This is a genomic window from Trichocoleus sp. FACHB-591 (assembly GCF_014695845.1).
Classification (GTDB): domain Bacteria; phylum Cyanobacteriota; class Cyanobacteriia; order FACHB-46; family FACHB-46; genus Trichocoleus.
Genome location: NZ_JACJPA010000096.1, coordinates 56,924 through 248,761, shown reverse-complemented (window position 1 = coordinate 248,761; position 191,838 = coordinate 56,924). Strand labels below are relative to the sequence as shown.

The window sequence follows — 191,838 nt, the reverse complement described above, 5'->3', positions numbered from 1 at the left end:
GTCAGCCAAGTTCGTCATCGTGTAGTTAATCGGACTGCTTAGTAAGTACTGGCAGTAATCCAGTTTGGTGAAGCTCATGCCTCTAGTTTATGTCTGTCTCTGCGTAAGTCCTGATAGTGTTTCTAAAGTTTTCAAAGCCGTTAAACAACGTAACAGCTCGTGCGTCAAGAACCGAAAAGCGCTTGGGCAAGTTAAGAACACAAGCCCAAGCTTCAATCTGGGTCAGCCCCGTAGATCGACGTTGCCCACCCCCTAAGCTAGCCGCAACTAGAGGCATCAAGACATGGACGTTAGTTACTTGCTCAAATGCTACGAAATGGGAAGCCGAGACTTCGCTGGCGTTGACCTCAGAGGAGCTGACCTAAGTGGAGCAACCTTGATTGACATCAACCTAGAAGGTGCCAATCTAACCGGGGCCAACTTAAGTCGCGCCTTTTTAACCAAAGCAAATCTCAATGGTGTCTTTCTTAATTGGGCCAATTTAAGCTTTGCCAAACTGAGTGAAAGTTGTTTAGTCGATTCCGACTTAACAAAGGCAAATTTGAACGGAGCTTTCCTCGTCAAAGCCGATTTAGCAAAAGCCAAACTCAGCGCAGCTAATCTGAGCAATGCCAATCTGCGGAACGCCAACTTACAACGAGCTAATCTCTGCGGCACCACCCTACAAAGTGTGAATCTACGGAATGCTCATCTTAAAGGAGCCAACCTCAACTGGGCCAATCTCAAAGGAGCGAGATTGAGTGGGGCTGTGCTGCAAGGGGCTTTCCTCAACGGGGTGAACTTGGCAGGAGCTTTCCTCAACGGCGTTGATCTCAGAGGCGTAGACCTCAGTGGGGTGAACTTGAGTGAGGCCAAGTTGAGTGGAGCTGATTTGCAGGAGGCCAATTTGTCCACCGCAAATTTTACTGAAGCCAAGCTTCGGGGCGTTAATTTAATCGGAGCCGACTTGAGTGGAGCAAATCTAAATCGAGCCTACCTCGGTCGGGCCGAACTAGATTGGAGCAATCTGAGCCGAGCAGATCTAAGCCAAGCTGATTTGAGCGATGCTAGCGTTCTAGGCGTCAAGATTGAAGGGGCAGAATTTAGTGGTGTCACCCTGCCCGAAATGACGCGCCGTTACCTCTGCTTGGTGGCAAGTGGGCATACCGCTTGGAGTCAAAAACAAACTCAAGAAACTTTGAACTGTGAGGAAAGTTAGAAGCGAGTTTCATACTCCAGCACAGCTCGGCTGTCTCCCGAAAGGTCTGTCGAACCGCGCAACAGAAATTCTTCATTCAGGCGATAGCGCAAGCCAAACTGAGTTGGCTGATCTGCCGTTAGCACCCGCAGGACAGAGGCAGAAACGTTTTGCGTGATGTCAACACTCGCCTCTGCTGCCAAGCCCAGAGTTGAGGAACGCGATTCTTCAGAAGTGACAATTGTGGGGAATAGACGAAATTCGCTCAGGCCTAAAGCATTACCGATCGCCCCTTGAATGTTGGTCAGTAAGGCTGAACCTGCCAAGTTAGCTAGTCCCAGAGTGCTATCGCCGCGTCCGAGTGTATTGATGAAGCCACCCCCCAATAGCCCAACGATTTCATTGCGGCTCCGGGAGGGACTACTCTTCAGTTCTAAGTTGTCGAACAGTTGACTTGCAGGCCCCGTCGCTGTAGCTTCGATGCGCACTGTTTGCAGTGCCCCCAAACTCGTAGCGGGGACATCTTCTACTTCCGAGGGAGACAAGGTAGAAACTGTGCGGCTGCGGGTGACTTCGGGCACAGAGGTAATTAACTGGATATCTAAAATTGGGTCTAAGCCCCGTTCGGGAGTAAATACTGCGGTTTGAGGATAACCCCGCGCTAAGGTGAAGCGAGTGGTGAATAGATTGACTTGGCCTGTACGGAGGCGAATGGTGCCACTAGGCCGCAGGTTGTCTAAGGTGCCATTGAGGGTAATATCGCCGGCAGCAAGGAAGTTTAAGATCGGCTGACGGACGATTTGCAGGCCATCCCCTAGCGTGAGTCGCAAATCGTTGAATCGAGGCGTAGTAGCCGTAGCACCGGATTGGCTATCGCTGGTGCTGGCATTCGTCGCCGTTGCAGGAGCGCTACTAGTGTCAGGCAGTTGAACTTGGCCATTCGCAAGTTTGATTTCACCGCCAATCCTTGGTTCTAGAGCGGTGCCAGTCACCATTACCTGTCCTTCTACGCCGCCCCGGTATAGCCCTTTGAGGTTAAGCGAAATTTTGTCGAGGTTAACCGTCAGGGGAGTGGCAGCATCTGGGTTGCCTGGGCGGAAGCTGGTAAAGATCGGCAGAATGCCTTGAGCGTTGACTTGCCCCTGGCTAAATTGGCCTTGGATACCTTCTACAAGGATGCGATCGCGATCAAAGCGAATGGTGCCATTGACGTTGGTCAAGCGTTCGGGCAGGGCTTGAGCCTCAAAGGTGGCATCTTGGAAAGTAGCGATACCATTGGCGATCGGCTGCTCTAAAGTCCCTCGGACTTGAAGGTTGACTTGGCCTTGACCATCCACCCAAGCGGCCTGAGGCGTGAGCACATTTAAGAGCGCCAAACCCTCATTTTTAACATCCACATCTAAACTAATCTCGTTGCTGGCGGGGGGCGCACTGAAAGGAAGTGCCGCCGGAAAACTGCCAGCCACGGTTAACGGTTCTGGGCCATTGACAATTACAGTACTGCCAAAGTTCAGGCGAGCATTGTTGTAGTTAAAACTGCCTCTAGCGGTTTGCACTGCCGTATCATTCAGCGTGCCATCGACCAAGCTGAGTTCTCCCACGGCTTGCGGATTGACCAAACTGCCTGCCAATGTGGCTGTAGCATTCAACTTACCGCTGATATCAACGGGTAAAGTGACAAAGCGATCGAGCGTTTCTAAAGATAAGTTCTCGATTTGCAATTGGCCTGACTGAGTTTTGCCACCGATTTGCCCGGAGAACGCAACTAAGGTATCTGCGGATTGGAAGCGCAATGGTAACAAAGTCAGAACGCCGTTCTCAAAGCTGCCGTTTAGCACGACTTGGTCAGCGGTGTACTCGTCCCACTGCCAGTCTTGCCCTTGAATATCAAAATTGAGCGATATTCCAGTTTCTGGAGAGCCTGCGAAGCGAATGCCACCCGTGAAGTTGCCTTCAAGATCTGCTAAATCAGGCAGAGGAGATGCAGCCTCACGGCGAGCTATTTGCTGACTCAATAATGTCTCGATTTCGGAGAAACGGCGGAGTTGGGTTTGTAGAGGTGTTTCTGGTACGCCCACGGCCACGGTTTGCACATCGGCTGCCCTGGCATAGGTTGGTGCTCCTAAACCACGGGTGATGTCTTGCAGCTCAAACCATTGCAGCGTCGCCAATATATCTTGCAGCGACCCCTGCGCAACATCTACCTGTCCCTTAAATTGCGGCCCTGCTACCGTTTGCAGGAAGTTGCCTGCTAAGAGGTACTGGCTTTGTCCGATGCGGAGTTCGCCGCCTGTCAAAGCAGCAATACCATTGGCGTAGCGGAAGCGGCCCCGAAACTCATCACCCACAATGGTGCCGATCGCGGGTCGGGCGATCGCGACTTCACCTACCACGGAGGATTGCTTCAAGTTCACATCGAAGTTGCCGCTGAGCAGTCCAGCTACATTCCCTAAACCGAACTGGGCACCGGGAGCTAGATTCAACGCGGCCAGTGGGAAGCTCTGGACATTCACCAACAATTGATCGCCTTGGGCCTTACCCTGAGCGATCGCCTCATCTCGCTGGATCAAGAACGCTCTGGGTTGGTTGTTGGGGTCGAGGGCCAAGTCAATGCGATCGCGATCGCCTGCCACCGCCAGATTTAACCCCTGTCCAGTCGCTACCTTGAGGTTGCCAGTTAGGACTGGTTCAAAGGGCACGCCATTCAGGGCAAATTGATTCAGCCGCAAGTTGCCTGCGACATTGGGAGCCGTGGGCGTGCCAGTTAAGCGGCCCGTAAAATCGGCTCGGCCTGCCAGTTGAAAAGTGCTAGGCACCGCAAAGGGGAGAGCGTTGAGGGCGTAGTCACGGGCTTGCACATTTAAGTTGAGGTTGGTGACTTCTGGCGCATTCTTGCCTTCGGTACGCACGGCGACGATGCCATTGGCACTCAAGTTAGGAGCGGTCGCTTCTTGCACCAGTAAGTTTTGTCCTGTCCAACGCACCGAGGCAGTCAGGGGTTGCTGCACGATCGCCAACCCTTCCGAGAGCCGCACCCGACCCGCTGCTTGAATTGCACTCAGGTCAAAGGCTTCAGTCGTACCTGCCAACTGTAAAGCGCCACTCAGCTGTCCACGTAAGTCCGGTGAAAGGCGTTTCAATTGAATTTGGGATAAATCTGCCAACGCTTGCCAGCGGCCTTGGTTCAAACTGATGTTGCTCAGGGCAACAGTGCCCCCCACGACATTCAGGAAAGCTTTGCCTGCCGCTTGAACCGCATTCGTCTGTGGATTATCAGTGGTGCCTGCCAAGGCAATTTCGCCACTGAGTTGACCACGAAACTGGGCTGGGACTTGCTCAAACCGGCTGAGCTGAATTTGCTGCGCCTTGACCAGGGCTTGCCAGCGACCTTCGGCTAACCGGGCTCTGGCGCTGACGATACCGCCTGCGGCATTGGGGGCTTGCGCCTGTACCACTGTTTGCAGATTGCCACCCAAAGGCCCATAAATTTGGGCTCTACCACTGACTAAGCCAATGCTGGTGGGCAATTCAGTGCCGTAGGTTTGAGCGATCGCGTCTCCTGGCAAGTTTTGGCCCGCGAAATCTAAAACGAGACCGCCTGCCTCGCCAAATTTGATACCACCGCTACCTGTGACCGTACCACCCACCTCTGGGGTCGCCTTAATGTGATCGAAAATAACTTTAGATTCTGCTGTGACGAGGGCAAAGTTGGTGCTGATGCGGCTGAAATCAACTTTATCGACCCGAGCGGTTTTGGTGGTGACGACGGTGCCTGCCAGGACAGGCTTGGCGATCGGACCCCGCAGTAAAAAGGCTCCCCGCACTTCGCCTGCGGTGGCAAAGGGTAACTCTTCAACCTTGAGGGTGTCGAGCAAATTAGCCACACTGACTGGGGCCAAGCGTCCCCGCAGATCGTAGTTGGACTGGGTGTTGAGGACTCCTGCCACTTGGATCGGCAATTTGCCGTAAAACGTGCTGATGTTTTCCAGCCCAATAAGCTGCCCCTGGAAACGCACAAAGCCTTTGGCCTGTCGGAAAGGTTGTGGGACTTGCCTCACTTGCGCCGTAACAGTTTTTAGTTCCGCGCGCCCCTCTAGCTTCACAGGTTCATCCGGGTGAGATCGCACAGCCAGCGTGCCATCCACGCGCCCCCCCTGGAAATCAAGCGGCAGGTCAATAATCCGACTTACATCCGACGCTAAGAGATCTTGGGCTCGAATTTGTAAGTTTGTCTGCTGGCTTTTCAGTTGGGATTCGCCCTTTAACCGTAGATTGCCTCCCCGCAAAGGTTTACCACCGACCTCAAAGGCAATTCGTTGATTTTGGTCAAAAAAGTTGGCCGCACCATTGACTTGATTAAACGCGATCGCCACTCGTTTGCTCCGAGGATCGGGATAGGGAATCAGCACAATGCCCGCATCGCGAAAGCGAATCACATCCAGGTCCGTTTTGATCAGCCCTGCCTGTTCTTGAGCTTTAACTCGCGTGGAAATCCATTCACCGCTTTTGGCTTGCTCTACATAAATGGTGGACTTGACTAAAGTAATGCTGGGCTTCAGCGTCCGGGTAAACAATAGCTGCAACGGATTAAACTCGACCTCAACCGCAGCCACAGCTAGTCGGTCGGGATCAGTGGGTGTCGCAGGCACCGCAGAAGCCCCAAAGCGAATGCTATTGAGATCAAATCGCTCCACCTCTCCCAGCTCTACGGGGCGGCTTAAAGTTTGACTGAGGTTCTTCTCAATCAGTGGGGCGAGGTCGTTACGCACAAAATTCCAGGCCCACCAAGCACCGCCAGTGATGCCAGCAAGCAAAACAACTCCAACCACAGCACTGGTACGGCTCAACAGGAGCAGCCACAGGCGTCGGCTAGGAGGGGTGGGTTCGTTACCCGGAGGAGAAGACTGGGTCATCGCATTTGCAACAATAGCAAGCTGGGGAACGCCAATAAGAATCTATCCCACGATGCTCAAATTCCCAAGCTGAAACCATCGTTGGGTTACAAAAACCAATACATTCTTCTGGAAGTATTTTTGGATGGTGGTTCAGTCGGTTTCAGTAGCCTTGGGTGAATCAATAGCATTCCACCCAGAGCTTGACTCCGATTTGGAGTTGCAAGTTTCAGGCGGCGCTGGATCGGAGTTGAGAATGAGCTTAGCGCATGCACTCGTCGCGATCGCCTCTAAGATAGGAAAGAACTGTGGTCACAAGATGCCTAAAACCCATGCGTGTGTTCGTTCTACTTTTTAATGCCCGAACTGAAAACGAAGGAATTCACACGATTCAGATTCAAGACCCGGAGCGGGGAGAACGCAATGTGGTACTGATGTTTGAGTCGGAAGATGATGCCACTCGGTTTGGTTTGTTGTTGGAAGCTCAGGACTTCCCAACCCCATCGGTGGAAGTATTTGAACTAGAAGAAATTGAAGAATTTTGCCAAGGTGCTGACTACGACTGCAACTTGGTTCCAGAAGACACCTTGGCAATGCCTCCAGAATCCAATGTAGAAGAAACCGATTGGCGTGAAGAAGGGGCGGAACCCGAAGCAGAAGCTCCAGACTCGGAGATCGACCGCATTCGTCGTCGTTTGGAAGGACTTCTATAAGTAACATGCCTCAAGACCCTCACTCCCCTAGCGCTGTCAATGCCGAACAGCTCCCCCAGCATTTTCCTGATGAGCGCGGCTACTTGCTGACGGAGCAAGTGAACCCTAACAGTCAGAATCTCGATCAACTCAGTGCTCTAGAGTTGGTTGAGTTATTTAACCGGGAAGACGCCCAAACCATTGCCGCGATCGCAGCAGCTCGGCAAGAACTAGCTCAGGCGATCGAACGGACGGCTGTGTCACTGCGACAAGGGGGACGGCTGTTTTACATCGGCGCAGGCACCAGTGGTCGCTTGGGAGTCTTGGATGCCGCCGAATGTCCTCCCACTTTTTGTACGCCACCTGAGTTAGTCCAAGGCATTATTGCTGGGGGCGCGGGCGCATTGGTGCGGAGTTCCGAGGACTTGGAAGACCGCGTTGAAGATGGGGCAGAGGCGCTCGCCCATCGTCACATCACAGAACTAGATGTGGTTGTAGGCATTACGGCCGGGGGCACCACCCCCTACGTTCACGGAGCGTTGCAAGCCGCACGGCAACGGGGAGCTACGACGATTTTTATCGCCTGCGTGCCAGCGGAGCAGGTTCCCGTCAAAGCAGACATTGATATTCGATTGATTGTGGGGCCAGAAGTACTCGCAGGCTCTACCCGCCTCAAGTCTGGTACTGTCACCAAGCTAGCCCTCAATATCCTGTCTACTGGAGCGATGGTGCAACTGGGCAAGGTGTACGGCAACCGCATGATCGATGTCTCCGTCACCAACAAAAAGCTGCACGATCGCGCCCTGCGGATTTTGCAAGATTTAACCGACCTCAACCGCGAAGAAGCAGGTTGGTTGCTGGAGCGCAGCGGTCGCTCGGTGAAGCTAGCGCTGTTGATGCATTGGACGGGTTTATCGCGAGAAGAAGGCGATCGCCTTTTAACTCAACACCAAGGAAACTTGCGCCAAGCCGTGCTGAGCTATCCGCAATCTCCCAACCGATGATTGGGCCTTGGGTGATTGGGGGTACAGCCTCAGCTACAGTAGTATTTATACGTACCTGCTCCGTTGGCGAAACATTCTTAACTCAACCGAGGATGACTCTTATTCGTTGCAGCAGGAGCAGCAAATCAGCTACTGCCTGACTTTGTCGGGTTCTGTTTCAGGAGCACACCATAACCATGATTACGGCTGCGTCAGAAGCCTCTGCCATCACTTTAATGGTCCTAGTTACCCTAGGAATTTTGGGCTGGGGATTTTACCGAGCTAAATCTTTTGGCAAGCTAGGGATTCTGGCTTGGCTACAGTCCGTGGTATTGATGCTGCCTTGGCTGCTGTTTTTCGGGCTATTCGCCGCTGGTATTTATCTCAACTTAGTCGGCATTCTGTTCCTAGTAGTTGGGTCCACTGCTCTCTATGTCTTCTTAGGCAATCAATTGCGATCGGCTAGTCAAGACACAGTGTTGCAAGAACGAGCGACTGCCATGCTGAAGGCACGGCAAGCAGTGAATGCTGAACCCTCCAATCAGGAAGCTGAAGGCGAACTTGGGTCATCCGGAACTGAATCAACTGCTTCTGTTGGAGAAGGCGAAGGCATACCCATTCCTGCCGCAGATTTGCAGGCCATTCAAGGCATTTTTGGGATTGATACCTTCTTCGCTACTGAAACCATTCCTTACCAAGATGGAGCCATTTTTAAGGGCAACCTGCGAGGAGATGTAGAGGTTGCCTATAGTCGTCTGGCGGGTAGCTTGGAAGAGCGATTGGGCGATCGCTATCGCTTGTTTTTGGTAGAAAACCAGGATGGCAGGCCAGTCGTGATTGTGCTACCGAGTCGCAACGACCCCAAGCCCACCACGCTGCCACAGAAGCTCTTAGCTTTGTCACTGGCGATCGCGACGGTGGCAACTTGCTTAGAAACAGGCGGCATTCTCTTAGGTTTCGATTTCTTCAGTGCTCCAGAACGGTTCCGAGAAGTTTTACCGATTGGGGGCGGAATTTTGGCCGTGTTGGCAGCTCACGAAATCGGTCATCGAGTTCTGGCCCGCCGTCATCAAGTGCGCCTCAGTCCACCTTTCTTCTTCCCAACCTCTCAACTGGGTTCGTTCGGAGCTTTGACTCGCTTCGAGTCGATTGTGCCCAACCGCACCGTGCTCTTTGATGTGGCGTTTGCGGGACCAGCCGCAGGAGGCTTAATTTCCTTACTGATGCTGGTAATGGGGCTAGTCTTGTCTCATCCCGGCAGTTTGTTCCAGGTGCCAGCGGACTTCTTCAAAGGTTCGATTCTGGTCGGCACCTTGGCGAAAGTGGTGTTGGGGTCTGCTTTGCAAAACTCGCTGGTCGATGTGCATCCCCTGACTGTGATTGGTTGGTTGGGCTTAGTGGTGAGCGCGTTGAACCTCATGCCTGCTGGCCAATTGGATGGTGGGCGGATCGTGCAAGCCATTTATGGCCGCAAAACGGCTGGCAGAACCACGGTAGCGACTTTAATTCTTTTGGCGATCGCGGCTTTTGCTAATGCCTTGGCCTTGTATTGGGCGATCATCATTCTGTTTTTACAGCGAGATTTAGAGCGGCCTAGTCTTAATGAACTCTCCGAACCCAACGATGCCCGCGCTGGCTTAGGATTGCTGGCTCTGTTCTTAATGATTGCCACCCTCCTGCCCCTTACCCCTAGCTTGGCAGGACGCTTAGGAATTGGTGGCTAACTTCACCAGAAAGTCTGCTATTTTAGCGGCCATCATCCATAATTTGAATAGGGTGCTCCTCAATTCATTCTTTCATCTACATTACTCAGCATTACAAGGTGTGACACCGAATCGCTATGGCTGCACCAGCTCCGATTTTAGTGGTTTTGGATTTAAGCGCTCTGGAAGTAGGAAAAACTAGAGAGTGGCAGGAATTCTCTCGTGTAGGCGAGTGCTTTATTCCCCAGGTTGTTTTTGACGAAATCCGTTATCTCCATGACCGAGCGCCAGAGGCGAGCTTGGAGCAGACGGCTAGAGAGTTCATGCGCTTCTACCCTGATAGTGGCTGGCATATGACGGCCATCAGTGCGCCCCATGCTTCTCTCAAACCTGCGAGCGGAGAATCTTTTAGCAAAAAAGCTAGGCTATCCTTAGCTGTAGCCCAAGCCGCTTACGGGTTAGCACGCAACCATCCCGGTTCGTTGGTGGTTTTAGTGACGACCGATCAGTCTCTGTTGCAGCGGGTCCAAGGAGTAGAAGCACCTAATCTCTGTGGCATTACTGCGGCTGCTCTGCGTCAGTGGTGTCGCACCGAACGGCAACCCTTAGCTGTAACCCAGCAGTTGCGCCAAATGGAAACTGCCCCTGTGGTGGGTGCAGGCAAAGTCGGTACTGTATCTAGCAAAACTGCTGCGACTGCTAACGCTTCCAGACCTCGCTCCACAGTAGTCAGGACAACGCCGACGCCATCTCTATCGCATCGACGTTCTTCTAATGCTCCAGGCGCGATCGCCCAAGTGTTTTCTACCCTGTTGATGTTAGGAGCGTTGGTTCTCGCAGGTTCAACTGCTTGGTATCTCATCCAACCTGCAGGCTTTAATCAGTTTTTGCAGAAAGCAGGGTTGCCCACTCTGCCCAATCAAATCACTCCTCCTAAGCAATAGGAACCCTAACGGAACTCATCTGTAAGCGATCGCCGTCTGAAGTTTTGTCAGGCTGGCATAAATTGTTGTAGCAGCGTCTTAAAATTGCCGAGTCAATCATGCTCATTGGCGCTGCATCATCAGCTTGAGTTTAGTGAGTTCTTGTGAGGTTTTCTATGCGACCCCCGACCCAATATCGTTCTGCGACCATTGCTGCCTCATCAATATCGCCTCGCTTCGTAGTTGTGTTGTTGACAGGAATTTTGTCGGTTGGTTCTAGTTTGGGTTGGCTGAGTGCCGCGATCGCTGCCACCACAACTCATGCTTCTCCCTTGGCTCCGCAGGCAGTGCTTGATCAGCCAGAACAGGCGACTTTACTGGCCCAGCAAGGTCGTCGGGGGCGAGGTAGAAGTACTGGCTCTTCAACCAGCAATTCATTTCCAGCTTCTGTAGAGAACTTGGTTCGACAAGATTTAGCTCGCCGCATCAATGTTCCACCTGGTAGGTTGCGAGTCACTTTAGCCGAGTCAAAAGTCTGGAATAACGGCTGCTTAGAGTTAGCTGCTACCAATGAAATTTGTACTCAAGCCCAAGTTCCAGGATGGCGAGTGGTACTCTCCGCTGGACAGCAGTCTTGGGTTTACCACACTGACCAAACTGGCCAAAGCTTACGTCTAGCAGTCGATGCTTCCAAGGCCGATTTACCCCAAGCGATCGCGGCTAGCGTGACTCAAGCAGCGGCTCAGCAATTGGGAATTGCAGCGACTCAAGTCCAGATTGCCAAGTTTGCCAAGCAAACCTGGAGTAATGGTTGCTTAGGTTTGGCGACCTCTGGTGAGTTTTGCACTCAAGCCGAAACTCCGGGTTGGCAAGTTACAGTCGCAGGGCGATCGCAGCAGTTGGTTTATCGCACCAATGAATCTGGCTCAGTGATCAAGTTAGACACGGCAGCCAGCGGTCTTTACCCAGCGGGCTTACCCAAAAACGTTTCTAGAACTGTCTTGCAGGCTGCAGCTCAGCAATTTCGGGTACCTACTACCCAGTTGCAAATTGTGCAATCAGAAAAAACCACCTGGCCTGATGCTTGCTTAGGCTTAGCTGAACCGGGGGTGTTTTGTGCCGCTGTTATCGTTCCCGGTTGGCTCGTCACTGTAGAAAGTGGGGGGCAGCGCTTAGCCTATCGCACCAATGATTCTGGTTCCTTGGTGAAGTTCGATCGCCAAGCCAGTAATGTGAGTGGCGCGACAGGCTTGAAGCCAAACTTGATTGGTGGCAGTGAATTGATTCCGCCCCTAACCACAGGAGTTATCTTTCGAGTAGTCACCAGTGGCGGCATTGCAGGACAAACTTCCGCGATCGCTTTGCAAGCAAATGGTCAGCTGATTCAAGGTCAATTACAACCCAATGGTGTTGTTACTCCTGTGAAAGTGGTGCAAGTATCTCCGGCTGAGGTGCAACGCTTTCGGCAATTACTCGAACAGCAAAACTTTGCTCAATTCAATCGCCATAGCTACCCTGCTCCTCAGGGAGCCGCCGACTATTTCACCGTGACGCTGTCTGGGCCTACTGTAACGGCTCGTTATGCGGATATGGTGCAAAGTCAATTGCCAGCAGAGTTACAAAACGTGGTACAAGCTTGGAGCCGTATTGCGGCCAACTTGTAACAACTCCACGATTTTGGGTGTAATGCCTGTAATGTCTTGCACAGATTGAAACGCGATCGCTTGAGGGCCAATCACAATCAGCGGCACCAGATTGGCGGTGTGATGCGGATGAGATAAGTCCTCAATATTGCCGTGGTCACTGCTAATCACCAGGTTAACTCCAGGTTGGAGATGCGCCACGACACTCTCAACAAACGCATCTACTAACCGCAAAACCTGAACGATTTGGGCTTTGTCCTGACTATGACCCGCGTAATCAGGGAGATAACACTCAAATAGCGTGAGATGGTGCTGGCTCCCAATTGTGGCCAGTCTTTGCCCTGCGGCAGCAGGTGTCAGGGGTGGAACATTGCCGCCCCGCTGATTCACATACTCGCCCGTAATGTCCCAGGAAATCGCAGCTTGGCGATCGCCTCCTCCCCCCATGCGAAAAGGCACTCCAGCGGTCAGGGCCAAAAGCGTGCCCACCGAATAACGCCGTCGCCGTTGCGCGATCGCCTCAAAGTAAGCGGGTGAATAGAGATTGGCATGGGTCACAGAGCCGCCCAAGCTCAGCACCTGCTTGAACATGCCGTGGGCTTCAATCAAAGTTCGTAGAGAGCCATTGGCAAACGCACTGAGATGGCGTCCCATAAAAGCGGGCGCATTGCAGCCTGTAAATAATGAGGTTTGGCCCGTGGCGCTCTGGGGTAGCCCTGGCACTCCGAGGATGGCATCAATCGGTTGCAATAATAGCCCTGCTCGGCAAGCCTTTCGTCCAGCTATCAGTGGCCCGTCCAGAAGCTGCGTTAAAAATGGCATGGCCGCGATCGCCGCTAAGGGGTTAGTTGCTTGCGCTCCTCCCAATCCAACCCCATCTAAAAATAGAAAAATAAATCGCGCTGCTGAGTCATCCATGCTGCTCAACTAGATGCACTCGTATAGAATCGCAGAGCAAACTGCCAAAACATCCGCGAGACTAAGAATAAAGCTAAGGCTAACAAGCCTGCTCCCAGCAACCAAACGAGTTCTACTCGTCCTAGCAGCGCTTCGGAAGGAATGGTGGTCAGAAACGCCACAGGCACGATAAAGGTGAAGAAAAATCGGTAAGCGACGGGATAAGCCACCATTGGATAACGGCCCGCTTCTAGTAAACCGCGCAAAACTTCGGTGACGTTATAGATTTTGACAAACCAGATACTCGTGGCTCCCAACATAAACCACAAGCTGTAGAGGCTAATAAACCCGAAGCACAATGGCACGGCACCGAGTAGATAAGCAGGAGCCTCAATTCCCAACTGCCGCCCCGCATAGCCAATGACTAAGCAACCAAAAAAGATATCCGGTAAGCCCCAAGGAGAAATAGTACGGGTCGAGAGCCAAAACTGACTATTAATCGGTTTCAACAGGACGAAATCCAACGTGCCTTGCTGCACATGCTGCACAATGTGGTTTAAGTTGGGGCCGAGAAAGGTACTGGAAAAGCCCTGAAGCACGGTGAAGACTCCCAACACCACCAAGGCTTCCGCCCAAGACCAGCCTTCAAAGGTGTAGCCCGTACGGTAAAACAAAAACAGCCCAAACAAACTGCCAATCAAGTTGCCCAAACTCGTAAAAGCCGACAGCACAAAGTTGAGCCGATACTCCATCTCCGCCGCGATCGCCGTTCCCCAAAACAACCGCAACACCCGCCCATACCGCTGTATCCCTTTTTCCTTGCGCCTCTCTTCTTTTTTCATCCTTCCTCCCTCATCCCTCATCCTTCCTTCTAACTCCTCACTCCTCTCTCCTCACCCTCCTTAAGCTCCCATCCCCGAATACTGCTTCAGTCCTTGTCTCCAGAGCCAACGATTCAGCCCTAAAAACAGCAAACCCCAGCCTGCCATGACTAAAAATCCTTGACCGAAATTCACTGGAAGTCCCACGAGTAAGCTGGCAGGAAAGTGAACCATGTAAGGAAACGGCGTCCACAGAACCACGTTGCGAACTGCGGGCGGAAACATCTCTAGCGGTGCTACCAAACCGGATAAAAAGAGATAAAGCAAAAACCAGAACTGCTCGATCGCACTGGCTCGTTCGATCCAAAAGGCAAATAAAGCAAAGGTATGCTGAATCAGAAAACGCAGAGCAAAGGCGATCGCAGTCGCTAAGCTAAACAACAAAATATTGCTTACGGGTGGAATCCAGGCCGCTTGCGGATAGAGCAGGAAAAATAAAATAATTAGCCCACCGACAAAGGGCAAACGCGCCAATCTTTCGGATACGTGAGCAGTGACATGATGCCAAACCGGATCAAGCGGCTGCAAGAGTCGGGGTGACAGCTTGCCTTCCACCACTTCTTTCTCAAACTCCCAAATCACCCAAACGACCGTGATCTGCCGCACGATAAACACGGCCAAAAAATAGCGCACAAAATCGATAGGAGACAAGCTCAACTGTCCGCCTTGAGCTGCTTGAATCCAAACTCCCATCAATATCAGGGGCAAGGAACCCGACAAAGCCCACAACAGCAGCTCCGCTCGGTACTCCAACATATAAGCGTAGTAAACCGAGAGCAAAGCTTGAGTAATTTTCCAGGCTCTCCTCATACCGCCACTCCTGCCCGGAACAACTGACCGATCACTTCTTCGATCGGAGGGTCTGTCACCGCTAGATCTACCACCTCTAGTTCCGCGAGAATCCGAGCCACTGTACGGGTTAAAGACTCTTGAGGTACGACGAATCGCACCATGCGGCCATCCACCGCTTCGATGTCCCCGTAACTCAACAACTCCGCTTTGGACTTGGGTTGAGCCAATTCCACTTTGACTTCACGGCAAGGGGCAAAGCGTTCCGACAGCCCTTCTAAGCTACCGTCGTAAATCAACTGTCCCTGATGAATCACCAACACCCGCTTACACAGCGCTGTGATGTCTGCCATGTAGTGACTGGTCAGCAGCACAGTGGCTCCATAGCGCTGATTATATTCCCGCAAAAAGTCCCGTACACTCACCTGAGCGTTGACATCCAAGCCTAAAGTGGGTTCGTCTAAAAACAAAACTTGAGGATGGTGGAGCAAAGCTGCCAGAAGTTCGGCTTTCATCCGTTCACCAAGAGACAGCTTCCGGACAGGTTGGGTTAGCTTGGCTTGCAGAGACAACATCTCGGCTAATTCGCCAATCCGATACTGGAGTTCTTTGTCCGAAATGCCATAAACCGCAGCATTGATCCGCAGAGAATCCAGCGCTGGCAAGTCCCAGATCAGTTGTTGCTTTTGACCCATGACTAGCGTGATGTTTTGCAGAAAGCTGGCCTCACGCCGAAACGGTACCTGCCCCGCCACCCGAACTTGCCCCGATGAAGGGTGAATTAGCCCGGTGAGCATTTTGAGTGTGGTAGTTTTGCCAGCACCGTTAGCTCCCAAAAAACCAACCACTTCACCCGCTTCTATCTGAAACGAAACTTGCTGTACTGCTTGCACCAAGCGGTAGTTACGCCGCACGAAGTGAAGCAATGTCCCCTTCAGACCTGGCTCTTTGACCGCTACAGGATAGACCTTGCTCAGGTCTTCAGCCACGATGATAGACATACCCGATTCAATACCCGAAGGAACGCCTTTCCCCATTGTGCCTTGGACACGGAAGTGCGATCGCCCTACCTCTGGCTTAACCTCTAGCAGCTACCTTCTGATTTTTCTTTCTGGCTAGGGAACTCTATAAGCATCCTCATTCGCCATTTCTCAATCTACCTAGCACCATGTTGCAACTCATTCGCCCAACGGCAGTCTCACTGATTTTGGCTTTAGGGTTTGCTGCTCCTAGCTTTGCGAATCCATCGCCAACCAAGCAATTTGGGTATCCGCTGGCAAAACCTAGCAGGGAACCGAGCTTAGCTTGCTACATGAAGACTGATTCGGGGCGGTTGATCAACTTAGACGTGTTTTGTGTGACGGGAGGCCAAGAACCAGAACTGGGTACTGGCGATATTCAAGCCACATTGCGCTGGGAAACGGTGGATGACTTAGACTTGGCCGTTACCGACCCTAGCGGTCAGACCGTGTTCTACAAAAATCCTCGTATTCGTTCCGGGGGACAGCAGGATGTGGATGCCAATGCTGACTGCATCAAGCCTGTCGCCAAACCCGTTGAAAATATTTTTTGGCCCACAGGTGGGTCGCCAGCAGGTAAGTACACAGTTGAGGCACGGTTATATCGGCGCTGTGCGGCTTCGGGGCCAGTTCCCTTTACCTTAACCGTGCTAGTCCAGGGAGAGACCAAAGAGCTGACTGGCTCTGTCGATGACACTAAGGCCGCTGTGCGGTTCCCGTTTACGGTGGTGCGATAAGGAAACACGATCGCCAAATATCTCAACTAGATTTGCGGGTGAAGCGGTAGCAATGAGCTTGAATAAAGGCCGTTGCTGCCTCACCACTCATAGGCTTGGCAAACAAATAACCTTGTCCCGCTTCACACTTTAAGGCTTTGAGTTGAGCTAACTGCTTCGCTGTTTCCACACCTTCGGCAATTACATCCATCCCTAGGTTCCAGGCTAGGATAACAATGGTGCGAATGATAGCTAACTTCTCGGCATCTGTATCCACACTCGTTACAAACGAGCGATCGATTTTTAAGGTGTCAATGGGAAAGTGATGCAGATAGGCTAACGAGGAATAACCTGTCCCGAAATCGTCAATTGATAACCGAATTCCTAGGGCTTGCAGCTGTAAAAAGAGGGCTGTGGTCGCTTCAGGATTCTGCATGAGCACGCTCTCGGTAATTTCTAATTTCAAGTTGCGAGGGCTCAAACCCGTTGCTGTCAGAATTTGACGAATCCGTTCTACTAGATCAGGTTGGGCAATTTGCTTCCCAGAGAGATTCACGCTCATTGTCCAAGTCGCTGTCGTGGGAAATTGCAGTTGCCAAGACCGCATCTGCTGGCAAGCGGCTTCCAGTACCCACCATCCGATGGGCACAATTAAGTTCGTTTCTTCAGCGACCGGAATAAATTCCGCTGGAGAGATGAGGCCTCTGGTAGCATGCTGCCAACGGACTAAAGCTTCAAATCCAATCACTTTGCTGTTTCGCAGCGAAACAATTGGTTGGTAATGCACTAGAAATTCTTGCCGCTGAATCGCTCGTCGCAGGTCGTTTTCGAGTTGCAGCAGTGTGACAGCGTGATCATGCATGGCTAAAGTAAAGACTTCGTACCGAGCTTTGCCCAAAGCTTTGGCACGATACATGGCTGTGTCTGCATCTCGCAGCAGGTTATCTGGCTTTTCGTAATCAATGGTGCTGAGAGCGATGCCAATACTAATGGTGGTAAACACCTCATGGCCGTTGAGCATAAAGGGCATCTTGATGGCTTCTTGAATCTGCCTTGCTACGCAGGTCGCATCATTGATGTCTTGAATGTGCTCTAGTAGAATCGCAAACTCATCTCCAGCCAGGTGAGCTAGCGTGTCGCCTATACGTAAGCAAGCTTGCAATCGTTGGGCGACTTCAACCAGCAACTGGTCGCCGAATAAATGTCCCAGACTGTCATTCACCACTTTAAAGCGGTCTAGGTCGAGAAAAAGAACGGCAAAGCAACCATCAGATTGGCGGCTGACTTTGGCGGCTGCTTGGTGCAGGCGATCGCTAAAGAAAGCGCGATTCGGTAAGCCAGTCAAGCCATCAAAAAAAGCACTTTGCAGCAGTTGCTTCTCAACCTGCGTGCGTTCTGTAATATCCTGCACGAAAGAAATGGCCCCAAGCACCTGCCCTTGGGAGTCTAGTAGCGGCGCATTGAACCACTCACAAATAATCGTTCTGCCATCTTGCGCCACATTCTCGTTGATGCTGCGAGTGCCCCCGCGTTGGTTGATTAAGTCATGCCAAACTTGATTGGCATAAGCCTTGATGTGGCTAGGGACGATTAAAGCTGCTTGCCGACCGATCGCTTCCTGAGGGCGGTAACCAAAGACTTGAGTCGCACTGTGATTCCAGTGAGTGATCTCACCATGTATATTCCAGGCGATCGCGGCGAGAGGAGCTTGCTGAAACGGTTGCCACTCGTCTGGATGCCACTCGTCTAAAATGGTTGGGGTTTGAGGTGATGGGTTAGTTGGAACACGGGCGATCGCCGTAGCTACCCTAGCGCTCAGCCAACGTGCGCTAGCAGCCAAGAAAGTCAACCCAGTCGCAAGAGCAACTAAGCGCCCACCAGACGAACTGAGCAGGGTCTCAGGGAAATAAAGCATGAATCCAGACGCTAAGCAACTTTAGGAGGTCAGCTCCGCAGCTTTAGTACCATCGTTTCACCGCTGCTAGGCTGACAACAACAGCGTTTGCTGCGAAATATGGCCGTATTCTGGCTGAAATCAGAGGCTTAGCTGGATGAGGGGTTTAACTAGCTGTGGCGCGATCGATCGCCGTGATGTCTGCTGCTGACAGTTGCACCTCAATTGCTTGTACAGAGTTTTCGATGCTAGAAGGTTTGCTCGCGCCAGGAATGGGAACGACACAGGGAGACTTAGCGCGTAGCCAAGCCAACACGATGCAGTAAACAGAAGAGTTGTGGGACTGAGAGAGTTGGGCGATCGCCGGAATATCTTGCAATTTCCCAAATCGCCGACTACCGCCTAAAGGACTCCAGGGGATAAAGGTGAGATGCTCTTGCTCGCAGTACTCCAAAACCCCATCCGTCTCTGGTTGGCGATACCAGGGGTTGTACTGGTTCTGCACCGAGACTACATCTACTACCTGGCGGGCTTGTTTGATTTGCTCCACCGAGAAGTTGGAAACTCCCACAAAACGGATCAAACCTTGCTCTACCGCTTCCTTGACAGGCGTGAGTGACGCTTCAATGGTGTAGTTCGGGTCAGGAGCGTGGTACTGCCAGAGGTCGATCGGTTGCTCACTCCCTAACGCCTCAAAACTGACTCGAATCGTCTCTCGCAGGTGCTCTGGGTTGCCATTACGAGTCCAAGACCCATTGGGGCGCATCAAGCCACCCTTTGTCGCAACTTTGACGTGACTTTTCTCGCCGTCATACTGCTGGAGCGCTTTGTGAATCAGCCGTTCATTATGATGCTTATCAGATTCATCTTTGCAGTAAGAGTCTGCCGTATCGATGAGGGTCACGCCCAGATCTAAGGCTCGATGAATGGTAGCAATGGCTTGCGTTTCAGCGGGGCGATCGCTCAAGGACATCGGCATGCCACCTAAGCCGATCGCACTAATCGTAATACCTGTATTGCCCAGCCGTTTGGTTTCCACGCTTTGCTCCTACTATCTACTCCAGCTTTGGCTATCCTGATGGGCTACCCTGAAACACTCTGATTCACAGCAGCGCCTTCCCAACAAAGCCACCTCTCAGCCTAAATAAAATTCCGTGAAGCTGGCTCTGTCTAACGAAGGGAAGACAGGCGGTGATCCGCCCAAAACTAAGTTGGGTAAATTACCGTCTCTAGGGGCTCGGTTTCAGTTGCTTCAAAGCTTTGTTCTTGTAGAGACTGCCAGCCCGCCTGCCACATCGCACGATTTTTGAGTTGTTTAGCATTGAGCCAAAAGCGAACATTGGGGTCACAGGCCGCTACCATTTCCGCAAAGACCCATTGACCTTCATTTTTACGATTCACGACTTGAAAATGCCGCCATCCCATTTGGGTTTGTCGGGCTGTCCACTTGGAGCCAACTAGATAAGGAAACTTTTGCTTTTTGGACATAACCGACTTCAAAGCGCTGATATTGCAACTCATCCTCTAAATTCAGTGTGACACCTTGTGAACCTAGAAGCAGAAGGTGCCGTATAGCAATCAAGCGCTAAACCTGACAACTCAGACCTTTCGAGCAATATGGAATGCGGAAAGATAGGAAGTTAGCAGACTACCATCGCAGGTTTCTTCTAGCACTGCCTGTAGATCTGTAAATAAAGCATCCCGCTGCTGTGGTTCCAAAGCAATGTACGGGGATAAGGTACTCAAAAGCATCAGGTAGTTGTCAATGCTGTAGGTGACTTCGGAAATTAGCTGTTCAGACACTAAGTGCTGAAATTGCCCTGAGTCAATCACCAATTGAGCAATTTGGTTCAAGTTCTGCGCATGGAAGGCATGGTCTTCATAAACTGCTAGAGACGGAGCATGAATTCGATAAACCGCCTCTAATACTTGAGAAATTTCGTGGCTGGGCTGGGGAGGTGTGTTCCACAACAAAATTAGAGCCCCGCGATCGCGCAGCGCAGCAGCAGACTTGACATGTCTAATTTCAGGATCAATCCAGTGGAAAGAAGTCGCGGCCAGAACCGCATGGAACTCCTGAGCCTCTAATGGCCATTCTTCAAAGGAGGTATTGTGAACCTCAATGTTTGGATAGGCTGCACAGTGTTGCTGAGTTAACTGACAAGCAGCTTGGCTTGGCTCCAGACAAACCATTGAGTAGCCTAGCTGAGCGAATGGCCTAGTTGCGATGCCAGGACCACACCCCAATTCCAAAATATTGGCATCAGCGGGAAGTTGCGCCAACTCTACGACTCGCCGAATTAGAGCTTGGGGATACCGTGGCCTGGCTTGGTCGTAAGCCTGGGCGACTCCGCCATACCAACTTTTTCTTTGGGTAAGATCGTTGCGATACCAATCTTGGTGAGGCCAAGGTTGCGAGTTTTCTAGATCTTGCATGGTTTTTGAACTGGGCGGCATAAGTACCTAGCTACAGGATAAAATGAACAAGCAGGTGAGAGATTTAAGCAGTTTCTCTACCAAAGTAAGGGCGCGATCGCAGCCACACATGTGGTGGAGTGAGTCACAATAGGACTTTGAGCGGGGTAAAGCATAAAACTTATGGCACTTATCGCAAATGGCGGCAAACTAATTCGCGATTTAGAAAAGTCAGGCTCTTTGGGGTTCTATGTACCCTTGGAAGGTGGTTTTGAAGGCCGCTATCAGCGACGTTTACGGGCTGCTGGCTATGTGACGGTGCATATGAGTGCGAAAGGGTTAGGCGACCTGGGAAGTTACCTGACTGGAGTTCATGGTATTCGTCCCCCTCACCTAGGCAAAAAAGATATTCGAGTTTACTTTGCGCCGCCAGTTATCAACTATCACCTAGAAAACCTGCCCACTCATGCCAAAGGTTTGGTGCTGTGGTTGATTGAAGGTCATATTCTGTCACGCCAAGAAGTAGAATTTCTGACCCTGCTGCCAACCCTGGAACCGCGAGTCAAGATAGTCGTAGAGCGCGGCGGCGATCGCGTTTGTCGCTGGCAGCCTTTACAAGAAACATTGATTCCGGCTTAAGCTGGCTCGGTGTTTAACTCCAGCACCAGTTCATCTACTTGTTTTTAGCAACCAATTTTTAGCAATTAGTTTTTAGCCAACTGACTAATTGCTAATTTTCGCGTCTTTACCCGTGACGCTGCGAGGTTTCATCCTCTAGACTGGACGAAAAACACGGATGCATTGAGGTTTACGTCGTGAAAGATCGGGACTATACGCTCATCGTGGATAAAAGTGGCAGTATGTCCACTCCAGATCAGAGAGGTGGCCGCAGTCGTTGGATGGAAGTACAAGAGTCTACTTTGGCGCTGGCCCGCAAGTGTGAGCAGTTTGACCCGGATGGCATCACGGTTTACCTGTTCTCAGGCCGCTTCAAGCGCTATGACGATGTGACTTCAGCCAAAGTAGAACAGCTCTTTCAAGAGAACGACCCCGCCGGAACCACCAACTTGGCGGCAGTGCTACAAGATGCCACCAATTATTACTTTCAGCGCAAAGCCGCTGGAAAAACAAAGCCCGCTGGCGAAACTATTTTGGTGATCACAGATGGGGAACCGGACGATCGCCGTGCGGTTATGGAGGTGATTGTTGATGCCTCCCGCAAAATGGAGCGAGATGAAGAATTAGCCATTTCGTTCATTCAAATTGGTGCTGATCCCCAAGCCACCAAATTTCTTCAAGCTTTAGACGAGCAACTCGCAGGGGTGGGCGCGAAGTTTGATATTTGTGATGCGATTACCTTTGCCGATATTGAGGAGATGAGTTTGAGCGAAGTTTTGCTCAATGCCATTAATGACTAGAAGTGCAGAACGATATGGACTCGATCGAACGGTTACTCGCACAAGTCAAAGCTCAATACAGCGAAGCACCTGCACCGCCAGCCTCACCATCCCCGTTACCACCTAGCTCTCCTCCAGCAAAGCCAACTTCTGGGCGGCAGCTAGACCCGCTTGATAGCTTGTTGGCAGAAGTCAAAGGCCAGTACGAGGTGCAGGACGCGATCGCACAGGAAGCTCGACAACAGCAATTAGTGGCGGAACAACAGCGTCAAGCTCAAGCGCAACAAGCCCGTCGAACTGCTTTGGCTCGCACTGCCCAAGATTGGTTAAAGAATTTAGATCCGTTGTCCACGGAAGGGCTTTGGTTTAACCAATTTGCTGAGCAATACCCTTCTAAGCTGGAAGCCGCGATCGATTATTTAGCCGCTTTAGAAGCAGATTAGTAGTTTGTTAACAAACGGTAATCACACTGCATCTGCCTTTGAGGATGCTGGATGGCGATCGTCAGGCAAACCGCTACCAGATTTGGCGTGAGTTGGCGGCGAAGTATCTCTTAAGGCAGCAGATGTGGTGAACGAGCAAGAGCCAGGCAATCCCTCACCCGATTGCAAACAGCCCCCAACCTAGCGGCAGGGGATCAAATTTTGTCTAGAGCCTCGTCATTTTTCAGCGAGAGCATTAGCATGAAGGTGTGACTAATTTTGACCATCCCTTACGTTCTCTAAGGGAGGGACGCTGGTTTAAATTAATTTGCGGAGCCAGTTTCCAACATCTCCCTGCCGTCCGAAACTTAACTTTAGCCTACGCGTTGGCTGGTGCTGATTGTATTGATGTCGCCGCAGACCCAGCGGTAATCGCGATCGCCCAAGCAGCTTTAGACACAGCGGACGACATTGCGATCGCCTCTCAGCATCCTTCTTTAGCTTGGCAGGGCCGCCCGTGGTTAATGGTGAGCCTAAATGACGGTGAAGATCCCCATTTCCGCAAAGCAGAATTTAACCCAGCTTTATGTCCTTCCGACTGTCCTCGGCCTTGCGAAACGATTTGCCCCGCGCAAGCAATTGTCTTTGAGCAACCACAGCAAAACCAACCGGAGCAATTTTCTGGAGTTATAGATGCCCGTTGCTATGGTTGCGGACGGTGTTTACCCATTTGTCCGATTCAGCAAATTACGACTCGCTCCCATGTGTTTACTCCGGAAGCGATCGCCCCTCTAGTACTGCAAGCGGGCGTAGATGCTCTGGAGATTCACACCCAAGTAGGGCGGCTAGCTGATTTCCAGCGACTTTGGCAGGCGATCGCTCCTTGGGCGGGACAACTCAAATTACTAGCGATTAGTTGTCCGGATGGCGATGGCCTAATTGACTACCTCTGGTCAATTTATCAAACGGTTTCGCCGCTAGCCTGTGCTTTAGTTTGGCAAACAGATGGTCGGCCCATGAGTGGTGATATTGGAGACGGTGCGACCCGTGCCGCCGTCAAGTTAGGCCAAAAAGTGTTGGCAGCCAACTTGCCAGGATTTGTGCAGTTAGCAGGAGGAACTAACCGTCATACCGTCGAGAAGCTAAACAGCTTAGGGCTTCTAGCTTCCCCAAGCCTACAGAAATACATTGCTGGAGTGGCCTATGGTAGTTACGCACGAGTGTTGTTGTCTCCAATTTTGGAGCAGCTAGAAAGTTTGTCCCTGCCTATCTCTGGACCATCTTCTGAAGCGATCGCTTTAGCCGAAGCACCATTGCGCCCAATTCAATCAGTGCAATCCCTGCCCCTGGAAAGCCAACCGCACCTACTTTGGCCCGCAGTTGATTTAGCGCACTCCTTGGTGAGCCAAATCAAGACACCGTCCGCTCTCAATCAACCTTTGCTTTCCTAAGCGCCTGCTGTTAATTCAACTTTTTTAATCACTATGGTGAGTCTGAACGAGACAAATTCTTTTGACAATCAGGAAAGTGTGCCGGGTCCAGGAGACCCGCTCTTAGCTGCATCGAGCCAACAGAAACAGCAGCCCGCATCAGATCTAGATATGACAGCAGACATGGCAGCGATCGAGCCTGAAAACGTCACGATGAACAACATGCAAATTACAGACGATCTCAGTAAATTGCTAGATATATTGCCAAGTGAGATCCGCCAGCGCTTAGAGCAGCATCCCGACCAAGAGAGCTTGGTTGAGGTGGTGATGGATATAGGCCGCCGTCCAGAAGCACGTTTTCCAGGCAAAGCAGAGTACTTGTCAGAAACACCCGTCTCGCAAACTGACCTCCAGTACTCGATTGAGCGGGTAGGAAACTTTGGGGGAGACAATCGCGCGGGGATTGAACGAACTCTGCACCGAATTAGCGCCATTCGCAATCGGCGAGGCGAAGTCATTGGTCTGACCTGCCGAGTCGGGCGAGCCATCTTCGGCACCATTGGCATGATTCGAGATTTGGTAGAAAGTGGCCGTTCCATATTGATGCTGGGACGACCCGGAGTTGGCAAAACCACTGCACTCCGCGAAATTGCAAGGGTTTTGGCAGATGAACTAGAAAAACGAGTGGTCATCATTGACACCTCAAATGAAATTGCAGGTGATGGAGATGTACCTCACCCCGCGATCGGACGAGCACGGCGGATGCAAGTAGCTCGACCCGAATTGCAACACCAAGTGATGATTGAGGCAGTGGAAAACCACATGCCAGAAGTCATTGTGATTGATGAAATTGGTACAGAACTAGAAGCTCTGGCTGCCCGCACGATCGCAGAACGGGGTGTGCAACTGGTGGGCACCGCTCACGGCAACCGGATTGAAAACTTGATTAAAAACCCCACATTGTCTGATCTGGTAGGTGGTATCCAGTCAGTCACATTGGGCGACGAGGAAGCCAGACGGCGAGGCAGCCAGAAAAGTGTTCTAGAGCGCAAAGCGCCACCGACCTTCGACATTGCAGTAGAGATGTTGGAGCGGCAAAAGTGGGTGGTGCATGAGCATGTTGCCGAGACTGTGGACAGTTTGCTGCGGGGTCGCCAGCCCAACCCTCAGACCAGAACGGTGAACGAAGCGGGCGCAGTAGTGATTACCCACGAATTGCCTAATGCGATCGCAGAAACTCCATTGCCCCCCAATCGCTTTGCTGCGGCTGCGAAAGGGGCCGTGGGCTGGCGGGCTTCAGGACAAATGACGCCGCTGCCAAGTCCTAGTTTTGGCGAAAAGAGTTTCTCGGCTAGACGCTCAGCTTTGACCAACCGATTAGACAATTCTCCGGCGGCTCAGGAGTTTGAGCAATTACTAGATGCCTCTTGGCCCCAAGGCAGCCTTGGTATTAGTAGCAGCAGTTCAGATTTTGTCAGTGAGATCTCCACTCGTACCACAGGCCCTAATGGTGAAGATCTGCCCTTGCATGTCTATCCTTATGGCATCAGTCGGCATCAACTCGACCAAGTGATTCAAACTCTGAATCTACCTGTCGTGCTGACAAAAGATATTGACAGCGCCGATGCCGTTTTAGCGTTGCGATCGCATGTCAAAAACCATGCCAAGCTGAGAAGTATGGCCAAGAGCCGCCATGTGCCGATCCATACAATCAAAGCCAACACGGTGCCGCAGATTGTTCGCTCTCTCCGTCGCCTATTGGATATGGATGATCCGGCGGTGCCTGAAGCCTCTGATCTAAGTCTGTTTTACCGTGATGGTGATGAAGACGAAATTGAGGCGCTAGAGGAAGCCAGACTTGCAGTTGAGCAAATCGTGATTCCTAAAGGCCAGCCAGTCGAGTTGTTGCCGCGATCGTCCAAAGTGCGGAAGATGCAACATGAGTTGGCAGAGCACTATCATCTCAAGTCTTCTAGCTTTGGAGAGGAACCGAATCGGCGCTTGCGGATCTATCCCGCATAAAACTGATGCAGTTAGTAGACAACAACAGGTAACAGCCGTTCTACATTGATGTAAAACACCACGCTGCTATCGGGGACTGGGATCAGCTTTTCGATCGCTGGGGATAAACGGCCCTGACGGTACCCCATTGGCAGCGTTGCTAGTTTGCTCAGGTCAGCCTCCAAAATGGTGGGCATTTCGGAAGTGGGAATGCCTAAAAGTTCACCATTATCTAGCAGACAGATAACTAAGAATTGTGAGGGTGCGATCGCCTGCTGGCTCAGGAACAGGGTAGCGCTATCAATTAAGGTGATAATGCCCTGATTGTGCATGACCAAACTTTGGCCTGTTTCTAGCGCTCCGTAAGCCGTAAAGTTGTTCAAGACAGACTGAACCTGGCGCATGGGAATGGCATATTGCTCACTGCCAAATCGCAACGCAATCAGTTTTTCGGTTAAGTTAGGAGCCTGGCTGGGAACCTGCTTCTGGAACCTGCGGTGATAAGGAGTAGGTGGCATAGCAATATCAGGACTTCAAAGGGCTATCCGGCTAGCGGCTAAAAGTTGGGCGAGCACTTCTAGAACTTGGGCTTCGTTGTAGGGTTTAGTGAAGTAGTGAGCCGCGCCTAACTCCTGCGCCAACTTTCTATGTTTGGCTCCGCTGCGAGAAGTCAACATCGCGACAGGAATGTGAGCAAATTGAGAATTGGATTTGAGCGATCGCAATAACTCAAAGCCATCCATCCGAGGCATCTCAATATCAGCAATAATGCAATCGCATTGCAGCCCTTGTTGGAGTTGTTCGATCGCATCTTGGCCATCTTTGGCTTGCGCTACTCGATACCGCGCCCGCGTTAGGGCCAAAGCCAGGAGTTGTCGGATCGTGTAGGAGTCGTCTACCACCAAAATTTGAGGTTGGGTCGCGGGCACCGGGGCTAGAATCTGTGGGCCTTTGTCGCTCATGGCGATCGCTTGGCTGGTTTGGTAGCTGAACTGTTCAACCAGGTCATCGATGTCTAAGATGACAGCTACTTGTCCATTTCCTAAGATGGTGCTGCCCACCACGCCTTTAGGTTTTGAAAGCGGCGCGGGAATTGGTTTAACTACAATTTCTTGCTGCCCCATCAGTCTTTCTACCGCGATCGCTACTACGCCCTCTCCAGCATTCAGGACCAAGATAGGAATCAAGTCCTGGGTCAGTGGATCTGGAGATGGTAAATCTGAGTCAGCCGGATGGTAGTGCAATAGATCTTGCAACCGCACCAACCGGATAAATTCACCACGCCAACGAATCATGGGCTGATTCCCAGCCATTTGTACCTGATCGCCCTGAATGTGCAGAATCTCCTCAATCGCGTCTAAGGGCACCGCCACTGTATTGTGATCAATCCGCACCATTAAGGCTTCGGCGATCGAAAGCATGAGTGGCAACTTCAAGATAAAGCTAGTTCCTTGCCCTGGGCGAGAATCAACTTTCACAGTGCCTCGGGCTTGCCGCAGGTTAGAGCGCACAATATCCAGTCCCACCCCTCGCCCAGAAAGATTTGTGACATCCTTGGTAGTGCTAAACCCTGGCCAAAATAGAAAATCGTACAACTCGGCGAGGGACAAATCTTGAACTTGTTCGGCAGGCACAAGACCTCTGGCAACAATTTGTTGACGAATGGCTTCCGGATCAATGCCTTTGCCATCATCCGTAACGGTAACAATAGTTTGACCGCCTTGTTGAAAAGCAGAAATTTCAATTTGACCACTAGGTGGCTTCCCAGCATTCACGCGAGCTTCAGGCAGTTCAATGCCGTGGTCAAGGGCGTTCCGTAATAACTGAACTAATGGCTCTCGCAACGCATCTAATAAGCTTTCATCAATTTTGGTGTCTCGGCCCACTAGCAGTAAGTTCACTTCTTTGTGATGGGTCAAGCACAGCTCTCGCAGGGCACGGGGTAAGTGATCGACCGCTCGGCTGAAGGGGACTACCCGTAATTGCATCACGCGCGATCGCAGTTGTTCGGTAATGCGGCGGAGTTGATCGGTACTTTGCTCAAAGGTAAAAACCAGAGCATCCAGTTTGTCAGCCGTTTGAGCCACCGTATGGGTAGTCTCAAGCACAGACTGAGCTTTGGAATTGAAACTCAGTGTATTGGTCTAGCTCTAAAGCGTCGAATGTCGATGGAGCAGAGCGGCGTGAGTTAGCGGGGCTAGGTGCCAAACCAGATGGCGCGATCGCAGTTTGCCAGTCAGCCACACTCAAACGATCATATTCTTCTCTAAGTTGGCCACCAAACTGGTGTAGCTCTGCCATACCTCGCCGAATGTGCTTGATTTCTGAGCGTAACTGTCCTCCTTGGACCTCCAAATTGGTGCGGTTAATTACCAGTTCTCCCACCAAATTCACCAGTTCCGTCAAGCGGTCCACTTCGATGCGAATCGTCGGACGTTGCCAGCTATTGAATGAAGTAGAGCCTGCACTAGGACTGGGTATGGGGGTAGCTGCCTCAGCAAAAACTGGAGTCTCTGCCTCAGTGTGGCCCAGGATAGGCACGGTTGGCTGAGCTAAGCGACTTTCCGCCAAGAGACTTGGCAGTTGCTCTGAGGACTGTGGTCGCTGGGACTGGCTGGGTTCAGCTCCGAACCGCTCGTGTAACAAATCATCGGGTTCAGCACGATGAGAGGGAACGGCGATCGCGGTTGCCTTCGGTAAAACCGTAATCGGCTGTCCATTTAAGATTTGCTGGCGAGCAGTCTGGAGATTTTGCGCGATCGCCCAGCCTTGCTGCTGGAATTGCTCAAAGGATAACTCTGGTGAACTGAGCAGCGCCTCCAACGTGTCGGCAACACGACCAAACTCAGGCAGTTGTAGCATACCTGCCACACCGGAGAGTTGGTAATAAATCTTAGACAGCACCTCCACCGCTGATGGGATCGTTTCAGGTCTAGCTTGAGATAACTCAGCTTCCAACTGATTCAGCACCGTCAAAATTTCGTGTTCAAAGATCGCCTTTATCACTTCATAGTTAGCAGGGGCATGCAGCGGCAAAAGAGCTGTATCTGGCACCTTGGGATAACGTGCTTCAAGCTGAGCTTTGATTTGAGCGATCGCCTGTAATTCAGCTAGAAATTCTGATTTACCCTGAAAGTTGCTGTTGGTGATGGTTTTGAGACAATCTACCCCCTGTAGCAAAGCTGTAATCGTCGGAGAGTCTAGTTGGGCCAGGTCAACGCGATCGCGCAGAATAGCAAAACAATCTTCTAGGCCATGCGCTGCTGTGGAGAGACCCTCAAAACCAAACATTAAGGCTGAACCCTTAATAGAATGGGCGGCTCGGAATAGCTCCTTAACAGCTTCTGAACGACAATAGGCTTGAGGATTGCACTCGATCGCTAACAAATTTGTTTCTAGAATCTGGAGAAATTCTTGGGCTTCGGCTATGAAACAACCGATCAACCTGTCTAAATCCTTTGCATTCATCGCCTAATCCCAATGGCTTACATACGAGGCACAACTAGGGCAAACGTGGGTACCCCCTGAGCCATTACTGCGATCGGAAATTAGCGACCGAGCTCTGCAGTTTGTTGACGACAACGGCTAATCCATCCAAGGCCACCGTGACGTTCTCTGCTTTTTCGGCAGTATTAGTAGAGATCTCACTCACCTCCTGAATAGTGCCAGAGATATCTTCAGCCGAAGTTATCTGCCGCTGAGCCGCCTTGGTAATGTTCTGCACCAAGCCATTAATTTCTCGACTAACGTCAATAATGGCGTTCAGATTAGTTTTGGCTTCGGAGGCTAATAGGGTTCCGTCTACTACCTGCTGCGTTCCTGCTTCCATCGCTGCCATAACTCGGCTGATTTCGTCTTGGATGGTGCTGACAATGTCAGAAATTTCCTCAGTGGCCGAAGCGGAACGTTCTGCGAGCTTGCGAACTTCTTCGGCTACGACCGCAAAGCCTTTGCCTTGCTCTCCTGCTCGCGCTGCCTCAATCGTGGCATTGAGGGCTAGGAGGTTGGTCTGGGAAGCAATCTGAGAAATAGAGGTAACAATCTTGCCGATTTGCTGCGAACCTTCTCCTAAGCGTTTCATCATTTTGGAGGTCTCAGAAATCGTGAGGCGGAGGTCATTAATGCCATCGACTGTGCGATCGACTGCTTCACCACCGATTTCTGCGGTTTGAGCAGCTTGTTTAGCCACATGCTCGGCTCGATTTGCCGCTTCAGCAACATCTTGGATGGAGTTCAGCAGTCGCTCAATTTGCCGCAGGGTACTTTCAATTTGAGAAGCTTGGGTCCGGGCTTGCTGGGCCAACTCATTCGTGTTGTTAATCGAGTCTGTAGTCGATTGATTCACCTGAATAGCCGCAGATTGAATATTCAGGACAACCTTGCGCAGCGAGCTGATCAGGTAGTTAAAGGAATCGGCCAGTGCTCCTAAAGAGTCATTGGTGACTTGAGCCTTGACGGTTAAATCCCCCTTCGCAGCGCCTTTAATCTCATTCAGCAGATTGACGACTTGTTGGGTGATCGCATCTGCTTCGAATTTACGCTCTTCAGCCTGTTTTTCCAGACGTTCCTCAGCCTGCTTGCGCTCAGTCACATCAAAGCGAATGCCGATATATTTGACGATTTTGCCGTCAGTATCAAAGATCGGCGCAATCGTGGAGTCAACCCAGTAGAACGCTCCATCTTTGCGCTTATTTTTAATTTCACCTTTCCAGACTCGACCACTGGAAATCAGGCTCCACATTTCAGTAAAAAAGGGTTTGGCATGATGGCTAGAATTGACAATCCGGTGATTCTGACCGAGTAGTTCTTCGCGACTATAGCCGGAGATCTCACAGAACTTGTCATTGATAAAGGTAATGTTTCCTTTGCGATCGGTTTCGCTCACAATAGCGGCTTCGTCTAAAACATTTTGCCGATTTTTAATTTCTTGAACTAGACTTACCTGTGCTAATGCCAAGGTTTGCAGGCGTTCTTCTGCTTGTTTGCGTTCTGTGACGTCAAAGCGTACTCCAATGTAGCCAGAGATATTACCTTTGCTATCAAACAGGGGCATAAGAGTGGAATCCACCCAATAGAAGGAGCCATCCTTGCGCTTATTTTTAATTTCGCCGCGCCATGTTTTGCCATTGGCAATAGTTGCCCAAAGCGCTGTAAAGAATTCTTTGGAATGCGTTCCAGAATTGACAATCCGATGATTTTGGCCTGACAGTTCTTCCCGACTGTAGCCGGAGATCTCAGAAAATTTTTGATTGGTGTAGGTAATGAGTCCTTGGCGATCGGTCACTGACACGATCGCGGAGGCATCTAAGGCTTTCTGTTGATTGCGTAATTCTGTAATTAACGTTTCTAGCCGACCGCCCATTGAGTTGACTTGATCGCCTAGCTCTTGCAGAAAGCTGGGGGCTTGAACATTAGAGATGCGAGCATCTAGCTTGCCTGCCGCCAAGTTCTGTACGGTCTGAGCGATCGCATGGACCTGTCGTTGCCATTGAGTTTGTTCTTTTTGCTGCCGCTGTGCTTGCTCTTGATTCTGCTGCACCAAGCCTTGGATTCGCTCTGCTAAGTGATTGACCCCAGCTCCTAGCGTGACAATTTCCTGGTTGCCTGCTGCGGGTACACGAGCGCTCAAATCTCCTTGGCTGATTTTTGTGGCGACAGCAGCGGCTGTCAATAAAGGATGAATCGTTTGCTGAGATAGGCTTGTGGCGATCGCGCCCGCGACTACTGTGATCAGTCCTGTTGCCACCGCTAATGTAATTAAACAGGATGGCTGCCCTGCGGTTGCATCAGGTTGGGTGGTGAAATAAGTAGTTGCTCCGATGGCTAACATTCCCAGCAACAATGTAGGCACAATGCTGAGACTTAGAACGGTAATCATGACTTTTCGGCCAAACGGCGGTGAGCCTAAAGGCTGCTCTGGCGAGTGATCGAACACCACAGGTTGAGAGGCAGTTGGCGCTGCAACGTAGTTGAGGTTGAGTAATCCTAGCTCGCGCGCCAAAATCAAGCGTTGTTCATCTGCTAGCAGTTCATCTCGGAGTCGGCTGGAGTTGATGCCTGAATCTGGAGCAGCGTGAGGTTCTGTCACTTCATCGGCAGGCTCGAAAACAGTCCGAGGCGGAGCCATAGGAATAGCACTGTAGGATGTAGCATGCTCAGAGGCATATATTGCCCTCTGGTAAGCACGGGCGAGCCAGTAGTGAAGATTGGCATCTTGCGGATTGTCTGCTTGTACTTGCTCCAGCAATGCGATCGCTTCTTGATAATGACCCGACTGAAGAGCACGAACACCAGCTTCTAAACTTGGATGAACAGACATGAGGGCAGCCTCTAGAAGAAATAAATAACCAGTAGACAGTAAACAGGCAGTCAACAAACAGGCAGTCAATAAGCAAAGGCTTACCAGTGCTGGGATTGAGCGATCGCTTCTGCATCTAAGATCATTAAGAAGCGGCCCTCGTAGTCATATAGCCCTTTGAGTACTGGAGCTAGCTCTGGGCTCACGTCCATAGCAGAAACAATTTGATCTAGATGGAGCGAGACAACTCCCTCAACCTGAGACACCGCTACGCCTACATGTAACGGCAGCAACTGCATATTTTGCGGATCAGGAATTTCTAGAACCAGAATTCGGCCCTGAGCTCGCTGCAATTCCACTACTCCGATGTTGCTCAAACCACCAAAATCTGCAACCACTAAAATTTCCCCTCGCAGGTTAGTTAAACCCAAAACAAAAGAGGCAGTATTAGGAACTGAAGCTAGTAATTGATCTTTTAAGAAGAGAACTTCACAGACTTTAGTCAGCTCGATCGCGAAATAGCTGTCTTTTTGACGAAACAAAAGAAACTGCTGAACGGTAGCAGGCGCAGCAATAGCAGGCACAGGAAGAACAGTCATTGCAAATAGCTACTCTGAATGATATTGAAACAATTAACCAAGCTTCAAAAATACAGAAGTTTCTATAGTGTCCGAGCAAAGATTTACCAAAGCTCGGAATTCACAAAAAGCGTTGCACAATGTTAAGCAATTGCCCTGAATCAAAAGGCTTAGTCACATAAGCATCTGCACCAATCTCCATACCCCAGATCTTGTCAATGTCAGTATTTTTTTGAGTACATATAATGATCGGGAGCTTCTTGGTTTTGTCATCTTCGCGCAATTCACGAATTACTTCAAAACCATTAATTCGCGGCATAATCACATCTAAGATTACGAGGTCAGGTAGCTCTTGCTCTTGTAGTTTTTTAATGGCTTCTTCACCATCGTGAGCCTGTACTACGTCAATGCCAGCACTCCGCAAAACACTAGAAATTCTCTCTAGTTCGCTATGTAGGTCATCAACCACTAATACTTTGCTCATTCTTCCACCTGTAATATTTCTGCACTGACTCAATCAGATTCAATCATTTCAAAGCTAGTAAAATCTATCATTTATTGATAATTTCCAAACAAAAGTAGCTCTGTTCCTAGAGTGCTGCTACTAAAATCTAATTTTTAAGCGAGTCAACCTCAATCAGCCTTTCAATAGTTTGGAGTAACTGACAGGCATTAAAAGGTTTAGTTAAGTATTCAGTTGCACCTGCTAGCCTACCTTGAACTTTGTCAAAGAGGCTATCCTTGGCCGTTATCATAATGATAGGTAGCTGATGGAATTGAGGTAAATTCCGAATCGTGCGACAGAGTTCTAAACCATCGATTTCTGGCATCAAAACATCTAGTAGCAAAATGGAAATTTGCTCATGATAAATTGCTGCCAGCGCATCAACTGCATTACTCAGCGCCAAAACTCGATATTTAGGTGATAAAGCTGTCTGGATTAAGTCTCGAATTACAGCACTATCATCTACTACTAGAACAGTATGTATCGAATCTGAAGAAGAGGATGGCATAAGTTCTGCATAACCATCACAATTGATGGGGCGATCGCTGTCAGTGGAATAGTATTTGTATATTAGAAAAGCTGGGTTTTCAGCTACAGCAAAATCAAAAAAAGACAGAACAGAAACTTAATCTTTGCTTAATCTTTGAGTTGTTCAAGCTGATGCCTGATTAGAAAGCTGCAAAATAAGTCAAATCTTAGTTTCTATCCTGTCTTGAGCTTCACTTCAACTAAAGTTATAAATTCCCTATTCAAACTTTAATTATCTCCTGCTTAACATATCTTAAAAATACGGCAACTTGGCTTGCAACTTAGCTTTACCCTAAGTTGAACTACTGACTAATACTGTAATAGCTGGTCTCTAAGTAGTAAAAACAGCAGTTGACTAAGCAGAAAAACAGAACTTAATTTGCTTAGAGTTAGCGATTGCACAAACTCTAAAAATGAATAGCAATCAGAGCTTCAGCTTTCAGTCATATTGCAGCTTATTCAATCAGAGCTTGATTGATAGATCACAAGTGCAAATATAAAGACAAATGTAAAGTGGCTGTGCTTTTGATTCTTGTTAGTAACTTTTAGGGCATCATAAATCAGAATGAAAGTGCCCTGGGTCTGGTTGCTAGCAAAGGTTAAATGTCTAATCTTTAATAACTGTCTCAGTGCGGATACGGAGGTTAAATCATTGGCTCCAGTTAGTTGCGATCGCAGATGTGTGGCGATGCTAAATCCTTATCCCTAAACACAAACCAACGACCACTGTTAGTTAGCCCGAAATTTGAATATCAATGTTCTGTGACATCTGTGATGACAGTCAAGCTGCACCGCAGATTAGGCGCTCAGCTAGCACAGGACTCAGCCAGTAGGTAGCAACTAGTTTATGCAAGCACCCATCCCTAGCAACGAATTAATTAGACTAGCGGCTTTGAAGCAGTATCAAATCTTGGATACTGCTCCTGAGACTAGTTTTGATGACATCACCCGTTTGGCTGCTCATATTTGTCAAACTCCGATTGCTTTGGTGAGCTTGGTCGATGAAAATCGGCAATGGTTCAAATCTAAAGTTGGGTTGACAGCCTGTGAGACCTCACGAGAAGTTGCCTTCTGTGCCCATGCGATTTTGCAACCGCAGTTGTTCCTGGTTGAAGACGCTTTACTAGACGAGCGCTTCGCGACTAATCCTTTAGTTGTTGATGCTCCCCACATTCGTTTTTACGCGGGCGCACCTTTAGTCACCCAGGCAGGATTTCCTTTGGGGACGCTCTGCGTGATTGATTATGAACCCCGCACCTTAAGTCCGGAGCAACAAGACGCACTGCTAGCCCTGAGCCGTCAAGTGGTGACGCAATTAGAGTTACGGCTCAATCTCCGAGCTCTGACTCAAGCTGTTAGCGATCGCCAGAAAGCGGAGAAAGCCCTTGAGGAAGAGCGCACTCTCCTCGCCACCGTATTGGATTCCACGGATGACCTAGTTCGCAACTTTGTTTCTACCGTGCTAGAAACAGCTAATGCTCTGGTGGTGGTGCTCAATCCTCAAGGTCAAGTTCTCCGGATCAACGAAGTTTGTACAGCTACAACTGACTACACCTTTGAAGAAGTCAAAGGAGAGTATTTCTGGGACTGGTTTATTGCTCCTGATGAAGGAAAGCAGGTCGAAGCTATTCTACAGAAATTGCATTGGGGAGATGCAGCCAGTCAGTACGAAAGCCAATGTCTAACCAAGTCAGGACAGCACCGCACGATTGCTTGGTCACACACGGTTTTGTTAAATACAGATGAATCTATTAAGCACATTATCTGTACAGGCATCGATATTACAGAGCGGAGAAATGCTGAAGCGGAGCGCGATCGCTTCTTTACCCTCTCGCTCGACATGCTCTCTATTACTGATTTTGACCACTATTTTAGATATCTCAGCCCAGCTTGGGAAAAGAACCTAGGTTTTACCAATCAGGAGTTATCGGCTCATCCCTGGAGTGAATGGATACATCCAGACGATCAAGAAGCTACCGCAGCAGAACTAGAAAGATTGAAATCAGGTCTAGAAACACTTTGCTTCGAAAACCGCTATCGCTGCAAAGATGGTTCTTACAGATGGCTTTCTTGGAAAGCTACGCCTTTAGTAGAACAGCGATTGATTTATGCGGTCGCTCACGACATCACAGAGCGTAAAGCTTCCGAAGCAGAAATACGGCAGACCCAAATGTTTTTAGACTCGATCGTCGAAAACATTCCGCACATGATCTTTGTGAAGGATGCCAAAGAATTCAAGTTTGTTAAATTCAACAAGTTCGGCGAAGAGCTGACGGGTCTTTCTAGAGCTGAAATGATTGGCAAAGATGATTATGACTTCTTTCCAGAATCAGAAGCCGACTTTTTTAGAGCCAAAGATCTAGAAGTAGTACAGGTTAAACAGTTAGTTAATAGTTCGGAAGAAAAGATTCGCACCAAGCACCGAGGCTCAAGAGTTTTACATACCAAAAAAATTCCTTTACTAGATGCCACTGGAAACCCGCAGTATCTATTAGGGATCTCGGAAGATATTACAGAGCGCAAGCGAGCCGAAGCAGCCCTACAGGAGAGCGAAAGGCAGTATCGCTCTGTGGTCGAGAGTATTAAAGAAGTTATCTTCCAACTGAGTGTGGATGGTCGCTGGACTTTTCTCAATCCTGCTTGGACAGAAATTACTGGATTCTCTTTGGGAGAATCGATTGGCAGCCCCATTACTGACTACTTGCACCCGGATGAGCGTGAGTCTACCCACGCCCAACTGCAAGCGATCGTGAGAGGAGACATAGAAGCTTTTCGGCAGCAACTCCGCTTTTTCACTGAAGCGGGCGAACTTTGCTGGCTAGAAATCTATATGCAACAGATGTGTGCAGCGAATGGCACCGTGATGGGTGCATCTGGCACGCTGAATGATGTGACGGAATGGGTGCAAGCCCAAGCGGCCTTAAAAGAGAGTGAGGCCAACTTCCAAAAGATGGCGATCACAATTCCTGGGATGGTTTACCAGTTTCTCCTGCGCTCCGATGGCTCGTTGGCTTTTCCCTTTATCAGCCCTGGGTCACGCGAATTGCTGGAGTTGGAGCCAGAAGCCATTCAACAGGATGCTGATGCCATTTTTAGCCTAGTCCACTTAGAAGATTGCCCAGGTTTAGATCAATCTATTGCAGTTTCAGCTCAAACCTTAGGGTCGTGGACCTGGGAGGGAAGATTTGTTTTGGCCTCAGGCCAGGTGAAATGGATTCAAGGGGCGTCATGTCCGTCTCGGCAAGCTAACGGAGATCTCCTGTGGAATGGCATCTTGATCGACATCAGCGATCGCAAATGGGCCGAGGAAGAGCTGCAAAAGTCGAACAAGCGCATCATCAATATTTTAGAGAGTGTCACTGATGCGTTTTTTGCGCTCGATCGCGATTGGCGCTTTACTTACGTCAACTCGCAAGCTGAGCAGATCTTGTTTAGAGATCGAGCCGAGTTGATTGGTCAGCGGATTTGGGACCAGTTACCGGAGACTGTAGGATCTACATTTCACCGTGAGTATCACAGAGCTGTGAGTGAGCAGGTAACGGTACATTTTGAGGAATTTTACGCCCCCCTAGAAACTTGGTTTGAGGTGCAGGCGTATCCTTACCAAGATGGTCTCTCGGTTTATTTCCGAGATGTAACAGCTAGAAAGCAAGCGGAAGTAGCTCTGATTGAGCGATCGCGCCTCTCAACCTTAAGCGCTGAAATCGGGATTGCCTTAGCCCATGGCGGAGATTTACCAGAGGTGCTGGATCGCTTTGTTAACGCCGTAGCTCAGCAACTCGAAGCCGCCTTTGTACGCATCTGGACCTTCAACGCCGATACGAATTTATTAGAGCTACAGGCGATCGCAGGACAACACAGCCATACAGAAGACTTTCCCAGTTTGATCTCTTTGGGCATCTCTATTGTTGGCTTCATTGCCCAAAATCGTACGCCTTACTTAAGTCATGATGTGTCCAAGGATTTGTGCATTGGAGCTACCGAGTGGGTGCAGCAAGAAGGGATGCAGACTTTTGTCGGCTATCCGCTGATTGTGGAAGATCGGCTCGTCGGAGTGATGGCGCTCTTTAGTCGCAAGGTAATTACAGACACAGTCCAGAACTTTCTGGGCTGGGTAGCCAACAGCATTGCAGTCGCCATTGACCGAGCTTGGGCGCGAGAAGAGTTGTTGAGTCGGCGCGAAGCTTTAATGTTGCGCTTAGCCAATCAAATTCGTAACTCCCTCGATTTAGACACCATTTTAGAAACGGCTGTCACTGAAATCCGCAGTTTGTTAAAGATTGATCGGTGCCATTTTGTTTGGTGCTGGCCGCATCCAGAGCAACCCACTCTAGCCGTCACTCATGAAGCTCGGCATGCCACTCTCCTTAGTTTGTTAGGAGATTTTCCGCCCCAGTACACTGATTTAGTCGTGAGACAAGTTCTGAGCGCCGATGTAATTCAGATCGATGATGCTAGCAATGAGCAAAACATCGATGTGGATGTGCAAGCTTTGTTGTCCCATTTAGGGATGACTTCGCAATTACTGCTCCCCTTAGAAACTCGTTCGGGACAATTTGGAGCCATTGTTTGTAGCCATGCAAGTGGCCCTCGGCATTGGACTGAGGTAGAAGTAGAGTTGTTGCGAGCCGTGACAGACCAACTGGCGATCGCGATTGATCAAGCGGAGCTATATGCTCAAACTCGTGCTGCTGCCTTTGCAGCCCAGATGCAAGCAAAACAGTTAACTGAGGCGTTACAACATCTCAAACATACTCAAACTCAACTGATTCAGACCGAAAAAATGTCTAGTTTGGGTCAACTAGTGGCTGGGGTAGCTCATGAAATCAACAATCCGGTGAACTTCATCAGCGGCAATCTCATCTACGCCGACAACTACATCCAAGACCTACTCGAACTACTGCATCTGTACCAAAAATGCTATCCCGAGCCTGTGGAGAGTATTCAGCAGCAGATAGAAGAATTGGATGTTGAGTTTATGACAGAGGATTTATTGAAGCTACTTTCCTCCATGAAAATGGGGGCAGACCGCATCCGCCAAATCGTGCTGTCGTTGCGCAACTTCTCCCGCTTAGATGAAGCCGAGATGAAACCAGTCAATATTCACGAAGGCATTGATAATACCTTATTAATTTTGCAAAACCGCCTTAAGCCTGCGGGAAGTCATCGAGGCATCGAAGTGGTGAAAGAATACGGAGAACTGCCTTTGGTGGAATGTTACGCAGGCCAGTTAAATCAAGTGTTTATGAATATTCTTGGCAATGCAGTGGATGCGTTAGAAGAACAGCCACAACTGGGTCAGATTACAATTCGAACCGAACTGCTCACTCCTGAATTAGCCGCAGCTTCAGAACTGTTAGGCTTAGCAACCACTAGTTCTAGTCCGCAAGTTTTGATTCGCATTAAGGATAATGGTCCTGGTGTGAGTGAATCTGTAAGAGGACGTTTATTCGATCCATTCTTCACGACAAAGCCAGTAGGAAAGGGTACAGGTTTAGGGCTTTCCATTAGCTATCAGATTGTTGTAGAAAAGCACGGTGGCACGCTTCAGTGTGTTTCAGAGCCAGAGCAAGGGTCAGAGTTTTGGATTCAAATTCCGATCACTCCTCCTACCGCTCTAAGACCCGTAGAAACCACCACAGTTGATGTCGCCTAAACAAAACTAGACGGCAGTAGTTTCTACATCCACAGATCACATCCACAGGATGACGGCATAAGCTAGCTTAGACTCTACGACAGCGCTTTCTCGTTTATTAGGTAACTAATAGAAGTTAAGCTCAATGCTTTTTAATTTTTCTACTGCTACTTCCCTAAAAGCAGATAGTGACAACAATCAAGACCTTATAGTTTATGCCTCCAATTCAGGATAAATTTCAGCAAGCTCTAACTGAATTGATCGCAGCACGGACAGGATTACAAATTCGTCTGCAAGATCAGCCTAATATTTACAAGAAGATTCTCAGCAGAATGCAGAGCCTCAAAATATCTGAATTGGCTCAATATTATAAGCTTCTAGAAATGCCTACGCCTCAAAGCGATCGCGAATGGCAAGAATTAATTATTTTGTTAACCACAGGCGAAAGTTATCTATTTCGTGACCAAGGACAAATTACTTTACTAAAAAATAAAATATTACCAGAACTAATTGATTACCAAAAAGATTTAAAAGTTAAGCAAGTAAAAACTAAAGCTTCACTCAAAATCTGGAGCGCTGGGTGTTCTACGGGGGAGGAAGCTTATTCGCTGGCAATCTTGGTGCATGAGTTGTTGCCAAGACAAGATGACTGGAACATCACTATCTTAGGAACTGATATTAATCCTGAAGCGATCAAGAAAGCTAAAAAAGGTAGCTATAGCTCTTGGTCTTTCCGAACGTTTGGCGCTGAATTACAGCAACAATATTTTTCTCCTCATCGATCCGGATGGGAGATCAATTCAAAAATTCGAGAAAGGGTGACGTTTTATCCAGGGAATTTGATTCAAGATAAACTTCCTAATCCTCTATCTGATATTTGTGACTTGGATTTAATCCTTTGCCGTAATGTATTTATCTATTTTGATGCTGCGGCGATCGCGGTAGTTTTGCAAAAATTTTACAATTGCTTGAGGCCTGGTGGCTATTTAATTACGGGCCACGCGGAGCTATACAATCAAGAACTGACTCAGTTTCAAACCCGAATCTGGCCAGAATCGGTGGTGTATCAGCGCCGTATTTCATCCGCTGAACCCAATGCTAATCCAGCCAGAAGTCAGACTCATCAGCTAGGCTCCCAAGAATTCAAACTTCAGCGATCGCCCACCCAAGAAATTAAGCCTGTCGGGAAAGAGGCGTTCCCAGCAAATTCTCTCCCCAGTTCTGAGGTAGGTTATAAATCCACCTATAAAACAGTTAGTGAGTTAGATACAAACTCACAGGCTAACTCCAACGCCTCAACCAAAATCCACTTGGCTCTATATCAAGCATCTCTCACACAAGCCGAAATTTTGTTGAGAGATGGTCTGTGTGTATTAGCTCTGCAAGCAGCAAGCCAAGCTATTAAGTATGACTCAATTAGTTTCGATGCTTATTACTTAATGGCTCAGGCCCATGCTAACTTAGGGCAATATCAGGAGGCAAGAAACTACTGTCAAAGAGTAATTTCCTTAGATATATATTCTATTAAGCCTTACTACTTATTAGCTAAAGTGTCTGAAGAAGAAGGAGACATTGAGTCAGCCAAATCTATCTTAAAAAAGATTATCTATTTAGATCCTAAGGCGATCGCTGCTTATCTGGATTTAGGCGCAATTTATGCAAGAGAAAATGACATCATTAGGTCTACAAAAATGCGTAGTACAGCATTAGATCTCTTGAAGCAAATTTCTCCTGATACAACTGTAGAATACCAAAGTCATTCAGCAGCAGGTGATCTACTACTCTACGTCAAGAAGTTATTGAATAAAAATACTTAACTAGAATTACTCAAATATCATTCTTTAAAAACCTAAAAAAATTACTCATCTGTTATAAACCAATGTTACCGACTCCCTATTTAGTCTTCAGTTTACATGGTTCGCTCTATGGGCTAGAAGCTAACCTAATTCAGGAAATCTTTTATCTACCAGAACTCACAACGGCTGTAGAGATGCCGCCAGATTTTATTGGCTTGCTTAATCTTCGGGGCAAAGTGCTGCCTGTTATGGATCTGGATCGTCGGTTTGGACGGCAACCTCAGGATTATCAGCTTAGCGATAGTATTATCGTGCTGGAGTGGCAGGAGGTAATGATTGGCATTTTGGTCAATCAAGTTGATGAAGTTAAAAATCTCGATTTGGCCAGTATTGAGGTAGTAGTTCCCTATGGTAGAGAGGCAGAAACTACATCGAGGTTCACCGCTGGGATTGCCAAGGTTGATGGCGAAATTATTACTATTCTTAATCAGAAAAATTTAGTGCGGTATCCCTCAGTAAACGAGGTTTTGACTTCCTTAGAGGGGGCAGTAGAGCCAACAAGCCACTCGACATCAGAGTTCTGCCCTCATCTCACCGCAGCCGAAAAAGCCATCTTACGGGAACGAGCCGCAAATTTACTACAGTTACCTCAGAATCAAGATTTTACGGGATTGATCCCACTTGCTGTGGTGGGGCTGAATGGAGAATATTTTGGCCTAGATCTCAAGTTTGTCCGTGAATTTACAGATATCCGCAAAATTACTCCAGTTCCCTGTTGCCCTGCTCATATTATTGGCAATATGAACTTGCGTGGTGAAATTGTCACACTCATTGATATTCGCAGCCTCTTGAATTTAGCGGGCAACCCCAGTCATTCTGGCATGAAAGCCATGATCGTGGACATTGACGGACTAATCGCTGGAATCACTGTAGATGAAGTATTTGATGTGAGTTATCTTCAGCCCGGTGAGCTAAAAGCTGTGCCCACGACTCTGTATTCAGAAGGTAGTAATTTTCTTAAAGGTACAGCTTTCTATCGGGAAAAAATGATGGGAATTTTAGATATGTCAAAAGTTTTAGATCAAGGTAATTTGTTCGTGGAAGAAGAACTATAGATTTCTTGATTAAATTTCAACTTTCACTTGATTCTAGTTTTAACCCTTATTAAGAGCTGTATTCTCAAGTTTTTATCGCAGCCTATTTCTTTAAAACAAATCTAAAAGAAACTATTTCTAATTTTTAGTATCGTGAAATTTTATCAATAACCTATAGTTTTCAGGCAGGAATGGGATTTCTTAAAGAAGTCAAGCTTGACTGAATATTGCTTTGTGGTCAGTGAGCCACGAATTTATGTCTTTTGTTTAAATTAAAAAATTAAAAACAGTGTAAATACTGAGATTCACTGGAATTTGTGAAATCTTTAAAAGTGCTCCGATGTGCAAAATATTAAGTAGTTGTTTTAGGCAAAGCGATCGCCAGAAAAATACAATAATTTGTACTGCAATCATAAAAATGCTAAGCGAAAGGAAATAAAATGCTGCACAACAACATGAAGTTGAGCCGAGTTGTACCCATTGGATTTGGGACTATTTTTGCCCTGATGATTGGTGTTGGTTTGGCCTCAAAGCTAAGTATGCAGGTCTTGGCTAACTCAATGGCATCGGTTAACCGTACCTATCAAATTAAAGGAAGTCTTAAAGAGCTAGAAAGGTCTTTGATTAATGCTGAGACAGGCCAACGTGGATTTATTTTTACAGGCAAAGAAGAGTTTCTAGAACCTTACAACGCAGCGACGGCCAGCCTTCCGACTGATATTAGTCAATTGAGAAGTGAACTTAGGGATGAAGAGCAAAAGCGATCGCTGGTTGAAGTCGAGAGATTAACCCAGCAGAAATTAGATGAGCTAGCCCAAACCATTACACTCAAGCGCCAAGGTAAAGAGCAGGAACTTAGGGCTTTAGTTTTGTCTGGCCTAGGCAAAACCATAATGGACAACATTCGCCGCGAGCTTAACAAGATGCAATCCGTTGAGGATGACCTATTGGTGCAGCGGCGGGCAGCAGCCACACAAGCTGAGCAACTTGCCTCTTTGATCTCCCTAGGGGGAACTTTAGTGGCAATTATTTTAGGCTCCTCAGTAGCGATTTTTATTGCACGGCGGGTAGTCCAGCCGATTAATCAAGTTGCAACCGCGATCGCCAGCTCTGCTTCAGAAATTGCGGCAGCCGTGGAGCAACAGGAGCACACGGCTACCCAGCAAGCCGCAGCCGTCAGCGAAACCACAACCACAATGGATGAGTTGAGTGCTTCTTCCCGGCAGTCAGCTCAGCAAGCTGAAGCAGCAGCCAACAGTGCCCAACAAGCGCTTATTTTGGTTGATGGCAATGGTTTAGGTGGGCGGCAATTGGGAGAGCATAATTCTAGCCTGCGCGACAAAGTAGGACAGATTGCCGAGCAAATTCTGCGCTTAAGTGAACAAACAAATCAGATTGGCAGCATCTCTAGCTTGGTTAGCGATCTAGCCAACCAAACTAATATGCTGGCCTTGAACGCGGCTGTAGAAGCAGCTAGGGCGGGAGAACATGGCAGAGGTTTCGCTGTAGTTGCTGCCGAAATTCGCAAGCTGGCTGATCAGAGCCGTAAGTCAGCAGAACGAATTAGTTCGCTTGTTTCTGATGTTCAAAATGCAACGAACTCTACCGTAATGGTGGCCGATGAAGGCACAAAAACTGTGGAGGGAATTGTGACGGCGATGAACAATATCACTGTCAATAACCAACAGATTTCGCTGACTGCAAAACAACAGGCGATCGCGATTGAGCAAGTTGTAGATGCAATGATTTCTCTCAATCAGAGAGCCCTAGAAACAGCGAGCGGTATTAGTCAAACCAAGGCCAGTACGCAAAAACTGAACGAAGCTGCCTACGACTTAAAGGTAGTGGTGTAGTGAATTCATTTAAATGGAATTTATTCCATGTTTGAAGGTATAACCCTGCGAATTAAGCTCATTGGTGCATTTCTTTTTAATGAAGCAGCGTCGCATTGGAAGAATTTAATCTAGATATTTCAAGTAGGTTGACCCCTGATTATGATGATCGACGACGATGAACTCCGGAGTATCTTTAAAACTGCCAGCGAAGAACATTTACAGCACCTCGAAGCAGGCTTACTGTATTTGGAGGAACATCCCAGCGATCGCACTAGATTAGAAGATTTACTGCGAGAAGCGCACAGCCTGAAGGGTGATGCCAACATGCTAGGAGTCAGGGATGTCGGCACTCTGGCGCACCAGATCGAGGATGTTCTAGGAACGGTTAAGCGTGGCAACATCAGGCTAGCAGCAGTGAGCGATCGCCTCTACTACGGCTTAGACGCAATCCGTAAATTAGTGCATGAATCAGTCACAGGAGAACCTGCTGACATTAATGCTTTCCACGTCCTCGCTCATTTAATGGGAGCACCGGAATCAGATTCCTCGTCCTCAGCCGTCTCTGCTGATCAGTCTGCAAGTACCACGCTTGCCTTACCTACCGCCACAGATCTCCAGGGAATTTCCACTGATACATCTTTAGTAGCGAGCGACAGCGCTAGTGATACCGCTGAAGTAGTAAACGGTCACCTGATACAGCCTGTTGACGCAGAAACTTCAGTAGATGCTGATGCTTCTGATTCAGCCACAACGATTCCCTTGATTGCGACTGAGGGATTGCCTCACGAGGGCAGCCATGTGGTTATCGGCGAATTTGTGACTGCTGATCTGGGAGAAAACAGCGGGGACAACGGTTATCATCTCCCCTCAACTCAAGAGGCTCCGACTCTGAACTCCCCAGCAACTCCTGCGGCCCTCCCTCAAACTCCAGCAGCGAATTTGCCATCAGCGGCTCCAGCGATCGCGGATGCCAACAATTCAGGTGGCTACAAAATTGAAACGATTCGAGTTGAGACGCAAAAACTTGATGCTTTGATGATCCAAACAGGTGAGCTAACCGTGACTAAAATCCGGGTGGTTCATCGCTTAAGCGAGATTGAAGCGATCGCGAGTTTGTGGGAAGAATGGAGTCGCGATACCTTTGTCAATCGGTTTGTCTTCAGTTCTAGCGATCGCCCCGCCACCCAGAGAGACCTCAAACAACTGCAAACGTTTTACCAACGGACAGAAGAACGCCTAGATCGGCTTGGATTGCTCATTAATCGCTTAAAGAGTGACGCTTACGAGGATAATGCCCGCCTAGATATTGTGGCGAGCGAACTGGAAGAAGGCGTTCGGACTCTGCGCCTCTTGCCACTATCCACAATTTTTCAATTGCTGCCGCGCATCGTGCGAGACTTAGCCAAGCAACAGGGCAAAGAAGTCAATTTAATCATTGAGGGTGGAGAAACCCGGGCTGATAAGCGGATACTGGAGGAAATGAAAGACCCCTTGATGCACATGGTTCGCAACGCCATTGATCATGGTCTAGAATCTCCCACAGAACGAGAAAAATTAGGCAAGTCTCGGCAGGCTACGATTCGCCTCAAGGGCTACCAAACCGCCACCAATATCGTCATTGAAATCAGTGATGATGGCCGGGGTTTAGATGTTGAGAGTATTAGGCAGACAGCCCTCAAGCGAGAGGTAATTCGAGAAGCAGATTTGGCCGTTATGACTCCCAGCCAAATTCAAGCGCTCATCTTTGCACCCGGATTTTCCACCCGAAACTTTGTTACCGAAATTTCTGGCCGAGGAGTTGGGCTAGATGTGGTCCGCACCAATGTTGAGCGCCTCAAAGGGACCATTCAAGTAGAGTCGCAGTTGGGTCAAGGTTGCACCTTCCGCATCCAAATGGGCACAACCTTAGCGACAGCTCATGTGCTAATTGTAGAAGTGCAGGGGCGACCTTATGCGATCCCCGTAGAAGCCGTGCATACGACTTTATTAGTGCAACCTCATGAGATTTTTGCCATCGAAGGGCGGGAAACCGTTATCCTGGCAGACCAACCTGTGTCGATTGTGAAACTGGCGGATTTGCTAGAACTAAAATCAAGTCCACCGTCGCCGCCTATCCAGCCTGGTTTCAGCTCCAAGTTATTACCCTGTATCATCTTAAAGGTGGGCAGCGATCGCGTCGGGCTACTGGTAGAGGCTCTACTCGACGAACAAGATGTGGTCCTCAAACCCCAAAGCAAATTACTCAAGCGAGTCCGGAATGTGGCTGGAGCAACGATTTTAGGAACTGGCGAAGTTTGCATGGTGCTCCACCCCCAAGACCTGCTCAAGTCAGTGCGGCAGCGAGCTACCACTTTGGTTCCCAAGGCATTTGCAGAAGTGCAAGCACCCAAACAAGTAGTTTTGCTCGTAGAAGATTCGATCACCATTCGGACTCAAGAGAAGCGCATTTTGGAGAGTGCTGGTTACGAAGTGGTGACAGCAGTGGATGGCTTAGATGGCTTCAACAAACTGAGAAATCGTGAATTTGATGCCGTAATTTCCGATGTCCAAATGCCCAACTTGGATGGTTTGGGGTTAACTGCTAAGATTCGTCAGCATAAAGAATATAGCGAGCTGCCAATTATTTTGGTCACGTCTTTAGCAACCGATGAGGATAAGCGCCGAGGAGCAGAAGCGGGAGCCAACGCCTACATTACAAAAGGTACTTTTGACCAGAAGGTGTTACTAGACACCTTGAGGAGACTTGTTTAGATGTCGTCTTTGCCAATTCGGGTTTTTCTGGTAGAAGATTCTCCAGTATCTCTGGTTATCCTGCAACGGATGCTTTCTTCTTCAACAGATATTCAAGTTGTTGGAACCGCCCGGAATGGCATTGAAGCTTTGCAACTGATTCCCCAAGTGGAACCGACCGTCATTTGCACAGATTTCTACATGCCAGGGATGGATGGGCTAGAGTTTACCAAGCAAATCATGGCAGAGTATCCTCGCCCCATCTTGGTAATTAGTGCCTCTGTCCAGCCTGACAACACGCATAATATCTTTCAGCTACTAGAAGCGGGAGCGGTGGATGTCTTTCCAAAGCCCGGTGCAGGGTTGGCCACTGACTACGAGCTGGTCAAGCAGGAATTAATCACTAAGATTAGAGTCCTGTCTGGTGTGACTGTCTTTACGAAGCAGCGTCGCTTCCCGGTGACTCAGTCTCCATCTTCAGGAAGTATCCCCAGTGCTAACTATCCAACCTCTCCAGGGTCGCGTATAGGCTTGAGCACAGGGCCAAAGCGGGTACTAGCCATTGGAGCATCCACAGGTGGACCCCAGGCACTGCAAGCAGTTTTGAGACCACTACCTGCCAGCTTGCCCTTCCCAGTCTTGTGTGTGCAGCATATCAGCGAAGGATTTTTGCAGGGATTAGTAAACTGGCTCAAGGCTGAATGTCGATTGCAGGTCAAAATTGCTCAAGCGGGTGAAGTGCCGCTTGCAGGAACGGTATATTTTGCGCCGGAGCGATCGCATTTAGAACTCGATCGCCAAGGTAAGTTCCTTTGCTCAGTTTCGCCCTTGGTAGATGGGCATCGCCCCTCGGTCACTGTGACCTTTCAATCTGTGGCTAAGTTTTATGGTAAGGCGGCGATCGGTACTCTGTTGACTGGAATGGGCCGAGACGGCGCTGAGGGCATGCGAGCAATCGCTGAAGCAGGCGGCCTCACCATTGCTCAAGATGAGAAGAGTAGCATCGTGTTTGGTATGCCTAAGGAAGCGATCGCGCTGGGGGCGGCACAGCACGTACTACCCATCAATGACATCGCCAATTTTATTACTAGCAAAGTCTTGCCCAAAAAGTTTTAGTTGCCAAAAGCAAAAGCAAAAAGCAAAAGTCTGTAGGAGCGGCTGAAATCGATACAGACCGTGATCTTACTCACTGCATAACCTGTCGAAATAGGTAATAAACAGAGAAAATATTTAAGTATGCTATTTAACTAAGTGCGTTAATTAAGCAGGATTAGCTCAGCAACTCTCAGAGGAATCTGTACTCGTTTCCATGACAGACCTATCGAAGCTTAAAATTCTGTTAGTAGAAGATAGTCCTGTCAGCCAGAGAGTCGTGGTTAGACAGCTCAAGAACCTAGGCTGCGAACCCGATGTAGCAACTAACGGTCAAGAAGCTTTAGCGCTCATGGCTCAGGCGAATTACACCATCGTCCTGTTAGATTGTCAGATGCCTGTCTTGGATGGCTACGCTACTGTGGCCGCAATCCGTCGCCTAGAAGGGCAAAATCGGCAAGCCGTGGTGATTGCGATGACTGCCAATGATGTCCAGGGAGAGCAAGAAAAATGCCTCCATGCGGGCATGAACGACCTTCTCAACAAACCTTTTAACGAAGCTCAACTCGTTGACAAGTTAAAGCGTTGGAGTCACGCTTGGGTGTGTGACGCGATCGCGCCTCCAGAGACGGAGCCAGTTGCAGAAACTACAGGGGTTGTGACGCCTGAATTAGCTACGAGAGTTGGCTTAGACCTCGATCGATTTCAACGCATCACTCGTGGCAACGGCGCATTTCAGCAACAGGTGCTACAGCTATTCCTGCAAGATACTCGGAAAAACATTTCTCTGGCCAAGGCAGCCGTACTGGCTCAAGACTTGAAGACCCTAGAGCACAAAGCTCATCAAATTAAAGGAGCTAGCGCTAATGTTGGGGTCAAAGTCATTCAAAACCTGGCTGAGCGCATAGAAGAACAGATTCAAAAAAGAAGTTGGGACGAGATCACGACAGGTATTGCTGAAATTGAGCAAGCCTTGAATGAGATTGACAGTCTCATTGCCGCTTAACTTGGCTTGGTTCAGCCCGATAAGATATTTGCTCGAAAATAAGTTCTCGCACAAATATAGGCTCTGGCCCTAGATATTCAAACCAAAGTCTTCCAGAAATAGCTTTGTAGTCAACTTTAGTTGGAGCTACCCGGAGCCTGAGCGCCAACAAACTTTTGGATTAACTGGCGCAATTGAGTGGCATCAAACGGCTTGGTCAAATATTCTGACGCACCTGCGAGCCGCCCTTGAACTTTATCAAAGGCGCGATCGCGGGCCGTCAGCATAATGATGGGCAACGCCTCAAACTGAGGTAATTTACGCACGGTTCGGCAAAACTCTAGGCCATCAATGCCTGGCATAGAAACATCTAGAAGTAAGAGCGCTACCTTTTCGCGACCTAGAACTGACAAGGCATCTACAGCGCTATCGGAAACCAAAACCCGATAATCTACCGCCAAAACTCGCTTAATCAGTTCTTGCATGACAACGCTGTCATCTACGGCAAGAATCGTTGCTTGATAACCTAAGTCTGAGGACATATTCCTATCTATAGTCTGCTGACGCAGTCTAAATGAACGCAATGGAGCGAGATAACCCAAGGAGGGAATGCAAACTGAAACTAGAAGCGATGGTTCGGTTGCATATCCTTATTGTCGCCTCCAACCAATCGATTTAACCTCAGAGTGCCCAGTTTTCCCCACGGACCAACAAGAAACGCGATCGCGAAGGCGATGAAAATTTCGTAGCAGTGATGCTTCATCTGAGTTAGTCAAGCGGAAGTTTGAAAAAAAGTTAAGTTACTGGCTAGAAAGTGCTTGACAGACTATGGGATTTTGCTGCTATTATTGTCAATGTGAATCCAATGGGGCGTCGCCAAGTGGTAAGGCAGCGGGTTTTGGTCTCGCCATTCCTAGGTTCGAATCCTAGCGCCCCAGTTGTTAAATCCAAATAATTATACTTTATTCTAAGCAGTTTACTGCCATAGGTGAGATAGTTCTTACCTGAAGCGCAGTTTAGAATCAAAGTTATGTCCCCAAGTGCACCAAAAGTCCTCGCCCTTGACTTTGATGGAGTTCTTTGTGACGGGTTGCTGGAATATTTTCAGACCGCATGGCGAACTTACTGTCACCTTTGGAATAGCCCTCATGCTGTAGCCAATCCAGAAGCTAGTCAAGAAGTGGCCGAGCTGTTTTACCAACTCCGTCCAGTGGTGGAAACAGGTTGGGAAATGCCAGTTCTAATCCAAGCGATATTGCTAGAGATTCCGACTGCTAAAATTTTTCAAGATTGGCCTGCGATCGCCCAAGAAATCCTACTTGAAAGTAACTTACAGGCCATAGAAGTTGCTGCTGCTCTCGATCAAGGGCGCGATCAATGGATTGCTACCGATTTGAGTAGCTGGTTAGCTCTACATCGCTTTTATCCTGGAGTGATTGCTCGACTTCAGCAATTCTTGGCTGCGTCAGGGCAACCTGTGATTGTGACTACGAAGGAAGGACGGTTTGTTGAGCAACTGTTGCAGCAGCAAGGCATTGAGCTAGCTCCTAACCAAATTTTTGGCAAAGAAGTGCAGCGACCCAAACACCAAATTTTACGAGAGTTGCTGGCGACCCCTGAATATCACCTCACAAATGCTGCTGAGCTGTGGTTTATTGAAGACCGCTTAAAAACCTTACAATCGGTACAAAAGCAGCCTGATTTAACAGAAGTCCAGCTTTACTTAGCAGATTGGGGTTATAACACCGCCACAGACCGCAGCCTAGCTGCTCAAACCTCTCGGATTCAACTGCTCTCCCTCGCTCAATTTAGCCAAGAGTTTGCTGCTTGGCCCTAGGAATTGCCCCATGCTTGATCTGACTAAACTAGCGCAGCAGATGCAGGGAATTAGCCAGCACTTAGCGGACGAAGCAACTGCTTCGCGGCAGCGCTTGGAACTAGCCCAAAAATTACTAACCCAAGCTCAATCTCGGCAAGCAGAACTCGTCTTGCAACGGCAAACCTGGAGCGATCGCCTGGGCTTTGCAGCAGCGGAACCTGTAGAACCACTCACCACAAGAGTCAATTTGGGAGTCGCTCCGGCTATTCATACCGCGATCGCCACCGATGGATCGCAGATTGCTCCCAGCCACCACGAGATTGCTTACTGCTACTTAATTAATGTCGGGCGAGTCGTGCTGCATTACGGGCAAAGTTTGCATCCTTTATTGGATAGCTTGCCAGAAGTGTTCTACCGTCCTGAAGACCTCTACGTTTCCCGTCAATGGGGAATTCGTACTGAGGAATGGATGGGGCATCGCCGTACTGTCTCAGAAGCGACGGTATTGGCAGACTTGGCGTGCCAGGTAAAGGATGAAGTAGGAAGCAAGCAAGATGAAAGACAGGCGGCAGGACAAGTCCCCCTGCTGGCGATGGTAGATGGTTCGCTAATTTATTGGTTTTTGGAAGCGCTGCCGAATGAAGCTCGCGATCGCTTGTTGCCAGAGATTTTACAGGCTTGGGAGCAACTGCGATTAGCCAAAATTCCTCTCATTGGTTATCTCAGTGCTTCTCGGAGTGGTGAAGCCCTCAACTTCTTGCGCTTACAAACCTGTCCTTACCCTGCCCCTGACTGCGCCACACATTGCCCTGGACAAAGCGATCGCGCTCCTTGCCATGTGTTTGACCCGCTACGAGATATTGCGCTGTGGTCCGCATTTCTCGAACCAGGACAACGTAGCCCGCTTTGGCGCAGTTCGGCTCGGATTTTAGATTTGTATGGTCCACATAACATCTACTTTTGCTATGTCCACGTGGGCACTGAAATTGCCAGAGTAGAATTTCCCGCTTGGGTGGCGGAAGATACTGCTTTGTTAGAGATGGCCCTCAGTTTAACCCTGGCTCAAGTGCAGAAGGGCTACGGGTATCCAGTCGTGTTGGCGGAGGCACATAACCAGGCGGTGGTCCGGGGCGGCGATCGCTCTCGCTTTTTTGCCCTCTTAGAGCAGCAAATGATTCGAGCGGGGCTACGAAATATTGGTACGTCTTACAAGGAAGCGCGCAAACGAGGCAGTATCGCCTAAAGAGCCACGCTATTTATAGCGACGAGAAAAAACAGCGATCCCTGCAACAGAGATTAGCTTCCGGGGGAGTTAGCTACCACTGGGGCGAGTCTTAGTAAGATTCAAACTCATCGACTAATTTTTCAATCAGCAAATCCATCTGCTGCTGACGCTGACGCAAAAAAGTTTCGCATTGCCGCAGTTGGTCAATTGCGATCGCAAATTGATCAAAAACCTCAACGAGATCTAGATCTCCTGCCTCAATCTGACCAATAATCGTTTCAATTTGGTCCACCGTTGTTTCATAGCTCCAGTCCGTCTGGGATGAAGTAGAGGGTGAATTGGCACTGGCTACGGTGTCAGTTGGCTTAGAAGTGCTTTGATTCAAGCTTGTCAGGTCGTTCATAGTACAGTTGAAGACTCACTGGCATTAGGGTTTGCCGGCAAAATTTCGGTCACTTGAACTTTGAGCTGACCATGCCCTAGGTTAATCGATAGCTCTTGGCCCAAGTGTAACCCCTTGGTAGAGCGGGTAATGGTGCCATCTCCCTGTCTGACTATGGCATACCCTCGATGCAGAACTGACTGGGGATCAAGATTGGCTAACTTTTGCTGTAGGGTTTGACAGTGATGCGTGGCTTGTTGAGATTGCCGTAGGGCACCTTTAATTAATTCTTGACGCAGCCAGGCTAGGTTGCCTACCTCCCGTTGCAATTGGCGTTCCAAGGGCAACCTGCGCAGGCGATCGCGCAACTGGCGTAGTTCTTCCTCTACTCGGCCAAACTGATGGTTCGCTGCCTCTTGTAAAGCTATCGCTCGCTTCTGATGTTGCGTGTAAAGGTCAGCTAATTGTGGCACAGCTTGCTCTGCGGCTGCCGTAGGGGTGTGAGCATACACATCTGCGGCTAAATCTGCCAACGACTCATCCCGCTGATGCCCGATGCCAGCGATCACGGGAATGGCACAGTTGGCGATCGCCCGCACCACCCGTTCGTCGTTAAAGCAGGCCATATCTTCAGTCGCACCCCCGCCACGGGATAAGATCAGCACCTCAGCTCGTCCATCCCGCTCAACCCGCTCGATCGCATTCACAATTGAGACAGGGGCTTGATCCCCTTGCACTAAGGTGGGTGAGAACAGCACCTTTAAACCGGGATAACGCCGCTTCAGAGTTCGTTGAATATCTCCCCAAGCTGCAGCCCGTGGAGATGTGATGACGGCAACGGTTTGCGGATGGGAGGGGAGCGATCGCTTACGTTGGGGATCAAACAATCCTTCCGCTTCTAGCCGATGCCGCAACTGGCGGTATCGTAAAGCTCTTAAGCCCTCACCAGCCGGTAGTGCTTGCCAAACAATTAATTGATAGTGCCCCCGTTGAGGATGTAGATGAATCCGCCCTAGAATAATGATCTGTTCGCCTGGGGTAGGTAGGGTTACTACTTTGCCGAGCTGACTGCTCCAAACCACACAGCTAATGGCAGCCTTAGCATCCGGATCTTGTAACGTAAAAAACAACCCACTCCGATAACGGTTAGCACTCGAAACTTCTCCAGTAACCCAAATCTGCTGCAACTGACTGTCTTGCTCTAGCAAGGCTTGAATATAGGCCGTCAGACCTGCCACTGAAAGTGCTGTATCGGGAACTAGGAGATCGGGAAGGTAGAAGGTCATCGTAACATCATCTAGGGGCTATGCCCTCGTCATAGGGGTCTACTGAAGTGCCTGAAAACCTTAATTCTTTTTTAGTACGTTCGTACTGAAAACAAGGTAAAATTTTAGAGGGAGCAATTAGACTGCTTTGCCTGTTTCCAGAGTAACGAGACTTCAGCTAATTGGATAGATAAATTTAACTCTATTACGGTAATTTCGCTGCTGTTGTCACCCTCATATCGGCTCTAAATTTCTAGAATAGAGTCTCACCCCTCTGTCTTGTCCAGCCTGTTACATCCTGCAAAAATCCTGTCTTGAGGCGTTAATGGCTACCAAAATTACTGATAACCCCGATAAGCAAAAAGCCCTAAGCCTAGTGCTCACTCAAATTGAGCGTAACTTTGGCAAGGGGTCGATCATGCGTTTGGGAGATGCTACCCGGATGCGGGTAGAGACGATTCCCACTGGAGCGTTGACCCTCGACTTGGCCTTGGGTGGGGGGTTACCCAAGGGGCGGGTAATTGAGATTTACGGCCCTGAAAGTTCCGGAAAAACGACCCTAGCGCTGCATGCGATCGCCGAAGTGCAAAAAGCAGGTGGGATCGCCGCCTTTGTAGATGCCGAGCATGCTCTTGATCCGTCTTACTCCGCAGCCTTAGGCGTTGATATCGAGAATCTGCTGGTTTCTCAACCTGACACAGGTGAAGCAGGCTTAGAAATTGTTGATCAACTCGTTCGCTCTGCGGCTGTCGATATTGTCGTAATTGACTCGGTAGCAGCCCTTGTACCGCGCGCAGAAATTGAAGGCGACATGGGTGACATCCACGTCGGTCTCCAGGCTCGGTTGATGAGCCAAGCCTTGCGGAAAATCACTGGCAATATTGGTCGCTCTGGTTGTACTGTCGTTTTCCTCAACCAGTTGCGTCAGAAAATCGGCGTAACTTATGGTAATCCTGAGACCACAACAGGCGGTAATGCTCTCAAGTTCTACGCCTCGGTTCGCCTCGATATCCGCCGAATTCAAACCCTGAAAAAGGGCACTGAAGAGTTTGGGATTCGGGCTAAAGTGAAGGTTGCCAAAAACAAAGTGGCTCCACCTTTCCGCATTGCTGAATTTGATGTCATTTTTGGCAAAGGGATTTCGACGCTGGGTTGCTTGATTGACCTCGCAGAAGAAATGGGTGTGATCACTCGTAAAGGTGCTTGGTACAGCTACAACGGCGAGAATATCAGCCAAGGCCGTGATAATGGCATCAAGTACATGGAAGAAAACCCCGAAGTCGCTAAAACCGTGGAACAGCAAGTCCGCCAGAAGCTCGAAATGGGCGCTGTGGTTTCTGCTAACTCCGTGGCTCCCCTAGAGGTTGAGGACGAAGAAGCTTTTGTTGAAGAAGAATAAACCTAACCCCTGGCTCCTTCCCTACTAAGGAAGCAAGATTTGAAGTTAGCCTCCTTGGAAAAGGGGGTTTTTTATTGGTGTTTTTGTTCAACTAATTGCCGTACAAGGGCGGCTAATTGCTCAGCGCTATCTGCTACGGCGAGAGATTCTGTCTTGGTAGCCATCTCTCGCAAGAGATTGGGCGATCGCAGCAGCTCTAGCACTTTTGTTTCTAGTAGTTCTGGAGTCAGGTCTGTTTGGCGATAAACTTGGGCCGCTCCTGCCGCCGCAAAAATAGCTGCGTTGTGTGCCTGGTGGTCTTCGGCAGCGAAAGGGTAAGGAATCAAAATCGATGGGGTGCCTGTCATGGCTAACTCCGTCAGCGAACCCGCTCCAGCCCGACTAATAGCCAGGGTAGCCCGCTGAAATAATCCCGCCATGTTGTCGTAGAACGGTAAGGCGAAATAGTGCGGATGTTGCAAGCTTTGCGCCTCTGAATCACTGTCACCTGTAAGATGAACGATCCAAGCACCTGCCTCTAGCCATGCTGGAGCACATTGGCGCACGAGCCGATTTACTGCAACGGCCCCTTGGCTACCACCAACGACCACAATTAATGGGACATCAGCGGGAATAGACAGATCCTCCAGCGGCTGATCGGCTGCGGCTCGAAACTGCGATCGCACTGGAGTCCCGACGTAGACGTTGTGAGCTTTAGGCAAATATTGGGCTGCGCTTTCAAATCCTAGGGCGACTGCCGTACACCAAGGGCTAAACCAGCGTGTAACTTTCCCTGGTAGAGCGTTGGATTCGTGCAGGATAACGGGTAAACCGAGCGATCGCGCCGCAATAATGCTCGGTCCCGCAATATAACCGCCTGTCGTGAGTACGCCTTGAAAATTGCCTTGCTTGAGTAAGCGGCGCACCTGTCCAATCGAGCGAATTAAACGGAAAAGAATTTTGAGCGTCCCTAAACCTAGCCGTTGTTGAAAGCCTTCGACCGGGATGGTTCGTAGCGGATACTGAGCGGGAACGAGTTGAGTTTCGAGCCGATTCGGTACGCCTAGCCACTCGATTTTGTAGTCAGGGAGTTGCTCTGCTACTGCGATCGCCGGGAACAAGTGACCGCCAGTGCCACTCGCTGCGATGAGTAATCGAAGAGGGGAATTTGCCGCAGGACTATTCATGGGACACAGTTCAACTACTAGGCGATCGCTTAGGGTACTCTACAATGCAGGAAGCAGTTACAGGCTGCGATTGGAGATCAAACTGTCCACATCGCCGACTTCGCATCCAAAACGTTGATCGTTGCTACTCAACTATCCAGGCTATCACTTATGCACAACTCGCTCACGGGTCTATGCCGCAATCTCCAACCTAACTCCCGCCACATCCGGGCAAAAGCCGGGACTTGGCCGCTCCTAGGTCTGCTGACGCTAGGATTAACTGTTTTTGCGGGAGAGGGAGTGCAACCTGTAGCAGTGCAGGCTCAAACTAGACCAGTAGCGCCAGCCACGACAACCCCAGCGGCCCCAGCACCCCTGAAGAATTTACTGGCTCAAATTGATGCGGCTGCCAATAGCCATAATCTTTCGGAAGTCATGAAGTTTTACGGCTCGAATTTCAGTCACTCAGATGGTTTGACCCGCCAAGGAGTTGAAAAAGCCTTAGCAGCGTTGTGGAAGCAGTATCCCCAGATCAACTACCGCACTGAGCTAAAGTCCTGGAAAGCCGAAGGAAGAGGCTTTACGGCGGAAACAGTGACTTACATGAGCGGCGTGCAGCAATTAGGTGAGCGGAACTTAGTTCTGAACACAACTCTGCGATCGCGGCAACGGCTGGAAAACCAGAAAATTGTGCGGCAAGAGATTCTAGCTGAGGAGACTCAGTTGACTACGGGAGAAGCGCCCCCCCGCGTAGAAATCACGCTGCCAGAACAAGTACGGCCCAACCAGGAATACAGCTTCGATGCGATCGTGCGAGAACCTTTGGGAGACAGCCTCCTCTTAGGAGCAGCCGTAGAAGAACCGATCAAACCGAACAATTATCTCAACCCCGCTACGTTCAACCTAGAGCTGCTGTCGGCAGGTGGCATTTATAAAGTGGGTCGTGCGCCTGCTAGACCGGAAGATCGCTGGATCTCAGCGGTTTTGGTGCGAGAAGATGGCATGACGATTGTGACTCAACGCTTACGAGTCGTAGGTCAACCTGTTGCCGCTCAACCTCCCAAACCTTCACGGTAAGCTGAATCTGATGTGAGTCAGCAAGCTGAGATTGGGGTGTGATTGTGGTTGCGATTAAAGATCAAGTCGTTTTAATTACTGGGGCTAGCAGCGGCATTGGAGCGGCTTGTGCCAGAGCTTTTGCTGAGGCTCGGACCAAGCTGGTGTTGGCGGCTCGTCGGCGCGATCGCTTAGAACAGTTGGCAGATGAGCTAAATCAAGAGTTTGCTAGCGAGATTCATCTGTTGCAGTTGGATGTGCGCGATCGCCCTCAAGTAGAAGCTGCCCTCCAATCGCTGCCCGACTCTTGGGGCAACATTGATATTTTGGTCAACAATGCGGGCCTAAGCCGTGGCTTGGACAAGCTCTACGAGGGCGATGTGCAAGATTGGGAGGAGATGATTGATACCAATATCAAAGGATTGCTCTATGTGACTCGTGCTGTAGTGCCTGGGATGGTGGCGCGAGGCCGAGGACATGTGATCAATATTGGGTCGATCGCAGGGCATCAAACTTATCCCAATGGTAATGTCTACTGCGGCACTAAAGCAGCGGTCAGAGCGATTTCGGAAGGGCTAAAGCAAGATTTGTTGGGTACGCCTGTGCGAGTCAGTTCTGTTGACCCTGGTTTGGTGGAGACAGAATTTAGTCAGGTGCGATTTCATGGGGATACGGAACGTGCCGGGAAGGTATATCAGGGATTGACACCACTCACGCCTGAGGATGTGGCGGATGTGGTGTTGTTTTGTGCGACTCGTCCGGCGCATGTCAATTTAAGTGAGGTTTTGTTGTTGCCAACGGATCAGTCGGGGCCGACGTTGGTGCATCGACGTTAGTTAATCCGAGCCTTGAGGGCAGGTGCCCTCAAACTCCCGCTGAGGGACGGTTGCGTCCCCCAGACCCCCTCCAAACGAGGCTAAGTGTGAGTGTTTCGAGTTTGGGCGATCAGGAATCTTACCCTCTCACTCCTCACTTTCTAACTCCTCACTTTTTCATCCTCATCCTTTCTTAGACTTCCGCTCCAATTCTCTCTGCATGAGGCAGGTTTGTTGGGGCGCTAATGGCGGCATAGAGACGGTTGAGGGCATTGACGTAGGCTTGGGCAGAGGCCACGATGATGTCGGTGTTGGCGGCTCGCCCGGAGAAGACGCGATCGCCGTGCCGTAAGCGAATCGTGACTTCACCGATTGCATCGATTCCAGCAGTGACGGATTGGACGGAGAACTCGATGAGTTCGTTGGGGACGTTGACGACGCGGTTGATAGCTCGGTACACGGCATCCACTGGGCCAGTGCCGGTCGCGGCATCGGTGAGTTCTTCGCCTTCGGGGGTGCGGAGGCTGACGGTGGCAGTGGGACGAGCGCGATCGCCACAGGAAACCTGCACTAGTTCTAGCCGGAATAGTTCAGGAGCCTGCTGAATTTCGTCGTTGACAATGGCTTCCAAATCCCAATCCGAGATTTCTTTCTTCTTATCTGCCAGCTCTTTGAAGCGAACAAAGGCTTTATTCAAGTCTTGATCCGACAGCTCAAAGCCCAATTCTTTTAAGCGAGTGCGGAAGGCGTTGCGGCCTGAGTGCTTACCTAAGACGATTTGGTTATCGGTTAGCCCAATGGATTGGGCATCCATGATTTCGTAGGTAAGCTTGTTCTTCAGCACGCCGTCTTGGTGGATGCCAGATTCGTGAGCGAAGGCGTTGGCACCGACGATCGCTTTGTTGGGCTGTACCAACATGCCCGTCAAGTTAGAAACCAAGCGGGAGGTTTTGTAGATCTGGCGGGTGTCGATATTAGTTAGCGATGCTTCTGAGTCAGCAGGACGACCGAGGAAGGGGTTAAAGTACTGCCGCCGCACATGCAACGCCATCACCAATTCTTCTAGGGCGGCATTGCCAGCTCGCTCGCCAATCCCATTAATGGTGCATTCTAGCTGGCGGGCTCCATGCTTCACGGATTCTAGGAAGTTGGCGACGGCTAAGCCGAGGTCATTGTGACCGTGAACCGAAATAATGGCTTGGTCAATGTTGGGGACGTTTTCTTTAATGCCGCGAATCAAAGCGCCAAACTCGCTAGGTACAGTGTAACCCACGGTATCGGGAATATTAATGGTGGTGGCACCTGCGGCGATCGCCCGCTCTAGCACTTGATACAAAAATTCTGGCTCAGAGCGACCTGCATCCTCAGGCGAGAACTCTACGTCATCTATCAAGGATTTGGCATAGCCGACCATTTCTTCGGCGATCGCCAGCACTTCAGAGCGAGACTTCTTCAGTTTGTGCTTGAGGTGAATATCCGAGGTAGCAATAAAGGTGTGAATCCGCCCATGAGCCGCTGGCTTGAGGGCTTCTGCTGCGGTCTGGATATCTTGACGAGTCGCTCTAGCTAAGCCACAAATAACGGGGCCTGTTTCAGTCCCTACGGTTTGGGCGATTTTCTGGACAGCCTCAAAGTCTCCAGGGCTGGCAAAAGGAAATCCTGCTTCGATGACATCAACTCCCAGACGAGCCAGTTGTCGGGCGATGGTCAGCTTCTCCTCCACATTCAGCGTGGCTCCGGGCGACTGCTCACCATCACGCAAGGTCGTATCGAAAATAATAATTCGGTCTGGTTGGGGTTGAATTTTCATAGCAGATTTAGCCAACTTGAGTGCAAGTGGACAAGACTTTTCTTATTCTAAGGAACCCCGTTGACGTTTAAGGTGCAACTTTTAGAACTGAGAATCGAATTTCTCAATTTTGGGCCGAATATCGTTGAGGTCAATATAGCGATCGGTGGCGTTGCGAAGTTCACGAGCAATCATGCCCTCTGTTGATACCACTGTAATGTGAGTACTCTTGGAGCGGAGTAGTTCGATCGCCCGCTCGAAATCACCATCCCCACTAAACAAAACCACGCGGTCGTACTGCTCAACAGTGTTGAACATATCGATCACAATCTCTATGTCCAGATTGGCTTTTTGCGAGTAACGACCCGAATTGTCGTCGTAATACTCTTTCAGAATTTTGGTGCGGACGGTATAGCCTAGACTAATCAGGGCATCACGAAAGCCACGTTGGTCTTGAGGATCTTTAATTCCGGTATACCAAAAAGCATTGACCAACATGACATCCGGATCATTTGTAAAATGTTCCAAGACACGTCTTGGATCAAAAAACCAACCATTTTTTTGTTGCGCATAGAACATATTGTTCCCGTCTACAAAAATAGACAGACGGTTCATTGAGCAAGGCATAGAAGCTTAGACCTAATAAAAATTAGAGAATTAATTTGAAAGTTATGGACTTTATCTACTTGTCTATATAGGTGGTCTACTAGGCAATTGTAGTTAGCCCACATTAGAGCAGTTACTTGTGGATAGAGGCTAGGTGCCTGCGGAATTTATATCTAATCAGTTCTCTATTAGCTGCTATTGTCTCTTGGCTCTACCTCTATCGAGCGAGATAAAGTTGAGCCATCCTAAAGTATGTTTATGAGGGTGCATAATTTTGGGTTGTAGGTTGTTGTAGGTTGTTTAATGTAAGTGTACAGAATATAACTCTAGAGGTTGTTATCAGTTCATCTACATTGAGGCGGGTTTGTATATAAGCTTCAGATTTTTGGGGAACTAAGCCCCTTTAGACTGCCATCATTATAGAGACCTACTCTCTAAGATGCATCTGGGGAAAACCTCAAGAACTGACTTAGGGTTCTAGCTTGAGATATGTTTCTATTTTTAGCTTTACGGCTCGGCCTGCTGACCGCAACTACTTATACTAGAGTTCTCTAGTTTCGTTGAATGCCATCAAACAAGAAAGCGGATGGTTCCTCCATAGGCACAGTATTACATAAAGATAACCTGTGCTCTTAGTCAGGGTTTGCTAAGTTGATTAGAAAGAACTCGTCCAGGTTAAGCAAATCTAAAAGCGATTAAATCCTATTCCTGAACATTGATAACTCATCTCCAAACCAACTGAAATTGCTTAACTTCAAACGAGTGACAACGCCATAAGTCTCTGGATGAAACCAGCTAAATCACTGAGACAACCCATGCCAAAAGAACGAAGTTTGCTGCCAGCGCAGAAAAACATTGGTACTACAGTTCGGCCTTTAGTAACTGAAAAGGTAAAGTCAACGAAGCCTGCACAGCGGTTTCTGAATCTGACTAACTTGGGGCACATCCTAACAGGCGTCTGGGCAGCAGCAGCAGCGATCGCAACGGCCACCAATATTCCGCTAGGCCAAATTATGGAGCGGCAAGCTCAGACACTCTTTTTTGAGCTGCGTGGCCCTGTTCCTGCGCCTGAAAACATTGTGATTTTAGCGATCGATGACAGTTCGCTAAAAGTGACTCATTTGGAAGAGTTAAAAGAGGGATTTCCTTGGAAGCGAGTGGCCTATGCTCAAGCCATTGATCGCTTAATGGGTGCGGGAGCTAAAGCGGTGGCTCTGGATGTTGAATTTCCAGGCATCAGCCGTTTTGGCGTTGCAGACGACGAACAGTTTCTCCGCAGCTTAAAGCGCCATGCAGGTCGAGTCGTATTAGCGGCTAAGTATGAGGAAAGCATTAACGACAGTATGGTTGAAGACTCACAAGGCGTCACGACACAGTTAGCCTTTCCATACTTTTATCCCCAAGTCCCTTCCCTTGCACTGGGGTCGATTAATTTCTTAATTGAGCCAGATAATAAAATTCATCGTTTAGGTAGTCAATATTCTCGTGTTCTATCCCCAGCTTTATTTCCGCAAGAACCCGAATTTGGACTAAATCAAGGCATTCCTGACTTCGCTGAGGCAACACTTAAGGCAGCCCAAGTTTCAGTAAGCACGCCAAAAGGAGATCATATCTTCTTCTACGGCCCCCCAGGTAAGTTTAGGCCAATTCCATTTTGGAAGGTTCTTGACTCTGGGCATTGGAGCGGTTTTGAGCAGAACAAGTTTTTCCAGAACAAAATCGTTCTAATCGGAGCAACGACTAACGTTATGGAAGACTCTTGGCCGACGCCTTTTTCGGCGAATTGGCTGTTTCCTCAAGCGATGCCAGGGGTAGAAATTCATGCCAATGCGATCGCTACTTTAATGGAAGGTCGGGCGATCGCAGACGGGATTCCCGATCGATCGCTACAAGGAGTTTTTTGCTTAGTTGGTAGTATCGGTGTCGGTTTTTTATTGAGCTTCCCCAAGCGACCCTGGCTTCGGTGGCTGTTAATCATTGCCGCTCCTTTGAGCTGGGGGGGCGCTACTTACCTCATCTTTTCCTACGGTGGGTTGATCTTGCCAACGGCCTTACCAATCACCGCGATCGCTTTCAGTGGGCTTTCCTACACATTCGCTAGCTCCACCCTTGAGCATTTCAAGAAGCTAAAGTTATGGCATACCCTTAAAAAATATATTGATTCTCCTATCGTCCAAACCATTATTAGCCAAAGCGACCAGGGAGATATCGGAGATATATTCGAGGAGCGAGTAGGTACGAAACTTGATGGTCGGTATGTAATCACAAAGGTTCTAGGGTCAGGCGGATTCGGCGAAACCTACATTGCTGAAGATACCCGACGTCCTGGCAATCCCCAGTGTGTCGTAAAGCGACTGAAAACAGCCACCAACAACATCAATCTTTTGGAGATGGCAAAAAGGCTGTTTATCGGAGAGGCCGAAACTCTAGAGCGTCTTGGTAAGCACGATCAAATTCCTCAACTATTGGCGTATTTTGAGGAGAAGGAAGAGTTTTACCTAGTTCAAGAATTTATTCCTGGCCGTCCTTTAAGCCACGAATTGACTTTAGGTAGACAGCTACCCGAAGCTCAAGTTGTTGACCTACTTAAAGACTTGTTGCAAGTTCTTGCCTTTGTCCACAGTCAAGGCGTTATCCACCGAGACATCAAGCCTAGTAACATCATTAGACGGTTAACGGATGGCAAGCTAGTCCTGATTGATTTTGGAGCTGTAAAGAGAATTCCTCACTTAGCTGAAAATGACACGCCAGACAGCATCACGGTTGGCATTGGTACTCAGGGATATATGCCTAGCGAACAATATGCTGGTACTCCACGCTGCAATAGCGATCTGTATGCTCTCGGTATTACAGCCATTCAAGCTCTGACTGGCGTCCCCCCCAGTCAGTTCAAAAAAGACCAAGCCACTGAGGAAGTGTTGTGGCAGCATAGAGCTGAGGTAAGTCATGAATTAGCAATCATACTCAGCAAACTTGTGCGTTATCACTTCAGCCAGCGCTACCAATCTGCCACTGAAGTTTTAGAAGCACTCCGAAAGCTAACAACTACTAATCATTCAACTAGTTTTAGCGCAGCGAATGGGCTTTCCCCTCTAGATATCGCCTATATGGATGTGGATGTCTCTACAGATCCAGTGTCGCTGACAGATGCTGCATTTTCTACAGTTGCTTGGCCCAATACTCTTGAAGGAGAAACAGAATCCACGGAGATCAGTGACCCCGTGGATAGTTCAGTAGATAGCTAAGGCGATCGCCTTAGTCTATTTATTTGTCAATTGGAACCCGGCCAGGAAACTTACCCTCGGTTGCCCCACCACCTGGGAAGACACCATCATTGGCTTTACCAGGAAATTTACCATCATTGGCTTTACCAGGAAAATCACTACCCGGTGTTCCGCCATTAGGTGGCGTATTGCTAGTTGGATTGGTTGGATCTGTAGGTTGACCTCCGCCAGTCGGATTGATTGGATTGGATATAGGGTTAGCAGGCGTTGCTGGAGCTTGGCCAGGGAAATCGCCTCCCGTATTTCCTCCGCCAGGGAAGTTACCTCCGGTGTTTCCTTGGCCAGGGAAATTACCTGGCAAAGTCGGATCAATCGGCACTACTGGCACTCCTGATCCGGGTTCAACCAAGATAGGTGGACTCGGAATGACTACATCCGGTGAGCCGCCTGGGGGAGTATCAGTGGAAAGGTCTGGTAAAGCGTCAATAGGAGGATTTACATTAGGCTGGCCAATACCTGGATCATCTCCTTGAGTTTGACTGGGAAGGCTGGAGCCTGGAGTAACAGGAGAATTGGGGTTAGGAAGGGTATCAGGTTGCTTAGGCACCACGGGCAGCTCATCCGTGGGCGAAGGGGGCGTTATGCCTCCTGAAACGCCCCCTTCTACTACGATAGGGGGCGTATTTGACCCTTGGTCAGGGGTGGGTGCTTCGGTGGGGGGAGTGGGTGTAGTGACTACGGGCGGCGTAGGAGTGCTAGGTTGCGAAATTGGAGTTGCTGGCTCTATGCGGCGAGGGGTGAGCAGTCTGGTGTCTGTTGGAGCAACCGTCCTTGGTCTCTGCCCTAAGGAGTCTAGGGGACGAGGAGTTGAAGTGACTGGAGTGGGTTCAGGCGGTGAACTGATAGCGGGGTTGTCGCTAGGAGGTGGGTTTTGAGTAGAGGTGACTGGCTCCGGCGGTTGAGTCGCAGGTGGGGTAGTGCCAGCGACAGGTGGAACGCTACCAGAACCAGCCCCAGGTTGTTGCGGTGAGGCTGCGGTTTGATCGGATTGAGTTTTCTCTGGGTCGATAGCTCGGCGTACATCCACAGAATTGAAGATGCGATCGAGATTATTATCTGGGAAACCAGCTAACTCAGAGGGCAAACGAACAAAGGTTGGGTTTTCGATGACGTTTGCGTTTTTGAAGGAGGACTGACCTTGTAAAGCCTCTACTGTCTCAGCTCGAACTGCCGCGATCGCCTCATCTGAGGGGCTAGCAGCATCCTTTTGCGTGAGATTCAGCCCTTTGACTAAATCACTGGTTTCATAGAAGGTATTGAGGTCAAAGTCGTAGACTTGCTCAATCCGGTTTTTGACTATAACCGCCAACTGGCCAGCTCGTAAGCCTTGGCTTTGAGAAGCATCACGGTTATAAATTACCATTGGCCCTTGCGGGTTATTGGTCAGTGCCCCAACCAAGGTGGTATCTGTGTCAGGAATATAGCGGACAAACAAAGCAGAACCTTTAATGCCCGCCGCTGCATTGGGGGTTCTTACTCCTGTAGGACCACGACCAGGCGGAATGAGGAGTAACATCGTGCCATTAGAGAGCTGAAATGTACGGGCATTAGGCACGAAACGAAAAACGGCTTGCTCACCCACACGAGCTAAAGAACCGTCATTAAAACGTAGCTCTGCTAGAGAAGCACGCGCCGTTGCTAAAGCATCGCCAGGAGCCATTGCATCAGAAACTCGTGCCGATCGAACAGGTCGGCTTTTTTGCATTAACTGCACACGATTCCGGAGTGCCTGAATGACAGCACGAGTCAAGGGAGTTTTGGCATCCGCAGGCCGCGGAAAGCTCCCAATAGTTAGACCCGACAGCATCAGAGCAAGGAACAGAGCTAATTTTTGAGACATAAGCGGTTCCTGGCGGTGCAACATCAAAATTTTATATGAAAGTTTTCCGATTTCCGTATATTCCCCTAAGGAAATATATATACAATCCAAGATTTGAATCTATTGACGAAAATTTTCGTCCGTTCTTTACTAACCAAGATGAACAAATTAGCTGTATTTCGTCTATTCCCTATATTAGGAATCACAACTTATCGGTAGGCATCCATTCAGGCGACGGTCAACTTAGTTTGGTAGTTCCCTAAAACAAAAAATTTAAGCTAAAAACCCTGATTTATATTTCGTACCACCCTAGCAACTAAGGAGAATTACTTCTACGATGAGTTTCGGCTGGTTTTTCAGTAAATATACGGTATCCAACTTGCAAGTTTATCTACGCTTGTTTTATCATGTGCACCTCAGACTTTGGCAACACCTAGGTCTATGGCTGAGTCTTGCAGGTAGTTCAGCTTGTGCTACCGCAGCAACTGTTCCAATTCCGGAAGCTACTGTTGAACCAACAGCCAATCCGGTTGTTTTGCCGCTGCCAAAATTTTTACAACATGATAATAGCCTAGGAACAGAGCGGGATTCTGTATCCTTAGATGTAGGCTTCAGTTTGCCAACCGTTGAAACTGAGATCCTATGGTCAGAGGTGACAGTAGAGCCATCCTTGACCAATCCAGCCTTAGCGAATCAAAACTTGCCGCTGAGATATCTGTCTCAGCTAAACGCGCCTTCTGAGGTTGAGGTGCAATCGCAGCAAGAGCGTCACCTGGAGCAAACATTAGCAGATCCAGAGCTAGGTAATTTGCGGTTGCAAAAACCAGGCGATGCCGTCCAGGAAAGTTCAGGGGAGCCAGAAGAGCCTGGAAAAGCTACTGATAATGAGTCTGCTACATCTGATACAACAAATACAAGTAACTCTGAAGCAGAGCCACAAGCTGCTGATCCTGAGTTAGGCAACTTGCGCCTACAGGAATCTGTAGAGAACAGCAATCAACAACTTGACCCAGAACTCGGTACATTGCGCCTGAGACAACAACCTGTGCAGGCTAGTCGTTCCGAGCGAACTGTTTACTTGCAAGGTCGGGTTGATTTTTTCCAAAGTGACAACATTTTTTCCAGTGTTGACCCCATTAATGACAGTTTGATTCGCACAGGACTGAGCCTGTGGGCAACTCCAGCGATCGGGCCTAAAACCTATTTAATTGGCTCTATCAATGCCAATCTGATCAAATATGCCAACTTGGATGACTTCGACTACAACGAAGTACGTTTTGGAGCTTCCCTCTATCAACAACTTACTCCCAAAATGTACGGGGAGGTGGGCCTAAGCAATCAGCAGTTATTTACAGCTGGAGGCGGCGATCGCTTCCTAAATGACAACTCCATCCGTCTGGGTCTGGGGCGTCGGGACTCACTGGGGAATGCGGTAACCATTGATAGCTTCTACCAACTGCGCTATAGCTTTGCCGATCCGAGCGATCGCAGCCGAGTGGTCAATGCCTTGGGCGCATCCCTGAATTACAACCCAACTAGTAAAGTTCAGACAGGGCTGGACTATCAGTACGTACTATCGAGCTTTACGGAGCAAGGACGGGAGGACAACTATCACCAACTACTGGCTCGCCTAAGTTATGACTGGTCTCGCAACAGCCGCATTACGGTATTCGGAGGCTTCGGTTTTGGCAACTCTTCTAACCGCAATGTAAATTTCGACAGCTCCATCCTAGGCGTAAGCTTATCTGTCAACCTGCCCCTCTTCTAACTCCCTCACTCCTCACCCCTCACCCCTCACCTTCCAAGTAAGAACACCAATCGCTCCAACTGCCAGCGTAGAGTTTGCCTTGATCAATGCCTGCCAGTTCTAGGGACAGTAGATTGACGCAGGCTGTCACGCCAGAACCGCAGTAAACCAAAATTTCTTCAGCTGAAGCTACCTCAGTCCAGCGATCGCGCTGCTCGGTTTCAGGTCGCAAATAGCCTTGTTCGTTGGTGACTTCTTGCCAAGGATAATTCACCGCACCGGGAATATGACCTGCCACTGGGTCAATCGGTTCACGTTCCCCTCGGTAGCGATCGCCTTCGCGCGAATCCACCAAAACCACATTTGGTTTATCTTGACGAGCCTTGACGATATTAACATCAACTACCTGCTCAAGCTGTGGCTGTGGGGCAAAGTTGCCTGCTTGCGGTGGTGGTACGTCTATGGTAACGGGATAGCTTGCTGCCTGCCAAGCTGCGAAACCGCCATCTAAAACTGCTACATGGCTGTGCCCGAAGTAGCGCAACAACCACCAAAGGCGAGAGGCGAAGGCTAAGCGTGAGTCGTCATAAGCCACGACTAAAGTTGGTCCATTGGGGCTCTCAGAATTAACACCCATCGCTCGTAACTTGGCAGCAAAGTCTTCTGGCTCTGGTAGCGGGTGGCGTCCGCCATGTTGATTCACCGGACTCGACAAGTCGCGATTGAGATCTAAATAGTAAGCGCCTGGAATGTGGCTGGTTTGATACTGCTGCTGCCCCAAATCAGGTTGCATTAAAGCGAAGCGGCAATCTACAACCACGACTTGCGGATCGTTGAGATGGTCGTGCAGCCAAGCAGCAGACACAACAGGATGAGAAACGGTCATGGAGTTCAGCATCACACAGGTTGAAGCTATTCTACATGGCCTAATTACCTCACAGCAGTCCCAGAGACAGCTGCAGCCGTTAAGCGTTGATAACGAGCGATTTTGAGCTGAGATTCCGTTTGCTGAAGGGCAACTTGCCAAACTTGATAACCACGCGGATTCAGGTGTAAGCCATCAGTGGTCAAGGCTCGATTCAAGGTGTCTTGCGTGTCAGTGAAGTAGGGGTACAGATCTAGAAAACTTACTTTTTCTTGTTGGGCGATCGCGGCAATGCGTTGATTTAAGCCACGAATCCGACTACTGGGAATCGCAGCATAGCGGGTTGGCAAAATCGACTGCACAACAACCTCAGCGCCAGGATGCTTCTGATGGAGCTGTCGCATAATTTGGCGCAAATTACTTAAAATCCGTTGGTCGCTATGGCCCCGACGCAGATCGTTGATGCCAGCCATGACGTAAATGGTGTCAGGCCGCGTCTGAGTAAAGGCTGAAAGCCGCTGGAGAATGCCACTTGTGGTATCGCCTGAAATTCCTTGATTCAGCCACAATTGCCCCTCAGGTAGGCGTTGGGTTGGGAACCAGAGACTAAGCGAGTCTCCCACGACGACCGAGAGACGATTGTCTCCTTGGCCTCGTGCTACAGCTCTGGCTTCTAGCTCTAGTAGTTGTTTCCATTGGCTGTAGCTGGGCTTCGTTGTGGCTTGAGACCAAGCTGAGTAAAAACTATTGCTAGCGATCCGGGTGTAAAGAGTGCCTGCTCTCAGGGCTTCTAGTCTTTGGCGATAGAGCTGGTTACCCGATCGTGGAGCTAAAGCCTGGGCTTGCGGTATATCGCTAAAGTTAGGAATCAAAGCAGGACTAACTTTAGAAACCTGCTGACTACCACGCTGGTCGTCCAGAATTGAGGCGATCAGGTTGTCTTCTTGAGCGTAAATTTCTGTAGCAAGTTGTGGGCTAGGCGCGATCGCTCCCACCTGAGTTGCCCCTACCTGAGTTGCAAGTTGAGGCTGACATCCGGGTTGGCTAAATTCCGGGGCACCAAATTCAACTCCGGTGGTGACTTGGGGTGAAGCTAAAGCAACCGTTTGAGCTTTGGCTAAATCGTCTGCGGCGAATAGGGAGCCAAGCTGAGGTATTTCTGGTGCTGCGGTTTTGGCTAACTGGCTCTTCACTAAGACATCAGCAACCAACAGACAAAGATCGCCCATAAAGTAACTCCATCACACCTTCCCTTACCTTTGACAGGGAGAAGTGGATGGAGTCAGGAAATTTCATGAACGATTTATTCCAACAAAAAGATTCGGAAGTGCACCTCTGCCAAATCCTCAAGAGTTGTGATCGCGCCCTAGACCAATCGGAAGATGAAGGGATAGCGGAATGCGTGGTCAGAATTGCTCAGCGAAGTGACGATCGCCCAAATCGCCAATCCCCAATGAGCCAGGAAGTAGAACGGCACCAAGAGGAGACCAATCAAAATCCAGGAGAGAATACCAATAATGACTCCCCACAGCCAAATATTAATGTGGAAGTTAATCGCTTCCTTGGCGTTTTCCTTCACCACGGGGTCATCAGAAACAAACAAAATCGCGATCGGCACACCAATCGAAACCAAAGCAGCGCTAAAAAAGATCGAAGCGTGCGCTACTGCCGATAATAATTTCCGCTTATCCGTGTCGTACATCCTAGTTTCTCCCTCACGGAGTTAAGGTTTTTGCGATTGCGTTTTTGCGATTGCAAGGGGGGCAATTGCTTTAATCATACCTAGCCAATCTTTGCCTGAAAGTATGCCATAGATAGGGAAATCCGGTGGTTTTTGGTGGGTATCTCCTCATCTGCAAGTTCATCTGCAAGTGGGAAAGGGTTTCCGCAGGCGTGGCTTTTGTCGCTATCATCAAGTTTAAAGGCAACGTTGAATTTAGCGATTTAGCGTTGATAAGTTGCTTTACAGATTTACCCAGTCAGGTTCCGGCATGTCCACTGATTCCCTTGCCCTTGACCAATCGGTTCAAGACAAATCGCTTCAAGTTGAGTTGGAGACAGAGATTGAACGCCGTCGCAATTTTGCGATTATCTCTCACCCAGACGCGGGTAAAACCACTCTGACCGAAAAGCTCTTGCTGTACGGAGGTGCGATTCACGAGGCGGGAGCAGTCAAGGCACGTCGAGCCCAGCGCAAAGCCACCTCAGACTGGATGGAAATGGAGCAACAGCGGGGGATTTCGATCACCTCGACGGTTTTGCAGTTTGCTTATAAAGACTGTCATATCAACCTGCTGGATACGCCGGGACACCAAGACTTCAGTGAAGACACCTATCGCACCTTAGCTGCCGCTGACAATGCGGTGATGCTAGTCGATGCAGCCAAAGGTTTGGAACCGCAGACTCGCAAGCTATTTGAAGTTTGCAAGTTGCGATCGCTGCCTATTTTTACCTTTATCAACAAACTCGATCGTCCAGGGCGTGAACCGCTGGAACTGCTGGATGAAATTGAGCAAGAACTAGGTTTGCAAACCTATGCGGTAAACTGGCCGATTGGGATGGGCGATCGCTTTAGAGGCGTGTTTGACCGACGAGAGCAAAAAATTCACCTATTCGAGCGCAGTGCTCACGGTAGCCGCGAAGCCACAGTCACAACCGTCGATTTGGGCGACCCTCGGATCGAAGACTTGCTGGAGCAAGAACTCTACTACCAACTCAAAGAAGATTTGGAAGTGATTGAGGGGGTAGGTCCAGAGCTAGACCTGGCGCAGGTACACCGAGGCAAAATGACGCCCGTATTCTTTGGCAGCGCCATGACCAACTTTGGGGTGGAGCCGTTCTTGAATGCTTTCCTAGACTACGCCCTCAAGCCTGGGCCTCATCACAGTACGGTGGGTGAGGTGGAGCCTACTTATCCAGAGTTTTCGGGTTTTGTTTTCAAGTTGCAAGCCAATATGGACCCCAGACACCGCGATCGCATTGCCTTTGTGCGGGTGTGCTCTGGTAAGTTTGAAAAAGACATGACCGTAAACCATGCTCGTTCGGGCAAAACGGTGCGCTTGTCTCGCCCACAAAAGCTGTTTGCACAAGAACGCGAATCGATAGAGGCGGCTTACCCCGGTGACGTGATCGGTCTCAACAACCCTGGAGCCTTCGCGATCGGAGACACGATTTATCTGGGCCAGAAGCTAGAGTACGAAGGCATCCCTTGTTTCTCACCCGAACTCTTTGCCTACCTAAAAAACCCCAACCCCTCCAAGTTTAAGCAGTTCCACAAAGGTGTGTCGGAGCTACGGGAAGAAGGGGCAGTCCAGATCATGTTCTCGGCAGATGAAGCCAAGCGAGACCCAATCTTGGCAGCAGTCGGGCAACTGCAATTTGAAGTGGTGCAGTTTCGGTTGCAAAACGAATACAACGTGGAAACCCAAATCGAACTGCTACCTTACAGCGTGGCTCGTTGGGTGACAGGAGGCTGGGAAGCTTTGCAAAAAGTGGGTCGCTTGTTTAATACGGTCACAGTGAAAGATTCTTGGGGCCGTCCTGTGCTGCTCTTCCGCAATGAGTGGAACTGCCAGCAAGTAGAGGGCGAACACCCGGAGTTAAAATTAAGCACGATCGCTCCCGTAGTTTCTGGGCAAGAACCTATCTCCACTTGATGCTATGTTGGAGCGGATTATGGCAGCAGCATCTGTATGTCTAGTTCCGACCCTTCTGCATCTAACCAGCCATCTACCAACGCGACCCTGAAATCAGGCTTAACCGCACTGAAGCAGGGAGATTACCCCACCGCCATCTCTCTGCTAGAGCGTTGTGCCAACTTTTCTCCTAATCAGGTTGCACCGCCTCCACCCAATACTCCAACTAGCTTGCAAGCCCAGATTGGGTTAGTAACCGCTTATGAGCGTCAAGGTCTGGCGGAGCAAGCGATCGCCCTCTGCCAAGCCCTCACCCAAACGCCTAACCCTCAGGCAAAAGCTTGGGCCGACAAAACTTTAGCCAGCTTCATCCAACGCTATCCTCAACTGGTGGCATCTACCGAGTTGCACCCGTCCACCTCAACCCCATCCGAAGCTCCATCCACAATATCTAATACCAGTGAGGCTGGATTCGTCCCGCTAGATGCTACCTCCACTCGTAAAACTTCTCGGACTAACAAACTGCGGTCTCAATCCGCTTCAGTCAGCCAGCCGCGATCGCCTCAACCGATTTTTGATACCGTTACACCACCCCCGGAAACGGTGGATGATGATGAAAATCCAGACCCAATATTAGCGACATCAGCAGCCATAGAACCGCGCGAGTGGAAACAAGCAGGTCGAGCGCAAAAGTGGCAACCGCTCAGCAAGCTCAAACTCACTCGCCTTTGGCTCTTGCAAGCAGGTAGCACGATCGCCTTTTTCGCCTTCGCCTTGTTTGTTTTACGCTTCTCTATGCGAGCCACCAACTGGCTGTTGGTCAAGCTTCCCTTTGTCCAGCCGATTCAACTGCTTTATCGCAATCCAACGGTCATTTTTATCGTTGTAGTAGGGCTGATGTTAGCCTTGCTGCCTTGGCTGATGGATGCGCTACTCAAGTTTTTGTACGGCTTGAAACCCCTATCAACCGCGACTTTAGCGACCTATAGCCCAGAAGCCACTAAAGTTCTCAATCGTCTGCCTCGGCAAAAGCAGATTCCTACCCCTGCCTTGCGGCTTTTACCCACCGCTGCACCGATCGCCCTCACCTACGGCTCCCTACCTCGCTTCGCCCGCATTGCCGTCAGCCAAGGACTGCTAGAACAACTGGCAGATGACGAAATTGCTGCCCTCTATGCTGGGGAAATTGCTCACATTGCTCACTGGGATTTTGCGGTGATGTCCCTAGCAGTGCTGCTGCTACAAGTTCCCTACACGCTGTATTGGCAGGTAGCCACTTGGGGCGATCGCTTGGAAGCTCGTAGAAAGCAAGCGCAGCGACAAAATACGGCCTTGTTTTACCTCTTCACGGTACTGGTCTACATCATTGCTGCCTTTTCCAGTCTCAACTATGGCGTCTATTGGCTGCTCCGCTGGCCGCTGTTGTGGCTGTCTCGTCAGCGGCTCTACTACAGCGATCGCTTAGCTGCTGAATTTACGGGCAACCCGAACGGCCTTACCAGAGCCTTACTCAAAACCGCGATCGGGGTAGCTCAAGACGTACAACAGCAGCAACAAACCAGCTATGTCCTCGAAGGCTTCAACTTCCTAGCACCGCTCGATTACAAAACAGCGCTAACCGTCGGTAGCTTCTATCCAGCCGTCTCATTTGAGACACTTTTAGAATGGGACCGCACCAACCCTCACCGCCATTGGCTCAATCTCAACCAATCTCATTCTTTATTAGGCGATCGCCTGCAACTCCTGAGTTCTTACGCCCGCCACTGGCGACTCGACTCTGAGCTAAACTTTGCCAACTCTGCTCAAGCAACTCCATCCAAACTCACCTGGCAGCAGTGGTTAACTCGCTATGGACAACGCCTAGCCCTCCAAGGCGCTCCCTTCTGGGGCTTGGGGTTAGGCGTTGCGATCGGATTAGGGATTTGGTCAATCGCTGCGATCGGTGAGTTCTTAGGGTTGTGGAATTTGTTTTGGTTGGTGGGTGACTGGGCTGTCCTCATCGGTTGTTTACCTTTGGGTCTGAGCTTAGGGATTTTTGTTCGGATCAACCCGTTCTTTCCAGACATCACCCCAGTGACGCTCCGAGCCACATCTCCACTCCCCACACTTATCGCCAATCCCACGCTTCTCCCCATCGACAGTAAACCTGTGCAATTGCAAGGCAAGCTGTTGGGGCGGACGGGGCTGGCTAATTGGCTAAGCCAAAGCTTGATTCTGCAAACCGACACGGGGTTAGTACCACTGCATCACACTTCAGCCGTGGGGCCGTTGGGAGCATTTTGGGCACGATCGCCCCAACCCCGTGACTTAGTCCACCAAGCCGTAACTGCTAAAGGTTGGTTCCATCGGGGCGCTACTTCCTGGATCGATTTAGAAACCTTACGAACTTCGAGCGGCAAAATTAGCATTAGTCGCCATCCGATTTGGTCTACCTTGCTAGCTGGGGTAGCAGCCTGCGTTGGCACTTATATCCTGTTATTTATTGGAGGATATTAGTAATATCTACTTATTGATTTTTTTGCCACTATCAAATCTTGCGTAAAGAAAAGTTGCACTAATTTGGAAGTTTATGTTACTTTTCTTTACAGAGAGATCCGATTTACCGAAGACGTGGCTCAGCCTTTAACAATGGCAGTTTTTACAGCAAAACCGTCTTGGTGTCAGGTTTTCTTCCTCCCAACACAGCAAGCTCGACCAGCCGTAGCCATCGGCTGGTTTTTATTGAAACAGTCTAGAAATATACCTGCGTGTTACGTCAATCTATTGGTATATTCAAAGCTTGTTTCGCCAATCTACTGATAAAGATCTGGCTCAAGTCTGAAACTTATGATTTTACCTAGCTGCGTATCTAAGGCCGTGATACCTTAATGAATGGCATAGAAATCCTGGAAAAGCAGTTTAAACAGAAAACGCTCGAACATAAGCCTCCAGTGATCATTAAAAACCTACAACCATGATGAAGTTCAACTTGCTCTTTTCTGGAGTGTAAAGCATTGGATGAAGGGTACTGGACAGCTTTTTTGAGGCGAGGAGCTGTGTTTTCGATGTTAGCGAGAGGAGTACAAGGCGTAGCTATTCGTAGAGTCGTCTATCAAGGCAATCTCTCGCTAACTGCGTGAGGTTAATGCTTTCAAGCAAGTTTATCTGAACCGATGTCTGGAGGTATCTTTCATGTCTATTCGTCTATATGTGGGCAATTTACCCAAAGAAGTGGAGCGCCAAGAGCTAGCAGCAGTATTTGCAGAAGCTGGTGATTCTGTCTCTACCAAGGTTATCACTGACCGCAAAACAGGCAAATGTCGAGGTTTTGGTTTTGTGACTGTCAAAACCGATGAGCAAGCCGATGAAATTATTGAAAAGTACAACGGCTTTGTGCTTAAAGACTGCGCTCTAAAAATTGAGAAAGCGTTGCCTCGTGCCAAAGGTAAAGAAGAACAGGGTGCAGAGGGCGCAGAGGGCGTCAGCAGCAGTCCTAGCCCCAGTGCTCCTTCTGCGGGCAGCCGTCGCAGCAAGAGCAATAGCAACAACAACAATAAGTCTCGACGAGTTGCGGCTAGCACTTCTACCGATAGCGATGCGGTTCAACCTGATCCACGTTGGGCTCAAGACCTAGAAAAGTTAAAGCAACTGTTGGCAGCTCAAGCGACTAACTAAAGCTGCGTACAGCAGAACTTCCATCTCACAGTCATCGTGTTTCATGATTAACGACAGGTGCAGTTTACGACTCACCCGTCACAACTAAAAAGCTACCGAGGCAAAGGCTGGGAAGCCCTAGTCTTGCTTCGGTAGTTGTGTTGTATTTGGGCAGTTTCTAAGGCAATTGTTGTTTGAGCTGGCTCATTTGAGTTGAGTCAAAGGTGGCTTGCACTACAACTTTCTGGCGATCGTCTCGTAGTGTCAGTAAGTAGGTATCTCCGTTGGGAGCAACTTGCCACTGGGGATTTTTCATGACCACTGTCTGGAGCGCAACCTGCGGCAACTCCACCCGAATTACCACTTCCTTTTGTGACTGCGGAAAAATGTAGAGTTGCTGATGCAGTTGGTCTAGCTCCAGCTTGTGGACTGTGGTACTTCGCTCTTGCGATGAATCAGGCTTCTGCCAGTAGAGGGTGATGCCACGAATAGTAGGGTTTACTACTAAAAACTTTTCATCAAAACGCTGGGGTTCCCAGTTGAGGTTGGTGGCCTCCGCAGTTGCAGGCATCAACCGTTGTTGCCACAGAATCTCTTTGCCGTTGAGGTTGTGCCACCATTGGCTAATTGTGGCAAAGTGATTACTGTTTTCAGAACTATTGCTGCCATATTGCCAAATGCTTCTTAGTTCCATGATCAGCCTCGCTGAAGGGGTGAAGCAATTTCTAGAGAAATCGCTGTTGAGGATTCTGTCTCCAGTGTAAGAAAGCCGATGGACTTACCCTTGGTTTATAACCCAGTTTATGTTGCACCTTTGCCAGCAGGACATCGTTTCCCAATGGCCAAGTTTAGGCTATTGTACGAAATGCTGTTAGCAGACGGAGTGGCATATCCAGAGCAATTTTTTACCCCTGAGCGGCCTGTCCAAACAGTTCTAGAACTTGTCCATACAAGGGATTATGTGCAAGCTTATTGTGAGGGCACCCTAGACCCTAAGGCCCAGCGCCGCATTGGTTTGCCTTGGAGCCCAGCTTTGGTCGATCGCACCTGTACTGCGGTCGGAGGCACAATTCTCACGGCACAGATGGCTCTACAACAAGGACTTGCTTGTAATACGGCAGGCGGAACTCACCATGCTTTCCCCAGTTATGGCTCTGGATTTTGTATTTTCAACGATTTAGCGATCGCGGCTCGGGCTCTACAAAAGTTGGGCTTGGTGGAGAAAGTTCTGATTGTTGACCTAGATGTACATCAAGGCGATGGTACGGCTCTAATCTTTCAGGATGACCCAAGTGTCTTCACATTCTCAATGCATTGCGCAGTCAACTTTCCGGGTACCAAGCAACAAAGCAACCTAGATGTGCCTTTACCTGTAGGGATGGAAGATGATGCTTATCTGCAAACCTTAGCCGCCTATTTACCCGATTTACTCACTGAGGTACGTCCAGATCTAGTCCTCTACGATGCAGGAGTTGATCCACATTTAGGCGATCGCTTAGGCAAATTGGCGCTCACCGATACAGGTTTATTCCGGCGAGAAATGCAGGTCTTGAGTACCTGTGTAGCAACAGGCTACCCAGTTGCTTGTGTAATTGGAGGTGGCTATGCGGATGATTTGCAGGCTTTAGTGTATCGGCACTCACTTTTACATCGTGCTGCTAGTGATGTGTATCGTCACTATCGACTGTGATTGGCTACTCTGGCAAAAGTACGGAGACAGCTTGTAACAATTTCTGTAACAGCAGAACCGTTTAAGAGTAGGCTCGTCTAGATTGGGGACGACCCTCTCCTGTGCTCTAGCCATGCTGCTACAGGACGCGCGTGATTATCAGATTTTGTTTCTCTCACTGTTTCTCATCCTGGGCTTAGGCACGAGAGACTGGACGGTTCGACCCGAATTCATTGCCGTGACGATTGCGACTTGCCTCACGACTCAATGGGCTATGTCTGCTTTACAGGAGTGGTGGCAGCGCCAGGACTCACAGCGATCGCTCACTTCACAAACCACTCAAACAGAAATTTCTACTCCTGCGACTCCCGTCAAGAAGCAGGGGCGATCGCTACGGAGTGCCCTGATCACGTCTTTAGGGCTGTGTTTACTGCTCAGAGCGGATCATGCCAGCACAATGGCTTTAGCTGGTAGCTTAGCGATTCTCAGTAAGTTTGTCTTTCAAGTACAAGGCAAGCATTTCTTTAATCCGGCTAACTTCGGCATCATTGCTGTGCTAATGCTCACTCAAGATGCCTGGGTTTCTCCGGGGCAATGGGGCGATGAGTGGTGGTACGGGCTGCTCTTTCTGGGGGCTGGGGGTCTGGTGCTACAGCGCGTCGGGCGTTGGGATACTTCAGCCGCTTTCCTAGGCACCTACGCTGGCCTAGAAGCCTATCGCAATTTCTGGCTGGGTTGGACTTGGGATGTCTACTGGCACAGATTGATGAGTGGGTCTCTACTGCTGTTTGCCTTGTTTATGATTACTGACCCTCGCTCCATTCCCAACGCTCGGATCGGGCGATTGGTTTGGTCTGTCGCCATCGCCGCTGTCACGTTTGTGCTCCGCAATCAGTTCTTCATCCCGACTGCTGTGTTTTGGGCCTTATTTGCGCTGGCTCCGCTCACCTTGCTAATAGACCTGCTCTGGTCCGCGCCTCGCTTTACTTGGTCTCGGCCTGCTCCTGAATGTGGTGATCCTATCAGTCCCACTGCCGTTGAAGTAGTTGAAGTATAAGAGCAACATTCCTCAGCCTTCTTATTCATGCACCTGGAGAAAACTATGATGAAGCCGTTACGGATATTGTTGGGCTTGCTTTTGACGCTGGTTATTCTAATTGGGTATGTACCTAATGCCTGGGCTTTTTGTGGCTTCTACGTTGCTAAAGCAGACACCAAACTCTATAACAAAGCTTCTCAGGTTGCGATCGCCAGAGATGGAGAACGCACTGTCCTGACAATGGCCAATGACTTCCAGGGTGATGTCAAAGATTTTGCGATCGTCGTGCCTGTGCCTGTGATGCTAAAGCAAGAGCAAGTTCATGTCGGCGATCCTAAAGTTTTAGAACGGCTGGATGCCTTTAGTGCCCCTCGTCTGGTGGAATATTTCGACTCCAATCCTTGTGAAACTCAAACTTTTAATGAAAGGGTAATGGCTCCGTCTGCGGCAATGGCTGGTGCGCCTACAGAAGCTGCGAGCGACAATGCCCTGGGAGTCAAAGTTGAAGCTCAATTCACGGTGGGTGAGTATGACATTGTGATTCTGAGCGCCAAGGAATCCAGTGGTTTAGAAACTTGGTTGAACCGCAGTGGTTACCGCATTCCTAGAGGAGCGAAGCAACTACTGCAACCCTACATCCGCCAAAACCTAAAGTTTTTCGTCGCCAAGGTGAATCTAGCGGAATTTGAAAAAGCGGGCTATCAATTTCTCCGCCCAATCCAGATGGCTTACGAATCACCCAAGTTCATGCTGCCGATCCGTTTGGGCATGATTAATGCTGCCACCGAGCAAGACTTAATCGTTTACTTGCTGTCTCCTCAAGGCCAAGCTGAAGTCACTAACTACCGAACCGTGCAGGTGCCCTCAGATGCTGAAATTCCAGTTTTTGTCAAAAACGAGTTTGGTGATTTCTACAAGTCTATGTTCCAGACAGCCTACACTCGTGAAGGTAAAAAGGTAGCTTTTTTGGAATATGCCTGGGATATGGGCAACTGCGACCCTTGCTCAGCTGAACCTCTCAACCCTGAGGAACTGCGTCAGGCGGGTGTTTTTTGGCTCAACGACAACGCCTCCTCCAATGTTTTCCTGACCCGGATTCATGTCCGGTATACCCGTGACAAGTTTCCTGAGGATCTAATGTTCCAGGAAACCTCGAATCGACAGTTCTTCCAAGGGCGCTATGTTTTGCGCCATGCCTTTACAGGTGAGACGAACTGCGCGGCTGGGCGACAGTATAAGAGAGCTTTACCTGCCCGCTTTGAACAAGAAGCCCAAACCTTAGCTAAGCTAACGGGTTGGAATATCCAGGATATCCGTCAGAAGTTGCCTGCAATTTCTAGCCAAACCGCTCCTTGGTGGCGCAATCTCTGGCCTAAGTAACGCACGCTAGTCAAGCGCGATCGCGCCCTAATTTAGTTAGAGCCTGAAGGAGTCTGTAGCGGACTAGGAACAGCTTTAGTCTGAAGATTTTTTCTGAGGTAGTAAAACGGACTCATCAAGCTACCTAGAAAAAACTCCAGTTCGCAAGCGGCAATTAGATCTGTTTTGACTCGTTGGCGATACTTGAGTACATGCATCACAGCTCTCCGGGAATTGCCTAAAAAAGTTCTGGCCATGATCCAGGGCTTCTGGGCATCCGCAGTGTAGATCAGGCGTAACTCACAGGTCGCCAGCCCACACCCCCTAGCTAGCTCAGTCAAATAGGGTCGTTCTAAACGCCAATGAGGAATTTGATGATAAGTTTGCATGGCAGGGTTGTACCAAATTTCCCAACCTGCCTTGTGTAGATACAGCAAAGGTTCGTAGTCATCCCCCTGCACCATGCACCCGCGAACTTTACCGCTCAAAGCAGGACGTTGTGGGACATGCTCAAGCCAAGCCTGCCGTCGGACCACTAAAGAAGCTGCTGGCGGTAAACTGATCCGCTCTGGCTCATACAAATTTGGATTTGGACCGCGCTGCCGAATCGCTAGAAATGCCTGAATTTTCTCAAAATTAGCGGGAGGCTCTACCTCATAATCTCCATAGATCTGTCCGCCATAGGCTCCTGCCTGAGGGTGAGTTTGCGCAAATTCATAGGCAGCGGCGAGCCACTCTGCCGTTGGCAAATTGTCATCATCTAAAAAGCCAACTAGTTCACCCTGTGCTTCTCGAATCGCTCGCTGGCGGGCAAAAGCGGCTCCTTGTTCTGGCTCAAAGCAATACTTGAGAGGATAAGGGTGGGACCAGTTGGCTTGATACTGTTGCACCACAGCGGCAGTGCCATCGGTGCTGTTGTTGTCAACGATGATGATTTCCCACCGAATCGATTCAGCAGCAGTCTGCGATCGCAAGCGCTCCAGAATCAGCGGCAGGCGATCGGCACCGTTGTATGTAGGAATTGCGATCGTTACATCCATAGAGAGATTAGAACTTATGCCCTCTTAGTTTTTCAGGGTTTTCTTCCAGTGGTGGAAGGGACTCAGAAAACTGTTGCGGAACAGCTCCATTTCGCAAGTAGCTACCAAATCTTGAGGGATGACCGTTCTATATTTCAGCCAGTGCCGGAGAATTTTACGCATATCGTTCAGGATATAGGCCAGAGCTGCCAATGGACGCTGCCAAGGTTTAACACTAAGCATGCGAGTGTGGTAACGACTCAGACCAATCCCTCGAAACATGGCGAGCAGATAATCTCGCTCAAAACGCCAGTGAGGGATTTTGTGGTGCATTTCCATGTCTGGGTTATACCAAATTTCCCAACCTGCATTCTGAATATGCAGAAGCAGTTCTAGATCTTCTCCCGGTTCGCTGGCCGCGATCGCTTGTCCTTGAGACTGTCCGACTCTCCCTCTCAAGGTAAAAGTTTGAGGGACATAGCGGCTCCAAACACTTTTACGCACCACTAAGCCTGCTGAGGGAGGCAGCAGCTTTTTGCCAGGATCGTATAGCAATGGCTGAGGACCGCGCTCAGTAATCGCCAAAAAACCAGCAATTCTTTTGAAGTTTTGCGGAGGTGCAGCTTCAAAGTCACCGTGAATTTGACTCGCGTAAGCTCCTGCTCTAGGGTGACTTTGAGCAAAGGCATAAGCTGCTGCCACCCAATCTAGGGCTGGAATGTTGTCATCATCTAAAAAACCAATCAGCTCGCTTTCGGCTGCTTGCACTGCTCGCTGCCTCGCATAAGCAGAACCTTGGCGACCTTCAAACAAGTACCGGATGGAATACTGGTTGGGCCAATCTGCCTGGAAGGTCCGAATGACCTCAGCAGTCTGGTCTGTACTGTTGTTATCAACTATTAGGATTTCCCAGCGGAAATGCTCTGTATTTACCTGCGATCGCAGGCGCTCTAACAACTCAGGCAAACGGTGCTCACCGTTGTAGGTCGGGATGGCAACCGTAAATTCAGGAGCCAAGGGTTTGGAGACAAGAATAGGGCTTCTACTAGGAAATGTCTGAGAGGAGGACATTGAAGAGTAGGGCATTTGAGTTAAGAGTTTAAGTGAGTAAGGTATTGTTTTGGTCAACCTTGTCATGGCAATAGCCAACAAGGACTTGAAGCACTTAACTGTTGCAATAGAGCCACTGAAGTAGACTCACCGTTGCAAATTGCCTGATTCTTAACTTTAGGTAGACCCCTGATTTGCCGCCGAGTGTCGTATTTCTAATAGCAGCTATTAGTTAAACCAGTCGCTTTAAGAGTTTTGCAACTTTATTTAGCAGCTCTCTAGGTTAAAAGCCGCCCACTTAAAATTCCTGTAGTGCTAACAAGAATCTTGCCCAACTCTTAAGTTCAGCAAACAAGTTTTCAACAAATAGTGATCAGGCAATAACTTACCCAGCGATCGCTTTGCTGCGATCTCACTCCCTTAAGGCGGAGTTTCTCCAACTTCTGCCATGACATTAAAATCCAGCATGGGCATAAAGAGGTAAATGCTGCCCCGATTCGCGTAGCGATATGCTTGCAATCGGTTATGTTGCTTCACTATCAAGCTCCCAGCTAGACATCTATCCTGGTAGCTCACTCATCTCTTATGAAATGCGCTCTGCTCTGCTAATCAGAAGGCCACAAATCTTAAGACGAGTAAGCCTCCATATTCTCGCTTTCAGTAACCGCTTCTAAACATCTGGCTTAAGAGAGATTTCGCAGCCAAATTTAAAGCAATGATGAGAGTTTCATCAAGCAGAGGCAAAGTTTGAGAGATAATACGGAGGTGCTTAGTGGCCCAATAGCTTGTCGCGCAAGTGTTTGATGCGATCGCGATACTTAGCCGCCTCTTCAAATTCTAATTTTTTCGACGCTTCCTTCATCTGAGCTTCTAGCTGACCGATGAGCTGCGGAATGTTTTCTAGAGGGAGATCACTGGCTTGCTCATAGACTTGATCTAGTTCTTGGGCGTTGAGACGGCGCGATACCTCTAAAAACGATAAAATGGCGTTGCTCGATTTTTTAATAATTGGCTGTGGCGTGAGGCCGTGCTTGGTGTTGTACTCCATTTGCACCGCTCGCCGCCGTTCGGTTTCACTGATGGCCTTGGCCATACTGTCAGTCAGGTTGTCAGCGTAGAGAATGGCCTGCCCTCGGATGTGACGCGCTGCCCGACCAATAGTTTGAATCAGCGATCGCGCCGCTCGTAAGAAACCTTCTTTATCCGCGTCTAAAATCGCGACCAGAGACACTTCTGGTAAGTCTAACCCCTCACGCAACAGGTTCACACCAATCAGCACATCAAAGGTGCCTTCCCGTAAATCCTGCAAAATCTCAATCCGCTCGATGGAGTGAATCTCAGAATGCAAATAGCGGACCCGAACGCTGCGCTCCTGCAAGTACTCGGTCAAGTCCTCAGCCATCCGCTTAGTCAGCGTGGTGATCAGCACCCGTTCCTGAAGCTGGACCCGCTCTTGAATTTCGCCAAACAAATCATCAATTTGGCCTGTAGTGGGGCGGACGAAAATTTCCGGGTCTAGCACTGCGGTAGGCCGAATCACCTGCTCTACGACTCGACCTTCCGAAATTTCTATCTCCCAGTCTCCGGGAGTGGCAGAAACAAAAATGCACTGTCTCGCCTTGCCCCAAAACTCCTCAGACTTCAGGGGGCGGTTGTCGGCGGCACTGGGTAAACGAAATCCGTGCTCAATCAGCACTTGTTTGCGGGCTTGGTCGCCATTGTACATACCCCGAATCTGCGGCACAGTGACGTGAGATTCATCAACGACCAAGAGCCAATCTTGGGGGAAATAGTCGATTAAGCATTCGGGGGGATCCCCCGCTTGCCGCCCGGCGAGATGGCGCGAGTAGTTTTCTACACCGTTGCAATAGCCCACTTCTCGTAGCAACTCCAAGTCGTAGCGAGTGCGCTGCTCTAGGCGTTGGGCTTCTAGGAGCTTGTTGTTTTGCTCTAAAATTTCCAGGCGATCGCGCAACTCTTGTTCGATGGCGTTGCAGGCTCCCTCTAAGCGGTCTTCGGGAGTAACGAAGTGACGGGCAGGGTAGATATTGACCCCTTCCATGCTTTGCAGCGTTACGCCCGTCACGGGATCGATGTAGCGAATCGCGTCGATCTCATCGCCAAAAAACTCCACTCGAATGATGCGGTCTTCATACGCTGGGCCAATTTCCAGCACATCCCCTTTGACCCGGAAGCGACCGCGCCCCATTTCCAGGTCATTGCGCGAATACTGTACAGAAGCTAAATCGCGCAGAATTTGGCGTTGGTCAGCTTCCATCCCCACGCGTAGCGGCACAGCCGCATTCAGATATTCGGAGGGAATGCCTAAGCCATAAATGCAGCTAATGGAAGCGACCACAATCACATCCCGGCGCTCAAACAGCGATCGCGTGGCCGAGTGCCGCAGCATATCAATCTCTTCGTTGATCGAAGCTGTCTTTTCAATGTAAGTATCGGTCACCGGAATATAAGCTTCCGGTTGATAGTAGTCGTAATAACTAATGAAATACTCGACGGCGTTATTAGGAAAAAATTCTCGCAACTCGTTGCAAAGTTGGGCGGCTAAGGTTTTGTTATGAGCCAAGACTAAAGTGGGCTTCCCCACGTTTTCAATCACTGAAGCGATCGTAAACGTTTTACCAGTACCCGTTGCCCCCAGCAGAGTTTGGAAACGTTCACCTGACCTCACGCTCTGGGTCAGTTGCTGGATCGCCTTGGGTTGATCGCCAGTGGGTTGAAAAGGAGCTTGAATCTGGAATTGCGCCATAATCTCGACTCAATAAAAGCACAAAGTTACTAGAGTTTTGGCTCTTGCGCCTAGTGACTTGAGAGCAATCTGGGGTCGCTCGGAGTCAACTAGCCACTCCTCTAGTGTAGCGATCTCAAGTAGTACATTTGGTCGCCTAGAACACGATGAAATTCGCGATCGCCCGTTGAAAGCACGACGAAACCAGCTAAAACAACCCAGGATATCTCAACACTTCAATCTGAACTGCGAATTACAACCATTAGTGACCCTCAATATAACTGTAGCGGATAGAACTGTGAGCTGAGGACTGATTAGAATCTAGGTCTTTATATTGAAATATTGAACGGTCAAATATCTAACTAGTAAATCAATTAGTGATTGGGCACAATCCTAGAAAACTCTTGAGACAGCCGAAGATAGGGCAACATTTTTTACCTTTCTTAGCTCACATTTACTGAATCAAAAATCAAATTCAAGAGATTAATCAATAAGAAATTTCTTAATTCACAAACCGTAATCCTTAAAGGTTAAATCAAAAGGCGCAATCCAGAGTAAGGCTAATGCGACTTCTGGCAGATGGCTCAGATCGTAGTTGTCGCTACATTAGGAATTGTCAAGTGGAATAGATTTTCACTTTTCAACGTGATATTTGAATTTAGAGTTTTGAAAATTACGGAGTACATAAAATGAGTGCAGAAGATAGAGCTAAAGCAGCTGGCAAAAATATTGAAGGCAAAGCTCAAGAAGCTTGGGGAAATATAACGGGCGATCCCAAAGACCAAGCAGAAGGACAAGCCAAGCAAGTTGAGTCTCAAGCTCAGCACGCCAAAGAAGACATCAAAGATAACATCAAGAAAGCAATTGACTAGTCATAGCTAGTTCTAATGTGAGCGCTGGGTAGCTCGCAAGCTACCCAGATTACCTAGGTACTTATATTTCTTGAGTTTTCTGCATTTGAGTTAGTTACAAGTAATTACAAAATCGATATTAGTTCCGAAGGTCTCATCTGTTTTCAAAAAATACTGTTTTTAACTAACTCAAATCTAGTTGCCATCTGTAGTAGGCTCACCATTTGCTAAACAACTTCCAAGCCCTACTTTTAATAGTAGGAAGTTATAGCAATTCAAATGATTAACTAATTTTGCGAGGAGACCTTTCGTGAATTTACTTCAACATAGTCGTAAGTTTTTCACGGCTTTAGCTTTGGTTTTGGTACTTACCATTACAACCGCTTGTGGTGGGCCATCCTCAACCACTCAAGCGGTGAACCAGCCGACTCAAATTGAGAATCGTTCAGGCTATAGCCAACTGGAACGAGGTAACACAGCTGCAGGTGGCAATCTTGCTAACTGGGTTGTGCAGACAGCTCATGGTTTAGTGCAGGATGCTTATGTTCGGGATAACAACAAGCTGGGAGTAGTAATTTCCAAGCAAGTTAAGCCTAACGAAGTGCGGCCCTTAGCCAAGTCTTTGGTACAAGGCTTCCGCCAGAGTGCGCCTAACCGTGATCTGACGGTCTTGATGTATGCCCCTGACAAACAGTTGATTTTGACTGCTCGCTACGATGCTGGCTCTAAGCAAGTTGAGTATCAGTAAGGTGTAGAACAACAAGGCGTAGACCAGCGATCGCTATTTTACCGAGCAGCTTTCAAATAGCTTTTTTTATAACTTCAGATGTTGTCAAAACTCTGATGATTAGTAGGAGATTAATACTGTGACTAGCAGCGAAGAATACAAGCGTCAAATCATGAATGATTTGGCTCATGGTAGTACCGAGCAACTCGACGATAACTCTTCTTTAGAGAACTATCAGAGTTTTGACGATTTTGCTCAGCGTTCTTCTAAAGATGAGCGTCGTCATTTGTTTGGTCGTTCCTTCCATCCAGAGCGGATTCCTTCTGCGCAAATGGAACCAGAATTGCAGCAAGCGATCGCCCAAATCAAACCCAATGAGCGGGACGATGTAGCTCGTGAGTTTTTCAAGCACTTCAAAGAACGTGGGTTGAGCGATCGCGATTTGGAGCGGCAGTTGAGTCTCTCTACTCATCACCCCAGCCGCATGAATGCAGATGATGTGACTAAGCTGGCGAGCTTTGCTTATCACAATCATCCTGATCTGTTCCGCGATGTTTTAGCTGAGCAACCAGGTATTGTTAAATTCTTTAGCAATCCTATGGTGGGTGCTGCGTTTGGGCTAGTGGCTGCTAGATGGCTCTCTAACCGCAACAAGTAATCCTGAGCTTTAGTGAATCAGCACTATTCGAGTCAAGGTTAATTGAAAATCTTCACTTTAATGGTGCTCATGATTTAGACAGTTCAAACTGTAAAAACTTTTCAACCCAAAGGTACCTGTAATTAGCTGCCTTTGGGTTTTCAATTATTTAATGGAGCCAGCCCAATCTAAAGGCTAAAATCCTTTAGAGCTTTGCCATTTTTAACGTCTACCGTTTTTTATCAAAGACCAATAAAAAAGCAAGCTACTAGGAACTAGTAACTTGCCATTGAATTATGTAAGCAAAAGTTTAGGTAACTGTCAGATTAAACAGTGGCTAGCTCAGGACGCTTGCTGTTGCGGATACCTTCGATCGCAGTTGCATAATCGGGTGCATTGAAGACCGCAGAACCAGCCACGACCGCGTTAGCACCTGCTTCTAAGACTTGCCAAGTATTGTTAGCCTTGAGGCCACCATCCACTTCAATCCAAGGATCGAGACCCCGCTCATCACAGATTTGACGCAGTTTGCGAATCTTGGGTAGGACCGCAGGAATAAAGCTTTGACCACCAAAGCCAGGGTTGACACTCATGATCAAGATGAGGTCACAAACTTCTAAAACGTAGTCAATCAATTCCAAAGGGGTTGAGGGATTGAGGACTACGCCAGCTTTCTTACCGAGTTCTCTAATTTGACAGAGGGTGCGATGCAGGTGGGGAGAAGCATTGTGCTCGCAATGTACAGAGATAATATCGGCTCCAGCCTTAGCAAAACCTTCTACATACTTCTCTGGCTCCACAATCATCAGGTGGACATCCAAAGGCTTCTGAGTCACGGGGCGAATCGCTTCTACAATCAGCGGACCAATCGTGATGTTAGGAACAAAGCGGCCATCCATCACATCTACGTGAATCCAGTCTGCTCCTGCTGCATCTACTGCACGGATTTCGTCTCCCAAACGGCTAAAGTCGGCTGATAGGATGGATGGAGCGATAACTATCTGTTTCTCGGATTGCGGCTGCGTCATGGCGAACGATTTCTCCCGTGTCCTCTGTCGTATCCAGTTTAACAAAATGTTTAAAAAATATTTAATTAGAAGGTTGTCATTTGATCCTCAAATCCCCCTTGGCTTGTAAAGATTTCGTGGAGGAGAGGCTGTGACTCAGCCGTGGATGTTGAACAGCTTAGCAGGGTTATGGGGAGGACTCAGTGTTACCGTTCTGCCTGCCTCCTTCCAGGTTGCTGGAAGCTCGCTGGGTGAAGCAGGCATTGATGCCTATCGGCTGCAAGCTCCCCCCTACAACCTTACGGGCAACAAAGTTGCGATTGGTCAGGTAGAAATCGGTCGTCCGGGCAAGTTTGGTGTCGATAAGGCCGTTAATCAAAGCTGGGCGATCGCGCTGTTGCGGGTCTTCTTTCGAGATGGCCCTGCGAAAGGCAACACCCACGTCGATGGTCACGCTCAAAATGTGGCCAGCATCATGGTTAGTGCCGATCCAACCATGCGGGGCGTAGCACCTAAAGCGCGGCTTTATGCGTCTGCGGTTGGCTTATTGCAGCGTAACGGCCAACCAGAAGAATGTTTGTCGGCTCAGCATGTAGCGCAGCAAAATGGGGGAGACATCCGGGCCATTAACTTCAGCTTTGGGGAATCGCTACAACAAGACCCGCGCCCCAGAGCCCGTCTTGATGGCAATGCCCTACTCACCCAATGTCTAGATTGGTCCACTCGCGCCCATGACGTTTTGTATGTTGTCGCTGGTAATCAGGGGAGAGGAGGCATTTCTATTCCCACAGACAACTTTAATGGGGTGAATGTCGCTTTTACTCGCCGTTTAACCAGTAATGGGCCTTTTGCTCTGGTAGATGCAGCTAACTTAGGTGACGAGGTGATTTCCCCATCCCAGCGATCGCTTGGCCTGGAGAGTAACGTGGGTCCGCGTCGCGCTATTAGCTTGGTGGCTCCTGGCAGTAACATCGTGGCGCTGAACCCAGATGGCAAAACTACCAGAGTCACTGGCACCAGTTTTGCGGCACCCCACGTCACCGCTAGCGTGGCTTTGTTACAAGAATTTGGCGATGCCGCGATGCGCCGAAAAAGCAATCAGTGGGGGTTGGATGCTCGACGCCATGAAGTGATGAAAGCAGTTTTGCTCAACTCAGCGGATAAAGTCCGAGATCGCGGCGACGGTTGGACTTTAGGCATGAGCCGCACCATCTTGGATCGAAATCAGCAAGACTGGTTCGCTTCAGATGCCTACCGCGATCGCACGATTCCCCTCAACCTGCATATGGGCACGGGACAACTCAACACGTTTCGCGCCTACCAACAATTTCAACCAGGCCAATGGAACCCAACAACGCCAGTTCCTCCGATTGGTTGGGATTACAGAACTGTAGCGGCGCAAGCGAAGAGTTCGTTTCAGGACTATGTGCTGGAGCAGCCTCTACAACAAGGCAGCTTTGTCTCTGTCACCTTGGCTTGGGCTCGGCGAGTGGAGTTACAAGACCAAAATCGCAATGGTGAGTATGATATCAACGAGAACTTTAGCGATCGCGGCCTGAATAATCTAGATCTGTATTTGATGCGAGCTGAGGATAATGACCCAGCGGATAGTATCTGGGCCTCGGTTAGTGAAGTTGATAGCGTTGAGCATATTTTTTACGCGATTCCTACGACGGGGCGGTATAAAATCCGGGTTCTGTATCGCCAGCAGATGAATCAAGCAACTCAACCCTATGGGCTGGCTTGGTGGACTGTTCCGGCTCGTTAAACCAGATTGTGCCTGTGGTTTGGATACTTGTTTGGGCCATTGTTTGGGCAGTTGGGGGCGGATTATTAGGCGCGGTGGGGGGTGCCATCTGGGGGCCTGTGAATGCCGCGATCGCGGCTACGATCCTGACTTCAATTGGCAGTATCACTAGTGCAGCGCTGTTCTGGGTAGTTTGCTGGCTGCTGCCTGAGGCTGTCGTGCCGCTACAAGCGAATCTGCCGCATTTTGAGTCGATTGGCGCGGTGATTGTGGCGATCATGGGTGGGGCGTTAAGCAATTCCTTATTTAGTGCTCGGCTCCAAATCCCAAATGTGATTTTTTGGAGCGTTTATGGCACTGGCTTAGGGGGCATCGTCGGTAGCCTCGGCAGTCTGATTAGCCTCCCAGTTACCAGTATTACCCCAGAAGTCCTAATGGCTGCGATCGCCGCAGGGTCAAGTTATGCGGGCTATGGAGCGGGTATCGGGGTGATAGGCGGTTTGCTCAATACACTGTTGGCTTCTCAGCTGAGCTTTTTCTTTCAGCCGAGTTCGGGTTCCATGTCGGGGGCTTTGTGGTCAGGAGCGCTGGGAGCAGTCCTAGGTACTATTGTTGGAGCCATGATTGGAGCGGCGATCGGCTTTATTTTTGTTCCTTGGGTGGCAACAGCGATCGCGCTCTGTACTGTGATGCTGGTGAGCAGTGTTCTGTGGATGTTGAGCTGGAGCTACAAATAAAACCACATAGACTCAACATGCCTAGCAGCTTCTGGATTACACAGTTGCCAACCGTCAGTGACTAACCGTAATGAGATGTTGCGGAAAAGGTAACTACCCGATGCTTTTATCCCGACCAGACTAATCTAGGGGAGGAAAGTTTTTCATCCCTGAGCCACAGAGCAGCCTCATGAATTTACGGTCATTGCAACGAGTTGGCACGATTACCGCTAGCACCCTGTTACTGCTTAGCTTGGTCGGTGGTTGGCAACTGGTGACGCTTAGCGCTGCCCAGGCACGGCCTAATGCTTCTGTGCGGCCTCAGGCTCAGGCAACCACTTCGCAATCAGAGGCCCTTGATCGTAAACTTGTGACTGCCAACACCACCTTTGGCTTCAAGCTATTTGCCCAAGCTCTGAAAGCTGATGCTGGCAAGAATGTGTTTATCTCACCCTCCAGTGTTGCGATCGCCTTAGCGATGACCTACAACGGAGCCAAAGGAGAGACGCAGCAAGCAATGGCGAAAGCGCTGGAACTGCAAGGGTTAAGCTTAGCAGACGTGAACCGCAGCAATGCAGCCTTGATCTCAGGATTGCAAAAGGCAGACCCAGCAGTAGAAGTAGCGATCGCCAACTCGTTGTGGACCCAAAAAGGCACGGGATTACAACGAGAATTTTTGCAGCGCAACCAACAGTTCTACAAAGCCCAAATCACGGAACTGGATTTCACCCAGCCTCAGGCACCCAAGCAGATCAACAATTGGGTGAAGCAGAAGACCCGAAGTAAAATCAGCCAGATTGTGGACCAAGTACAACCGAATTTGGTGCTGTTGCTGCTCAATGCGGTCTACTTCAAAGGCAAGTGGAGCGAAGCCTTCGACGCAGCAGCCACAGTAGAGCGTCCCTTTACGCTGGCGAATGGTACCCGTAAGCAGCACCCCCTGATGACCCAAACCGGGGAATACGACTATTACGAAACTAGTAAGTTTCAAGCGGTAAGCCTGCCTTATGGAGAAGGGCGCTTGAGCTTGTATCTGTTTTTGCCTAAATCTAAATCTAATCTGCCGTCCTTCTACCGCGATTTAACCGCCGCTAATTGGGAGCAATGGATGAAGGAGTTCCGAAATCGTCCCGGTTCCGTTCAAATTCCCAAGTTCAAGCTAGAGTACGACCTCAATCTCAACAACGCATTGAAAACGTTGGGCATGGGCATTGCTTTCAATGGCAGCAAAGCAGATTTTTCGGGAATGAGTCAGGCAGATTTGGCAATCGATCAGGTGCGACACAAAACCTTTGTGGAAGTCAATGAAGTCGGCACTGAAGCAACAGCAGCAACTTCGGTAGAGATGATCGTCACCTCAACTCAATTTCCACCAACGCCATTCAAGCTAGTGGCCGATCGCCCCTTCTTTTACGCGATCCGAGACAATCAAACAGGTAGCTTGCTGTTCATGGGTTCGATGGTAAATCCTCAGACCTAGGCTCGAACTGGGTGGAGCGCTAAGCTTCTGGCACCTCTTTGAGCGTGGGGTCTTCTGGCGGGTGCATGGGTGCGGTTTCCACAATCGTGCGTGGAGCGCTGAGACTCGGCCCTTCCGTCACAAAATTGTGGCTTGCGGCTTGGCCGAGGTTGGGCGATCGCAAGGCCATTAAAGCAGTTTTGATCACGACTGCTGTGGGCACCGCCACAATTACACCGAGCAATCCACCGACCCGTGCCCCTGCCAAAATAGAGATTAGGACCCAGACTGGGTTTAGGCCTGTCATGCTGCCCAAGATTCGAGGGGCAATCAAGTTTTCTAGAATCTGCTGGACAATGACGGAGGCAATCAAAACTCGCAGCCCTAGCCACACGTTTTGCAAAGTTACCAGTAGCGTCACGAGGGCAATGCCGACGGTACCACCAAAGGGCACCAAAGCCATCAAACCAATGGTCAAGCCAAACAATAAGCCAAAAGGCACCTTCAGCCACAAAAATGTGGGAATCAAGGCAGAGGCCATGCAGGTAGCAAGAATCAACTGCCCAATGAAAAAGTTCTGAAAACTCAGGCGTAGCGTCTGGGTAAAAGGCTGACGCACTGGAGCAGGTAGCCACTCCACCACGCTGAACCAAAGGCGATCGCTGTGTTGCAGCAAGTAGAACGACAGCACAATGGTCAATAGACCATCTAGCAAGCTTGTAACTGTAATTACCGCCAGGTTAAGCGCTTGCCCTGCAATTCCTTGTAATTGTCCCTTCAAGCGATCGTTGATTTGCACTACCAACGCATCAAAATTAACGGGCAAATTCAACGCTTCGGCTCGCTCATTCAACATCAACAATTGCCGCCGCCCAGAGTCAATCCAGTCGGGCAAGCGACTGACTAATTGTTGAGCTTGACTGAACACCAACGGGACCAATGTCACCCCCAAAGCCAACAACACCGACAAAGCCAACAAAAATACCAAAATTGCTGCTTGCTGCCGTTGTGCGCCATGCCGCTCCAACCAACTGACTGGGTAGTTGAGCAGAAAGGCGATCAAAGACGCGCCAATCAAAATCACAATCAGGGAGTGGAAGTACTCGAACATCAACGCCAGCGCCCAAGCATTCAGCACCAGGAGGGGTGCTGCTAGCGCGATCGCCAAAAAGCGCGGAAACGGCTTGAGAGATTGCCACCAATTCAACAGCCGCCGAGCTTGCGTAGGCCGCTGGACAGGTGGTTCAGATTGAGTTTTTAGTTGCAACCGATCATCAGCCACGGAGGTCAAGCCCAATCTAGTAAATAAACTCTAGTAAGAGTATTACCAAGGATGAATATTCTTCGCTAGACAGAGCAAGCCTGGTTCGGCCTAGCTCTACATTCAATGTAAGAGAATCTGCTCAGAAAAAAAGCTATCCCAGGTTTGAGAGGCGAAGGATTTAGGCATGTGTGGACGATTTACTCAGAGCCAATCCGCAGCAACCATTGCTGCCACATTTCACTTAGCGGCAGTACCTGATCTCGCACCCCGGTACAATATTGCGCCGACGCAGCCGATCATGGCAATTCTCGCGACCGCAGAACCCGCAGAACCGCCCCAGAGACAATTGCGTCAGTTGCGCTGGGGACTGATTCCCAGTTGGGCTAAAGACATGAGTATGGGATCTCGGTTGATTAATGCTCGCTCCGAAACAGTGGCGGAGAAGCCTGCTTTTAGAGCAGCCTTTCGGCAAAGACGTTGCCTGATTGTGGCAGATGGTTTTTATGAGTGGCAGCGCTTAGAGAAGAAAAAGCAACCCTTCTACTTCCGACTGCAAAATCAGCAACCGTTTGCCTTCGCAGGGCTGTGGGAGCATTGGCAAACCCCAGAGGGCGATCGCCTTGACTCCTGTACCATTCTCACTACCCAAGCCAATGCGTTACTCAGCTCGATTCACGATCGCATGCCAGTGATTTTGCCCCCGGAAAGCCACGACTTGTGGCTTGATCCCACTGTGAGGGAGCCTGAGCAGTTGCAACCCTGGCTTCAGCCTTATGCAGCCGAGGCTATGACTGCTTACCCAGTTAGCACTAAAGTCAACAGTCCTGCCTATGACCATGCTGAGTGTATCAACAGTCTTTAACTTGCTGGAGCACCGTTCTCACCTTTCTGTATTCGAGGTCTAAGCGGGGCAGCAAAACCACGGCTTCTTCCAGCGTTGCCTGACACGCGATCGCTTCCAGTTCTTGGCAAAGCTCAGCTAGTGGCAAAGCCCCGACCATCACACTCAAAGATTTCCAGGTTTGGGCGGCTTGATGTAAGGCGGCTGGATCGTGATTCGTCACCGCTAGCGCGATCGCTTGCATCAAATCAGCGGATTCCTCTAGATAACTGTCAATCGCCTGGTAGAAGCTACTAGCAGCTAGGTCTTCGCCCTGTTGCAAAGACTGCAATATTTCCAAATCAATTACAGTCTCTAGGGCTCCAAAGGCAAAAGTACTAGCTTTCTGGGCTGTTATAGCCTGACCTTCTCGCAGCACCCGCATTAGTTCTTCGACTCGAATCGGTTTGCTGATATAGTCATCCATCCCTGCTTGCAGACAAACTTCTCGGTCTCCTTGCATGGCGTTGGCAGTCATGGCAACAATGCGAGGCCGCTCAGTCACCGACCAAGCCTGACAAATCTGTTTTGTTGCCGTCAAGCCATCCATTTCGGGCATCTGCATGTCCATCAGAATCAGGTCATAACGCTGGCGGCGCAGAGCAACTAATACTTCCAAGCCATTACCTGCCACATCAGCGCGGTAGCCCATCCGTTGCAACAAATGCAAGGCTACTTTTTGGTTCACCACATTGTCTTCAGCTAGCAAGATTCGTAAAGGATGTTGCGCCGCCAGCCAAGGAATCTCAGCTTTGACCTCCGAAGCCCGCAGGCTAGCAGATGAAGCAGAGCCTGCCTCTGGTCCCCAAACTTGCATCAGGAGTTCATAGAAATGCGACTGCTTAATCGGTTTACTCAAGATTGCTGCAATCTTGATCGGGCTTAGCTCGGTCTGGGCTTTGGAATTGCCTACAGAGCTCAGCAGGGCGAGGGGGACGGTTTGACCTTGCGGCTGTTGGCGAATCGCTGTCGCCAAGCTCAAGCCATCAAAGCCTGGAACTTGTGGGTCCAGCATCACCAAATCGAAGGCGGGAGTTTGCGTAATTTGCTCCAAGGCTGCCTGGCTAGAACCGACGGCTTCAGCCGTGACGCCCCACATCTGAGCTTGTTGAACCAAGATTTGGCGAATTGTCACATTGCCTTCCACGATCAGCAGTCGTTTTCCAGCAAACTGGGGCGATCGCATTGATAGCTCGCTCTCTACAGCATCAGGTGTCGCCTCAACCACAATGGAGAAATAGAAAGTAGAGCCCACCCCGACTTCACTCTCCACCCAAATGCGGCCTCCCATCAATTCGCTTAAGCGCTGACTAATGGCCAACCCTAACCCAGTACCGCCATACTGACGGCTAGTGGAAGCGTCAATTTGACTAAAGGGATGAAACAGACGGTGAAGGCGATCGCTAGGAATGCCAATTCCGGTATCTTTCACCGCCACACGAATCGAATATTTCGATGCCCCAGAACTGGCAGAAGCGTGGGTTGCCCCTAACTTGCGAGCAGCGACGGTAACCACCACCTCTCCGGCTGCCGTAAACTTAATCGCATTGCCGAGCAGATTAACTAAGATTTGTCGGAGCCTAGTGACGTCGCTCACGATTGAAGTAGGAACTTGTGTCTCCAGGACATAAGCCACTTGCAACCCTTTTTCTGCCGCCTTGGGTGCTAGTAAGTCCAGCACTCCTTCAATACAAGTACAGAGATTAAAGGGCTGTTGCTCTAGCTCCAACTTGCCAGATTCAATCTTAGAGAAATCTAAGATGTCATTGATGATGGTTAAGAGCGTTTCTCCACTACTACGAATGGTTTCAGTAAAATCTCGCTGTTGAATAGTCAGCCCTGTATCGAGCAAGAGGCCCGCCAGACCGATCACCGCATTCATAGGTGTACGAATTTCATGACTGACTGTGGCTAAAAATTCGCTCTTAATTCGGTTAGCTGTTTCAGCCGCCTGCTTTGCCTGTTCTAGGGCTTCATTCTGTTCCGTCAACTTTTGGCGCTGGTGCTTTTCTTGCTCTAACAAGTGCGCCTGACTCAGAGCAATCCCCACTTGGGCGGCCACTGACTCTAGAAGCTCTACTTCATTAGGAGTCCAGGCGCGAAAGTCATCACACTGGTAGAGGCTGATTACGCCATTCGCTTCCCCTTGATAGGAGGTGCGAATCGTCAATAAAGATTTAAGTTCTAAGGGATTAAAAATAAAGTGATAAGGCTCTAATAGCGGGTCAGCATAGACATTGGTGTAGGCGATCGCTCGGTCTTGCGACAAAACTGCTGCTACCAAATCATTATTAACCGCAGAAATATCGGCCACTTCTGCCTGATTGATCAAGCTAAAACCGGATTCAGCATATTGAGCCACCAAGCAAATCCGAGGGGTAGGGGTCGTGAGATAGGTCCGAATCACACAACGATTCACGCCAAAAGCTTGACCAATTTGTTGCACCGCAGTCTGAAAAATTTGGGAGGCATCCAGGCTTTGGCGAATTTCTTCGGTAATTTTCTTGAGTAAGAGCGTGCGCTGAAACTGTTGTTGCAACACTGCCTCGGCTTGATGGCGTTCTTGCGCTAAGGCGATCGCGGCAGCCGCAGCCCGCAACAAATCAATTTCCGAGGTTTCCCAAGCGCGGGCTTCTACACAGTTATCAAAACCAATGAAGCCACAAAATCGGCTATTGACAATAAAGGGCAACACTAAAATCGATAGAATGCCTTGCGGCTCCAAAATTACTCGTTCTGATTCGGGGAAATCAACCACGATGCCCGCCACAATCTCGCCTTGCGACAACCTCTCGGCCCAGCGGGGGAAAAAGTCGGCATAGGAAAGATTTTGTAGCTCGGGATTGTCAATTTCGGGTTGAACGCCTGCGGTACACCACTCGGCCCGTTGGCTCATCAGTAACTGAGAACTGTGCAGATGGGAGTTTTCAAAGTGGTTTTCAAAAATATAAACTCGGCTAGCTCCAGAAACCTGGCCTAGGAGCTGGAGGACTGAAGTGTAACCCTGCCAATCTTCCTTGCAGACCAAGAGTTGTTGCTGCACTTCGACTAAAGCTGCTAAATATTGCTCTCGTTTAGCGATCGCTGCTGCCGCTTGTTTTTGCTCCGTTTGTTTTTGTGTCAAGTTAGAGCCGGAACCAGTCATCTTGAGGGGGTTTCTGGCCTGATCGTGCTCGGCCGTTTGCTCAATGGTTGGCTGAATCATTTGCTCAGTCATCTGCCCCATAGCTGGCGCTTCTAGGACCAAAGTGGGGTGGCTCAACGGAGTCAGAGACAGTGCTTTCGAGAGCGGAGCCAACCAAGCTACTTCTGGTATCAATGGCTGTCGGGCCGCTCTGCGAGCCGCGAGAAAGACAGTACTGAGGTAGTAGCCTGCCAGCAAAAGGTTAGCGCCGAAAAGCAGTTCACTCAGCATCTGCTAAAACCTCTGAGAGTAGAAGTAGAACTGATAGAGTTTGCCATTGATTCTGAGCCTGGCACTCATGGATTCAGCTTTGCAGCTTAGATGCCAGGAAGACACATGCAGTATTCCCGATCTGGAGCGGGGAACTGAGTTGGCAGTGAAATTTCTCAGCAGTTGTTAGCCTATGGTTAGCCCCACCAACAAAATTAGCCTCTTGCCCATAGGAGAGCGATCGCCCTCTCTGAGCGCTTGCCGCTCCAGCACGGCTGAAAAATCGGAATCATTCATGATACAAATTTTGCTGGCTGAGGTTGTCTTTCTGAGGAGATGATTGTAAGTGAACCGTGAGCGTACTATTCCAGGGCCAGGACAAGAATCAGTCTGGGACTACCCCCGTCCGCCCCGCTTAGAAGATTCTCCTAAGCATATTCAAATAGTCTTTAATGGCGTCGTGATCGCAGACACCCATCAAGCAAAACGAGTTTTAGAAACCAGTCATCCTCCCGTTTATTACCTTCCTCCTGCGGATATTAATCCAGACTCTTTAATTGCTTCTGCTCAAGCATCTTGGTGTGAGTGGAAAGGACGGGCAGGTTACTACACCGTTGCAGTCGGCGATCGCCAAGCTCCAAATGCTGCTTGGTTTTACCCTGAGCCGACTCCTGCTTTTGAGCCGATCAAGGACTATGTGGCGTTTTATCCCCACTTGATGGAAGCCTGCTACGTCGATGGAGAACAGGTCCAGCCCCAACCAGGAAACTTTTACGGCGGTTGGATCACCTCAGATATTGTTGGCCCGTTTAAAGGCGCATCGGGGACTTGGGGTTGGTAAGCATGAAAGATGTTGACCCTCTAGAAAGCCAGGACTTAAAACGGCTACAAATATTCTTCTACTTGATCCCAGTCGTCGGCTTTTTTCCCGCCATCTGGACACTCCATCGCAATGAAGGAGGCCGTCAGAGAAAAGCCCTGAGTCGCTTGGTTGTAACCCTCGCCCTAGGATGGCTGTTTGGGTATATCTTATTAGGCACTGGAGCCCAAACTTCGGAATCTCTCACCCTACCCTTGCTATTGATGAGCAGTTTGCTCACCTCTGGCTATTTTTTGGTCAACATCTGGTTAATGGTGCGGCTGTGGCAGCGTAAACCATTGCGTTTGCCTGGAGTCAGTCATCTCAGCGATCGCCTACCGTAAGTAGGAAGCTGCTTTTAGATGAGCGATAACTCTCTCTTGCGTTTGAAGCCAAAGGGCTCGTTCCTTAGCTAAACCTAAGAGAGGGGCATCAAATGTCCAGTTTTGGCACAGAATCTAGGGAATACTGTTAACATGCTGCTGTGAACTGGACAGAGGCTGGAAAACTATTGGCTTGCCAGCCTGAGATTGGCTGCCCTATGTTTGAGCAATTTGGGTGCAAAGGTTTCCAAGTCACTCCAGTAGCATCAGCTATTTTTGCTTTAGTGTGTGTTGAGGAAGCCAGTGTCGACCCAAAAGATCCCTTACCAGCGATCGCTGCCAAAACGTCATCAGCCCGTGCCCAAGAAACCGACGAAATCAAGTAACTCACGTTTGGTTTGGCTATTGTTTAGCCTCACTGGGGTCGCTATGTTATCAGCGACGGCTGGGGCTTTGCTGGCAGTATCTTTGGCAACTACCCCGCTGATGCAGAGTAAACTCAGCGCTGAAGAAGCAGCAGTCTTTGGGCAAGGCGAGAGCATTTCCAGCAATCCTAACTTCCGCTTACCTCAACTCACCCGTCCCGTCAGCATTCTGATATTGGGCGCTAAGGTTCTCTCCACCGACGTCCAAAATCCGCCTGCTTACGCGCGTAACTTAGGTTATCAAGCCACAATCAACTCGCTTGATGGTTTGACTGACACCATGTTGCTGGTTCGCTTCGATCCAGACAGCAAAAAGTTAGCGGTACTATCCATTCCTCGCGACACCCGTGCCTATGTGGAAGGATACGGAGTCACCAAGATTAATGAAGCGAACTACTATGGTGGCCCTGCCCTCAGCGCCAAAGCTACCAGCGAGTTACTCGATGGCGTGGGTATCGATCGCTATGTTCGGATCAATGTGCAGGGAATTGAAAAACTAATCGATGCTTTGGGTGGTGTCACGGTCTACATCCCCAAAGACATGAAGTATCAGGATGACAGCCAACACCTCTACATTAATCTCAAGGCTGGTAAACGTCGCTTAAACGGCAACCAAGCTCTACAGTTTTTGCGGTTTCGCTACGACGAGAATGGAGATATTGGCCGCATTCAACGCCAGCAAATGCTGATGCGAGCCTTAATGGAGCAAGCGCTCAATCCCGTTACCTTGGCTCGCGTTCCCAAGATTTTGTCTGTGATTCAGTCGCATCTCGACACAAATCTGAGCGTAGAAGAGTTAATGGCTTTGGTCGGATTTGCCACTCAGGCCAACCGCTCTAACGTGAAGATGCTGATGGTGCCTGGCGATTTTAGCGCTCCAGGAGAATTCCAAGCAAGTTATTGGGTTCCTGATCAGGATCGCATCCAATCCCTCATGGCCCAGCACTTCAATCTTGGTGTGGGTAGTGCTTTGCCTACGAACCCCGCCTATTTGCGAGTCGCGATCCAAGACAGCACCCGTGAGTCTGCGGCTACAGAAGGCGTGATGAGTGCGCTAAATCAGGCAGGATATGAGAATGTTTCCGTCAATGATCCTTGGACCGAACCGCTGAATGTGACACGGATTGTGGCCCAACAAGGAGATGCCGAAAGCGCCGAAGCCTTGCGCCAAGTTTTAGGAGTTGGTGAAGTCCGCATCGAGAGCACAGGAGCTTTGCAATCGGATGTCACGATCCAAGTCGGTAAGGATTGGCTGCGCCAGCAAAGCCGCTAAGAAACAGCTTCCTCGGAGTGAGCCGCCTGAGTCATAATCCACTCCTGCAAAATCGGATTTACCCGCTCTGGAGCTTCATCTTGCGGACAGTGCCCTAAGCCCTCCAGCGCAATAAATTGCTGGACTTGGGGAAACTTGGCGAACTCTTGGCCCAAAGCGATCGGCTCCCAAGGATCTTCGGCACCCCAAAGAATAATCGCGGGACAAGGTAAGACGGGTAGTAAGTCTTCTGGCAATGGCCCCTGAGAGTAGCGAGTAAAAGCCAAGAAGACTGCTGCTGCCCCTGCATCCACGGTAGGGGCCATCAATAGATCCACTAGTTCATCCGAAACTGCAGCTGGATCTCGATATGCTTGCAATAAGATCTTCCGCACCACCTTGCGTTGGGCGAGGCGGCTAAAAAAGAACTGCCCAATCCAACTCACGCCCAGTAGACGCTGTAGCACCGGGGCACCCACTCGACGATGCCAAGGCAATCCCAATCGCTTGTGATCGTGCAGTAGGCGTAAGGAACAGTTGAGTAAAGCTACCCCCAGGGCAACTTCTGGCCGATCCACCGCTGCTTGCATTGCCACAATGCAACCAATCGAATTTCCTACCAGAAAAGCAGGTCCACCCACGACCTCTTGGCAAAAATCCGCAACCTGTCGTCCCCACGTTTCCATCGTGTACTCGATTTGCTCCCCAGGCTGCAATGGGCCAGGTTTCGGTTTAGCCGAACCCCCAAAGCCAATCAGATCTAGGGCGTAAACGCGACAGGTAGTGGCTAGAGCGGGAATATTCTTGCGCCAGTGTCCCCAGGATGCCCCAAACCCATGTACCAGGACAACGGCAGGCCCGCGATCGCCTTGGGTATGGTAAGAAATTGGAAATCCCTGCCAGTTCCAGGTCAAGGCAGTGAGATGGGAGTAAGTCACGGCTGAGGCATTAGAAACGGGGGGCATCATGGAATTTCTAGAGAACTACTGGCAAAACTGCATAAGCTTCAATCCTTATTGTGGCAACAAGCCCGCAGGAATGCGCGGTAATAGCTAGAACATAGGCTGAAGTTACAAGCAAAACGCCAAGTTTGGGAACACTAGCAGCAAAAAGCAGGGAATTTGAAGATGCCGCCAAGACCCATCCGTCCCAATATCACCCCCAAAATCAGCACAATGCCCCGTCCGCAAACTGAAGCGACGGTCTATCTGGATGTCTATAAGCTGGTAGTAGAGCGAAAACGGCTGCAAGAGGAGCAGCAAAAAATTGAGCAACGCACCCAGCAAATCAATCAGCGAATGACCCAACTGGATCAACAAATTGCGGCGTTAGAAACAACTTTGCAACAAATGCGGTCAGGTATAGTTCCAGAGGCACGATCTCTCCCCCCGACTGCCTCTAGTCAGCCAGAAACTTTCGACATGCTGTTCTTGGAATATTAATTGCCCTGTGAAACATTTTCCGGCGAAGTTTTACGTTCTCTGGCTTGGTATTTTGGTGCCCCTGCTAGGTTGCAATTCAGTACCTCAACAAACATCATCTAGTCCCCCGGCAAGTGTTGCTGGTAGTCCCAGTGCTACAGCTATAGCCAGCCCTAGCGATCGCCCTGCACCAACCCAGTCGCCTACCTCAGCCCAGACGATTTCCGCGAAAGGTATTGGAGCGGCTCAATTTGGCATGACGTTAGGAGAGGTGAAGCAGGCGTTAGGGCCAGAAACATCTTTCAAGGTTGAGTCACCCTACATTGTTGACTTTGATGCGATCGCGGTGCAGCAAGGAAAAGAAACCCTGTTTTACATCCTGTATCCGGCTGTCACCCAACTAGCGGATACAGATAAGTTTGAAATTTTGCTAACAGATAATCCTCAGTTCCAAACGGCTGAGGGTGTTGGCCCTAGCATGACACTCCAGCAGGCCGAAACTATTTATGGTCAGGCAACGCTGTCTTACCATACGGCCAACGAGTCGAGAGAGTACGTGAAGTTCGCTCAGCAGCCCGCTGACAGGATTCATTTCCGCCCTCAGACCCAAAATAAAGCTCAATTTGCAGGCATCTACCCTTCACCCACGCAGGAATACAACGAGACTCAAGCGTTTGCACCAGATGCCGCGATCAAGACGGTAGAAATCCTTTGCCCAGCTCAGAATTGTTTGAAACCTTAATTCTGAAAGACTTCAACGGAAAACATCTCAGTCAAGGTACGGAGGTAGGGTAAAAATAGCGCTAGATGATCTGGGGTGAGGCGATCGTGCATTTCCCAGCCCAGCGTTTGTAGCATGTCTTGCACCAACTTCCAACTGACGTTGAGGCGGGGGTAAAGCATGACACAAAGCGGGAAGAGTTCTTGTTGCACCGAGCGAATGCTGTCTTCCAAAATGCACAGGCAGAGGTACACCTGGAACATTTCTACATCACGGACGCTGGAAACTCGAACGGATGATGAGTTGAGTAGGCCACTATAGCTCTCATAACCCGGATTCGATCGCCCCACTTGGCTGCAAACCGCATGAGCAATTTTGGTGCTCACAGGCAATAGAGCCTGTACTGCTTCTAAGACGGGAGAGCCAAGGTCATGCTCTGCCGCTGCTCTGTAAGCATCCCGCAAAGGCATATACATGTGGTCATCCATAACCTTGAAGTAAGGCTCTAGCAGCGATCGCTCGGTCGGCGGCAGTTTTTCTAGCAGCATTTTGCCAGTGTAGTGAAACTGCATGCTGACAAAGCCGATCGCGCGTGGGTCTTGAGCTGTGTATTTGCGCCGCACTCGGCCAAAGTCATTCCCCACCACCACTGACAACCGCCGAGGAGTAATGCGCTCAGCGTAAGCATCTAATGACTTTTTGAACAAGTTGTGAGCATCGGCTGAAATTTGCCAGGGGTCGATCAAGCTGGGGTCAATATCGTGGCGCTCCATTTCTTCGGAGAGCAACGTTTCTGTGGTGGACCAAGCCTGAGCGCTGGCTAAGGTTAACTGCTTGAGTAGCTTACTAGCAGTGAGAGTGCGCCCCTCTTTGGAATTGATCGCCGCCAGGTTGTCACTCGTTTTTAGTTGCTCTGTCGTTTCCTTAGAAGTGACGGCAACGACGTATTTTCTGGCCCAAATGGCTGCTAAGGAATGAACCTTAGATTCTGGTACTGCCCCCCTGGAACCTGGACTGGGTGCTGCAATCCGTTGCAGCTGAGACGGCAATGCCATAGACGGTTGCTCTTTAGCCGCAGTAGATGCCAGGGAATGAGTCATTACCAAATCCACAATTATCAACAGGGTTTTTGAAGCTAAAAATCAAAACTTGATCATCTCCAGCGGCGGCTGAGTCATTCAGCACCCATGATCAAGCAGGGAAGTACTTAGATATTTACAGCTTTTCTGAGAAATACTCTATTGGACATCAAGTATCCTGTATTTTTGCTGAAAAGTAAAACAGACTGTTGAGAATCTTCAATCTCGGGAAGATAAATTGGAAGCTCAATTCAGTCTGAAGTCAGAAATTAGCCGTTTAACCCATATTTTATGAGAAAAGTCTACCTTCCTTAAGGTATAAATTGTATCCATAACGTCTCACTCTAGTTACATAAAATCTCGCAAGCCGGGCTAGGTGTGCTAACAGCAAGGCGTAATGCTAGCGCAGATTGCTACACCTGGGACCGAAAGGTTCTTGTACTATTGAGGGTGAATTAAGCAAAGTGGCAACTATGAGTGCAGGCAGCAATTCGAAAGCGATTAAGTTTGGTACGGATGGATGGCGAGGGATCATTGCTGACGACTTTACCTTTGCTAATGTGCGGCGGGTAACACGCGCGATCGCCAGCTATCTCAAAACCGCTTACTCTCAGGATCGACCGGTTTTAATTGGCTATGACACTCGCTTCTTAGCAGATGAGTTTGCTCAAACGGCTGCTGAAGTGTTGGCAGAGTTAGGTTGGACTGTCAAAATCGTGGATCGGGACTGCCCAACGCCTGTCATTGCCTATAATGCTCGTCACCTCAACTCAGCCGGAGCGCTGATGTTCACGGCGAGCCACAATCCTGCACCTTACTGCGGGATTAAATATATTCCTGACTATGCAGGTCCTGCCACGACCGAAATTACAGATACGATTGTCGCCAATATTGAAGGAGCGAGTGACGCGCCTGCATCGACTGGCAATGGCGATCGCATTTCCACCTTTGACCCCAAGCCAGAATATTTAAAGTTCATCTATACGCTTTTAGATGTCGAGCGGATTCGCAGCGCTAAGCTCAAGGTGAAGTATGACGCACTCTACTCCACTTCACGGGGTTATTTGGATGAAGTGCTGATGCACTGTGGCTGTGAAATAGAAGCGTTCCACACTTACAGAGATGTGCTGTTTGGTGGAGGTATGCCTGAACCGAAGGGGGAGCAGCTAGAAGAATTAGTTGCAGCCGTGAAGCGCGATCACGCGGACCTGGGCTTGGCGACAGATGGAGATAGCGATCGCTTCGGCATTGTGGATGAGCAAGGCAATGTCTTGACTCCCAACACGGTGCTGCTGTTGTTGGCCCGCCATTTGGTCAAGAATAAAGGCAAAAATGGCGCGATCGTGCGGACTGTGGCTACGACCCATCTGCTAGATAATTTTGCTGCTAAGTATGGCTTAGAAATTCACGAAACGGCGGTTGGCTTCAAGTATGTCGGCCAGAAAATGCGGGAAACCACGGTTCTAATTGGTGGTGAGGAGTCGGGTGGTCTCAGCATCATTGATCATATCCCTGAAAAAGATGGGGTTTTGGCAGATATGTTGGTGGCTGAGGCGATCGCTTATGCAGGCAAGCCTTTGAGCCAGTTGGTAACAGAAGTGATCGCCGAAGCAGGCGGTCCGCTCTACAACAAGCGTCTCGACTTGCACTTGGAAAACCCTCACAAGGAAGCGGTGTTGGAATCTTTCACCAAGAATCCACCGTCGGAAGTGGCAGGGATTAAGGTGAAGGAAGTTGGGCGCAAGGATGGCATTAAGCTTTACCTAGAAGATGGTAGCTGGGTGTTGCTACGTCCTTCTGGAACTGAGCCGTTGATGCGGGTTTACATGGAGACAAATTCTCCTGAGAAGGAAATCCAAATTGCTCAGCATATGGATCGGGTGATTCATCAGATTCAACCTGTGGGTGTTTAAGAAAAGCCTTGGGGGCGCTTGCCCCCAAACCCCCGCTGAGAGACGGTTGCGTCCCCCAGACCCCCTCCAAAGGTAACTTCGGTGTCTTTAGTTGGGGAACTTCTGTCTCCTAATTTCTGACTCCTGACTCCCTCTTCTCCTTTCATCCTTCATCCCTCCTCTTTCTCTTCACCCCCTACCAATGGTTAATCTACTCGCCTCGCTACTTTTGGCTGCCTGGGTTGTGGCGATCGCCATTGTTTCGGTGCAGAATTTTACGCCTGTCTCTTTTGAGTTTCTGCTGTTTAAGTCGGTGGAAATTCCGTTTGGGATTGTGCTGGCGTTTAGTGTGGGACTGGGTATGGTTGGGATGGCGCTGCTCCAGTTTCTATGGGGTTTCAGCAGCTCTAGTCGGGGTTACTCTGGTTCCTCAGTCAATCCGGGTGGAAGGGCTCAGAGTGACGATAGCTGGTCTGAAGATTGGTAAAACTCAGGCTTCGAACTAATCGATCCGTAGGTTGAGGGGTAGGCGGGCATAGACACCAAGAGAATCGTTGAAGGCTTTCAGGGTGGACCAATCTTGTTGCACTTTGAGCAACTCGGCTGTGAATGGATCAACTTTTTCGGTAGCTGTTTCAGCAACCTGAGCGGCTGGATCACCGATGAGCCGCTTGAGAATTTGATCTTCTAGACTGCGGGTCTTAGGATATTCTTCTAATTTCCAGTCATCGCCCAACTTGGCTCGCTTGGCGGCATCTTCGACGGCAGCATTGAGGCCCCCGATCGCGTCGACTAAGCCGAGTTGTTTGGCGGATGTGCCTGACCACACTCGTCCTTGAGCTAAGGTTGCTACTTTCTGTTTGGGCAGTTTGCGAGATTCAGCAACTTTGGTCAGGAAGCGGTCATAAATTCGATCGACGACGCGCTGATGTACGGCTAATTCTTGGGAAGTTCTAGGGCGTGTAATGCCTTCGCTATCAGCAAAGCGGGCGGTCTTCACCACATCCCAAGTAATGCCTTGGGCGTTGGCTAGTTTTTGCACGTTGGGCAAGAGGCCGAATACGCCGATGGAACCAGTGATCGTATTAGGTTCGGCGAAGATCCGATCGGCATAGGTGGAGATCCAGTAACCACCGGACGCGGCCACATCTCCCATTGACACTACAATCGGTTTGACTTTCTTGATCAGCACTACTTCTCGCTGAATCACTTCGGAAGCGGTGACGCTACCACCTGGGCTATTCACTCGTAATACAACTGCTTTGACATCATCGTTGAGCCGCAGTTCTCGCAGTTGTCTAGCTAGGCGATCGCCTCCGACCGAGCTAGGGCCGCCAATCCCTTCTACAATGTCGCCTTCGGCATATACCACTGCGACTTGATTGCTGGAAGATTTTTCCGTGTCGGATTCAACCGCTCTGGCATAGGTCGGCAAGCTAATTTGCCGGAAGGAGCGCTCGTCTTCGTCGCTGTCCGTTATTTGCTTCAACTCGGCCACAACTTCATCGAAGTAAGCCACTTTATCAACTAAGCGCCGTTGCAAAGCTTCTTCGGCTAACAAAACGCCTTGGTTATCGGCGATCGCTTGAATTTGCTGAGGCTTGAGTTTCCGGTCTTTGCTGACAGTAGTGGAGAATTCGCTCCAGAGGTCTCCTAGGAGTTTGGCCGTTTGTTCACGGCTGGCAGAGCTTTGCTTAGTGAGGAGGAATGGTTCTACGGCTGATTTGTACTTGCCAACTCTAGTGACCTGAACACCGACCCCATACTTTTGCAAAGCTCCGGTGTAGAAAGTTGGCTGGGAACTAAACCCGTTCAGTTCCATTGAACCAATTGGATTGAGTACAACAGTGTTGGCAACGGAGCCGAGGTAATACTCTCTCTCTCCCCACTCCATGTCGTAGGCAATAATCTTTTTGCCCTTGGTCCGAAACCGCTCTAGCGCTTCCCGCACTTCCTTCAAAGTTGCCAAGCCAGAACTGCTACTACCCGCGCTCATGTTGCCATACAGGTAAAGCGCGATAATTCGGTCATCCTGAGTCGCTTCCTCAATCGCTTGCAGCACTGTCTGGAGAGAGACCGAATCATTATTGTCGTTCGATAGCGCTTCACTAATCGCCTGACTGGTACTAGTAGCAGGCTTGGAATCGGTAATTTTCAGGGATAAATCAAACGTTAGAACGGACTTGTTTCTCACCTGGGGGCCTGAGTCAACTGACGCAGCAGCAATGAGCAAAAATATTAGCCCCCCCACTCCTAAACTGCAAAAGAGGATCAGCCCTGCCAAACTAGCAAAGGTGTATTTGAGAAAGTCACGCATTGAGAGAATCCCTGGCAAAAGTGAATAGCGCCTCAGCAAGCATCAGGCTTCAAGGAGAAACTAACTGGTCAAGCTTTAGCTAGGTGCCTAAAACATTCCTCTATGCTAGTTGCTCTATCACGAAGCCGCTTTCCTTTCAGCATGCCCAAACTCAGGTTGAAAGGTGAGTTAGACCTTCAATTCCAGAGCTTGCGATCGCCTGAGCGCTTCGATGGTGGGGTTGCCTGTACAGAAGAGCACTGTTTCGATCTCCGCAATCAGCACCTCTGCCAGTTCCGCCAAAGCGGTTTCTGACTCACAAGCTGCCTGCAAGAAAGGCTGGGCCAAACCTGCCAAGTCGGCACCTAAGGCGATCGCTTTAGCCACTTCTAAGCCATCGCGCAAACCGCCGGAGGCGATCAGAGGAATGGTAGGAGCGATCGCCCGGATGCTGGTGATGCATTCTGCGGTCGGCAAGCCCCAATCGGCAAACGTCGCCCCTAAGCGTCGTTGTTTGGCATCTGTAGCCCGTTCACTCTCCACCTTGGCCCAGGAAGTCCCGCCTGCACCTGCCACATCAATGGCTTGCACTCCAGCCTCAATCAGCTTTTGTGCCATTGCTCCCGAGATGCCATTGCCGACTTCTTTGGCAATTACGGGGACAGGCAATTTCTGGCAAAGCATGGCAATTTTAGCGAGTAAGCCTCGGAAGTTAGTGTCGCCTTTAGTTTGCACACACTCTTGCAGCGGATTCAGGTGCAGAATCAGAGCGTCGGCTTCTAGCCAATCAATCACCCGCAAACATTGATCTAGGCCATAGCTGTAGTTAAGCTGCACCGCGCCCAGGTTCGCAAATAGCAAAATATCAGGGGCGAGCGATCGCACATTGAAGGTCGGTGCAACTTCTGGATTCTCCACGGCAACCCGCTGGGAACCAACTCCCATCGCGATTTTGTAGTGCTGCGCGACGGTAGCTAAGCGGTAATTAATCGTTTTGGCTAGCTCTGTGCCGCCTGTCATGGAGGAAATCAGCAAGGGAGCTGCCAGCGGTTTACCCAGAAATTGAGTGGTTAGGTTAATCTCGCTGCGGTCAATCTCTGGCAAGCAGCAATGGGGAAAGCGATAACGCTCTAGTCCATTTGTCACCTGATGACATTGCACGTTTTCATCTAAACAGATGCGGATGTGATCAGCTTTGCGGGATTGGGTTTCGGTGGGGGAAGTGAGGGGCGCGTTCACAAAAGACCAATGAGTCAAGCAAAAGGGAAGTCTTGATCAGAATACCTTGGATGGCAGCACTCCAGACACTTCCCTCTATTTAGCAATCAGGTTCAGCAATCGAGTTCAGTAATCAAGTCATCCAGGCAATTAACCACCCCAGCCATCGGGCTTACGAGGAATCAGTTCCACTCCATCTCGGCCATCCAGGTCTTGCAGGTAGACCTTCACTTTCTCTTCTTTCGAGGTGGGCAGTTTTTTCCCTGTGAAATCTGGGTGAATCGGCAGTTCTCGATGACCGCGATCGACTAAAACGGCGAGCCAAATTTCTGGCGGTCTACCGTAGTCATTTACTGCATTTAAGGCCGCTCGAATCGTCCGTCCCTTATAGATCACATCATCTACTAAGACTACTGTTTTCCCAGACAGATCAAAGGGAATATCGGTTTTATCGGGGGTACGCACCCCAATTTCATCTAAATCATCTCGATAAAACGTGATGTCTAAAGCTCCCACTGGTACCTGCACCTGCTCTAGCACCTCGATTTGTCGCGCTAATGCGTAAGCTAAGGGCACGCCTCTAGTGCGAACCCCTAGTAAAACCAACTGAGACAAATCATTCGCTTTTTCGACAATTTGAGAAGCTAGTCGGGTCAAAGTCCGACGTAATTCCTCGGCTGAAAGAATTTCTATGATTTCGGAGGCCATAAAGTTTCTACTAGGAGCTGTATTCGCCAGAAACACCCTAAGCGGCTTAGGCAAAGTTTAGGGCAACTGGCCTGTAGAGAAAACCATTTCAGACCACAGACTTAAACCCAAAAGTCCCAATCCTAACCAAAGCAAAAAGCTAATGCGGGTCAGTTGCAACGCTTGGTAAATCCGTTCTGGCGTAATGGCGTAAATTGGCTCTCCTAGCAAGGGTTTATGTTTGGCAACGCCGCGATACCAATTGGTGCCTCCCACTTGCACACCCAAAACTGCCGCATAGGCACACTCGCTCCAGCCAGAGTTAGGGCTAGCATCGGCGATCGCGTCTCTTCGACAAATCCGCCACACATATTCTGGTTTTCTAGAGAGCAAGGCCAACGTGAGCACGACTAGACGGCACGGCAGCCAAGTCAAGAGATCTTCCATCCGGGCGCTAAACCAACCCAAGTGCGTGTAGGGCGCTTCTTTGTAGCCCACCATTGAATCTAAGGTGCTGGCAGCTTTGTAGGCGATCGCTAGAGGCACGACTCCAACTCCAGGCAAAGCAGCACCCAGCAAGGCGTAAAACAGGGGAGCCATCACTCCATCCGTGGCATTCTCCGTGACCGTTTCCAATACTGCTCGTAACACTTCCGGCTCTGATAAATTCTCCGTATCTCGTCCGACATAAAAGCTCAAACGAGTGCGGGCCTGTGCTAAATCTCCGCTGGATAAAGGCTGTAACACATCTTCAGCAGCAGACCTCAAGCTCCGCCCCGCAAAACAGGATGCCAATAGAATGCTTTGCACGGCAATTCCGAGCCCTGCATGCATCCAAGTGGCACCTACGGCGATCGCCCAACCAACCCAGCCGCTAACAACAACCAGCCCAAGCCCCAAAAATACTCCTGCCACCCGCTGCCCCGTAGCTGACTTGAGGTAACGAAACACGAATTGTTGGTAACAAGCGATCGCCCAGCCCATGACTCGTACTGGATGAGGCCAGCCCCAAGGATCTCCGATGACGTAATCAATCAAAGCCGCGATCGCTAATACCCAAAGGGCGATTGTGGATGGTTGAGTGAATGATTCTAAAGCTGCGAAGAGATGGCTAAAAAAAGATACTCCTGAAGTCATGCCAATAAGGTCAAAAAGGGGTATGGCCCATCGGAGTGTACCTGGCTTTTTTAGGCACAATCAACAGATGCATCTACTCTCGCAGGAAGTTTAATTGCTATGTCCTCCCATCAACTCGTTCCTATTCAGTCTGACGACGGCACAATCATCTACATCGAAGCTCAGGAAAACATTGAGAATACTCCAATTTCTGGCACTTCATCCTACGAAGGCAACGAAGAAGTTGAACAAAAACGAGGAGGAGGAAAGGGATGGCCTGGTGCTGCCGCTAAGTCTATGAGTTCCCATAGCTCAATGCAGATGGTGCAAAATACCCTCCGCAGCTACACCGCTTATACGCTGAACGCCTTCAAAAATTTCGGCGCTGGCAACATTGATGAAGTCACCCTAGAGTTTGGCATCAATTTTAGTGCAGACGCAGGCGTGCCCTACATCGCCAATGGCAAAGCCCAAAGCAGCATGAAAATTACAGTTAAGTGCTCTTACAACAATCAAGTAGAAGGGGCCGAGGAAAACCCAACTGATGAACTTGTGCAGGGACAGGTCAACTGTACAGCCAATAGGCAAGTCCATGAGCCAATCCATGAGTCAGCAAACGGAACAGCTTATGGAGAAGTTAGCCGCCAAATTCATAATCATCACAACCAATTTAGGCAGCCAGTTTAGTCCATATTTTACTGATGCAGCGCTGTCGGATCAGTGCATCTCTAAGCGCAGTTAGTATTAAATTTTACCCAGCCTACTAATAGAGCTGATGTTGGAGTCAACACCTAATCGAAAAGGTTGTTGGCTCCTCCTTTTTTGGAACCAAGATTAAACTACAAAACTTATCGATTCTCCTTGAGCCGCTTGCCAGCTTCGGGCATCATAGTAAAGGTCTTCTAAGGAAATACTGTATAGCGCTTCTTTCAACTTTTGGTGTAAGCGATTCCAGAGGGTAAAGGTCACCCAATCCTCGGCTTGCTCTGCGTCCGGAGCGTAGCGTGACAATGGCTCAATTGTTTCACCAACCGCTTCTAAGATTTGACCCAGAGAGATTTGAGCCGGCGATCGCGCTAGTTGGTATCCGCCTTGAGCCCCTCGGAGCGAGTTCACTAACCCCGCTCGACGCATCTCAATCAATAGCTTTTCTAGATAAGGGGCAGGCAAATCTTGGCGACGGGCGATCGTATTGACGGAGGTAGGACCATAACCCGGTTGCAAGCTTAAATCTAATAAGGCTTTAACACTGTAATGACCACGAGTTGTTAGCTTCATTGCTCCCCAAAAAAGTTGCCGTAACAGACGCAACCATTCTCATCTAAAGTGGATGTCGCACCATAAATTACAAAGTCACCCTTAGCAGTAAAATGCAGTAATTTGCCCTCATCTTCTCCTCAGCAAGCTCTGCTTTATTAGTTTTCCTCTTCTGTCTCAGACATCCTAAACCACCTCCGAATAAGAGCAAGGACTTTAATTGTAAATTGCTTCGCCAGCCTCTTCACAAGGGTTGAAAATTCTGCTTCTACCAGCTTGAGGTGACTGTAATAATGATATTTTCTTTGGATCTTAATCAGCAGTTCTAATGCTTATCTGACTTATCTAGACATTACCTATACTTCATAAGTACTAAATCAATAAATTACTTCTTAAAATCAATAGATATTGTGAACAAGCCCGCTTTATCAGTGTAGTATAGTTTTACAAGCTGATACTCAGCTCAGATTTTCATGTCTCAGCGTCGATCAGCAAGAAGTAATCTAGACCCCTTGTTAATTTTTTTAGACTCAAGTTGATGACTAAAAAGAAAAAAATTGAACCTCTGACAGGTGAAGCTCTCCTCAAAAAAGTCAAAGAGTTAGACACTCTTAGTAAGGAAGAAAAAGCGAAGGCATGTGGCTACTACACTCAGACTAAAAGTGGTGTGGAACGAGTCAACATGATGAAGTTTCTCAATGCTCTGATTGATGCTGAAGGCATTGAGTTAGACGGCAAGCAAAATGGTAATGGTCGGGGTGGACGCAGTGCAAGCTACCGCATCAGTGTTCAATCCAATGGCAATTTACTCATTGGCTCTGCTTACACTAAGCAAATGGATCTTCAACCCGGAGACGAATTTGAAATTTCTTTAGGCCGTAAGCATATTCATCTGCGGCAAATTGATCTGCAAGACCAGGAAGCGGCTTCTTAAGTTTCTTATTGCCAAACTCTCAGATTTGAGCGGCAATTTTTGCTAATGAAGCTAGAATCCATCGAATCGTCAATTAGAGTTCCTGCAAGAGTAATCAATCTAAGGCACTCTTGCTGGACTTTTACATTAAGTTTGTAATTGTAATTTCTGTGTAGATTCTTTTTATGGAAAATATCGATTGGATGAATTTATCGGCTGCCACATTAGCGATCGCTATCCTCATTGGCGGTATGTTGATGATGTTTACCAGTGTTTGGACGACTAAAAGCAAGAAGTAAAAACTGAATTCGCAGTCGTGAATAAAACTAATTTCTGACGCAGCTCGCTTTGTCACTAAGCGGGCTGCTTTAGTGTGGGTAGAGAAATTTCCTCAGAGTTTAAAGGAGCCGTGAGGTGTCGCTGTAGGGCTTTGCGAGTAGCAGCCAAGTTGCATGCTAAAGGAATTCGCTCTTGCTCCAACAGTCCTACCACTAGATGAGGAGGCTCTCGATCGACTACGGGAAGCTGACGCAATCCTCTCGCTCCCATGCGATCGATCGCTTCCGTCACCAACTCATCCTTGTAAGCATACAGCAGCTCACTGGTACAAATTTCTCCCACAGGCTGACTTGCTAATGTGGCTGATGGTTGCGGCGATAGCGCTTCTGCTACCGAATTTGCTGTCCTCTCTGGGGCTGCTAGCACTCGATTAATATCTTGCAGCGTCACAATTCCCCTCAGTTGCCCTGTCTCATCCACTAGCAAAGCGCTATGTAGATGCCCACGCAGCAAAATCTCGCTAGCTTCTAACACAGGTAAAGCGTACGGCAGAATGAGCGGAGAAGGTTGCATGGCCTCTTCTACGGTCAGGTGCTTTAAGGCTTCTTGCCCCTGATCCGGCTCAACGTTGACTCCCATCTGCTTCAAATTCAAACCTGGCTTTGAAATAGGCTTCAGCGACTCGATCACCCAGACACTCAAGCCAACAGCGGCCATCAAGGGCAACACAATGCGATAGTCGCGTGTGAGTTCAAACAACAGTAAAATCGCTGTCAAGGGTGCTCGCACACTTCCCGCCAAGACAGCAGCCATGCCCACCATTGCATAGGCAGGGGGTGCGGCAATAGCGATCGCACCAGCAGGCAGAATCGCCGCCAGAATCTTGCCATAACTTGCGCCTAGCACCGCTCCTAAAAACATAGCTGGGGCAAAAATTCCACCCACTAAACCACTGCCCAAACTCAGAGCAGTCAAGGCGAGTTTGAAAACCAGGAGCAGGAGCAATAAAGGCAACGAAAATTCTACATCCCGAAGCAAAGCCTCAATGGTTTCGTAGCCAATCCCAAGAGTTTGGGGCAGAGCGAGGGCGATTAAACCCACACAAGCTCCACCAATGACGGGATGAACTGGGCGGGGAATGCGGCTCACCCAAGAAAATCCTGAAATTTCACCCCGGAAAAAAGTTTGCGCGAGCTTGATGGTTTGGGTGTAAGCCACAGATACCAAGCTGGCACATAACCCAAGACCGATATAAAGCGGTAGTTCTAACGGGCTGCGAACTTCGTAAGCGGGCAAGGCAAAGGCAGGTTGTGCGCCTAAACCGATCTGAGCAATTAATGCTGCCACCACCGCGGCTAAGAGCACGACACTCACCGCTGAGGTGGCAAACGTAGTACCTAAAACCACTTCAAGCGCAAAAAATACTCCCGCGATCGGCGCATTGAATCCTGCTGCTAGACCTGCCGCTGCCCCTGCTCCTAATAAGAGACGCTGCCGTTCTTGAGATACTTGCAGGATTTGGCCAAGCAAGAGGCCAAAATTAGCGCCAATTTCTACACTCGGTCCTTCTGGGCCTAAGGAAGCTCCGGTGCCCAAGGAAACTGACGCAGCTACCATCTTGGTCACAGGGCGAATGGGAGAGATTTCGCGCTTCCCCTGCGTTGCTGCAATGAGAGAGGAAATGCCAGGGCCAAAGTCTTGCCAGCGCCAGCGCATAAAGCCAACGATGACACCCCCAAGCATGGGCACACAGGCTAGGGTCCAAGCTCCCCAAGGGGCGATCGCTCCCATCAAATCCTCTAGCATCAAGCTATGGATTAATTCGATTAAATAATGAAAGGTCACGACTCCCATGCCAGTACCGCCACCAATCAGGATCGCCAAGATGAGCACGACCGTTTCAGGTGTGGGTTGTAAGCGATTGAGAATATGGGCAAAATGAGAAGTAGAGGGGGCTGGCGTCGGTTGCTCAGCCAACCCATCTGGGGCTGGAATCAAAGACATTGAGAGTCAATAGAAAAATTAGATAAAGCTTAACTTTTATGTATTTCTAGTCTTTCATTGTGATTGATCTTGAAGCCTGACGACAAGCATTAAACTCCTGCCAAAGCTAAGAATTCATCAAATTCTGGAACGAATGGATAGATCCTATAGGCTGTTACAGCTTAGTTAGGTTAGAGTGATATCGCATTGCCACAATAGCCTTGGAAATTCAGCTAACTGGACGATGTTAGCAATGCCATTTTGCGGAAAACTAGCTGTAAGAGAACCGTTAGAGTAAGATTCTCTGCCTTAGCAGGCAAGCGTACTGAGTAGTTCCTGGGCAAGTGGAAAGTTCTAATGAATGCTCACACTTTTGATCATGACGCTGTCATTTGTCCCCTATGCCATCGCGATGGCAAAATTGGGCCGCATCGACTCTTGAATGGGCTGTTAACTTGTTCTCACTGTCGAGAGCGGTTTGTAGTCAGCCGCAGTGGCCATTTTGTCCGTGATCCTTTTACGCTAAAGCAGCTAGCAGATAGCCGCACTTTACGCCGTCAAAGCCATCCGTTCGCTAGAATTCTGCGTGATTTCGGTTTTTCCAAATATCCATCTCTTTTTGCGATCGCCAGCAGCGTGGTGCTTTTAGGTTTGACATTGACAGCTGTGGGAGATTGGGCGGTTCCTCAAGCATCAGTTCCAGGGGTAGTGAACCATATTACTGAAACTTTAGGCATTGACGAGACAGAGCCTTGAGTCTGGTATTGTTTCGCCGAACTCAGCTATAAAACCTATTTGGCACCGATGACGGGGCAACTCATCGAAGTTATATAAGCTTTGCGAGCTCTGCAATTTTCCCGATAGCTTCAGCGTCGAGATAAGTTGAAGTTTTGTAGCGGTTTGCAAAGCCGTAGGACAACCTATGAGACTCGCTTTAACTCCATCTTGCGACGGATGTATTGAAGCATTTAGTCATGGAACTTTAATATTTAACCACTATTTTTTCACATCAAACTTAACAAGCTTTAGGGGGGGATCTCCCTAGTCATTGGGTAACTAAACCATTGTTTTCCTCCTAGGCGTAACTTAAGTTTAATAAGAGAGCTGCAAAGCCTACTTACCCGTTTTCTTTACAGAATTAAAAAATTCAAATTGGTTGCTAACTATATGCATAAGTGCCCTTGCTGCTCCGATCGTCTCCTACGTCATGCTCGTCACAATGAGGTTTATTGGTTCTGTACTCATTGTTGGCAAGAAATGCCTGACTTGACTTCTTTGATGGAGACAAAACAGCAGAATCGGCAGCAGCTTGAGCGTCTACTAGGTGGTTATAGCTCCCCTTTAGCAAGAGTTTAAGGGATAACAGATTTTTCAAGAAATTGCTGTTTAACTAAACCGATTCAATTCTTTTTTTAAGTTAGATAAAAGAGACAAATTCAAAAAACAGCGATCGCCTCTGAAATTAAAAAAGGCGATCGCTGTTTTTTTGCTTTAAATATCTTTAAGGTATTCAGGCGCTAAAAGAAGGGCGTCGTATATTGGAGTGCGCTTACAGCGCTATCATCAGGTATCTCGAATTGGAGCGAAGCGGCATATGGGCCTACCCTTAGTTTTAGATATAGCCATTGGACTAATCTTTATTTACTTAATTCTGAGCTTATTAGCTTCTGAACTTCAAGAAATATTAGCTACACTTTTGCAGTGGCGAGCAGTCCACCTCAAGAAATCAATTGAAGTTTTGCTGACTGGGGGGGAAGGAAAAGCAGAGAACCAAGTCAAGGAATTTTCCGATCGCCTATATTCCAACCCACTAATTAAAAATATTAATCAAGAGGCAAAAGGTTGGCTCGAGACTTCTCTACGAAGTATTACTTGGGGTCTTGGCTCAATTTACCGCCAGATTAAAGGTTTAATTACGGGGCGAGGCAGAAGTACCTTCGGTGGTTCTAGACATAGTGGCCCTTCCTATCTCAATGCTGAGACTTTCACCACAACCCTTCTAGAAACCTCCGGGATTCCAGTATTGGTAAGGAAGCTGAGTGAGTTAAAGCTGGAAGAGTTTATTCAAAAAGAGATTCAAGGAAAGATCGAAAAAGCTCAGAACTTATATGCAGTGGCTCAGGCAGAGCGCCAAAATTCATTACTACCAACTTTAATCGGCCCTGAACTAGCCGAGGCTGAAGCAGGTATAGCATCATCAACGGCTGAGCTTGAAGTTAGCCAAGCTACTCCTAGCATAGAAACAGGACAATCACTGCCAGAGCCCATAGAAGCTGGGTTTAAGAAACTAATAGATCATCTCAACAGTATTTTTGAAGACTTTAGATCGAATAAATCTCCCTTAGACGTGAGTCTCAAACGGATTGCTTATCGGCTTGACCGTTACATTGAAACATGTCAGCAAACCTGTCCTAAAAATAATAGAGCTCAAGACTTCCTTGAGGAGTTAAAGGATCTGAGACAAGAACTTTTTGAAAATGATCCGATTAGTGGTGCGATCGCAGTTAAGCCGTTCTTACAGAATCTCGTTCAGCCTACCTTGATAGAAGTTGTGGAGGCGGTGACTGACCAAGACAGTCCAACTTATCGCAGGCTCTCCAGCATTATTGGACAAAAAATTAATAGCTTGCTCCCAGAAAAGCTAGCCTGTGCGTTGGTGCAGGAAATTAGAGCTGTCTTGGAAGAATTTAATGTCATCACTCAAGGCACGGCACTCTACACTGAGTTGGAGATGCTCCAGCAAAACTTGAACAGAATTGCTAACTCTGGCGAAGCCACAACTGAGAATAAAAGCATAGCTAGGAGCCATATTGATTTGGTGCATCAAATGCTGGAATTACGGAATGGCTATATTAGCAATGCTGGGAATTACGTAGCAGATGAGTTTTTTCTACAGAAGCTTGAGCACTTAAAACAGATCCCTTTGGAGACTTTGAAGAGATTTAAAGAAAAGCTCATTAGCGAATTAGATGCAGTTTTAGACAGTTTTCGAGATATCAAGCTAGGAACTCAGCCCCCTACCAGTCTAAAGAATTTGGGTCAAGTCTTAGAAGGTGTGACCACTAAATTTGAGCAAGAAGAAGTTCAGCTTTTATTTGCAATTAACCAAATGCTAGGCGCGCGCGATGCTTATATCGATGATGCCAGTCAATATGTTGCGAAAGCTCAGATTCCTGTGAAGCAGCGAGATAAATTGTTGCGACGAATTAACACACCAAAGCAGAACAAAGATTTCCTCAGGAGTGTGGACGAGCAGCAAAGAACTATTTTCTGGAATTTTGGCAATCATGTGGCGATGATTGCTTGGTTAGGTGCAGCTCCAGAGGAACTTGACTGGGAGATTAAGCAAAATACCGAGATTTATCAACAGATCTCCAGCCTCATCAAAGACAAAAATATTAATACTTATACGGATGTGGTTATGGCGATCGCGCGCTTGCCCAAGCCAATTAAAGACAGCCTTTCTGTCTTAGCAAGACGCGCTCAGGAAAAATCGACCACGTTAGAGAATGAAGTTAAGCAGCTTCAGTTTGAAATTGAAACCTGGTTCGATCGCTCAATGGAACGGGCTACAGGGGTTTATAAGCGTAATGCCAAAGGTGTTGCCATTCTACTGGGCTCTTTAATTGCCATTTCTGTCAATGCAGATACCTTTCATATTGTTAACCGCTTATCCAAGAACACAGTATTGCGAAATGCGATCGCTGAAAATGCCACCCAGGTGGTGGAGCAATCTCCAGATGATTTCTCAAAGGTGAGAAATCGGTTGGAAACAGACTTAGAAGCTTTACCCTTACCCATTGGGTGGGATAAAACTAATCGAGATCAGCAGTTTTTAAGCAATGGGGGTCGAGTGCCGCCTCTAGCCTATTTCAAAAGCTTCCTGGGTTGGATCGTAAGCGGAATTGCCATTTCAATGGGGGCATCCTTTTGGTTTGACCTGTTAGGCAAGGTCGTGAATGTGCGGAATTCTGGCAAGCCCCCAGAGAAAACTCAGGCGAAGTAAGAGTCGCGTTTTATTGAATCATGCTCTCTAAAGCGATTTGCAGATCTTGAGTGAGGTCTGCGATCGCTTGTTTGGCCCCGCGGCGATCGGCGCTATAGGCACCCCAGCGGTCTGTGACTGAAATCGGTTGCCCTATCGTCATCTGTACCGTTTGCTTACCTAGTTGAGGCCGCTGAAAAGGGCTGTTGCCTTTAATCCGAGAAATCATGTCCCACATGAGCAACGTTGTCTCGGCAAAGCGCTCTGCCGTTGGTTTTTCTAGGACGTAGCGCCCTGTCACCGCCACAAAGCTCTCCACCAATCGCATGTGCCACATCCGCAGGTTGGCTTCTTCCGCCACGCGATCGGCCAAACCGCGTTCCAAGAGAGACACTCCCTCAGGATTTCTGAAGTCTTCGCGGTAAATGCGGTCCCAGCCTGCTTGCTCTAGTCGGCGACAGCGATCGATCAAACTCCCTTTAGCCTGCAAATCAAAATACTGTTCTGCTACTTGTAGGGCCACATCCAGCAAGGCTCTGAGGCGATGGGTAAAAGCTTGATCGGCTTGCGAAACAGGAGGCTGATCCGATTGAAAAATGTTCTGCTCCGGCCAGGCTTCTGCTCCAGAAGGCGGAGCGGACTGTTTAGGCAAGGTGTGATGGTAGAAGCGAGTATAAAACTCTTCCATCAACGTCAAAACATGCTCGCCTAGGCTATAGAGCCTGTGGTAGAGTGCTGCTTCTCGGCCCTGAAGACCTTTAATACTGGGAGTTTCAGTTCCTTTAGAACTCTCAGCCACCGATAAACCGCTATCGGCTTCTAGCTGGCTCATCAACTGCTCAATCTGCTGCCAAGGAGGTGTCACATAGCGATATTGGATGCCCATTGGCACAATGAGTACCTGTTCGGAGCGATCGGCCTTGAGCAAATCTTCCACGCACCAGAAGCCGAGCTGAGCCACACCGGGTTCCAAAGGACTAATCACTTCGTTATGGCCGTTGGTTGCACCTTCTGGGGCCGCTGCGAGTGGCAGTTTGCCATCTACAAACAAACTCCGGGCCGATCGCAAACCCGTCCGATCGACTTTGCCACGATGAATCGGCGTACCCCCTAAGCGGGAATACAGCCAGCCGATTTGTGATCCCGCCCACAGCGGAATGCCGCGATCGTAAATAAAGTGGGCGTGAATCGGGTGCTGTAGCGCCACTCCTTGCTGTTTCGCCACGCGCGGCAGAATTGAGGAGTGCAAATGTGCCATGCAGAATGGATCATCAGTGCTGGGGTGCCGAAACGCCATGAGAAAGCGAATTTTACCCGCTTGAAATTGGCGATAGCAGTCTACCAATTCCTCAACATTGCTGGCCTGAATTTGGGTAATCGCAGTCCGCGATCGCAACCAAAGTGGCAGCAGTCCTTGAGCAACCCGAAGCACTAGGGGATTAAAAGCGGGTGGAATAAATTCCAGTGGCGGTTGAACTCGATCGATCGTACTTGGCAATTTTGATCCCTCTTGGCTCTAATTCTTCATATCTTGACCTGAGCGCTGAGCAACTTTACAAGGTTTCTATCATGCCTTGGCTATCGTATAAGCTGCTACGTCTGGCCAGAGATTCGACAGTTAGGTGAAAAAATCGTGAATATTTACCTGGGAGAACGTAGGTGACATACAAGCCTAGGTAGATGAATCGGCAAAAATTTTGTAGCTATTTACGAGGCTGCAATAACAAACGTGATGGTAAACACTCGGTTTGATGCAATGCGGAAATGATACCTGCCTGTTTTTTATATATGGCGTTTTTCTCAGCAAATCTACATCTTGAGTGGCTGAATCTGACAGGACTAAATTTGGTGTGGCTGGATGGGGCCGCTAATTTGGTGATTGCAGCTTGCTACTTAATGATTGCTGGCTTAATTAGTCTGGGCTTATGGCGTAATCGTTGCACTGGCATTGATGCCTTTGCTGCTATTACCGCTGGGATTTTTTGGAGTGGCAGTTGGAGTCATGCGGCTCATGCAATGAGTATCACGGGGCTGGATGCAGCGCTTAGTCGACAAACTTTTTTTGATGCCATTGCCGTGATTCCGGCGATTGCGTTTCTGAGCTTGCGGCGGCGATCTAGTCTCCTGATTGGCTCGACCCAAGTTTTGGCATCGCAAAAGCAATTGGTGAAGCGCAACGCCGAACTAGAGAAAAAAATTGATCGACGTACTCAGGAGCTAGAAACCCAAAACCAACGCCTGAACGAAGCTTTAACCGCATTGCAAAAAATGAATTTGCATTTGGCGCAAACCGAGAAAATGTCAATGTTAGGCCAGATGGTGTCTGGGATTTCTCACGAAATTAACAACCCGATCAATTTTATCCACGGCAACTTACCTTACATGGAGGAGCATGTGGAGGATTTGTTGGCATTGCTCGAAACCTACCGCGATCGCTATCCGCAAGAAACCGTCCAGGTAGAAGCCGCTTCACCTAACATTGAACTTGATTTCATTGTGGAAGATCTGCCTCGGATTATGAACTCGATGCGGTTGGGCACCGAGCGAATTCGAGAAATAGTCCTGAACCTACGCAACTTTTACCGCCTCGACGAGGCAGAAATGAAGCCAGCCGACTTGGAAGCTGGGATTGAAAGCACTTTGGTGCTGCTGCAAAACCGCTATAAACAGAAAATTGAGATTGTGCGGCAGTTTGGCAAAATTCCTCTCGTAGAATGCCACATCAATCAGCTCAACCAAGTGTTTATGAACTTACTGAGCAACTCAATTGATGCATTGCTAGAAGGAGAGCTTAGCCCTGATTCTACTCAATCTCCATTGTCTAGTTCGCTAGAACTAAAGCAGATTGTGATCAAGACTGACACCGTGGGCGTGAATCGAGTCGGCATCTGGATTTCGGACAACGGTCCTGGGATCACCGTTGATGTTCAAGAGCATTTGTTTGAGCCATTTTTTACCACTAAGCCGAGAGGAGTGGGAACGGGGCTAGGGCTATCTATTTCGCATCAAATTATTACCGAAGCACATCAAGGCCGCATTTATTGCTGCTCCACTCCGGGAGAAGGCACGACATTCGCGATCGAATTACCGCTTCAGCAAACTGAACCGCTCAGTCAGTTGCAGAATTGTGGCTCAGGTGAACCTATTGCTTTGGGTGTTTAGACCTCTCGTACACACCATTAAAATCCCACAGGCTAAAGCCTGTGACTATTGGAACCAAGCGTACCTGCGTAGGCTAAGATCACTTCTTCAGGAATGAGGCCGCGAAGGCGGTCTTTGCGCTTGTAGCCGCGACTTCAGTCGTTAGTCGTTCTAAAAAATAAATACCAACTGAAGTTGCCAGGTTTGCTCTTGGCGGATCAGTTGAATTTGCCGAATGAATTCGCGGAAATAGAACCGTCGCTCTGATTCAGAGAGATCGAGCCAAAATTCGGGAATAGAAACGGCTTGGGCGATCGCGGGCAAATTGGATGGAGGAAGCTGAGCCAGTTGGTTTTGCAATTGCGACATCTCGGTGCGGAGTTTATAGACTCGCAGTTCAGCAGTTTCGGCATCTAAAATCTCTTGTTTAATCAGCTCAGGCAGTTGATTGAGTATTGCTTGTTTATTAGCGATCGCCTGCTCTATGGAGCCTTGAATCCCGCCGAGATTTGGCATATTCACCTGGGCCACCGCTCGTGGCAACTCCTGGCAAATGGTCTGAATGGTTTGCTCTAGAATTTGCTCGTAAGGAATGGCTCGACATTTAGGTTTTCGGGGACAAGCGATCGGGCGGAGGTAGAGATATTCCTGGTCGCTACGGCGAGCCGTCACCCGTGTTACGGTCAGGCCAGATTGACACTCAGCACAAACCACCAAACCTGCCAGAGAACGAGGAGCACTCGCGGTACGGGGTGGGAGCCGACGATTACGCCGCAGCAAGCGATCGACCTGGGCGGCTTCTTCCCGCGACATGATCGGCACATGGGTATTTGAAATTACTTCCCCATTTTTGTAAGCCAAGTCTCCCCGATACACCGGATTGTTGAGCCAGCGCTGCCCCGTCGAAACCGAAATTTTCTTACCGTGTTTTTTCTCTAGATACCGCACTGCTCCATGCAAGGAGCCGTAGAGCAAAAACCGCTCAAAGAAATCTTTTACAATCGGAGCTTGGCTGCGATCGAGCGCATAACGATCCTTGCCCCGACGATAACCAAAGGGGGCTTTTCCCGGCGGCGGCAAAGCTTTGATGCGATTGCGAGCATGGCCTTGCCGAATTAAACGGCTCCGCTGGCTTTGCTGCACCTCCTCCAATACTTTGAGCAAATCAGAGCGCTTCAGGGGTGTTTGATTGCCAGTCCCGACTGCGGTTTCTAAAACTACCAACTGCACGATTAAGTCTTCCAGTTGAGCGAGGCGATCGCTGACTTCCTGCACCGAATCTCCCAACTCTTCCAGTCGGCGCACCAGTAAATAATCAACCGCTTCTTGTTGGCAATCGCTGAGCAACTGTTGCAATTGAGGCCGCTTTTGTTGCTGAGCCGCTTTGCCCTTGGGGAAGGCAATTTCCTTAAGGGTGGCATCTCGCATGCCTAAGTCTTGATAGATGCGATCGACTTCCCAACCCCAAATTTCTGGATCGGGTACAGGTTCTAGCAACGGATCGCTATAAACATAGGCAATGATTTTCATGGAGTTGGAATAGCGATTAGCAGTTAGAGGTTCATACCTCGCCTAGCTCAATGACGTTGCCGTCGGGGTCTTGGGTGAAGAGGGCGGGGCGACCGGAAGCGCTCATCTGAATGGAGCAACCATGCGCCGAAAGTTGATCTTTGGCAGCGGCTAAATCTGTGACTGAAAAAGCCAGATGGCGATTGCGTCCTAACTTCTCCGAGTCCACCAAATCAGCAGGAACGCTGTCAGCCACAATCAGGTGAATTTGATAATCTTCTACCTGATACCAAGCCCCCGGAAAATTTAGAGGTCGCTCGGCTTTCGGCAAACCCAAGACTGTGCCATAGAAATGTTCAGCTCGCGCCAAATCAGCAACTAGCAAAGCGGTGTGAAGACATTTGGTGATCTGCATAGCCAGTTTGGAAAAACGTAGGGAAGTGGGGCGATCGCTCTCATTATCGCCTTTATAATTGCGCTGACATTTATGGTTGTACCGAATGCCTACTTGCAGATATTAACCATGTTTAACGCAAAGTTCATGCTCACTCCTCCGATTTCTGCCTCACCCATTGAGTGCATCCGCTTATCAAGGATCTAGAGCTTCTTGAATTGAATTCTTTATATCTTTGTCAGGAGGGCGCTTGACAAATTGCTCGTGGCTGTAAATCCATAGGGGTTTGATAACAGAAACTTCCTCGTTCACTAAATACATGAGCCTGATCTGACCAGATGCACCTTTGGAGCAGCGAAACTCAAGCTTGTGGAACGTCCACCCTTCAGGAAGTTTTATTTTGCTAGGCAAAGGTTCGTCACGAGAACTAGGTGGGTATGGAGCATCTATCAGACCCTCCAGTATGTTCACAACAATTTCTATAAATTCTTTGTTGTAAGCTTTGCTGAGTTTTTTTAGAGAACGTGCAAAATTCTCGGACTTCTCAATCGAAAAGGGAGTTGAGCCAGTCACGCACTTCTCCTTTGTTTACACGTTCTGATGAGACCTGTTGTTCAAATGCTTGTCCTAATAGTTCTGCAACTAGCGGTTTGTATATGGGATGATTGCGCTCAATCTCATCAAGTTTTTGATAGCCCAATACCTTCATGTCTTCTAGCGATATCGGCTCAATGGAGCTAGCTTCAGGCGGTAAACCCTTACGAGCCTTCTTCCAGGGGAACTCTAAGTGAGTCATACCACTCAAATAGTAGGCGTGGTACTCACCAAAATACTCCCAAATTTCTTCTAGCAGTTTCCTTGTTTCTGTTGAAAGATATTCCAGGGAATCCTTATCGGGAACAGGTAGTTGTTCTGCTTCAAAGTTGCTGTAAAACCTATAAGCAATCGGACAAACTGGGCCATACCGCCATGCTTGAATTTCCTCATCAAACAACGGGTCATCATGTAGTGCCAAATATAGGCTTTGAGTATAGTACAGAAGCTTCTGAACCTTCATATTGGTCATTTCAGCTTCTCTACCGTCCTCGTAAGCCCTAATTATGAAATAGCGGGCAACATCAAGACAGCTGACCATAATTAATTTCAACAGCGATTCAAAAAGCCCTTTATCGTAGCAAAGAAAAAACTGTTTGGATGTCTTTCGTTAATTTACGTTAACACAGGCGGACATCTACCTACTTGTGTTCGCAGCAATTCTTCTCAGTACCAATCAAGCTATTAACAGCTAGAAGGTATAGTTCAATTGTACTATAAGCACACTTTTCTAGACACCAAACTTTTTAGCTTTGAAAGGGTAATCTGGATCAAGCCTGACCGAGCGCGTAGTTAGTAAATCGATGAGCGATCGCGAAATTTAATGGGAGTGCTGTAGGTTTACCATGCCCCTCTATTGCAGTCAAAGACACGAAAACCCGGATTCCAGCCGATTTTGCCATCTCTGCGGCGAAAAGTTGCAAGCACCTGTCAGCGTTGGTGTGTATGCTGGGCTGCTGCTTGGCGATCGCTATCGAGTAGTGCGGGAATTGGGGCATGGAGGCTTTGGGCGAACTTACTTGGCAGAAGACCAAAACCGCTTTAACGAACCTTGCGTCCTGAAAGAATTTGCGCCTCAGGTTCAAGGCACCTACGCCCTGCAAAAAGCCGAAGAATTGTTTGAGCGAGAAGCAGGCATTCTCTACAAGCTGCAACACCCGCAAATTCCCCGGTTTCGAGAACTCTTTCGCGCTGCTCTCCCCGATCGCAGCCGCTTATTTTTGGTGCAAGACTATGTCGAGGGCCAAACCTATCGAGCCTTGCTGGATACCCGTAAGTTGCAAGGGCAGCGGTTTAATGAAGCAGAAGTGACTCAGCTACTACTGCAAATCTTGCCGATTCTAGACTACATTCACTCTTTAGGAGTCATTCACCGCGATATTTCTCCAGACAACCTGATTTTGCGGAGTGCTGACTGGCTGCCAGTTTTAATCGATTTCGGCGGTGTCAAACAAATTGCGGCTACGGTGGCCTCACAGTTTTTGGCTCAGTCCGTGGGTAATGGCGTTAGCTCTCCGACCCGCTTAGGCAAAATTGGTTACGCCCCGGATGAACAGTTGCAGATGGGCGTTGCCTCTCCCCACAGCGACCTTTATGCCTTAGCCGTCACAATTCTGGTATTGCTGACGGGCAAAGAACCACCCGATCTATTAGATAGCTATAACATGAGTTGGACTTGGCGGCAGGAAGTCAGCCTCAGCCCCAAGCTCAGCGCCATTCTAGACCACATGTTGGCTCAGCGTCCCAGCGATCGCTATCAATCTGTGCGCGAGGTACTGCACGACCTCAACCGCTACGATGTTCCGGTTTATGCTCCGCCCGTGCCTGCCCCGGTTTACCCGCCACCCATCCAAACCACGGCTGCGACCGTGGCCGTAGGTCGCCCACCTGCTCCGCCTGAAGCTGCCGTCAGCAACTACACCGTGGCTCCGCCACCTGCCTACGCTCCCCCTAGCCGTGGCAACTCGTTCGGGTTTGGTAAAGTGCTCTTGCTGTTGTTGGTGATGGCTGGAGCCGCTACTGGAGGTTGGTGGTTGAGTAGTAATTGGCTGGGTGATTTGGCCGATCGTACCCCATCTGCTCCGCCAAACGAGCAACCTGTTGTGGTGCCCAATGTCGAACCCCCCGCAGCTCCCGAATTGTCCCAGGAGGAGCAAAACCGCAAGGAAGCGTTGGGCGATCGCCGCCGTAACTTAGGCGTAGATTACCAGTTCTTCGTGCGCCTCGTAAATCAAGTGTTTTACGCTCAACATTCCGAACTGCAAAACCGCCAACTTAGTGCTGGGGCAGAAGATGCTGACTTACGCACCCAGTGGGACCAAACCGCCAACCAACTGCTCGACCAGCTAGAAACCATTAGCCCAGAAGCTCGCAGCAAGATGGGTAAATATGACCGTAACGATCGCGATCGCTGGCGGGGTAGCGTCAACAAACTCAACCTCAGCACCCGTGCGCTTTACACCCTCGCAGATGCCAAATTCTTCCAGTTATTTCCCGACCAACAGGGCCAAGATTTTGTCAACCAACCCATCGGTCAGGTGTGGCACGCGATCGCGGCTGACGAACTCAAAGCCGTGCAAGCAGGAACCAGCCTAGAAAAAGTCCAGTTTGCTCAAGGCTCCTTTAGTCAAGAAGTGAGTGGCACACTAGCTCCAGGAGAAGGCAAGGCTTTCATCGCCCAACTGTCCCGAAACCAACTAATTCGGCTGAGTTTGCAAACTGACCAGAAAACGCTGCTGTCAATCTATCCGCCTACTAGCTCTCAGCCACCCCTGCTAGAAAACTCCCCAGAAACCACTTGGTCTGGAAAGTTGGCTCAAGATGGTTATTACGAATTTGTGGTGGTTTCAGCAGCCACTGCGCCTGTGACGTTTCAACTGAACCTCGCAGCGGATAACGTCATCTCTACACCTCCCAGCCCTGTCTCACCGCCACCGTCACCATCACCCTCACCCGACTCAGAGCCAACTCCACCAGCACCTTAAGTTTTCAGCAGATAATTCTACAAAAGCAGAAATAAAGCCTCGATCAGATTAAGATCCTCCCAGCAGTTAGTTGGGTAGAGACAAGAGACTCTCTATGATTTGATTGGAGTCTACCTCTGAGCTATGCAGCCATCCCTTTCTCTAGGCACAATTTTGCCAGGTCGATATCATCTAATCGACTTGTTGGAGCAAGGTACCTATTTGGCCGAAGACCAAACTCGGTTTAATGAGCTCTATCTCTTACAGGAGTTCCGCCTCCGCCATCCTGGTGCTTACTCACTAGAAGTTATTCGAGGAGTCTTTCAACAGGAAGCGGCGATTCTGTATGAGCTACAGCATCCTCAGATTCCTCGGTTTCGGGGCATTATTCCTTACGCCGATCGCTTGTTTGTGGTGCAGGAGTATGTTGAGGGTGTTACCTGCAGGGATTGGTTGAAGGAGCGCTTAACTCAGCATCAAGTTTTCTCTGAGGCAGAAGTGATGCAGTTATTCTGGCATGTGCTGCCTGTGCTGCTGCATATTCACAGTCGGGGCATCATTCATGGCAATCTTTCGCCAGCCAGCATCTTGATTCGGCAGCGAGATGGAGTGCCGATGCTGACTCACTTTGGCTTAATTCAGGAGATTGCTACTGATCTAGAACTCTATTATCCGGGTCCGAAAAAACATCTGAGCAAGCTAGGTTATGCCCCCAAAGAGCAGTTGCAATCTGACAAAGTCTACCGCAACAGTGACCTCTATGCCTTAGCTGCCACCGCAGTTGTTTTACTGACTGGGCAGGAGCCTCAAACCCTCTACAATCCGCGACGACAACTGTGGTATTGGGAACCTTGGGCGACGGTTTCACCAGGATTGGCCCAAATTCTCAATCGGATGCTGAGTGCCAAGCCGCAAAATCGTTATGGTTCAGCGGGCAAAGTGATTCGCGCTTTGCAAGCTCTATTGGCCCAACCCGCTTACATTCCTCCCACTGCTGCCTTGGCACTGGCTCCCCAACATAACAACCCGCCTCCTGTCGTCGCAGATTCGCCTGTGGTAGAGCCAGAACTGGAGTTGGCAGCAGAGCTAGAACCGCAATTAAACCTGGAGGCAGAATTAGAGCCAGCGCCAAAACCGCAGCCTGTAGTGGCCTTAGAGCCAGAGCAAGTAGAACCAGAAAGTGATATTACCTGGATGGGTTCGGCTTTAGCGGTTGCCGCGCTTGGACTCACTTTGCTCGTGCTGGGTCTGTTGGCTGGAGCTGCTTGGCGATCGCTACGACAAATGCAGCAGGCTCAGCAAGATTCATCTAGCTCTGCAACGGTGGTGCAAGCAGCAGCTCAATCTCGTACTGCCAAAGGTTCCGCCGCTGCCAGCACAACTCCCAAGTCGGAAAATGGCACCCACGCAGCTTTACGCGATCGCCGTCGGCGCTTAAACATCAGCTACGACCTCTTTGTGGATTTAGTCGATACGGTTTTTTACTCAGAACATTCCGAACTCGACAACCGTCGTCTCAGCGGCGATTCAGACGATCGGGCTTTGCGCCGTGAGTGGAATGCCACGGCAGAAAAGCTACTGAATAAGCTAGAACCTCTGAGTGAAGAGTCTCGTAACCGCTTGGGACGTTACAGCCAGCAAGACTACGACCAGTGGGTGATGGAACTAGAGCGGCAGCACCTTAGCCGCCCGACCTTTGCTCAGTTGGTGGATGCCAAGTTCTATCGCTTGTTTCCAGAGCAACAAGAGCGCTATCTAGACCCCAACACCTTTGGTCAGGTTTGGTATGCGATCGCGGCGGAAACCTTTCAAGCCATTCAAGCTGGAACTGCTTTCTCCCCACTTCAGCTTGGCCCTAAAAACCCTAGCCAAACCTTGACCGCAACGCTCAAGCCTGGGGAAGGAAAAGTTTATGTGGCTAATTTAAGCCAAGGGCAGACGATCCGAGTCGCCTTGCAATCTCCTAACCAAGGCACCCGCTTGTCCATTTATTCTCCTGAGCGCCGTTCTGCTGCGGCTCAAGCGCTGATCAACGACACACCCAAAACGAGTTGGTCGGGCACGCTACCTCGTCCTGGCTATTACGAAATTGTGATTCTTTCCAATTCACCCGACATTGTTCGTTATCAGCTCAATCTGACCTTACAATCCCAGACTCCTACTACCCCTAACGAGCCATCGTTTGACGGGTGACAACGCGGTTAATCGGTGGATTGTTGACCATAGAGTAAGCCATATTTAGAATATTTTGTCGCTCTCCTGAAAAGAAACTCACGGTGTACACTAAGCCGTTTTGCTCCCAAATCACAGAAGAAAATCGCGAGGCGGGTTTAAGGCTGGGACCTGGCAGAAAATAACCGCGTACCCCCTCTGCTAGCTTGATCGGAGCCGCCGCAGCTTGATGTTTTTTTAGTTCCATCTGGGCGCTTTCTGAGTCTTTACTGTCTACCGAGAAGCTACCGATTAAGCAAGGCTGGGGGCTGATATCGCACGTAAACAAACCCACGGTCATGCCAGGAGGCGACTGGGAAGGAAAAACTTTGACGATCAGTTCATCAATAAAATCTCGATCCCCTGGGCCGCTCAACCTGATTTGCGATGGCAGGCGCATCACCAAATTGGGTGGCAACCCTTGGCTGATTTTAGCGAGGTGTGGTGTGAAAATATCGTCAGGGATAGCCGCAGCTTTGATGGCGCTGCCACCAACCATTAAAGCCGTAGATAAAGCTACAGAGGCAGCTAAGCAGTAGCGACGCAAGCGGGGGTAGATCACCGGAACTCCTGGCACTCCAAGGGAAAAATTGGGCTGGCAGTAACAAACTCACATCACCTTCAGGATGCCCATATGATCGCTGAAGATGGCCTCAGCTATTTTGGGTCAATTCTCGCAATTTCTTAGCACCCTGCTAGGAAAAATATAGATTTCACCACAGATTGCAATTGACCAATGCGTCACGGACGAGGAGCTTAAAACCTTTTGGGATGAAAGCGAGGATGCAATAGAGATTCAACGGCGTGTCCTGCCTGCAAATGCTCTTCCACCACAGCCGGGACATCACTGGGTTGGACTCGGCAATACCAAACTTCATCGGGTACCACTCGCACGTTGGGTGCCATATTGCACTGGCCCAAGCAGCCACTGGCACTGATGCTGGTATCCGGAACAGGCTGAGACTGAAACGCTGCCAAAACTTGAGCTGAGCCTCTAGCTAGACAGTTTTGGTATTGACAAACTAAAACTTGACGCTGACCTGCCGGATCTTCCAACTAAAAAATCCCCGTGCTGTTTTCCCATTCTAGAAAGAGCCAGAATTCTCTGGCCTAGGGAAAAGCACGAGGATTCTACATAGTTAGCGATCGCCAACTGCACCAACTGGCGTTAATTACTTACCAAAGCCACGACCGCGACTGGTGGAAGGGATGCAGAGACACTTTTCTAGTTGCGATCGCAGGGCATCGTGATCTAAGTCTTGACCGATCAGCACCAATTGGTTTTTGGGTTCGCCGTTCCAGGTGTCATCCTCCAGCGAAAAGCGCTTGCCGCTGAGGTGGAAGACGTGACGCTTGGGGCTTTCGTCAAACCAGAGAATGCCCTTAGCTCGGAAGATGCCAGCGGGTAATTGGTTGTCTAAAAAGTGTTGGAACTTCTTAATCGCGAAGGGTTTGTCGCTCTGGAAAGACAGAGAGGTAAAGCCATCATTCTCCAGGTGGTGCGAGTGATGGTCGTGATCGTGGTGGTCGTGAGTGCACTGCCCATGATCATGATCGCAAGCTGAGTGATCGTCATGACCTTGATGATCGTGGTGATCGTGCTCAGCATGGTCATGATGGTGGTCATGATCGTGATGGTGGTCGTGGTGATGATCTGGATTCGGCTCAGAATCAGTAGGGTTGAAATATTTATCTGATTCAAACAGACCCACACTCAGAATCAGCGGCAAGGCGACATTGCCTTTCGTGGTGCGGAGAATTCGAGCGTCTTTCTTCACGTCCCGAATCTTCAGCTCTAGAGAGTCTGCATCGGCTTCATCCACCAAGTCCACTTTGTTGAGCAGAATGATGTCGCCATAAGCAATTTGGTTGTAAGCCGCTTCGCTATTGAACAAATCCAAGCTGTAGTTTTCTGCATCAACCACCGTCACAATCGAGTCGAGACGAGTCAGGTCGCGCAACTCAGTCCCCAAGAAGGTCAGCGCCACAGGCAGGGGATCGGCCAATCCGGTGGTTTCAACCACGAGGTAATCTACGCGCTCTTGCCGCTCTAGAATTTTGTAAACCGCTTCTAGCAAGTCATTGTTGATGGTGCAGCAAATACAACCGTTGCTGAGTTCCACCATGTCATCGCCTGTCTTCACAATCAGCTCGTTGTCAATGCCGATTTCACCAAACTCATTCACCAGAACCGCAGTTTTCACGCCCTGCTGGTTGGTCAGGATGTGGTTCAGAAGGGTCGTCTTCCCACTACCGAGAAATCCAGTAATGATCGTGACTGGCAGACCATGCTTGGGGGCATCCATTGCCTGAGTTTGAGCGAGATCAGTGGCTGATTGCATAGTGTGACTAGTCAGTAATTGCTAGAACAAGAGTTTTTTGGAGTCGAAGCAACCTCAACAATCCGCAGGAGTGTAACGAAGTCTCAAGCCGATGTTGGGCCATCTCCTATAGTAGGCGATCGCTCTGGTTAATGACTGGTTGTGCGATCGCCTTTCTCAAAACACGCCCTACGAAACTTTGGGGTTGGCACCTGTATCTACTGAAATAAAGAGGTGAAATAAAAAGGAGGCTGTGCCTAGTACCCTAGTAGAATCGAAATGTTTAGCCCTACGTTCCTCAAATATTCCTAGTTCACAATGACCCTAACGCTCTACAACAGCCTCACCCGTCGCAAAGAACCTTTTGAGCCGATTGAACCTGGCAAGGTGCGGATGTATTGCTGTGGCGTAACGGTGTACGACTACTGCCACTTGGGTCATGCTCGCTCTTACATTGTTTGGGATACGGTACGGCGCTATTTGCAGTGGCGTGGCTTTGATGTGCGCTACGTGCAAAACTTCACTGACATCGATGATAAAATTCTCAATCGTGCCCGCGAGCAGGGTGTTTCTCCACGAGAAATTGCCGATCGCTATACCCAAACCTATTTTGAGGACATGGCGCGGCTGAATATCCTCGAAGCCGATGAGTATCCCCGTGCTACGCATACCCTCGATGGCATCAAACGTCTGATTCATGAGCTAGAGCAAAAAGGCTTTGCCTATGCTGCGGATGGCGATGTTTACTACAAGGTGCGGCAGTTTTCTGAGTACGGAAAGCTGTCTGGTCGCAAGCTAGACGACATGCAAGCGGGAGCAAGTGGCCGCGTTGAGGTATCCGTAGAGGAACAGAAAAAGCAGGACTCTTTCGACTTTGCCCTGTGGAAGGCGGCGAAACCAGGCGAGGAATTTTGGGAGTCTCCTTGGGGTCAAGGTCGTCCGGGTTGGCACATCGAGTGCTCGGCAATGGTTCGGGAGCACTTAGGCGACACAATCGACATCCATGTAGGCGGATCAGATCTGGTGTTTCCGCACCACGAAAACGAGATTGCCCAGTCGGAAGCGGCCACAGGTCATTCCTTGGCGCATTACTGGCTGCACAATGGCATGGTGAACGTGGGCGGCGAGAAGATGTCCAAATCCTTGGGCAACTTCACCACGATTCGACAAATGTTGGATCATGGTTTAGATCCAATGGTGCTACGGCTGTTTGTGTTGATGGCCCACTACCGCAAACCCATCGACTTTACCGACGAAGCGATCGCCTCGGCTAATAACAGTTGGGACACGCTGAAAGAAGGACTGCTATTTGGCTATCAATATGGGGAGCAACTGAACTGGCCCGATCGCCAAGATTCCGACTTTGGGAATTCCGCCAACATGCGGATTGATATTCAGAGCGCTCCTGTGCAACGCTTTCAGGCAGCAATGGATGACGACTTTAACACCCCCAGCGGTGTCGCCGTTTTGTTTGAACTTGCAAAAGCTCTGATCCGCGAAGGTAACCTTTTGGTTCACCAAGGCAAAACTGAGGTGGATGCTCAAATACTACGCGCTCAATGGCAAACGCTGGTTTGCTTGGCACAAGTTCTAGGACTAGAAGCGGCACCAGAGTCAGACACTGTCACAGGTGGATTAAGTGATGCAGAGATTGAGGCGCTGATTCAACAACGACAGGAGGCTCGCAAGGCCAAAAACTTTGCAGAGAGCGATCGCATTCGAGATGAGTTAAAAGCTCAAGGGATCACCCTAGTTGATCAACCCGGTGGCGTCACAACCTGGCACCGCAGCTAGTTAATTTTGCTGGTTAGGGATTTATGAGACTCGTGAAACCCTAACAACCAGCGCTAAAGCCGATAATGGAGGGGAAGCCATGAGGTTTCCTCTCTTCATCTATTGCTTTTGTGATTTTGCTCAAAGCTCGCGCTATTTGACAACGAACGATGATATCTGAACTCTCAAAGGCGATCGCGGCTCTGGATCTTCCCGCTGATTGGTTGGGTCTGCGAGCCGTAAAAGACACGTCCTCAACCTACGCTGTCCGGGATGGCAAACCTGAAACTAATGGTAAATCTCTGACGCAGGGCGTCATGGTGGAAGTGCTGGTGAATGGGCAACTGGGCTATGGAGCCACCAATTCGCTCAAGTTGGAAAGTCTGCAAGCCGCAGCTAAAACCGCTTACCAGCAAGCCCTTACCGCCAGCCAATGGTCGATTCACCCGACTACTGTGGCAGAGCGGCCTAAAGTGGTGGGGCAGTACAGCTCACCATTTCTGAAACCCTTGCAGTCTTTGACGGCTGGGGAAATTAACGAGGTCTTGGTCAAGCTCTGCCAAACCTTGAAGGTGTCTGATCAGATTGTGCAGACTAGTGCCGCTGCTCATACCAGAGAAATCGAAACTTGGTTTGTCAGCAGCAATGGCTCTGAGGTTTATCAGAAATTCCTAACTTTGGCGACCGACTACGCTGCTACCGCCCAAGCAGGCGCGATCGTGCAACGCCGCAGTCACAACGGCTGGTTAGCCCATTGCCATCAAGGGGGCATGGAGCTGTTTTTAACCCCACAACTATGGGCTGAAGTCAAGCAGGTGGGGGAGCAAGCGGTGGAGCTGCTGAGCGCCGAGGAATGCCCCACTACAGCTACGACGCTGGTTCTGGACCCAGACCAAATGCTGCTGCAAATTCACGAAAGCGTAGGGCATCCGCTAGAACTCGATCGCATCCTAGGCGATGAGCGGAATTACGCAGGGGGCAGCTTCGTCAAACCAAAAGATTTTGGGGAGTTGGTTTACGGTTCGCCGCTGATGAATATTACCTTTGACCCCACCGTTCCGGGTGAGTTTTCTAGCTATAGCTTCGACGATACTGGTGTGCCCGCGACTCGTGAGTATGTGATTCGCGAGGGCGTGTTGGAGCGGGGTCTAGGTAGTTTAGAAAGTCAAGCTCGCCTCGGCCTCCCAGGAGTGGCTTGTGCGAGGGCTACTTCCTGGAATCGCCCGGCGATCGATCGCATGGCTAACCTGAATTTAGAACCGGGCAACGCCAGCTTTGAGGAGATCATCGGCAACATTGAGCAGGGCGTTTATATGCAATCCAACCGCTCTTGGTCGATTGATGACCAGCGGCACAAATTCCAATTTGGTTGCGAATACGCCAAGCTGATCGAGAACGGTCAACTCACCAAGACGCTGCGCAATCCCAACTACCGGGGAACGACACCGCAATTTTGGCGCAGCTTGTCTCAACTCGGCGATCGCTCGACCTGGAAGCTATATGGTTCTCCGGTTTGCGGTAAGGGCGAACCGAATCAGACTATTTGGGTGGGGCATGCCGCTCCTGTTTGTGCCTTTACCAATATTGAGGTGTTTGGAGGTGGTGCGTGAGTTCATCCATCAGTTCATCTGTAATTTCTCCCCTGAGTTCCGCAGAGTTAACTGCTTTAGAATCCAGCTTTGCACAGGTGGTCGAGGCACTGTTGCGCCAAGCCGAATCGGGTGAATTTTTAACGGTAAAACTTAGCAGCGAACGCAGCCAATTTGTTCGGTTCAATCAAGCGAAAGTACGGCAAATCGGGAATGTGGCTGATGGCTCACTTAAGCTCACCTTGATTCGCGACCAGCGCACCAGTTATCGCACTTTTCCGCTTACGGGCGATTTGGAAGTGGACTTGCAGCAAGCTCAACTTGCCTTAGCAGATCTGCGGCAAGAAGTCTCTCAGCTCCCAGTTGACCCCTACTTAGTGATTCCAGCGGGCACCAGTACCAGCCACGATGTGCACTTAGGGCAACTGCTCGCGCCTGAAGCAGTCACCTCCACTGTGCTACCCATTGTGGCTGAGTTGGATTTCGCGGGACTTTATGCAGCAGGCTTGCTAGTGCGGGGCTATGCCGACTCTAGCGGTCAGAAGCATTGGTTTGCCACAGACTCTTTTGCTCTGGACTATTCTTTGTTTGGCACTGGCGGCGAGGCGGTCAAAGGCACGTTGGCGGGGAGCACTTGGGATACAGAGGCTTACAAAACTCAAATTGAAGAGTCTAAAGCCCAACTGCAATTGCTTTCTACTTCCCCTAAACAACTCTCACGCGGACAATACCGCACCTATTTTGCCCCAGCAGCGATCGCGGAATTGGTTGGGATGCTGTCTTGGGGTGGCATTAGTGAAGCCGCTTTGCAGCAAGGCAATAGTGCTTTGAAGGAGTTGCGGCGGGGTCAGAAGCGCTTATCTCCCCGCTTCACACTGAAGGAGAATTTTCAACACGGTTTGGTGCCTCGCTTCAATGAGTGGGGAGAAACAGCTCCGATAGAGTTGCCGCTGATTGTGGCGGGTGAACTGGTGAATACGCTGGTGAGCGATCGCACCGCCAAAGAGTATGGCTTGGCAGCAAATGGAGCTAGTGGTTCAGAGGGCTTGCGATCGCCAGAGATCACTCCTGGGACTCTCGGTCGCGATCAGATATTGGCGGAGTTGGACACAGGATTATATGTGTCGAACCTGCATTATTTAAATTGGAGCGATCGCCCGACGGGTCGGATTACGGGGATGACTCGCTATGCCTGTTTCTGGGTAGAAAACGGCGAAATTGTCGCCCCCATCGAAAATCTACGCTTTGACGAGAGTTTGTACCGCTTTTGGGGTGAGAATCTGATTGATTGCACTAATTTTCAGGAGTTTATCCCTGAGGTGGGCACTTATGGAGGCCGTCAGTTAGGAGGTTGTTGGGTGCCAGGGATGTTGGTGGAAGGGTTTACTTACACACTTTAATTTCGTTGCACCGCTCCTTTTCTGGCATACCTGTAAGAGCTTTGATTCCCCAGACTTGAGGGCTTTTAAGCAGATTCCCCCCAACTTTGTCAGGTTAGGGGGAATCGGTGACGATACGACTTTTTACGACTTTTAAGGGGTCGTGCCGACTTTCTCCTTTTCTAGGCGCAGTTTGGAGCGCTTCACGGGTTCAGGGATGGCGATGGGGTAGTCACCTGTAAAGCAAGCGGAGCAGAAGCTGTTGGGATCTTCACGGGTGGCGATGAGCATGCCTTCCCAGCTGAGATAAGCCAGGGAGTCTACCTCAATCTGTTCAGCAATTTCTGCAACAGATTTGGTCGCTGCAATCAACTGGTCTTGATTGTCGGTGTCAATGCCATAGAAGCAAGGATGGGTAACGGGTGGCGAGGAAATCCGCATGTGTACTTCGGTCGCCCCAGCATCTCGCAAAGCTTTAACAATCTTGCGGCTGGTAGTACCCCGGACGATGGAGTCGTCTACGATAATCACTCGCTTGCCTTCTAGCACGTCTCTGAGTGGGTTCAGTTTCATGCGAATTCCAGCTTCCCGCATGCTCTGGGTCGGCTGAATGAAGGTACGACCGACGTAGCGGTTTTTGATCAGGCCCTCAGCGTAGGGGATACCAGAAGATTGAGAGAATCCGATCGCGGCAGGGATGCCAGAGTCGGGGACAGCAATTACAATATCCGCATCAATCGGGGATTCTTGGGCCAGTTGGCGACCAATCCGCATCCGATAGCTGTATAAGCTTTCTTTACTCATGACGCTATCAGGACGAGCGAAGTAAATCATCTCAAAGATGCAAAGCTTCCGTTGAGGCTGTGGTGCCCAAGGGAATGAAGCTAAACCTGCTTCAGAAATCCAAACCAGTTCTCCGGGTTCTACATCTCGGAGGAACTCAGCGCCAATGATGTCGAGGCCGCAAGTTTCGGAAGAGAGGACGTAGCGCTCTGGCGTGGTTTCGTCAGGACTGGGAATTACTCCAATGACTAAGGGGCGAATGCCATTGGGGTCACGCACACCAATGATGCCGCTGGGAGTACCAATAACGAAGCTGAAGGCTCCTTGGCAACGGTGCAAAGCGCTGATGGTGCCTTCTAACCAATCTTTGCCGCTATTGATAGCTTCGGCGATCGCGAAAGCAGCTAATTCTGAGTCGGTAGTAGTGACCAAATTAAAGTTGTTTTGCAACAGCTCTTGGCGCAGAGTTTCGGTGTTGACCAAGTTGCCGTTGTGAGTCAGAGCTAGGGAACCCAAGCGGGTTTCCACTACAGCAGGTTGAGCATTAACGACGCGGCTAGAACCTGTGGTGGAGTAACGGGTATGGCCGACTGCTAAATGCCCAGGCATTGTACTCAGCATCGACTCGTTGAACACCTGGGAAACCAGGCCCATGTCTTTATGCAAATGGACTTTGTCGCCCTCAAAGGTGGCAATCCCAGCCGATTCTTGGCCCCGATGCTGTAAAGCATATAGACCAAAGTAGGTTAGCTTCGCAACAGCTTGTTCGGGGGCATAAACACCAAAAACACCACAGGCTTCCTCTGGCTTGTCGGGTCGAGCGTCGCCGCTCCCTTCGCCCTGGCTATCACTAGTCAAAGGCAAGGAATCGTCAGGGAACGCAAGATCAGAATGGGTGGGAATCATGCTGCGGTCAGCTCCTAGTAGGTTGAATCGGATGGGGCGGGATTGAGATCGAAACTTTGAACAGCCAGCAGTAGACTTAACGTTTCTTTAATAATCCCACCAAAAACCTTAAACGGAACAACTCCTTGGCCTTAACCCAAGGAATTTGTATCTTGTGCTACAACTACACTTGCCGCGCTACTGTTTTAGACTGCTATGCGACGCTCAATGGCATTGAGCCAGCGATCGCTCATATCTGCAATGCTAACGTCGATAACCGGAACAGAGGGTCTAGTGGAAATCCGTAAACCAGCGTTCGGATTACCCACCTGACCGAGATTTTGCCAGTGTTCTCTCAAGTGCTCTTGCAGATAGGTTTCCCAATTTGCAGCTTGGTCTGGAGCTACAGAAACCAGGATTCTGGCTCCGCCTTCCCCGAATAGGAGCTGATCCCAACGCAGAGAGGAAGGTTGGGAGTCGGAGATATCCAGAGCAATTTCGGCTCCTTTCTGGCCACTAATGCAAGCTTCAGCAAGGGCGATCGCAAGGCCACCTTCAGCACAGTCATGAGCGGAGCGCACCCAACCCTGACGAATACCTTCCCGGCAAGCAGCTTGCACTTGACGTTCTAAATTGAAATTAACGACGGGTGGTTTGCCTGCTACGGTGTTGTGAACGGCAGCGAGATATTCGGATGCACCTAATGTGACGGCTGCGGTTTCCTGAGTATCCCAGCGGAGTCCTAATAAATAGATGCGATCGCCTGTAGCTTGCCAACCTTGACCACAAATTCGGTTTAAGTCTGGGACTAAGCCAACCATCCCGACGACCGGAGTTGGGTAAATCGGTTGGGGTTTGCCTTCGGAGTCGAGGGTTTCGTTGTAGAGCGAGACGTTGCCGCCAGTCACGGGGGTTTTGAACTCGGTACAAGCTTCGGCAAGACCTCGGCAAGCTTCGGCGAGTTGCCAGTAGCCAATCGGTTTTTCGGGACTACCGAAGTTGAGGTTATCGGTGACTGCCAAGGGTTCGGCTCCCACACAACTGAGGTTGCGGGCGGCTTCAGCGACAGCGGCTTTGGCTCCTTCGTAAGGATGCAGATAGACGTAGCGGGGATTGCAGTCTACAGTGGCGGCAACTCCGGTGTTAGCTTGAGCAGGGGAACTGTTAACGGGACGCACGCGCACTACTGCCGCGTCGGCACCACCGGGCATGAGAACGGTGTTGTTCTGTACTTGATGGTCGTACTGCCGATAGACCCAACGCTTCGAGGCGATCGTCGGTGTTTCTAGCAGTTGGAACAAGATTTCATTCCAGGTTTTGGTGCTGCCTGCTAGTTCAATGCCAGCGGCAGAGCAAGGCGGTAGGCGATCGCTCGTCCATTCCCAAGCTTTGCGGGCGTACTCTGGAGCTTCGGCCATCAGTTCCCGGTGATAGATCGGGGTGTTGTCGGCCAAGGCAGTCGCAGGAATCTCCGCCGCGACTTCTCCTTGGAAGAGAATCCGCACGATCGGCTCTTGGATCACGGTGCCTGCGACTACAGCGTGTAGGCCCCAACGCTCAAAAATATCAATCAATTCTTGCTCGCGGCCTTTGTGTGCTACGAACAGCATCCGCTCTTGGGACTCGGAGAGTAGATATTCGTAGGGCACCATGCCAGTCTCGCGCACCGGAATGAGATCTAAATCTAGCTCGATGCCCACGCCACCTTTTGCTGCCATTTCGGAGGTGGAGCAAGTGATGCCCGCTGCACCCATATCCTGAGCTGCAACTACTGCCCCTGTTTTGAAGGCTTCTAGACAAGCTTCAATCAAAGATTTTTCTAAGAAAGGATCACCCACTTGTACGGCTGGGCGATCGTCCATTGACTCATCGCTAAGTTCGGCACTGGCAAAGCTGGCTCCCCCCATCCCGTCGCGTCCCGTGGTGGAGCCGACATACAACACGGGGTTTCCAAGGCCATTAGCTCCCGATTTAACGATTTCTGGGGTTTCCATTAGCCCCAAGGCCATCGCGTTGACCAAAGGGTTGCCAGAGTAGGCAGGGTCAAAGTAAACCTCACCACCTACAGTCGGCACACCCACACAGTTGCCGTAGTGAGAAATTCCTGATACCACGCCGTTGAACAAACGCCGAGTTTTGGCATCATCCAGGGAGCCGAAGCGCAAAGAGTTGAGAATCGCGATCGGACGAGCACCCATTGTAAAGATGTCGCGCAGAATTCCGCCTACCCCGGTTGCCGCCCCTTGGAACGGCTCCACGGCTGACGGGTGGTTGTGGGATTCGATCTTAAATGCCAACTGAAGCCCGTCGCCCAAATCCACGACTCCAGCGTTTTCTCCAGGGCCAACCAAGATGCGATCGCCTTCGGTAGGAAATTGCTTCAGCAGAGGTCGCGAGTTCTTATAGCAGCAGTGCTCGGACCACATCACCCCGAACATGCCCAGCTCGGCTTTGTTGGGATGGCGACCCAAGCGATTGAAAATTTCTTCGTATTCTTCTGGTTTTATACCTTCTGAAGCAATTTCTTCCGGAGAAAACGGAGCCGAGGAAATGGCGGACATAGAAGCCTTGCGCGAATCTGGACAGGTTTCAATTTTATCGATATTTTCCGCGTTTCCTTTCCCCAAATTGTTTGTCTTAAATTCTTTCTTGCACCCAAGCTCGTAGCAATTGCAAGGACTGGACTAAACCCAGAGAATCACTCTGCTCGATAAATTCCAGCACTCTCGCCGCAGGCAAGAAATTAAAGGCAGCGCTGGTTTCAGTAGTGAAATACTGTTGATTTTGTAACTGATAAATTGAGAGTTGATGTTCTGGCGCAGGGGTGCTGTTGTTGCTGGTGTAGCACCAAACTTCTGGAATGCCTAAAGCCGCATAAATTGGGAGCTTATCGATCGCGCTACTGGTAAAGGCAATATCTAAAACTAAATCGGGAACTGGATCACGGGACAAATCAAGATCAGATTTACCCATCATCTCAGGCGCATGAGAAATGTAGAAACAAGCATTCGGCTCGATCGCGCATTGCAGTTCGGGTTGCTGTAACAAAGCTGAATTGAATCCAACGACTTTTAGATACGTTTCATCGGCTAGAACCAACAGAAACGATTCAATCAGTTTGCGATAGCGCTCATGTTCCTCATGCGGGTTCATCATTTCCATCCGCCCCCGATAGTAGGCGAAGCGAGTGGCACGTTCTGCACCTAGCTCTGCCAATATATTCTCGAATTTTTGCCAGCTAATTTTGTCTAGTACAACCCGTTGCTCAGACGTTACCGAACTGCTACTCATGCCAAGACCTCGATCTGTCTTCTCCATTGAATAGTAGTGGACTCCCTCTCAAAGTCTTTCTAGAAGTTCACCAGATTTAACGGCGATCGCTCCTACTCACTAAATCTGACTGAATCTCAAAATCTGCTCAGCAGTGAAAGCTGGTTGTTCTAGATGAGGCACATGACCGCAATCGCGTATCCAAACGAGCTGACTGTTCGCGATCGCCTCTCTGAATTTTTCAGCATCTGCCGTTCCTAGCATGTCATCGCGATCGCCCCAGAGGATCAGCGTCGGTTGGTGAATTTGGGAGACTTGCTGAGCTGACAGATTGTAGCCACCGCTTTTGGTGAAGCTAGCGATCGCTTCGGCCCATCCCGGCATGTCTAAATGCACTCCCGCACAACGAATTGCTTCTAGGTCTGTGGCACTGAAACCAAAGGTAGTGCCGAAACTCAGCGGTAGAAGTTTACGCTGTCGCCAGAACTCGACCGCAAACATATCGAGAGGCGCAAACAAGAACTGCCCTAGGGGAAAGGTGCCACTGAAACCCACACTATCGATCAGCACCAACTTCTCAACGCATTGGGGATAGGCGAGGGTAAAGTCGATCGCCGCTGCACCCCCTAGAGACGCACCCACTAAAATCACGGGTCGCTGAATTAAAGTCTGCCAAAAACTATATAGGTGAGTTCTAATGGTGCTGGGATTGAGAGGGAGATCAGCCACTCGTTCCGTAAAGCCTGACCCTAATAAATCAACTGCCCATGTTTTTTGCTGCTGTGCTAAAAGAGGTGCGATCGCTCGAAACTCCAACACTGAGCTATCAAACCCATGTAATAAGAGAATGGGGCTACCTCCGTTCCCTTTCCGCACATAAACTGTCGAGATTGGTTGGACTGTTAGCGGTGTAGGAATTGCCTGTTGTTGAATTTGCTGAGCTAAGGCGATCGCCGTTGGGTCTTTGAGCGATCGCACAGTCCGAGGGAGAAAGCTGGGAAACATGACAGGCAGCACTACAAACAAAAAAAGGATACCTGGGTGAGGTATCCCTGTAATCTCTCTGTGTTAGGAGCTGAAGTTCTACGACTGCACTCGTAGCGTTAGGTGAACCGTAGCCGTTAGTTCTTGAGAAGGTCGCCAAGCTTGTAGCGATCGCCGAATTTCCTCAATTACTGCCTGCTCCTTAAGGGACGATGATTCTTCATTAAGCATGACCTGTCTCACTCGACCGTTGTTAACTTGAAGTTCAAACACTACCTGACCACCCCTAAAGTCAGGGAGAAGCTGAACTGACTCAAGGTGCTGAGCTAGGAATTGGTTAGAGTTTAAGTGTTGCGTAAGGAGGGCGATCGCATTTACGTCAAGTCCAGTAGCATCAATAATTTGTAGCTGCTGCTCAGGTATCGAGCCTAAACTTTTCTGGGATGATACTCCTAAGTTAAATCCTTCGTCATCTGCCAGCCTAGGAGAAGGTATAGAAGGACGGGACATAGCAGGAGGAGCAAGTAAGAAGTCATCCTCTTCAGTTCCCACCATATTGGGGGAAATTAGGGTGACATCATAATCCTGTGCTGGGATGTCAAAAACAGGTCTTTGTCGTCTCATCTTGCTAACAGGTGCGGCCATTGGTGCGGGTGGACTAGAGTAGGCAACATTGCCAAAGACTCCTTCATAACTGGCTCCTTCAGGCATCTCCACCGGGACTTGGACGGAGACAGAAGCTTCTGTAGCATCTACTCTCACCTCATCACTTACCGCTACAAAAGCAGTGTATTGAGAGAGGAGTTGATAGGCCAAGGCTGTATCCGTCACAGCTTCTACTCCTGCCTTGGTGTCACCGCTGAGCATTTGATTCATCAAGTCTTTGATGCGGGCACGGCCCCAAAGTTGAGCGATCGCGGGATTTCCTGCTTCTGCAAACTGGAGTTGAAAAGTCTGTTGATAGCGCTTTCCTCCCGCCGCTATACCAGAGATATGCAACTTGCCAGAGTGTTTATCCTCCTTGCGACCAAATAAGACCAAGGGCTGTTCAGCAAAGAGATCCGGTGGTGCAGAGGGATAAAAGATAGGTTCGCTGCCTGCTCCTTCCCATTGCAACTGGATATTGGTGAGAACAGGATTGTTGATCTGGCGGAAGAACTGCTCTGTTACCTGATCGGTGGGCTCATCATGTCGAATAACCCGAGAGATGCCTCTACCGACTTCAGCAATGCGATTGAGCAAGAAACGATTCACAGAACTGCCTGCGCCAAAGCTGTAGAGACGAGTACTCGGTTGGAGATGACGTTGCACTTCAGCCAAAATCTGGTTCTCGTTGCCAATGTAGCCATCGGTGAGTAGAACAATGCTCCGCAATCTACCCGGATCAGTGACCGGGAAGTTCAGCACGGCTCGAATGCCACGCAACATCTCGGTGCCACCCCCAGCCGTGAGCTGATTGACATAGCGAATCGCTCGCTGCTGGTTTTGGGGTGTGTTGGGCAGCGGCACGGGAGAGAGTTGCTGCGTGGTATCCGAGAAATCGATGATGGAGAAGGTGTCGTCAGGGTTCAGACCTTGTATGAAGCGACGCATCAGCTCCTGACACTGAGCTAGAGGAGCACCCGCTTGGGAACCAGAGGTGTCAATTAGAGACACCATATCCTTCGGCACCATTTGATCTGGATGGTATTGGATGGCTGGAATTAAATAGACCGCAAAGTGACCCCCGCGATCGCCCGCTTCTGTGAGAACAGTGGTTTGCGTTTCGGCTCCGGAAACTTGATAACGCAGAATTAGATCTTTGTTGGGAATCGTATCTCCGCCTGCAAGTTTAATCTGGGCGATCGCTCCCTGAGGGATAATCTGAATTTGATGGGAAGGAGAATGGATCTCCTGAATGGCAACACCAGCATTGATCTCGACAGTGACACTGATATCATGCCCAGAACGCGTCCCTGGTGGCAAAATAGGAGCGTTGAGGTGAGAGGCATCGGGTACTAAATCAGTATCTTGGTTTAACATCATCGGCGCTGCTGCCGAACCGCTGCCGATCGCGTTTTCCTCAATTAGGTTGCCAGGGACATAGCGCGGACCCACCACCATTGGAAATACAAACTCATAGCTCCCTCCCAGCGTCTCAGGAGCTGTAGCGCCAGTAAACTTTAAGCTCTCGGTGTAGCAAATCACCACATTTATTTGTTCGCCTGGTTTGATGTTGGCGAGAGATTGCGTAAAGATGTTGTCCCGTTCCTGTTCTAGCAGCCCTGCCGTGCGTCCTTGTCGCTTGGCTTGCTCGTAGATTTGCTGGGCTTCTTGGCGTTTTTTAATGCTGCCTTGGATGGTGCGATCGCCAATCCGAATCAGCATGTCATCCACTGCCGCTTCATCAGGTAGCGGGAAAATGTAAACCGCTTCGAGGGTGGTGATGAAGGGGTTCTCGAAACTCTGCGTCACTTCTACCCGCGCAAGATTCCCCGCAATCTTGGCCTGCACTGCGGTGTGCTTGAGTGGGAAAGCGAGTTGCTGACGCTCGGCAGTCTGGACATATAAGCCACCCGATTGGCGTTCTGTTGTCTGAGTCATGGCGGCAACCTCCGACGCTATTGTTTGTTATTCTCAGCGTAGTTACGTCTATTCGCTAACCATGCTCAGCTTTATGCTCACTCTAGTGCTCACTTAGGTGCTCACTCATGCTCAGCATGGCGAAGTTGACTTGTGTCAGCGATCGCTAAAAGTTCAGAGGTTGCCGTTAAGAGTGAAACATCGCGTGTAGTTATAGAAAGCGGCGGGCACTCTACCAGTAGAACTAGTCACTTCACCAATTGCAATGGCTACTCAACCTAACTCCACCAATCTTGCTAAAGCGGACGACAATTCAGCTCCAGCTTTGTCTGCTCCGCCTCTTAATAGATTGAATCGCTTCTTTAGTGTGAGCGCCAAAATCAACTGTGGTTATGCCTTAGCGCTCAGTATTGCCGTGATTGGCACGACAGTCGGGCTAGTTCAGGGCCATCGCGCTTACGAGCAAGCTAGGCATCAAATGGATGTGGCGGATGATGAAGGTGGCATGTTGAGTAGTTTGCAAGGTGGCTTGCTAGAAATCCAGACCCATCAACGAGAGCTTGCCCTCCAAATCGCACAGCCGCAAGCTTTTCAACAAACGAATCAAGACTTGTTGGGTCATGTCAGCGGGGTTCAGGAGCTATTAGCTGAGCTGAGAGAATTTGCTCAGATTAACAACGATGTGAAATTGAGTGCTTTTCTACAGCAGTATGGCAATACGGTTGAGGCTTACACCCGCTACCTAGAAGCTCAAATTAGCCGCATCGATTTAGCGAATCTACCACCAGAAGAAATCCCCCGAGTCCAGCAGGTGCTCTCAGGTACAGTCGCGGCTCCAGAGACGATAGAGTTCCATCAGTTTATTCATGAACTGGCAGAATATGCCAGGACAGTGCGCCAAAAACAGACAGCGGCTGACGAGGAGCAAAGCCGTGCCACTGTCTTACAAGCCCAGATCATCCTGGCTAGTGTGGGATTATCCATTGCGATCGCGGCCATCCTGGCATTTCTGACCAGCCGCACCATTTCCCGTCCTATCGAATCCCTCACGCGCGTCACCCAGAAGATTACAGAAGAATCAAATTTCGACTTACAAGCGCCTGTGACCACGCGGGATGAAATTGGACTGCTAGCGGTTTCCTTTAACCAACTGGTGCAGCGTGTAAAGCAGTTGCTCGAAGAACAAGCTGCTGCCCTAGAGCGGGAACGGGAAATGCAGGAAGCCAAGCTCATTCAGAGCGAGAAGATGTCTAGTTTAGGGCGCATGCTGGCAGGAGTAGCCCATGAAATTAATAACCCCGTCAACTTTATCTATGGCAACTTGAGCCACGCTCACAACTACATGGAAGACTTGCTCAAGTTACTCCGCACCTACGAAACGGAAATTGCTGACCCACCGCCAGCCATTCAAGACCAAATTGAAGATATTGATTTAGATTTTTTGGCCGAAGATTTGCCAAAAGTTTTGGACTCAATGAAACTGGGAGCCGATCGCGCCCGCCAGATTGTTCTCAGCTTGAAGAACTTCTCTCGACTAGACGATACTGAAACACATCCAGTCAATCTGCACGATTGTCTCGACAGCACGCTCTTAATTCTCAACAACCGGATCAAAAAAGATCTTGTGGTGACGCGCAATTATGGCGATCTGCCTATGATAGAAGGATTTGCAGGTTTGCTCTACCAAGTGTTTATGAACTTGTTGAGCAATGCGATCGATGCCCTAGAAGAGAAGCCTGTTGAGCAGGGCAGTCGGCAAATCACGATTGTCACCCAGCGCTTAGACACCGACCGAGTGATGGTGAAAATTATCGACAACGGCATGGGCATGCCACCGGAAGTGCAAGCTCAGGTGTTTGATATGTTCTTTACTACCAAACCGCGAGGCGTGGGCACTGGCATGGGGCTGGCTATTAGCCACCAAATTATTGTTGAAAAGCACGGGGGGACGTTGGAATGCCACTCTACTGCTGGAGTCGGGACTGAGTTTGCGATCGCCCTACCCATCAAGTCCTCTCCGGTGGAAGCAACCGCATCTGTCTCTGCGCCCTCGGTCGCTCAGGTCTAAACTGAGTAAGAGCAAGGCTGTGACGGAACTGCGTCCCTTCAGTGACGAGAGTTAAACCCGCTTCCATTGTTTTCATGGATACACGCTCCTAGGGTTGCGATCGCCTCAGGCAAAGAAACTCAATTTTTTGTACAACTTTAGGTATATATCTTCAGGAACGAACGCCACACTCTCGCTATGCTTAAAGTATTAACCCTACAGAGTCTTTGAGCATGTCAGTTATCCCCGATTGCATCAGCACCCTGGAGTTGTCTAAGCTTTGGATTTATAAGGCTTTGAAAGAAATGGAAGCCGAAAGAGAGCAAGAGCAAGCAGAACTATCAGAGCCAGAGCAATCAGAGCAATCTGACAAAGAGAGTTAAGCTTTGTTAAGCAGATTCAGGGATTTCAGAGCAAGAAGTTAATCAACTAGCCCTCAGTAGGCTGTTGCAACTCTTGGGCTGTCTTCTTTCCTACCTTGAGCATTTCTTCCATATCAATCTGAGCGGCACATTCGTCAGTTTTCTCCACGAGGGCTTGTACCTCCTGATTAATTTCCGCAGCTTGTTGTTCAACATTTTTCTCGGTCATTTGGTGCCTCTAGACTTGGCTTCTGTAAACAATGGGACACGCCATATTTGCGTGTAACTCATAAATAAAGGAACTTGTTGTGCTAAAACCTCAGCTTTAGGGGGCAAATTGAGCTGTTCTTTGGCGATCGCGAGATCAAGCAATCGGTCCCAGGTGCGGGCACGCGCAGAGGCGAAGTGGAAGGTGATGTAGATGTCATCTCCGCTCAAGTTAATTGAAGCTTCTGACTATGTAAATTTATTTCTCTAATGGTAGTAAATAAAGAAACTGCCAATTATCTTGGCTAAAGATCTGAGGCGATCGAGATTTGCAGACAATTCCACTGAGTAAAAACTGTATGCAAACAGATAAGGTAATCGAAACCTACAATCAAGGAGCGGCTGATTATGATGCCATCATGCAGCGCTACTGGCACGTCGATCGCGAACCGCTGATTGCTTCCTTACAGTTGAGTTCGGGGCAGAGCGTCCTCGATGCCGCCGTGGGCACTGGGCTGAATCTCTCTGCATATCCTGCTGGAGTGCAGGTGTTAGGTGTAGATTTGTCGGAGCAGATGCTGGAGCTAGCTCGGCAAAAGTCGGTCAAGGCAGATGTCGCCCTCAAAATTATGGATTTACAAAATCTCGAATTTCCTAACGACAGCTTTGATGCAGCAGCATCTGGATTTACCCTCTGTGTCGTGGCAGATCCTGTGCGATCGCTGCAAGAGATTTTACGAGTGACGAAGCCTGGTGCCCTGATTGCGATTGTGGATTACTGCAAGTCGCGCGATCCTGAAGTCCAGAAATGGCAGGAGTTGATCTCTGATGCCAGTTCCCAGTTGGGCTTTCCCACTGGCAAAGTCAAGTGGAATGCTTTGATGGATTACGACCAATTGATTTATCACAACAATTTAGCGATCGAGGTTTTGGCTGACGATCGCATTGAAAGTGCTAATCCTTTTTCCTGTGGCTGTCAGCTGCTACTGAAAAATGCCAAAGGCTAAAAGTATGGTCAATTGCGTCAGTCTTTAAGCCACCTGCCAATGAATTCAAAACGATTGTAGGGATAGCTCTGGTGAGTGTCCTAAATAAGCAGTGGCAGGCACAAGACCTGCCCCTACAAAAATGGTATGGTTCTCGATCAACCTTGGGTGCGGTTGATGGCATGTAAGCCACACTCTTTGCTATTTGGGTCTTCCCACCACCAACGGCCTTCCCGCTCATGCTGGTTGGGGAGGACTGCGCGAGTGCAAGGCTCACAGCCAATGCTGATAAAGCCGCGCTCATGCAGAGGATTGTAGGGAAGCTCAAAGGCCCGGATGTACATCCAAACCTCTGCCGATGACCAGTTCGCCAAGGGGTTGAATTTAATCAATTGGCGTTCATCATTAGAGAAAGCGGTATCGACTTGAATCACTGGTACAGTTGCGCGAGTGGATGGGTTTTGATCTTTGCGCTGTCCGGTAATCCAAGCATCTAAGGTGCCTAGCTTCCGACGCAGAGGCGCAACCTTACGGATACCACAGCATTCTTTGTGCCCATCTTCATAGAAGCTGAAGAGACCTTTTTCTGTGACTAAAGCTTCTACTTGAGCGGTATCGGGATACATCATCTCAATGGTGATGCCGTAATGCTTTCTGACGCGATCGATAAACTGGTAGGTTTCGGAATGCAGACGACCTGTATCCAGGCTGAAAACTTTGATGTCTTTTTTGATTCTGTACGCCATGTCGATCAGGACAACATCTTCTGCGCCACTGAAAGAAATGGCAATGTTGTCGTATAGGCTCAAGGCGCGTTCCAGAATTTTTTGTGGGCTTTGAGTCGAAAGCTCTGTGTCGAGGCTAGGAATATTCAGTTCAGTCGGGGTCTGCTCGGTCAACTGCGCCATGATGTGTTCTTCCTAAAAGGGTGTTTGCTCCCCAGAAAAGGATCGTCTGATTGCATCAAACTATTCTATCAAGCCGTAGTCATTACCATGAGGCATGCTTTATCACTAGTACCTTTGGCCTAGTTCTTTAGGTTGTTAGGCGATCGCCTTCAGGCTACTGTTTTTCTGCCTTTGGTTTTCTAGCGCTGGTCAATTGGCTAATCCAGCCTACAGATTTGGTGGCGATCGCCTCGAAATAAGCTGCATGCAGCCAATCATCGACACTTTCGGCGGCATAAACTTTGGAGTAAGGTTCTTGGAAGAGGGTGATTAACCAGTTGGTCCGACGTAATTTGGGTTGATGCCCATCGAGGATCAGCAGTTGTCCACCTGGTTTCAGCAGACGAAAGCATTCTTGCAGAACTAATTGTGAAGCGTTGGGTGGCATTTCATGAAACATGAAAGCAACTGTGACTAAATCAAAAGTGCCTGCATCAAAGCCAGTATCTTCTGCTGAGGTATGCTGCCAGATAATGTTTAGCGCTGCTTGTTGCGCTTTGTAGTCTGCCATCACCAGCATGTAGGGGGACAAATCTAACCCAATTACCTCGGCTTGAGGAAAGGCTTGCTTGAGCATTAAAGTGGTTGAGCCTGTGCCGCAGCCTAAATCCAAAATTCTGGTAGGTTGACCTACGATCGCCTGGATCAATTGCTGCCGAATCCAAGTTTCACTGGGCGGAGAGGCAAAAGCGGTGACAGCATCGTAAGTAATGGCTGCGATCGCGTTGAGATAACCGCCTGTAATGCCGTGAAAGTTTTGGCTGCTGTAGTAGTGGGGATAGGTGAGGTTGGCTTGGCAAAAGCGATCGCTCTCCTGCTGCCAATCAATCGTTTCCAACCATTGCAGCTTATCGGCTCCAATCAAGGTGCTAAGGATCGGTTTTAATAAGAACTGCCCCAAGCTCTGAGCGAATTGCATGAATTTCAATGATGCCAAGAAAACTTTGTCTGCCTGGATCAAGGTTATCTCTATCGTTCTGATTACAGGGGCGATCGCTTTGGAATCCTGGAATTTTTATGCGGGATTAGCGAATATCCCTGTGCCCAGCAGCCTGAACATAGTGTTTGCGATTGAGCGCTTTGCGGTTGCGGTACATCTTGTAGAGGGAATTGTTGCGGCTGTTTTTGCATCTTCTCGGCAACAAAGACCGCTGCAATACGGGGTTTACACTTTTTTTGTTGGCACTGTAGGTTTGTTAGAACTGTTTACCAAAGTAGACCCAGAGTGACACGTTTGTTTATAGTCAGATGTCTCTTTAGACCTGCGTGTTAAGCTGCCAGCAGTAGTGCTTTAGGGGTTCGACAGGTATGAATACTCCCGAAAACCATCTCCCTTTCCAGGTAACAGAGAGCGTAACTCGTGGCGGTACTATCTTTGAACTTCTAGAGTATAAACCTTTGGCTGGGAGCGACTCTCTGGCGATCGCAGAACAGGTTTATTCGCTCAACCGGGCGGGAGTGCATCTGCGTCAACTCCGGGTTCGACTACAGAATGATGCGGTGCGAACTGAGCCAGGGGTGTTGCAGTTCCTCAAGGGCAACATTGAGATGGAAAGCTCAACGGGAGCAGGAGGAGGAGTTGGCGGGTTCATGAAAGGAGCGATCGCCGCAGCCCGCACCGGAGAAACGATCTTTAAGCCACTGTATCGAGGCACTGGTGAACTTTATTTAGAACCCAGTTTTGGACACTACTGGCTGATGCAGTTGAAGGGGCAAACTTTGTTTGCTGACCAAGGTTTATTCTGCTGCTGCGAAGATGCGATTAAAGTAGACGCCCACAAGGTTGAGAGTTTTTCGGCGCGAGTGGCAGGTGGTGAAGGACGCTACCAAACCAAGGTCAGCGGTACTGGAGTGGTTGTTTTTCGTATCCCCGTACCTCGCAGCGAAATCTTAGAGTTGACGTTGAATAATGAAACGCTCCAGGTAGATGGCTCCTTTGCGCTCCTCCGTACCGCCGAGGTGCATTTTAGTGTGGAGAAAGCTTCTACTTCTTTTTTGGGTGCCCTTACTAGCGGTGAAGGTCTCCTCCAAACGTTCCGAGGCACTGGCAAAGTGTGGATCGCCCCAACCCAACCTCTCTATGCCAGAATGGGTGGTTTGTTATCTACCTCCACTCCAATTACTTGAGCGGTAAGGTAGGGCGATCGCCTGTGTTGATTGATGTTGGCGATCGCTCTTTGCCTTAACTCGAACAGCATCTCACACTTGGTCTAATAGTTTTTAGACCGTTGTTCTACGAATGTCCTCTTGAGTCAGCATAATTAGCCATTCTGGGATCTAGTATGGACATAGCTTTTAGACAATTCAGTGATTCCGGCTGCTTTCTGCTCTTTGACCTAGAAGGCGGCTTTGAACCTGATCAAGAGTGGACTTACATACTAGATCACGTTCTCGATCCGTATGGAAAAACGTGCCTCAGCAGCTACTACGAAGCAGGGATGTGGCCCAAGATATGGTCCGAGGCGGTCTCCGAACTTCGGCGGACGTGCACCAACGCCGAATTCGCTCTCCTTCTCTGCGGGGAGGGCACGTTCTCGGTGCGGATCAAGGATGCTCCCCTTAATGAGCAAGAGCAAGCAGGACTTGTTCAGACCTTCGAAGAATCTCTTCACCTACCGAGCGGTCTCCTGGCATTCACCGAAGGGATGACCTTCTTCGAGAGCTATAACGACTTGCGGGAGGCGGTTTTTATTAAAGAAACGCTACCCAGCGGATGGTATACGCTTCGTATCCACCAGATGGCACAGCATCCTTCCGTGTCGTCCACTGTGGGGTTCTACGGGAATAGGGAGTGGCCTGCAATTATTCTCGAACTGTTTCCTACCGATCGCGAGCAGGTGCGAATTCCTGATGAGAGTGAACCGTTCCCGCGCTTGATGTTCCAAGACAGAGAAGCATCGCTATTCCAGCTTGGGGTGTACTGCTATGCTACAGTGACACAGATCGAGGAAGACCTAGTTACGATGCGGTTGCAAGAGACAGAGTCGATCTCTTGCGGTTCTGGGCAGATGCTGATTCCAGACAAGGGAACTATTGAAGTCGGTGATATTATCCGGGTGAGGCTGTTGGAAGATAGGCAGAACTTCTGGGTTGTAGAGTGGACGGGTGAGTTTCTAGACTGAAGGGCTTAACATCCGAAACCGTAACGGTCCAACAACGGCATGCAGCGGATGCGCACCTCAGCAATTATTTTATCTTAGGCAATCCGTACACACCGCTGATGCCGCTCGTTAGGAGTGAGGCGATCGCTTGTGTAAGAAGTGTGGTTGGCGATCGCTAACCAGAATCGTTAACCATCAACGATCCTTTTCGCTAGACCAATATGAGCAAAGAGCAAAAACCAGTTTCTGTTATCGCTGCGGAAGTACCTGAGCGAATTAGGCTAATCCGTTCATGGAGCGGACGTTAGTAATGGGGCGATCGCCTGTTACCAAACTGTTTCTAAATCCAGTACAAATCCAGGTAAGCATCTTCTCCATAGAGTTGATTGGGTGCTGCCAAAACTTCCACTGGTTCACTTGTTCGATAGATTTCAACCCTACGATTGTCCCGGTCAATCAGCCAACCCAATCTCACACCACTACACATATACTCCTGCATCTTGGCTTGAGTTTTCTCAAGGCTATCCGTGGGAGAGAGCAATTCCAGGACAAAATCTGGGGCAATGGGAGGAAACTTGCGCTGTTGTTCCGGGCTTAGAGTATTCCACCGCTCCAGCGTCACCCAAGCGACATCGGGCGATCGGTCTCCACCTTGAGGCAATTTGAAACAAGTGGAAGAATCGAAAACCTTACCTAGCCGAGTTTGTCGATTCCAAATCACAAAATCAGCATTAATTTCCGAGTTATAACTGCCCGTTTCTCCTCCCGTGGGTGCCATAACAATCAGTTCTCCAGCCATACTCCGCTCAAGCTTCACATCCGGATTTGCCTGACACAGCTCATAAAACTGCTCATCCGTAATGTGAATTACTGGCTCCAGACTGATTGTAAACACAGCCATCCGTAGAGAATCAAGGGAATGCTCTCAGTATAACTTTGGCTAAAGGGGCGGCGGGCGATCGCAAAGGCTATTGGCTCAATCGGGCTAAAATCCATCGTCAACGCTCTGGCTAAGGACAAAAACCCGATATCCTAGTGAAGGATTTTTTAGCTCAGATGCCGCAATCGCACGGTATTGCAAATTAGATAAAGATGGACGGCATTAATCAGAAAACCTACGCAGCGTTTAGCGTGGTGCAGCACTATGCCCAGTTAAAGCTGCTCCAACCTGCTGAAGAAACAATTCTGGAGCTTTTCCGCGATCGCTGGTCGAGCATGAAAATGCTTGATCTCGGCGTTGGCGGCGGGCGCACAACTCAACACTTTGCTCCATTAGCCGCAGAATATGTTGGCATCGATTACTCCGCTGAAATGGTAGCGGCTTGCCAAAAACGATTTGCAGCTTCTCCCGACCTCAGATTGGAAGTAGGGGATGCTAGAGATCTGAGCCGATTTGAAGATAACTCTTTCGACTTTATTCTGTTTAGTTTCAACGGAATTGATTTTGTTTCCCACAGCGATCGCTTAAAGGTTTTTCAAGAAATTCGTAGAGTTGGAAAACCCGGAGGATATTTCTTCTTCTCCAGCCACAATCTTCAGGGATTGGAACAAGAATTTGATTTGAGAAAACACCTGAGTCTTAACCCAGTTACAACCTATGTCAATCTGGTGATGTTTGCCATTCTGCGCCTGATTAATTATTCATTCACACTGGAGCAGTTAAAAGCTTCCAGTCATGTAATCGTGAGAGATGAGTCCCATAACTTTCGATTAAAGACTTATTACATCAGACCCGAAACACAAATTCAGCAGTTGGAATCTGACTTTAGTGGAGTTAAAGTTTACTCATGGAAAACTGGCCTGCCAATCACAAATGAAGAAGAGCTATGCTCAAATTCGGATATGTGGCTTTATTATTTGTGTGTCATTAAATAAGTAGCATCGGGCCTCACTACTCATCAGGCAACAAAATGATTACAGTTCAGCTAGAACCCGATGTTTCTCAACAAGACCGAATGACACTAGTGGAGCTAATTCGGCAGTTTAATCACCAGTTTTTTACTCCATCCGAGTGGCAGTCGATTGCTATTATGGCTAGAGATAACTCAGGAGTAATTGCTGGAGGAGCGCTAGGGGAAATTGGCTGTAGCTGGTTCTATATTAGAGTTCTTGTGGTTCGAGAAGATCTACGTCATCAAGGAATTGGTACTCGGCTCTTAGAAACGGCAGAACAAGTAGGACGAGAGCAAAACTGTGTTGGCATTCATTTAGAAACGTTAGATTTCCAGGCCAAGGAATTCTATGGACGTCTTGGATACAGCGTGTTTGGCGTGCAAGAAAACTATCCTAGAGGCTTTAATCGATACTTTATGCAGAAGCTATTTGAAGCTCCTTAGAAAGCATTAGTTCAAGCTGGGCGATCGCGTCTCTTACTTCTTTGGCTACATCTCATCCAAGCTGAGCCACAATTGAAACAATGTGATGATGCGATGGATATATGGCAAAGTCGCTACGGGCATCGAGTGAAGGATTGGCGATCGTAGATCGGGCACGGCAGCGTCGTGGTTGGACTAAAACCAGCACAGCTCGCTGGTGGCAAGACGCCAATACTTCTAGAGCCACCCTCCGCCGTTTTTGGCAAGGCGATCGCATTCAACCAGATATCTTTATTGCGCTCTGTCAAGCTGTAGGAATTAGCGACTGGGAAGCAATCGCAGAACCTCTAGAACTCTCTTCTCCACCTCCTATTTCCTCACTCCCCACTCCTCACCTAGACCTTGACGAAGCCCCCGATATCGAAGCTTTTTACGGACGACAGCCAGAACTCCAACAGTTAGAGCAATGGATTGTGAGCGATCGCTGTGAAATTGTGGCGATCGCAGGTCTGGGAGGCATTGGCAAAACGGTTCTAGCTCTAGCTTTGACAGAACGAGTTCAAACGGAGTTTAGCTTTGTAATTTGGCGATCGCTGCGATCTGCGCCTTCTTTTCACCACCTGCTAGACAGTATCCTTCAGCCGTTCGATCCAGCTATCCCCCAAACCTTTCAGCAGCGGGTCCACCAACTCATCCAGCAGCTCCAGCAACATCGCTGTCTACTTATTCTCGATGGGCTAGAAACTGTCTTGAAGCAGGAGAACACATATACTCTGTTTCTCCTCACCTATCTCCTACCTGCAACTCATCAAAGCTGTATCCTGCTGACTAGCCGAGAACGTTTAGCTGATTTGGAGGAAGTGTCGCGGCATAGAACCTCAGTACGCTGCATGACTTTGCCAGGTTTGCCGCATGCGGAAGCTGTGGAGCTATTAAAAGCAGGTGGCGTCACGGGCAATCAAATGGAGCTGTTAGCCCTAAGCCGCCTTTATAGTGGCAATCCTCTCGCCCTCAAAGTAGTGACACCAGTGATTCAATTTATTTTGGGTGGCAGCATCGCAGCCTTCCTCAACCAAAAGACCTTAGTTCTAGGCGATCGCCTGCGAGCTGTCCTCAATCAGCAACTCGACCAGCTTTCGGACTTGGAGCGAGAACTCGTCTACTGGCTGGCAATTTGGCAGGAACCGATCTCCTTCTGTCGCCTGCAAACTCATCTCCTGCATTCCCCTGACCTGTCTCTAGTGTTAGAAGCCTTGGCAAATCTAGAACGGCGCTCGCTTCTAGAAAAATGGTTTAGTACCAACGAACCTGCCTTTACCCTTCAGCCGCTAATCATGAAATTGGTTACAGAAGCGTTGATTGCACAAGCAACCCAGGAAGTTGAACAGGTCTTGCAAAGCCATGATGTTCGTGGGTTCAAACTGCTGAGAACTCATTGGCTGATGCGACCTGGGACGGACGATATTAAAGGCGATCGCATTTTGAGCCAGCTACGAGAAGAATTGTGGCGTATTTATGGTGCAGCCCTCCCATCCGTCTTGCAGCAAATTTTGCCACTTCTAAAAGAGCAATCTCCCCTCGTGATTGGTTACGTCGGTTGCAATATCATGGCCCTGCTGACACAGCTTAATTTAGACCCAACTCATTGATTAGTCGCTATTTCCGCAATGAGTGAGCGCTCGCATTCAATCCAATTTCTCGATAGATTATTTTTAAAGTTAAATGTAGCAATCAATACATTAACGCAAGTGCTAACTACCGATCTGAGAAATACCAAATTCAGTCAAACCAAGGCAACATACCCTACCTATGCAAGTACAAATAGTGCACCTAATGCTTCTAGAGCAAGCTTTATAGAAGCTGCAAGACTGCATTTCATCATAGCCGAAGCCTAAAAACAAACAGTTTTGAAGTTAGCTCAGCATAAAAATTGCTGGATCAATTTTGGACTAACTAATCTGTGATGAAGATCACAAGTTTAGATGATCTTGATCGCGCTTGTTTCAACCCACAACATACATACTTATGAATGACTCAACTCTAGCCGAGTCATCAACAGGGAACACACGACTGGCCGACAGAATCCATTGGAAGCTGTCGGTTTTTTATTGCTTTGGAATTGATGAATGGTTAGCGAATCGCACCCATCGTATTTTTCCAGGACAACTCCTTACACAGAATTTGCAGTGCCCGTTGGTCTGGTCCCGTAAAGAAATCACTTTTGATCAAAGCTTCTAAAACTTGATGGGTTAGTTGGGAAGCAAACGCACCACCCGCCCGCAAAAGATGGCTGTAGTATCGAAATTGTGGTCGGCCCTCTTGGCTAAGGTGAAAGCAATGAATTTCACTCTCAGTCATTTTATAGACGGGAGTATTGACTGGAACCACAATGCTGGGGATGCCATGCTGTCCATAAAGCCCGTCGTCTTGGCGCTCCATCGTGCCGATCAAGACAGTGCCCAGGAGAACGCGCGTTTCATTAATTAGATCGGGGGTAAAGATCGGGTCGGGTTCGCTCGAAAGCCGTGGCCCTGAATTGAGGAAGTTGGGGTTGAAGAGTTGCGAGTTGTAGATTAACCCGACAGCCCAGTGGCGCTTCTCGGTTTCAAGCTTGACAAAGCAACCAAAACCATAATCCTCTGGCCTCGGCGGCGCTTGCACGCCCATTTCGTCGTTGAGCTGTACCACGTAGTCGCAATGGGAATTGGATTTGACCACTTTGCCGAGTTGCATCTAGACTCTCCCCTTCTGCAAGACTGTTGTGAAAATGAAAATTTCCCCACAGTTCGCCGAAATTTCCGACCTTGTAAGCCAGAAACTTCCACCAACTGCGGGGAAGCCAATTTGCCAACTGAGAATCAAACTAAACGCGTACTAAAATTCACAAAAAACGTTAGATTCACAACCGTGCTGATATTGAAAACGGAGTTCAATGCTCAGGACATGGCTTGAATCAAGTAGTCGAAGTAAGGAGTCGCTTCCACAGCGTCTTCTTCACTGAGCAGCGCTAGAGAGGCCCGCTTTAAGCACCGGATGGATTCCACCATGCCAGGAACGGGAACACCTAGGGAGTTATACATTTCCCGCACGCCGATCAAGCCAATTTTTTCGATAGGTTCTTTGTCGCCATTTAGCACACCGTAGGTGACAAGGCGCAGATACCACCCGAAGTCACGTAGGCACAGGGCACGTTGGCGATCGCCGTAAGCATTACCACCTGGAGAGATGAAGTCGGGGCGCTTCTGCCACAGTTGCTTGCTGGCTTCTTGCACAATTTTTTTCTCATTTTCAGCGAGAGCGGCAGCAATACGCATCCGCTGGGCACCAGTCTTGAGAAATTCGCTGATGTTTCTGAGTTCACCAGAGCTGGGGTAGCGGAGTTCGTCGTCTGCTTGAAGAATGACTTGGCTAACTACACTCATAATTGTTGCGGTACTTAGGTATCACTTCGTAGTTTAGCGACTCTTGGGGACGCAAATAAAGCAAGGAGTCTCCCAATGTAAGGGATAGGCTCTGCCATGAAGAGCCTAACTTGTAGCTTTATGAGAAAGTAAAAAGTTTTGTAAATTTTAATGCTCTTACGGTGCAAAAGAGCAGCTTAGGTCTAAGTGAGCAATATAAGCCATGAGTCTGCAAGAGGGGCGATCGCTACACTGAGTAAATAGAACCAGCTAGATTGTGAGTCTCAGTATAGGAGTGACAAACGAGTGTTAGAAGCCGACCCAAAGACTATGAACACACTCTACGAAGCTGATTTCTATGCTTGGACGCAAGAGCAAGCCAAACTGCTGAGGGCGCAGCAGTGGGAACTGGTTGACGTGGCGAATTTGATCGAGGAAATTGAAACGTTGGGCAGGCAAGAACGACGGGAGCTAGTCAATCGTCTAAGCGTTCTACTGGGACATCTGCTGAAGTGGCAGTACCAGCCCGACCTTCAAGGAAGTAGCTGGCAGGCTACGATTCGGGAACAACGCCGCAAGATTAAAAGATTACTTGAGCAAAACCCCAGCCTGTCTTCCTATCTGGAGGAAGCTCTGCAAGAAGGGTATGAAGACGGCTTAGACTTGGCAGTTCGAGAAACTAATTTACCCTACGAAACTTTTCCTGAAGACTGCCCTTATCCACTGGAGCAGGCGTTAAGCGATGAATTTATGCTCAATGAGTAATGCCTATGGTAATTCTGGATTTGCGATCGCTACCAATTACAAATTGTTGTGAGCCAAGCTGATGATTAGTGTGCAGACAACGCTACCAACCGATATTTGGGTGCCAGCGACTTGGGAGGAGTATGAGCAGGCGATCGCGAGTCCTGACTATACGAAGGCTAAGGGCTACTATCACAATGGGCAAATGAGGATAGAAATGTCACCTGTAGGACCAAATCATGCAGATAGCAACGGCATTATTGCACTCTTGGTAAACTTGTTTGGGATTGCGAAAGGCGTACCAATGCGGGGGTTGGTGAATTGCTCCTACCGTAAGCGGGGAGTGCGAGAGTGTCAGCCTGATTTGTCCTACTACATTAGCGATCGCGCCTCACTATCGCCGCAAGGAAGTTCGGTGGTGGATTTGGACAGCACATCTGCTCCGGATTTAGCGATCGAAATTGCTGATACGTCTTTAGCTGATGATTTAGGCGTGAAGCGGCTGCTGTACGAAGATGTAGGTGTGGCGGAATATTGGGTGGTAGATGTGCAGCAAGCAAACATTACAGCTTTTAGAATTTTGCCTGAGCGTGCCAGCCAACGCATTGCTCAATCTCAGGTATTGCCAGGACTCGCGATCGCTCTCCTAGAAGAAGCACTACAGCGCAGTCGGCAAATGGATAATAGTCACGTGGGGGCGTGGTTTATGGCAGAAGCACAAAAACAGTAGCGATCGCGATCCTGCACTTTTACAATTCAAGTGGGTTGCACGCAACGGGGTTTCTACACGTCAAAATAGAAAGGTTGCTGCGATCGCAGCGATTTGACTTATTAAGGAAAGTATTGTGTCTACTCCCCGAACCACGTCTGCAAACCATGCCACTGATCCTACGACCGAACAATGGCGGCAAGGGGAGTTGGTAGAAATTGAAATTCATGACCTAACCGATGGTGGGGAAGGTGTGGGTCGCTTTAGTGAGCGAGTGGTATTTGTGCCCGATACCGTTCCTGGCGATCGCGTCTCGGTTCGCTTGGTGCAAGTGAAGCCGCAATATGCTCAAGGCAAGTTGATGCAGATCATCGAAGCATCGCCCAACCGCATTCGGCCTCGTTGCATTGTGGCGGATAAATGTGGCGGTTGCCAATGGCAGCATATTGACTATGCCTATCAGCTCAAAGCCAAACGCAACCAAGTGATTCAAGCCTTAGAAAGGATTGGTGGGTTTAGTGAGCCACCCGTGGAGCCAATTTTAGGCGCGGAAGCAGATTTGGCTTACCGCAACAAAGCGACGTATCCTTTGGGGCGATCGCAGGCAGGGCAAGTCCAGGCAGGCTACTACCAAAAAGGCAGTCATCATCTGGTTAATCTAAATCAGTGCCCGATTCAAGATGCTCGTTTGAATCCTTTACTAGCCGAAGTTAAGCAAGATATTTATGATCGCGGTTGGGGCATTTATGACGAAAAGCAGCACCGAGGCAAGGTTCGCCACTTAGGACTGCGGATTGGTCGCCGCACTGGGGAAATTTCACTAATTTTGGTGGCAAAAGATGCCAACTTATCTGGTTTAGAGGATCAAGCGCAGGAGTGGTTGAATCGCTACCCTGACTTAGTTGGTGTCTCCCTCAATATCAACCCACAGAAAACCAACGCAATTTTTGGGGATGAAACTCGCTGCATTGTGGGCCAGTCTTACTTGAATGAAAAGTTTGGGGGTTTGCAGTTTCAAATTCATGCCACGACTTTCTTTCAGGTCTATACCGAGCAAGCAGAAGCGCTGTTACGAAAAGTGATTAGCCAATTAGATTTGCAAGGCCATGAAACTTTGATCGATGCCTATTGCGGGGTGGGAACATTCACGTTACCCCTGGCAAAACGGGTGAAGCAGGCGATCGGTCTAGAACTGCAACCGGAAGCGATCGCGCAAGCCCAACTGAATGCAGAACTGAATGGCATCACAAATGTGGCGTTTCAAGCGGGTCCAGTAGAACAGGTGTTACGCACGCTGTCTGTGCAACCGGATGTGGTACTGCTCGATCCGCCTCGTAAAGGCTGCGATCGCGCGGTGTTAGAGACGTTGCTGCAAATCCAGCCCCAGCGGATTGTGTATGTGAGCTGCAAACCTGCCACGCAAGCCCGTGACCTCAAGATCCTCTGTCAGGAAGGCAAATATCGCTTAGTGAAAGCTCAACCCGCCGATTTCTTCCCGCAAACGGCTCATGTAGAATGTGCAGCATTTCTAGAACGTCAATCTTGATGTCTATCGATGCAGATCCGAGTTGAAACTCCCGCAGATTATCCGGCGATCGCAGACCTCTTACTTGCAGCGTTTGAGCAGGGAGAGGAAGCCCGTCTAGTAGAAAAGATTCGATTATCCGATCGCTATATCCCTGAACTGGCTTTAGTGGCAGAAAAAGAGGGAGTAGTCGTCGGACATATCCTTTTTAGCTACATCGACTTGGTAGGTGCGGAAACACTGCCTGTTTTAGGTTTAGCTCCTTTAGCGGTACATCCACAATATCAACGCCAGGGAATTGGCAGTGCTTTAGTTCAGGCAGGAATGGCGAAAGCGGAGGAGCGAGGAGAGGCGATCGCGATCGTTCTAGGACATCCTCCGTTCTATAGCCGCTTTGGCTTTGAGCCATCTGTAGCCTATGGAATTGAATCTCCTTTTCCAGTTCCGGCGGAGTTCTATATGGTGACATTCCTGCAACCCGAACGACAGGGATACGCAGGCAAAGTAATTTATCCCTCTGCGTTTGCAGGCTTATAGACTCACGGCGCTAGATACACATGACCGTAAATCTTAACGACCAAAGCTTCCTTCTGCATCTGTCCTAAAGTTTTTTCCAATTTGGGGAACTGTTTATCCTTCAGACCAAAGGCGTATTTATCTGGATAGAAAAAAGTAACTCATATGACAGACGTGGCTAAAAAAATCAAACTGTAACGTAGTTGACAGTTGCGTGCTTCAACACCAAAACGCTACAAGTAGAGTTCAGCTCCTAAGCTTGACCCTACAGGCAGTGTTTTGCTCAGTTGACTGCGTAAACTTCTAGTTTAGGCAAAAAACCTCAGGAGGTTCCATATGCAGAACAAACAAGTACGATTGGCTTCTATGCTGAGTGCTGGCATCCTCATGCTAGGCGTTCCCGCAGTTACTCTCATGCAAGAGCCCGCAAGCGCTCAGCTAGCTGGACAAGCAACTGTCGGCAATCTCATTGCTGCCCTGAATAACATTGCAGTTCAAATTACCAATTTGGAAGCTTTGAACGGCCTAACCGTTCAAGACGTACGGGTTGTGAATGTTGAAGATGTGCTTAACGATAATAACGTTCAAGCATTCAATAATGCGTTGAATCGCAATGAAGTAGAGATTTTGACTCTGCAGAACACGCTAAACAACAACGAAATTATCAAGAACGTACTGAACAATAACAACGTCGAAATCGGGCAAGTTGTAGCGGTTGATGTCCTCAGCGGTGGTGATGTCATCCTCTTCTACCAATAACAGAAAAAGATTAGAAGACTAAAAGTCTCATGAAGCGATCGCACATAAATAACCTAGGTTAATCACTTGAACCCCCTTCTAGCTGGCCACTAGAGGGGGTTCGAGTTTTTGGGCTTGTATGAGTCTTGTTGCAAAAGTTGCCGATCGCCTCAATTACGGCTTACCATGCGTTACGCCACCTCTTGTTGCCTGTTTGCGATGAAGTTTAGTCAAATTATTCAACCCCTCAGTGCTGTTGCGACTGGTAATAGCTTGACCAGCAACCCTACCTGCGACCCAGAGCTGCAAGGCGTTGCGGCAGTAGAGGAAGCGGTGGCTGGTCAGCTCAGTTACATTGAGGGCGACAAGTTTGCGGCTGAAGTAGGTAAAACAGCGGCGAGTGCTTTGATTTTGCCTCCCAACGAGACTTTGCAAGCGCAGGCGACCGAGCGTGGCATTGCTTGGATTGCCACATCCCAACCGCGATTGGTGTTTGCTCAAGCGATCACCTTGTTCTACCAACCCTTTCGCCCTACTTCCGAAATTCACTCTACAGCAGTGATTCATCCAACGGCACAGGTGGGACAGAACGCATACATCGGGCCGCATGTGGTGGTTCAGGCAAACGCAAAGATTGGGGATGATGTGTGCATTCATCCGAATGTGGTGGTTTATCCAGAGGTGCAGATTGGCGATCGCACCACACTCCATGCCAACTGTGTGATTCATGAGCGCACCCAGATTGGTGATGATTGTGTAATTCACTCTGGCGCGGCGATCGGCTCAGAAGGATTCGGTTTTGTGCCGACGAAAGAAGGTTGGTACAAGATGGAGCAGTCGGGTTACACAGTGCTAGAGGATGGCGTGGAGGTAGGTTGCAACTCCACAATTGACCGTCCTGCTGTTGGAGAAACCCGAATTGGTCGCAATACCAAGCTCGATAATATGGTGCATATCGCTCACGGTTGTAACGTGGGAGAAGCGTGCGCGATGGCAGCTCAGGTGGGGATGGCAGGCGGAGTCAAGATTGGCAATCGTGTCATCTTGGCGGGCCAAGTGGGAGTTGCTAACCAATCTACGGTGGGAGATGGGGCGATCGCGACGGCGCAATCTGGCATTCATGGGGATGTGGAGCCAGGGGCGATCGTGTCGGGCAGTCCAGCCGTAGACAACAAAATCTATTTGAAAGCTTCAGCGATCTACAAGCGGTTGCCAGAGATGTATCAAGCTTTCAGGCAACTGCAACGACGCTTGGGCAAGACAGAGTAAGGATTACGGCCCTTCAGTTAAAACGGGAGGTGCGATCGGCAGTTGTACCGTAAAACTGACCTGGTTTTCCTGACTCGTGGCTTGGATGGTGCCGCTTAAATGCTCTACTAGTTTTTTCACGAGAGCTAGTCCTAAGCCTGTGCCACCGTGCTTCCAAGGGTCATGGTTGGGGATGCGGTAGAACTTATCAAAGACATGCTCCAATTCTACGGCGGCAATTCCCACGCCAGAGTTTTGCACACTGAGCAAAAAGAATTCCGAGTTGGCCTGAGCTGTCACTGCGATCGCCGCTTGCCGAGGCGTGTACTTACAGGCATTGCTGAGCAGCTCAGTGAGGATGCGCTCCAAAATGTCGAGATCGGTGTGCAAAGTTGGCAATTCCGCAGGCAACTGCACTTGCAATTGTTGTTCTTGCTGGCGCGCCTGCTCTAAAAATGGCTCGACTACGCTGGGAATCCAACAATGCGGGTTAATGGCAGTGAAGAGGAGTGGTTCGGTTTCGGCATCTAAGCGAGTTAAGTCGAGCAGATCGTTGATCAGTTTAATTTCGCGATCGCATTCGTCATTGAGAACTTGAAAGTATCGTGAGGTGCGATCGGACGGATCAGAAACGAGTTTCCCTGCCTTGACCCAACTCATTTCTAGCATCTGAGTTGCCATTTTGATGCTGGACATTGGAGTCCGCAATTCATGAGAAACGGTGCTGAGAAAATCATCTTTGAGCCGATTCAATTTCTCTAGCTCGGCAACTTGCGCTTGAGCCGCTTGATACAGCCGCGCTTGGCGAATCGCGATCGCACATTGATTAGCAACCTGCTGCACCAAGCGAATTTCCAGCTCATTAAACGTATCCGTGTTGGGGCGAAAGAGCCAGAGATCTCCCAGTACTCCTTGGTCATCAACGATGGGGCAAGCCAGAATCATTGAGGAATTTTGGATCGATCGAATGAGCACGCCATCGCAGATACAAAATTGCAGATGCTGGCCTTGCAAAAGCCGCTGGTAAATGTCTGGTCTAGCGGTCATCTCTATAGTTTGACCAACGGCTGACAAGCTATCACTATATTCATGAGTAATCGTAGAAGTCGTGTGGGCAGCATTGTAGATTCCAGTATCACAACAACGCACCTCTAGACCCAAAGCCAATTCCTGTACTGCGGTGGTGAGGATGTGGTCTTCGTCTAGGCTGTCGCGCACCTTATCGGTAATTCGCTTCAACCGCGCTTCAAAGTTGAGGGCTTGGGCAAGCTGAGCGGTCCGTTCCTGGACTTGATCTTCCAATACAGCATTCAACTGCTGCACCTGCTGAAACAGTTCTGATTGTTGAATGGCGATCGCGACTTGGGCTGCCAACTGTTGCAGCAAATCGATTTCGTGGGCTTGCCAATCACGGGAGGTGCGGCACTGATGCACCATGAGCAATCCCCAGAGCTTTTGCCCTTGCAGAATTGGGACTGCTAGACCCGCCTGCACTTGGTAGCGCTGCAAAAACCGCATCATGCCCGGCGAAAACTCTGCCTGTTGCACATCTACGAAGACAGAAACCAATCCTTGTTGATACTGATCGAGATAGTGTTTCAACCAGGCTTGGCGCATGGTAGTGCGTAGTAGCGAAGGCCACTCTCGGTTTACAGATTCAGCTACAAATCGCCCTTGACTGCTACCATCCAAACGGTAGATGGTGACGCGATCGCTCTCTAAGCAGTGACGAATATTTTCAACCGTGGTGCTGAGGATGGTATCGAGATGCAAAGATTGGCGAATTTGCTGGGTAACGCTCGCAATTAACCGCTCTCTCTGGCTTTGCTGTCGCAGTAGCTCTTCTGTCTGTTGCCGCTCAAGGATGTCTAGCTTGAGCTGAGCTTCACTCTCTCTGAGGGCAGCTTCAACTCCTCGGCGTTCTGTAATATCTCGCAGCACTACTTGAGTTGCAGGTTCACCTTGGTAGGTCAGTGGAATAGCCGTGACCTCAGCATCCACTACTGTGCCATCCAAGCGGCAAAGTTTTTGCTCCATTAGGGGCGCAGGAATCTCACTTTGCTGGAGCTGCTGCATCCGAGCTCGAACTAAAGCTTGGTAGTCGGGATGGACACGCTGTAATACAAAAGTGCCGATTAAATCTTCAGCGCAGGTGCCGCCATAGAACTGGACAGCGGCTGGATTAAGAAACACAAATTTGCCACCACGCTGAATAAAAATAGCGTCAGGACAAAGCTCTACCAGTTGGCGATACCGTTCTTCGCTTTCTCGTAAAGCTGTTTCTATATGAGTGCGATCGCCGTCCGGTTGAGCTTGTTTTGTCCCAGCGATCGCTTGCAGGTCCACTTGGTCTCTAGAATCGTTTCTACAGCAATGGATGTAGCAACAGCAACTCTGATTTAGCGGCTGATTGGGGCCTTGCATACAAATCCTGCTGGGTCGTAATGGCTATCTTTTAGGATGCCCCAGCAGAATGAGGATAACTGAGTATGTTTAAATAGATTTAGTAAAATTTTTGACTCAGTACGGGTTTAAAAAGAGCAAGGCGATCGCTAAGGAACTTGCACAGGAGCCGATTCCAGCTTGGCGCTTAACTTGATGCCAAACTCTGCTTCGAAGGCACCCTTCTTGTAGTCCACGCTCCATAATTCCAAAGCACAGTCATCGGTTGGTTGCGTCGGTTGGAGCCAGAGATACAATTCTTTCGCCTCGGCTCGATACTCACAGCGAATCTGTTGCACTGCACCGATTTGACGGCGATCGAGGGCGACCGCTAGGCGCAATAGAGGACTCAATTGTTCTACCACCCGTCGATGTTTTTTGCTGGTGAGATTGCGATAGGTTTCGTGTTTCTTTTTCGGCGTGTTTTTGCGATGGTAGCGAGCTAAGTTCGCGATCGTTTCAACTTCGATTTCGGTATAGCCGAGTAAATCGCCGTTGCGGATTAAGTAGTAGGAGTGCTTATGGTGGGAGGCATGGTTCACGTGGTGGCCGCAGTTGTGCAACATGGCCGCAGCCCACAGCAATTCTTTTTCTTCCTCACCCCACAAATGCAACCAGCCTTGAGTTTGGTCAAATAAGCTGGTGGCAAAGGCCGCAATGCGTTGGCTATAGTCCAGATTTACCTGGTACTTGCGCGCTACCCGCTTCACACTCCGCTGCCGTACCGAACTTTGGTAGCGCAACCGATCTTCGATCAGTCCGTGGGTCAGCATCCAATCGACGACCACGCCTTCGCGCAAAGCCCGCTCGCAGATAGTGAAAGCATCAATTTCCAAGAAAGCCATTGTTTCTTGCAAAATCAAGGCTCCAGCCAGAATAATTTCAGCCCGACGCTCAGACATTCCCGGTAGTGTCAGCCGTTCTGCAAAGCTGAGCCGCCGCAACCGCGCTACAATTTCTCGCAGATCAGCAAGCGAGACTTGATACCCGTTTAAGGGATCGGGAATGATGCCGAGCTTTTCACGAGCATGGAGCATCGCTACCGTCTCGGCAGTGCCAGAGGTGCCAACTAAACGCGGCACTTCGCCAGGCTTAAGGTGAGCGCGTAGCTCCTCAACCGGACGCTCGATCATGCCGCGAATGTAGGCTTGCAGATATTGAAACTCAGCATTGCTAATTGGGTCAGTGCTGACATATTCGGCAGTGAGGCGAACGGCTCCAATTTTGGTGCTGCTGAGTGTGCGCGGCTCATGGCCATCGCCCAAAATTAGCTCGGTAGAGCCGCCACCAATGTCAATAATCACGTGGGGTTTATTATCAAACTCCATCCCCGACAGCACGCCTAAGTAGATGCGTCGAGCTTCTTCCTGCCCCGAAACTAAGTTGACGATGATGCCAACTTCCGCTTCCACTTGCTTAACAAAGTCTTTGCCGTTGGGCGCTTCTCGTACCGCACTGGTGGCCACGGCAATAATCTGTTCGGCATTGAGCGAAGTGGCAATATCTTTACACCGCTTCAACGCTGCGATCGCCCGTCCCATTGCCGCAGGGGTTAAGTCTCCCGTTTCAGGGTCGCGATCGCCCAGCCGAGCCGTGTCTTTTTCGCGAGCCATGATGCTAAAGGCGGGCAAGGTGGGCTGAACCCGGACCACGACCATGTGAATAGAATTAGTGCCAATATCGATGGCCGCAAGAATGCGGTCTTGCTCAGCCGAAATGGGAACGCTCACCGGACTGCCTCTGCCTTTTGCGCTGAATCTGCGATCGCCCTGATCTTATCGCGGCACGTTGCCCTCTGATGTTTTTCCTTGGTTTAAGAGTTGAAGTAGGCGATTGCGGCAGTTTTTCGCTAATAAAAGCGAATTGCTGCACCTAGAACAGCGATATTCTAAAAGATTAGGAATTGTAACAAGTTTTACCCCTCAACCCATGCTGACCCAGCCTGAGCAACGACCTGAACCCACCTGGCTAACTGTGATTCGGCTTTTGCGGTGGGATAAACCAGAAGGACGCTTGATCCTCATGCTTCCGGCGTTGTGGGCGGTGTTTCTGGCGGCACGGGGTACACCCCCACTTCTCCTAGTCGGCGTGATCATCTTAGGCAGTTTGGCGACCAGTGCAGCTGGCTGTGTGGTGAATGACCTCTGGGACCGCAATATTGACCCCAAAGTGCAGCGCACCCGCAACCGTCCCCTAGCTTCCCGTGCCCTCTCCGTTAAAACGGGATTCGTGGTGCTACTGGTTTCCTTGCTTTGTGCCTGGGGCTTAGCCCTGTACCTCAACCCTTTGAGTTTTTGGCTCTGCGTTGCAGCCGTTCCAGTCATCCTGTTATATCCCTCGGCCAAGCGGGTGTTCCCGGTCCCCCAACTGGTTCTCTCGATCGCCTGGGGTTTTGCGGTGCTGATTAGCTGGAGCGCCGTCACAGGACGCTTGGAATTTCCTGCGTGGTTGCTGTGGGGAGCGACAGTCCTATGGACGCTAGGATTTGACACCGTTTACGCCATGCCCGATCGCGAAGACGATCGTCGCATTGGAGTCAACTCCAGTGCCTTATTTTTTGGCCCCAGAACTGCCTCAGCGATTGGTTTGTTCTACATTGGCACAGCGCTATTGCTGGCTTGGCTGGGCCTAGAAATGCAACTGCACTTCAGCTTTTGGCCTACCTGGGCGATCGCTGTTGCAGGTTGGACTTGGCAATCTATCCGCCTCCGCCAAAACCACCTCCCCCCAATCGCCTACGGCCAAATGTTCCGCCAAAACGTCTGGTTAGGCTTTATCTTGCTCGCAGGAATGGTCACAGGTGCTATTTTTTAGCCCCGTCTGGTAGAGCTTGAATTTAGCTGATGTGAGATGAGGGGAGGCGATCGCTTGCCCTCTTTTTATTTGGGGCGCTGGTTGCAATAGTGGCAGAGTTTACATGACAGATGTTCCTCAGCAGTAGTTAGATTTTTTACTTGTTCAAGCCTAGTAATTATCTACTAATTAAATACTGCTTAGTCAGTGTAAACACGAGTCTACTGGGACCAAAAGTGATGTTTCACACAAATCACAGAGATTCCTCCGAGCAGAAAAAGTAGCTTTTGTCAGTGATTTCACAGCCGTTTTACTGGAACTTTAATAAAATTGAAAGTATTGTAAATTACTTTACTTCAGTATTTTCTACGTGGTATCTTGCAGAAACTGTAAAAACTGGAAGCTTACGTAAGTAATCAGTTTGTTGCTTCTGTTTTTCGAGTTCCCTATTGTGATTAGATTTGACAGCCAAGCTGAAGGGGCGATCGCATTGGTTTGTGGCTAGAGATGGCGATCGCTTCTCATCTACTTCTATTCTTCGACAGTTTATGTTTTGCATAAAACTGCCTATTTCACCATGAGAGAAATATGAGAGCGATCTCGTTCGGTTTTGGCTAGAGATTCTTCTAGTAAGAGAAGTTCATACAGCGATCGCTACCCGCGTTAAGAGGGCTTTAAAAATGGGCGATCCCTAGCTAGGGCTTTGGTGTTTTCAATTTTTCGGCAACATTGTTGTCCAATTTCTGCTGTTTTCTATTTGCTTTATAGGGGTTAAGCCATGTCTACCAATAATGAATTTCAAGCGATCGATGGTGCTTTGGTTGATGGGATTACTACAGATTTTTCTTGGGAAGCCCTCGTTAACAGTTCTGAAAACTATTCGGTGATTACAGCTCAGATGGCTGAGGTTATCAAGCAATCTGTACAACAGTTCGCTAGCGATCCAGAGTTTGACTATAAAATGGCGTTGACTTTTGGCGAAGGCAATGAATACAGCAGTTTAAAGAATGCATGGCAGGCTGGTGAATTTGACGCATTCCCTCAAATTGAAATTCGTACAGGTGCAGAACTACAGGGTGCGAATGCTGCTTATGCTGGCGCAACGAATACTATCTATTTTTCTCAGGATTTTCTAAATCAAAATGCCAATAATCCTCAAGCGATCGCTAGTGTCTTAATTGAGGAATTTGGACATTCAGTAGATTGGAAAGTGAATCCAATTGACACCTCTGGAGATGAAGGAGAATTATTTTCGTCAGTAGTGCGTTGCATTAACCTTGATGAGCATCAAACATGGCAGATAAAGCAGGAGAATGATTCCCTCGTTTTTAATTTAGGTAATAGTTTGGTTGTTGGCGAGAAGTCTGATGGAATCTATTCTTCTAGTAATCCTCTTACTCCCACTAAAATTACTAATCTTTTCGTATTCGGAGAGACTGATCCAACATCACCTGACTATAATCCACACATTAGAGATGGTAATAAGCCAGCCACAGTTACCTATGACATGACTGACTTTATGAGCAAAGGAGCTGGACGTTACGCTTATCCGTCACTTTTTGGTATTGTCGAAAGTTTTTTTGAAAGTAGATACATTGAGCCCAGAAAAGAAGGCTATAGTCTTCAAGACATAGAGAGTGAGTTTACTGATCTAGATAGTGTTAAAACTCAGATCACTATTTATCAATATGGAACGGATATTAATAGTAATGATTATGCTGAGCGCTCATATATTTTTGGTACTGGCAGATTTGTTCTTGACTTTACTAATGCCAAGTTTGTAGTATTTGACTCTGGAAATCCATTGGATGGATATAGTAAATCCAATAGACAGATTACAGGAATGGAGGTGAGGGCTGGAGATGATGATTTTGATTATGAAAGTGGGGGCGGTATACCATTTGTAGGTCCAGTCAATGCTGCATTAAAATCAATATTTGATCCTTACAATCTTAATAAAAAAGAGGTTCCAATTCAATTCAGAACAAGGCTGGGACAGACTTCCGCTCCTCGTGAAAAGGGAAAGTTTTATCCAGTCTATACTTATGAAGATTTTTTGGCTGATGAGAACAGGGAAGGTGATGTGAGTACTGACTGGTATGATCCTGATATATATATCGGTGGAGCAAAACTTTCAACTAAATTAAGTGATTTCGTCAACCAAACGAAAGATGTGTTTTTGTCCTATGAACGCAATGGCTTAAACGTAATTTATGGTACTAATGAAGGAGACAGCCTTGATAAGTCGAAATTCAATGTAAAGAAAGTAGATCCTAATATTACGATAAGTCGTGCAGATGGCTTTAGTTCCTCTCTTTTACTCAATAAATCTCTACCATCAGATGCTAGATATCTTATCGTTGGTGGCGGTGGGGACGATACTATAACAGGCTACTTATTTGATGACGAATTGCAAGGTGGAAGAGGACTAGATAAACTTTATGGAGGTGATGGTAACGATGCACTTAATGGGGGTTCAGAAAAAGATGATTTATATGGGCAGCGTGGCAGCGATCGTCTGTTTGGCGAAGGTGGGAATGATTATTTAGATGGTGGTACGGAAGATAACTCAGCAGACTTTTTGTACGGTGGCGATGGCAATGACACTTTAAGCGGCTGGGGAGGAAATGATGATCTCCGAGGTGAGGATGGTAGTGATGAAATTTGGGGTGGTAATGGAGAAGATTTAATTTATGGAGGGCGTGACACAGATCGTAGCGGGAATGATGTAGATCGCCTCTATGGACAAGCTGACAGCGATCGCCTCTATGGAGAAGACGGTAATGACTACCTAGATGGTGGCAACGAAGACAACGCAAAAGATACCCTTGATGGTGGCTCTGGCAATGATATTCTCCAGGGTTGGGGTGGGGATGATTACATTGATGGCAACACGGAAATTGACACAGTTCAATATACTGGCTCACCTAATGGCGTAGTCGTCAACATTGATGAATCCGTAGCATATTCGGATGGAAAGGGGCAAAGAAAACTTTCTTCTGTCGACTCAAAAAATCCAATTGGATATTATCTTGATTTATCCCCTTCCTTTTCTATTGATGCTGGACAAGCAAAGGACGGTTTTGGTGGTCTTGATACTCTAAGAAATATCGAGAATATTCTGGCCAGCCCAAATAATGATGTCCTTATTGGAAATTCTCTTGACAATAGGATAGAAGGGCTTGGGGGGGATGATTTTTTAATTGGAAATGCAGGTAACGATACGCTTGATGGCGGAGCAGGTATTAACACCGCTAGTTACCGTCTTGATCCTTCAGGTGCTTCAGTCAACCTATTAACAGGCCAAGCAATTGATGGCTGGGGAAGTCAAGACTCCCTCATTAACATATCTAACGTGGTTGGATCTGATTCAAGCGCAAGTGGGGACAAAATAATAGGCGACCATCAAAGCAATAAAGTTACTGGTGGTTTTGGGGATGAACAAATTGACGGACAAGGCGGAGATGATTGGTTATACGGAGAATTTGGCAACGATACTCTAATTGGGGGGCTTGGAGCTGATCGTATTTACGGCAATCAAGGAATTGATACTATTTGGGGCGATCAAAAGGGTGCTATCGATCAAGGAGGTAACGATTACATCCGAGGTGGAGATGGAGATGATGAGATTCATGCTGGTGGTGGTGATGATTTTGTGGCGGGTGATAGTGGATATGGAGACGACCGTATCTGGGGGGATGACGGCAATGACACTCTAGAAGGTGGAGCTGGCAATGACTATATTTCTGGAGGTAATGACAACGACACTATTCGTGGAGAGAGTGGTAACGACGTTATCTTCGGTGACTTAGGTAATGACCAGATTTCTGGTGGTGACAATAATGACACGATCTCCGGCGGTGATGATGACGACACCATTACAGGTGATGCAGGCGACGACTACATCGCAGGAGATTTAGGCAACGATCAAATTTCCGGCGGAGGTGACAACGACTTCATTGCAGGCAACGAAGGCAATGATGTCCTCAATGGCGATACTGGTGATGATCTGTTGATTGGAGGTATTGACAACGACACCCTCAATGGTGGGTTAGACCAAGACATCCTGCATGGCAACGAAGGGGATGACTTGCTCAATGGCAATGAAGGCCAAGATGCCCTCTTTGGAGAACAAGGTAATGATGTTCTCAACGGCGATGCTGGTGATGACTTCATTAGAGGGGAAAGTGGCAACGATCGCATCAATGGTGGCACAGGCGTAGACACTGTAGACTACAGCAACTCTCCCAACGGCGTAATTGCCAACATTGATGAGACCAGCAGCTACGGCAATCAACAGCAACCGGGAGTCTTCGACCTCGAAGCAACTTTTGAAATTGGATCTGGGGCAGCTAAAGATGGCTTTGGTAACAACGACAGCCTCAGCAACCTAGAGAACATTATTGGGTCTGACTACAACGATATTTTGATTGGTAACACCCTTGCTAACTACATTAAAGGTGGTACTGGAGACGACATCTTGGTTAGCACAGGCGGCAATGACCTTCTAGAAGGTAATGAAGGAATTGACACCGTTACCTATCGCCGCGATGCCAATGGTGTTTACGTCAGTCTAGAAAAGAGTGAGGCCAGTGACGGTTTTGGTGGGTACGACCGAGTTTATGAAGTTGAAAACGTAGTCGGTTCTGCCTTTAGTGATTCCATCTTTGGTGATAGCAAAGCCAATATCATCACGGCTGGGGCTGGTAACGACTATGTTGCCGCTAGAGACGGCGATGACAAGGTATATGGCGAAGCTGGCAACGATACCCTTTTTAGCGAAGGGGGCAATGATGAAGTCTATGCTGGCATTGGCAACGACTACGCCAATGGCGGAGACGGTAACGACCTGCTGCTAGGTGGCGAAGGCGACGACATTATGGAGGGAGGTTCTGGTAGCGATCGCCTAGAAGGTGGCGAAGGCAACGACCAACTCCAAGGCCAAGCCGGGAGTGATTACCTTGATGGTGGCTCTGGAAACGACCTGCTACTAGGTGGCGATGATAACGACGCTCTCTTAGGCCAAGCAGGCGATGACCAATTGGAGGGTGGCTCCGGAGATGACTACCTCGAAGGACACGACGGCAATGATTTGCTCTTGGGGCAAGACGGCAACGACACCTTAATTGGCGGGGCTGGTGACGACCACCTCCAAGGCGGCGATGGCAATGACTCTCTAGCAGGCGATGCTGGCAACGACATCTTAGGCGGTGGGTCTGGCGATGATGCTCTCACTGGAGGCGACGGAGACGATCTGCTTTACGGGGAAGCAGGAAGCGATCGCCTCGATGGTGGCAGTGGCAATGACCAACTCCATGCGGGTGATGGCAGCAATACTCTAATTGGCGGCGATGGCAACGACCTACTTACCGCTGGGGATGGTGACGACTGGATGGACGGCGGTAACGGCGATGATACCCTCTATGCCAACAACGGCAACAACACCCTCATCGGTGGGGCTGGAAACGATGCTATGTACGCTGGTTATGGCAATGACATCCTCATTGGTGGCGATGGTGACGATATTCTCTCCGCCAGTGAAGGCAATAACGAGCTATACGGTGGAGACGGTGACGATATTCTGATTGCTGGGGACGGCGACGACATCTTAGACGGTGGCGAAGGCAAAAACCAGATTTACGCCGGGGGCGGCAACAACACCATTTATGGTGGCTCTGGTGACGACACCCTCTACGGTGGCAATGGCAACGATACCCTTTATGGTCGCGCTGGTAATGACATCCTCTACGGCGGTGAAGGTAACAATAAGCTCTACGGCGGCGAAGGCGACGATGTCCTCTATGGCGGTGCTAGCAACGACATCTTAGACGGGGGTAACGGCAACAACATCCTCTACGCTGGGGAAGGCGCGAATGTCTTGATCACGGGTACAGGGAACGACCTCCTCTACACCGGAGCAGGCAATGACGCGATCACGGCTGGTGCTGGAGACGACGTGATCTACGCTGGAGAAGGAGCTAACACAATTTCTGCTGGAGCTGGCAACGACACTATCTACACGGGTGCAAGCAATGATTGGATTGATGCTGGAGTTGGCAACGACCTAGTTTATGCAGGCGAAGGTGACAATATTATCTTCGGAGGCTTGGGCAACGATACTTTATACAGCGGCAGTGGACGCGATCACTTTGTCCTCAACCTTGGTGCAGGCGTTGATACCATTATCAACTTTGGAGTCGGTCAAGACCTCTTGGCCTTATCCAACGGGATCACGTTTGATCAACTAGAAATTAGCCAGGGTACAGGCAACAACAACGAGTTCTTTACCTTAGTCAAAGATAAAAACAGTAATGAACTCTTAGCATCACTGAACTGGGTGCAAGCTAATACCATCACCAGCACTTCTTTCACGATTGTTTAATCGCTTGCCTTAGTAGACCTGCTTAATTCCTCAATTGAAGCTCAACCGATGTATCAAAAAAACTAAATTTGGTACATCGGTTCTTTCATTTGTTCAAGTAGCTTCCCGCTCCAACAACATCGTCACCGGGCCATCATTCTCGATCGCGACTTCCATCATGGCTCCAAATTTTCCGGTTTTTACTTTGAGGCCACTTCCCCGGAGCTTAGCCACAAACTGCTCGTAGAGTTGTTCCGCGATCACAGGAGCGGCAGCTTGGTCAAAAGAGGGACGGCGGCCTTTGCGGCAGTCTCCGTAGAGCGTAAACTGGCTCACGACTAGCAACTCGCCCCCGATTTCTTGCACTGATTGGTCAAAGCGGCCATTGCCACTTTCCGAGTCAGGGAATAATCTTAGCTCCAAGCATTTTCGGGCCATCCAATCGAGTTCGGTTTCCGTGTCGCTGCTAGAAATCCCGACTAAAAGATTTAATCCTCGGCCAATCTTGCCGATCACTTGACCTGCAACCGTAACTTGAGAAGATTTAACTCGCTGAATCACCACTCGCATAGTTTTAGATGGGACGGTACTGTTCTGGTCGCGATCGCCTTTAGATTGAATCAGGGACTAATGGCAATTATGGCTGAAACCAGCTAGGTTATAGGCGGCTGACGTTGGCATCAGGTATCAATCGCATGAACCCCTCCCTTGAAAGCCCCACCCTCCGTCTGATTACGATTCCAGTGAGCCATTATTGTGAGAAAGCTCGGTGGGCTCTAGATCGGCTTCAGGTAGATTACGTGGAAGAAGCTCATGCTCCCTTATTTAGTCGCCTTGCTACCTGGCAGTTAGGAGCTGGAGCCCAAGTTCCAGTTTTAGTCACACAGACAGAAGTTGTGGCTGACTCAACCCGAATTTTGCAGTACTCGGATCACGTGTTTGCCTCCGAACACAAGCTATATCCTAACGACCCAGATTTGCGACGAGAGGTTGAGGAGCTGGAGGAATTATTCGACACCCGCTTAGGAGTGTCTCTGCGCTGCTGGGTCTACTTTCACTTGCTACCCAGGAAAGATTTGACGCTGAAAATGTGGTGTGAAGGTACGCCTACCTTAGAGCAGCGCTTATCCCGCACCTTGTTTCCCTTGACTCGCCAGTTGATCACGCAGGCGCTAGATGTCAACGCTGAGTCAGAAACAACAGCTTTCAGCGAAACCAAGAATATTTTTGAAATGGTTAACCAGCGGCTATCGGATGGTCGTCGTTATCTAGTTGGCAATACTTTCACGGCTGCTGATTTAACCTTTGCGGCTCTCGCGGCTCCTGTCTTAATGCCGAAAGAGTATGGCGTCACACTGTTTGAATTTGAGGAGTTACCTCCGGAGATGGCAGTGCAAGTTGCAAAGTTACAGGCCATGCCAGCCGCTGCTTACGCGCTCAGATTATTTCGAGAAGAGCGCCATAACGTCCAGCCTACTTCAGCCAATCTTGCAGGAGGCTAAGCAAACCACCTGACTGGAGGATGTTGCTGCTCAGTGAGTGGGCCACACTGTAAAAAGAGTTCACATCAATCCATGCACGCTAGGCTGGCACTCCCGACTACAACCTTGGAGCTGCCAGTTTTTTATGGGCGCTAGTAGTGCAGAAGCGATCGCACAAAAGAAAGGGCAGACCTGAGCCTGCCCCGCACGAAGAACGCCATCAAGGTGCCATTAAGATGATGGTGACTGCGCTTTACGCTTCATCGAGTGCGGCAATACCAGGAAGCTCTTTACCTTCGAGCAGTTCCAAGCTGGCACCACCCCCGGTAGAAATGTGGCTCATTTGGTCAGCAACACCTACTTTCTCCACCGCAGCCACGGAGTCGCCACCGCCGATGATGGTGGTTACGCCTTGCTTGGTCAGACCTGCCAAGGTATGGGCGATCGCTTCGGTGCCTTGAGCAAATTTATCAAACTCGAATACACCCATCGGTCCATTCCAGATTACGCTCTTGCACTGGCCCAAAGCGTCTTGGAACACTTTGATCGAGTCAGGGCCGATATCCAGACCCATCCAACCATCGGGAATATTTTCAATGCTGACGGTTTGGGCGTTGGCATCAGCCGCGAAGTTGTCAGCTACAACCACATCAGTAGGCAGCAACAACTCAACTCCCTTCTCTTTGGCTTTCGCTTCCAGGGCACGAGCGAGGTCTAGCTTGTCTTCTTCGACCAGAGACTTACCTACACTCAGACCCCGAGCTTTGTAGAAGGTGAAGATCATGCCGCCGCCGATGAACAGCTTGTCTACCTTGTCTAGCAAGGTTTCGATGACGCCGATTTTGCTCGAAACTTTGGAGCCACCCACAATCGCCGCCAAAGGACGCTGAGGATTTTCGATCGCGTTTTGTAGGTACTTGAGTTCTTTCTCAATCAGGATGCCAGCGACGGAAGGCTTGAGGTGATGGGTCACACCTTCCGTGGAAGCGTGCGCCCGGTGAGCGGTACCAAAAGCGTCATTCACGTACAGGTCGGCTAGAGAAGCTAGCTTTTTGGCAAATTCAGGATCATTCTTTTCCTCTTCCTTGTAGAAGCGGACGTTCTCTAGCAACAGGACATCACCGTTTTGCAAGGCACCGACTTTAGCCGCAGCTTCATCGCCAATGCAGTCATCGGTCTTAACTACGGTTTTGCCTAGCAACTCGGAGAGACGCTTAGCCACAGGAGTCAGACGGAGGCTGTCGTCTACGCCTTTGGGCCGTCCAAAGTGGCTGCACAAAATTACCTTGGCTCCCTTCGAGGTCAACTCTTGGATGGTTGGCAGAGCTGCCCGGATGCGAGTATCGTCTGTGATATTACCTTGGTCATCGAGGGGTACGTTGAAGTCCGCGCGGACTAGAACCCGCTTGCCAGCTAAATCGGACGACGATAAATTTGCTACAGTTTTTTTGGACACAGAAAAATCTCCTGAATGAGCCTTTGTACCTATTAATTAGATTAAAACAAGCCGTGACCTGTTGCAGGTATTTCTACTTAACTAAGCTAGAAAGCCTGAACTGATCAACCTGAATCTGTCGTTGGGTTCGTATTATGCGCCGTCCACATTTTACCTAGCTCTGTGCCCCGGAGTTGCGCTCATGTTTAAAACTGTTCTGTTTCCCATTGACCAAAGCCGCGAATCGCGCCAAGCTGCCGATACTGTGGCAGAACTTGTCAATTTCCACCGCAGTCGCTTAATTATCTTGTCTGTAGTAGAAACGCCAGAGCCCGGAGAAGAAGCTCCCAGTGCGGAAATGGCTTCTCCAGAGGCGATCGCGGAATTGCTCAAAACCGCTAGAAATCTCTTTTCAGATCAAGGTATTGATACCGAACTGGTCGAACGGGAAGGAAAACCAGCTTTCACCATCTGTGATGTCGCTGATGAGCTGGATGCTGATCTAATTATTATGGGTTGCCGAGGTCTAGGACTCACCGAGGAGGGAGCCGCCGACAGCGTCACCAATCGGGTAATCAACCTTGCTCCCTGCCCCGTGTTAATTGTGCCCTAACACTAAATAGCCTGAGTAAATTCCAGAACTAACGAAGAGAATCACCAGTGCCACGGGCAGGACAAAATGTGCGGGTGATGGCGAGACAACGCCGCACTAAAGCAGTGTTGGCGTTTTCGATCGCTAGCTTATGGATACTGCTGCCCTGGGTGCTACCGTGGTTCCTCCAATTTTTCTTCCCAACCATCGTGCTTTTACTGCCTGGTTGGGTCTATTTGAGCTGCTTAGTTCCAGCAGGTTTCAGCTACTTCCAAGCCCAACGTTTATGGAGCAAAGCCAATCGAGCTGACCAAGGCGCAGCAGGAGAGGAAGCGATCGCCACAGTTCTCGCACCTCTCCAGAGCGAAGGCTGGCAAATGGAATTTGGGGTTCGCGATCGCTCAGTCGGAGATGTAGACGTGTTTCTCCTATCACCCCAAGGTCGGGCCTACACCATTGATGTCAAATCCCATCGGGGCGAGGTACAAAGCGACGGCAAGCAGCTCTATCGGCAATATGGGCGATCGCAATATCCCTTTGAAAGGGATTTCTTGAACCAAGCCAAGCGCCAAGCTGTTGCGATGAAAAAGTTGAAGCGCTTAACTTTTGTCACCCCAGTTGTAGCTTTCTCTCAAGCCAGGGTTGAAGTTGAGCAGAACCCGATTGCGGGTGTCTACGTCGTGGGCAAACAGGATTTGGTGAGGTGCTTGCGATCGCTCCCTTGAATCGAGAAAGGGCAATCGCAATCCCATTGGATCTATTCGTCTATTGGTTTCGGCCAGTTTACGCTGACTACAGTTTTGTACAGAATATTATGCAGAATATAAGGGATCTTAAGTAACTCAGCGGAAGTAAGACTGCGGTGGGTTATGCATACTAAGGGGTACATACTGAATTGTACGTAGTGCTAGAGATGGGTTTCCCCACGCTGCATCATAATGTTGGTATTCCCCACCTCAATCCTTACTGCTATCTTTTAGGGCTCACTGCCCTAATTTCTCTGGTGGCCGCCTATGCAGCTTGGCAGCGACGAACTACGGCTCCAGCTAGCAGGCCTTTTCTTTTAATGATGCTGGCGATCGCAGGGTATGCCACTGTTGCAGCATTAGAGGCAGCCGCGACAACGTTATCCAGCAAAATACTGTGGTCGAAGCTAGAGTATGTCGGCTCTGGCAGTGTGATTACGCTCTTTTTAATCTTTGCGACCCACTTCACCCACCGAAAAAATTGGCTGACTCCCAAAGCTCTGGCATGGCTCTGGGTTGTGCCAATTTTGAATGTCATTCTCGTCATGACAAACAGTTGGCATCATTGGGTTTGGACTAAATTTTTATGGAGCTCTGCCAGAAGCAACCTGCTCATTTACCAGCATGGCCCCGGATTCTTCTGGATCATGGCTTGTGTTTATGCTTATACCTTGGCTGGGGCCTTTCTCTTACTACAAGCAGCCCTCCGCCCCTCTCTTCTGTATCGGCGGCAAGCCATCATGGCCTTAGCTTCAGCCATGATCCCCTTAATCGGGGGTAGTGCCTATATGCTCAAGCTCACGCCTCCGGGATTGAACATTACACCGATGAGTTTTATGCTCAGCGGATTAATTTATTCTGCCAATCTCTTTCGCTTTCAATTGTTTGATCTAGTGCCAGTGGCTCGCGATACGTTGGTTGAGAGCATGAGTGATGGAGTCCTGGTTTTAGATCAGCAAAATCGCATTGTGGATATTAACCCAGCGGCACGAGATCTGTTAGGCACAACTGTTGCCTGTGTTGGGCAACCCGCAGCAAAAAGCTTATGGCAATGGCAAGATATAGCTCGGCGTTGCTACGATAGTGGCGACCATAGGCTGGCAATTGCTAGAGAGGGCAAGCCACTGCGCTATATAGAGCTACGCACAACGCCCCTGCGCGATCGCACCCAGCAATTAACCGGGCGCTTGATCGTCTTACGAGATGTGACCGAACGCCACCAAGCAGAACTAGATCTGCAACAGGCGAATCACCGTTTACAAAACCAGTTATTAGAGATTGAGGTGTTGCAAACTCAGTTGCGAGAGCAAGCGATACGGGATGTACTCACAGGCTTGTTCAATCGCCGTTATCTTGAAGAAACGTTTCCTAGAGAGTGGGCACGAGCCACCCGTGAAAGTTACCCCATTACAGTTGCTCTCCTGGATATTGATCACTTTAAGCAGATTAACGATACGTTTGGGCATCTAGCAGGCGATCGCGTGTTGCAAGCCTTTGGGGCACTGCTGCGTTGCCACAGCCGTTCTAGCGATATTGCCTGTCGCTATGGGGGTGAGGAGTTTGTGCTAGTCATGCCGCAGATGCCGCTAGACCTTGCCTACCGACGGATTGAGGAAATTCGCTTGGCTTGGCAAGCTACCCTTGTGGAGTTTGGCGGGCAGCAAATCCAGTCCACTGTCTCTGGGGGCGTTAGTACCTTTCCTCTAGAGGGGAGAACCCTTGATTGTCTGTTGCACTTAGCCGATCAGGCGTTGTATGCAGCCAAAGCGGCAGGGAGAAACTGCATCAAGCATGGGTTTTACCAGCCCCTAGATCAATTCTCAGTTCGTTGCGGCAACCAGCAGATGTAGGAACAATAGCTCACGCAGAGGGCGATCGCGAAGCTCTGAATACAGAAGGAGCGCGATCGCTGACAACAGTAAGCAGCCTCTCCCATTGGTAGATGAACTCGTCCCTCTTTAGCAGACAGTCGGCGATCGCGAGTTATGACTTCTGTTAGAGGAAGAATTTTGTTTTACTAGTTACTCTTAATTTTGTCGAGAGAATTATTGGCTCGCATCCTTCGGGGCGAGTTCGTATAGTTTCTCGAAATATGAAAAGCATTGAAAATGAATTAGTGGAGTACTTTGATGAAAAATTTGATTTCTGGAGCGATCGCTCAAGTTAGTTCTTTGTTTAATCAACTACAAGTTAAGCGTTTTTTGGCCGTCGCTCTCGTTGGTTTTATCTTGTTGACCACCAACGCTCAGCCCAACAGCGCTAGCACCAAAGCGATTAGTGACCGAATCAACACCGTCGCTCACCAGAATGATTCCGACCGTCCCAAAACCACCGGGGAATGGAATCGCGAAGCGCGTGAGATCAACTCTGCTGATGGCGAAGGTCGGCTCGAAAGAATTGCCAAAGAGTCTACAGAAGCTGTGAAAGACTTTGGTGGCCTCTATCCTGACACCGCTGACAGAAGCGCTAGTGACCTAGACAAGAATGAACTGCGCCGTCAAGGTTACTCTGACAAAGTACAACGCTAAGGAATAAATCCTAGGCTCCCCTTCCCTGTTAGGGAAGGGGCTGGGGGTTAGGTTTAAGACGCGATCGCAGAATGACGATTGAGAGATTCTTGTTGCATCGCTAGTTTGCGGCTCTCGAAGAGTTGAATTACCCCTTTCGTCACCGTCTCTACAACGGCTGGATCGCAGTAAGAAAGAAACTCTTCAGCAGAAATTTCATCTTGGAAGAACGCTTTCGCATGTTTCAACAGCTGCCGTAAAGCTGCAAAACCAATCGACTTCACGATAAAAGTTGCAGTCGGTGAGTTTTTCACATCGTAGAAAGAGTCAATGCTACGGCCTTTTTCGAGTAGTTCTAGGGCATCATGCTCAATTGGGGTTTCTGGCAACCTGTAGTTAGAGATTTTGGGTAAGAAATGCTCTAATTGCACCGTTGAAAAGCCTGAAGATGGCAATTCGCCCATCATGGTAGAGATCGGGACATCGCGGCCAATCCGAAACGCCAAAGCTTCAATAATGGCGATCGAAACGAGTTTGGCTCCCAGATATAGCCGAGCCACTTCTAAATTTTTTGCGGTGTTGTTGATCAGCCGTTGGTAGGTTTCGTCGTTAGGTTCACTGTGGAATTGCCGAAACACCACTTCTGGCTTGAGGAAGTTCATGAAACCTTCCATCTTCTGAATTGACAAGCGATAGCCTTGTACCTTGTAGGCGTTGGTGTTTTTCAGGTCGTGGTTGGTTTCCGGGATCAGGTTCCAGGTATTGTCGAGGAAATGGGCGGAGCTAGGAAAGGCGAAGTTCTCTACGTCTCGGTTGGCTAAGCGTACGGCTCGTTTCGTGATTTCGAGGGTTTCTGCTTCTGTCCAACCTAAGTCGAACTCCTGACTGATGCTTAAGAGTCTTCGGTATAGGGCCTCGTCGCTAGTGATGCCTTCGGCAGATTTGGGTCGGAAGGGAACGGTGGCTTCAATACAAGCAGCAATTTGGGCTAGATGACTGTAGGAAAGTAGGGATTCTAGGCTTTTGGCAGCAATCACGGCACTGAGAAATTCGTTTTGGCCCGCCATTGGGGAAAGTCGCTGACTGGGGGCAAAACCAAACACTGTGAGGACTAAGCTGAAGCTGCGATCGCTCGGTAAGTCTTCTGCATCCAGAATGGCGAGATGGCCTGGGGTTTCTTTAATGAAGGGGGCGATGAAGCGGCTAATGTTGACGCTGATGCCTTGGTCTACTTGCACGTAAACGAGATCGTGAAAGAGTGCGGCTAAAACTTCGATCGCGTCGCCAGAATCACCTACTTCAAAAATATGCTCTGGGGTGTGGAAGTAGCGCCAGGGGCCTGTCATGGCTTGGATGATCAGTTCCGCGATCTTGTCGAGTTTGGCGATATCTACTTTGCCTTGGAGCTGTTCTATAGCCCAAGTCAAGCTCTCTAAACACCGTTCTCGATCGCGATCTACATCCATGTGACCCTCCTACTTCCCCTGATTCTGCCAGTGAACACGTACGACTGCTTATAGTTTGTATACCAGGCTTGAGAGAACTGAAAAGTTTGCCTCAATACTGGATTCTCGTTGATTGTACCCACTTCGGAGATTGGTAGTTGTGAGGGCGATCGCTTTCAGCGGAAATTTAGGCTGATCCGCTACAGATTGTAATAATTGACTTGCATTTCGTAGGAGACGACTGATGGCAGAGATGAAATCTGAGAACGCAGGTGATCCGTATGACCTTAACCGCTTTGTGCAAGCCCAAGAGCGCGATTACGAACGGGCACTGTCTGAGGTCAAGAATGGTCGGAAGCGATCGCATTGGATGTGGTACATCTTCCCGCAGTTCGATGGGCTAGGGTTCAGTGCCACGTCGAAACGATACGCGATCAAGAGTGTTGCAGAAGCCAAGGCGTACCTGAGCCATCCGACTCTGGGGCCACGACTGATAGCGTGTGCTGAAGCGGCTCTGAGTGTAGAGGGGCGATCGGTATACGAGATTTTTGGTTCGCCTGATGACATGAAGCTTAAATCTTGCGCGACGTTGTTTGCCTACGTGTCACCTGAAGGGTCAGTTTTTGAGCAAGTACTCAACAAGTTTTTTCATGGCGATCGCGACCAGAAAACACTCGATCTGCTAGCACGTTCTCCACAAGTTGATTGAAGAGAAATCTGATGCTCATTTAATAGTGAAAGCGATCGCTGGCTGCGGCAGGTGCTCCCATGAAGAAATTTGAGGGGAATCACCTGAAAAATCTTTATGAGTTTTTTACGCTAAGAACATTAAATTCCGTATTTATCGGGGCATCTTAGAGAGGAACTGTTTAGCCCCAACAGAATAATAGGTATTTCAAAAGTGATGAGTAATTATTGCAGAGCTTGCTGCGCTCTTGTCGCATGTCATGGAGTTGCCTCATGACCAGTACAACGACTAGTACCAAAAGCTATAGCAACGTTGTCAAAACTTGGTTGCAAATTCCACCAAACTTTGCTGAGGGAAATCTTGAAGCTCTGTTAATGACAGTGATGTGGCAAGCGTTAGGGTTGACTGTTAATCAAGTTAAAAAGAATCCTAATATAGGTGGTGGTTGTATTCCAGATTGGCTGATTTATCAAGATCCTACTCAGCCCCCTGTGCTAGTGATTGAAGATAAAAAACGAGTCAAAGTTTTAGCTGAAGCTCCAGACGATCAATTCATTGATCTCTGCAAAAAGAATTCTCTCTATAAAGATGCAGTTGGCTACCCAGTCGCTCACGGTAATAACGGCATCAAACAATATTTAGACAAAGATAAAGTATCACCCAACTGCCTAGCTTCGTATGGTTTAGTTTTCAATGGTGACTTCTTTCAGCTCTGGCGACGGGTTGATGGCCTAGTTTTTCCACTCACACCCATTCAAAGAGTTACGAAGAAAAGTATACCGTTACTTATGCAGCAGTTAAACTACTGCTTAAACCATCCTCAATCCGCACTAGTTTCTGCTATTTGGAACCAAAAGGGTGGTGTTGCTAAAACAACAAATATCATCAATGTTGGTGCAACATTAGCTTTGAAAGACAAAAAAGTTTTACTCATTGATTTAGATCCTCAAGGTGATCTAGGAAGATGGTTAGGAGTTCATCACCGTTCTGATTACCTGAATTCTTGTATTGAGAAAATTGATGCTCACAAAATCGATGAAGCTGAGAATATTCTAAACAGCGCAGTTCATACAAAAATCTTTCCAACTACTGATGGGAAAAATTATGAACTGTCTGTCTTGTCAACAGATTCAGAATCCTTGAAGAAGTTTCGAGATGCTAGTCATCTTAATCAGCCTCATATCCTCTTTAAGAAGATGGTGAAGCTGGTCAAACAAAAGTATGACTATATCTTAATTGATATCGCTCCTACGCTTGATCGGTTAGCGCAGTGTGTACTCTTCACCTGCGATACTGTTTTGATTCCTGTGGATTATGGTGAGAAGTCCTTGCATCATGGTCTTCAAATACATCAGTCTTTAGTCCCTAAATTAAGGGAAAGCCGCTCCAAGGGTGAGCAGCTTCATGTAGGACCGTGGAATCTAGGGATTGTTTTTAGCAATTGTCCATCTGATCCAGGCTCTGCTCTTCAAGGCTTGATTGATCAGAATTTAAAGAGTAAAGGGTTTGCTGGAAACAGATGCCAAACTCATTTACGGGCCTACACACAAACTAAAGTTGCTGAGTTCAAACGTGCTCCTGCAATCTGTTGGCAAGCCTCTCCAATCACCAAGCTCTACGCACAACTGACCAACGAAGTATTTCTCAACCATAACTTCACGGATCACTGATTATGGTATTTAGCGAAGAAGACACCTCACCGTTCGATGTAACGCTTGGGCAAATATTGCGGATTCCTTGCAAGTTTATTAAAGGGAAATCTGATGCTCATCCGATGGTGATCAAAGCGATCGCCCAAGAACTTAAAACAGCAGGCAAGAATGTTTTACCTGTGATCATCAAAGTATTGGGTGAAGACAAATATCAGGCAATTCTAAATACTCAGATTTTAGAGGCCGCTCGGCAAGCTAAAGCAGATTTCGTTTGGTGCATCGTTGTTGATGACAAAATGCAATCTCAGCTTGCGGTTGAGTCTGGTCAAGTCGTGCGAGTCAATATTGCCAAAGCTCCAGAAAAAGAAGTTGCCGCAGTTCTGGAATATGTCAAAGCCAACAAGCCAGGATTCAACAAGATTGAGCCGCAAAAGATAGCTAGCGCGATCGCGGAATACCGGAAAACCAAACCGCTGACGAGTTTATCCTTTTTAACTAAGCTCAAGTGCGGCATCGGCAAAGCCAAACTAGCCCCACTTGCTGACATTCTCGTTACTGCATAAATGGCAAAAAACCCCACCTCCGAAGAGATGATTCAGACATTGTAAGAGCGATCGCCTTATTTCCTCAGACTGCTGTTACTCCTAACGTCGAGATCTACCCTAAAAGAGATTACTACTAGGAGAGATCATGACTGAGGAAAACCAAGTTCAGATTGATGTCTGGAGCGATTACGTTTGCCCCTTCTGCTATTTAGAAGAGCCAATCTTTGAGCAACTGCGACAGGAATACGGTGACACGGTTCAGGTTGTATGGCGTGCCTTTGAATTACGTCCTGACCCGATTCCCACACTAGACCCCCAAGGCGAATATCTCCGCACTACTTGGGAGCGTGCCGTTTATCCAATGGCAAAAGAGCGGGGAGTGGCTTTGCGCTTACCACCAGTGCAACCTCGTAGCCGCAAAGCCTTAGAAGCGGCAGAGTTTGCTCGCGATCGCGACTGTTTTGAAGCGATGCATCACGCCCTATTTCGCGCTTTCTTTGAAGACGGTTTGGATTTGAACAATATCGATATCTTGCTAGAGGTTGGCGCATCCGTAAGTTTGGATCGTGACGCTCTCCGCACCGCTCTAGAAGCTGGACAGCACACCGAACGAGTAGTCAACGATCAATCTCTGGCTCACAAGTTGAATATTTCCGGCGTGCCAGCCCTGCTCATTCACCAAACCGATGAACCCTTAGAAAAAGCGGTTTTGCTCAATGGCGCTCAGCCTTACGAAACCGTCCGCACCGTTGTAGAGCGAGTTCGCCATAAAGCGCGATCGCTAGGATAATAGTGAATCTGCGTTAACAAATCTGGCTCGCTGAATTATGACAACTCCTGCCATCCAGTGGTATCCCGGTCACATCGCCAAGGCCGAGAAAGCGCTGCTGAGCCAACTCAAGCTCGTAGATGTAGTGCTCGAAGTACGCGATGCCCGGATTCCCCTCAGTACGCATCACCCACAAGTGCCTCACTGGATTGGCAACAAGGCGAGAGTATTGGTGTTGAATCGGATGGATATGATTCCAACCCCGATGCGCAATCGCTGGACGGAGTGGTTCCAAACGCAAGGCGAAGAAGCCCTATTTACGGATGCTCAGCACGGCAAAGGGATTGAGGCGATCGCTCAGGCGGCTCAGAATGCAGGTGCCCAAATGAATCAACGACGGCACGATCGTGGCATGCTACCTCGTCCGGTGCGAGCGGTGGTGTTGGGCTTTCCTAATGTCGGCAAGTCAGCCCTGATTAATCGATTGCTCAAACGGCGAGTGGTAGAGAGTGCGCGGCGAGCAGGGGTAACACGGCAATTGCGCTGGGTGCGGATTTCAGATCAGATTGAACTACTGGATGCTCCTGGGGTTTTGCCCTCCAAGCTCAACGACCAGGAAGCGGCCTTCAAGCTTGCCATCTGTGATGACATTGGGGAAGCGGCCTACGATAACCAGCGGGTCACCTCTACTCTGATTGATTTGATCAAAGGTTTGCAAGCCACTACCCCCGACGCTATCTCAGGCAACCCTTTGCGATCGCGCTACGAGCTAGACCCAGCCGAATTTACAGGCGAATCTTATCTTCATGCTCTAGCAGAGCAAAAGTACCAAAATGATGTGGAGCGAACTGCCCGGCAAATCTTAAATGACTTCCGCAAAGGTATCCTCGGCTCCATTGCTTTAGAACTACCACCCGATTAAGTTAACAACCGTAGCCCGCACCTGAAAACACCTGTTTGAGCTGGTTTTCTTTGTACTCGTAGATGCCAAAGCTGGTGCTTTCGTAACCTGTGTTTCTCACGATCGCTTCTTGAATGCCATCACCGTTGATATCAACCGTGGTAATCAAGTCGTAGGCAGGTCGAGCCGCGATCGCGCTGTAGGGCGTTACTTGACTCGCTAAGGTTTGGGGTTGCTGATTGCTGTAAGTCAGCCACACATTGGCATAAGCACCTACGACACCCGCATCTCTAGCATCTCTGGAAGAGCGGTTTTTGGGATCAGTTCCTTGACGCACCAAGCCATAAACTTCTGGTTGACTATCTTGATTCAGGTCTACGACGGATATCTCTTCTACCACTGTTTCACCAGTTACATCCTGCAACTGTGGATTTTGGGAGAAAAGAGCATTAGCTGTAGTGGTGAGGTCTTGGCGATATTTGGCTTCAGCCGTAGCATCTGGGGTTGCGGTCGCATTTTTGGCAGGATTGTATTGACTCAGCGCGATCGTCCAGCGCCAAGATTCATCAAATTGTTTATCTCCAATAGAGCCACTGAAGCCGCCGACTTGATCCTCTGGCAGGCTATTAAATATAGCTTCTAGCGATCGCTCACTAGAAAAATTTCCTTGTCCCGTCAACTTTGTGGAACAAGCAAATTGGCTAATGCCCAACTTCTGAACCTGAAATTCTCCTAATTTCTCACCTTGATTCAAAACCGTAAAATTCTGCATCGCACTCAAGAGCGATTGATTGCCAAAGGTTCTCAGCAACACATCTTCTGAGAGATCATCTCGAACAGAAGTTGTTACGTCTGTGCTGACATCCACATAACGCCCATTAATCAGAAGCGCGATCGGATAAATCTCTCCTCTGTATTCATTCGTGAGATTATCTTTTTTGATAAAAGAAAGACCGATTAAATTAGTTTGCTGAGTAGTGGGAGAGCGATCGCCCTGATTAGGTTTTTGAGCGTTTATTAACTGATTGGAGGGAAGCTTGCAGGCTGTTAAGGTTGCTAATCCTAGCAACAGCCCTACGCGAGAGAGCAAATTATAATTCATCACGACAGCCATTGTCACAACACGGCACTCATTCAATAGCTCTCAAACTTTGTGACAATTTTAGTTTTGAGACCTATTTTATTTAGCGCCCGTACTATTACAACAAACTGTAATCGCCAGATTCCGCAAACACTCTTGAATTCGGGATTCTGGCCCTTTCCCTCCATCTCCTTAATTACAGCTCAAACCCCATCTCCTTCAACCCCTGACGTAATCTTTGCGCTTCGAGAGGATTGTTGTTTTGCTGATGCAGCGCGATCGCCTGCCGAAAAGCGGTTAAGCTTTCCTGCACCTGACCCAATTTCCATAGGACTACGCCTAAATTCTGGTGAGCATCGGCGTAGTTGGGTTGCAAAAACAGCGCTTCTCGATAAGCGGCGATCGCGTGGGGGAGATCTCCTAGCGCTTTAAGAGTCATGCCTAAGTTGTAATAACCCGGTGCAAACGTAGAGTCGATTTTGAGGGTTGCCTCATAGACTCCTTTGGCTCCCACCAGATCTCCTTTTGCCTTCAGAAGATTGCCCAAATTGTTGTAGGCACCGAGTTTCAGCTTCGGCATAATTGATTGCTGCAAAGCCACTTGGTAGTGCTGCTCGGCTTTTGCCCATTGTTGTAGGCGGCTATAAGCAATGCCTAAGTGGTAGTGCAACTCATACAACACAGAAGCATCGGCTGCTTTGGAAGTTAAACCTCGCTTTAGCAACTCAATGCCTTGGGGTACTTCATTCATTTGCACATATAGCGCCCCTAACTTGCTGCACACATAAAGATCGCTAGGATGATGTTTGAGAAACCCCTCCATTGCTGTGCGAGCTTTGGTAAATTTGTCTCGACTCGCGATCGCCCCTGCTTGATATCCTTCGTGTAGAATCGCCACCTCTGGCAAATATCCTACTTGCCAATGCGGTTCCACGCTTTGAATCAGGGACACACTTTCGTCTACCATCGCATGGTAGGGCCGCACAAAACTGATGTCAGGATGGTTGCGAAAGAGACGCGAAACCAGCGAATAAGGAGATTGTTCTGCGCCAATTTCTTGGCGTACCAAACTGATCAATAAATAAGGCTGCTCACTGCCAATGGTTTGCCGCAGAGCAGGCACAATACCGGGCGCTAAACGCTCATCAGCATCCAACACTAAAATCCAATCGCCCTGCACATACTTCAGGGATTCATTCCGAGCCGCTGAAAAGTCATTGCTCCACTCAAAGGAATGGACTTTAGCACCGAAGCTCTTGGCGATTTCTGGGGTGCGATCGCTAGAGCCTGTGTCTAGGACGATCATCTCATCAACGACTCCTTGCACACTTTTTAAGCAGTGCGGCAAAGTGGCTTCTTCGTTTTTGACAATCATGCAAAGACTGAGCATCATGGCATTACAAGAACGGGCGAACACCGTTTCATTTTAAGACTTCTGCAGCCAGCCACGAGTACCAAAACATTCACAGGATCGAGCAGCAACTTGAGCCGCTTCAGCCAGGGCACGCTGGAAGTTAGCTTGCAAAATAAAATGGCAAAATGCCCCATGAAAAATATCTCCTGCTCCCAATGTGTCTACCACATTCACTGGAGGTACCGCGATCGCACCCATCTCATCGGTCGTGCTGTATTGAATCGGTTGCCCCCCGCAGGTGATAGCAATTTGGGGAACGCCTAAAGCAGTCAGGTAAGCAAAAACTGCTGCTGAATTATGGCAATCGGGCGGATGAAAGTTCGCTGAACAGATTGCGTAGTCTGTGAGTGCCAACACCTGCTCAAATCCTGGCTTCCAACTGCCACCATCCACTACAACTGGAATATTTTGCGCTTTGGCTTGTTGAGCGATCGCCACTCCAACTGCCATCTGATGCCCATCGATCAGCACCACATCCACATCTCGCAAAATATTTGAGGGAATCCGATCGGGTGCCATCTGGATCTTGCTGGCATTGATCGACACCACCGCTCGTTCACCTGTCGATTCGGTAGTGATGATCGAGGAGACCGGGGGTGGTTCGGTACGGTTGGGGTCAAGGTCAGCGATCGCTACACCACAACTATCTAAGTCGGCTCGAATCAAGTTGGTAATCGGGTGGCTACCGACCACTCCCAGAATCGTGGCTTGATTGCCCAAAGCGCTAAAAGCCACCGCAGCATTGGTTGCTGGTCCTCCGGCGGATACTGTGTAGTCTGATGCCACCAATTTTTGATTGTTGGTTGGTGGTGCCGCAGCTAGATAAACCATATCCAAAGTCACCATGCCCACAAACAATCCCCGCTGAGCCATACTGTCTCCTAATTGATCTTTCCTGCTGCTTACCTAGCGACACAGGCAAGAGTTCACTCCACAAGATAGTATGGCCAAATGGAAATCAAAGCTGGAACTCTCTACATCGTTGGTACACCGATTGGCAATCTGGAGGACATGACCTTCCGGGCAATTCAGGTGTTAAAAGAAGTGAGCGCGATCGCCGCTGAAGACACGCGCCACA

Annotated in this window: 155 protein-coding genes and 1 tRNA gene (1 of these 156 running past the window's edge); 85 read left to right on the top strand and 71 right to left on the bottom strand. The window is 49.3% G+C overall.

The features are described from left to right. Window positions 1–283 precede the first annotated feature (283 nt). On the top strand, window positions 284–1,198 hold the full coding sequence (locus H6F90_RS19105) for a pentapeptide repeat-containing protein (protein WP_190553858.1): 915 nt from the start codon (window positions 284–286) through the stop codon (window positions 1,196–1,198). Here H6F90_RS19105 and H6F90_RS19100 read toward each other — a convergent pair. Next, window positions 1,195–6,090: a translocation/assembly module TamB gene (locus H6F90_RS19100; RefSeq protein WP_190553857.1), complete on the bottom strand. Its 4,896-nt coding sequence runs from the start codon at window positions 6,088–6,090 to the stop codon at window positions 1,195–1,197. The genes H6F90_RS19105 and H6F90_RS19100 overlap by 4 nt on opposite strands. Before the next feature lie 311 nt (window positions 6,091–6,401). Here H6F90_RS19100 and H6F90_RS19095 point away from each other — a divergent pair, with 311 nt between their 5' ends. The 5 genes from H6F90_RS19095 (at window position 6,402) to H6F90_RS19075 (ending at window position 12,034) form a co-directional block, all read left to right on the top strand. Further along, on the top strand, window positions 6,402–6,782 hold the full coding sequence (locus tag H6F90_RS19095; protein ID WP_190432112.1) for a DUF3110 domain-containing protein: 381 nt from the start codon (window positions 6,402–6,404) through the stop codon (window positions 6,780–6,782). Between the two features lie 5 nt (window positions 6,783–6,787). Next, on the top strand, window positions 6,788–7,765 hold the full coding sequence (murQ, locus tag H6F90_RS19090; protein ID WP_190553856.1) for an N-acetylmuramic acid 6-phosphate etherase: 978 nt from the start codon (window positions 6,788–6,790) through the stop codon (window positions 7,763–7,765). Window positions 7,766–7,941: 176 nt separating this feature from the next. After that, a complete protein-coding gene (locus H6F90_RS19085; RefSeq protein WP_190553855.1) occupies window positions 7,942–9,468 on the top strand; it encodes a site-2 protease family protein in 1,527 nt (508 codons plus the stop codon). A 116-nt stretch (window positions 9,469–9,584) separates the two neighbouring features. Then, window positions 9,585–10,391 carry a PIN domain-containing protein gene (locus H6F90_RS19080; protein WP_190432116.1) on the top strand — a complete coding sequence of 269 codons (807 nt, stop codon included), beginning with the start codon at window positions 9,585–9,587 and terminating at the stop codon, window positions 10,389–10,391. A 155-nt stretch (window positions 10,392–10,546) separates the two neighbouring features. After that, on the top strand, window positions 10,547–12,034 hold the full coding sequence (locus H6F90_RS19075) for a hypothetical protein (RefSeq protein WP_190553854.1): 1,488 nt from the start codon (window positions 10,547–10,549) through the stop codon (window positions 12,032–12,034). Here H6F90_RS19075 and H6F90_RS19070 read toward each other — a convergent pair. Genes H6F90_RS19070 through H6F90_RS19055 form a run of 4 tightly spaced genes read right to left on the bottom strand, consistent with a single transcriptional unit; the run spans window position 11,987 to window position 15,581 of the window. Then, a complete protein-coding gene (locus H6F90_RS19070) occupies window positions 11,987–12,931 on the bottom strand; it encodes an alkaline phosphatase family protein (RefSeq protein WP_190553853.1) in 945 nt (314 codons plus the stop codon). The two genes, H6F90_RS19075 and H6F90_RS19070, sit on opposite strands and share 48 nt — an antisense overlap. Before the next feature lie 5 nt (window positions 12,932–12,936). After that, complete coding sequence (locus H6F90_RS19065; RefSeq protein ID WP_199296020.1) at window positions 12,937–13,752, bottom strand: ABC transporter permease; 816 nt, start codon at window positions 13,750–13,752, stop codon at window positions 12,937–12,939. Window positions 13,753–13,812: 60 nt separating this feature from the next. Then, complete coding sequence (locus H6F90_RS19060) at window positions 13,813–14,601, bottom strand: ABC-2 family transporter protein (RefSeq protein ID WP_190553852.1); 789 nt, start codon at window positions 14,599–14,601, stop codon at window positions 13,813–13,815. Then, window positions 14,598–15,581, bottom strand: a complete 984-nt coding sequence (locus tag H6F90_RS19055) for an ATP-binding cassette domain-containing protein (RefSeq protein WP_190432121.1) — start codon at window positions 15,579–15,581, stop codon at window positions 14,598–14,600. Before H6F90_RS19055 ends, H6F90_RS19060 begins: the two co-directional genes overlap by 4 nt. A 167-nt stretch (window positions 15,582–15,748) precedes the next feature. Here H6F90_RS19055 and H6F90_RS19050 point away from each other — a divergent pair, with 167 nt between their 5' ends. Continuing rightward, window positions 15,749–16,336, top strand: coding sequence for a hypothetical protein (locus tag H6F90_RS19050; RefSeq protein WP_190553851.1), 588 nt, complete (start codon window positions 15,749–15,751; stop codon window positions 16,334–16,336). Window positions 16,337–16,358: 22 nt separating this feature from the next. On the opposite strand, the gene H6F90_RS19045 is transcribed toward H6F90_RS19050, so the two are convergent. The 4 genes from H6F90_RS19045 to H6F90_RS19030 form a co-directional block, all read right to left on the bottom strand. Continuing rightward, window positions 16,359–18,230: a bifunctional diguanylate cyclase/phosphodiesterase gene (locus H6F90_RS19045; RefSeq protein ID WP_190553850.1), complete on the bottom strand. Its 1,872-nt coding sequence runs from the start codon at window positions 18,228–18,230 to the stop codon at window positions 16,359–16,361. Between the two features lie 145 nt (window positions 18,231–18,375). Continuing rightward, window positions 18,376–19,248 carry an aldo/keto reductase gene (locus H6F90_RS19040; RefSeq protein ID WP_190553849.1) on the bottom strand — a complete coding sequence of 291 codons (873 nt, stop codon included), beginning with the start codon at window positions 19,246–19,248 and terminating at the stop codon, window positions 18,376–18,378. A gap of 167 nt (window positions 19,249–19,415) precedes the next feature. Beyond that, window positions 19,416–19,697 carry a TIGR02450 family Trp-rich protein gene (locus H6F90_RS19035; RefSeq protein WP_190553848.1) on the bottom strand — a complete coding sequence of 94 codons (282 nt, stop codon included), beginning with the start codon at window positions 19,695–19,697 and terminating at the stop codon, window positions 19,416–19,418. Between the two features lie 111 nt (window positions 19,698–19,808). Beyond that, the gene (locus H6F90_RS19030) at window positions 19,809–20,645 is read right to left on the bottom strand and encodes a class I SAM-dependent methyltransferase (protein ID WP_190553847.1); all 837 of its coding nucleotides are present in this window, start codon (window positions 20,643–20,645) and stop codon (window positions 19,809–19,811) included. A gap of 162 nt (window positions 20,646–20,807) precedes the next feature. Here H6F90_RS19030 and ndhN point away from each other — a divergent pair, with 162 nt between their 5' ends. The 5 genes from ndhN to H6F90_RS19005 all read left to right on the top strand — a co-directional run bounded on the left by ndhN (window position 20,808) and on the right by H6F90_RS19005 (window position 25,895). Next, window positions 20,808–21,263, top strand: a complete 456-nt coding sequence (ndhN, locus tag H6F90_RS19025; protein WP_190432127.1) for an NAD(P)H-quinone oxidoreductase subunit N — start codon at window positions 20,808–20,810, stop codon at window positions 21,261–21,263. Between the two features lie 176 nt (window positions 21,264–21,439). Further along, entirely contained in the window at window positions 21,440–22,042 is a 603-nt protein-coding gene (locus H6F90_RS19020; RefSeq protein ID WP_190432128.1) for a VWA domain-containing protein, read from the top strand. Window positions 22,043–22,056: 14 nt separating this feature from the next. Then, window positions 22,057–22,464, top strand: coding sequence for a salt stress protein, Slr1339 family (locus H6F90_RS19015; RefSeq protein WP_190553846.1), 408 nt, complete (start codon window positions 22,057–22,059; stop codon window positions 22,462–22,464). A gap of 248 nt (window positions 22,465–22,712) precedes the next feature. After that, window positions 22,713–23,894 (top strand): circadian clock protein LdpA, encoded by a 1,182-nt coding sequence (gene ldpA / locus H6F90_RS19010; protein ID WP_190553845.1) that lies wholly within the window; start codon window positions 22,713–22,715, stop codon window positions 23,892–23,894. 33 nt (window positions 23,895–23,927) lie between these two features. Then, entirely contained in the window at window positions 23,928–25,895 is a 1,968-nt protein-coding gene (locus H6F90_RS19005; RefSeq protein WP_370588054.1) for a R3H domain-containing nucleic acid-binding protein, read from the top strand. Between the two features lie 11 nt (window positions 25,896–25,906). Here H6F90_RS19005 and H6F90_RS19000 read toward each other — a convergent pair whose 3' ends face one another. From H6F90_RS19000 to H6F90_RS18975, 7 genes are all read right to left on the bottom strand, one after another. After that, on the bottom strand, window positions 25,907–26,392 hold the full coding sequence (locus H6F90_RS19000; RefSeq protein ID WP_190553844.1) for a chemotaxis protein CheW: 486 nt from the start codon (window positions 26,390–26,392) through the stop codon (window positions 25,907–25,909). A gap of 15 nt (window positions 26,393–26,407) precedes the next feature. Further along, entirely contained in the window at window positions 26,408–27,982 is a 1,575-nt protein-coding gene (locus H6F90_RS30175) for a hybrid sensor histidine kinase/response regulator (protein ID WP_199296019.1), read from the bottom strand. Continuing rightward, entirely contained in the window at window positions 27,975–29,342 is a 1,368-nt protein-coding gene (locus H6F90_RS30170) for an Hpt domain-containing protein (protein ID WP_199296018.1), read from the bottom strand. Before H6F90_RS30170 ends, H6F90_RS30175 begins: the two co-directional genes overlap by 8 nt. A 64-nt stretch (window positions 29,343–29,406) precedes the next feature. Next, window positions 29,407–32,193 carry a PAS domain S-box protein gene (locus H6F90_RS18990; protein WP_190553843.1) on the bottom strand — a complete coding sequence of 929 codons (2,787 nt, stop codon included), beginning with the start codon at window positions 32,191–32,193 and terminating at the stop codon, window positions 29,407–29,409. A gap of 80 nt (window positions 32,194–32,273) precedes the next feature. After that, window positions 32,274–32,771, bottom strand: a complete 498-nt coding sequence (locus H6F90_RS18985; RefSeq protein ID WP_190553842.1) for a chemotaxis protein CheW — start codon at window positions 32,769–32,771, stop codon at window positions 32,274–32,276. A 100-nt stretch (window positions 32,772–32,871) separates the two neighbouring features. Continuing rightward, entirely contained in the window at window positions 32,872–33,234 is a 363-nt protein-coding gene (locus H6F90_RS18980; RefSeq protein WP_190553841.1) for a response regulator transcription factor, read from the bottom strand. A 127-nt stretch (window positions 33,235–33,361) separates the two neighbouring features. Continuing rightward, a complete protein-coding gene (locus tag H6F90_RS18975) occupies window positions 33,362–33,763 on the bottom strand; it encodes a response regulator transcription factor (protein WP_190553840.1) in 402 nt (133 codons plus the stop codon). An 867-nt stretch (window positions 33,764–34,630) separates the two neighbouring features. Here H6F90_RS18975 and H6F90_RS30400 point away from each other — a divergent pair. From H6F90_RS30400 to H6F90_RS18940, 7 genes are all read left to right on the top strand, one after another. Beyond that, window positions 34,631–39,439: a PAS domain S-box protein gene (locus tag H6F90_RS30400; RefSeq protein WP_190553839.1), complete on the top strand. Its 4,809-nt coding sequence runs from the start codon at window positions 34,631–34,633 to the stop codon at window positions 39,437–39,439. Window positions 39,440–39,633: 194 nt separating this feature from the next. Then, window positions 39,634–41,235, top strand: a complete 1,602-nt coding sequence (locus H6F90_RS18965; RefSeq protein ID WP_190553838.1) for a protein-glutamate O-methyltransferase CheR — start codon at window positions 39,634–39,636, stop codon at window positions 41,233–41,235. 62 nt (window positions 41,236–41,297) lie between these two features. Then, window positions 41,298–42,329 carry a chemotaxis protein CheW gene (locus H6F90_RS18960; RefSeq protein ID WP_190553837.1) on the top strand — a complete coding sequence of 344 codons (1,032 nt, stop codon included), beginning with the start codon at window positions 41,298–41,300 and terminating at the stop codon, window positions 42,327–42,329. Between the two features lie 419 nt (window positions 42,330–42,748). Further along, window positions 42,749–44,161, top strand: a complete 1,413-nt coding sequence (locus H6F90_RS18955) for a CHASE3 domain-containing protein (protein ID WP_242024534.1) — start codon at window positions 42,749–42,751, stop codon at window positions 44,159–44,161. Between the two features lie 141 nt (window positions 44,162–44,302). Continuing rightward, on the top strand, window positions 44,303–46,894 hold the full coding sequence (locus H6F90_RS18950; RefSeq protein ID WP_199296017.1) for a hybrid sensor histidine kinase/response regulator: 2,592 nt from the start codon (window positions 44,303–44,305) through the stop codon (window positions 46,892–46,894). Continuing rightward, complete coding sequence (cheB, locus tag H6F90_RS18945) at window positions 46,895–47,989, top strand: chemotaxis-specific protein-glutamate methyltransferase CheB (protein WP_190553836.1); 1,095 nt, start codon at window positions 46,895–46,897, stop codon at window positions 47,987–47,989. It begins immediately after the preceding gene. 193 nt (window positions 47,990–48,182) lie between these two features. Beyond that, entirely contained in the window at window positions 48,183–48,971 is a 789-nt protein-coding gene (locus tag H6F90_RS18940; protein ID WP_190553835.1) for a hybrid sensor histidine kinase/response regulator, read from the top strand. A gap of 116 nt (window positions 48,972–49,087) precedes the next feature. Here the strand turns inward: H6F90_RS18940 and H6F90_RS18935 are convergent, their stop codons facing one another. After that, entirely contained in the window at window positions 49,088–49,492 is a 405-nt protein-coding gene (locus tag H6F90_RS18935) for a response regulator (protein WP_190432155.1), read from the bottom strand. A 324-nt stretch (window positions 49,493–49,816) separates the two neighbouring features. Here H6F90_RS18935 and H6F90_RS18930 point away from each other — a divergent pair. From H6F90_RS18930 to H6F90_RS18920, 3 genes are all read left to right on the top strand, one after another. Continuing rightward, a tRNA-Gln gene (locus tag H6F90_RS18930) sits at window positions 49,817–49,888 on the top strand. Window positions 49,889–49,980: 92 nt separating this feature from the next. Next, entirely contained in the window at window positions 49,981–50,787 is an 807-nt protein-coding gene (locus H6F90_RS18925; RefSeq protein WP_190432157.1) for an HAD family hydrolase, read from the top strand. A 10-nt stretch (window positions 50,788–50,797) separates the two neighbouring features. Next, on the top strand, window positions 50,798–52,012 hold the full coding sequence (locus H6F90_RS18920; RefSeq protein ID WP_190553834.1) for a DNA double-strand break repair nuclease NurA: 1,215 nt from the start codon (window positions 50,798–50,800) through the stop codon (window positions 52,010–52,012). Between the two features lie 91 nt (window positions 52,013–52,103). Here the strand turns inward: H6F90_RS18920 and xseB are convergent, their stop codons facing one another. Together xseB and xseA are read right to left on the bottom strand one after the other, a co-directional pair. Then, on the bottom strand, window positions 52,104–52,397 hold the full coding sequence (gene xseB / locus H6F90_RS18915) for an exodeoxyribonuclease VII small subunit (protein ID WP_190553833.1): 294 nt from the start codon (window positions 52,395–52,397) through the stop codon (window positions 52,104–52,106). Beyond that, window positions 52,394–53,662 (bottom strand): exodeoxyribonuclease VII large subunit, encoded by a 1,269-nt coding sequence (gene xseA / locus H6F90_RS18910; protein WP_190553832.1) that lies wholly within the window; start codon window positions 53,660–53,662, stop codon window positions 52,394–52,396. The genes xseB and xseA overlap by 4 nt, the downstream gene beginning before the upstream one ends. Window positions 53,663–53,966: 304 nt before the next feature. Here xseA and recA point away from each other — a divergent pair, with 304 nt between their 5' ends. After that, window positions 53,967–55,040 carry a recombinase RecA gene (recA, locus tag H6F90_RS18905; protein ID WP_190432165.1) on the top strand — a complete coding sequence of 358 codons (1,074 nt, stop codon included), beginning with the start codon at window positions 53,967–53,969 and terminating at the stop codon, window positions 55,038–55,040. Window positions 55,041–55,111: 71 nt separating this feature from the next. Here the strand turns inward: recA and murG are convergent, their stop codons facing one another. Continuing rightward, window positions 55,112–56,206, bottom strand: coding sequence for an undecaprenyldiphospho-muramoylpentapeptide beta-N-acetylglucosaminyltransferase (murG, locus tag H6F90_RS18900; protein WP_190553831.1), 1,095 nt, complete (start codon window positions 56,204–56,206; stop codon window positions 55,112–55,114). 150 nt (window positions 56,207–56,356) lie between these two features. Between murG and H6F90_RS18895 the strand changes: the two genes are divergently transcribed. Together H6F90_RS18895 and H6F90_RS18890 are read left to right on the top strand one after the other, a co-directional pair. Beyond that, a complete protein-coding gene (locus tag H6F90_RS18895) occupies window positions 56,357–57,262 on the top strand; it encodes a nuclear transport factor 2 family protein (protein ID WP_242024533.1) in 906 nt (301 codons plus the stop codon). Between the two features lie 38 nt (window positions 57,263–57,300). Next, complete coding sequence (locus H6F90_RS18890) at window positions 57,301–58,077, top strand: SDR family oxidoreductase (protein WP_370588052.1); 777 nt, start codon at window positions 57,301–57,303, stop codon at window positions 58,075–58,077. A gap of 172 nt (window positions 58,078–58,249) precedes the next feature. Here H6F90_RS18890 and H6F90_RS18885 read toward each other — a convergent pair whose 3' ends face one another. After that, window positions 58,250–59,866 carry a 2-isopropylmalate synthase gene (locus H6F90_RS18885; RefSeq protein WP_199296016.1) on the bottom strand — a complete coding sequence of 539 codons (1,617 nt, stop codon included), beginning with the start codon at window positions 59,864–59,866 and terminating at the stop codon, window positions 58,250–58,252. 81 nt (window positions 59,867–59,947) lie between these two features. Beyond that, the gene (locus tag H6F90_RS18880) at window positions 59,948–60,460 is read right to left on the bottom strand and encodes an NYN domain-containing protein (protein ID WP_370527439.1); all 513 of its coding nucleotides are present in this window, start codon (window positions 60,458–60,460) and stop codon (window positions 59,948–59,950) included. Between the two features lie 806 nt (window positions 60,461–61,266). On the opposite strand from H6F90_RS18880, the gene H6F90_RS30130 reads away from it, so the two are divergent. Further along, on the top strand, window positions 61,267–63,696 hold the full coding sequence (locus H6F90_RS30130; RefSeq protein WP_199296015.1) for a serine/threonine-protein kinase: 2,430 nt from the start codon (window positions 61,267–61,269) through the stop codon (window positions 63,694–63,696). A 19-nt stretch (window positions 63,697–63,715) separates the two neighbouring features. On the opposite strand, the gene H6F90_RS18870 is transcribed toward H6F90_RS30130, so the two are convergent. After that, window positions 63,716–65,575 (bottom strand): FecR family protein, encoded by a 1,860-nt coding sequence (locus tag H6F90_RS18870; RefSeq protein ID WP_190553830.1) that lies wholly within the window; start codon window positions 65,573–65,575, stop codon window positions 63,716–63,718. A gap of 316 nt (window positions 65,576–65,891) precedes the next feature. Between H6F90_RS18870 and H6F90_RS18865 the strand changes: the two genes are divergently transcribed. Continuing rightward, window positions 65,892–67,322 carry a hypothetical protein gene (locus tag H6F90_RS18865; protein WP_190553829.1) on the top strand — a complete coding sequence of 477 codons (1,431 nt, stop codon included), beginning with the start codon at window positions 65,892–65,894 and terminating at the stop codon, window positions 67,320–67,322. Between the two features lie 19 nt (window positions 67,323–67,341). Here H6F90_RS18865 and H6F90_RS18860 read toward each other — a convergent pair whose 3' ends face one another. From H6F90_RS18860 to H6F90_RS18850, 3 genes are all read right to left on the bottom strand, one after another. Next, window positions 67,342–68,199 carry a sulfurtransferase gene (locus H6F90_RS18860; RefSeq protein WP_190553828.1) on the bottom strand — a complete coding sequence of 286 codons (858 nt, stop codon included), beginning with the start codon at window positions 68,197–68,199 and terminating at the stop codon, window positions 67,342–67,344. 32 nt (window positions 68,200–68,231) lie between these two features. After that, window positions 68,232–69,395: an SGNH/GDSL hydrolase family protein gene (locus tag H6F90_RS18855; protein ID WP_190553827.1), complete on the bottom strand. Its 1,164-nt coding sequence runs from the start codon at window positions 69,393–69,395 to the stop codon at window positions 68,232–68,234. Between the two features lie 137 nt (window positions 69,396–69,532). Continuing rightward, window positions 69,533–69,868, bottom strand: coding sequence for a DUF4870 domain-containing protein (locus tag H6F90_RS18850; protein WP_190553826.1), 336 nt, complete (start codon window positions 69,866–69,868; stop codon window positions 69,533–69,535). 289 nt (window positions 69,869–70,157) lie between these two features. Here H6F90_RS18850 and prfC point away from each other — a divergent pair, with 289 nt between their 5' ends. The 3 genes from prfC (at window position 70,158) to H6F90_RS18835 (ending at window position 75,455) form a co-directional block, all read left to right on the top strand. Continuing rightward, window positions 70,158–71,822 (top strand): peptide chain release factor 3, encoded by a 1,665-nt coding sequence (prfC, locus tag H6F90_RS18845; protein WP_190553825.1) that lies wholly within the window; start codon window positions 70,158–70,160, stop codon window positions 71,820–71,822. 36 nt (window positions 71,823–71,858) lie between these two features. Beyond that, window positions 71,859–74,297: a M48 family metalloprotease gene (locus H6F90_RS18840; protein WP_190553824.1), complete on the top strand. Its 2,439-nt coding sequence runs from the start codon at window positions 71,859–71,861 to the stop codon at window positions 74,295–74,297. Window positions 74,298–74,972: 675 nt separating this feature from the next. Next, entirely contained in the window at window positions 74,973–75,455 is a 483-nt protein-coding gene (locus tag H6F90_RS18835) for an RNA-binding protein (RefSeq protein ID WP_190553823.1), read from the top strand. Window positions 75,456–75,612: 157 nt separating this feature from the next. Here H6F90_RS18835 and H6F90_RS18830 read toward each other — a convergent pair whose 3' ends face one another. Further along, window positions 75,613–76,128: a hypothetical protein gene (locus H6F90_RS18830; RefSeq protein ID WP_190553822.1), complete on the bottom strand. Its 516-nt coding sequence runs from the start codon at window positions 76,126–76,128 to the stop codon at window positions 75,613–75,615. Window positions 76,129–76,206: 78 nt separating this feature from the next. On the opposite strand from H6F90_RS18830, the gene H6F90_RS18825 reads away from it, so the two are divergent. From H6F90_RS18825 to H6F90_RS18815, 3 genes are all read left to right on the top strand, one after another. Further along, window positions 76,207–77,124, top strand: a complete 918-nt coding sequence (locus H6F90_RS18825; protein WP_190553821.1) for a histone deacetylase — start codon at window positions 76,207–76,209, stop codon at window positions 77,122–77,124. Between the two features lie 112 nt (window positions 77,125–77,236). Further along, window positions 77,237–78,160 (top strand): RnfABCDGE type electron transport complex subunit D, encoded by a 924-nt coding sequence (locus H6F90_RS18820; RefSeq protein WP_190553820.1) that lies wholly within the window; start codon window positions 77,237–77,239, stop codon window positions 78,158–78,160. Between the two features lie 45 nt (window positions 78,161–78,205). Next, window positions 78,206–79,522 (top strand): DUF2330 domain-containing protein, encoded by a 1,317-nt coding sequence (locus H6F90_RS18815; protein WP_370588051.1) that lies wholly within the window; start codon window positions 78,206–78,208, stop codon window positions 79,520–79,522. A 32-nt stretch (window positions 79,523–79,554) separates the two neighbouring features. Here H6F90_RS18815 and hpsE (H6F90_RS18810) read toward each other — a convergent pair whose 3' ends face one another. From hpsE (H6F90_RS18810) to uvrB, 3 genes are all read right to left on the bottom strand, one after another. After that, the gene (gene hpsE / locus H6F90_RS18810) at window positions 79,555–80,541 is read right to left on the bottom strand and encodes a hormogonium polysaccharide biosynthesis glycosyltransferase HpsE (protein WP_190553819.1); all 987 of its coding nucleotides are present in this window, start codon (window positions 80,539–80,541) and stop codon (window positions 79,555–79,557) included. A 24-nt stretch (window positions 80,542–80,565) separates the two neighbouring features. Further along, window positions 80,566–81,591 (bottom strand): hormogonium polysaccharide biosynthesis glycosyltransferase HpsE, encoded by a 1,026-nt coding sequence (gene hpsE, locus H6F90_RS18805; RefSeq protein ID WP_190553818.1) that lies wholly within the window; start codon window positions 81,589–81,591, stop codon window positions 80,566–80,568. A gap of 748 nt (window positions 81,592–82,339) precedes the next feature. Then, complete coding sequence (uvrB, locus tag H6F90_RS18800; protein WP_199296014.1) at window positions 82,340–84,337, bottom strand: excinuclease ABC subunit UvrB; 1,998 nt, start codon at window positions 84,335–84,337, stop codon at window positions 82,340–82,342. A 668-nt stretch (window positions 84,338–85,005) separates the two neighbouring features. Between uvrB and H6F90_RS18795 the strand changes: the two genes are divergently transcribed. From H6F90_RS18795 to H6F90_RS18785, 3 genes are all read left to right on the top strand, one after another. Next, on the top strand, window positions 85,006–85,188 hold the full coding sequence (locus H6F90_RS18795; protein WP_190432190.1) for a CsbD family protein: 183 nt from the start codon (window positions 85,006–85,008) through the stop codon (window positions 85,186–85,188). A 289-nt stretch (window positions 85,189–85,477) separates the two neighbouring features. Further along, window positions 85,478–85,915 carry a hypothetical protein gene (locus H6F90_RS18790; protein WP_190553817.1) on the top strand — a complete coding sequence of 146 codons (438 nt, stop codon included), beginning with the start codon at window positions 85,478–85,480 and terminating at the stop codon, window positions 85,913–85,915. A gap of 118 nt (window positions 85,916–86,033) precedes the next feature. Beyond that, a complete protein-coding gene (locus H6F90_RS18785) occupies window positions 86,034–86,552 on the top strand; it encodes a hypothetical protein (protein ID WP_190553816.1) in 519 nt (172 codons plus the stop codon). A gap of 305 nt (window positions 86,553–86,857) precedes the next feature. On the opposite strand, the gene rpe is transcribed toward H6F90_RS18785, so the two are convergent. Then, on the bottom strand, window positions 86,858–87,559 hold the full coding sequence (gene rpe / locus H6F90_RS18780) for a ribulose-phosphate 3-epimerase (RefSeq protein WP_190432196.1): 702 nt from the start codon (window positions 87,557–87,559) through the stop codon (window positions 86,858–86,860). Window positions 87,560–87,689: 130 nt separating this feature from the next. On the opposite strand from rpe, the gene H6F90_RS18775 reads away from it, so the two are divergent. The 3 genes from H6F90_RS18775 (at window position 87,690) to H6F90_RS18765 (ending at window position 91,481) form a co-directional block, all read left to right on the top strand. Beyond that, entirely contained in the window at window positions 87,690–89,306 is a 1,617-nt protein-coding gene (locus H6F90_RS18775) for a S8 family serine peptidase (RefSeq protein ID WP_370588050.1), read from the top strand. After that, a complete protein-coding gene (locus H6F90_RS18770; protein WP_190553815.1) occupies window positions 89,285–90,022 on the top strand; it encodes a hypothetical protein in 738 nt (245 codons plus the stop codon). Before H6F90_RS18775 ends, H6F90_RS18770 begins: the two co-directional genes overlap by 22 nt. Window positions 90,023–90,191: 169 nt before the next feature. Continuing rightward, a complete protein-coding gene (locus H6F90_RS18765) occupies window positions 90,192–91,481 on the top strand; it encodes a serpin family protein (protein WP_190553814.1) in 1,290 nt (429 codons plus the stop codon). 19 nt (window positions 91,482–91,500) lie between these two features. On the opposite strand, the gene H6F90_RS18760 is transcribed toward H6F90_RS18765, so the two are convergent. Next, complete coding sequence (locus H6F90_RS18760; protein ID WP_370588049.1) at window positions 91,501–92,742, bottom strand: AI-2E family transporter; 1,242 nt, start codon at window positions 92,740–92,742, stop codon at window positions 91,501–91,503. Window positions 92,743–92,908: 166 nt separating this feature from the next. Between H6F90_RS18760 and H6F90_RS18755 the strand changes: the two genes are divergently transcribed. Then, window positions 92,909–93,586, top strand: a complete 678-nt coding sequence (locus tag H6F90_RS18755) for an SOS response-associated peptidase (protein WP_190553813.1) — start codon at window positions 92,909–92,911, stop codon at window positions 93,584–93,586. On the opposite strand, the gene H6F90_RS18750 is transcribed toward H6F90_RS18755, so the two are convergent. Next, a complete protein-coding gene (locus H6F90_RS18750) occupies window positions 93,573–97,019 on the bottom strand; it encodes a response regulator (protein WP_190553812.1) in 3,447 nt (1,148 codons plus the stop codon). The genes H6F90_RS18755 and H6F90_RS18750 overlap by 14 nt on opposite strands. A gap of 325 nt (window positions 97,020–97,344) precedes the next feature. Between H6F90_RS18750 and H6F90_RS18745 the strand changes: the two genes are divergently transcribed. The 3 genes from H6F90_RS18745 to H6F90_RS18735 all read left to right on the top strand — a co-directional run bounded on the left by H6F90_RS18745 (window position 97,345) and on the right by H6F90_RS18735 (window position 99,878). Continuing rightward, window positions 97,345–97,839: a DUF427 domain-containing protein gene (locus H6F90_RS18745; protein WP_190432208.1), complete on the top strand. Its 495-nt coding sequence runs from the start codon at window positions 97,345–97,347 to the stop codon at window positions 97,837–97,839. A 2-nt stretch (window positions 97,840–97,841) separates the two neighbouring features. Next, a complete protein-coding gene (locus tag H6F90_RS18740) occupies window positions 97,842–98,201 on the top strand; it encodes a hypothetical protein (RefSeq protein WP_190553811.1) in 360 nt (119 codons plus the stop codon). 282 nt (window positions 98,202–98,483) lie between these two features. Continuing rightward, the gene (locus H6F90_RS18735) at window positions 98,484–99,878 is read left to right on the top strand and encodes an LCP family protein (RefSeq protein ID WP_190553810.1); all 1,395 of its coding nucleotides are present in this window, start codon (window positions 98,484–98,486) and stop codon (window positions 99,876–99,878) included. Here H6F90_RS18735 and H6F90_RS18730 read toward each other — a convergent pair. Continuing rightward, window positions 99,875–100,825, bottom strand: a complete 951-nt coding sequence (locus H6F90_RS18730) for an alpha/beta fold hydrolase (protein ID WP_242024532.1) — start codon at window positions 100,823–100,825, stop codon at window positions 99,875–99,877. The genes H6F90_RS18735 and H6F90_RS18730 overlap by 4 nt on opposite strands. A 159-nt stretch (window positions 100,826–100,984) precedes the next feature. On the opposite strand from H6F90_RS18730, the gene H6F90_RS18725 reads away from it, so the two are divergent. Beyond that, the gene (locus H6F90_RS18725; protein ID WP_190553809.1) at window positions 100,985–101,299 is read left to right on the top strand and encodes a hypothetical protein; all 315 of its coding nucleotides are present in this window, start codon (window positions 100,985–100,987) and stop codon (window positions 101,297–101,299) included. Between the two features lie 7 nt (window positions 101,300–101,306). Further along, window positions 101,307–102,020, top strand: coding sequence for a hypothetical protein (locus tag H6F90_RS18720; RefSeq protein WP_199296013.1), 714 nt, complete (start codon window positions 101,307–101,309; stop codon window positions 102,018–102,020). On the opposite strand, the gene H6F90_RS18715 is transcribed toward H6F90_RS18720, so the two are convergent. Next, window positions 102,017–103,099: a hypothetical protein gene (locus H6F90_RS18715; protein WP_190553808.1), complete on the bottom strand. Its 1,083-nt coding sequence runs from the start codon at window positions 103,097–103,099 to the stop codon at window positions 102,017–102,019. The genes H6F90_RS18720 and H6F90_RS18715 overlap by 4 nt on opposite strands. 452 nt (window positions 103,100–103,551) lie before the next feature. On the opposite strand from H6F90_RS18715, the gene H6F90_RS18710 reads away from it, so the two are divergent. Then, entirely contained in the window at window positions 103,552–104,991 is a 1,440-nt protein-coding gene (locus H6F90_RS18710) for a phosphoglucomutase/phosphomannomutase family protein (RefSeq protein ID WP_190553807.1), read from the top strand. On the opposite strand, the gene H6F90_RS18705 is transcribed toward H6F90_RS18710, so the two are convergent. Beyond that, the gene (locus H6F90_RS18705) at window positions 104,988–105,137 is read right to left on the bottom strand and encodes a hypothetical protein (protein WP_190553806.1); all 150 of its coding nucleotides are present in this window, start codon (window positions 105,135–105,137) and stop codon (window positions 104,988–104,990) included. The two genes, H6F90_RS18710 and H6F90_RS18705, sit on opposite strands and share 4 nt — an antisense overlap. A gap of 35 nt (window positions 105,138–105,172) precedes the next feature. Here H6F90_RS18705 and H6F90_RS18700 point away from each other — a divergent pair, with 35 nt between their 5' ends. Beyond that, on the top strand, window positions 105,173–105,457 hold the full coding sequence (locus tag H6F90_RS18700) for a lipopolysaccharide assembly protein LapA domain-containing protein (protein ID WP_190553805.1): 285 nt from the start codon (window positions 105,173–105,175) through the stop codon (window positions 105,455–105,457). A gap of 15 nt (window positions 105,458–105,472) precedes the next feature. Here the strand turns inward: H6F90_RS18700 and sppA are convergent, their stop codons facing one another. The 4 genes from sppA to cbiB form a co-directional block, all read right to left on the bottom strand. Further along, entirely contained in the window at window positions 105,473–107,287 is a 1,815-nt protein-coding gene (gene sppA, locus H6F90_RS18695; RefSeq protein ID WP_190553804.1) for a signal peptide peptidase SppA, read from the bottom strand. A 168-nt stretch (window positions 107,288–107,455) separates the two neighbouring features. Beyond that, window positions 107,456–108,505: a type 2 isopentenyl-diphosphate Delta-isomerase gene (gene fni, locus H6F90_RS18690; protein WP_190553803.1), complete on the bottom strand. Its 1,050-nt coding sequence runs from the start codon at window positions 108,503–108,505 to the stop codon at window positions 107,456–107,458. 129 nt (window positions 108,506–108,634) lie between these two features. Beyond that, window positions 108,635–109,192, bottom strand: coding sequence for a bifunctional pyr operon transcriptional regulator/uracil phosphoribosyltransferase PyrR (pyrR, locus tag H6F90_RS18685; protein WP_190432225.1), 558 nt, complete (start codon window positions 109,190–109,192; stop codon window positions 108,635–108,637). Between the two features lie 57 nt (window positions 109,193–109,249). Continuing rightward, window positions 109,250–110,308: an adenosylcobinamide-phosphate synthase CbiB gene (gene cbiB, locus H6F90_RS18680; protein ID WP_190553802.1), complete on the bottom strand. Its 1,059-nt coding sequence runs from the start codon at window positions 110,306–110,308 to the stop codon at window positions 109,250–109,252. A 99-nt stretch (window positions 110,309–110,407) separates the two neighbouring features. On the opposite strand from cbiB, the gene H6F90_RS18675 reads away from it, so the two are divergent. After that, window positions 110,408–110,974, top strand: a complete 567-nt coding sequence (locus tag H6F90_RS18675) for a CU044_2847 family protein (protein ID WP_190553801.1) — start codon at window positions 110,408–110,410, stop codon at window positions 110,972–110,974. Between the two features lie 147 nt (window positions 110,975–111,121). Here the strand turns inward: H6F90_RS18675 and H6F90_RS18670 are convergent, their stop codons facing one another. Continuing rightward, window positions 111,122–111,565 carry an RrF2 family transcriptional regulator gene (locus H6F90_RS18670; RefSeq protein ID WP_190553800.1) on the bottom strand — a complete coding sequence of 148 codons (444 nt, stop codon included), beginning with the start codon at window positions 111,563–111,565 and terminating at the stop codon, window positions 111,122–111,124. Window positions 111,566–112,082: 517 nt separating this feature from the next. Here H6F90_RS18670 and H6F90_RS18665 point away from each other — a divergent pair. Beyond that, window positions 112,083–112,478, top strand: a complete 396-nt coding sequence (locus H6F90_RS18665) for an AbrB family transcriptional regulator (RefSeq protein WP_190432230.1) — start codon at window positions 112,083–112,085, stop codon at window positions 112,476–112,478. Window positions 112,479–112,811: 333 nt separating this feature from the next. Here the strand turns inward: H6F90_RS18665 and H6F90_RS18660 are convergent, their stop codons facing one another. Next, window positions 112,812–114,740 (bottom strand): chloride channel protein, encoded by a 1,929-nt coding sequence (locus H6F90_RS18660; RefSeq protein WP_190553799.1) that lies wholly within the window; start codon window positions 114,738–114,740, stop codon window positions 112,812–112,814. A 336-nt stretch (window positions 114,741–115,076) separates the two neighbouring features. Between H6F90_RS18660 and H6F90_RS18655 the strand changes: the two genes are divergently transcribed. Both H6F90_RS18655 and H6F90_RS18650 read left to right on the top strand, forming a co-directional pair. After that, a complete protein-coding gene (locus tag H6F90_RS18655) occupies window positions 115,077–115,475 on the top strand; it encodes a hypothetical protein (RefSeq protein ID WP_190553798.1) in 399 nt (132 codons plus the stop codon). A gap of 787 nt (window positions 115,476–116,262) precedes the next feature. Then, window positions 116,263–118,725, top strand: coding sequence for a hypothetical protein (locus H6F90_RS18650; protein ID WP_206756193.1), 2,463 nt, complete (start codon window positions 116,263–116,265; stop codon window positions 118,723–118,725). A 10-nt stretch (window positions 118,726–118,735) separates the two neighbouring features. Here H6F90_RS18650 and H6F90_RS18645 read toward each other — a convergent pair whose 3' ends face one another. After that, window positions 118,736–120,202, bottom strand: a complete 1,467-nt coding sequence (locus H6F90_RS18645) for a 1-acyl-sn-glycerol-3-phosphate acyltransferase (protein WP_190553796.1) — start codon at window positions 120,200–120,202, stop codon at window positions 118,736–118,738. A 290-nt stretch (window positions 120,203–120,492) separates the two neighbouring features. Here H6F90_RS18645 and H6F90_RS18640 point away from each other — a divergent pair, with 290 nt between their 5' ends. After that, the gene (locus H6F90_RS18640; protein ID WP_199296011.1) at window positions 120,493–121,866 is read left to right on the top strand and encodes a sensor histidine kinase; all 1,374 of its coding nucleotides are present in this window, start codon (window positions 120,493–120,495) and stop codon (window positions 121,864–121,866) included. 150 nt (window positions 121,867–122,016) lie between these two features. On the opposite strand, the gene H6F90_RS18635 is transcribed toward H6F90_RS18640, so the two are convergent. From H6F90_RS18635 to H6F90_RS18620, 4 genes are all read right to left on the bottom strand, one after another. Then, entirely contained in the window at window positions 122,017–123,375 is a 1,359-nt protein-coding gene (locus H6F90_RS18635; RefSeq protein WP_190553794.1) for a recombinase family protein, read from the bottom strand. Between the two features lie 31 nt (window positions 123,376–123,406). Next, window positions 123,407–123,769, bottom strand: coding sequence for a VOC family protein (locus tag H6F90_RS18630; protein ID WP_190553793.1), 363 nt, complete (start codon window positions 123,767–123,769; stop codon window positions 123,407–123,409). Between the two features lie 174 nt (window positions 123,770–123,943). After that, the gene (locus H6F90_RS18625; RefSeq protein ID WP_190553792.1) at window positions 123,944–124,321 is read right to left on the bottom strand and encodes a hypothetical protein; all 378 of its coding nucleotides are present in this window, start codon (window positions 124,319–124,321) and stop codon (window positions 123,944–123,946) included. Further along, a complete protein-coding gene (locus H6F90_RS18620) occupies window positions 124,293–124,895 on the bottom strand; it encodes a Panacea domain-containing protein (RefSeq protein ID WP_242024531.1) in 603 nt (200 codons plus the stop codon). The genes H6F90_RS18625 and H6F90_RS18620 overlap by 29 nt, the downstream gene beginning before the upstream one ends. Window positions 124,896–125,187: 292 nt before the next feature. Here H6F90_RS18620 and H6F90_RS18615 point away from each other — a divergent pair, with 292 nt between their 5' ends. Both H6F90_RS18615 and H6F90_RS18610 read left to right on the top strand, forming a co-directional pair. After that, window positions 125,188–127,326, top strand: a complete 2,139-nt coding sequence (locus tag H6F90_RS18615; RefSeq protein ID WP_190553791.1) for a serine/threonine-protein kinase — start codon at window positions 125,188–125,190, stop codon at window positions 127,324–127,326. Window positions 127,327–127,449: 123 nt separating this feature from the next. Next, window positions 127,450–129,498, top strand: coding sequence for a serine/threonine-protein kinase (locus tag H6F90_RS18610; RefSeq protein ID WP_190553790.1), 2,049 nt, complete (start codon window positions 127,450–127,452; stop codon window positions 129,496–129,498). On the opposite strand, the gene H6F90_RS18605 is transcribed toward H6F90_RS18610, so the two are convergent. The 3 genes from H6F90_RS18605 to H6F90_RS18595 form a co-directional block, all read right to left on the bottom strand. Further along, entirely contained in the window at window positions 129,473–130,078 is a 606-nt protein-coding gene (locus tag H6F90_RS18605; protein WP_190553789.1) for a hypothetical protein, read from the bottom strand. The genes H6F90_RS18610 and H6F90_RS18605 overlap by 26 nt on opposite strands. A 194-nt stretch (window positions 130,079–130,272) precedes the next feature. Beyond that, entirely contained in the window at window positions 130,273–130,572 is a 300-nt protein-coding gene (locus H6F90_RS18600; RefSeq protein WP_190553788.1) for a ferredoxin, read from the bottom strand. Between the two features lie 116 nt (window positions 130,573–130,688). Further along, a complete protein-coding gene (locus H6F90_RS18595) occupies window positions 130,689–131,858 on the bottom strand; it encodes a GTP-binding protein (RefSeq protein ID WP_190553787.1) in 1,170 nt (389 codons plus the stop codon). Window positions 131,859–132,155: 297 nt separating this feature from the next. On the opposite strand from H6F90_RS18595, the gene cysS reads away from it, so the two are divergent. From cysS to H6F90_RS18580, 3 genes are all read left to right on the top strand, one after another. Further along, window positions 132,156–133,631: a cysteine--tRNA ligase gene (gene cysS / locus H6F90_RS18590; protein WP_190553786.1), complete on the top strand. Its 1,476-nt coding sequence runs from the start codon at window positions 132,156–132,158 to the stop codon at window positions 133,629–133,631. Window positions 133,632–133,780: 149 nt separating this feature from the next. After that, window positions 133,781–135,220: a TldD/PmbA family protein gene (locus H6F90_RS18585; protein ID WP_190553785.1), complete on the top strand. Its 1,440-nt coding sequence runs from the start codon at window positions 133,781–133,783 to the stop codon at window positions 135,218–135,220. After that, window positions 135,217–136,599 (top strand): TldD/PmbA family protein, encoded by a 1,383-nt coding sequence (locus H6F90_RS18580; protein ID WP_370588048.1) that lies wholly within the window; start codon window positions 135,217–135,219, stop codon window positions 136,597–136,599. The genes H6F90_RS18585 and H6F90_RS18580 overlap by 4 nt, the downstream gene beginning before the upstream one ends. 132 nt (window positions 136,600–136,731) lie before the next feature. Here H6F90_RS18580 and purF read toward each other — a convergent pair whose 3' ends face one another. The 5 genes from purF to H6F90_RS18555 form a co-directional block, all read right to left on the bottom strand. Beyond that, entirely contained in the window at window positions 136,732–138,267 is a 1,536-nt protein-coding gene (gene purF / locus H6F90_RS18575; RefSeq protein WP_190553784.1) for an amidophosphoribosyltransferase, read from the bottom strand. A gap of 185 nt (window positions 138,268–138,452) precedes the next feature. Next, a complete protein-coding gene (gene purL, locus H6F90_RS18570; RefSeq protein WP_190553783.1) occupies window positions 138,453–140,807 on the bottom strand; it encodes a phosphoribosylformylglycinamidine synthase subunit PurL in 2,355 nt (784 codons plus the stop codon). A gap of 76 nt (window positions 140,808–140,883) precedes the next feature. After that, entirely contained in the window at window positions 140,884–141,537 is a 654-nt protein-coding gene (locus H6F90_RS18565; protein ID WP_190553782.1) for a Uma2 family endonuclease, read from the bottom strand. Window positions 141,538–141,636: 99 nt separating this feature from the next. Beyond that, window positions 141,637–142,521, bottom strand: coding sequence for an alpha/beta fold hydrolase (locus tag H6F90_RS18560; RefSeq protein WP_190553781.1), 885 nt, complete (start codon window positions 142,519–142,521; stop codon window positions 141,637–141,639). Window positions 142,522–142,599: 78 nt separating this feature from the next. Further along, complete coding sequence (locus H6F90_RS18555) at window positions 142,600–145,083, bottom strand: VIT domain-containing protein (RefSeq protein WP_190553780.1); 2,484 nt, start codon at window positions 145,081–145,083, stop codon at window positions 142,600–142,602. A gap of 244 nt (window positions 145,084–145,327) precedes the next feature. Between H6F90_RS18555 and H6F90_RS18550 the strand changes: the two genes are divergently transcribed. Both H6F90_RS18550 and H6F90_RS18545 read left to right on the top strand, forming a co-directional pair. Beyond that, entirely contained in the window at window positions 145,328–147,130 is a 1,803-nt protein-coding gene (locus H6F90_RS18550) for a sensor histidine kinase (protein WP_190553779.1), read from the top strand. A 212-nt stretch (window positions 147,131–147,342) separates the two neighbouring features. Continuing rightward, complete coding sequence (locus tag H6F90_RS18545) at window positions 147,343–147,492, top strand: hypothetical protein (protein ID WP_190432275.1); 150 nt, start codon at window positions 147,343–147,345, stop codon at window positions 147,490–147,492. A gap of 46 nt (window positions 147,493–147,538) precedes the next feature. Here H6F90_RS18545 and H6F90_RS18540 read toward each other — a convergent pair whose 3' ends face one another. Next, window positions 147,539–147,700, bottom strand: a complete 162-nt coding sequence (locus H6F90_RS18540; RefSeq protein WP_190432277.1) for a hypothetical protein — start codon at window positions 147,698–147,700, stop codon at window positions 147,539–147,541. Next, window positions 147,697–147,909 (bottom strand): hypothetical protein, encoded by a 213-nt coding sequence (locus H6F90_RS18535; protein ID WP_190553778.1) that lies wholly within the window; start codon window positions 147,907–147,909, stop codon window positions 147,697–147,699. Before H6F90_RS18535 ends, H6F90_RS18540 begins: the two co-directional genes overlap by 4 nt. Window positions 147,910–148,037: 128 nt before the next feature. On the opposite strand from H6F90_RS18535, the gene H6F90_RS18530 reads away from it, so the two are divergent. Further along, window positions 148,038–148,685 (top strand): class I SAM-dependent methyltransferase, encoded by a 648-nt coding sequence (locus tag H6F90_RS18530; protein WP_190553777.1) that lies wholly within the window; start codon window positions 148,038–148,040, stop codon window positions 148,683–148,685. 137 nt (window positions 148,686–148,822) lie between these two features. On the opposite strand, the gene H6F90_RS18525 is transcribed toward H6F90_RS18530, so the two are convergent. Next, window positions 148,823–149,572 (bottom strand): phosphoadenylyl-sulfate reductase, encoded by a 750-nt coding sequence (locus H6F90_RS18525; RefSeq protein WP_190432281.1) that lies wholly within the window; start codon window positions 149,570–149,572, stop codon window positions 148,823–148,825. Between the two features lie 154 nt (window positions 149,573–149,726). Beyond that, on the bottom strand, window positions 149,727–150,530 hold the full coding sequence (locus tag H6F90_RS18520) for a class I SAM-dependent methyltransferase (protein WP_190553776.1): 804 nt from the start codon (window positions 150,528–150,530) through the stop codon (window positions 149,727–149,729). Here H6F90_RS18520 and H6F90_RS18515 point away from each other — a divergent pair. The 3 genes from H6F90_RS18515 (at window position 150,529) to H6F90_RS18505 (ending at window position 152,733) form a co-directional block, all read left to right on the top strand. After that, a complete protein-coding gene (locus H6F90_RS18515; RefSeq protein ID WP_190432285.1) occupies window positions 150,529–150,840 on the top strand; it encodes a hypothetical protein in 312 nt (103 codons plus the stop codon). The two genes, H6F90_RS18520 and H6F90_RS18515, sit on opposite strands and share 2 nt — an antisense overlap. 79 nt (window positions 150,841–150,919) lie before the next feature. Next, the gene (locus H6F90_RS18510) at window positions 150,920–151,738 is read left to right on the top strand and encodes an AIM24 family protein (RefSeq protein WP_190553775.1); all 819 of its coding nucleotides are present in this window, start codon (window positions 150,920–150,922) and stop codon (window positions 151,736–151,738) included. A 410-nt stretch (window positions 151,739–152,148) separates the two neighbouring features. Beyond that, window positions 152,149–152,733 (top strand): hypothetical protein, encoded by a 585-nt coding sequence (locus H6F90_RS18505; protein ID WP_190553774.1) that lies wholly within the window; start codon window positions 152,149–152,151, stop codon window positions 152,731–152,733. Between the two features lie 319 nt (window positions 152,734–153,052). Here the strand turns inward: H6F90_RS18505 and H6F90_RS18500 are convergent, their stop codons facing one another. Both H6F90_RS18500 and H6F90_RS31180 read right to left on the bottom strand, forming a co-directional pair. Then, window positions 153,053–153,607: a Uma2 family endonuclease gene (locus H6F90_RS18500; RefSeq protein ID WP_370588047.1), complete on the bottom strand. Its 555-nt coding sequence runs from the start codon at window positions 153,605–153,607 to the stop codon at window positions 153,053–153,055. Then, the gene (locus H6F90_RS31180; RefSeq protein WP_255525022.1) at window positions 153,580–153,708 is read right to left on the bottom strand and encodes a hypothetical protein; all 129 of its coding nucleotides are present in this window, start codon (window positions 153,706–153,708) and stop codon (window positions 153,580–153,582) included. The genes H6F90_RS18500 and H6F90_RS31180 overlap by 28 nt, the downstream gene beginning before the upstream one ends. A 96-nt stretch (window positions 153,709–153,804) precedes the next feature. On the opposite strand from H6F90_RS31180, the gene H6F90_RS18495 reads away from it, so the two are divergent. The 3 genes from H6F90_RS18495 (at window position 153,805) to H6F90_RS18485 (ending at window position 156,676) form a co-directional block, all read left to right on the top strand. Then, on the top strand, window positions 153,805–154,587 hold the full coding sequence (locus tag H6F90_RS18495; RefSeq protein WP_190553773.1) for a class I SAM-dependent methyltransferase: 783 nt from the start codon (window positions 153,805–153,807) through the stop codon (window positions 154,585–154,587). Window positions 154,588–154,622: 35 nt separating this feature from the next. After that, window positions 154,623–155,048 carry an N-acetyltransferase gene (locus H6F90_RS18490; protein ID WP_190553772.1) on the top strand — a complete coding sequence of 142 codons (426 nt, stop codon included), beginning with the start codon at window positions 154,623–154,625 and terminating at the stop codon, window positions 155,046–155,048. A 101-nt stretch (window positions 155,049–155,149) separates the two neighbouring features. After that, window positions 155,150–156,676, top strand: coding sequence for an ATP-binding protein (locus H6F90_RS18485; protein ID WP_190553771.1), 1,527 nt, complete (start codon window positions 155,150–155,152; stop codon window positions 156,674–156,676). 481 nt (window positions 156,677–157,157) lie between these two features. Here H6F90_RS18485 and H6F90_RS18480 read toward each other — a convergent pair whose 3' ends face one another. Continuing rightward, the gene (locus H6F90_RS18480; RefSeq protein ID WP_190553770.1) at window positions 157,158–157,760 is read right to left on the bottom strand and encodes a hypothetical protein; all 603 of its coding nucleotides are present in this window, start codon (window positions 157,758–157,760) and stop codon (window positions 157,158–157,160) included. 203 nt (window positions 157,761–157,963) lie between these two features. Then, window positions 157,964–158,449 (bottom strand): allophycocyanin subunit alpha-B, encoded by a 486-nt coding sequence (locus H6F90_RS18475; RefSeq protein WP_190432299.1) that lies wholly within the window; start codon window positions 158,447–158,449, stop codon window positions 157,964–157,966. A 309-nt stretch (window positions 158,450–158,758) separates the two neighbouring features. Here H6F90_RS18475 and H6F90_RS18470 point away from each other — a divergent pair, with 309 nt between their 5' ends. From H6F90_RS18470 to lpxD, 6 genes are all read left to right on the top strand, one after another. Continuing rightward, complete coding sequence (locus tag H6F90_RS18470) at window positions 158,759–159,193, top strand: DUF29 domain-containing protein (protein ID WP_190553769.1); 435 nt, start codon at window positions 158,759–158,761, stop codon at window positions 159,191–159,193. A 61-nt stretch (window positions 159,194–159,254) separates the two neighbouring features. Further along, window positions 159,255–159,902 carry a Uma2 family endonuclease gene (locus H6F90_RS18465; protein ID WP_190553768.1) on the top strand — a complete coding sequence of 216 codons (648 nt, stop codon included), beginning with the start codon at window positions 159,255–159,257 and terminating at the stop codon, window positions 159,900–159,902. 115 nt (window positions 159,903–160,017) lie between these two features. Continuing rightward, window positions 160,018–161,427, top strand: a complete 1,410-nt coding sequence (gene rlmD / locus H6F90_RS18460; RefSeq protein WP_190553767.1) for a 23S rRNA (uracil(1939)-C(5))-methyltransferase RlmD — start codon at window positions 160,018–160,020, stop codon at window positions 161,425–161,427. Window positions 161,428–161,436: 9 nt separating this feature from the next. Continuing rightward, window positions 161,437–161,943 carry a GNAT family N-acetyltransferase gene (locus H6F90_RS18455; RefSeq protein WP_190553766.1) on the top strand — a complete coding sequence of 169 codons (507 nt, stop codon included), beginning with the start codon at window positions 161,437–161,439 and terminating at the stop codon, window positions 161,941–161,943. Between the two features lie 315 nt (window positions 161,944–162,258). Then, the gene (locus H6F90_RS18450; protein WP_190553765.1) at window positions 162,259–162,681 is read left to right on the top strand and encodes a hypothetical protein; all 423 of its coding nucleotides are present in this window, start codon (window positions 162,259–162,261) and stop codon (window positions 162,679–162,681) included. A gap of 198 nt (window positions 162,682–162,879) precedes the next feature. Continuing rightward, window positions 162,880–163,929: a UDP-3-O-(3-hydroxymyristoyl)glucosamine N-acyltransferase gene (lpxD, locus tag H6F90_RS18445; protein WP_190553764.1), complete on the top strand. Its 1,050-nt coding sequence runs from the start codon at window positions 162,880–162,882 to the stop codon at window positions 163,927–163,929. Between the two features lie 3 nt (window positions 163,930–163,932). On the opposite strand, the gene H6F90_RS18440 is transcribed toward lpxD, so the two are convergent. Both H6F90_RS18440 and H6F90_RS18435 read right to left on the bottom strand, forming a co-directional pair. Continuing rightward, window positions 163,933–166,332, bottom strand: a complete 2,400-nt coding sequence (locus H6F90_RS18440) for a GAF domain-containing protein (protein WP_190553763.1) — start codon at window positions 166,330–166,332, stop codon at window positions 163,933–163,935. Between the two features lie 128 nt (window positions 166,333–166,460). Next, window positions 166,461–168,080: a Ppx/GppA phosphatase family protein gene (locus H6F90_RS18435; RefSeq protein WP_370588046.1), complete on the bottom strand. Its 1,620-nt coding sequence runs from the start codon at window positions 168,078–168,080 to the stop codon at window positions 166,461–166,463. Window positions 168,081–168,279: 199 nt separating this feature from the next. Between H6F90_RS18435 and H6F90_RS18430 the strand changes: the two genes are divergently transcribed. After that, window positions 168,280–169,164, top strand: coding sequence for a 4-hydroxybenzoate solanesyltransferase (locus H6F90_RS18430; RefSeq protein WP_190553762.1), 885 nt, complete (start codon window positions 168,280–168,282; stop codon window positions 169,162–169,164). A 757-nt stretch (window positions 169,165–169,921) separates the two neighbouring features. Beyond that, the gene (locus tag H6F90_RS18425; protein WP_190553761.1) at window positions 169,922–175,525 is read left to right on the top strand and encodes a calcium-binding protein; all 5,604 of its coding nucleotides are present in this window, start codon (window positions 169,922–169,924) and stop codon (window positions 175,523–175,525) included. Between the two features lie 93 nt (window positions 175,526–175,618). Here H6F90_RS18425 and dtd read toward each other — a convergent pair whose 3' ends face one another. Next, window positions 175,619–176,074, bottom strand: coding sequence for a D-aminoacyl-tRNA deacylase (dtd, locus tag H6F90_RS18420; RefSeq protein WP_190553760.1), 456 nt, complete (start codon window positions 176,072–176,074; stop codon window positions 175,619–175,621). A 125-nt stretch (window positions 176,075–176,199) separates the two neighbouring features. Here dtd and H6F90_RS18415 point away from each other — a divergent pair, with 125 nt between their 5' ends. Further along, window positions 176,200–177,006: a glutathione S-transferase family protein gene (locus tag H6F90_RS18415; protein WP_190553759.1), complete on the top strand. Its 807-nt coding sequence runs from the start codon at window positions 176,200–176,202 to the stop codon at window positions 177,004–177,006. 232 nt (window positions 177,007–177,238) lie between these two features. On the opposite strand, the gene pgk is transcribed toward H6F90_RS18415, so the two are convergent. Continuing rightward, window positions 177,239–178,441 (bottom strand): phosphoglycerate kinase, encoded by a 1,203-nt coding sequence (pgk, locus tag H6F90_RS18410; protein WP_190553758.1) that lies wholly within the window; start codon window positions 178,439–178,441, stop codon window positions 177,239–177,241. A gap of 181 nt (window positions 178,442–178,622) precedes the next feature. Between pgk and H6F90_RS18405 the strand changes: the two genes are divergently transcribed. The 4 genes from H6F90_RS18405 to H6F90_RS18390 all read left to right on the top strand — a co-directional run bounded on the left by H6F90_RS18405 (window position 178,623) and on the right by H6F90_RS18390 (window position 182,286). Next, on the top strand, window positions 178,623–179,033 hold the full coding sequence (locus H6F90_RS18405; protein ID WP_190553757.1) for a universal stress protein: 411 nt from the start codon (window positions 178,623–178,625) through the stop codon (window positions 179,031–179,033). A gap of 47 nt (window positions 179,034–179,080) precedes the next feature. Further along, window positions 179,081–179,737 (top strand): nuclease-related domain-containing protein, encoded by a 657-nt coding sequence (locus H6F90_RS18400; RefSeq protein WP_190553756.1) that lies wholly within the window; start codon window positions 179,081–179,083, stop codon window positions 179,735–179,737. A gap of 188 nt (window positions 179,738–179,925) precedes the next feature. Next, window positions 179,926–181,608: a histidine kinase N-terminal 7TM domain-containing protein gene (locus H6F90_RS18395; protein WP_190553755.1), complete on the top strand. Its 1,683-nt coding sequence runs from the start codon at window positions 179,926–179,928 to the stop codon at window positions 181,606–181,608. A 279-nt stretch (window positions 181,609–181,887) separates the two neighbouring features. Next, window positions 181,888–182,286, top strand: coding sequence for a hypothetical protein (locus H6F90_RS18390; protein WP_190553754.1), 399 nt, complete (start codon window positions 181,888–181,890; stop codon window positions 182,284–182,286). A gap of 53 nt (window positions 182,287–182,339) precedes the next feature. Here the strand turns inward: H6F90_RS18390 and H6F90_RS18385 are convergent, their stop codons facing one another. Then, window positions 182,340–183,731: a hypothetical protein gene (locus H6F90_RS18385; protein ID WP_190553753.1), complete on the bottom strand. Its 1,392-nt coding sequence runs from the start codon at window positions 183,729–183,731 to the stop codon at window positions 182,340–182,342. Between the two features lie 223 nt (window positions 183,732–183,954). On the opposite strand from H6F90_RS18385, the gene H6F90_RS18380 reads away from it, so the two are divergent. From H6F90_RS18380 to ylqF, 5 genes are all read left to right on the top strand, one after another. Further along, window positions 183,955–184,419, top strand: a complete 465-nt coding sequence (locus H6F90_RS18380) for a DUF1810 domain-containing protein (RefSeq protein ID WP_190553752.1) — start codon at window positions 183,955–183,957, stop codon at window positions 184,417–184,419. 251 nt (window positions 184,420–184,670) lie between these two features. Beyond that, entirely contained in the window at window positions 184,671–186,068 is a 1,398-nt protein-coding gene (locus tag H6F90_RS18375; protein ID WP_190553751.1) for a ParA family protein, read from the top strand. Between the two features lie 2 nt (window positions 186,069–186,070). Continuing rightward, window positions 186,071–186,613 (top strand): hypothetical protein, encoded by a 543-nt coding sequence (locus tag H6F90_RS18370; protein ID WP_199296009.1) that lies wholly within the window; start codon window positions 186,071–186,073, stop codon window positions 186,611–186,613. A gap of 127 nt (window positions 186,614–186,740) precedes the next feature. Continuing rightward, window positions 186,741–187,385, top strand: a complete 645-nt coding sequence (locus H6F90_RS18365; RefSeq protein ID WP_190553750.1) for a DsbA family protein — start codon at window positions 186,741–186,743, stop codon at window positions 187,383–187,385. A 37-nt stretch (window positions 187,386–187,422) separates the two neighbouring features. After that, window positions 187,423–188,286: a ribosome biogenesis GTPase YlqF gene (ylqF, locus tag H6F90_RS18360; RefSeq protein WP_190553749.1), complete on the top strand. Its 864-nt coding sequence runs from the start codon at window positions 187,423–187,425 to the stop codon at window positions 188,284–188,286. Window position 188,287: 1 nt separating this feature from the next. Here ylqF and H6F90_RS18355 read toward each other — a convergent pair whose 3' ends face one another. From H6F90_RS18355 to H6F90_RS18345, 3 genes are all read right to left on the bottom strand, one after another. Continuing rightward, window positions 188,288–189,367, bottom strand: coding sequence for a hypothetical protein (locus H6F90_RS18355; RefSeq protein ID WP_190553748.1), 1,080 nt, complete (start codon window positions 189,365–189,367; stop codon window positions 188,288–188,290). A gap of 175 nt (window positions 189,368–189,542) precedes the next feature. Next, on the bottom strand, window positions 189,543–190,721 hold the full coding sequence (locus H6F90_RS18350) for a tetratricopeptide repeat protein (RefSeq protein ID WP_242024530.1): 1,179 nt from the start codon (window positions 190,719–190,721) through the stop codon (window positions 189,543–189,545). 51 nt (window positions 190,722–190,772) lie between these two features. After that, window positions 190,773–191,633: a sugar kinase gene (locus H6F90_RS18345; protein WP_190553746.1), complete on the bottom strand. Its 861-nt coding sequence runs from the start codon at window positions 191,631–191,633 to the stop codon at window positions 190,773–190,775. Window positions 191,634–191,711: 78 nt separating this feature from the next. Here H6F90_RS18345 and rsmI point away from each other — a divergent pair, with 78 nt between their 5' ends. Further along, window positions 191,712–191,838, top strand: the 5' portion of a protein-coding gene (gene rsmI / locus H6F90_RS18340; RefSeq protein WP_190553745.1) for a 16S rRNA (cytidine(1402)-2'-O)-methyltransferase. 752 nt of this gene lie beyond the right edge of the window; the window shows 127 of its 879 coding nt (coding positions 1–127); its start codon is at window positions 191,712–191,714; its stop codon lies beyond the right edge, outside the window.

Excerpts from the sequence above, each read along its gene's own strand:
- H6F90_RS18730 (WP_242024532.1), bottom strand. The coding sequence starts at position 100,825 with ATGATGCCCCCCGTTTCTAATGCCTCAGCCGTGACTTACTCCCATCTC.
- H6F90_RS19065 (WP_199296020.1), bottom strand. The coding sequence starts at position 13,752 with ATGAAAAAAGAAGAGAGGCGCAAGGAAAAAGGGATACAGCGGTATGGG.
- sppA (WP_190553804.1), bottom strand. The coding sequence starts at position 107,287 with ATGCGTGACTTTCTCAAATACACCTTTGCTAGTTTGGCAGGGCTGATC.
- H6F90_RS18885 (WP_199296016.1), bottom strand. The coding sequence starts at position 59,866 with ATGAAAATTCAACCCCAACCAGACCGAATTATTATTTTCGATACGACC.
- pyrR (WP_190432225.1), bottom strand. The coding sequence starts at position 109,192 with ATGGCCTCCGAAATCATAGAAATTCTTTCAGCCGAGGAATTACGTCGG.
- ndhN (WP_190432127.1), top strand. The coding sequence starts at position 20,808 with ATGGCACTTATCGCAAATGGCGGCAAACTAATTCGCGATTTAGAAAAG.
- H6F90_RS19080 (WP_190432116.1), top strand. The coding sequence starts at position 9,585 with ATGGCTGCACCAGCTCCGATTTTAGTGGTTTTGGATTTAAGCGCTCTG.
- H6F90_RS18490 (WP_190553772.1), top strand. The coding sequence starts at position 154,623 with ATGATTACAGTTCAGCTAGAACCCGATGTTTCTCAACAAGACCGAATG.
- H6F90_RS18425 (WP_190553761.1), top strand. The coding sequence starts at position 169,922 with ATGTCTACCAATAATGAATTTCAAGCGATCGATGGTGCTTTGGTTGAT.
- xseA (WP_190553832.1), bottom strand. The coding sequence starts at position 53,662 with ATGACCTTCTACCTTCCCGATCTCCTAGTTCCCGATACAGCACTTTCA.
- cbiB (WP_190553802.1), bottom strand. The coding sequence starts at position 110,308 with ATGACTTCAGGAGTATCTTTTTTTAGCCATCTCTTCGCAGCTTTAGAA.
- H6F90_RS18665 (WP_190432230.1), top strand. The coding sequence starts at position 112,083 with ATGACTAAAAAGAAAAAAATTGAACCTCTGACAGGTGAAGCTCTCCTC.
- H6F90_RS18830 (WP_190553822.1), bottom strand. The coding sequence starts at position 76,128 with ATGGAACTAAGAAGCATTTGGCAATATGGCAGCAATAGTTCTGAAAAC.
- H6F90_RS18635 (WP_190553794.1), bottom strand. The coding sequence starts at position 123,375 with ATGAAAATCATTGCCTATGTTTATAGCGATCCGTTGCTAGAACCTGTA.
- H6F90_RS18955 (WP_242024534.1), top strand. The coding sequence starts at position 42,749 with ATGCTGCACAACAACATGAAGTTGAGCCGAGTTGTACCCATTGGATTT.
- H6F90_RS18675 (WP_190553801.1), top strand. The coding sequence starts at position 110,408 with ATGTCCTCCCATCAACTCGTTCCTATTCAGTCTGACGACGGCACAATC.
- H6F90_RS19070 (WP_190553853.1), bottom strand. The coding sequence starts at position 12,931 with ATGGATGACTCAGCAGCGCGATTTATTTTTCTATTTTTAGATGGGGTT.
- H6F90_RS18455 (WP_190553766.1), top strand. The coding sequence starts at position 161,437 with ATGCAGATCCGAGTTGAAACTCCCGCAGATTATCCGGCGATCGCAGAC.
- H6F90_RS18610 (WP_190553790.1), top strand. The coding sequence starts at position 127,450 with ATGCAGCCATCCCTTTCTCTAGGCACAATTTTGCCAGGTCGATATCAT.
- H6F90_RS18380 (WP_190553752.1), top strand. The coding sequence starts at position 183,955 with ATGGCAGAGATGAAATCTGAGAACGCAGGTGATCCGTATGACCTTAAC.
- H6F90_RS18715 (WP_190553808.1), bottom strand. The coding sequence starts at position 103,099 with ATGACTCATTCCCTGGCATCTACTGCGGCTAAAGAGCAACCGTCTATG.
- H6F90_RS18725 (WP_190553809.1), top strand. The coding sequence starts at position 100,985 with ATGCCGCCAAGACCCATCCGTCCCAATATCACCCCCAAAATCAGCACA.
- H6F90_RS18940 (WP_190553835.1), top strand. The coding sequence starts at position 48,183 with ATGACAGACCTATCGAAGCTTAAAATTCTGTTAGTAGAAGATAGTCCT.
- H6F90_RS18740 (WP_190553811.1), top strand. The coding sequence starts at position 97,842 with ATGAAAGATGTTGACCCTCTAGAAAGCCAGGACTTAAAACGGCTACAA.
- prfC (WP_190553825.1), top strand. The coding sequence starts at position 70,158 with ATGTCCACTGATTCCCTTGCCCTTGACCAATCGGTTCAAGACAAATCG.
- murQ (WP_190553856.1), top strand. The coding sequence starts at position 6,788 with ATGCCTCAAGACCCTCACTCCCCTAGCGCTGTCAATGCCGAACAGCTC.
- H6F90_RS19100 (WP_190553857.1), bottom strand. The coding sequence starts at position 6,090 with ATGACCCAGTCTTCTCCTCCGGGTAACGAACCCACCCCTCCTAGCCGA.
- H6F90_RS18475 (WP_190432299.1), bottom strand. The coding sequence starts at position 158,449 with ATGAGTGTAGTTAGCCAAGTCATTCTTCAAGCAGACGACGAACTCCGC.
- H6F90_RS19035 (WP_190553848.1), bottom strand. The coding sequence starts at position 19,697 with ATGTCCAAAAAGCAAAAGTTTCCTTATCTAGTTGGCTCCAAGTGGACA.
- H6F90_RS18560 (WP_190553781.1), bottom strand. The coding sequence starts at position 142,521 with ATGTTTCCCAGCTTTCTCCCTCGGACTGTGCGATCGCTCAAAGACCCA.
- H6F90_RS18630 (WP_190553793.1), bottom strand. The coding sequence starts at position 123,769 with ATGCAGATCACCAAATGTCTTCACACCGCTTTGCTAGTTGCTGATTTG.
- H6F90_RS18855 (WP_190553827.1), bottom strand. The coding sequence starts at position 69,395 with ATGGGCGATCTTTGTCTGTTGGTTGCTGATGTCTTAGTGAAGAGCCAG.
- H6F90_RS18705 (WP_190553806.1), bottom strand. The coding sequence starts at position 105,137 with ATGAAAGGAGAAGAGGGAGTCAGGAGTCAGAAATTAGGAGACAGAAGT.
- H6F90_RS18980 (WP_190553841.1), bottom strand. The coding sequence starts at position 33,234 with ATGAGCAAAGTATTAGTGGTTGATGACCTACATAGCGAACTAGAGAGA.
- H6F90_RS19095 (WP_190432112.1), top strand. The coding sequence starts at position 6,402 with ATGCGTGTGTTCGTTCTACTTTTTAATGCCCGAACTGAAAACGAAGGA.
- H6F90_RS19055 (WP_190432121.1), bottom strand. The coding sequence starts at position 15,581 with ATGTCTATCATCGTGGCTGAAGACCTGAGCAAGGTCTATCCTGTAGCG.
- H6F90_RS18815 (WP_370588051.1), top strand. The coding sequence starts at position 78,206 with ATGATGAAGCCGTTACGGATATTGTTGGGCTTGCTTTTGACGCTGGTT.
- H6F90_RS18990 (WP_190553843.1), bottom strand. The coding sequence starts at position 32,193 with ATGTCTGTTCATCCAAGTTTAGAAGCTGGTGTTCGTGCTCTTCAGTCG.
- H6F90_RS18975 (WP_190553840.1), bottom strand. The coding sequence starts at position 33,763 with ATGCCATCCTCTTCTTCAGATTCGATACATACTGTTCTAGTAGTAGAT.
- H6F90_RS18470 (WP_190553769.1), top strand. The coding sequence starts at position 158,759 with ATGAACACACTCTACGAAGCTGATTTCTATGCTTGGACGCAAGAGCAA.
- H6F90_RS18515 (WP_190432285.1), top strand. The coding sequence starts at position 150,529 with ATGAATTTCAATGATGCCAAGAAAACTTTGTCTGCCTGGATCAAGGTT.
- H6F90_RS19060 (WP_190553852.1), bottom strand. The coding sequence starts at position 14,601 with ATGAGGAGAGCCTGGAAAATTACTCAAGCTTTGCTCTCGGTTTACTAC.
- H6F90_RS30130 (WP_199296015.1), top strand. The coding sequence starts at position 61,267 with ATGCCAAAAGAACGAAGTTTGCTGCCAGCGCAGAAAAACATTGGTACT.
- H6F90_RS18765 (WP_190553814.1), top strand. The coding sequence starts at position 90,192 with ATGAATTTACGGTCATTGCAACGAGTTGGCACGATTACCGCTAGCACC.
- H6F90_RS18405 (WP_190553757.1), top strand. The coding sequence starts at position 178,623 with ATGTTTAAAACTGTTCTGTTTCCCATTGACCAAAGCCGCGAATCGCGC.
- H6F90_RS18840 (WP_190553824.1), top strand. The coding sequence starts at position 71,859 with ATGTCTAGTTCCGACCCTTCTGCATCTAACCAGCCATCTACCAACGCG.
- H6F90_RS19015 (WP_190553846.1), top strand. The coding sequence starts at position 22,057 with ATGGACTCGATCGAACGGTTACTCGCACAAGTCAAAGCTCAATACAGC.
- H6F90_RS18530 (WP_190553777.1), top strand. The coding sequence starts at position 148,038 with ATGCAAACAGATAAGGTAATCGAAACCTACAATCAAGGAGCGGCTGAT.
- H6F90_RS18795 (WP_190432190.1), top strand. The coding sequence starts at position 85,006 with ATGAGTGCAGAAGATAGAGCTAAAGCAGCTGGCAAAAATATTGAAGGC.
- H6F90_RS18865 (WP_190553829.1), top strand. The coding sequence starts at position 65,892 with ATGAGTTTCGGCTGGTTTTTCAGTAAATATACGGTATCCAACTTGCAA.
- H6F90_RS18390 (WP_190553754.1), top strand. The coding sequence starts at position 181,888 with ATGAAAAATTTGATTTCTGGAGCGATCGCTCAAGTTAGTTCTTTGTTT.
- H6F90_RS18450 (WP_190553765.1), top strand. The coding sequence starts at position 162,259 with ATGCAGAACAAACAAGTACGATTGGCTTCTATGCTGAGTGCTGGCATC.
- H6F90_RS18480 (WP_190553770.1), bottom strand. The coding sequence starts at position 157,760 with ATGCAACTCGGCAAAGTGGTCAAATCCAATTCCCATTGCGACTACGTG.
- H6F90_RS18820 (WP_190553820.1), top strand. The coding sequence starts at position 77,237 with ATGCTGCTACAGGACGCGCGTGATTATCAGATTTTGTTTCTCTCACTG.
- H6F90_RS18520 (WP_190553776.1), bottom strand. The coding sequence starts at position 150,530 with ATGCAATTCGCTCAGAGCTTGGGGCAGTTCTTATTAAAACCGATCCTT.
- dtd (WP_190553760.1), bottom strand. The coding sequence starts at position 176,074 with ATGCGAGTGGTGATTCAGCGAGTTAAATCTTCTCAAGTTACGGTTGCA.
- H6F90_RS18700 (WP_190553805.1), top strand. The coding sequence starts at position 105,173 with ATGGTTAATCTACTCGCCTCGCTACTTTTGGCTGCCTGGGTTGTGGCG.
- H6F90_RS19075 (WP_190553854.1), top strand. The coding sequence starts at position 10,547 with ATGCGACCCCCGACCCAATATCGTTCTGCGACCATTGCTGCCTCATCA.
- H6F90_RS18370 (WP_199296009.1), top strand. The coding sequence starts at position 186,071 with ATGGTATTTAGCGAAGAAGACACCTCACCGTTCGATGTAACGCTTGGG.
- H6F90_RS31180 (WP_255525022.1), bottom strand. The coding sequence starts at position 153,708 with ATGGATTTTAGCCCGATTGAGCCAATAGCCTTTGCGATCGCCCGCCGC.
- H6F90_RS18550 (WP_190553779.1), top strand. The coding sequence starts at position 145,328 with ATGGCTACTCAACCTAACTCCACCAATCTTGCTAAAGCGGACGACAAT.
- H6F90_RS18710 (WP_190553807.1), top strand. The coding sequence starts at position 103,552 with ATGAGTGCAGGCAGCAATTCGAAAGCGATTAAGTTTGGTACGGATGGA.
- H6F90_RS18540 (WP_190432277.1), bottom strand. The coding sequence starts at position 147,700 with ATGACCGAGAAAAATGTTGAACAACAAGCTGCGGAAATTAATCAGGAG.
- H6F90_RS18345 (WP_190553746.1), bottom strand. The coding sequence starts at position 191,633 with ATGGCTCAGCGGGGATTGTTTGTGGGCATGGTGACTTTGGATATGGTT.
- H6F90_RS18385 (WP_190553753.1), bottom strand. The coding sequence starts at position 183,731 with ATGGATGTAGATCGCGATCGAGAACGGTGTTTAGAGAGCTTGACTTGG.
- H6F90_RS18755 (WP_190553813.1), top strand. The coding sequence starts at position 92,909 with ATGTGTGGACGATTTACTCAGAGCCAATCCGCAGCAACCATTGCTGCC.
- H6F90_RS18835 (WP_190553823.1), top strand. The coding sequence starts at position 74,973 with ATGTCTATTCGTCTATATGTGGGCAATTTACCCAAAGAAGTGGAGCGC.
- uvrB (WP_199296014.1), bottom strand. The coding sequence starts at position 84,337 with ATGGCGCAATTCCAGATTCAAGCTCCTTTTCAACCCACTGGCGATCAA.
- H6F90_RS18555 (WP_190553780.1), bottom strand. The coding sequence starts at position 145,083 with ATGACTCAGACAACAGAACGCCAATCGGGTGGCTTATATGTCCAGACT.
- H6F90_RS18920 (WP_190553834.1), top strand. The coding sequence starts at position 50,798 with ATGCTTGATCTGACTAAACTAGCGCAGCAGATGCAGGGAATTAGCCAG.
- H6F90_RS18545 (WP_190432275.1), top strand. The coding sequence starts at position 147,343 with ATGTCAGTTATCCCCGATTGCATCAGCACCCTGGAGTTGTCTAAGCTT.
- cheB (WP_190553836.1), top strand. The coding sequence starts at position 46,895 with ATGTCGTCTTTGCCAATTCGGGTTTTTCTGGTAGAAGATTCTCCAGTA.
- H6F90_RS18615 (WP_190553791.1), top strand. The coding sequence starts at position 125,188 with ATGCCCCTCTATTGCAGTCAAAGACACGAAAACCCGGATTCCAGCCGA.
- H6F90_RS19050 (WP_190553851.1), top strand. The coding sequence starts at position 15,749 with ATGTTGCAACTCATTCGCCCAACGGCAGTCTCACTGATTTTGGCTTTA.
- H6F90_RS18395 (WP_190553755.1), top strand. The coding sequence starts at position 179,926 with ATGGGTTTCCCCACGCTGCATCATAATGTTGGTATTCCCCACCTCAAT.
- hpsE (WP_190553818.1), bottom strand. The coding sequence starts at position 81,591 with ATGTCCTCCTCTCAGACATTTCCTAGTAGAAGCCCTATTCTTGTCTCC.
- H6F90_RS19085 (WP_190553855.1), top strand. The coding sequence starts at position 7,942 with ATGATTACGGCTGCGTCAGAAGCCTCTGCCATCACTTTAATGGTCCTA.
- H6F90_RS18510 (WP_190553775.1), top strand. The coding sequence starts at position 150,920 with ATGAATACTCCCGAAAACCATCTCCCTTTCCAGGTAACAGAGAGCGTA.
- H6F90_RS18525 (WP_190432281.1), bottom strand. The coding sequence starts at position 149,572 with ATGGCGCAGTTGACCGAGCAGACCCCGACTGAACTGAATATTCCTAGC.
- H6F90_RS18935 (WP_190432155.1), bottom strand. The coding sequence starts at position 49,492 with ATGTCCTCAGACTTAGGTTATCAAGCAACGATTCTTGCCGTAGATGAC.
- xseB (WP_190553833.1), bottom strand. The coding sequence starts at position 52,397 with ATGAACGACCTGACAAGCTTGAATCAAAGCACTTCTAAGCCAACTGAC.
- H6F90_RS18655 (WP_190553798.1), top strand. The coding sequence starts at position 115,077 with ATGAATGCTCACACTTTTGATCATGACGCTGTCATTTGTCCCCTATGC.
- purL (WP_190553783.1), bottom strand. The coding sequence starts at position 140,807 with ATGTCCGCCATTTCCTCGGCTCCGTTTTCTCCGGAAGAAATTGCTTCA.
- H6F90_RS18860 (WP_190553828.1), bottom strand. The coding sequence starts at position 68,199 with ATGCTGAACTCCATGACCGTTTCTCATCCTGTTGTGTCTGCTGCTTGG.
- H6F90_RS18880 (WP_370527439.1), bottom strand. The coding sequence starts at position 60,460 with ATGAACCGTCTGTCTATTTTTGTAGACGGGAACAATATGTTCTATGCG.
- H6F90_RS18485 (WP_190553771.1), top strand. The coding sequence starts at position 155,150 with ATGGCAAAGTCGCTACGGGCATCGAGTGAAGGATTGGCGATCGTAGAT.
- cysS (WP_190553786.1), top strand. The coding sequence starts at position 132,156 with ATGACCCTAACGCTCTACAACAGCCTCACCCGTCGCAAAGAACCTTTT.
- rpe (WP_190432196.1), bottom strand. The coding sequence starts at position 87,559 with ATGACGCAGCCGCAATCCGAGAAACAGATAGTTATCGCTCCATCCATC.
- H6F90_RS19105 (WP_190553858.1), top strand. The coding sequence starts at position 284 with ATGGACGTTAGTTACTTGCTCAAATGCTACGAAATGGGAAGCCGAGAC.
- H6F90_RS18960 (WP_190553837.1), top strand. The coding sequence starts at position 41,298 with ATGTTACCGACTCCCTATTTAGTCTTCAGTTTACATGGTTCGCTCTAT.
- H6F90_RS18825 (WP_190553821.1), top strand. The coding sequence starts at position 76,207 with ATGGACTTACCCTTGGTTTATAACCCAGTTTATGTTGCACCTTTGCCA.
- H6F90_RS18350 (WP_242024530.1), bottom strand. The coding sequence starts at position 190,721 with ATGATTGTCAAAAACGAAGAAGCCACTTTGCCGCACTGCTTAAAAAGT.
- H6F90_RS18925 (WP_190432157.1), top strand. The coding sequence starts at position 49,981 with ATGTCCCCAAGTGCACCAAAAGTCCTCGCCCTTGACTTTGATGGAGTT.
- H6F90_RS18965 (WP_190553838.1), top strand. The coding sequence starts at position 39,634 with ATGCCTCCAATTCAGGATAAATTTCAGCAAGCTCTAACTGAATTGATC.
- ylqF (WP_190553749.1), top strand. The coding sequence starts at position 187,423 with ATGACAACTCCTGCCATCCAGTGGTATCCCGGTCACATCGCCAAGGCC.
- H6F90_RS18640 (WP_199296011.1), top strand. The coding sequence starts at position 120,493 with ATGGCGTTTTTCTCAGCAAATCTACATCTTGAGTGGCTGAATCTGACA.
- H6F90_RS18495 (WP_190553773.1), top strand. The coding sequence starts at position 153,805 with ATGGACGGCATTAATCAGAAAACCTACGCAGCGTTTAGCGTGGTGCAG.
- H6F90_RS18465 (WP_190553768.1), top strand. The coding sequence starts at position 159,255 with ATGATTAGTGTGCAGACAACGCTACCAACCGATATTTGGGTGCCAGCG.
- H6F90_RS18355 (WP_190553748.1), bottom strand. The coding sequence starts at position 189,367 with ATGAATTATAATTTGCTCTCTCGCGTAGGGCTGTTGCTAGGATTAGCA.
- purF (WP_190553784.1), bottom strand. The coding sequence starts at position 138,267 with ATGATTCCCACCCATTCTGATCTTGCGTTCCCTGACGATTCCTTGCCT.
- H6F90_RS18595 (WP_190553787.1), bottom strand. The coding sequence starts at position 131,858 with ATGCAATCAGCCACTGATCTCGCTCAAACTCAGGCAATGGATGCCCCC.
- H6F90_RS30400 (WP_190553839.1), top strand. The coding sequence starts at position 34,631 with ATGCAAGCACCCATCCCTAGCAACGAATTAATTAGACTAGCGGCTTTG.
- H6F90_RS18440 (WP_190553763.1), bottom strand. The coding sequence starts at position 166,332 with ATGCAAGGCCCCAATCAGCCGCTAAATCAGAGTTGCTGTTGCTACATC.
- lpxD (WP_190553764.1), top strand. The coding sequence starts at position 162,880 with ATGAAGTTTAGTCAAATTATTCAACCCCTCAGTGCTGTTGCGACTGGT.
- H6F90_RS18895 (WP_242024533.1), top strand. The coding sequence starts at position 56,357 with ATGCACAACTCGCTCACGGGTCTATGCCGCAATCTCCAACCTAACTCC.
- H6F90_RS19000 (WP_190553844.1), bottom strand. The coding sequence starts at position 26,392 with ATGCCACCTACTCCTTATCACCGCAGGTTCCAGAAGCAGGTTCCCAGC.
- H6F90_RS18950 (WP_199296017.1), top strand. The coding sequence starts at position 44,303 with ATGATGATCGACGACGATGAACTCCGGAGTATCTTTAAAACTGCCAGC.
- H6F90_RS18415 (WP_190553759.1), top strand. The coding sequence starts at position 176,200 with ATGAACCCCTCCCTTGAAAGCCCCACCCTCCGTCTGATTACGATTCCA.
- H6F90_RS18850 (WP_190553826.1), bottom strand. The coding sequence starts at position 69,868 with ATGTACGACACGGATAAGCGGAAATTATTATCGGCAGTAGCGCACGCT.
- H6F90_RS18565 (WP_190553782.1), bottom strand. The coding sequence starts at position 141,537 with ATGAGTAGCAGTTCGGTAACGTCTGAGCAACGGGTTGTACTAGACAAA.
- recA (WP_190432165.1), top strand. The coding sequence starts at position 53,967 with ATGGCTACCAAAATTACTGATAACCCCGATAAGCAAAAAGCCCTAAGC.
- H6F90_RS18430 (WP_190553762.1), top strand. The coding sequence starts at position 168,280 with ATGCTGACCCAGCCTGAGCAACGACCTGAACCCACCTGGCTAACTGTG.
- H6F90_RS19030 (WP_190553847.1), bottom strand. The coding sequence starts at position 20,645 with ATGCAAGATCTAGAAAACTCGCAACCTTGGCCTCACCAAGATTGGTAT.
- H6F90_RS18670 (WP_190553800.1), bottom strand. The coding sequence starts at position 111,565 with ATGAAGCTAACAACTCGTGGTCATTACAGTGTTAAAGCCTTATTAGAT.
- H6F90_RS30170 (WP_199296018.1), bottom strand. The coding sequence starts at position 29,342 with ATGAATGCAAAGGATTTAGACAGGTTGATCGGTTGTTTCATAGCCGAA.
- H6F90_RS18750 (WP_190553812.1), bottom strand. The coding sequence starts at position 97,019 with ATGCTGAGTGAACTGCTTTTCGGCGCTAACCTTTTGCTGGCAGGCTAC.
- H6F90_RS18365 (WP_190553750.1), top strand. The coding sequence starts at position 186,741 with ATGACTGAGGAAAACCAAGTTCAGATTGATGTCTGGAGCGATTACGTT.
- H6F90_RS18870 (WP_190553830.1), bottom strand. The coding sequence starts at position 65,575 with ATGTCTCAAAAATTAGCTCTGTTCCTTGCTCTGATGCTGTCGGGTCTA.
- hpsE (WP_190553819.1), bottom strand. The coding sequence starts at position 80,541 with ATGGATGTAACGATCGCAATTCCTACATACAACGGTGCCGATCGCCTG.
- H6F90_RS18585 (WP_190553785.1), top strand. The coding sequence starts at position 133,781 with ATGATATCTGAACTCTCAAAGGCGATCGCGGCTCTGGATCTTCCCGCT.
- H6F90_RS19005 (WP_370588054.1), top strand. The coding sequence starts at position 23,928 with ATGGTGAGTCTGAACGAGACAAATTCTTTTGACAATCAGGAAAGTGTG.
- H6F90_RS18985 (WP_190553842.1), bottom strand. The coding sequence starts at position 32,771 with ATGACTGTTCTTCCTGTGCCTGCTATTGCTGCGCCTGCTACCGTTCAG.
- murG (WP_190553831.1), bottom strand. The coding sequence starts at position 56,206 with ATGAATAGTCCTGCGGCAAATTCCCCTCTTCGATTACTCATCGCAGCG.
- H6F90_RS19045 (WP_190553850.1), bottom strand. The coding sequence starts at position 18,230 with ATGCTTTATTTCCCTGAGACCCTGCTCAGTTCGTCTGGTGGGCGCTTA.
- H6F90_RS18375 (WP_190553751.1), top strand. The coding sequence starts at position 184,671 with ATGACCAGTACAACGACTAGTACCAAAAGCTATAGCAACGTTGTCAAA.
- H6F90_RS18660 (WP_190553799.1), bottom strand. The coding sequence starts at position 114,740 with ATGTCTTTGATTCCAGCCCCAGATGGGTTGGCTGAGCAACCGACGCCA.